This window comes from Rhizobium bangladeshense, from assembly GCF_001662075.1.
In the GTDB taxonomy this organism is placed as follows: Bacteria; Pseudomonadota; Alphaproteobacteria; order Rhizobiales; family Rhizobiaceae; genus Rhizobium; species Rhizobium bangladeshense_B.
On sequence record NZ_LYPL01000005.1, the window covers coordinates 1 to 230,686 of the forward strand.

Here is a 230,686-nt window from a genome sequence, read left to right on the forward strand (position 1 = left end):
CGATGATCGCCGCCGTTCCGACGCTCATCGTCTATATCCTCGCCGGCCGCTACTTCGTGCGTGGCCTGATGGCGGGCGCAGTCAAAGGGTAAGTCATGGCCTTCCTGGAAATCTCCGGTCTCAGAAAACGCTTCGGCGCCGTCGACATCCTCAAGGGCATCGATCTCGAACTTGAAAAGGGCGGCTTCCTGGTGCTGGTCGGCCCGTCCGGCTGCGGCAAGTCGACCCTGCTCAACACCATTGCCGGGCTGGAGACGATCACGTCGGGCGATATCCGCATCGACGGGCGCGATATCAGCCGCCTGCACCCGTCCAAGCGCGATATCGCCATGGTGTTCCAGTCCTATGCGCTCTATCCGAACATGACGGTGGCGGGCAACATCGCCTTCGGCATGGAGATCCGCGGCGTGCCGAAGGAGGAGCGGGCCAGGGCGATCAAACAGGTCTCCGACATGCTGCAGATCGGCCATCTGCTCGACCGCAAGCCGTCGCAGCTGTCCGGCGGCCAGCGCCAGCGCGTCGCCATGGGCCGGGCGCTGGTGCGCAATCCGCAGGTCTTCCTGTTCGACGAGCCGCTCTCCAATCTCGATGCCAAGCTGCGCGTCGACATGCGCACCGAGATCAAGCGGCTGCATCAGCGCATGGGCACCACCTTCGTCTATGTCACCCACGACCAGATCGAGGCGATGACGCTGGCGACCAAGATCGCCGTGCTGAAGGACGGGGTGCTGCAGCAGTTCGGCACGCCGGCCGAGATCTATAACAGCCCCGCCAATCTCTTCGTCGCCGACTTCATGGGCTCGCCGGCGATGAACCTGCTCAATGCCACCGTCGAGGCCGGCGCTGCCGGGCTTGCCGTGTCGCTGGAGCGGCCGAATGGCGCCGCGCTGAGGCTGCCTGTGGTCGCCGGCGCCAACGGTCTCTCGGCCTATGCCGGCAAGCAGGTGATCTTCGGGATCCGCCCGGAAGCGCTGACCGATCCGGACGGCGCCGACCGCAAGGCGCGCTCGCTGACTGAGGACGATTGCCTGATCGAGGTCGTCGAACCGGCCGGCTCCGACACCTTCGCCGTCACCAAGCTCGGCGGCAAATCCGTCGTCGCCCGCCTGCGCGCCGATACCGGCATCGCGCCGGGACAAAACACCCGCCTGGCCTTCAATCTCGACAAGGCCGTGTTCTTCGATCCAGACAGCCAGATGCGAATTGCGTGATGGCCGTCAGGCGGCGGCCGTCACAGTAAGGGTCACCGGCGCGAAACGCGAGGAGATCGCTTCGACGGTGATCTCGCCGACAAGACCCGTCGCCTCCAGCCAGAAGCCGGCGGTGCCGCCCTGCAGCGGCACATTGGTCGGGCCGACGATTTTTCCGGGTCCATGCACTTTCAGCGCAATGCTGTCGTTCATGAAGGGCAGGCGCTGGCCGCATTGGTCGAGGGCGCGGATGATGATGCGGGTGTTGTCGCGTTCCCGGGCTTTCAGCGTGTGGCTGTCGGCGACGATTTCCAGCGTCGTCGGCAGAGGATCGGCGGCAAACGTCAGGCTCGCCACCGGCTCGCCGCCGATATAACCGGTCAAGGTGCCGTCGATCCATTCAAGACCCCAGGTGCCGAGCTCGTCGGCAGTGAAGTGGCGATGATCGAGCACGACGGGCGGATGCGGCAGATGCGGATAATTCTCGCGGTCGGGGCCGATGCGCTTGCTGAGCCCGCCATATTGCAGTTCCACCTCGTCGCAATTGGTCAGGATGATCAGCGGCAGCACGCCGCCGATATTACGCTCGCCGCGGGCCCAGAAGGTCACCGGCTTCATGACGATCTCGTCGGACGGGTCGCACTGGCTGATATAGGCATAGGCGGCGAATTTCGGCTCGCGGAACATGTCCATGACGCCGTGATAGCAGATGCGGTCGCCCGAGCCGAAATCCTTGTGGGTGTTGTAATCGAACATGCACCAGCCGATCGCGCCCGAGATATCGGGGTCGCCATAGGCGGCATTCAGCACCTCCAGGTGACGGCGTACATGCTCAGCTTGGCGCTGCTCCTGGTCATAGATCTTCGTCGGGTGCATGTGGCCGTTGAACTCGGTGATGAGGTACGGCACTTTGCGGGACAGGCCGGTGTTCTCCTGCTGACCGCGTAACACGGTTCGCGGGCGGTTGGCGCCCGGCAGTTCCTCGTTGCCGAGGATGAAGTCGTTCATCGTATAGACGTCTTCGAGCAGCTCGCTCTCGGTGATGTAACGCACGCCGCCGGTCTGGCGGGTGCTGTCGAGCTCGCGGGCGAGGCGATTGGTCTCGGCGTAAAAATCGTGATTATCCTGAGACTCGTTGATGCGCACGCCCCAGATGACGATCGAGGGATGGTTCCAGTCACGCTCGATCATGCGGCGGACGTTTTCGATCGATTCCTTCTGCCAGTCGGCATCGCCGATATGCTGCCAGCCGGGGATCTCCTCGAAGACCAGCAGGCCGATCGCATCGCAGCGGTCGAGGAACCATTTCGACTGCGGATAATGCGAGGTGCGGACGATATTGCACTTCAGCACCGTCTTCATAATGTCGGCGTCGCGCTCCTGGGCGGAGCGGCCGGCGGCATAACCGACATAGGGGAAGGACTGATGACGGTTGAGGCCGCGCAGCTTGAGCGGCCTGCCGTTCAAGAGGAAACCTTCCGGCGTGAATTCGGCGGTGCGGAAGCCGAAGCGGGAGGAGACGCGGTCGGAACCGTGCTCGGTCCGGAGCTCGACAGTGACCTCGTAGAGCGTGGGGTCGGTGATGTCCCAGAGCGTCATGCCGGTGAGGCCGCCGAAGGAAAGCCTGGTGCGGTCGCCGATCGTCTCGGTTGCTGCGGTGGCGATCACCGTGCCGTCTGAATGCTTCAGCGTGGCGGTGACGGTCGCCGAGAAGCTGCGGCCCTCGGGATTGGCGATATCGACGCGCACGGTTGCCGACTTTTCCAGGGCAAGGACGTCCGTGGTTTCGATCTTCAGATTGCGGATCGACACCGGGTCGGTGACCTTCAGCCAGACGTCGCGATAGATGCCGGCATAAGTGAGATAATCGATGCGACCGCCGAAGGGTGGAATGGTAGGGTTTTCGCTGCCGTCGATCTTGACGGTAATGAGGTTCTCGCCCTTGAGGAGCTTGCCGGTGAGGCGGGCCTCGAAGGGTGTGTAGCCGTCCTTGTGGGCGATGATTTCTTCGCCGTTCAGATAGACGACGCTGTCGGCCATGGCGGCGTCGAACACGAGCGAGACCTCGCGGTCCTCGAATTCCGGCAGCCAGCGCAGCATCTTCTGATAGGTGAAGGCGCGCTGGTAGCTGGTCTCGTCGAAATAGTTGAAGGGCAGTTCGACGGCGGTATGCGGCAGACTGACCGATTTGGCGGGGTCGAAGCTTTCGAGCAGGCGCTGCCCGAAGCCCTCATGGAAACTCCAGCCTTCGTTGAAGGAAACGACGGAACGCATCTCAGGCTCTCCCGGTCATGGCATCAGAAGTGGTGCGCCGCCCTTCGGCGCGTGAAAATCGGGTCATCGGAACATCCCTTCTTGATGCAATGGATCTGCGGGCAGCCAGAACAGGATGGTTGTCCGAAACCGCTCACAGACTTCTGCCTCACGCTCTGAAGCACGCACATCGAATCTCATTCGTGTGACGCGCTTTAGCCTTTTTTATGCAAGTCGTCATCCCGGAACGGCGATCTTCAAGCCGGTCCTGATCCTCACGGAAATTGGGCGCCGTTGGTCTTCGTATAGATCGAATAGACCGAGCGCGTCGCGGTGATGAAGAGTCGGTTTTTCTTGGGGCCGCCGAAGGTGAGGTTGGAGACCGTCTGCGGCACCCTGATCTTGCCGAGGAGCGTGCCGTCGGGCGAAAAGCAATGAACGCCGTCGCCGGCACTCGTCCAGAGATTGCCGCTGACATCGAGGCGGAAGCCGTCGGGATTGCCGACATCGAGGCTGCAGAAATAGCGGCTGTTTGCGAGCTTCCTGCCGTCGACGACGTCGAAAACTCTTATATGGCGCGGCACGACATGTTTTGCCGAGCCGGAATCGGCGATATAGAATTTCGTCTCGTCGGGCGAGAAGGCAAGGCCGTTCGGCTGGATGAAATCCTCGACGACGGCCTCGATTGCGCCGCTTGAAGGGTCGATCCGGTAAACGTTTCGTGTCGGCTGCTCGGGATCGGCCTTGTGGCCCTCGTAGTCCGACAGGATGCCGTAGGTCGGATCGGTGAACCAGATCCCGCCATCGGAATGGACGACGACATCGTTCGGCGAGTTCAGCCGTTTGCCCTTGTAGCTGTCGGCGAGAACGGTGATGCTGCCGTCGATCTCGGTGCGGGTGACGCGGCGGCCGCCATGTTCGCAGGAGATAAGCCGGCCCTGCCGGTCACGGGTGTTGCCGTTGACGTAGTTGGAGGGCGAGCGGAAGACGGAGACCGTACCGTCGGGCGTCCAGCGCATCATGCGCTCGTTCGGGATATCGCTCCAGAGCAGGCAGTTCAGATCGGAAAACCAGACCGGCCCCTCCGTCCAGCGGCAGCCGGAATAGAGCTCCTCAAGGGCTGCGCTGCCGATAGCCAACGCGCCGAAACGTTCATCGCGGATGTCATAAAGCGGATTGTCGGCCACGCCAGTTCCTCCCTGAATATGCCGTCACTTTCCTAGCGACAAACGGAGGGAGGTGCCAGAGCCCGACGTTCGGAAATGCCAGGCTCCAGTTTTTCAGAGGGCGGCGACCGGATGCGGCGAGCCGTCGTAAGCCCCCCAGATCGACTGGTCGAAGCAGATGACCGAGCCGGTCATCAACCCGGATTCGGCCGACGACAGGTAAGCGCAGGCGCGCGCAACCTCATGCGGATCGACGAGGCGGCCGAAGGGCTGGCTGGCCGCCGCCTTCTCCAGCCAGTCAGCGGGGGCATCGTGATATTCGCGCTGGATGCGGTCCTCGCCTTCGGACGCCATCCAGCCGATATTGAGGCCGTTGACGCGGATGCGGTTGCGCAGCAGCGCATAGGCGGTGTTCTTCGTCAGCGTTTCGAGCGCGCCCTTGGAGGCGCAATAGGCGGCGATGAAGGGTTGGCCGGCTTTGGCCGACATCGAGCCGATATTGACGATGGTGCCTTCGGTCTTTTCGCGGCGCATGACCTTCACCGTCTCCTGCATCAGGAAGAACGGCGCCCGCACATTGACGGCGAACATGGCGTCGAAGAGTTCTGGACTGGTGTCGAGGATGGTGCCGCGATCGGTGATGGCTGCGGCATTGACCAGCGCGTCGACACGGCCGAAGGCGTCGTCACAGGCGTACACGACATTCTGCGCGTCTTCGACCTTGCCGAGGTCAGCCTTGACATAGACGACCCGCGCGTCGGTGGCGGCGGAAATCTCCGCGGCCTTTGCCTTGCCCTTGGCTTCGTTGCGGCCGCAAATGATGACGCCTGCCGCACCGCGTTCGGCAAAGAGACGGGCAATGGTGGCGCCCAAGCCCTGCGTGCCGCCGGTGACGATGGCGATCTTGCCGTCGAGACGGCTATGGTCTGTGCTCATGGGGTTCCTCCTTGGTAATGATGGGCGAACCGCCTCCCGCGCGTGCGGGTGCGGGGGCTCCGGTTTCCACGTCAGCTCAATTTCTTCCGCGCCTGCTCGGCAAGCGCTGCCGTAAAGGCTTCCTCGCTCCAGCCCTCCCTTAGCGCCTCGTGCATCAGCTGTGCCTGCGTCTTCGGGGCCAGGCCGCCGAGCGGCGGGTCGCGGTCGAGATTGGTGGGGAAGGAATAACCCTCGGCACAGGCGGCGACGGCGTTGGCGATGTCATCGGGGGAGAGCCTGCCCTGCAAGGTCTTCAGGGCGGGAAAGAGCTTGGCGCTCATTATTTCGCGGTTGACGGTTTCCATGGCCCGGCCGAAGGCCGAGGAGACTTGCAGGAGGTTGGCGACGCGCTTGATATCGGTCGAGCGGTTGGTGCCGGCAGCATGGAAGAGGGCGGGATTGAAGAAGACGACGTCGCCCTTTTCGAGCGGCAGCTGCACGTGGCTGGCTTCGAAATAATCGCGGAACTCCTGGCGCTTCAGCGCGAGATAACCCGGCACATAGGTCTGGCTATGCGGTAGGAAGAGCGTCGGGCCGCTTTCGAGCGGCATGTCGCAATGGGCGACCGCGCCCTGCAGCGTCAGCACCGGCGAAAGCCGGTGCACATGCGCCGGAAACTGCTCGACCACCTGAGACGACTGGAAGCCGAGATGGTAGTCGCGATGTGCCGATTGCGCGGCGCCGCCCGGATTGACGCGGTTGACCTGCGCCGTCATCTGGTAGCCTGGGCCGAGCCAGGCTTCGCTTGCCAGAGCAATGATGGCATTGCCGTAATATTCGCCGAAATTTTCAGGATCGGCGAGGCAATGCTTCTCCAGGGAATTCCAGATACGGTCGTTCGCGCCGGGCTTGGCGAAGTGGTCGCCGCCGCCGGTCGAGGTGCGATGCTGCTCCTCGATGATCGCATCGAAGATGGCGCTGGCGCGGTCGATGATGCCGGTATCCTCGTAAGCATGTTTGAATACCACGACGCCGGGGCCGTCGCCGAAGGCCTCGCAGATTTCGGCCAGCAGAGCGCGCCGGTCTTCAGCTACCGCCGCCATCACCTTGCGGCTGTCATAAATCAGGATGTTTTTCTCGACCGCTGACGCGGTGGGGTAATCGGCAAGCGCGGTCGTCTTTTCCGCAAGACGGCGAAAATCGGCAAGATCGCAGACATCTTCGGAGAGCCAGACACGGTCGGCGCGCAATTTCTGCTGGTTATCGGTTTTCATCCAGGCTCCTCCCTGTTTTCGATGAGTCACTATACGCCGCGATGCGAGGTGATGTAGATCAGGAATCCATCAAAAGCCCATTGCCTTGCTGTCGGCGGTTGAAATCATCACGCCCTACAACATGCCCGGCGGCGATTGAGCCAATCGGATTTCCATCGAGGCCGGATTTGGGCTAAAGCTTGATATGAGCGAGGTAAGCGGCATGGATTACAGCGACGTCAGCACGATTGCGGCCTGGGTTACGGAGCAGGGACTGAAGGGCGTTTCGGAAGCCGAACTCATGACCGGTTTTTGCGCGGCCTGCCGCAAGGCCGGCCTGCCACTCGACCGCGGCTTGGCGCTGATGGATACACTGCACCCCGTGCATGAAGGCCGCGCCTTCCGCTGGGACAGTGTGGAGGAGATCCAAGCCGAATTCGAGTATGGTCCAACGAGTTCGGGCGAAGCGGCGGCGAATTGGCAGCGCTCGGCCTTCTACCATCTTTGGTCGGGCAACGAGCGGGAGGTGCGCCGACGTCTGGGCTTCGGCGATCCGATCGATTTCGCCATGCTCGACAAGATCGCCGAAGCCGGCCATACGGATTTCGTGGCGATGATGCATCGTTTCAGCGAAGCCGGCACGATCGGCGAAATGGATTGCTTTTTCTCGCATTTCGCAACCAAACACCCGCAAGGTTTTTCCGATCACGATCTCGCCATTCTGCGCAAGCTGGTGCCGGTGCTCGGTTTGGCGATCAAGTGCATCGCGCTCGGACGCATCGCCCGCACCATCGCGGAAGTCTATCTCGGCGAGGATGCGGCGCGCCAGGTGATGGAAGGCAAGATCAGCCGCGGCAAATCGGAGCGGATTTCGGCGGCCCTCTGGTTTTCCGATCTCCTGAACTACACCAAGATCTCCGATCGCGTGCCGCCGGAGGAAATCATCCCGCTGCTCAACGATTACAGCGAGGTGGCGATCTCGGCGATCCACGAGGCCGGCGGCAATGTGCTGAAGCTGATCGGCGACGGCGTGCTGGCCATATTCAAAGGCGAGGTGCCGGCCGAGACCTGCCGGGCGGCGCTCAGCGCCGAATCGCTGCTGCGGGAAAAGCTCGTCACCCTGAATGCCGCGCGCGCGGCCGATGGCAGGCCGACGACGGACGTCTATATTGGTCTGCATATCGGCGATGTCTTCTACGGCAATATTGGCAGCCAGGACCGGCTGGACTTCACCGTCATCGGCCCCGCCGTTAACGAAGTCAGCCGGATTGCCTCGATGTGCCGTTCGGTCGATCTCAACCTGTTGATCTCCTCCGATTTTGCTGCGGCCATTCCGGAGGAAGAGCGCGCCGCGCTCGCCTGCGTAGGGCGTTATGCGTTGCGCGGAGTGCAGCGCGCACAGGAACTCTACACCTTGGACAACGCACGGCTGGCAGCCGACTGACCGTCTAACGACGCGCGGCTATCGCAGCAGGCCCTGGCCGCCGTCGATCCAGATCGGAGTGCCGGTAATGTGCCGGGCGCGCTCGGAGGCGAGGAAGAGGATGGTTTCAGCGACATCCTCGCTCTTGCCCGCCTTACCGCCAGCGATCGGGATATCGCCTTCCGGCCAGATGACCGGAACCTCGGTTTCTTCACGACCACGACTGGCGGTATTGGCATTGATATTGGTTTCGATCTCGCCGGGGCAGACGGCATTGACGCGGATGTCGTGTCGCCCGAGTTCCAGAGCGAGTTGCTGGACCATCGCGACCTGGCCGGCCTTGGAGGCGGTGTAGGCGGTGGCGCCCGGCGTGGTAAAGGTGCGGGTGCCGTTGATCGAGGAGACGACGATAATCGAACCGCCGCGTTGCTTCAAATGCGGAACCGTCAGATGCAGGGTCAGATAGGTGCCGCGCAGATTGACGGCGATCGTTTTGTCCCACTCGTCCGGTTTCAGATCGTCGATCGGTGCCCAGACGCCGTTGATCCCGGCATTGGCGACGACGATGTCCAGGCCCTCGAAGGTATTGGTGAGTTTCTGCACCGCGGCTCGCATTTGAGCCTCGTCGCTGGTATCGGCCGTCAGCGCGATCGCCTCTCCGCCGGCCGACTTGATCTCGGCGCAGGTCTTTTCGACTTCGTCTGCCGTCCGGCTCAAAGCAGCGACCCTTGCTCCCTCGGCAGCGAGCTTCAACGCGGCTGCCTTGCCGATGCCGGAACCGGCGCCCGTTACCAACGCGATCTTTCCCTTCAGCTCCATGGACGCTCTCCTTGACGTTCTGCCGTATGCCAATGTACGGCGCGGCAGTTGGTTCCGGATGAGCGCTTATCTGAGAAGCGTCTGCTTGAGGGCCCATTTCTCCGGTCCATGGACGGCGGCAAAGAGCAGGCCGGCGAGGAAGGTGAAGTGATCGACGAAGAAGCCGAATTCGGCCTGGTTCTGTTGCCAATGGGACGGCCCGTGGAAGGCGAAGGCGAGGAAAATCACGTAGATGCCTGCGAACAGGCTGGCCTCGCGGAAGAAGGCGCCCGATATGAAGGCGAGGGCGAGCGCGATCTCGAAGAAGGCTGCGATCCAGGTCAGGAAGGTCGGCATTGGAAAACCGGCAGCGGCGATATAGCCGGAAGTCGCGCCGATATCGGCGAATTTGAAGCCGGCGGCCATGAAGAAGATAAAGCTGAAGATGATGCGGGCGGCGAAAATTGCGATTGCTCTGGCCATGAAAACCTCCTCTTGACTGCCACTATGACGGATGAGCGGCCCCATCTCCGACACAGAAGATGAAAAAGAGCCGCTCGCGCGACCCTTTCCCCTTTACCATTCGGCGAAGCTGCCGTCGGCGTGGCGCCAGATCGGGTTGCGCCAGCGATGGCCCTCCTTGGCGCGTTCTATGACATAGGCTTCGTCGACCTCGATGCCGAGACCTGGGCCCTGCGGGATCGAGACGAAACCGTCGGCATAGTGGAACACCTCCTTGTTGGAGATGTAGTCGAGAATGTCGTTGCCGGTGTTGTAATGGATGCCGAGGCTCTGCTCCTGGATGAAGGCGTTGTAGCTGACGGCGTCGACCTGCAGGCAGGCGGCAAGCGCGATCGGACCGAGCGGGCAATGCGGCGCCAGCGCCACGTCATAGGCTTCGGCCATGGCTGCGATCTTGCGGCATTCGGTAATGCCGCCGGCATGCGAAAGATCCGGCTGAATGATGTCGACGTAACCGTCGGAAAGCACCTGCTTGAAGTCCCAGCGGGAATAAAGCCGTTCGCCGAGCGCAATCGGTGTCGACGTGTGGTTGACGATATCGCGCAGCGCTTCCTTGTTTTCGGAGAGCACCGGCTCCTCGATGAACATCAGCTTATAGGGCTCGAGCTCCTTTGCGAGAACCTTGGCCATCGGCTTGTGGACGCGGCCGTGGAAATCGACGCCGATGCCGATATGCGGGCCGACCGCCTCGCGGATGGCGGCGATCGTGTCGACCGCCTTCTCCACCTTCTCATTGGTGTCGACGATCTGCATCTCCTCACAGCCGTTGAGCTTGATCGCCTTGAAGCCACGGGCGACCACCTCCTTGGCATTGTTGGCGACATCGGCGGGACGGTCGCCGCCGATCCAGGAGTAGACCTTGATGCGGTCGCGGAGCTGGCCGCCGAGCAGCGAATGGATCGGCTGCCCAAGGGCCTTGCCCTTGATATCCCAGAGCGCCTGGTCGATGCCGGAGATCGCGCTCATATGGGCAGCACCACCGCGATAGAAGCCGCCGCGATACATCACCGTCCAATGGTCCTCGATCAGGAAGGGGTCCTTGCCGATCAGGTAGTCTTCGAGTTCGTGGACGGCGGCCTCGACCGTCAGCGCACGGCCTTCGACAACCGGCTCACCCCAGCCGACGATACCTTCGTCGGTCTCCACCTTCAGGAACAGCCAGCGCGGCGGAACAATATAGGTGGTGAGTTTGGTGATCTTCATCGCGGTTCTTCAGCACTTCCTGGGGTTGAGATCGGCGGCATTTCACAGAGGCGGGTGCGATCGACTAATTCGTTCTGCCGATCACCTTTTCGGCCGCGGCAAGGTCGCGCACCGCAAGATCGAGCATGCGGTTGGCGCATTCGCGGGCGCCGGCCTTGTCCCGCATGCGCAAAGCCTCGACGAGTTCGCCGTGAACGAGCACCGCATCCTCCCGGTTTTCGACGGCGACGTTGGAAGCATGCAATGCATATTTCAGCGCCGCATGGATGGCGCTCGACAGGCGGCGGAAGACCTGGTTGTGGCTGGCGGTGAGCAGCACGGTATGAAACATCACATCGGCGTCGGTGAAGCTTTCCGGTTCGCCGGCGCTGTCGCGCATCTGCCGCCAGGCCTTGTCGAGATCGGCGATCTCCTGGGCGCTGGCGCGTTCGGCGGCATATTCGGCGGCTGCCGGCTCTATGGTGCGCCGTGCTTCGAGAATGCAGCCCAACAGGTCGAAGTCCTTGATGTAAGGCCCCATCCAGTCGAGTACCTCGGCGTCCAGGATATTCCACTCGTCCCTGTCGCAAACGGTCGTTCCGACCCGTGGCTTGCCGCGAACGAGCCCCTTGGATTCCAGCACTTTCAATGATTCGCGAATGACGGTGCGGCTGACACCGTAGAGTTCGCAGAGATCGTTCTCGCGGGGCAGCGGCGAGCCCGAGGGGTAGCGATCCGCACAGATATCCTGAGCGATCGCCGCCGTAACGTTGCGGCGTACGCGCGGCCGGCGTTCGCTGCTGCTGGAGCTTTCCGCTCGGCCCTGTCCCTCAGATTCCAACTTCACCTCTCCGCAACTTGCTCCCGGGAAGCAACCGGACCTCATTATCCGAATTCGATCGGCTTTGCGACGGGCCCTCCCGGCTCTTGCTGTATCCTATTATTCCAATCATCATACATTGGCAATTGACTGGTATGATGATTTAACATAATTCACTGGATACTGCCGGGGAGGCAGTGGCTCGATTTCAGAGTTTAGGGAGAGAGACATGCGCTTGTTCAAAGCAGCTATTGTGGCTGGCGCTTTCGCCATCCTGGCAGCCGGCTCGGCATTTTCCGCCGACGTGAAGATTGGATTCATCGTCAAGCAGCCCGAGGAGCCGTGGTTCCAGGACGAGTGGAAATTCGCCGACCAGGCAGCGAAAGAAAAAGGCTTCACCGTCGTCAAGATCGGGGCCGAAGACGGCGAGAAGGTTCAGTCGGCGATCGACAATCTCGGCGCCCAGGGCGCGCAGGGCTTCATCATCTGCACGCCCGACGTCAAGCTCGGCCCGGGCATTGTCGCCAAGGCGGGAGCCAACCAATTGAAGCTGATGACGGTCGACGACCGCCTCGTCAGCGCCGACGGCAAACCGTTGGAAGACGTGCCGCATATGGGCATTTCGGCCACCAAGATCGGCGAGACCGTCGGGCAGGCCATCGTCAACGAGATCGAGAAGCGTGGCTGGGACATGAAGACTGTCGGCGCGATCCGGGTTTCTTACGATCAGCTGCCGACCGCGGTCGATCGCGTCGAGGGTGCGATTTCGGTGCTGAAGTCAGCCGGCTTCCCGGCCGAGAATATTTATGACGCGCCGCAGGCGAAGACCGATACGGAAGCGGCGCTCAATGCCGCGACCACCGTTCTCAACAAACATGCCGATGTGAAATACTGGGTCGCCTTCGGCCTCAACGACGAAGCCGTCCTCGGCGCCGTCCGTGCTTCCGAATCGGTCGGCATCCCGGCGGCCAACATCATCGGCGTCGGCATCGGCGGGGCGGAATCGGCGATCAACGAATTCAAGAAGCCGGCGGCGACGGGTTTCTTCGGCACCGTCATCATCTCGCCGAAGCGTCATGGCTACGAGACGGCGATGAACATGTACGACTGGATCGCCGACGGCAAGGAGCCGGCAAAGCTGACGCTGACCTCCGGGTCGCTGGCGCTGCGCGGCGACTACGAGAAGGTCCGCAAGGATCTTGGCATCGAGTGATCATCTCCGGATGATGTCAATCCGGCAGCACTCGAGCGTGCTGCCGGATCCTTCTCGGCGGAGCGGTGATGGCTTTCCTCGAATTCAACAATATCTCCAAGGGCTATCCCGGCGTGCAGGCGCTGGCGAATGTTTCCTTCGCCGTCGAGAAGGGCGCCGTCCACGGCCTGATGGGCGAAAACGGCGCCGGCAAATCAACGCTGATCCGCGTGCTTTCCGGCGATCAGGCCGCCGATGACGGCAGCATCTTCATCGATGGCGAGGAGCAGAAATACGGCTCGGTGCGCGACGCCTTCCATGCCGGCATTGTCGTCATCCATCAGGAGCTGCAGCTCGTCTCGGAGTTGACGGTCGCCGAAAACCTCTGGCTCGGCCGCTTTCCGGCCAAGGGCGGCGTCATCCAGTCGAAGGCGCTGATCGAAACGGTACGCGCGAAACTCGAGGAGATCGGCATCGATGTCGATCCGTCGGCCAAGGTCAGCTCCCTTTCGATCGGCGCGCGGCAGATGATCGAGATCACCAAGGCCGTGATGCTCGACGCGCGGGTGATCGCGCTCGACGAGCCGACCTCCTCGCTTTCCTCGCGTGAAAGCGAAATCCTGTTTTCGCTGATCGGCAGGCTGAAGGCGAGGGGAGCCGTCATCCTTTACGTCTCGCATCGTCTCGACGAGATTTTTCGACTTTGCGACAGCCTGACGGTGCTGCGCGACGGCAAGCTTGCCGCCCATCACCCTGAGATTGCCGAGACGACGCGCGAACAGGTCATTTCGGAAATGGTCGGGCGCGAGATCAGCAATGTCTGGGGATGGCGCGAACGCGCGCTCGGCGACATCCGGCTGGAGGTCAAGGGCCTATCCGGGCCGAGGCTGCGCAATCCGATCAGTTTTTCCGTGCGCCAGGGCGAAATTCTCGGCTTCTTCGGGCTGATCGGCGCCGGCCGCAGTGAGATGGCGCGGCTGCTTTGTGGCGCCGATGCCAGAGATCAGGGCCAGGTCACGATCGACAGCATTGCCGTCTCGTCCAACAATCCGAAGGCTGCCATCAAGGCCGGCATGGTGCTCTGCCCGGAGGATCGTAAATTCGACGGCATCATCCAAGGTCGGTCGATCGAAGAGAACATCACCATTTCATCACGCCGGCACTTTTCGCCCTTCGGCATTCTGAAGCCGAAGATGGAGGCGGCACAGGCAGACCAATTTATCGCCAGGCTTCGGGTGCGAACGCCCTCGCGCAAGCAGGACATCATCAATCTCTCCGGCGGCAACCAGCAGAAGGTCATTCTCGGGCGCTGGCTCTCCGAGCAGGGCATCAAGGTTCTCGTCATCGACGAGCCGACCCGCGGTATCGACGTCGGGGCGAAGTCGGAAATCTACGACATCCTCTATGAGCTGGCGGCCGGCGGCATGGCGATCGTGGTGATATCGAGCGAGTTGCCCGAAGTCACGGGCATCTGCGATCGCATCATGGTGATGTGCCAGGGCAGGGTGGCGGCCAATGTCGCCCGGCCGGATTTCGACGAGCGCAGCATTCTGACGGCGGCACTGCCCGACAAGAACGCCGCCGGCACCATTTAAGATCAGGAATACGGACAATGAATGCGTTGAAAAAAACCTTTCTCGGCGAACAGGGGCTGGTGGTGATCTTCGCTGTCGCCTTCGTGATCGTCTCGCTCTTCGTTCCGAACTTCCTGACCGAGCGAAACATGCTGGGGCTCCTGCAGTCGGTCGTCACGATCGGCATCGTCGCCTGCACGATGATGTTCTGCCTGGCATCGCGCGATTTCGATCTTTCGGTCGGCTCGATCGTCGCCTTCTCCGGCATGATCGCCGTGATGGTCTCGAACGCGACGGGCTCGATTCCGGTCGGTTTGCTGGCCGCCCTGCTGTGTGGGGCCGTCGTCGGTTTCGTCAACGGCATCGTCATTGCTCGCTTTCGCATCAACGCGCTGATCACCACGCTTGCGACGATGCAGATCGTGCGCGGGCTGGCGCTGATCGCCTCGGATGGCCGCGCCGTCGGCATTAACGATCCGGCCTTCTACCAACTCGCCCTGTCGCGCTTTCTCACTGTGCCGACGCCAATCTGGATCATGCTGATCCTCTTCCTCGTCTTCGGCTTCGTCCTCAATCGCACCGTCTTCGGCAAGAACACGCTGGCGATCGGCGGCAATCCCGAGGCCTCGCGGCTTGCCGGCGTCAATGTCGTCAACACGCGCATCTGGATCTTTGCGTTGCAGGGCCTCATCTGTGGCATTGCCGGCATCCTGCTTGCCTCGCGCATCACATCCGGCCAGCCGAATGCGGCGACCGGGCTCGAGCTGTCGGTGATTTCCGCCTGCGTTCTTGGCGGGGTTTCGCTGGCCGGCGGCCGGGCGGCGATGAGCGGCGTCATTGTCGGCGTGCTGATCATGGGCATCGCCGAAAACGTTATGAATCTCCTCAATATCCAGGCATTCTATCAGTATGTCGTGCGCGGGCTGATCCTGTTGATCGCGGTGCTGCTCGACAATTTGAGGTCTTCGGCCGCGGGACGACGTGGATGAACAACGGACATGGCGGAGATGAAATCAAGCTGAGCCACGGCGCCCTCTCAGTCAGGGTCAGCCGCCGGGGCGCTGCCGTCACCGCCGCAACGTTTCGGGGCAAGCCCTTTCTGCTACCAGCCGGCGGCCCAGGCGCAAATTTCGCGAATTTTCCCATGGTGCCGTTCGGCAACCGAATGGAAGGCAACGCCATGTCCTTCGGCGGACGCGACTATGCCTTTGAGCGAAATTGCCACGATCCTCTCTATCTGCACGGCGATGGCTGGATCAGTCTTTGGCAGCTGGAGGAATCGAGCCCCGAGCATGTGCAGCTCAGCTTTTCGCGTGATGCCGATGCGATTTCGCCCTACGCCTATCTCGCCCGGCAGGAGATCCGTCTAGCCGGCAATCGGCTGGCGCTGGCGCTCTCCGTGGAAAACCGCGGTGAGGCAGATCTGCCCTTCGGCCTCGGTCAGCATCCTTTCTTCGTCAGGACGCCGGAAACGCGATTGACGATTGCCGCCGACCGTTTCTGGAGCGAGCGGCACGACCATCTCCCCGGAGAACCCGGCCCGGTCCCTGATGGCTTCGATTTCAGCTCCGGCAAGCCGCTGCCGCGGCTCTGGATGAACAATGCCTTCGAGGGATGGGACGGACAGGCGGCCATCGCCTGGCCGGAGCATTCAATTCAAGCGGCGCTGGAAGCCGATGCCGCGCTCGGCCGGTTCATGCTGTATATGCGGACCGACCGCACGGATTTCTTCTGCCTCGAGCCGATGAGCCATCTGCCGAATGGCCATCACCTGCCTGAGCTCGGAGGCCTCATACCGCTTACTCCGGGTGAGGTTCTTTCCGGCACGGTCACGATTGAGCTGTCGGCGCTGCCGGTTCAACCGGAGGGAAGATGATGAGCAACCGCCTACAGGGCAAGAACATCCTGATAACGGGCGCTGCGCAAGGTATCGGCCTTGCGATCGCGAAGGCGTTCATCAGCGAAAATGCGGCCGTCTATCTCGTTGATCGCGATGCGGCGCTGCTGGCTCGGGCAGCGGCGGATCTCGCGAGCACCGGCGCCCGGGTCGGTTATCTGCCAGCCGATATAACCGATGCCGGAACGATCACGCGGGTGGTTGCCGAGGCGAATGAGGAGATCGGCCCGCTGAACGCGCTCGTCAACAATGCAGGGGTCAACGTTTTTGCCGAACCGCTCGCCACGACGGATGAAGAGTGGAGCCGCTGCTTCGACGTCAACCTCAAGGGCGCATGGAACTGCTGCAAGGCAGTGCTGCCCGGCCTGATCGAGCGGGGAGGTGGCGTCATCCTCAATATCGCCTCGACGCATGCGTTCACAATCATTCCGCATACCTTTCCCTATCCGCTGGCAAAGCATGCATTGCTGGGCATGACGAAGTCGCTCGGTCTCGAATATGCGGCCCGCAATATCCGGGTCAACGCGCTGGCGCCGGGCTATGTCTCGACGCAGAAGGTGATCGATTACTGGAACAGCTTTCCCGATCCGGAAGCGGCAAAGGCCGCGACGATGAGGCTGCATCCCGGCGGGCGGATCGCAACACCGGAGGAGATCGCCATGGCGGCGGTGTTCATGATCTCCGACGAGTGCCCGTTCATGAACGCGACCTGCCTGACGATCGATGGCGGACTCAGCGTTCTGCAGCATTCCACGTGAAAGGCTTCAAGGCGGCTGATTTTTACAGGCCTGTCGTCTTCTGGCGATAGAGCATTATATTGCCATCGGGAAGACAATCTGATCTCCCGCAGGCATGGAGCGGCACCCTGCCGCTTCCTCGAAAGCACAATCGAAACAGGAGGACGGCATGCAGATCAATCGCACGGCTTCGGCCCATTGGACCGGTGGCCTCAAAGACGGCAAAGGCCTGATCTCGACGCAGAGCGGCGCCCTGACAGACTACCCTTACGGCTTTGCCAGCCGCTTCGAAGGCATTCCCGGCACCAACCCGGAAGAGCTGATCGGTGCTGCCCATGCCGGCTGCTTCACCATGGCGTTGTCCTTGATCCTGGGCGAAGCCGGGTTCACCGCCGAGCATATGGAAACCTCCGCCAAGGTGACGCTCGAAAGCGTCGAGGGCGGCTTTGCCGTCACCGCCATCCATCTTTCGCTCTCCGGCCGCATCCCCGGCGCCGACGAGGCGACCTTTACCGAACTCGCCAATAAGGCGAAGGCCGGCTGCCCGATTTCCAAGGCGCTCGCCGCCGTTCCGATCACGCTCGACGTCAAACTCGCCTGATTGCTGTTGCCGCCGACGAAGTGCCGCGCTCATCTGTCGCGGCACTCTCCCATTTTCCCGACGCTTATCTTCACCCTTCCGACACATCGCTATGTTCAATGAGCTGCGCTGCTCCGCTGGCAGGAGCCTATGCGCCGCTTTCGCGTGCACGTATCTTGACAAATGACGGCTGATATTTTACGACTGACGAAATTCAAAAATCGTCATTCGTTATTCGGGCGCCGAAAACCATGAACGACATCGCGGAAAATACACTCGACGTTACCCGGCAGGAGAATGTCACGCGCATTCTCGATGCGGCCGAGCGGCTGTTTCGCCACTATGGCTACAGCAAGACAACGGTGGCTGACATTGCCCGCGATCTCGGCATGTCGCCAGCCAATATCTATCGGTTCTTCGCTTCGAAGGTGGAGATCCACCAGGCACTATGCGGGCGCATGCTCGCGACCGCATATCAGTTCGCCTACGACATCCGCCATCAGCCGGTCAGCGCCAGCGAGCGGCTGCGCCGTTATGTCAAGACCCAGCATCAGTTGACGCTCGATCTGATGCTCGACGAGATGAAGGTGCACGAGATGATCATCGTCGCGATCGAACGCGACTGGCATGTCATCGAGAAACATATCGATCGAGTGCATGATCTGATCGCAGAAATCATTGCCGAAGGGATCGTTGCCGGTGAGTTTGCCGAGCAGGACCCAGTCGTTGCCTCGCGCTGCTTCGGCGCCGCGACGATCAATCTCGTCCACCCGCAGATGGTGGCGCAATGTCTTGCCAAAACCAACCGCGCGAGCGTCGACGAACTGATCGATTATGTGATCAGGGCGCTGAAGAAATAGTGGACGGCAGCCGCCGTCAAACCCCCGAAACGATCCAGGAGTGCGGAAGATGTTTTCGCTCAAGACCCTCAGCCAACGCATGCCGTCCGCCGCCGGCCTCGTGCTCGTTAGCGCCCTCGGCATCGGCCTTTCCGCCTGCTCGGAGGAGACGGCCGAGGTGAAAGAGGTCATCCGGCCGGTGAAGGTCGTCGAGATCGCCAGGGCCGGCGACACGCGCAAGCTTGATTACTCCGGTTCGGTCAAGGCGCGCACGGAAATGAACCTCGGATTTAGGGTCGCCGGCAAGATCACCGAACGCCTCGTCGATATCGGCGATCGGGTGACGCCGGGTGACACTCTCGCCCGCATCGATGCCACGGACTACCAACTGGCGGTCAAGACGGCGGAAGCCAATCTCGCCGCAGCCGAAAGGGGCGTTGAAACCGCCGATCTTGCCAACAAACGCGCCGAGCAGCTTTTCGACAAGAGCGTCGCTCCGAAGTCGCAGCTCGAACAGGCAGCCCTCAGCCATGACCAGGCAGTTTCGCAGCGCGATGCCGCGCGCTCGGCGCTCGACCAGGCGAAGAACCAGGTGAGCTATACCGAGCTCAAGGCTGGTCAGACCGGCATCGTCACATCGATCAACGCCGACATCGGCCAGGTGGTCGGCTCCGGCAGCCCGGTCGTCACTGTCGCCGTCGATGGCGAGAAGGAAGTGCAGATTGCGGTTCCGGAAAACGACATTGCCGAATTCAAGCCGGGTAAGACGGTCAAGGCTAGTTTCTGGGCAGACGACCGACTGGTGCTAGACGGCAAGGTGCGCGAGGTTTCCGGCAGCGCCGACCAGCAGTCGCGCACCTTTGCGGTGCGGGTGAGCCTGCCGAACGACCCGCGCATATTGCTCGGCATGACGGCGACGATCGAAGCCGACGTCGATAATGGCGACAGCTACGTGTCGATCCCGCTCAGCGCGCTTGCTGAAAAGGACGGCAAGCAGATGGTCTGGACCGTCGACCGCGACAAGGCGACCGTGCATGGCCGAGATATCAAGGTTGCCGATTTCACCGGTGACGGCGTGCATGTGACCGAGGGCCTCGATACCGGCGATCTCGTCGTTGCGGCCGGCACGCAATTCATGAGCGAGAATCTGAAGGTGAAGGTGCCGGACCAGCAGTCGGCCCTGGCCAAGACGGATCAGACGGTCCGTTAATCGCGCCGTACAAGGGAACAGGACCATGGACGCCACCACCGAGAAGCGGCCCTTCAATCTGTCGCGCTGGGCGATCGCCCATCCGAGCATCGCCCGCTTTCTCTTCGGGCTGATCATCATCACTGGCGTGCTCGGCCTGATGCGCATGGGCCAGCGCGAGGATCCCGAATTCACCTTCCGCGTCATGGTCGTCCAGGCGATCTGGCCGGGCGCTTCCATCCAGGAAATGGAAGATCAGGTCGTCAACAAGATCGAGCGCAAGCTGCAGGAAACCCCGCATCTCGACTGGGTCAAATCCTATACGCGGGCGGGCAGCGCGATCATCACCCTCCAGGTTCAGGGCGACACGAATTCGCAGGACGTGGCGGATGCCTTCTACCAGGTGCGCAAGAAGGTCGGCGACATCTCCAGCGAGCTGCCGCAGGGCCTGCTTGGCCCTTATTTCAACGATGAGTTCGGCGATACCTTCATCACGCTGCATTCGATCAGCGGCGACGGCTATTCCTACCCGGAGCTGAAGAAATTCGCGATCCAGGCGCGCGACATGCTGCTGACGACGCCGGGCGTCGAGAAGGCCGTCATCATCGGCGACCAGCCGGAGAAGATCTATATCGACGTCTCGTCCAAGGCGCTCGCCGAGCGGGGTCTCACGATCCTCGACCTGCAGAACGCCATCAAGGGCCAGAACAATGTCGATCCGGCAGGCTCCGTCGATACCGGCCTGCGCTCGGTGCGCATTTCCGTCGAGGGCGACGTCAAGAAGGCGGCGGATATCCGTGAGCTGCGCCTTCGCGCCGGCGGCCAGGTAACGCGCCTTGGCGATATCGCCACCGTCAGTTCCGGGCTCGAGGACCCCTACCAGCGCAAATACCGCTTCAACGGCCACGAGAGCGTTCAGGTCGGCGTTGTCATGGCCAAGGGCTTTAACGTGACCGATGTCGGCAAGGATGTGGAGGCGACTTATCACCGCTTCGAGGAGGCGCTGCCCTACGGCGTATCGGTCGACCAGATCGCCAACCAGCCCGACGTGGTGACGGATGCGATCAGCGAATTCATGCATGCTCTCGGCGAGGCTCTCGTCATCGTGCTCGTCGTCTCGTTCCTGTCGATCGGCTGGCGCTCTGGCCTTGTCATCGCCATCGCCATTCCGCTGGTGCTCGCCGCCACCTTCGCGCTGATGTACGAGCTCGGCATCGACCTGCAGCGCATCTCGCTTGGCGCGCTGATCATTGCGCTCGGCCTGCTCGTCGACGATGCGATGATCGTCGTCGAGATGATGGAACGAAAGCTGGAGGAGGGGCTCGTCAAGATCGAGGCGGCGAGCTTCGCCTATTCCTCGACCGCCTTCCCGATGCTGACGGGCACGCTGATCACGACGGCCGGCTTCATTCCCGTGGGCTTCGCCGCCTCGACGGCCGGCGAATACGTGCGTTCGCTGTTCTACGTCGTCGGCATTGCGCTGGTGACGTCGTGGTTCGTCGCTGTCTATTTCACGCCTTGGCTCGGCTACATGATCCTCAAGCAGCGGCATCACGCCGGCGAGCATCATGACGCCTTCGACACGAGTTTCTACCGGCGGCTGCGCGGCACGGTCGCCTGGGCGGTCCGCCACCGCGTCATCGTGCTGCTCTTGACGCTCGGCACCTTCGTCACCAGCCTCTGGGCCTTCCAGTTCATTCCGCAGAATTTCTTTCCGCAATCATCGCGGCCGGAAATTCTCGTCGATCTCTGGCTGCCCGAAGGCACCAGCATCAAGGAAGTCGAGGTGCAGGCAAAGGCGCTCGAAGCCAAGATGATGGATGATCCGGACAAGAAGTTCATCGCCACCTATATCGGCGAAGGCGCACCGCGCTTCTTCCTGCCGCTCGATCAGCAACTGCGCAATCCGAACTTCGCCCAGCTTCTCGTCATGGCCGATGACGAGCCGGCGCGCGAACGGCTGATCGTCAAGCTGCGCACGATCCTTGCAGAAGACTTCCCCGATATTCGGGGCAAGGTCGACCGCCTGTTCCTTGGCCCGCCGACCGGTTGGCCTGTGCAGATGCGCGTCATGGGGCCGGACCGCCAGGAAGTGCGCGAGATCGCCGATCAGGTAAAGGCGCGCTTTACGGCCAATCCGATGCTAGGCGCCATCCATGACGACTGGCTGGAACAGGTGCCGGCGATGAAGCTGGTGATCGATCAGGACCGCGCCCGGGCGCTCGGCGTCACCTCGCAGCGCGTTCGCCAGATGCTGCAGACCGCCATGTCCGGCACGGCGCTCGACGATTTCCGCGACGGCGAGGAGACGGTCTCGATCGTCGCCCGTGAGCCGGATTCCAGCCGCTCGCTGCTGTCGGCAGTCAATTCCGTCTATGTCCCGACGGATTTCGGCGGCTTCGTGCCGGTCTCGCAAGTCGCAAAGGTCGTGCCCGTCATGGAGCAGGGCATCGAGTGGCGGCGCGACAGGCTGCCGACCATCACCGTGCGTGCGACGCTGCCCGACGGCGTGCAGGCGAACGACGTGGTCATGAAGATGTATGCCGACATGAAGGACCTGCGCGACAGCCTGCCGGCCGGCTACAAGGTCGAGATCCAGGGCGGCGCCGAAGATGCGGCGGAAAGCCAGATGTCGATTGCCGCCAAGTCGCCGATCATGCTGGCCGTCATCATCGTCCTGCTAATGGTGCAGCTGCAGCATTTCGGCAAGGCGATGTTGGTGCTCGCCACCGGCCCGCTCGGCATCATCGGCGCTGCGGCTGCCTTGCTGATCAGCGGCGCGCCCTTCGGCTTCGTTGCGATCCTCGGCGTCATCGCGCTGCTCGGCATCATCATGCGCAACTCGATCATCCTGGTCGATCAGATCGACCAGGATATCAAGGCCGGCATGCACCGGCAGGAGGCGATCGTCGGTGCTGCCGTACGGCGTTTCCGGCCGATCATGCTGACGGCTCTGACCGCGGTGCTGGCGCTGATCCCGATCTCGCGCGGCGTCTTCTGGGGCCCGCTTGCCTACGCGATGATGGGCGGCATCCTGGTTGCGACAGTGCTCACCATCCTGGTTCTGCCTGCTGGCTACGCGCTTTTCTTCGGCCGAGAGCCGAAGGCAAAGAACGATCCGGGCAGGGATGCCGACGCCATCCAGGAAGAGGCGGATGACCGACATCCGCCGGCGTTGGCAGCTGAGTGAGGACGGCGCGGCGAAAGCCGCGCCGTTTTCCTTTGCGGGGTCGTCATCCCTGTCAAAGCCCGTTTCTTGGGGCGGTTCACGCAAACGCTGACCGCCCCACGTGTTATTGCGCTGTAATTCCTGCAACCCGCACAGGCCGTTCGGCCTTGAACTCGGGCGGCCGATTCCATTGCCGTCTCGAAAAAGCTAAGCTTGCGAAAGCATGCCGAGAGTTCCGCCGCGATCCCGGCCATGCATCGCCGCGGATCAATTCGCGGAGGGAGGCACGACCATGGCCGTTTGCCATCTGGAAGCGAGCTGGAGCCCGGTCGAGGGTGGTTCCGGCCGCTTGACCTTGACGCTCTTCAATCTTTCGTCCGAACCGCTTTCCGGCTTCTCGCTTGCCTATAGATCTCCGACGCGGATTGCCGACACCCATGTCTGTAACGGTGCCAGCATGCGGCGGCAGGTCGCGAATTTCCACGAATTCCTGCCGCCCGAGGGGCTGCGCATTCCCCCGGGCGGATACTGGCGGTTCACCGTAGAGGGGCTGGCCGACGAACCGAAGCATAGGACCGACGGCATCAAATCGGCCTGTCTGACGCTGGCGGACGGCCGTCGCGTTGCGGTCGGTTTCGGCGATCTCATGCTTGAAGGCGGGGACGGCGGTGTGACGCCGCCGCTGCTGCCGCCGGGCCGGGTCGAGGAACCCTTTGCGCTGCTGCCTTGGCCGCTGTCGCTCGGGCTGAAGGCGGGAGATCTGCCCTCCGTCCTCTATCCTGCCGAAAGGACCCGGCCGGAGGCGATCAAGGCACTCTCTCTGCTTCTTGCGCTATACCAGCGGCTCTATCCTGCCGAGCCCCCGCCGTTCTCGCTTGCTGCCGTCATGGGCGGGCGGGCCATTCGTTTCGTCACCGAATCGTCGATCGCAGCCTTTGCTTACGAACTGCGTTTCAGCGCGCGCGAGATCGTGCTTTCGAGCGCGGATGCGGCGGGACGGCACTATGGGCTGATCAGCCTGGCGCAACTGCTGCACGGCGCCCGCGCCGACCGCGACGTCTTCAAATTCCCGAATTTCGGCACGATTGCCGACCAGCCGCGTCATGGCTGGCGCGGCTGCCACCTCGACGTGGCGGGGCAGTTTTATCCGGTGGCTGATGTCATGCGGCTGATCGATATCCTCGCCTGGAACAAGCTCAATATTTTCCACTGGCACCTGACCGACGACGAAGCCTGGCGGCTGGAGATCAAGGCCTATCCCGAACTGACGGAGGTGAGCGCAGAGCGTGGGCCGGATGAAATGCTCATACCTGACTTCGGCGATGGGCAGGACGCGCGCATCGGCCACTATATGCAGGACGACGTCAGGCGCATCGTTGCGCATGCCGCCTCCCTGCACATCGAGGTGGTGCCGGAAATCGATATTCCCGGCCACAGCAATGCGGCGCTCTCGGCGTTGCCCGATCTCGCCGACCGGCAGGAGCCGCCGCACAGTTACCGCTCGCCGCAGGGCTATACCAACAATGCCCTCAACCCGGCGGTCGAATTCACCTATGAATTTCTCGGCAAGGTGTTCGACGAGATGGTTGCGCTGTTTCCGGGCGAATATGTCCATATCGGCGGCGACGAGGTGGCCGAGGGGGCCTGGCTTTCCTCGCCGCTCTGCAAGACTTTGATGGAGCGGGAGAAGCTTGCCGGCACCGCCGCGCTGCAATCCTATTTCCTGAAGCGCATCAAGATCATGCTGTCGGAGCGCGGCAGGAAGCTCGCCGGCTGGAACGAAGTATCGCACGGCGGCGGCGTCGATCGCGACGGCACGCTGCTGATGGCCTGGGAAAAACCCGAGCTCGGCCTCGCGCTGGCAATGGACGGCTACGACGTGGTGATGACGCCGGGGCAGGCCTATTATCTCGACATGGCCCAGGCTGAGGCTTGGGACGAGCCCGGCGCCGGCTGGGCTGGTTTCACGCCGCCGGAACGCACCTATGCTTATGAGGCCGACGCGGAGCTGCCGGAGGCCTCGAGGAACAAGATACGCGGCGTCCAGGCCTGCATGTGGGGCGGCAATGTCGCCTCGCGCGCCCATTTTAACCGGCTGGTCTTTCCGCGTCTCCCGGCAATCGCCGAAGCGGCGTGGACGCCTCTGTCGCGCAAGGACTGGGATCGCTTTGCAGCGATCGTGCGGATGTGGCCGGTACTTTAAAGAGCGGCTGCCTCGGCCTTCAGTCCCAGCAGCGCGGCGCCGATCAGGCCGGGTTCGATGCGGCATTGGCTGCGCACCACCAGCGGGCGGTCGAACTTGCGAAGGATGCGGGCGCGCACGGCGTGGTCGAGTTCGGCAAGCAGGGGTTCGACGTTGGACAGGCCGCCGCCGACCGGCACGATGGTCGCGCCGGTGATGTTGATCGTCAGCGCCAGGGGCGAGGCGACGAGATCGACATAGACGTCGATGGTGCGTGTCGCCTTCTCCTCGCCTTGCTGCCATTGACCGATGATCTCTTCGCTGGAAAGATCGAAATCGTGCAGCGTCTTGTGCAGGCGCTCCAGGCCGCGGGCGCCGCCGACGGTATCGACGCAGCCTTTCTGGCCGCAGCCGCAGGCATAGGCGGGAATGGCGACTGCCGGATTGCCGGCTGCGGACGCGATGATCGGGCCATGACCCCATTCGCCGGCAAAGCCGCCAGCTTCGTTGACGAGGCGCCCGTCGGCGACCAATCCGCCCCCGACGCCGGTGCCGAGGATGGCGCCGAAGACAATGCGGTGGCCGCGACCGGCGCCGAGGCCGGCTTCGGCGATGGCGAAGCAGTCGGCGTCGTTGGCGATCAGTGCCGGCAGACCGAGTTCGGCTTCGAGATCGGCCGCGAGTGCGCGGCCATGGATGCAGGGAATGTTGGCGCAGATCAGCCGCTGCGTATCGGGATCGACGACGCCGGCAATGGACAGCGCGATGCGGCTCGGCGCTTCGCCGGTTTCGGCGATGATGGCGCGCAGGGTGTCGACGAAAGCGGCGAAATCATCCTTCGGCGTCGGCCGGCGGCCGAGCGGGACGATGTCTGTCTCGGAGCGGGCGATGCCGCCCTTGATGGCGGAGCCGCCGATGTCGAACGAAATGATCATTGCCACTCTGCCGCTTTCATGGTCTGGGGCCGTCTGCTCGCACTGTTGGCGCGGAATTACAAGCCTTCATTCCTTTCTCGGGTTCAGGGTTGTGCCGTAATTCTGACCGCATAAGTCATTCAATTGGCATATTGCGCGGCCAAAATCGGATTCCGCACTTCCATCATCCACCGGTATCATGACAATCGAAAACGCCGATTCCAACAAACGCCGAAGACCACGTCCGCCACGGCCCCAAGGCCGTCGCCTCTCATCCATCCTGCGGCAGTTGGCTGCCGACCGCAGCCGGGAGCGGATTTCGATCGGTGATCTGTTCCAGACGATGGGCGACAGGGCGATCAGCGCGCTGATGCTGATCTTCGCGCTGCCGAACGCGTTTCCCACACCGCCCGGCACCTCCGCGCTGCTCGGTGCGCCTTTGGTCTTTCTGGCGGCGCAGCTGACCTTCGGGTTAAAACCCTGGCTGCCCAGGGCGATCGCCGACCGTTCGGTGCTGCGGGAGGATTTCGAGAGCGTCGTCGTCCGCATCCATCGCTGGCTCGCCTGGGCCGAACGCATGCTGAAGCCGCGGCTTGCCATCTTCGCCGAGCCGCCGGCAGAGTATTTCGCCGGTCTCGCATGCCTGCTGCTGTCGATCGTGCTGGTGCTGCCGGTTCCGCTCGGCAATATCCTGCCGGCGATCACGATCTCGGTCTTCGCTTTCGGCATCATGGGCCGCGACGGGCTCTTCGCGCTCATCGGCTTCATCATGACCGCCGTGTCGCTCGTCATTGCCGGCGGCGTGATTTACGGCCTCGCAAAGGCGGGGGTCTATCTCGTGATGCAATGGTTCGCCTGAATAGCAACGGTTATTCGCGCAGGGCTTTTGTCAACGGGCTCGACATTTTCAGGAATTTTGTTTTGATCTGGCGCGGTACAGACTCGAAATCATATCCGGCGGGCGGCAAGCCGGCTCACTTTGCGTGGTAGGCATCATATGGCAAAAAGATCCGAGACCCCTGCACGGCTCGACGATGCGGCGCGTGCCGGCTGGCTTTATTACGTCGCCGGGCGCACGCAGGACGAAATCGCCGCCTCGATGGGGATCTCGCGGCAGTCGGCGCAGCGGCTGGTGTCGCTCGCGGTCGCCGAACGTCTGATCAAGGTGCGGCTCGATCATCCGATCGCCGCCTGTCTTGAACTCGGCAGTCAGCTGCGACGGAAATTCGGGCTGAAACATGTGGAGGTGGTGCCGAGCGATCCGGGCTCCTCGTCGACCACCATCGGCATCGCCGAGGCGGCGGCGGCCGAGATCGAGCGCTGGCTGAAGCGGGCGGAGCCGATCGTGCTTGCGGTCGGCACCGGCCGTACTTTGAAGGCGGCCGTGGACCAGCTTCCGGCGATCGAATGTCCCAATCACCGCATCGTCTCGCTGACCGGCAATATCGCGCCGGACGGATCGGCGGCCTATTACAACGTCATCTTCAGCATGGCGGATGCGGTGAAGGCGCGGCACTATCCGATGCCGCTGCCGGTTCTCGTCACCTCGGCCGAGGAGCGGGAACTGCTGCACGGCCAGCAGCTTGTGCGTTCGACGCTCGACATGAGCGCACAGGCCGACGTCACCTTCGTCGGCATCGGCGAACTCGGCATCGACGGGCCGCTCTGCGTCGACGGTTTTCTCGAGAAGGACGAGATGATGGAGTTGATGCGCGGCGGCGCCGTCGGCGAGATCTGCGGGTGGATTTTCGATGTCGACGGCCGGCTGCTCGACAACCCGATCAACGAGCGTGTCGCGTCCGCGCCGATCCCGTCCCGCGAGGCATCGATGGTCATCGGGCTCGCCAAGGGCAAACGCAAATTCAAGGCGATCAAGGCTGCCGTCGTCGGCCACCAGATCAATGGATTGATCACCGACGAAGAGACCGCTGAGTTTTTGCTCAAGAACTGAGCAAAAAATTCTTATTCTGAATCAATTGGATAGGTGAGGTGTTCGGCATCGCAGCAACGATTGCCGATTGACATTTTTTGCTGTTTGGTGGGTAATTGCCCATGAGCAAAGCGAATGCTCACATCTCGTCTTCTGGGAGGAAGATATGACATTGAGAACTTTCCTGCTGGGCGCCTGCTCGGCATTGGCGTTTGCCGGCATGGCTTCGGCCGAAACGCTGACAATCGCGACCGTCAACAACGGCGACATGATCCGGATGCAGAAGCTGACGGATGACTTCAAGGCGAAGAATCCCGGCATCGACCTTGAATGGGTCACCCTCGAAGAAAACGTGCTGCGCCAGAAGGTCACGACCGACATCGCGACCAAGGGCGGCCAGTACGACGTTCTGACGATCGGCACCTATGAAGTTCCGATCTGGGCAAAACAGGGCTGGCTGCTGCCGCTCGACAATCTCGGCGCCAATTACGATGTTGACGACCTGCTGCCGGCAATCCGCAGCGGCCTGACCACGGATGGTAAACTCTATGCGGCGCCATTCTATGGCGAAAGCTCGATGGTCATGTACCGCAAGGACCTGTTCGACGCCGCCGGCCTGAAGATGCCGGACGCTCCGACCTGGGACTTCGTGGCGGATGCTGCCCGTAAGATCACCAACAAGGACAAGGAAATCTACGGCATCTGCCTGCGCGGAAAGGCTGGTTGGGGCGAGAACATGGCTTTCCTGACGGCCATGTCCAACTCCTTCGGCGCGCGCTGGTTCGATGAAAGCTGGAAACCGCAGTTTGATCAGCCCGAGTGGAAGGAGACGTTGGACTTCTACGTCAAGCTCATGAAGGACGCCGGCCCTCCGGGCGCATCTTCCAACGGCTTCAACGAGAATCTGGCGCTCTTCCAGACCGGCAAATGCGGCATGTGGATCGATGCAACGGTCGCCGCTTCCTTCGTCAGCAACCCGAAGGAGTCCACCGTTGCCGACAAGGTCGGCTTCGCGCTGGCTCCGGACAAGGGCCTCGGCAAGCGCGGCAACTGGCTCTGGGCCTGGAACCTCGCCATCCCGGCAGGCTCGCAGAAGGTCGAAGCCGCCGAGAAATTCGTCGCCTGGGCAACGAGCAAGGATTACACCAACCTCGTGGCTGAAAAGGAAGGCTGGCTGAACGCACCTCCCGGCACCCGCACCTCGCTTTATGCGAGCGCGGATTACCAGAAGGCCGCTCCCTTCGCCAAAATGACGCTCGACTCGATCAACTCGGCCGATCCGACCAAGCCGACCGTCAAGCCTGTCCCCTATGTCGGCGTCCAGTTCGTGGCGATCCCGGAATTCCAGGGCATCGGCACGGCGGTGGGGCAGCAGTTCTCGGCAGCCCTTGCCGGCCAGATTTCGGTCGATCAAGCGTTGAAGAGCGCACAGCAGCTGGCAACCCGGGAAATGACCAAAGCCGGCTACATTAAGTAAACCTCCCTGAGAAGGCGGATCCTTGACAATCCGCCCCTCTTGGGCCGCCGATCGCCCGAACCGCATCGGCGGCCGCTTTTCCAGACAAAGCTTTCCTGCGGCCGCTCCCCGCTTCAGACCAGATCGGTGATTGCCATGGCAACCTTGCACACTCGCTCTTCCGCGCGCCTGATGATCGCGCCCTCCGTGCTGCTCCTCTTTGCGTGGATGATCGTTCCGCTTGCGATGACGATCTATTTCTCGACGCTGAACTACAATCTGCTCAACCCCGGCATGGAGAGCTTCGTCGGCTTTCTTAACTATGAATATTTCCTGTCCGATCCGGCCTTTATCGCCGCGCTGATCAATACGCTGCTGCTTGTCGCTGGCGTTCTGGTGATCACCGTCATCGGCGGCATCGCCTTCGCGCTGCTGCTCGACCAGCCGATGTACGGCCAAGGCATCGTGCGCATCCTTGTCATTGCGCCGTTCTTCGTCATGCCGACGGTCGCCGCGCTCGTGTGGAAGAACATGTTCATGAACCCGGTCAACGGCCTCTTTGCGCATTTTGCCAAGGCGCTCGGCCTGCAGCCGATCGACTGGCTGGCGAATGCGCCGCTGTTTTCCGTCGTTCTTATCGTCGCCTGGCAGTGGCTGCCGTTTGCCACCCTCATCCTGTTGACCGCGCTGCAGTCGCTCGACGAGGAGCAGAAGGAGGCGGCCGAGATGGACGGCGCCGGGGCGATCTCAAAATTCATCTATATCATCCTGCCGCACATGGCCCGCGCCATCACCGTGGTGATCCTGATCCAGACGATCTTCCTGCTTTCGGTCTTTGCCGAAATCCTCGTCACCACCAACGGCGGGCCGGGCACCGACAGTACCAACCTCACCTATCTCGTCTACGCGCAGGCGCTCTTGCAGTTCGATATCGGCGGCGCGTCGGCGGGCGGCATCGTCGCGGTCGTGCTTGCCAATATCGTCGCGATCTTCCTCGTCCGCCTCGTCGGCAAGAATCTGGAGGCTTGAGATGGCCAGAAAAGTCACAACGCAGCGCAAGGTCATCGTCACCGCGATTGCCTGGACGCTCGGCATTCTGATCTTTTTCCCGATCCTCTGGACCTTCCTGACGAGCTTCAAGTCGGAAGCCGACGCCATCGCTTCACCGCCGCAGTTCCTGTTCTTCCACTGGACGACGGAGAACTATGCGGAGGTGCAGAGCCGGTCGAACTATCTCGGCCACTTCATGAATTCGGTGGTCATTTCCTTCGGCTCGACGCTGATCGGTCTGATCATCGCAATCCCGGCCGCCTGGGCGATGGCGTTTTCGCCGACCAAGCGGACCAAGGACGTGCTGATGTGGATGCTGTCGACCAAGATGATGCCGCCGGTCGGCGCGCTGATCCCGATCTATCTGATGTTCCGCAATTCCGCCCTGCTCGACACCCGCACCGGGCTGGTGATCATACTGACGCTGATCAACCTGCCGATCATCGTCTGGATGCTCTACACCTACTTCAAGGAAATCCCCGGCGAGATCCTCGAAGCGGCGCGCATGGACGGAGCGTCGCTGATGAAGGAGATCATCTACGTGCTGACGCCGATGGCGGTGCCCGGCATCGCTTCGACGCTGCTCCTGAACATTATCCTTGCCTGGAACGAGGCTTTCTGGACGCTCAATCTCACCGCCTCCAAGGCGGCGCCGCTGACGGCCTTCATCGCGTCTTATTCCAGCCCGGAAGGCCTGTTCTACGCCAAACTCTCGGCGGCCTCGACCATGGCGATCGCGCCGATCCTGATCCTCGGCTGGTTCAGCCAGAAGCAACTCGTCCGCGGCCTGACCTTCGGCGCAGTGAAATAAGAAAAGGGAGACAAAACATGGGCAGTATTACCCTTCAGAAGGTTTCCAAGGTCTTCGGCGAAGCCAAGGTCATCCCTTCGATCGATCTCGATATCAAGGACGGTGAATTCGTCGTCTTCGTCGGCCCGTCGGGCTGCGGCAAGTCCACGCTGCTGAGATTGATCGCCGGTCTCGAGGACGTTTCCGGCGGCAAGATCGTCATCGACGGCAGGGACGCCACCGAAAAGGCGCCGTCGGAACGCGGCCTTGCCATGGTGTTTCAGTCCTACGCGCTCTATCCGCATATGAGCGTGCGCAACAACATCGCCTTCCCGCTGAAGATGGCGGGCGTCGACAAGGCTGAGATCGACCGCAAGGTGACTGATGCCGCCCGCGTGCTCAATCTCACCGATTATCTGGAGCGCAAGCCGCGTCAGCTTTCCGGCGGCCAGCGCCAGCGCGTCGCGATCGGCCGCGCCATCGTGCGCCAGCCTTCGGCCTTCCTGTTCGACGAGCCGCTGTCGAACCTCGACGCCGCACTGCGCGTCAACATGCGCCTGGAAATCAGCGAGCTGCATCAGCAGCTGAAGACGACGATGGTCTACGTCACCCACGACCAGGTCGAGGCCATGACCATGGCCGACAAGATCGTCGTCTTGAACAGGGGCAATATCGAGCAGGTCGGCTCGCCGCTCGAACTCTACAGCCGCCCGCGCAACCTTTTCGTCGCCGGTTTTATTGGCTCGCCGAAGATGAATTTCATCAAGGGCCAGAACGCCGCCCAGCTCGGCGCCCACACGATCGGGATCCGTCCCGAACATGTGCTGTTGTCGATGGAGAGCGGTGACTGGAAGGGCAGGGTGGTGGTCGCCGAGCATCTCGGCTCCGACACCTTCCTGCATATCGATGCCGATGACATCGGCATGGTGACGGCGCGCGGCAGCGGCGATTTTGCCGCCAAGGCGGGCGATACGGTGTACCTGACGCCGGACCGTTCGCGCATTCACAAATTCAACGAGGGCGGCCTTGCCATCTGAGGCAGGCGGCCGGCTGGGGGCAGGCATGCGAGCCGGGCGATGGCGCCCGGCCGTTTCGGCAAGACCTTCAAGAGGACTGGAACATGACGTGCAAACTATCGCTGGCAACGCTTCCGGACGCGGCGCGCACCGCCGCCATCCCCCGATATGACAGGGCGTCGCTGAAGGCCGGCATCGTGCACTTCGGGGTCGGCAACTTCCACCGCGCCCACCAGGCGATCTATCTCGACGATCTCTTCAACGCGGGCACGGATCACGACTGGGCGATCGTCGGCGCCGGCGTGCTGCCATCCGATGCCGCCATGCGTGAGAAGCTTGCGGCCCAGGATTTCCTGACGACGGTGGTCGAACAGGACAACAACAAGACGGCGGCGCGCGTCACCGCGCCGATGATCGACATCCTGCCGGTCGGCGATCCTGCCGCGATCATCGCCAGGCTTGCCGATCCGGAGATCCGCATCGTTTCGCTGACGATCACCGAGGGTGGTTACTTCATCGATGCATCGGGCACATTCAATCCGGCCCATCCTGATATCGCCGCCGATGGAAACAGTCCCGACGCCCCGAAGACGGTGTTCGGGCTGATCGTCGCCGGCCTGAAGGCGCGCAAGGAAAAGGGCATCGGTCCTTTCACCGTCATGTCCTGCGACAACATTCCCCATAACGGCATTGTCACCGCCAACGCCGTGGTCGGCACGGCGGCGCTTTCGGATCCCGCCTTCGCCGCCTGGATCCGGGAAAACGTCGCCTTCCCGAATGCGATGGTCGACCGCATCACGCCGGCGACCGGCCAGCGGGAAATCGATTTCCTCAGGAATAATTTCGACATCGAAGACAATTGGCCGGTCTATTGCGAGGAATTCAAGCAGTGGGTGCTCGAAGACAAGTTCACCGCCGGCCGCCCGGCGCTGGAAAAGGTCGGCGTCACCTTCGTGCCCGATGTCACCCCCTATGAGCATATGAAGATCCGCATCCTCAACGGCGGACATGCGGCGATCGCCTATCCGGCGGCGCTGATGGACATTCATTTTGTGCATGACTCCATGGAAGATCCTGTGATTCGCGCCTTCCTCGCCAAGCTCGAGAAAGACGAGATCATTCCGATCGTGCCGCCGGTGCCGAACACGTCGCTGACGGATTATTTTGCGCTGATCGAACATCGCCTGCTCAATCCGAAGATTGCCGACACCATTCCGCGTCTGGCCCAGGACGGTTCGAACCGCCAGCCGAAATTCATCCTGCCGTCGACGCTCGACAATCTCCGCCAGAACAGGGACGTCGTCGGTCTGGCACTGGTCTCGGCGCTCTGGTGCCGCTATTTCGCCGGCAAGACCGATAGCGGCAAGGATATCGTATTCAACGACGCCAGCGCCGAGCGCCTGCATGCGGCGGCGCTGAAGGCCAAGGACGATCCGTCCGCCTTCCTCGCCTTCGACGATATTTTCGGTGAGGTGGCAAAATCCGAACTCTTCCGCAAGCGTTTCGCCCATGCGCTCAAAACCCTGTGGGAAAAGGGTGCGCGGGCGACGCTGCAGCTCTATCTCGACGGCAAGCTCGCGGTGTAAGGACCGGGTGGCGGCATTGGCGCCGCCATCCGTCCGGTCCTGCGAGCGGCGGGGACGTGCGTGCGAATTGAACTCAGGTTGGGTCTTTCATGGCTGATGCTGAACCACGGCTGGTCATCTTCGATTGCGACGGTGTGCTCGTCGACAGCGAACCGATCTCGATCAGCGTCCTCGTCGGCGCGATGAACGATCTCGGCGTCTCGATCAGTGAAGATCAGGCCTATGAGCGCTTTCTCGGCCGCAGCCTGTCGACGCTCATCGATACGCTGGAAACCGAATTCAACATCCATGCCAGCGAGGAATTCCTCGAACGCATCCGCACAGATCTCTACGCTCGCTTCCGCACCGAATTGAAGCCGATCGACGGCATCGCCGCGACGATCGACCGGCTCGGCATTCCGTGCTGCGTCGCCTCGTCCAGCCAGATGGAGCGAATCCGGCTGTCGCTTTCCGTCACCGGCCTTCTCGACAGGCTGCCCGATATTTTCAGCGCTACGATGGTCAAGCGCGGCAAACCGGCGCCCGATCTTTTCCTGCATGCGGCGCGCGAGATGCAAGTCGAACCTGGATCCTGTGTCGTCGTCGAGGACAGTCCGGCCGGCATTGCCGCCGCCAAGGCGGCGGGTATGACGGTCTTTGCCTTCACCGGCGGATCGCATGCGAATTTCGCCGGATACCGTGCCGAACTCGACCGGCTTTCGCCGGAGGTCATGTTTGACGCCATGCCGGATTTGATACACCTTGTCCGCAACCATAAGCTGGACGGGACGAAGATTTGATGCGTGATCATGTGGTTGCGGTCGATGTCGGCACCGGCAGCGCCCGCGCCGGTGTCTTCGATACCGCCGGCCGTCTGCTCGCCAAGGCCGAACATCCGATCGCAATGAACCGGCCGCGCGAAAACCACGCCGAGCACGATTCCGAAGACATCTGGTCGGCTGCCTGTACGGCGGTGCGTCGCGCGATGGCGCAATCCGGCATTGCCGCTGCCTCGGTCGGCGCGATTGGTTTCGACGCCACCTGCTCGCTTGTCGTGCGCGACGTCGAGGGCCGGCAGATCAGCGTTTCCACCGGCGGCGAGCCGCGTTTCGACACGATCGTCTGGCTCGACCATCGGGCGCTGAAGGAAGCTGATTTCTGCACGGCGACGGAGCACGGGGTGCTCGAGCATTCCGGCCACGTGATGTCACCGGAAATGGAAATGCCGAAGCTGATGTGGCTGAAGAAGAAGCTGCCCGCCACATGGGAAAAGGCCGGTTACTTCTTCGATCTCGCCGATTTCATGACATGGAAATCGACCGGATCGCTCGCCCGCTCGCGCTGCACGCTGACGGCAAAATGGAATTATCTCGCCCATCTCGAAAAGGGCTGGCAGCAGGATTTCCTGCAGCGCATCGGTCTCGAAGATCTTCAGGCGCGCGGGCGCCTGCCGGATGAGACGACGCCGGTCGGCGGCAGCGTCGGCCGGCTGACGCCGGAGGCGGCGGCAGCCCTTGGGCTGACCACAGATTGCCACGTGTCAGCCGGGATGATCGACGCCTATGCCGGCGCGCTCGGCGCACTCGGCGGTTATGCCGCCGATCCCGTGAAACGCGAGCATCAGCTCGCGCTGATCGCCGGCACGTCGAGCTGCATCGTCGCCTTTTCGCAGGACCGCAAACCGAGCCACGGCATGTGGGGTCCCTATTACGAAGTGGTCTTCCCGCAATCCTGGCTGGTGGAGGCCGGGCAATCGGCGACCGGGGCGCTGCTCGACCATATGGTGCGCATGCATGCGGCCGGCGGCGAGCCGACGGCGGCGCTGCATCAGAGGATCGTCGCGCGCATTGCCGAATTGCGGGCCGAGGAAGGCGATGCTTTCGGGGAGCGCATCTTCGTGCTGCCCGATTTTCACGGCAACCGTTCGCCCCGCGCCGACCCGCATGCGGTCGGCGTCGTCAGCGGGCTGACGCTTGATACCTCCTTCGACGGGCTCTGCGCGCTCTATTGGCGTTCTGCGGTGGCTATTGCGCTCGGCATTCGCCATATCCTGGAGAAAATGAAGGAATATGGCTTCGTGCCGGACACGCTGCATGTCGCCGGCGGGCATGTGAAAAACCCCGTGCTGATGGAACTTTATAGCGATGCCACCGGCTGCAGGGTCGTGGTGCCGAAGATGAACGAGGCGATGCTGCTCGGCACGGCGATCGCGGCATCGGTTGCCTGCGGTCTGCACAAGGATTTGGCGGCGGCCGGCGAGGCGATGTATCCGGGCGGCGAGGAACGGCTGCCCGACAGGGCGAAACAGGCCCTCTACGACCGCGATTATCGCCGCCTTCTGGCGATGTATCGGCACCGCGCCGAGCTGGAAGCGATGCGGTAGCCGTCGAAAGCGTGTGTTTGACGCTGTTTCAGTGGTTGGCCGTCTCGCCGAGGACGGTTGCGAATTCCAGCATGCGGCGGCGGCGAAGCGCGGCCTCTTCCCCGACTTCGAGGATGACCGATTCCGACAGGCAATCGAGCAGCGCGATCAGCGGTGGAAGATTGTCGAGATCGGGGGCGCGGGCGGGCGGCAGGGGCAGCATGACGTTCGACTGATCCGCCATCCAATCTGCCTGCTGCGGTGAAATAAGGACGACCTTGTAGCCGTAGCGCCGCGCGGTTCTGGCAAGCAGGCGCGCCTTGGCGAAGCGGCGACAGTCGATGATGACGAGCAGCGCGTCGTCGACCGCCAGCCGGGCAAAGAGGTCGGCAAAACGGTTGTCGGCGCCGTCGAGCGTGCGCACGCCATCGCGGGCCTGTGTCAGCCGCTGGCAGAAATGATTGGCAAGGCTTGCAAGCCGCGCGTGGGTGGCGATCGACACCTCCCGGGCGGTTCTGATCAGGCTGACGGCTTCGGACCAGTGCGGCTGCGCCGTCAGATGATAGATATGATGGAGCGCCTGGATCTGTTCGGCGACCAGCACGGCGAGCGGTTTGCCTTCCGCGGCATCCGCATGCAGCTCACTCATGGCACTCTGCAACTGCGCCGGCGATGTCGTCACGGTCTCGCGGATCTCCACCTTGACGCTGTCCAGCCCCTGGTAACCGAGCGCGCGCAGGAAGCGCCCGACGGTCATCGGCGACAGATCCAGCCGGTCGGCAACCGACGCCGCCGTCTCGAACGGCAGGTCATTCAGGTGTTCGGAGAAATATTTTGCGATACGACGCTCGGCAGGTGTGCCGCTTTTAACGTATTGCCTGAGTTTGTGCACAAAATCTTCCACGTCAGCCTCCCCCGTCTTCCCTCAGAGGCGTTCCGTGGATGCGCTATCGCGATCCCTTGTCTTTGCAACTATTGTCGGAAGCTGCTTCTCAGGCCCATGCTTATTTCTATTGGCCATAATATTATATTAGCACTTATATTGCGACAAGTTTCTATTACAGCCTGCAATTTTATTCTCTCTTGCCGGTCGCATTCGCCTTTCCTACATCTTCTGCGCAACCGGAGACGCTGAAGAAATGATCCTTGACGCCGCTCGACTATCGCTCGCCAACCTGTTCGCGCCGGAAACGCGTTCGGTCTTCTGGAAAGTGCTCGGCTTGACGATTCTGGTGCTGGTCGGCCTGTGGTTCGCATTGCGCGGAGCCTTCATGGCCTTCCTCTTTCCCTGGCTGACGGGCTTCTTTCCCGATCTGCCGGAATGGGCGGGGTGGCTCACCCTGGTCTTCGCGATCCTTGCGGGCATCGGCCTGGCGCTCCTGCTGGCGCTGCTGCTATCGCCGGTCACGGCCTTGATCGCAGGCCTGTTTCTCGACGATGTCGCCGATGTTATCGAAAAACGCGACTATCCCACGGACGCACCGGGCACCGCCATGCCGTTCGGACCGGCGATGGCAAGCTCGATCAAGTTCCTTGGCGTGGTGATCCTCGGCAATATCGTCGCCTTGCTGCTGCTGTTCATTCCCGGCGTCAATCTGGTCGCCTTCTTTCTGGTGAACGGCTACCTACTGGGACGGGAATTCTTTGAATTCGCCGCCATGCGCTTCCGCCCGCCGCAGGAGGCGCGGCTTTTTCGCGCCAAGCATGCGCCCACCGTCTTTCTCGGCGGGCTGCTGATTGCGCTGTTCCTGATGATCCCCTTTGTCAATCTGCTGACGCCGCTCTTTGCCGCCGGCATGATGGTGCATCTGCACAAGCTGATTGCGGCTCGCGACACCGGTTCGCGAGCCTGAGTGTCAGCCGGGCAGGGCGGAGGCGTCGTACATCGCGGCGAATTCCGCACTCGGCGGGATCGGCTTGATGATGTCGATCAGCACGCCGTTCGGATCAGCGGTGATGAAATGCCGCTGGCCGAAATCCTCATCGCGGATCTCTCTCAAAATCGGCAGGCCAGCGTTCCGGCAGGCCTCGTAGATGCGATCGACATCCTCGACCTCGAAATTGAGCAGCAAGCCGCGAACCTCACCGCGCGCGGCGGCAGGGATGGTCTCGTGGCTGCCGTCGAGGATGGCGAGCGCGACATGCTCCGTCTCGACCGATTGCAGGTGAACGTACCAGTCGCTTTCAAAAAGCGGCTTGAAGCCGAAGTTGGCGCAGTAGAAGGCGGCGGTGCCCTCAACGTCGCCCGTCATGATTACAGGATAATAGCTGGCCGATTTCATCTCTTGCTTCCCTCCTTTTTTACATGCAGTCTGTATGTTTTTGCGTATTAACATACATTCAGTTTGTATGTAAATAGACCATATGGGCCGCAGCAATCGCGAGAGAACCGAGCAGACAAGGCAGGCGCTGATCGACGCCGGGCGGCGCATCTTCGTCGACAAAGGTTATGCCGAAACGGCGACGCCTGAGATCGTCGCGGCGGCAGGGGTGACGCGCGGGGCGCTCTATCACCATTTCGAGGACAAGAAGGCACTGTTCCACGCGGTGATCGCATGCGAGGCCCAAGAAGTGGCCAAGGCAATCGAGGCGTCTTCGGCGCCGAAACAAGGAGCGCGGGCGGCACTGATCGCCGGCGCTTCGGCCTATTTCGCCGCGATGGCGCAGCCAGGGCGAACACGGCTGCTGTTAATGGAAGCGCCCGCCGTTCTCGGATCGCCGGTGGTCGCCGCACTGGATGCGGAGAATGCGGAGAAGAGTTTACGGGAAGGACTTTCGACGTTTCTGCCGGAGGCAGGCGCCTTGCTCGACCCGCTGACGTCACTGCTGTCGGCAGCTTTCGACCGCGCCGCGATCGCGATCGACGCCGGCGGGGACAGGCGGGATTACGAGCAGGCGATCGCCGTCTTACTCGACGGCCTCGCCGATCACCTGCGGCGGTAGCTCGACGAGCGGCGCGGGAATATCTGAACTTTTCTCCGGCGATTTGCAAATGTCGGCGATGACGCAGCGCTCGCATTCGGGGCGGCGTGCCTTGCAGGTGTAGCGGCCGTGCAGGATCAGCCAGTGATGGGCGTGATAGAGGTAGTGTTTCGGAACAACTTTCATCAGCCGCGCCTCGACCTCGTCGGGCGTCTTGCCGGGGGCCAGCCTGATGCGGTTGGCGATGCGGAAAATGTGTGTGTCGACCGCCATCGTCGCCTGGCCGAAGGCCATGGACAGCACGACATTGGCGGTTTTGCGCCCGACGCCGGGCAGCCGGACCAGTTTCTCGCGCGTTTCCGGTACCTGGGCTGCAAATTCGTCGACCAGCATCTTGGAAAGTGCGATGACGTTCTTTGCCTTGTTGCGGTAAAGGCCGATCGTCTTGATGTAATCGCGGAGCTTCTCCTCGCCGAGATCGAGCATTTTCTGCGGCGTGTCGGCGACCTTGAAGAGCGCCCGCGTCGCCTTGTTGACCCCGGCGTCGGTTGCCTGAGCGGAAAGCGCCACGGCGACGACGAGGGTAAAGGGGTTGGTATGCTCGAGTTCGCCCCTCGGCTCCGGCCGCTGCACCGAGAAACGGCGGAAGATCTCCTCGCGCTCAGCCACGGAATAGGCGGTTTTCACCGCCGCTGCCGGTTTGCGGCGGGTGATGACATTCGAGTTTTGCGACGGTTTGACAACGGTTTTGAGTTTCGGATTCGCCATAGAGAATCTATACTCAACGGCCATGATGGAAAGCAACGCCGACAGCTTCAACGAAAAGCCTGTTTTCGCAGCCGAACTCTTTCCCCACCGATCGCTCGGGCGCAAGGGCTTCAGGGTGCTGCTCATATTGTCGGGCGCCGTCTGCTTTCTCTACGGCATGTTCTTCACCGTGACCGGCGCCTGGCCGATCGGCTTCTTCTTCGGGCTGGATTTCGTCCTGCTTTACGGCGCTTTCTGGCTGAGTTACCGCTCCGGAAGGGCACGCGAGGAAGTCACGGTGTCGCGCACGGATGTTTCGGTGCGCAAGTTTGCGCCGTCGGGGCGGATGGTGGAGCATCATTTCAACCCGTTCTGGGCGCGTTTCCTCGTCCGCCGGCATCAGGAAATCGGCATCCTCTCCATGCAGATTTTCGGCGAGGGCCGGCGCACGGATGTCGGCTCCTTCCTGAACCCTCACGACCGCGAGAGCTTCGCCAAGGCTTTCAAAGGGGCGCTCGCCACGGTCAAGCAACGTCTCTGAACCGATCCGCCGGAGGCGCAAGAATCGGGTGGTTTGGCCGTCCGCCCTTGATTATCTCCTGTCTAAAGGAGAAAAACGATGAATATGATCGCGAAGCTCGACACAGATATCACCCCCGGCGGCCCCGACTACGACACCGTCCGTCGGGTCATTGAACTCATCAGCGAAGAATATCGCGACCAGCCCTCGCTGGAAGCGATCGCGGCGCGACTGAACCAGTCCCCAACGCAGCTTCAGAAGACCTTCACCCGCTGGGCCGGCCTCTCTCCCAAGGCCTTTCTGCAAGCCGTCACGCTCGACCACGCCAAGCGGTTGCTGCGCAAGGAAGAGATGCCCTTGCTCGAAACCTCCATCGAGATCGGGCTTTCCGGCCCGAGCCGCCTGCACGATCTCTTCGTCACCCATGAGGCGATGTCTCCGGGCGAATGGAAGGCGAAGGGCGGCGGCCTGACGATCCGCTACGGCTTCCACTATTGCCCCTTCGGTGCGGCCCTCGTCATGGTCACGGATCGCGGCCTCGCCGGCCTTGCCTTCAGCGACGGCGGCGACGAAAAGGCCTGCCTGGAAGATATGACCTGCCGTTGGCCGAATGCCGAATACGTCGAGGAGCCGCAGGCGACGGCTCCCTATGCCGAGCGCATCTTCCAGCCGGGCCGCTGGACGTCGGACCAGCCGTTGCGGGTCGTCCTGATCGGAACGGATTTCCAGGTCAGCGTCTGGCAGAGTCTGCTGAAGATCCCGTTCGGCAAGGCCGTGACCTATAGCGATATCGCCAGGGATATCGGCCGGCCGACCGCCATGCGCGCTGTCGGCGCCGCCGTCGGGGCCAATCCGATTTCCTTCGTCGTGCCCTGCCATCGCGCGCTTGGCAAGAACGGAGCATTGACCGGATATCATTGGGGCCTGACCCGCAAGCGGGCCATGCTCGGCTGGGAATCGGCCCACGCCTGATACATGTCGGAACTAGTCGAAATCGGAATTGATGATCCGAGCGATGATGTCATCATCCAGATTCGATAAGGCCTCCGCGATATCGATGTGCCCTTTAGCGACTGCCTGGGCTGCGCTTGCCGACCGGAAGGTCCACCGATCCCATGCTTCATGGCGATGAAGGCTTACACATTCGGTCAGGGGTGCGATCGCGTGTCGATAGGCTTCTTCCAGATCAGCCGGTAGCTCCGGCCCTCGCCCTGTCTTCCGAGAAACCTCAATGCTGGCCGGTAACTGATAGAATGAGAAATCGATCGGAGTTGCCGTGGTGAGTGCGATTCTAACGATATGGGGAACGGCCGCATATGAAGCCGTGTAGACATCACCCTGATGACAAAGGCTTGACCACAGACTGAACCAGGGTTCTGCGTTAGGAGCGGGCATTGGTTCAGGCGATTCTTGGAGATTTTTCATTAGCTTAGGCGTATCCCTCGCAGGGCCGTAGCAATGCCGTAATTCATCCCAACGCCGACTATCGAGTGAAAGCATGAACTCATTCCGCCAGTCGCAATAGTTCTCGCGCCGCACTTTCATCGGTGATCAGCGTATTGCAGCCGATGCGCTTGATTGTGGCGCGGATGGCAACGGCCCGATGGGCGCCGCCGGAGGAGAGTACGATGTGCTTGGCTTCCTTCAGCGTGTCGAGATCGACGGACATCACCCGACGATTGATCGAGTGGTCGACCGAATTGCCATCTCTGTCGAGGAAGTTGAACATGGTGTCGCAGACGCAGCCGGCGTCGATCAGTTCCTGCAGTTCGGCTTTCGATATCCAGCCTTCCGACAGTGAGGTCGAATGCGGGCCGATATCGCCGCAGCTGACGATCGCCAGATCAAGATTCTCGGCGAGCCGGTAGATGGTGTCCAAGCCGCACTTCTCGATGAGATTGCGCTTGGTTTCGACGGAATCGACCAGAAGCGGTGCCAGGAACATATAGCATTCGGCGCCGAGCTGATTTGCCAGCCGCCACGTATAATCGATCGGATTCGTCTGGTGGACGGCGACGATGCCGCCGAGCAGCGACACGACCTTGCAATTGGCGCGGCGCGGTGGCCGGAAGCTCGACAGCGAGGCGGTCATCGTGCGGCCCCAGCCGACGCCGATCGTATAGTCGTCCGGGATGGCCTCGGAAAGGAACTGGCCAAGCGCCAGGCCGACATTCTTTGCCAGCGAGGCGACGTCGCCGTGGACCGGCGCCGGCACGACGATCGCCTCGTCGAGGCCGTAGGCGCGCTCCAGCTTCACCGAAAGCTCGACGCAATCGCCGATCGAATCGTTGATCCAGATCTGGACTTCGCTGCGCTTCATCGCCTCGTCGAGCAGGCGGATGACGGTGGTGCGGCTGATACCGAGCTGTTCGGCGACATCCTTCTGCGTCAGGCCCTCGTTGTAATAGAGCCACGCGGCCCGCAGCCGTAGCGAGGATGCCTCCGAATAGGCCGTATGCGTGCCGCGTTTGAGCTTGACCACATGTCCTCCAGCCGAGTTCCTGCCCTAAATCCCATCAGGGATGAATGGCTGTCGCGGCGCGTTTGTTGCGAGGATAATGACGGGCGTGACACTTATGTCAATTGAAATGCACAAATGTCCTTGACTTTTCCTCGGGCGAATGGCGATAGTCCCGGCGACACGAAGTCGTTCTGTGCGTCCGAGGAGGACATAGTGCGGGCATGCCGAAAGTCACGACCGGCCTTCCAGCCGCAGGCGACATCGCTTGCGTTCGGCGTGCGGGTTGCCCGCGGGAACACGGCCACTGTCCTTCACGTTTATGAATCATCCGTGACGGATGTGCGCATTTTTGCCTGCAGCATGCCGACAGCCTGTCGGTAGATCACCTTTGCCGGGCGGAACTCGCGCCGGTCGCAGCCCAAGTTCAACAAGGATTATTGACCATGACATCCAAGCTTGACCAACTCCGCGAGATCACCACCGTCGTCGCCGATACCGGCGACATCGAGGCGGTCGCGCGCCTGAAGCCGGTCGATTGCACGACGAATCCGAGCATCGTGCTGAAGGCGCTCGGCACACCGATGTTTGCCGATGCCATCAAGGAAGCCGTCGCCTGGGGCAAGACGCAGGGCGGCAATCCTGAAGCCGTCTCCTCCGCCGTCGCCGATCGCCTCGCGATCTCGGTCGGCGCTGCGCTGGTGAAGCTTGTCCCCGGCAGGGTCTCGACCGAGGTCGATGCCGACCTTTCCTTCGACACCGAGGCTTCACTTGCCAAGGCGCGCTCGATCATTGCCGCCTACAAGGATCGCGGCATCGAACGGGACCGCATTCTTATCAAGCTCGCGTCCACCTGGGAGGGCATCCGCGCCGCCGAAGTGCTGCAGAAGGAGGGCATCGACTGCAACCTGACGCTTCTCTTCAGCAAGGCCCAAGCGATCGCCTGCGCCGATGCCAAAGTGTTCCTGATCTCGCCCTTCGTCGGCCGCATTCTCGACTGGTACAAGAAATCGACCGGCAAGGATTACACCGCCGAGGAAGATCCGGGCGTTATCTCCGTGCGTGACATCTACAACTATTACAAGGCTAACGACATCAAGACGATCGTCATGGGCGCCTCTTTCCGCAATGCCGGCGAAATCGAAGCCCTTGCCGGCTGCGACCGGCTGACCATCAGCCCGGCTCTGCTAGACGAACTTTCCAAGGATGAAGGCAAGCTGGAGCGCAAGCTGTCGCCGGAGAGCCGCAAGCCCGACGCCAAGATCTCGGTCGACGAGAAGACCTTCCGCTGGATGATGAACGAAGACGCGATGGCGACGGAAAAGCTCGCCGAAGGCATCCGCGCCTTCGCCAAGGACCTGACGACGCTGCGCAGCATGGTGCAGAAGGAACTGCAACTCGCTGCCGCCTGATCGCGGTGCGCAAACTATTGGAGGCGTGGAGGCCGGCTGGCCTCCACGCCTTTTTCGTGCTGATATCAACGGCCTATGCGGCCGGAGGCGACGATAGTGCAAGAGAAGCGGGCAAGTTCTTTGGCGACGTTTTTCCGAAGACATGCAAGCTTCATCATCGCTTTCCTGGCCGGGCTTGCGGTCTTTCTGCTGGTGACATCGCGTGAGGTCAGCGCCCGCAACATCCTATTCGGATGGAATGCGAGCGCCGGCGTGTTCATCGTGCTCAGCTGGCGCAAGATGCTGCAGGCGACAATCGAAAGCATCCGCGAACGCGCTGCGGATCTCGATTTTTCCGATACGGTCCTTTTGGCTCTTTCGATCGGCGCAGCCGTTGCCAGCATCGCCGGCATCGGCCTCGAGCTTCATTCGATCAAGGAGGCTACACCCGACGTCGCGCTCACGCGGGCAGGCGGCGCCGTGCTGACGATCCTGATCTCCTGGATTTTTCTGCACACGCTCTTCACCATTCACTATGCCCATTATTTTTATGGCGGGGCCGAGGAAGGGGGCGGCTTGACGTTTCCCGACGGGATCGAAGAGCCCAGCTATTGGGACTTCCTCTATTTCTCCTTCACCATCGGTGTTGCGGCGCAGACGGCGGATGTTGCAGTCGGGTCGACCGGCATGCGTAAGCTGACGCTGTTGCATGCCGTGCTGTCTTTCCTGTTCAATACGACGATCCTGGCGCTGGCGATCAATGTCGGCGCTAGCCTGCTATAATGCGGTTTCCATGAGAAAAGCGCAAGCAAGAGCGGCTGGCCGATCGCCGCCTTTCGACCGGAGGGTAAGATGGAAAGCGCCTCAAGCCGGCTGCCGCCGGCCGATCTCATTCTTCTCCTGGGCAGGCTTCTGCTGTCGCTGATCTTCCTGCACGAGGGGTTGTCGCTTGCGGCCGATCTCGCTGCGACCATAGACACCTTCGAAAAACTGGGTCTTTCGGCGCCGATCGCCTTTGCCACCATCGTCCTTCAGATCGGCGCCGGCCTTTGCGTTGCGACCGGGTTCCTCAGCCGGATCGGTGCCTTGGCGCTGGCACTCTTTTGTCTGGCAACCGCCTTTCTCTTCCACACCAACTTTGCCAGCCACAACGAGCTCCTGCATTTCGAGAAGGATCTGGCGATTGCCGGAGGCATGTTCGTCCTGGTGGCTGCGGGCGCCGGATCGATATCGATCGGCCATCTGCTGAAGAAGCGGACCGATCGGTTGCACCGCTGGCTAAGGGCGATGTTATAGCAGGCGCAATCCTGCCGCTGCCATCGAAAGGCCGGTTAGAGAGCGAGAGGTGGCTTCGGGCCGGAGGCTTGCCGAATGCCGCTGGCCGCAACTTACAGAACTGCTTGTCCGGCCAACAGTGCAAGGACGAGGAAGATCAGGAAGATCACCAGGGCGATGCCGAAGAGCACGCGAGCGATGGTCGCCGTGGCTGCGGAAACACCGGAAAAACCGAAGAAGCCGGCGATGATAGAAATCACGAGAAATATCAGAGCCCATTTTAGCATGGTGTCATCCTTTGCTTTTGCCTGAGAAGACGCCGCAACCGGGAGATTGTTCCAGACCGTTGGCATCGGACCGCATTGCCTCGGGCGAAACGAGGCTCCCTTCAAAGCGTATACCGGCTGTGATTTGCCGATCGACGATCAATCACCGGCAACCATCGTAGGCTGCGCTCCGATATGGTCTGGCGCGGCGGCAAGCCCTTGCTCGCACCTTGCGCCAGACTGGCTGAGCAGATCAGGCTGTTCGCCGTTCAGCCGTGATTGATCATCACGTGACGCACGGCGGTGTAGTCCTCCAGCGCGTAGGTCGACATGTCCTTGCCGTAGCCAGACTGTTTGAGGCCGCCATGCGGCATCTCGTTGACCAGCATGAAATGCGTGTTGATCCAGGTGCAGCCATATTGCAGACGGGCGGCGGTCTTCATGCCGAGGCCGATATCCTTGGTCCAGACCGAGGAGGCCAGGCCGTAATCGCTGTCGTTCGCCCAGGCGACGGCATCGTCGGCATCGGAAAAGCGGGTGACCGAGACGACCGGGCCGAAGACCTCGCGGCGGACGATCTCGTCGTCCTGCAAGGCGCCCGCAATGACGGTCGGGGTGAAGAAGAAACCTTTGTCGCCGGAGATCTTGCCGCCGGTGGTAATCTCCATGTGCTTGTGTTCGGAAGCGCGGGCAACGAAGCTTTCGACGCGATCGCGCTGGCGCCGGGAGATTAGCGGGCCGATTTCGTTTTCGGTATCGTCGGCGTGGTTGAAGCGAATGCTTGCGACGGCCGAGGAGAGATCGGCGACGAAATTGTCGTAGACCCTGGCATCGGCATAGATACGGCAGGCTGCCGTGCAGTCCTGTCCGGCATTGTAATAGCCGAAGGTGCGGATGCCCGACACGACGGCATCGATATCGGCATCATCGAAGACGATAACCGGCGCCTTGCCGCCGAGTTCCAGATGGGTGCGCTTGACCGTTTTGGCGGCGGCTTGCAGCACCTTTTTGCCGGTGGCGATATCGCCTGTTATCGAGATCATGCCGATCTTGGCGTGATTGATCAGCGCGTTGCCGACGCTTTCGCCGCGGCCGAGGATGACGTTGACGACGCCTTCGGGCAGGATTTTGGAGAGCAGCCTCGCCATCTTCAGCGCGGTCAGCGGCGTCTGCTCCGAAGGTTTGAAGACAACAGTATTGCCGCCGGCGATCGCCGGCGCCAGTTTCCAGGCCATCATCATCAGCGGATAGTTCCACGGCGCGATCGAGCCCACGACGCCGATCGGATCGCGGCGGATCATCGAGGTGTGGCCGGGGAGGTATTCGCCGGCGGCCGGTGCATGCAGGTTGCGCACGGCGCCGGCGAAGAAACGATAACAATCGACGATCGCCGGGATTTCATCGTTGAGCACTGATTTGATTGGCTTGCCGCAATTCAAAGCCTCCAATGCGGCGAAGCCGGCGGCATCCTTCTCGATGGCGTCGGCGATCTTCAGCAGGTAGCCGGAGCGTTCGCCCGGCGTCGTCTGCGACCAGCTTTTGAAGGCTTTTTCGGCGGCATCGACAGCGGCGTCGACCTGGGACAGCGAGGCTTCGGGAAGGTCGGTCACCGTCTCGCCAGTCTTGGGGTTCAGGATGTGCTCTTCCGTCTCCGTGCCTTTTTCGAAGCGGGAACCGATCAGCATTTGGGTATCCATGATGTTCTCCCTGTTATTTGCCGGCGCCGGCAATCTGGTCGCCGTCGCGGGTGAGGTAATAGGCTGCCAGGATCGGCAGGAAGGTGACGAGCACCACGACCATGGCGACCACATTGGTGACCGGACGCTGGCGCGGGCGGATGAGTTCTTCGAGCATCCAGATTGGCAAGGTCGATTGCTGGCCGCCGGTGAAGGTGGTGACGATAACCTCGTCGAAGGAAAGCGCGAATGCGAGCATGCCGCCGGCAAGAAGCGCGGTGCCGATATTCGGCAGGATGACATGGCGGAAGGTCTGGAAGCCGTCGGCGCCGAGGTCCATCGAGGCCTCGATCAGTGAGCCCGAGGTGCGGCGGAAGCGGGCGACGGCATTGTTGTAGACGACGACCACGCAGAAGGTGGCGTGGCCGAGCACGATGGTCCAGACCGAAAACGGGATGTCGAATAGGCTGAAGGCGGAGCGCAGCGCAATGCCGGTGATGATGCCGGGAAGCGCGATCGGCAGGATGACCAGCAGCGAGATCGCCTCGCGGCCGAAGAATTTCGTCTGGCTGACGGCTGCCGCGCAGAGCGTGCCGAGGACGAGCGCGATCGCTGTGGCGATGACCGCGACCTGCAGCGAAAGGCCGAGCGCCGACCAGACATCCGGCCGGTTCCAGGCGACGGCGAACCATTGCAGCGTCAGCCCGGGCGGCGGCCACTGATAGCTCTTCTCCTCCGTCGTGAAGGCGTAGACGAAGATCAAGAGGATCGGCAGGTGCAGGAAGAGCAGCCCGATCCCAGCGGCGATCTTCAGGGGCAGCGGCGCTGTCTTGAGATCAGAGCGCATCGAAGGCTCCCTGTTTCTTGGCGAGCCACAGATAGAGCGCCATGATGACGATCGGCACGACGGAGAAGGCGGCCGCCAGCGGCACGTTGCCGGCCGTTCCTTGCTGGGCATAGACCGCCTGGCCGATAAAAAGCCTGGAAGAGCCGATGATCTGCGGGATAATGTAATCGCCCAATGTCAGCGAGAAGGTGAAGATCGAACCGGCGACGATGCCGGGCAGCGCCAGGGGCAGCAGCACGGTGCGGAAGGTCTGACGCGGTGTGGCGCCGAGATCCGCCGAGGCCTCGATGAGGTTGCCGGGCACGCGTTCGAGCGCCGCCTGCGTCGGCAGGATCATATAGGGCAGCCAGACATAAACGAAGACGATGAAGGTGCCGAGGTAGCTCACCGACAGCGAATTGCCGCCAACGACGGGCAGGTTCAAGATGCCGTCGAGCAGCCAGGTGAGACGGAGCTTCTCGAAGATCCAGGTGAGGATGCCTTCCTTGGCGAGGATCAGTTTCCAGGCGTAGATCTTGACGAGATAGCTCGACCAGAGCGGCAGCATGACGCCGAGATAAAACAGCGCCTTCCATTTGCCCTGGGCATAACGCGCGGCATAGTAGGCGATCGGGAAAGCGATCACCGCGGATGCGAGGGTGACGAGTGCGGCCATTACGACGGTGCGGATGATGATGTCGAAATTCGTCGGGCTCAGAAGCTGGGCGTAGGTCGACAGCGTGAATTCGTAATTCACCAGTCCGGAAAAATCGTCGATCGAGAAGAAGCTCTGCAACAGCAGGGCGATCAGCGAGCCGATATAGATGATGCCGAGCCAGAGCAGCGGCGGCGTCAACATCAGGAAGAGCAAGAGCTTCGGGTGCCGCCAGAAGGTGTCCGACATCAGGCCGAAGAACCCGCCGCGTCGCGGAAGGATCGATGTCTTGCCGCCTGACATGGTGAGCGCCGTCATGCCGCGTCGTCCATATAGTGGATATCGGCAGGCTTCCAGGCAAGCCGGATGCCGGCGCCGACATCCGGCACGGGTGAGCCCGCCGGCAGCATGACATGCAGCCGGCTGCCCTTGAGATCGACGGAGAGGCGTGTCGCCGCGCCGAGAAAACTTGCGCTTTCGACTTTCGCCTCGACGCCATCGCTTGCCAGCCGGATCGCCTCGGGGCGCAGGCTCGCCCAGCGCTTCTCGCCGCCGAGCGAGGCCATCAGATCGGGTGTGATCACGTTGGACGAGCCGACGAAATCGGCGATGAAGCGGGTCTTCGGGCAGCGGTAAATTTCCTGCGGCGTGCCGTGCTGGACGATGTTTCCATTGTTGAAGACGGCGACACGATCGGCCATGGACAGGGCCTCGCCCTGATCATGGGTGACGAAGACGAAAGTGATGCCGAGCGCGCGCTGCAGGCTCTTCAATTCCTCCTGCATCTGCTCGCGCAGCTTGAGGTCAAGCGCGCCGAGCGGCTCGTCGAGCAGCAGCACTTTCGGCTTGTTGACCAGGGCGCGGGCAAGCGCCACACGCTGGCGCTGACCGCCGGAAAGCTGACCGGGGCGGCGGGCGCCGTAGCCCGGCAGTTTGACGAGATCGAGGGCGTCGTTCGCAGCCTTCATCCGTTCCGCCCTGCCGACGCCCTTGACCATCAGCCCGTAGGCGACATTGTCGAGGATGTTGAGATGCGGAAAGAGCGCGTAGTCCTGAAACACGGTGTTGACGTTGCGCCGATAGGGCGGAACGCCGTCGGCAGTCTCGCCGAAGATCTGAATGCGGCCCGCGGTCGGCTGCTCGAAACCGGCGATCAGCCTGAGACACGTCGTCTTACCGGAGCCGGACGGGCCGAGCATGGCGAAGAACTCGCCCGGCGCGATCTCGAGATCGACGCCGTCGACGGCGCGAACCTGGCCGAAATGGCGCGATACCTGCTGGAAACGGACGGCTGAGGTCATGGGAGGGCTCCGGGGATAGCTATCTTCTGCCGCGTTAGCCCCTCATCCGCCCTGCCGGGCACCTTCTCCCCGCGCGCGGGGAGAAGGGGACACGCGGCGCTGCTTCTGCTCACCAACTTGTCGCGGGGCATGTTCCCTCTCCCCGCAGGCGGGGAGAGGGTTAGGGTGAGGGGCTGTGACGCAGCTACCTTCCGCCGATCACGCCGATATAGTCCGACACCCAGCGATGATAGGGAACGCATTCGCTCTGCGTCACGCATTTGGCGACCGGGGTCTTCCAGAACTTGATCTTGTCGAAGTGATCGAAGCCATTGGTGGCGCAGCCGGTTTCACCCATCAGTTCGTTGCCCTTGCAGGCGGCAGGAACGGAGGGGACGGCGCCGAACCAGGCGCCGGCGTCGCCCTGGACCTTGGCTTGCAGCGAATGTTCCATCCACATATAGGCGCAATTCGGGTGTTCGCTGTCGGCGTGCAGCATGGTGGTGTCGGCCCAGCCGGTGACGCCTTCCTCCGGGAAGGTGGAGGCTATCTTCTGCTTGTCGGCCTGCAGTAGGTTCACCTGGAAAGGCCAGGAACCGGAGGCGACGACGCCTTCGTTCTTGAAGTCGTCGATCTGGATCATCGCATCGTGCCAGTAGCGCGAGACGAGCTTGCGCTGGCCGCGCAGCAGATCGAGGGCCGCCTTGTACTGATCTTCGGTCAGCTCGTAGGGGTCCTTGATGCCGAGATCCGGCTTGTGGGCCATCAGATACATGGCCGCGTCGGCAATATAGATGGCGCCGTCATAGGCCTGGACGCGGCCCTTGTTCGATTTGCCGTCGGGCAGCGTCTGTTCCTCGAAGACGACGTTCCAGCTGGTCGGCGCCTTGTCCTTGAAGGCATCGGTATTGTACATCAGCACATTAGGGCCCCAGAGATAGGGCACGCCGTAATGTACGCCGCCGACCGTATACCAGGCGCCGTTCTGCAGACGCTGGTCGACATTCTTGAAGCTCGGGATCAGATCGGTGTTGATCGGCTGAACACGCTTGCCGGCGATGAGGCGCAGCGATGCGTCGCCCGATGCGGTGACGAGGTCGAAGCCGCCCTCGTTCATCAGCGAGACCATTTCATCCGAGGTGGCGGCGGTCTTGACGGAAACCTTGCAGCCGGTCTCTTTTTCGAAACCGGTGACCCAGTCGTAGTTCTTGTCGGTTTCGCCGCGTTCGATGTAGCCGGCCCAGGCGACGATGCTGACCGCACCCTCGCCTTTGCCGAGCGCCTTCAGCGGTTCGGCGGCGGTCACCTGCGTCGCGAAGCTCAGGCAGGCGATCGCTGCCGTGCAGGATTTCAAGAGATTCGTCATCGTCCGGCTCCCGGTCTGGTGCCACTTTCCGTGGCGGTTTGTTCCCGCTCAAGAAGGTGATCCGAAATGGGCGCTTTCGCAAATTCATTTATCAGAAAGGCGATATCGGAAATTCCGATTTCAGCGGACGCGGCCGGATCGCAGGCTTTCGGCGATGCCGACGAAATCGCGCGCCGCCTGCGGCAGGCTGGAGCCCTTGCGCCAGACCATGCCGACCTGGACCACCGGCAGCGAGCCGGAGACGTCGCGGCTCTCGATGCGGTCGCCTTCGAGTGACCACGGGCGGTAGACGAGGTCGGGAAGTAGAGCGACGCCGGCGCCCGTTGCGACCAGGCTGCGCACCGCCTCCACCGAGCGGGTGCGGAAGGCGACATGCGGGCGGGCGCCGAGCGCCGACAGCAGCTTGCCGGTATTCTCCTCGATTTCGTCGACCGTCAGCATGATCAGCGGTTCGCGGGCGATATCGGCGACCGAGATAATATCGGCCGAGACCAGCGGATGGCCCATCGGCAGCCATAGCCGATAGGGCGAGGTTTCGAGGATTTCCGCCTGCAGCGCCATGCGGTCGCGCAGGTTCGATATCACCATGACCGCGACATCGAGTTCGCCGCCGACCAGGAGATGCTCGAGATAGCTGCCATTGTCCTCTATCGCACTGACCTCGACTCCAGAACAGGCGCGCCGGTATCGCGCCAGCAAGTCGGAGAGAACGTAGCCGGCGACGAGCGAGGTGACGCCGATGTTCAGCGTGCCGGAAAGGGCGCTCTGCCGGCCGGAGAAGCTGGTGCGCGCATCGGAGACGGAGGCGAGGATCTTGGTCGCGTGACGGAGGAACTGGTGTCCGTTGTGGGTGATCGTCAGGCCGCGCGGATGGCGCTCGAAGAGCTCGACGCCGAGATCGGTTTCGAGCTCCTTCAGCGCTTCCGTCACCGAGGATTGCGAGATCGAAAGATTCTGCGCGGCGCGTGTCACCGAACCTTGTTCGGCGACGGCGACAAAATATTGGATCTGGCGAAGCGTGAAGGCCATCAGAGTTTAGAGCATGAAGGAATGTGTGGTGGCAAGCGGTTGAAAAAGGCGGACCTTTTTTGGTGTTTTTTCAAAATGGGGCAGGCTTGGCATGCTCACTTAAACTTTCGGAAACGTCAGTTCTCTAGCATTCCCGGCACCTGTCCTGCGTTGGAGTTTGAGATGGCGGAGCAGTTGGCGTGAAGGCCTTACTGCGCATATTCCGGCCTACCCGGAAATTGGCAATCATCATCGGCGGCGTCGCGCTTCTGGCAGGCGTTTCCGGTGGTGCGGCGCTATATGTCGGCAAGGACAGGTTGATGGGTGTCTCCGGCGGCGGTTCCGGGCTCGAATGCTCCGACGTCAACCTGGTGACGATCAAGAAGCAGGATCACGTCTGGATACGGAAATACATCAAGACCGAACCAACCGACGGCATGACGCGTGTCAGGACGGCGCTGCGTGTCGCCCAGGCTGTTTATGCCGCACAGAAACCGGATCTGGTACAGGTGGTGGTGCTCGACGAGAACGGCCCGACGCTGCGCGCCGATATTCGCGGCCGGGCAATCGGCGCCGACGTCGTCTACATCCCGCATCCCGACAAGACGATTCCCGGTCTCGACGACAAGCCCTATACGGCGCGCTACTATGACGGCAAGGCCAGCGAAAACGGGCTGTTCTTCGGCGAGCGCATCGACATGCCGGCCGACGAGATCGCCATGATCAGCGCCTCGTTCAAGGATCCAGAGGATTGTGTCGACCCAGTCGCCGTCGCCTCGACCAAGAATGAGGAAATGGGCAAGAAGGATGCAGGCGGCGGACATGGCGCGGCATCCGCTGCCGAAAGCGAAGCCGTGCCCGCCGGCGAGAGCGGCAGCCCCGACGTGGTGGCTGAGGCGCCGGCCGAAGAGCCGCCGGCGGAAGCTTCAAAGATACACTGACCGCAGCATGAAAAAAGCGGAGCGCCCCCTACAGCGCCTGCGCGTCTTATCAGACGCGCAAAGGACGCTGTAGCACTTTTGGATGGCTGCATAATTCTCTCCTTAAATCGATTCCGATTTAAGGAATTATGCAGTGGCACTCCGCTTTCGTTTTCCGACGTCTCTTCCTGTCAGTCGGCTTTGCTGCGGCGGGCCGGGAAGAGGATGACGTCGCGGATCGACGGCGCATTGGTCAGCAGCATGATCAGACGGTCGACGCCGATGCCGAGACCGCCGGCCGGCGGCATGCCCTGGTCGATCGCGTCGAGGAATTCCTCGTCCAGCTGCTTTTCCCTTTCGCCGCGGGCATGCGCCTGTTCGAGCTGCTCGACCATGCGGCGGCGCTGCTCCTCGGGATCGTTGAGTTCCGAAAAGGCGTTGCCGAGTTCCCAGGCGTTGCAATAGGTCTCGAAGCGTTCGACTAGCCGCGGTTCGCCCGGCACTTCCTTGGCGAAGGGCGAGATGTCTTTCGGGAAATGCGTGACATGGGACGGCTGGATCAGCGTCGCTTCGACCTTCTCCTCGAAGATGAAGGCGAGGCATTCACCCCAGGTCCAATCCTTCTCGACGGCAAAGCCGGCAGCCTTGGCAGCAGCGCGCGCTTCCTCATCGGTCTTGATCGCGAGGAAATCGATGCCGGTCGCTTGCTTGACGGCATCGGGCATCGGCACGCGCTTGAACGGCCCTTTGAAGGACATCGTCTTGTCGCCGAAGGGGAACTCCGTGGTGCCGTGAATGGCAAGCGCCAAGCTCTCGAACAGCCGCTCGACGAGGTCCATCATGTCCTCGTAATCGGCATAGGCCCAGTAGCACTCCATCATCGTGAATTCGGGATTGTGCCGGGTGGATACGCCTTCGTTGCGGAAGTTGCGGTTGATCTCGAAGACCTTGTCGGTGAGGCCCGACACCAGCGTGCGCTTGAGGAACAGTTCCGGCGCGATGCGCAGATACATGTCGAGCTTCAGCGTGTTGTGATGCGTCTTGAACGGCTCGGCGGTGGCGCCGCCATAGATCGATTGCAGCATCGGCGTCTCGACTTCCATGAAGCCGTCATTCTCCATGAAGCGGCGGATGCCGGAGACGATCTTCGAGCGCTGCTGGAAGCGCAGCTTCGAATCCTCGTTGGTCATGATGTCGAGATGGCGCTTGCGATAACGCAGCTCGATGTCGGAAAGGCCATGCCACTTCTCGGGCATCGGCAGCAGCGACTTGGTCAGCATCTCGATCTTCTGGGCGTTGATCGTTAGTTCGCCGCGCTTGGTGCGGCGCACGATGCCGGTAACGCCGATGATGTCGCCGATGTCGATCATCGGCAGCAGGGCGCGGGCTTCCTCGCCTGTGACATCCTTATGCGAGAAGATCTGGATCTTGCCGGACGCGTCATGGATATCCATGAACATGCCCGAATTGCGCGAGGAATAGACGCGGCCGGCGACGGTGACGACATCGTGCGTCTCGACATCCGGTTCCAGGGATTCGTATTTGGCGCCGAGCTCGGCATTGGTCATCGTCCGGTGGAAATGCGCCGGATAGACTTCGCCGATCTGCTCGCGCAGCAGTTTCAGCTTCTGGGCGCGCACCTCAGTCGCGTCGGAGGAAAGAGTGTTTTCGGTCTTGTTGTCAGCCACTGTCGAAATCCTCTGACTGTTCTTACTTCGAGCCGACGAGGGCGGCGACCGCCTGCGCGGCGAGCTTCAGGCGCTGGCGCACGACCGAGCGGCCGAGGATCGCCATGGAATCGAAGAGCGGCAGCGAGCGCGACGAGCCGGAGACGGCGACGAAGAGCGGCGAGACCACGACCTTCAGCTTCTTGCCCATGCGGTCGGCGATGGCGCGCAGCTCCGCCTCGATCGTCTCGACATTCCATTCCAAGATCTTTTCGAGATCCGGCTGAACGGTGTTGAGGATCTCGAGAATCTCTTCCGGCGGCGATTTGATCTTGGCGAAGTCGGACGGCTGCAGCCCGAGATCGGACTTCAGCAGGAAGCCGGCGAGATCGGGCAGCTCGCCGAGCTTGGAAATGCGGGTCTGCGACAGGCGCAGGCCTTCCTTCAAGCGCTCGTTTTCCATCGCCCAGGTCAGCACGCGCGCCTGAAACTCCTCTTCCGAGAGCTTTTCGCGAATCCAGCGGCCGTTCAGCCAGTCGAGCTTCTGGATGTCGAAGATCGCGCCGGCCTTGGAGAGGTTGTCGGGATCGAACTTTTCCGACAGCTCATCCATCGTCAACAATTCCTCGCCTTCGGCGATCTGGATGAAGAACAGGCCGAGGAAGTTCATCAGCGCTTCGGGGATATAGCCGAGCGCCGAATAATAGGAGATCGAGGTCGGGTTCTTGCGCTTCGACAGTTTCGACTTGTCGGCATTGCGCATCAGCGACAGATGCATGAAGACCGGCTGGTCCCAGCCGAAATAGCGATAAAGCAGGATGTGCTTCGGCACCGAAGCCAGCCATTCCTCGCCGCGGGCCACATGGGTGATCTGCATCAGATGGTCGTCGATGACGTTGGCCATGTGATAGGTCGGCATGCCGTCGGCCTTGATCAGCACCTGCATGTCGACCGAATCCCAAGGGATGGAGACATCGCCGTAGACGCCGTCGGTGAAGTCGCAGGAGCCTTCAGCCGGGATCTTCATGCGAATGACCGAGGCTTCGCCGGCAGCGGTGCGCGACGTCACTTCCTCCGCCGTCAGGCTGAGGCAAAGGCCATCATATTTCGGCGGCTTGCCGGCGGCGCGCTGCGCTTCGCGCATCTGCTCCAGCCGCGCTGGCGTGCAGAAACAGCGGAAGGCGTGGCCCTTGTCCAGCAGCTCCTGGGCGTAAGGCTGGTACATCGGCTTGCGGTCGGACTGGCGATAGGGGCCATAGGGGCCGCCGATATCGGGACCTTCCTTCCACTCGAGCCCGCACCATTTCAGTGCGTCCAGCACCTTCGTCTCGAATTCAGGGGTCGAGCGCGTCGCGTCGGTATCTTCGATGCGCAGGATGAATTCGCCACCATGTTTCTTGGCGAAGAGATAGTTGAAGAGAGCGATATAAGCGGTGCCGACATGCGGCTCGCCGGTCGGCGAGGGAGCGATGCGGACGCGAACGCCGGTAGCTGTGCCGGAAACTGTCATTGTGTGTGCCCGTCAATGAATGCCGGACGGTTTTCGCGGGAAAGCGACGTTCGGCCGGAAGGATGCAGATATCTTCGGCAAACCGGCCGGAAAAAGGGCATATGCCCGCACCATCCGCCGATCGTCCGTTCGGCTGGCCTTAGGCCATATTCAATCCGGCGCGTCAAGAAAAACCGCGCCTGCAAAGGGCCTGACGACCTGGGACAGGGCGCGCCGGCTGCGACGCGCCCCTTGCTTCAGTCTCAGTGAGCGCCTTCGCGTTTCCGCTTGCGGGCGTTGCGCGCGAACATGTTCAGCACCTCGACCAGCGCGGAGAAGGCCATGGCGGCGTAGACGTAACCCTTCGGTACGTGGAAGCCCATGCCTTCGGCGATCAGCGTCGTGCCGATCATCAGCAGGAAGGCGAGCGCCAGCATGACGATCGTCGGATTCCGCTCGATGAAGTTGGCAAGCGGGGTGGCGGCGACCAGCATGACGGTGACGGCGGCGATGACGGCGATCACCATGATCGGCAGGTGTGGCGTCATGCCGACGGCGGTGATGATGCTGTCGACGGAGAAGACCAGGTCGAGCAGCAGGATCTGGCCGATGGCCGAGGCAAAGCCTGTCGTGACGGACTTCGCGATGAAATCCTCCTGATGATCGACCGGATCGACCGTGTGGTGAATTTCCTTGGTGGCTTTCCAGACGAGGAACAGGCCGCCGGCGATCAGGATCAGATCCTTCCAGGAGAAGCCGTGTCCAAAAGCTTCGAACAGCGGTTCGGTCAGCTGCACGATCCAGGCGACGGTGCCGAGCAGCGCCAGGCGCATGATGAGGGCCAGACCGATACCGATCTTGCGGGCCTTCTCCCGGTGCTCGTGGGGCAGTTTGTTGGTGAGAATGGAAATGAAGATCAGGTTGTCGATGCCGAGAACGACTTCCATCACCACCAGCGTGATGAGCGCCACCCAGGCGGCCGGATCCTGAATGAGCGTCATAATTTCCTGCATTAGCTTATATCCCCTTGCGTCACCGATGACGCCCGCAATGTAGTGTCCGCGGTCTGCTGCGCAAGCACCGCAAGGGGATATACGAAATCGATGTGACTTTTATTCCCTAGAACAGGATGATTTAAGGCCGGGTCGGCCTTGAATTTGAATCCTGTTCTAAATTAAACAGTTAGAGCATGTGTCGCCCGAAAACCGCTCACACTTTTCGGCATCATGCTCTGATAGGTAGCCAGATTTCAGTGACGCCCATGCCGGTATAAGGGTCGAAGCGCTCGTCGTAGCGTTCGAACATGTCAGGCGTTTCGCCGTGGTCCAGGCCTGATGTCGGCCACCATGCGCCGAAAATCCGGTTCATGGTGAGTGGAATCCCGGAGACATGGCCGCGATGGGTGAAGACGACGTAGCGCTGGCCGGGAAGCTTAAGGGTTGCGAAATCCGGCGGCAGATCGCCGGTATCGGAGATTTCGACCGCGGCCATATAGCGGAATTTCTCCGCTTCGCCGTCGATATGCGTACAGATGCCATAGGCGACATTGCCCTTCTGGCCGGAGATATGGCCGAAATGGGCATTGAATCTCTGCCAGAGGGAGGGAATGGCGGCATTGCCGCCATGGGCGTAAATCTCCTGCAGACCGGCAAAGAGCATCGGCGGAAGGTTTTCGAAGCGGGGCGGTTCGAGGTCGTTCAGGTGGGCGGGGTCCATTCTGATCGGCTCCAGTAAGATAAGGTTACGAGTGTGCCCTTGTCTGCGCACCGCATCCGGCGTTATGCCGAACTGGTCGCGAAAGGCACGGGTGAAAGCTTCGTGGGAGCCGTAGCCCGCGCAAAGCGCAACCTCGAGGATGGTGGATGAGCCGCTGACCAACGCGGGTACGGCGCGGCTGAGGCGCCGCCCCCTGATATAGCCGCTGATCGAGTGGCCGGTGACCAGCCCGAAGACGCGCGACAGATGGTAGCGCGACAATCCGGCTGCTTCCGATATCTCTTCCAGCGATATATCGCTTTCGAAATGGCTCTCTATGAACCAGATCGCCCGTGCGATGGCGCTCATTCTCACTCCCCTGGTTGCGGCTTCTTCCTTAGAGAAAAGCCGAAAGCCGGGTTTGATCGTTCTTGCGGAGTTTTGGCCGATGCAAGCGAGCAGTCAAGAAAACCGATCAGGCGGTTTCGTGCCGGCGTGCGCCATAGGCCGCCATGAAGACCCTGATCGCACCGCGAATGACGCGGTCGATCTCTTCGCGAGTCGGCGGTTCTTCCATGCTGCCGAACAGGCGCAGCTTGAAGAAACTGCCACTGGCAAGATCGAGAAACTGGCCGGCGGCCAGATCGATGTCATCAATGACAAGTGTGCCCTCGGCGATATGACGTTCCAGGAAATCGCGCATTATGGTGCGCAGATTGACCGGCCCCTTGAAGAAGCGCTGACAGAGCGCCGGCATGCGGTCTCGAACGCCGAGAACGGTACGCATCGCAGTGATGACCTTTTCGTCGGTCATATGGGTGACGAAGCTTATTCCGAATTCATACAGTCCGGACTCGGGATCGTCATGTTCGGCAAGCGCCGTGCGCACGGCGGCCACGAAGGCGGCGCGCTCGGTTTCGACCATCGCCGAAAAGAGTTCTTCCTTATTGGTGAAATAGACGTAGAGCGTTCCCTTGGAAACCCCGGCCTCACGCGTCACGTCGTTCATGCTGGCGGCGTCGAAGCCCATTTTCATGAAGACGCGTTTGGCGCCGTCGAGGATCTGCTGGCGCTTGGCCGGATCTTCGCCCGCGGCAAATCGGCCTCCAGCGGGGGGAGGGCTGAATACGGCGGCATTGTCGGATTTCAGCGTCATGTCTCCTTAACCGTGTTTACGGTTTCGCCTCTTCCTTAAAAGAAATCGAACCGATTGGTTCTATGCATCTTGATATGACGGTAAAACAGGTTTATGTCAACTGAACCGAACCGTTCAGTTCGATTAATGACTCCAAAATCGGTAAGTGACCATGTCGAGCAACCAGAAAAGCAACGTCGCACGTATCGTCAGCGAAAACGCCGAAGCCCAAGAGGCAAAGGTCGCGGCCGTTGCGGAAGTTCCGACGGCGGAAGCGCGCGAGAAGCCGTCTGCTCCCGCGCAGTCGGCGCCGGCTTCGGACGCAGCCCCGGTGGCTGCGAAGAAGCGCCGCAGCCCGGTGCTGCCGATCGTCGTGCTCGCCCTTCTCGCAGGCGGCGCCTGGTATGGTTACGAGTGGTGGACGAACGGCCGCTTCATGGTGTCGACCGACGACGCCTATATAGAAGGCGATATCGCAACGATTTCGCCGAAGGTCACGGGCTACGTCGCGAAGGTCAACGTCGTCGCCAACCAGGAAGTCAAAGCCGGCGACGTGCTCGCCACGCTTGACAATGGCGACTACCAGAACGCGCTCGATCAGGCCCAGGCCCAGATCGCCACCGAACAGCTTTCGCTCCAGCGCATCGACGCGCAGATCGAAGGCGCCAATGCGAGCCTCGCGCAGGCGCAGGCACAGAAGGTGGCACTCGAAGCGGCCGTTCGCGGCGCCGAAATCACCCAGAAGCGCCAGAGCGAGCTTCAGGCGAAGTCTGTCGGCACTGCTGCCGATCTCGACAATGCCAATATTGCGCTCGACCAGGCCAAGGCCAATCTTGCCGGCGGCGACGCCAACATCACCGCGGCTCAGGCCAACATCACCATTCTGCAGGCCCAGCGCAAGGAAGCCGAAGGCTCGGTCCGTTCACTGGAAATCTCGCGCGACAAGGCCGCCCGCGACCTTTCCTTCACCGTGCTCAAGGCGCCCTATGACGGCATTGTCGGCAACCGCTCGGTTCAGGAAGGCGATCTCGTCTCGCCCGGCCAGCGCCTGATGGCGCTCGTTCCGGTGCATGAGCTCTACATCGACGCCAATTTCAAGGAAACGCAGATCCAGCATCTCGTTCCGGGCTCGAAGGTCAACGTCCATGTCGATGCCTATGACGATCATCCGATCGTCGGCACCGTCGTATCGATCTCGCCGGCGTCCGGCTCGGTCTTTTCGCTGCTGCCGCCGGAAAATGCCACGGGCAACTTCACCAAGGTGATCCAGCGCCTGCCGGTGCGCATCGCGCTGCCGCAGGAGGCGCTCGACAGCGGGCGTCTGCGCGCGGGCCTCAGCGTCGTCGTCGACGTCGATACCCGCACGGCGCCGAGCAAGTAAGCCTTTAGACAAGGCGGAGGTGGTCCGATGGCCGGAAGCGCGACAGCAACAGCGGGAACGATTCCGGCAGCGCCTGCCCATGCTGAGGATCGCATGGATCCGAGGAAGCTTATCGCCTTCTTCGCGATGGTGCTCGGCATGTTCATGTCGATCCTCGACATTCAGATCGTCTCGGCGTCGCTTGCGGAAATTCAGGCCGGCCTTTCGGCCGGTTCCGATGAGATCGGCTGGGTGCAAACGTCCTATCTGATCGCCGAAGTAATCATGATCCCGCTGTCGGGCACGCTGGCGCGCATCATCTCGACGCGTTACCTCTTTGCGATCTCGGCCGCCGGATTCACCATGGCCAGCGCCCTTGCGGCAACGGCGACGAATATCGACCAGATGATCGTCTATCGCGCCATTCAGGGCTTCATCGGCGGCGGCATGATCCCGTCAGTCTTCGCGGCCGCCTTCACCATTTTCCCTCCGTCGAAGCGCAGCATCGTCTCGCCGATCATCGGCCTGATCGCGACGCTCGCGCCGACGATCGGCCCGACTGTCGGCGGCTATCTCAGCCACGCCTTCTCCTGGCACTGGCTGTTCCTCGTCAACATCATTCCCGGCATCATCGTCACCATCGTCACCTGGAACTTCATCGATTTCGACAAGCCGGAACTGTCGCTGTTCAAAAAGTTCGACTGGTGGGGACTGGTCTCGATGGGCGTGTTCCTAGGGGCGCTGGAATACGTGCTCGAAGAGGGCAATTCCAACGACTGGTTCAACGACGAATCCATCGCCATCGCGGCCGTTGCCTCAGGCGTCTCGGCCATCATTTTCTTTTATCGCGCCTTTTCAGTGGAATTCCCTGTCGTCGATCTCAAGGCCTTTGCGAACAGAAACTTCTCCTTCGGCTCGGTCTTCTCCTTCGTGATGGGTATCGGTCTCTATGGCCTCACCTATATCTATCCCGTCTATCTCGGACGCATCCGCGGCTATGATTCACTGATGATTGGCGAGACGATGTTCGTCTCCGGCCTTGCGATGTTCGTCACCGCGCCGATCGCCGGCCGGCTATCGACCAAGATGGACCTGCGCCTGATGATGGTGATCGGATTCGTCAGCTTCGCGGCCGGCACATACATCATGATCCATCTGACCGCGGATTGGGATTTTTACGAGCTCTTCATCCCGCAGATCCTGCGCGGCTTCGGGCTGATGATGTGCATGGTGCCGATCAACAACATCGCGCTCGGCACGATGCCGCCTTCGCGCATTCGCGGAGCGTCCGGTCTATTCAATCTGACCAGAAACCTCGGCGGCGCCGTCGGTCTAGCCGTCATCAACACCGTGCTCACCAACCGACAGGACGTGCATTACGAGCGGCTGCGCGAGAATATGGATTGGGGCAATCCGGCGGCGATCGACCAGATGAACAACGTGGCCGCCAATTTCAACAGCTACGGCATGGACGGCGCCTCGGTCGCGATCAAGCAGATGGTCGGGCTTGCCACCAAGCAGGCAGTCATCCTGTCCTTCAGCGATGTCTTCCTGATCCTGACCGCGCTTTTCGTCGCGATGATCCTTGGAGTCGCGATGATCCAGAAACCCGCGCCGCAAGGCGGGGGAGGCGGTGGCGGCCACTGACCTCCGGCCTGCCGCCCCATGAAAAGGTCCTCCCCGGAGGACCTTTTTGTTTGCAGTTTTCCAGCCTCTATGCGATCAGCCAATGCTCGATCTGCTGACCGGCTCCAGGCCGACGGCGATGCGGGAAACGCGATGCGCGAGTCACCGGTCGTTTTTTTGATTTACGTACATCAAAATTGGCGTTAATGCTCTCATCAGGAGGAATGATGAGGCCAACAGTTCACGATATCGCTGCCGCTGCCGGGGTCAGTCTTGCGACTGTCGACCGGGTTCTCAACCAGCGTCCGGGTGTGCGCCACGTCACGCGCGAAAAGGTCGAAACCGCGATCCGCGAGCTCGGTTATATCAGGGACGTGGCTGCGGCCAATCTCGCCAAGGGCCGCACCTATCCGCTGGTGTTTATTCTGCCGGCCAGCGACAATTCCTTCATGCACGGGGTCAATGGGGAAATCCGGCAAGCGATCCTCCGTTCGGCTGCCGAGCGCACCGATATTCGCACCGTCGAGGTGCCGGCCTTCGATCCGGCCGCTCTCGTCGCTGTGCTCGAAGAGCTCTCTCGGGGAAAGCCTTGCGGCGTTGCCATGGTCGCGACCGATGCACCTGAGGTGCGCGCCACCGTCGACAGGCTGGTACGTGCGGGCTTTCCCATCGTCACGCTGGTTTCCGACCTGACGGGCTCGCTGCGCCACCATTATGCCGGCGTCGACAATATCGCGGCCGGCCGCACGGCCGCGCGTCTGCTTGGCCGCTTTCTCGGGCCGCGAAAGGGCGAGATCGCCGTGCTCGCCGGGTCCATGCTGGTGCGCGACCATCGCGAGCGGCTGGAGGGCTTCACCGCAGTCATGGCCGCGGAGTTTCCCGATCTGGCGATCCTGCCGGTGCTCGAAGGCCGTGACGATCCGGAGATCGCCCATATGCTCGTCGCCGACGCGCTTGCCAGGAATGCCGGCATTGTCGGCGTCTATAGTCTCGGCGCCGGCAATCGCGGCCTCATCCGGGCGCTGAAGGAGAAGGCCGTCGACCGGACGCTGACCGTCATCGCCCATGAACTGACCAGCCATACGCGGGCGGCGCTGATCGACAATACGATCGATGCGATCCTCAATCAGGACGCCGGCCACGAAGTGCGCAGTGCGATCCGCGTGCTGAAAGCCAAGGCGGACGGGCTCCCGGTGATCGACGCGCAGGAGCGCATCCGTCTCGACATATTCCTGAAAGACAATCTGCCGTAACGGCAAAGGAGCATACCCATGTATCTCGGTCTCGATCTCGGAACCTCCGGCGTCAAGGCGATGCTGATCGACGACGATCAGACGATCGTCGGCTCGGCCAATGGTACGCTCGACGTTTCGCGTCCGCATTCCGGCTGGTCGGAGCAGGGGCCGGCCCATTGGGTGCGCGCCACCGAAGAAGCCGTCGCCGGTCTCAAGGCGAAACAGCCGAAAGAGCTTGCCGCGGTCAGGGGTATCGGCCTTTCCGGCCAAATGCACGGCGCGACGCTGATCGACGCCGCCGACAAGCTGCTGCGCCCCTGCATCCTCTGGAACGACACGCGCAGTCATGTCGAGGCCGCAGCGCTCGACGCCGATCCGCGCTTCCGCGCACTCACCGGAAATATCGTCTTCCCCGGCTTCACGGCGCCGAAGCTCGCCTGGATCAAGAAGCATGAGCCGCACATTTTCGCGAAGATCGCCAAGGTGCTGCTACCGAAAGACTATCTGCGTCTGTGGCTGACCGGCGAATATATTTCCGAAATGTCGGATTCGGCCGGCACCTCCTGGCTCGACACCGGCAAGCGCGCCTGGTCGTCCGAATTGCTCGCCGCCACCGATCTTTCCGAGGAGCAGATGCCGACGCTTGTCGAAGGCACGGCACCGGCCGGCAGACTACGCTCCGAGCTGGCGGCACAGTGGGGCATATCGGGCAATGTTGTCGTTGCCGGCGGCGCGGGCGACAATGCTGCTTCGGCCTGTGGCATGGGGACCGTCAGCGATGGCGCCGCCTTCGTCTCGCTCGGCACCTCGGGCGTTCTCTTTGCCGCCAACGGCTCCTATCTGCCGAAGCCGGACAGCGCCGTACACGCCTTCTGCCACGCGCTGCCGAACACCTGGCACCAGATGGGCGTCATCCTGTCGGCGACCGATGCTCTCAACTGGCATTCCGGTGTAACCGGCAAATCGGCCGCCGATCTCACCGGCGAACTCGGCGAGACGCTGAAGGCGCCGACCGGCGTCACCTTCCTGCCCTATCTCTCCGGCGAGCGCACGCCGCACAATGATGCGGTCATCCGCGGCGCCTTCATCGGATTGGAACATGAAAGCAGCCGCGCCGTGCTGACCCAGGCGGTGCTCGAAGGTGTCGCCTTCGCCATCCGCGACAATCTCGAAGCGCTGCGGTCGGCCGGCACCGGCATATCCCGCGTCACGGCGATCGGCGGCGGTTCGCGCTCGCGCTACTGGCTGGCATCAATCGCCACTGCCCTCGGCGTTCCGGTCGACCTGCCCGCCGACGGCGATTTCGGCGCGGCCTTCGGCGCTGCCCGCCTCGGCCTGATTGCCGCAACGGGTGCCGATCCGATTGCCGTCTGCACGCCGCCGGTGACATCAGGCACGATCGAACCGGTGTCGGCGCTGAGCGGCGCTTACGAGGATGCCTATACGCGTTACCGGGCAGTTTATCCGGCGATCAAATCGCTGGCGCATTGAGAGGTTGGGCCAGCGGCCCCCTCATCCGACCCTTCGGGCCACCTTCTCCCCGAGGGGAGAAGGGAAATGAGGTGCCGCACCGTGTCTCTTCTCCCCTCGAGGAGAAGGTGCCGGCAGGCCGATGAGGGGGCCACTGGCGTAGACCAACAATACAGAACTTCGAAAGATACGAACCCAAGGAGACCTGACATGAGCACCGGATTTTTCGGCGATATCCAGAAGATCAAATATGAAGGCCCTGACAGCACCAATCCGCTGGCCTTCCGCCATTACCAGCCGGACGAGATCGTCATGGGCAAGCGCATGGAAGACCATCTGCGTTTTGCGGTGGCCTATTGGCACACCTTCACCTGGCCGGGCGGCGATCCCTTCGGCGGGCAGACCTTCCTGCGCCCCTGGTTCGAAGACACGATGAAGGCTGCCAAGCTCAAGGCCGACGTTGCTTTCGAATTCTTCTCGCTGCTCGGCGCGCCCTATTACTGCTTCCATGACGCCGACGTGCGTCCTGAAGGCAAGAACTTCGCCGAAAACTCCAAGAACCTCAACGAGATCGTCGATTATTTCGCCGAGAAGCAAGCTGCGAGCGGCACCAAGCTGCTGTGGGGCACGGCCAACCTCTTCTCCAACCGCCGCTACATGTCGGGTGCTGCGACCAACCCGGATCCGGATGTCTTCGCTTTCGCCGCCGCGACAGTGAAGACCTGCATCGACGCCACGCAGAAGCTCGGTGGTGAGAACTATGTGCTCTGGGGCGGACGCGAAGGTTACGAGACGCTGCTCAACACCGACATCAAGCGCGAGCTCGACCAGCTCGGCCGCTTCCTCAACCTTGTCGTCGAATACAAGCACAAGATCGGCTTCAAGGGCACGATCCTGATCGAGCCGAAGCCGCAGGAGCCAACCAAGCACCAGTATGACTACGACGTCGCGACCGTTTACGGCTTCCTCAAGAAGCACGGCCTGGAAAACGAGGTGAAGGTCAATATCGAGCAGGGCCATGCGATCCTGGCCGGCCATTCCTTCGAGCATGAGCTGGCGCTCGCCAATGCGCTCGGCATCTTCGGCTCGATCGATATGAACCGCAACGACTATCAGTCCGGCTGGGACACCGACCAGTTCCCGAACAATGTTCCGGAAATGGCGCTTGCCTATTACCACGTTCTGGCAGGCGGCGGCTTCAAGACCGGCGGCACCAACTTCGACGCCAAGCTGCGCCGCCAGTCGCTCGATCCGGCAGACCTGTTGATCGGCCATATCGGCGGCATGGATTGCTGCGCCCGCGGCCTGAAGGCCGCCGCCAAGATGATCGAGGACAAGGCCCTGTCGCAGCCGCTCGCCGATCGTTATGCCGGCTGGGAAACGGCCGAGGCGCAGAAGCTCTTCCGCGGCGAATACTCGCTGGATGAGATCACCAACTGGGTCGAGACCAAGGACGTCAACCCGCAGCCGAGATCCGGTCAGCAGGAACTGCTCGAGAACGTCGTCAACCGTTACGTCTGATAAGGTGCGCCGGCGGCCAGCGGTCGCCGGCGCAGCTCTTTGTAGCCGCTATCATAGCGTTTTCAGCGCTTCAACCATTGGCGCGACGGTGCGGAAACGGAGTTGCGAACCACCAGATCCGGCCGCAGCAGGATTTCCGTCTCGGCCGGCCGACCATCGGACAGGAGCTCCAACAGCAGCGCCATCGCCTGTTTGCCGATCGCCGTTCGCGGCTGGCGGATCGTCGTCAGCGAGGGGGAGATGAAGACGGCCTGCGGCACGTCGTCGAAACCGGTCACCGAGAAATCCCGTGGAATATCATAACCTCGTGCGCCGAGCCCGATCATGACGCCGATTGCCGTCTGGTCGTTCACGCACATGAAGGCGGTCGGGAGCGTGTCGCGCATGAACAGCTGTTCGACCGCATGCCGGCCGCTTTCGATCGTGCCGTCGCCTTCGAGCACGATCCTGAGATCCGGCGGGACGCCGGCGGCATCGAGGCCGGCATCATAACCCATGCGGCGCCTGACATAGGCAAGCCGGGTGCGCGAATCGCCGATGAAGGCGATCTTGCGATGGCCTTCGGCCAGCAGCAGATCCACCGCCTTTCGCGCCCCCTCGATATCGTCGACGCCGACATAGGGAATGCCGCCGTTGAAGACCGGTTCGAAAACGCCGACGCTCGGCGGCAGCCGGGCGGTCATCGTCTGATGGCCGAAGGGCAGGATGCCGGTGAAGAGGATCAGCCCGGCCGCCTGATTGGAGTTGAGGAATTTCAGATATTCCAGGCCACGCTGGGCGTCGTTCTGGGTGTGGCCGATCAGGATGCCGTAGCCGTGGGCGCGCGCCTCGTTCTCCAGTCCGACGAGAATATTGGAGAAATTGGGATCGCCGATGTCGGGCGCCACGACCAGGATCATGTTGGAACGGCCAAGCCTCAGGCTGCGCGCCATGGCGTTGGTGGTGTAGCCGGTGACGGCGATCGCCTGATTGACTTTAAGCCGCGTCGAGTTGGCGACCTTTTCCGGGGTGTGGATCGCCCGCGAAACCGTCGCGATGGAGACCTCGGCGATCCGGGCGACGTCTTCGATTGTTGCGGGCGTGGAATTCGACACTGCGCTCTGCCTTGGGCTGTCTTCGCCGCGACACTACACAGACTCGTGGAGAGGTCAAAGGCAAGCTTCACCGGATCTGTGCAATTTCACGATGTAAACCTTTACATGCCTTATGTAAAGGTTTACATAGGGCTCAAAGCGGACGGGGAGCCGCATGCGCATGGGCTCTGAAGATCAAAACGCTTTTCAGAAAACATGCGCTAGTTCAAGGCGATGGAGCGGCGCCGGTGCGTTCTGCCGGATGCAAGGCGCTCGTTGGGAGGGGATGATGACCGTGGAGACCGCCGACACCGCCCCCGTGGTGCTGTCCGCCAGGCGCATATGCAAATCCTTCAGCGGCGTGCAGGTGCTCTTCAGCGTCAATTTCGATCTCCGTGCCGGCGAAATCCATGCGCTGATGGGTGAAAACGGCGCCGGCAAGTCCACCCTCGTCAAAGTATTGTCCGGCTTCGAGCAGCCGAGTTCCGGCGAGATTCTGCTCGACGGCCAGCCCGTTATCCTGCCGCCCAATGGTGCGGCGGAAGCGCTCGGCATCGTCATCATCCACCAGGAATTCAATCTCGCCGAACATCTGACCGTGACGGAGAGCCTGTTCCTCGGCCGTGAGGTCACGCGTTTCGGTGTGCTCGACCGCAAATATATGCGCGCCGAGACACGCAAGGTTCTCGACGTGCTCGGTTCGCATGTCGATGAGAATGCGCTGATCAGCACGCTTTCCATCGCCGACAAGCAGATGGTCGAGATCGCCAAGGCAATCAGCCGCGATGCGCGCGTCGTGTTCATGGACGAGCCAACGGCTGTCTTGTCGCGGGAAGAGACAAACATGCTCTTCAAGCAGGTTCGCAAGCTGCGCGACCAGGGCACCAGCTTCGTCTTCGTCTCCCATAAGCTCGATGAAGTGATGGAGTTGACGGATCGGGTGACAGTGCTGCGCGACGGCCAGTGGGTCAAGACGTCGCCGACATCAATTCTTGACGGGGAATCGATCGCGCAGCTGATGGTCGGCCGCGAGCTTTCCAGCCTCTATCCCGCCAAGGTCGAGCCCGATGTCGACGAGGAGGTCGTCCTCAGGGTTTCCTCGGTGTCGACGGGTTATGTCCGGGATGCGAGCTTTGAGGTGCGCAGGGGCGAGATCATCGGCTTCTCCGGGATGATCGGCTCCGGCCGCACTGAATTGATGGAGGCGATCGCCGGCCTGCGAACCCGCCTTGAGGGCGAGGTGGTCATCAAGGGGCAAACTGTTCCCTCCGGCGACGTGCATGCCGCCAATCGCTGCGGCCTTGCCTACATGACCAAGGACCGCAAGTCGAAGGGCCTGCTGCTGCGCTCCGGCATGACGGCCAATCTGACGCTGCAATCGCTCGGACGGCATTCTCGCCATGGCTATCTCAACCCAAGCAGCGAAGCGGCGGCGCTGGCGAAGGCCAAGCGACGCTTCGACATCAGGGTTCGCGACGGCAATATCGTCGCCGGCCGCATGTCGGGCGGGAACCAGCAGAAGCTGCTGCTCGCCAAGGTCATGGAGACCGATCCCGATATCATCATCATCGACGAGCCGACGCGCGGCATCGATGTCGGCACCAAGCAGCAGATCTATCATTTCATCTCGGCGCTCGCCCGCGACGGCCGGTCGATCATCGTCGTTTCCTCGGAGATGCCGGAGGTCATCGGGCTCTGCACGCGGGTGGCGGTGATGCGCGAGGGGCATATCGTCGGCGTACTCGAGGGAGACGAGATCTCCGAGCAGGAGATTATGCGCTACGCCGCCGGGCTGAAAAGGAAGGCGGCCGCGTAAAGGCGGAGCAGGACTTCGACGAGGCGGACAATAGGTAACGCACCCAGAGTCTGGGGCGGGAGGTTGGTTTTGGATATGAGTGTTAACGAAGAGACCAGGGAAATCCGGCGCAGGTCCTGGCGTGACGTCGATCTGCGCGCGGTTGCACCCTTTGCCGCCCTGGCCATGCTTCTCATCGTTGGCGCCTTGGTCAATCCGAATTTCATCGGCATCACCAATCTGGCTAACGTCGCGACACGCTGCGCCTTCATCGCCATCATCGCCGTCGGCGCAACGTTCGTCATCTCCGCCGGAGACCTCGATCTTTCCGTCGGCTCGATGGTGGCCTTCGTCGCCAGTCTGATGATCCTGCTGATCAATTCGGGCGTCATTGCCGATCCGGTGCTGATGCTGATGGCTGCTGTGCTGTTCACGGTCATTGCCGGGGCTCTTTGCGGCCTCGCCAACGGCCTCATCACCACCGTCGGCAAGATCGAACCTTTCATCGCCACGCTTGGCACCATGGGCATTTATCGCGGCCTGACCACCTGGCTGTCGCAGGGCGGCGCGATCACTTTGCGCTCGAGCGACATCCAGACGCTCTACCGTCCGGCCTATTTCGGCAATATCCTCGGTCTTCCGGTTCCGATCGTGGTGATCCTCGTCGTGACCGCGATCGCGGCCTTCATCCTTTACCGCACGCGTTACGGCCGCCATGTCGTCGCTGTCGGTTCGAACAGTGATGTCGCGCGCTATTCCGGCATCGCGGTCAATCGCGTGCGCACCATTGCCTTCGTCATCCAGGGCCTCTGCGTGGCGATCGCCGTGCTGCTCTACGTGCCGCGTCTCGGCTCCACCTCGGCAACGACCGGCATCCTGTGGGAGTTGCAGGCGATTACCGCCGTCGTCGTCGGCGGCACGGCCCTCAAGGGTGGCGCCGGCCGCGTCTGGGGCACGATTTGCGGCGCCTTCATTCTCGAACTCGTCGGCAACATCATGCTGCTCTCGAACTTCATCAGCGAGTATCTGATCGGTGCGATCCAGGGTGCGATCATCATCATCGCCATGTTGGTGCAGCGGTCACTGGTGCGCAAATCCTGACGTAATCAGCTCCTCGGATTGGCCGGGCTTTACAGGGCACCCGGCTCGAATTGGACAAGTCCCTGATATTTTTGGGAGGAAATAGCATGCGCAAGCTCATGTTGGGTCTGGCGGTTGCGGGGGTGGCTTTTGCCGGCGCAGCCTACGGCCAGGACAAGAACTACACGATCGGCGTATCCATTCCGGCGGCCGATCACGGCTGGACTTCCGGGGTCGTGTTCCACGCCGAGCGTATTGCCAAGAAGCTGATGGCCGAACATCCGGGCCTGAACGTCATCGTCAAGACTTCGCCGGATGCTGCGACGCAGGCCAATGCCGTGCAGGACCTCGATACGCAGGGCATCGACGCGCTCGTCATTCTGCCCTCGGATCCGGATCCGCTCGTCAACGCCATCAAGGAAGTCAAGGACAAGGGCAAGTTCGTGGCGCTGGTCGACCGTGCACCGTCGAACAACGACAACTCCGTCCGCGATCTCTATGTCGCCGGCAACAATCCGGCGCTCGGCGAAGTCGCCGGCAAATATATTGCCGAAAAGACGCCGGAGGCTGAAGTCGTCGTCATCCGCGGCCTGCCGATCCCGATCGACCAGCAGCGCCAGGACGGTTTCGACAAGGGTATCGCCGGCTCCAAGGTCAAGGTCCTTGACCGCCAATACGGCAACTGGAACCGCGACGACGCCTTCAAGGTCATGCAGGACTATCTGACAAAGTACCCGAAGATCGACGTGGTATGGTGCCAGGACGACGACATGGCTGTCGGCGTTCTGCAGGCGATCGAGCAGGCCAAGCGTACCGACATCCAGTATGTCGTCGCCGGCGCCGGCTCCAAGGACATGGTCAAGAAGGTCATGGACGGCGACAAGTTGATTCCGGTCGACGTTCTCTATCCGCCGTCAATGGTCGGCACGGCCATGGAGCTGACGGCGGCCGCGCTCTACGATCAAGTCCCGGTCCACGGCAACTACATCCTCGACGCGACGCTCGTCACCCAGGAGAATGCCAAGAACTTCTACTTCCCGGATTCTCCGTTCTGATAGCGATTGGACATACGCGCCCATTCGTAAGGATGGGCGCTTTTCTATCTGGCATGCTGCCGAAAATGCTGCACGTACCTCTTGCCCGCCAAAGCCCATCATGATTAGCTCGCAGCTAGGTCGCATCCAGGCTCAACGCCGATCCGAAAGCGAGGGCGAAGAGGCGCCTTGCGCCCGAAAAATTGCGTGCTACAAGTTATCAGAAACGTTTACGGTCGATGTTCAGGGAGGAATCTGACATGAAGACGATCAAGGGCCCCGGCCTTTTCCTTGGCCAGTTCGCGAGCGATGCCGCGCCTTTCAACTCCTGGGACGCCATCACCAAATGGGCAGCCGGTATCGGCTACAAGGGTGTCCAGGTGCCGACTTGGGCGAGCCAGCTAATCGATCTGCAGAAGGCTGCGACATCCAAGGATTATTGCGACGAGTTCGCCGGCAAGGCCCGTGAAAACGGCATCGAGATCACCGAACTCTCAACCCATCTGCAAGGCCAGCTAGTCGCCGTTCACCCGGCCTATGACGAAGCCTTCGACGGCTTTGCAGCCCCTGAGGTGCGCGGCAATCCCAAGGCCCGCCAGCAATGGGCGGTCGAGCAGGTCAAGATGGCGCTGACTGCATCGAAGAACCTCGGCCTAAAAGCGCATGCGACCTTCTCCGGCGCGCTTGCCTGGCCGTTCATCTATCCTTGGCCGCAGCGTCCCGCCGGTCTGGTCGAGACCGCCTTCGACGAGCTTGCCAAGCGCTGGACGCCGATCCTCAACCATGCCGAAGATTGCGGCATCGACGTCTGCTACGAGATCCATCCCGGTGAAGACCTGCATGACGGCGTCACCTTCGAGATGTTCCTGGAGCGGGTGAAGAACCATCCGCGCGCCAACATGCTCTACGATCCCTCGCATTATGTCCTGCAGTGCCTCGATTATCTCGAGAATATCGACATCTACAAGGACCGCATCAAGATGTTCCACGTCAAGGATGCGGAGTTCAATCCGACCGGGCGCCAGGGTGTCTATGGTGGTTATCAGGGCTGGGTCGAGCGGGCCGGCCGCTTCCGCTCGCTCGGTGACGGCCAAGTCGATTTCGGCGCGGTCTTCTCGAAGATGACGGCCAATAATTTCGACGGCTGGGCCGTTGTCGAATGGGAGTGCGCGCTGAAACATCCAGAGGACGGCGCCCGCGAAGGAGCCGAATTCGTCGCCGCCCATATCATCCGCGTCACCGAAAAAGCTTTCGACGATTTTGCCGGCAGCGGCACCGATCAGGCGGCGAACCGGCGGATGCTGGGGCTCTGAGACATCGGGAATGCCGGGAGGCTGCCCCTCACCCTAACCCTCTCCCCGTTCTGACGGGGAGAGAGGACTTGCCCCACGAAATGTTGGAGCGGGACGGAGACGGCGCGGCAGATCCCCTTCTCCCCCGCGGGCGGGGAGAAGGTGGCGGCAGCCGGATGAGGGGCGCATCCGCATGAGTTTAAATTCCAGGAGGACAAGAATGGCAATCGAAGCATCATCGGAACAGACCCGCGAGCCGCGCATCCGGCTCGGCATGGTGGGCGGCGGCGCCGGCGCGTTCATCGGTGCGGTGCACCGCATCGCGGCGCGCATCGACGATCAGTACGATCTTATCGCCGGGGCGCTGTCGTCGACGCCCGACAAGGCCGTACAGTCGGGCCGCGACCTCGGCCTCGATCCGTCGCGGACCTATTCCAGCTACCGCGAGATGGCCATACGTGAGGCGAAGCTGAAGAACGGCATCGAGGCGGTTTCGATCGTCACGCCGAACCATGTGCATTACGACGCAGCCAAGGAATTCCTGAAGCGCGGCATTCACGTCATCTGCGACAAGCCGCTGACGTCGAACCTTGCCGATGCCAAGAAGCTGAAAAAAGTCGCCGACGAAAACGGGGCGCTCTTCGTGCTGACGCATAATTACACCGGTTATCCGATGGTTCGCCAGGCGCGCGAGATGATCGCGAACGGCGAACTCGGCGATATAAGAGTCGTCCAGGCCGAATATCCGCAGGACTGGCTGACGGAAGCGGTCGAGCAGACCGGCCAGAAACAAGCCGCCTGGCGCACCGATCCGGCCCAGTCCGGCGTCGGCGGCTCGACCGGCGACATCGGCACCCATGCCTATAATCTCGCCTCCTTCATCACTGGCCTGGAACTCGACAGCCTGGCCGCCGATCTCGACAGCTTCGTGCCCGGCCGCCGGTTGGACGACAATGCCCATGTCATGCTGCGCTTCAAGGCGAAGGGCTCGGAAAAGCCGGCCAAGGGCATGCTCTGGTGCAGCCAGGTCGCGCCCGGCCATGAGAACGGCCTGATGGTGCGCGTCTATGGCACGAAGGGCGGCCTGGAATGGACGCAGAAAGATCCGAATTACCTCTGGTACACGCCCTTCGGCGAGCCGAAGCGGCTGATTACCCGCGGCGGCGCCGGCGCCGGAGCTGCTGCCGGCCGCGTTACGCGCGTGCCATCAGGGCATCCGGAAGGTTATCTCGAGGCGTTTGCGACGATCTATACGGAAGCCGCGCATGCGATCAATGCCCGCAAGAAGGGCAAGGCGGTCGACAAAACGGTGGTCTATCCCACGGTCGACGATGGCGTGAAGGGTGTCGCCTTCGTCGAGGCCTGTGTCGCCTCGTCGAAGAAAAACGGCGCTTGGGTCAAGCTCTGAGCTTGGCGATCCGCGCCTGGAATGGCGCGGAGCCCGCGAAAATCCCGAGGCAGCCATTGGCCGCCTCGGCTTGTCCGTCATTCGTCAGGCCGCAGCGCGGTTGCGCTTCATCAGGCTGTCGACGCTGAGCGGCCCGGCGCCTGCCGCCACCAGATAAAGAAATACGAAGCAGAACAGGATCGCCGCGACGCCGCCATTCTGCGCGGGATAGAAGCTCTTTCCCGCATGGCCGATGAAATAGGCGAAGGCCATCAGGCCCGAAAGCACGAAGGCTGCGATGCGGGTCTGGAATCCGATCAGGACGAGGAAGCCGAGAGTGAGTTCGATCAGCCCGGCAATCCAGGAGAGCGAGCCCATCGGCGGCACGCTTGCCGCGGCCGGAAAATGCAGGATCTTCTGCGTACCGTAGCTGAAAAGCACGAGCGAGGAGATGATGCGCAGCAGGCTCAGCAGATGGGGCTGCAGCAGATGGATCGAAGACAGCATCGGGTCCCTTTCATGTTTGCAATGTCTTCGCTGTGTAGTGATCGCGAGCTCGGCAGCAAGTCACGCCTGCTGACATTTGCGTTATGAGGGCGGTCGCGGCGGGAGCGCGAATGTCCGAAGCGGTCAAATGATGCCGGTTATGGCCGTTCCGCCCTGCCTACTGCAACGTTGCAGTTTTTCTTGACCGAGACCTGTACTTTGCTTTTCGGCTTGGCTAAATCCGACCCAACGGCCAGTCAACATGCTGAGAGACGGGGATTAGAGATGATCGATGCGAAGACGCTTGCAGACCGCTTTCCCGGCGATTTCACCTTTGGCGTCGCCACCGCCGCCTTCCAGATCGAGGGTGCGAGCAAGGCCGACGGCCGCAAGCCGTCCATCTGGGACGCTTTCTGCAACATGCCCGGGCGCGTCCACAATCGCGATAATGGCGACGTTGCCTGCGATCACTACAACCGGCTGGACCAGGATCTCGATCTCATCAAGGAGATGGGCGTCGAGGCCTATCGCTTCTCGATCGCCTGGCCGCGCATCATCCCTGACGGCACGGGTCCGGTGAACGAGGCCGGCCTCGATTTCTACGACCGGCTCGTCGACGGCTGCAAGGCGCGCGGGATCAAGACCTTCGCGACCCTCTATCATTGGGACTTGCCGCTGCTGCTTGCCGGTGACGGCGGCTGGACTGCGCGTTCGACCGCCTACGCCTATCAGCGCTATGCCAAAACGGTGATGAGCCGCCTTGGGGATCGTCTTGACGCCGTCGCGACCTTCAACGAACCCTGGTGCATCGTTTGGCTCAGCCACCTCTACGGCATCCATGCGCCGGGTGAGCGCAACTTGCAGGCCGCCCTTCACGCCATGCACACCATGAACCTCGCCCATGGCCTCGGCATCGAGGCGATCCGCTCGGAGGCTCCCAAGGTGCCCGTCGGGCTTGTGCTGAACGCCGTCTCGATCATCCCGGGCTCCGACAGGCCGGCCGATCTTGCCGCCGCCGAGCGCGCGCATCAGTTCCACAACGGCGCCTTCTTCGATCCGGTGTTCAAGGGCGAATATCCAAAGGGATTCGTCGACGCGCTCGGTGACCGCATGCCTCTCGTCGAGGACGGCGACCTGAAGCTCATCAGCCAGAAGCTCGATTGGTGGGGTCTGAATTATTACACGCCCGAACGCGTCACTGACGATGCCGACCGCAAGGGCGATTTTCCCTGGACGGTGAAAGCGCCGCCGGCAAGTGACGTGAAGACCGACATCGGCTGGGAAATCTATGCGCCGGGCCTGAAGCTCCTGGTCGAGGACCTTTACCGCCGCTACGAGCTGCCGGAGTGCTACATCACGGAGAACGGTGCCTGCGACAATACCGATGTCGCCGATGGCGAGGTCGACGACACGATGCGCCTCGACTATCTCGGCGACCATCTCGACGTTGTGGCCGATCTCATCAAGGACGGGTATCCCATGCGCGGCTATTTCGCCTGGAGCCTGATGGACAATTTCGAATGGGCGGAAGGCTACCGCATGCGCTTCGGGCTCGTCCATGTCGATTACGAGACGCAGCTGCGCACGGTGAAGAAGAGCGGCAAATGGTATCGCGACCTCGCGGGGCAATTTCCGAAAGGAAATCACAAGCCGGGTCAGCGGTCCGTCTGAGTGCGAACTTGCCGGCCGCGGGCGAAAAAAATGAACCGCCCAGATCTGCAACAGGCTGTTGCTTAAACGTTTTTGAACCCTTGACTGCCAAAGTCCGATGGTCAGGGAGCCGTAATGCAGATACTCGGAAAGTTGCAGGGCAAGGGATCGGGAATAGGCCGTCACATAACCGTCACCGGCGTGCTGTTTTCCTTTGCGGTCATCGTCGCGGTCGCCACCATCATGGTGTTGACGGCCATCGAACGCGTCGCTCAAAATGCCAATGTCCTTGACGACGAGCGCTCGCGTGAAACGACGATCGGCGCGTTGAGGACCTTCGAGGATCAGCTCGGCGCGACGCTCGACGATTATGCCGCCTGGGACGACGCCGCCGCCAATGTCTACGCGCCCGATGGCATGGGCTGGACGGTCAGCAACTACGGCGAAATGTCGGTCAACAGCTCGCTTTTCGATATGGCGATCGTCGTCGATGATGCGAGGAATGCAATCATAGCCTATCGCGACGGCAAGCCGATGGAGGAGCCGCTCGCAGATTTCTTCGCGCCGTCTGTCTGGAAGCTGCTCGACACTGTGAAGGCGGCCGGCCCGGCCGATAGGCCTCAGGCCGTCGGTTTCATTCGCACCAAACGGGGGATTGCCGCTACCGGCGTGGCGCTGGTGCGGCAAAAATCCGGTGCACTCGATGTGCCGGCCGGTCAACATCGCTATCTTATTTTCGCCCGGCATCTCGATGACGAGAGGGTGAGCGCGCTCGGTCAGACCTATGTCATCGGTGGTCTGCGGCTGGCGCCGCCGAGCTTCGAAGCCGAGTATCTCGTGCCCATCGTCGATCCGATGGGCGCCACGCTCGGCAAGCTCGTCTGGACCTCGCGCGCACCGGGGAATATCGCCTATGCGCAGGTGCGGCCGATGGTCATCGAGGCTCTCGGTCTGGTCGGCTTGTTTTTCGTGGTGCTGCTGGCCATCGGCTGGCTCGCCGGCCGCCGCCTGAAAGCGGAGGAAAATAGGGCCCGCGAGGAGGCGCTGCGCGACAGGCTGAGCGGACTGTCCAATCGCGACGGTCTCGGGCTGGCCGTCGACCGCTTTGTCGCCGAAGCCCGGCAGAGCAAGCGCAATGTGCTGCTCCTCTATCTCGACCTCGACGGTTTCAAGGAAGTCAATGACAGCTATGGACACGGAACCGGCGACCAGTTGATCCGCGCGGTTGCGGCCGGGCTCAAGGTGTTGATCCCACAGGGCGCGGTTCTCGCCCGCATCGGCGGCGACGAATTTGCGATCGCCTTTCTCTCCGACGGCGAGAATGCCGCCGCGCTGCAGCTTTCCGAGCAGATCCTCGATTTTCTGGTCGATCCGCTGGAGATCGGCCGCCGCGTCGTCGTCGTCGGCGCCAGTATCGGCATCGCCATGTCGCCTGCCGGCGCAATCGACCGCGAAGAGCTGGTGCGCCGCTCCGATCTTGCCATGTACAAGGCGAAGGAAGCCGGTCGGGCGCGCATGACGCTCTACGATCCATCGATGGATGCGGACCGGGAGCAGCGCAATGCGCTGGAGCTCGACCTCAGAATTGCCATCGAAAGCGGCGACCTGACCCTCGCCTATCAGCCACTGGTCGACGCGGCCACGCATGCTCTCAGCGGCGTCGAGGCGCTGGTGCGCTGGAACCGCCCGGGCCACGGCCCTGTTTCGCCCGAGATATTCATTCCGATCGCCGAGACCAGCGGCCTCATCGAATCGCTCGGCCTCTTTGTGCTGCGCAAAGCCTGCGAGACGGCCAAGCAGTGGCCGGAACTCAATGTCTCGGTCAACGTCTCGCCCGGACAGTTCCGCAACCCCGCCTTCACCGACTATGTGCGCTACGTGTTGAAACAGACGGAGATCGAGACCAGCCGCATCACGCTGGAGATCACCGAAGGTTACATGATCCAGAACCCGCAGCGGACCCGCCAGTCGATCGAACGGCTGAAGGGGCTGGGGGTCAAAGTGGCGCTCGACGACTTCGGTTCCGGTTTCTCCTCAATCGGCTATCTCAGGCAGTTCGGCTTCGACCGCATCAAGATCGACCGCTCTCTGGTCATGGGCGTCAACGAGGACAAACGCCAGCGCGAAATGCTGCAGGCGACGGTGGCGCTTGCCCGCTCGCTCGATATTCCGGTGACGGCTGAAGGCATCGAGACCGAGGGGCAGGCAGTCGCCATGCGCCTGTTCGGCTGCGACTGTCTGCAAGGCTATCTATTCGGAAAGCCGATGGTGGCCGAGCGAATTACCGACATGCTCAACGAGCTTCGTGCCGCGGAGCCGTCGGCCCAGCGCCGTCTCGGCGCGGCCTGACGACGACATTCTCGGATAGCAAGCCCGTCCAACGGGGATAGGTCAGCTGCCGATATGCCGCTGGCCGCGTTTTCTTGCCAGCGCGATCTGAAGCTGCCGCTGACGGTAGCGCAGCCGGTCTTCCTCCGTGCGCGTGTGATAGCAGTGGCTGCAGGAAACGCCTTCCTCGTAGAGTGGCGAGGTGATTTCCTCTGAAGTGATCGGGTTGCGGCAGGCGTGGCACAGCCGATGCTCACCTTCCTTCAGGCCGTGTTCGACGGACACACGTTCATCGAAGACGAAGCAGGCGCCGTCCCAGAGGCTTTCCTCCGGCGGCACGTCCTCCAGATATTTCAGGATGCCGCCCTTCAGATGATAGACCTCGTCGAAGCCCTCAGCCTTCATGAAGGCAGTGGCCTTCTCGCAGCGTATGCCGCCGGTGCAGTACATGGCGATCTTCGGCTTGTTGTGCAGGCCGGAATTCTGACGCACCCAATCCGGAAATTCGCGGAACGTCTTCGTCTTCGGGTCGAGTGCGCCGCGAAAGGTGCCGATTGCCGTCTCGTAATCATTGCGGGTGTCGATGACGATCGTATCGGGATCGGAGATCAGCGCGTTCCAGTCCTGAGGCGCCACATAGGTGCCGACCACCTTGTTGGGGTCGATGTCTTCGACGCCCATGGTGACGATTTCCTTTTTCAGCTTCACCTTCAGGCGCAGGAAAGGCATCTTCGAGGCGCGGCTTTCCTTGTGCTCCAGGTTCGAAAATTCCGGCTGGGCACGCAGGAAGGCGAGCACGGCGCCAATGCCGGCATCCGGTCCCGCGATCGTCCCGTTGATGCCCTCATGCGCCAGAAGCAGCGTTCCCTTGACGCCGTTCTCTTCGCAAAGCGCCTGCAGCGGCGCTTGCAGGCTGACAAAGCGCGGTACGGAAACGAAATGGTAGAGCGCCGCTACGAGGAACGGGCCGGTGTGTGTCAGGCTGTCGGTCATGGGCGGGAAATACAGAAAATCGGCGGCTCGCGCAATTGCCTTCGCCGGTAGCGGCTTTGACGATTACCGATTATGCTTTCGCCTTCCATTCCGAAAACGGCCGCACGCCGAAGCTTGGGTCGGAAGTATCGTCGCTGATGAACTCGATCGAGTGTCCATCCGGATCCTTGAAATACATCGACATGGCGGGCATCCAGCCGAGAGGTTCGACACCCTTTGCCTTGATAGCGGCGGGCGCCTGCAGCCGCCTTCGACAGTCATGCGGAAGGCAATATGCAGCCGCATCCTCAGAGGCCCGGTTCCGGTTTCCCAAAGACCGAGCATGCCAGTCTTCCTATCGTCCACCCAGAGGAAAGCAACTTTGCGCTCCTCGAATGACGCCGCCGGTTCGAGTCCGACGACATCCCGGTAGAAATCCATGGAGGTCTTGAGGTCGGCAACGGTCAGATGCGTCTCGTAGAGCCCGAGCAGCTTTGGCATAGCAGCATTTTCGGCAAACATTTTTTCCTCGCGGTCAGGTCTGCTTGGTCAATCGCCGGAGGGTAGGACCTCAAGTCTGGTTGAGGTCAATGGGCTTTCTTTCGACATTTCAGAGGCGCTAGCGCAATCGAAATAATGACGCCGCCGCTCAATTTGCGGCCGTCAGCCAGAGCAGTTCAATGCGCTGCGCTTCGTGATCAGGATCATCGGCGAAAACGGCTTCGGCTTTGACAAGCGCCTGCCGCCGGTCTTCCTGCTGGCGGAAGATGATGGCGTCGAGCAGATGCGCCAGATCGTCATTGCGGGTGAAGAGTTGAGGCTCGGCTTCCACCAGTTCACAGAGCACTGCAAGGTCGTGAATATGGCCGAGATCCTCGACGAGCTCCTTGGCCGCATCGCGCTTGGCCTTCATCGCGCCCGGCCAGATGTCGCGCAAAAGGGCGTGATAGAGTCGATAATCGTAGGTGCGTTTGCGCAGAACATGGAAGTCGTCGGCCGACGCCTCGCCGTGGCAGGCGGCAAGCGCGGTCCCGGCCTTTCGGGCGGTGCGGCGCCAGCTCTTCGCCAGCATGCGGGCATTCTTACGATGACCGCTATCAAATGAGACTGTATCGAGTGCGGCGATCGCTTTTTTCAGAACGTCCGAGGTTTCCGCGAGCCGCTGCTCCAGGCCGCTTTCGGCCTCCCCCATCCAGTCACGGCGGCCTTCGAGAACAGTGACGATCCGTCCGAGCGCTTCGCCCTCTTCTTTTCCGCGGGCTGAATGCTGCAGATATTGCGCCGTGCCGATGAGGGCGGCGGCGTCGCGGATTGCCGACAGCGAGCGTGCAGCATCGCGCAGCCGTGCATTTTCGCGGTCCTGAAAATCCGGCACGTCGCGCGCGACGAGCCGGTAGAGCGAGCGCAACCGCTTCAGGTTCTTGCGGAAGGAGTGGATCGCCTCATGCGCGCCGTCCGGCCGCTCCTCGAGGACCGCGATAGCGCTTTCCAGCTGCTCGGTCGCGACGTCGCGGAACGCCTCGGTGAAATCGGCGTCAGGCCGAATGCGATAGGCCATGCCTGTCATGCCCGTATTCTGTGGCGAGGGCCTGGTTGGAATAGCGGAAATCGCCAGTCACTTCGCGGCCAAGCCAGCCGGGCAATGCCGGGTCATCGGTTTCCGCCGTCATTTCCACTTCGGCGATCACCAGCCCGCGATGCGCGCCCGCAAAGACGTCGACCTCCCAGACGAAACCCTGATACGGAACGCGGTAACGCGTTTTTTCGATGACGATGCCGATCGCGTTCTGCAGCAGCTCTTCGGCATCTGCAATCGGGATGTCAAATTCGAATTCGTCGCGGGTGATAGCGCTGCGGCCAATCTTGATCGTCAGCTTCGCCTTCCGGCCGTCGAGGATGCGCACCCGGACGGAGCGGTCGTCCATTGAGGCGATATAACCCTGCTTGAGCACAGATTTCGTCTCGACGGCGGATCGCCATCCATCGCTGCGAACCAGGAACTTCCGCTCGATCTCTTTCGCCATGCCAGTGAACCTTTTGTGACGATCGCCGCACGGTAGACCAATTTCCCCGCATTTCCTACCCATCTTCTCATGCGGCCGGGTTTTATCTCGACAAGGGTCGGCGGGGGCGTTATTCGGGATGCAATTTCAATCGTTTCAAGGAGGTCGCGCGACCATGGGCGAGAAAACAGAGAAGCTCCTTTCCATCCTGAAACTCCAGCCGGTCGTCCCGGTCCTGATCGTCGATGATGCCAAGTCGGCGGTGCCGCTGGCGCGCGCGCTCGTCGCAGGCGGCCTGAAGGCAATCGAGATCACCATGCGCACGCCGGCGGCCCTCGAGGCGGTGCGCGCCGTCGCTGCCGAGGTCGAGGGCGCCGAAGTCGGCGCCGGCACGATCCTGAACGCGGCCCATTGGCAGGCCGCCGTCGAGGCCGGTTCGAAGTTCATCGTCAGCCCGGGCACGACGCAGGAGCTGCTCGATGCTGCCGCCGATTCCGATGTGCCGCTGCTTCCGGGCGCTGCGACTGCCAGCGAAGTCATGGCGCTGCGCGAAGAAGGCTACCAGGTGCTGAAGTTCTTCCCTGCCGAGCAGGCCGGCGGCGCCGCCTTCCTGAAGGCGCTTTCCTCACCCCTTGCCGGCACGCTGTTCTGCCCGACCGGCGGCATTTCGCTGAAGAACGCCAATGATTACCTGTCGCTGCCGAACGTTATCTGCGTCGGCGGCTCCTGGGTGGCGCCGAAGGAACTGGTCGCTGCCGGCGATTGGGCAGGCATTACCAAGCTCGCGACGGAAGCGGCAGCGCTGAAGGCCTGAGATCGTATTTTCCTAGGTGGGTGTGAAACCCCTCTGTTATGACGGACATCTCCCCCACAAGAGGGAGATCGGCAGGAGGTTAGCCTTCCCGATCGTGGCTTCTCGGCGAGCCCCCCATTTGTATTTCAGCCGTCGCAAACCTATGTTCTGCTCCAGCCTCAAACAGGAGATGACGAGGAATGTTCGACGCGAAGAAGCTTCTCGACCAGTTCTTGGGTTCGCAGGTTCCGGGTCTCGGCGGTTCGGTCCGCGACAGGGCGGGCGACGCCATGCAGACGGCACGGAACAATCCGATGAAGACCGGTGCGCTCGCAGCCGTGCTTCTCGGGACCAAGACCGGCCGCAGCATTGCCGGCAACGCGCTGGCGATCGGCGGTCTTGCCGCCATTGCCGGCCTCGGCTACCAGGCCTACAAGAATTACCAGTCGGGGCAGGCGCCGGCAGCCCCGTCGGATGCGCCCTCGGCAAACAATCCGGTTCTGCTGCCGCCGCCGGCCGAATCCGGTTTCGGACCGGCCTCACCGGCTGGCAGCAACGAATTTGTGCTGGTCCTGATCCGCGCGATGATCGCCGCCGCCAAAGCGGACGGCCATATCGACGCCGCCGAACGTGCGCTCATCATGGAGAAGATCACCGCCGCCGACGTCAGTGGCGAGGCCGCCGCCTTCATCGAGCGCGAACTCGCGTCGCCGACGGATATCGATGCGCTCGTCGCTGCGGCGGTCACGGAAGAGCAGCGCGTCGAGCTCTACACCGCCTCGCGGCTCACCATCGATCCGGATTCGCGCGCCGAGCGCGGCTATCTCGATCTGCTTGCCGGCCGGCTCGGCCTCGCCGACCAACTGGTCGACCATATCGAGGCGACGGTGTCGTCCGCTAAGACCACCTTGTCGCAGTAACATCTCGGCCGGTTGCCTTTGTCGGGCGGCTGGCCTATCCACTCCTAGACAAGGGGAGTGAACATGCGCGATCTTGCAAATTTCAAGGGCTGCCCGGCGCCGAAGCCGGTCACGCTGAAGGGCCGTTTCGTCACTGTCGAGCCCTATCGGCGCGCGGAGCATCTCGAGGCGTTGTGGGACGGGCTCGGCGGCATGGGCATCAACCCGCTGTTGCTTTATTTCGCGCAGGACGATTTCTCCGGTATCGAAGATTTCGCCAACTGGCTGGAGGCCGTCCACACCAAGTCCGGCTGGCTCACCCATATCTTCCGCGACAACGCCAGCGGCAAGATTGTCGGCATGGCGAACTATATGCGCGCCGACCCGGCAAATGGCGTCGTCGAGATCGGCGGGGTGGTGCATGGGTCCGATATGAGCCGTTCGCCGCTTTCCACCGAGGCGCACTACCTGATGGCCAAGCACGTCTTCGACGATCTCGGCTACCGCCGCTACGAATGGAAATGCGACAATAACAACGAGGCGAGCAAGACGACGGCGGTGCGGTACGGCTTCAGCTTCGAAGGGATGTTCCGTCAGCACATGATCTCGAAGCATCGCAACCGCGACACCGCCTGGTTCTCGATGATCGATGCCGAATGGCCGCTGATCAACGATGCTTTCGAGGCCTGGCTTTCGCCCGATAATTTCGACGCTGCCGGCAAACAGATCCGACGCCTGCAGGATATTCGTGCCGATCTTGAGAAGGAAAGGCTCGCGTGACCCCCGAAAGCCGCTCGCAGGCGACCGCCGCCGCCATCATCCTGCTCGGCGCCGGCCTCGTCATCTATTTTCTGCCGACCATCGTTTTATGGATCGGCAATTTCTCGCCGGTGCTGGGAATTGCCGTTGGCGTCTGCCTGATCATGGCCTTTTTCGCGGTTTTCTGGCTCAGGGCGCGTTACCAGCGCGGCCGAGAAAAATAAAGTCAGCCCTGCAGGGAGGCGCCGAGCAGCAAGACGCCCATCAGGATGACGAGAAGGGCGCCGAGGATTTCGATGGCGTTGCCGATCCAGACCGAGGCGGCCGAGCCGCGTCCGGAGAGGCGGATGGCAGCACCCTTGGCGGTGACGGCGAGGGTGGCAAGCAGCGATACGGTGATCGCCGTGCCGAGCGACATGGCGACTACCGACAGCATGCCGCCGAGATAGAGACCGTTCAGCAACGAAAAAGTCATGACCAGAAGCGCACCGGAGCACGGGCGGAGGCCGACGGCCACGATCGCCGACCAGGCCTCGCGGACGCTGAACCTGTCGCCGGCGAGCAGGGCCGGATCCGGCACATGTGCATTGCCGCAGGTCTCGCAGACCATGCCCGGAACGAAGGTGTGGCCGGCGTCCACGGCCTGCGCCTTGCCATTGAAGGCATAGGCCCGGCGTTCGGCGGCGTTGTCCTTCCAATCGAGCATCATGCTGACCGGACCGGCGGACGTGGCCATCGGCCGGCGGCGCGGCAAATTGCCCGCCATCGAGCGCAGTTTGCGAAACAGCAGCCAGCCGCCGAAGAGGATGACCATGACGAAGCTGGCGATTTCCATAGCATGAGTCGCGGCCGTCAGCGTGATGCCGGTGCCGCGCAGCACCAGCCAGGCGCCGCCGACCAGGGCGACGGCGACGACACCCTGGATGAAGGCCGAAATGAAGGAAATCACCACGCCGCGCTTCAGCTCGACCTCGTTGGCGATCATGTATGAGGAGATGACCGCCTTGCCGTGGCCGGGGCCGGCGGCATGGAAGACGCCGTAGGCGAAGGAAAGACCGATCAGAGATGTCAGCTGCCACGGATCCTCGCGCATGCCCTTCAAGGCATCCGTCAGCGCCCGGTAGAAGGCCTGCTGCTCATAGTTCACATAGAGCAAAAGCGATGCGAACGGCCCGCCGGTCGGTTGAAAACTTGGTTCGGCCGTGCCGATGCCGAGCGGCGATTGCGCATGGGCAAGGCTTGCCGCAGTCACGAGCGCAAGGAGTGCTGCGGAAAGGATGAGGGGGCGTTTCATCAACATGTGATATCCAGCCGGGTGGCGAAGAGCTTGGACATGTTGGTGCCGGTCGGATCGTTGAAGAAGGCGTCCGTCAGCGACTGCTTGTTTTGCGAGATTACCTCGTCGGCATCCGGTCTCACCACCTGGTGTTTGCAGGCCTTGAAGCTGTCGCCGACCGTGGAGAGTTCGTTGTCTGTCGGAAAGTCGATCGACGTATAGAGCGTCGGGTCGTAGACGCCGAAAGTGAGCCTGCCCTTGAGCGGCATCTTCTCCGCCGGTTTGACCGCGAAGAACATCAGGAGCTGGCCGTTCTTATAATCGACATGGATGATGTCAGGCTGCTGGACCGTGACGTTCTTCCCGTTGACCGTCAGGTTCATGTAGTAGTCGTAGTCGGCAAGCGACTGCTTCACCGTTTTCCCGACCTGCGCGAGTTCGTTCGGCTCCAGCTTCAGATCGGTGTTCTTGTCGAAATCCATGACGACCGAGGAGGAGAAGACCTCGTCGAAGCGCCAGACATTGCGCAGTTCCTCGATGCTGCCGTCGGCGCCGGCGACGACTTCGAGCCGCGCTTCCACGAAGATATGCGGATGCGCAAGGGCGGTGGCCGGCGCCAGCGAAAGAAGCGCGGCTATCAATGGTATGGATTTTTTCATGCGTCCCGCTGCCTTATTCGCTCGACCCGAGTTCTTGCCAGAAATTGGGACGGAATTGGGACCGGCTTGCGGCCGATGCCGATTGTCGACGTCCGTTCGCCCGGTCTGGCGGCTCTTTCGGCGCTGCCTCACGGATGCTTCTTGAACCAGTTGTGCAGGTAGTCGACGAAGATCCTCACCTTGGCCGGCAGGTAGCGCCGGTGTGGGTAGACGGCATAGATGCCGCGGTCGGTCGGGATGTAATCGTTAAACAGCGTCAGCAGTTCGCCGCTCTCGATCGGCTTGCGGGCGACGAAATCGGGGATGAGAGCGATGCCGATGCCGGCGAGGGCGGCGCGCAATGTCGCATGCGGACTGTTGACCTCTATCGGCCCGGAGACGGCGACGGCGAAGGTGGTGTTATCAGGATTGTAGAAGCGAATGCTCCCCTGGGTGCGCGAATTGGTATCGACGATGAAGGGGACATTGGAGATGTCGCTCGGATGCTCAAGATCGGGATGACGCTCGATAAAATCCGGGGTGGCGCAGAGATGGACGCGGAAATCGGAGATCTTGCGGGCGATCATGCCGGAATCTTCGAGCTTAGAAATCCGGATCGCCACGTCGAAGCCTTCCTCGATCAGGTCGACGAATCGGTCATCGGCGGCGATCTCCAGCGAAAGGTCCGGGTTCTCGGCGGCAAAATCGATCAGCGACTGGCCGACGTCGGCGTCGACGAAGGTGCGGGGCACCGAGATGCGCAGCCGTCCCTTCAACTGGGCATTGTTTTCGCGCACGAGATCGGCAAGGTTGTCGATCTCCTTCAGAATATCGGAGGCGCTGCGGTAATAGGTGTGGCCGGCTTCGGTCATCGAGAACTGCCGGGTGGTGCGGTTGAGCAGCAGAGCGCCGAGTTCGTCTTCCAGTTCGCGCACATATTTGGAAAGCAGCGCCTTCGAGCGGCCGGTGCGCCGTGCGGCGGCGGAAAAACCTTCGGCCTCGACGACATCGATGAAGGCGCGTATGCGGGTCAGAGTGTCCATGGCGCTTCCCAAGCTGTTTCGAAACATTGAACAAATTGGCCCGACCTGTTCAATTATTTTTTTGACCTCCAGATCAAAAAAACGCTTGATTGTGAAGGCGAATATTCTTATTTCCACCTCAGCCCAAAGTCGCACGTGCCCATGGGTGTCCGCCGAACCCTCGAATTGGTGAGGAAATCGGTAAGGTACCTGGAATTAACCCCTCCAGTCGCTATTCCGGCCAACCGGAAAATGCGAGGACGCCTGAAGCAACGACGGTGCGGGCCTTTTTGTTCTCTCCCTGCTTTCCATCAGCGGGGGTTACTGAAGAGGCACACCATCATTGCCGGAAGTGCGGTTGGGATTCTCCCTCCAATCCATGGCAGACAAAGCCGAACTTACACCGCGTCCGCGGCGTTGGTTCACTATCCGCGCATCGAGCGCTTGCTATGGTTCCGGGGTCTCCACCGGCTGGTTCCAATGCGAGTTCTCGTATGCCCTTTGTCCTCCGGTTCATGCCGGAGCTCTGGAATTGGAAGAGGGAATCGATATGACCACCCAGCGCATCCGCGACTTTCTCGCAACCCGACGTCCCGACGGTCCCTGCCTCGTGGTTGACCTCGATGTCGTTCGCGACAATTTCCACGCCTTCCGTCACGCCATGCCGGACAGTGCCATCTACTACGCCGTCAAGGCCAACCCGGCTCCTGAGGTGCTGAAGCTGCTCGCAGGCCTCGGCTCCAATTTCGATTGTGCATCCGTTGCCGAAATCGAAATGGCGCTCGAAGCCGGCGCGACCGCTGCCCGCATCTCCTTCGGCAACACGATCAAGAAGGAACGCGACGTCGCCCGCGCGCATGCGCTCGGCGTCAGCCTCTTTGCGGTCGACAGCCACGAGGAAGTCGAGAAGATCTCGCGCGCCGCTCCCGGCGCCCGCGTCTTCTGCCGCGTGCTGACCGATGGCGAAGGCGCCGAATGGCCGCTGTCGCGCAAGTTCGGCTGCGTTCCGCAGATGGCCGTCGACGTTCTCGTCTACGCCCATCAGCTCGGCCTGCAGTCCTACGGCGTCTCGTTCCATGTCGGTTCGCAGATGACCAAGGTCGATGCCTGGGATTCGGCACTTGCCGATGCCAAGCGCGTCTTCGTATCGCTCGCCAAGCAGGGCATCCACCTGCAGATGGTCAACATGGGCGGTGGCTTCCCGACCAAGTATCTGCGCGACGTTCCGTCCGCAGAAGCTTACGGCAAGTCGATCTACCAGGCGCTGCGCACGCATTTCGGCAACCAGATCCCGCAGACGATCATCGAGCCGGGCCGCGGCATGGTCGGCAATGCCGGCGTCATCAAGGCTGAAGTCGTTCTGATTTCGAAGAAGTCGGACAATGACGATGCCCGTTGGGTCTTCCTCGACATCGGCAAGTTCGGCGGTCTCGCCGAGACGATGGACGAAGCCATCCGCTATCCGATCCGCACGGAGCACGACGGCGACGAGATGGAGCCCTGCGTCATCGCCGGCCCGACCTGCGATTCGGCCGACGTGCTCTACGAGAAGAACCTCTATCCGCTGCCGATCTCCCTTTCGATCGGCGACGAGGTCCTGATCGAAGGCACCGGCGCCTATACGACGACCTATTCGGCGGTCGCTTTCAACGGTTTCGAGCCGCTGAAGGCCTACGTCATCTAAGGTCGTTTCCGTCGGCCCCGTAACCAGCCGGGGCGGCAACTTCACAATTTTCCTTCATCGCCGCTGATAACGGTATTGGGTACGGGAGGCCAAGGTGGCCGCTGTTCTTGATTCTGTCCGCGCATTCTTTGCGCCCACCACGTTTGCCATCGACGCCGAAAATCCCTCGGATGTCGTTGCCCGTGAAAACCTGCTCGACCGCGTCATGGGGCCAGATCGCCGCAAGAAGTCATCGGAGAAGATCCGTCGCAACCGTGTTCCGGCCGAGGGCCTGGCACTTGTCGCGCGTGATCGCGATGGTCATGTCATCGGCTCGGTGCGGCTCTGGAACATCGAGGCCGGCGTCAACGATGCAGGCACGCCGATCAATGCGCTGCTGCTCGGCCCGCTCGCCGTCGATTCCCATCACGGCGGCAAGGGCATCGGCGCGGCGCTCATGCGCGCGGCGATCCTCGAGGCGAAGAACCGCGGCCATGGCGCTGTCCTGCTCGTCGGCGACGCCGCCTATTACGAGCGTTTCGGCTTTTTCGCCGAAAAGGCTCGCCATCTCGTCATGCCGGGTCCGTTCGAACGCTCGCGCTTTCTTGCGCTCGAGCTTACGGAAGGCTGGCTTGACGGCGCGGCCGGCATGATCGTCCCGTCCGGGCGCATGCTGGCCGGCGCGCCGGTTCGCCGCGCCGCCTAACCCATCGGCTGGCCGGGGTCGGACATTCTTCCTCCGGCCGGCAATCCCGCTCCGCTTGACCATGCAGGCAGGCGGGCCTGCCGTGGTCGCGGCGCGGATTGTCTTCCCGCCCGGTGGCGTGGACGAAGCGGGCACCGCGTCCCCCGGTGCACTGGCAACACAATCGCGTGAAAAATGCGGTCGGCCCGCGACCCTGTCGCGGCAATACCTTATCTTGCCCCGCATGGTCCGCGCTCTCTTGCTGCTGTTTTTCTTTTTTCTGTCGCTTGCCGCAGCGGCGCCGGCTGCCGCCCAGAGCACGGCCCGCGCCGTCACCGGGCTTGGTCCGCGTCTCGATCGGGCGGCCAGCGACCCGGCGATGCGGCCGCTTAAAACGGTGATCGTCTCGCGCGGGGGACGCGTGCTTGCCGAACGCGGCTTCCGCGGACATTCTCCGGCGGAATCGGCCAATATCAAATCCGCTTCGAAAGCGATCGTTTCGGCGCTTGTCGGCATCGCTATCGGCAAAGGCCTGCTTGAGGGACCGGATCAGAAGATCGCGCCGATCCTGAAAGCCGATCTGCCTGAAACACCGGATCCGCGTCTCAACGACATCACCATCGGTAATCTTCTCTCCATGCAGGCGGGGCTCGATCGCATGTCCGGACCGAATTACGGCCGCTGGGTCTCCTCGCGCAACTGGGTGCGTTTTGCGCTTTCGCAGCCTTTCGTCGATCGGCCCGGCGGCGAAATGCTCTATTCCACCGCGTCAACGCATCTGCTTTCGGCCATTCTCACCAGGGTCGGCCGCCGCTCGACGCTGGCGTTGGCGCGCGATTGGCTCGGTCCGGTCGAGGGTTTTCGCATCGGCGCATGGGAGCAGGATCCGCAGGGCATCTATCTCGGCGGCAATCAGATGGCGATGAGCGCGCGGTCCTTGCTTGCCTTCGGCGAACTCTATCGCAACGGCGGCAAGACCGCCGAAGGCCGCCAGGTCGTCCCCGGGGACTGGGTCTCCCAGTCATGGCAGCAGCGGACCAACTCACGCTTCTCCGGCGATGAATATGGCTATGGCTGGTTCACCCGGCAGATCGGCGGCGAGAAGGTGCACTTTGCCTGGGGCTATGGCGGTCAGATGCTTTATATCGTGCCGTCGCTCGATCTGACGGTCGTCATGACTTCCGAGGAGAGCGGCCCCTCGGCGCGAAACGGCTACAGGGATCTGCTGCACGGCCTGCTGGCGGATATCATCGGCGCGGTGCGGGCCGCTTGAAAAAACGGTGATCGATAAATTTTTAGCAAAGCCTCCAATCAAACCGCAAAAAGCTTCCTGTAGGGTCCGCGAGAATTTCGGGAAAGCGTCATGCTGCTGGATCTCAGGACGATCTATTTCATTGTTGCCGTGAGCTGTTTCGTGCTGGGCATTCTCCAGCTTGCAGCCTATGCGACTGGGCGCTTCGACAGGTGGCCACTCTGCTGGGGTTTAAGCAACCTGCTTGTCGGCGTCGGATCCTTCCTCGTCGCGCTGCGCGGTATCGTTCCCTATTCGGTTTCGGTCGACGGCGGCAATATCGTCACCATCGCCGGCTACATGCTGATGTTCTTTGCCGTGCGCATCTTTTCCAGACGGGGTCTCGACCAGCGCTATTTCTGGCTTGCGATCTTGCTCGTCAGCGTGCCTGTCGTGCTTATCGTCAGCGACCCCACCGCGGTATCGGCAAGGCTCCTCTATGTCTCCGTCATCTGCTGCCTCTGCGATCTTGCCATTGCGAGGGAAGCCGTTAGCATCGTCCGGCGCGAAAGGCTTTATTCGGCAGCCCTGCTTGTCGGCCTCTACATTTGCACAGCGATGATTTTTGCCGCGCGCAGCATTCTTGCGGCAACCGGAGAGATCGGCGGGCCGGATCCTTTCGGCGGCAGCGTGGCTCATAGCTGGATGGCGGTGTCGGCCGTCGCCTTCATCATGCTGCGCAGCATGGCCATGGTGCTGATGGCGGCCGAGCGCGGCCGAAATCAGCTGACCGAACTCGCTCATCACGATCCGCTGACCGGCGCGCTCAATCGCGGGGGACTTGCCCAGCGTCTGCCCGCTCTCGGCTCCCAGCCGGTTTCGCTGCTGATCATCGATATCGATCATTTCAAGCAGCTGAACGATAGGCACGGCCATGCCGCCGGCGACGAGATCCTGCGGCTCTTTGTCAATGTTTCGAGAAACATCATGCAGCCCCATGATCTGCTCGCCCGGCAAGGCGGCGATGAGTTTCTGGCGGTGCTGAAAAAGGCTTCCCAAGAAGAGGCGGTAGCGATCGCCGAGCGCATTCGTCTCACCTTCGCAGCCGCCGTCATGCAACTGCCGGATCTGGCCGTCTTTCCGACGCTGAGCATCGGTGTCGCCGCGCGCACACAAAGCGACGAGGATTTCGAGCGGTTGGTCCACAAGGCGGATGAAGCGCTTTATCGCTCGAAGCGCGAAGGCCGCAACCGCGTCGAAGCTTTTTGGGAAGGTCAGCAGGCGGCGTAACGAAGCATCTAGATATTCTGATCCATCGTTTCGGCCGGGATTTCATCGGCGCGGTGAATGCGCACAACGGTGGCCGGCACGCCGGCGACCGTGCAATGTTCGGGAACCGGCTTCAGTACGACGCTGCCGGCGGCGATCTTGCTGAAGGCGCCGATTTCGATATTGCCGAGGATCTTGGCGCCGGCGCCGATCATCACGCCGTGGCGGATCTTCGGGTGCCGGTCGCCGGTTTCCTTGCCGGTGCCGCCGAGCGTCACATTCTGCAGAATCGATACTTCGTCCTCGATCACTGCGGTTTCGCCGATGACAATGCCCGAGCCATGATCGAGCATGATGGAAGCGCCGATCCGTGCGGCCGGATGGATATCCGGGCCGAAGACCCGCGAGGCAAGATTGGCGAGCCAGGTGGCGATTTCCGGCCGGCCGGCGCTCCAGAGCGCGTGGGCGATGCGGTGCGTCTGCAGCGCATGAAAACCCTTAAGGTTGAGAAGCGCGTGCAAGAACGTCGTGCAGGCCGGGTCGCGCTCGCGCACGGCTGCGAGATCGGCCTCGATCTTCCACATGATATCGTCGGTGAGAGTGGAGAGGATAAGATCGAACAGATTGCCTGTTTCCACCTGCGTTACCGACAGCCGCGCCGCCAGCACCCGGGCGATGATCTCATTGTTGCCGGTGGCATCCGTTACCTCTGTGGCCAGCAGCCGTCGCAAGATCGGCTCGCGCACGGCAAGTTCGGCCGCCTCGGCGCGGATCACCGCCCAGACGGAGGCGTTGTCCACGGACGGTGGCTGTTGTTCGGCCAAACCGTGGCCGGTGGATTTCGGCATTCCCGTTTCCTCTGTCAGCGACAGCGCAGCCGCTTCCTGCGCGCGGTTCATGTCGCCCATTGCCGGTAACAGGAACTCACGCCGAAATATCGATGACGCCGCAATCGCCGGCTTCGGAGGCGAAAGCGAGCAGCTTGCCGTTTGCGCTCCAGCTCATCGCCGTGATCGCGCCCTTGCCGGGGCGGCGCAGCAGCGCTTCCTTGCTGTCGGCGATGCGTACGGCGAGAATCATGCCGTCGATGAAGCCGATGGCAAGAATGTCTTCCAACGGATGGAATTTCACCGAGGTCGCCATGATATTGGCGCGCGTGCCGAGTTCGAGCGGCGCCTTGCCCATCGGCCCGTCCTTGCCCTGGAAGGGCCAGACGATGGCTGCGGGCGCGCCTGATGAGGCGAGCCATTTGCCCTTCACTGACCAGGACAGCGATTTCACCTTGGCTGGATAGCCGGTCATGCGCATGTGCCGGGCCTCGGCGCCGGGTTTGCTGTCGAGCTTCCAGCCGTGCAGGGCATTTTCCTGCATCGAGGTAACGAGAAAGTTGCCGTCAGGCGAGAAGGTGACTCCGGTATGCGCGCCCTTCCATTCGAGATCGACCGCTTTGGCGCTCGTGCCGACCCAGTGCAGCGACACGCCGTTGTAACGGGCGGCGGCGATGCGCAGGCCCTTCGGCGCGAAGGCGATGCCTTCGACCGTGCGTTCCTCCGGAAATTCCTTGGTGGTGCCGTCGGCGAGCCTAACGAGCGAGCTCTTGCCGTAAGAATAGGCGACGGCGCCCTGCGGGCCGGCAGCGACCTGCGAGATCCACTTCCGCGGCGCCGTTGCAAGTTCGCTGACGCTGCCATCCGCGGCAATGCGAAGAACCTTGCCGTCCTCGCCGCCGGATATCAGGCTTTCGCTATAAGGATCGCGGATGGCAGTGAGCATGCCCTGATGGGCTTCGCAAACCTTCTCGCCGCCGTCCAGCCGGTGAAACGTGCCGTTTGCGTTTGCGAAGAAGGGGATGTCACCTAAAAATTCGACGGCCAGAACGTGGCCGTCGAGATCAAGCGGTGCAACTGTCGGCATCAGGCGGCTGCCTCGCAGGCCTTGAAGGAGGCCTCGAGCTTTTCGCGGTCGAGATCGCGGCCGATGAAGACGAGACGGCTTTCATGCTTCTCGCCGTCCTTCCAAGGCCGCTGATGATCGCCCTCGATGATCATGTGCACGCCCTGGACGACGTAACGCTCGGGATCGTCCTTGAAGGCGATGATGCCCTTAAGGCGTAGAATATTCGGGCCCTGAACCTGGGTGATCTTCTGGATCCAGGGGAAGAAGCGCTCCGGGTTCATCTCGCCGCCGCGCAGCGACACCGACTGCACCGTCACATCATGGATCGCCGACATCGCGCCATGATGATGATGGTCATGGTCGTGATGGTGATGGTCGTGATCACCATGCTGATGATCGTGATCATGATGATGATCGCAATCCGGGCCGCAGACATGATCGTCATGGCCGTGTTCGAGGAAATGCGGATCGTTTTCGAGTGCGCGCTCCAGGTTGAAGGCGCCTTGGTCGAGCACGCGGGCGAGGTCGACGCCCGAGCGGCTGGTCTTGTAAACGCGAGCGGCCGGGTTGATGGCGCGGACGATGTCTTCGATCACATCAAGTTCTTCCGCAGTCACCAGGTCGCTCTTGTTGATGACGACGACGTCGGCGAAGGCGATCTGGTCTTCGGCCTCGCGGCTGTCCTTCAGGCGCAGCGGCAGGTGCTTGGCGTCGACGAGGGCGACAACGGCGTCGAGCTCGGTCTTGGCGCGCACGTCGTCATCCATGAAGAAGGTCTGGGCGACCGGCACCGGGTCGGCAAGGCCCGTCGTTTCGACGATAATGCCGTCGAAACGGCCGGGACGGCGCATCAGGCCTTCGACGACGCGGATCAGGTCGCCGCGCACCGTGCAACAGACGCAGCCATTGTTCATCTCGTAGATTTCTTCATCCGACTCGACGATCAGGTCATTGTCGATGCCGATCTCGCCGAATTCATTGACGATGACAGCATATTTCTTGCCATGATTTTCCGACAGGATGCGGTTGAGCAACGTCGTCTTGCCGGCACCGAGATAACCGGTGAGCACGGTGACGGGAATGGGCTTTTGGGTGGCAGTCGCGTCGGTCATGAGAACCTCTAGGATTGACGTGCGGCCGAGCGGCTTCGGATCGGCTGCTTAAACGGTTGGTCTCATATAATGGCATGGGCGCGGCAGTTCAAAGGGTTTTATAATGTTATAAGATCACGTCATCTGCCCGAGCAAATCAGTCGTCTTCACCGAAGCTCGCCGACGTCGAAGGCATCGACATCTTCCAGCAGTTCCACCAGGCCCCTTACCGCATGGGCAATCAGCGCCTCGCCTTTTTCAGCCGTCGCCGCCGCGGCATTGCCCGTTACGCCTTCGGCGTTGAGATCCGACATCTTCCAGCCGAAGGCGTGCGGCCCGTAGGCGCGCAGATATTTGAAGCGTTGGGCAAAATCCGTCTGTCGCGAAGGGAAATCTGCAGCCTTCGCCATATCAACCCTGTCAGGATGAAGCGCCAGCATGACCGAGGTCTCGATGTCGCCGCCATGAATGCCGATCGCCTTTTCCCCGGGCGGGATCACCCCATCCGGCAGGCCGAAGCGGGTCCAGCTCGTCGCCACGGCCAGCATGGCAAAGCGGATCCGCGCCTCGGTCGCGACGACGGTCATCAGGGGCGAGTTGCCGCCATGGGCGTTCAGCATCACCAATTTGCGGATACCCTGCTTGGCCAGGACTTCGGCAATGCCGAGCCAGCGGTGGACCGCCTCGTCGAAAGCGAGCGTCTTCGTTCCTTCAACATCCATATGCTCTATGGAGTAGCCAACCGATTCGACGGGCAGGAAGGTGACCGGCAGACCGGCGGGCAGGGCTACCTTCAATCGTTGGGCGATTCCTTGGGCAATTAGCGTGTCGGTTTCGAAGGGCAGGTGAGGGCCGTGCTGCTCATGAGCACCAAGCGGCAGCACGGCGATCGGGTGGCGCGGGGCAGGGGCCGAGGCAGGGCGCTTCTCGTCGAAGCGGGGCGAAGGCGTCATCATCCGGTCGTTGCCTCTTGTTTATGACGAGATCCTGGGCAATGTCATATCGCAGCGGCGTCGGGGCTTAAAGATCAAAGGGATGGCGATGGGAAAGAAGCATAAGGACGGCAAGAAGAGCAAGTCCAAGAAGAAGGACCAGACGGAGTATACGCTCGTCGATCTCTCGCCGGCGCTGACCCAGGCGGCTCGTTCCATGCGTACGGTGCTCTCGCGCAACCTGTTCGAAAGCGGCCTCTATGCCGGCCAGGACGGCGTCATTCTCTCGCTCGCCGAGAGCGACGGCATGACGGCGGGCGGGCTTGCCCAAAAGCTCGGCGTCAAGGCGCCGACGATGACCCGCACGATCGGCCGCATGGAGGCGCAGGGCTTCCTCGAGCGCAAGCCCGACGCCGAGGATGCGCGCCTGACCAAGGTCTATCTTACGGCGCTCGGCCGTGACAGCGTGCGGGCGATCGAGATGGCGGCCTCGGCTTGCGACAGGCTGGCGACGCTGGAATTTTCAGAAAAGGAAATCCGCAATCTCGTGCGCCTCTTGAAGGCGATCGATGCCAATCTGCAGGCAGAAGCGCTTCCTTTGGAAGAACATGATGAAGAGTGAAATTTCGCTGAAAGACGAATTGCCTCCGCCTGTTAAATCTTTTAATTAAACATTTTAAGGGACCGCGCCGGTTTTCCGACGCGGTCTGCTGTCTTGCGTGCTGCCTGGAGGAGGACACGTGGTCCAGAAGATCAAGCTTTCGACAATCGCCGAAACGCTCGGCATTTCAACGGCAACCGTATCGCTCGCTTTGCGCGACAGTCCGCTGGTTGCCGGCAATACGCGGGAGAAGATCAAGGAACAGGCGCGCGCGCTCGGCTACATCTACAATCGCCGTGCCGCCAGCCTGCGCACCTCGCGCTCCGGCATCATCGGCGTCGTCGTGCACGACATCATGAATCCCTTCTACGGCGAGATCCTGAAGGCGATCGAAAGCGAGCTCGATCGCAGCCGCCATACCTTCATCCTTTCCAACCATTACGACAATGTCGAAAAGCAGCGCACCTTCATCGAGACGCTCCTGCAGCTCGGTGGCGACGGCGTCATCATGTCGCCGGCGATCGGCACGCCGCCGGAAGATCTGCAGCTGGCGGAGGAAAACGGCATGCCGGCAATCCTTGTCGCCCGCTCGATGGACGGTCTGGAGCTGCCGACCTATCGCGGTGACGACAGTTACGGCATTTCACTTGCCACCAACCACCTGATCGGCCTCGGTCACCGCTCGATCGCGATGATCGGCGGCACGGACCAGACGTCCACCGGCCGCGACCGCTACCAGGGTTATGTCAATGCGCTACGCAAGGCCGGCATCGAAGTCGATCCGAACCTGCGCATTCCCGGCCCTCGCTCGAAACAGGGCGGTTTCGAGGCCGCGGTGCACTTCCTCTCGCTGCCGCAGCAGCCGACGGCGGCCGTCTGCTGGAACGACCTCGTCGCAATCGGCCTTATGAACGGCATTGCCCGTGCCGGCCTGGTGCCGGGGCGCGACATTTCGGTCACCGGTTATGACGATCTCGAGGAAGCTTCGATCGCCACGCCGGCGCTGACGACTGTCTGGAACGGCCAGACCGAAGTCGGCCGCCTGGCTGCGCGCGCGCTTCTCGATCGTCTCGCCGGCAGTCACGAACCTGACGGCATGCATCTCATCAAGCCGGAAATGCGCATCCGCCAGTCGACCAGTCCCCATCGGCCCCGTGCCTGAACCAGACCCCCGTCCAAGAGGAAAAGCCATGTCCCGCATTGCCATTCTCGTTCCTGGGAAGATACACCAGCGTGTTCTCGAAAGGCTGGAGGATCGTTTTGAGGTCATTGCCGTCGCCCGCGAGGAAAAGCTGGCGCTCGATGGCGAGACAGCCGGCCGCATCCGCGGCGTCGCCGTCTCCGGCGCCTTTCCCGGCACCTGGATGGACCAGCTGCCTGGCGTCGAGGTGATCGCCAGTTTCGGCGTCGGTTATGACGGCATGGATGTAAAACGGGCGGCCGAAAAAGGCATCGTCGTCACCAATACGCCTGACGTTCTGAACGACGAAGTTGCCGACACGGCGATCGGCCTGCTCTTGAACACGATCCGCGAATTGCCGCGGGCCGAAGCCTGGCTGCGTGCGGGCAACTGGAAGCCGGGCACGGCCTATCCGCTGTCGCGTTTCTCGCTCAAAGGCCGTCACGTCGGGCTCTATGGCCTCGGCCGCATCGGGTTCGAGATTGCCAAACGGCTGGAGCCGTTCAAGGTGAAGATCAGCTATCACACACGGTCGCGCCATGCCGATGCGCCCTATGAATATTACCCGACGTTGAGGGGACTATCCGAGGCGGTGGACACATTGATCGCGATCGTTCCGAAGACGCCGCAGACGCACAAGACGATCGATGCTGATGTCCTCGCCGCTCTCGGTCCGAACGGCATCCTCGTCAACGTCGGCCGCGGCTGGACGGTGGATGAAGAGGCGCTGAGTGCGGCTCTTGCGTCAGGTGCGCTCGGTGCGGCCGGCCTCGACGTCTTCTATGAAGAGCCGTCCGTGCCGGCGACGCTCATGGAACCGGCCAATGTCGTGCTGCTGCCGCATGTCGCCTCGGCCTCCGTGCCGACGCGCAATGCGATGGCCGACCTGGTGGCCGACAATCTGATTGCCTGGTTCGAGAAGGGAACGGCGCTGACGCCGGTGCCGGAGACACCGCAAAAGGTTTAGACGCAATGGTTCAAGCTGGCGTGATTGACCTGGCCACTGGTCAGGCGATTGCCTGCGCCCCGGTCACGGGCAGTTTGGCGGCGGCATAACTGCGGACCGCGTCGCCGAAGGCGGCAAACAGCCGGTTCGACGTCTTATCGGTTTCGGCCCAATATTCCGGATGCCATTGCACGCCGACGGCGAAGGCCTTGGAATCGATGACGGAAACGGCCTCCACAGTGCCGTCCTCGGCGGTGGCCTCCACCTGCAGGCGCGGTGCGGTCCTGGCGATCGCCTGGCGATGCAGCGAGTTGACGCGGATATCGCCCGGGCCGAGGATGCCGGCAATGCAGGACCCTTCCTTGACGTGGACAGTCTGGCGGATGGCGTACATGCCGTCACGGTCGACGCCTTCCGGCCGGCGATGGTCCCAGATGCCGGGTTGCTCGTGGATCTCGCTTGCCAGCGAGCCGCCGAGAGCGACATTCAGCTCCTGAATGCCGCGGCAGATGGCGAGCAGCGGGATGGCGCGATCGATGGCGCGGCGGATGAGCGGCAGGCTTGTGGCGTCGCGGGCAGGATCGAAAGGACCGTCCTTGTCATTTGCCTCGGCGCCGTAAAGCGAAGGATGCACATTGCTGGCCGAGCCGGATACCAGCAGACCATCGACCCGGTCGAGGATTGCGTCGGTGTCGTAGCCCGCCTCGAAAGCCGGGATGACAAAGGCCATGACGCCCGCCGCATTCAACGCGGCACTGAGATATTGATGCTGCACGGCGTGCCAGGTCGCACCGTCGAAGCTGCGAACATCGGCAGGAATGGCAACGATCGGTTTCGTCATTGTTCGCCCCGGTGAAATCTTCTGCTTGTCGTTTCTGCCGCCAGAATGGCCGCGAAGTCAACGTCTGGCTGCAACTGGCGGCCGATTTCTGCCGGCGCCTCGTCGTGGCGCCTGTCCTCGCGGCTAAGCTGCTGATTTTGATGGGTGCCTGCGTGTTGCCTTATTGCCGTCTTGATGCCAAAAGCTAATAGACTAAAGCTTGAATCGCGGCCCTCGCCATGCTTAGCTCTGCCCTCGCTGCGGGTGGGGTGAAGATTGGCCGCGCAGTGCCATCTATACGGGAGGTTTTTGATGGATCGTCGTTCGTTTTTCAAGAAGGCGGGAACCGCCGGGGCCGGCGCGGTTGCCGCAACGGCACTGGCAGCGCCTGCGATCGCGCAGGAGAATCCGAAGATCGCGTGGCGCATGACGTCGTCGTTTCCGAAGAGCTTGGATACGATCTACGGCGGTGCCGAAGACATCGCCAAGCATGTTGCCGCCGCAACCGACGGCAATTTCACCATCCAGCCTTTCGCGGCTGGTGAAGTCGTGCCGGGTCTGCAGGCCGTCGATGCGGTGGCTGCCGGCACGGTCGAGGCAGCCCACACCACCTCCTATTATTTCGTCGGCAAGGATCCGACCTACGCCATCGGAACGGCGATCCCCTTCGGCCTCAACAGCCGCCTGACCAATGCCTGGTTTAGTGACGGCAACGGCAACAAGCTGATGAACGAGTTTTATGCCACACAAGGCATGTATGCTTTGCCGGCCGGCAATACCGGTGCCCAGATGGGCGGCTGGTTCCGCAAGGAAATCAATACGCTCGATGACCTGAAGGGCGTCAAGATGCGCATCGCCGGCCTTGCCGGCCGCGTCATGGAGAAGGTCGGCGTCATCCCGCAGCAGATCGCCGGTGGCGACATCTACCCGGCGCTCGAAAAGGGCACGATCGATGCGGCGGAATTCGTCGGTCCCTATGACGATTTGAAGCTCGGTTTCCACAAGGTGGCGAAATATTACTATTATCCGGGCTGGTGGGAAGGCGGCCCGACGGTGCATGCGTTCTTCAACCTCGACAAATGGAGCAACCTGCCGAAGCACTACCAGGCAGCGCTCACCGACGCCTGCGCCTTCGCCAACACCAACATGCTGGCGAAATACGACACGAAGAACCCGACGGCGCTGAAGCAGCTTGTCGCCGAAGGCGCGACGTTGCGTCCGTTCAGTCAGGAGATCATGGAAGCCTGCTTCCAGGCGGCCATGGGCATCTACGGCGAAATCTCGGCCAACAACCAGTATTTCAAGAAGATCTACGACGACCAGACCGCTTTCAAGCGCGATGCCTATCTCTGGATGCAGCTCTCGGAATACACGTTTGATACGTTCATGATGATCCAGCAGCGGGCCGGCAAGCTCTGAGAGCTTCCGTCGGCGCCTGACACGAACGCATACCAAAACCCCGGATCGCTTGGTCCGGGGTTTTGTTTTTGGCCCTGTTATTTTGGGGAGTTATTTCGCAGGTGGCGGCGGAGCTCCCGGCAAGCCGAGCGGCGGCAGGTTCAGGCCGGGGATCTGCGGCGCGCCATTGCCGCCGCCGCCCACCGGCGGCAGTCCGAGCTGGCCGCCAAAGCCCGGCACTTCGATCTTGATCGAGTTCGGGTCGACCTTCGGGCCGCGGTCCAGCCAGTAGGTGACCGATTGCGGCCAGAAGATCACGATCGCCACCAGGATGATCTGCATGCCGACCCAGGGCAGCGCGCCCATATAGATATCGGAGGTCTTGACGTCCTTGCTGGCGATCGAGCGCAGGTAGAAGAGCGCGAAGCCGAAGGGCGGATGCATGAAGCTCGTCTGCATGTTGACGCAGATCAGCACGCCGAACCAGATCAGGTCGATGCCGAGGGCTGAGGCGACGGGGGCGAGCATCGGGATGACGATGAAGGCGATTTCGAAGAAATCGAGGAAGAAGGCGAGCACGAAGATGAAGATGTTGACGAAGATCAGGAAGCCGACCGGGCCGCCTGGGATGCCCGAGAGCATGTGCTCGATCCAGCGCGAGCCGTCCATGCCCTGGAAGACCAGGCTGAAACAGGTGGAGCCGATCAGGATCATCACCACCATCGAGGTGATGTGGGTGGTCGACGTCATCGCCTCGCGGATCAGCGGCCAGGTGAGACGGCGATGCAGGGCGGCGAGCGCCATGGCGCCGACAACGCCGAGCGCGCCGGCTTCCGTCGGCGTCGCGAGCCCCATGAAGATGGTGCCGAGCACCAGGAAGATCAGCACGATCGATGGCACCATGCCCATCAGCACTTTGGCGAGCAGCGCCCAGTCAAGGTTGCCGCGCACCTCTTTCGGCAGCGGCGGCATTGATTTCGGCCGGATGATCGACATGACCAGGATGAAGAGGACGAAGATCGCCACCTGCAGGATCGAGGGGCCGATCGCGCCGAGATACATGTCGCCGACCGATCTGCCGAGCTGGTCGGCGAGGACGACGAGCACGAGCGAGGGCGGGATCACCTGGGTGATGGTGCCGGAGGCGGCGATGACGCCGGTGGCAAGGCGCGGGCTGTAACCGTAGCGCAGCATGATCGGCAGCGAGATCACGCCCATGGTGATGACGGAGGCGGCCACCGTGCCGGTGATGGCGCCGAGGACGGCGCCGACCAGGATGACGGCATAGGCAAGGCCGCCGGGAATGCCGCCAAAGAGCTTGCCGGTGCCTTCGAGCAGATCCTCGGCAAGGCCGCAGCGTTCCAGCACCGCGCCCATGAAGGTGAAGAAGGGAATGGCGAGCAGCAGGTCGTTGGAGACGATGCCGAAAAAGCGCAGGGGCAGCGCTTGCAGAAAGGCTTCGCTGAAATGGCCGGTGGCGATGCCGATGATGCCGAAGAACAGGCCGACGGCGGCGAGCGAAAAGGCGACCGGAAAGCCGTAGAGCATGAAGATGACCATGCCGAGGAACATGGCCGGCGGAATAATGCCGAAATCAAACAAATCCGTTCCTCCCGGGGCGCTATTGCAGCGGCTTTTCGTATTTTGTGTCGATGCTGATATGGCCGGTGAGGGCGGCGATCCGCTTGATCAGCTCGGAAACGCCCTGAAGGGACAGCAGTCCGAAGCCTGCGACCAGGATCAGCTTGACGGGCCAGCGGATCAGTCCGCCGGCATTGGCCGATATTTCTCCCTGCCGGTAGGACAGCGCGAAGAAAGGCCAGCAGAGCCAGGTGAGGAAGATGCAGACAGGGATGAGAAACAAGATGAGGCCGACAATGTCGATCCAGATCTTCGCCTTGTCGGACACTGAGCCGTAGATCAGGTCGACGCGGACATGCTCATTGTTGCGCAGCGCATGCGAGGCGCCGAGCATCACGACGAAGGCGAACAGATACCACTGGATTTCCAGCCAGCCGTTCGAACTGTAGTTGAAGGCATAGCGGACGATGGCGTTTCCGGCACTGATCAGACAGCAGAACAGCACCATATATTCGGAAAGTTTGCCCATGATTTGACTGATCGAATCGATCAGCCGGCTTGCCGCCAGAAGTCCCGACATTCGTTTCCCTTATTCTTGTCCTGCCGTTATTCGGCAGCTTTCCCTCTTTGGAATCGGTGTAGACTACGGCCTTCGAAATTGGAAGGATTAATGCCGCGCATAGGCGCATAGTCGTATAGCGCCGTCGCCTTTCTTGCGCGGACTTCGGATTTTTCCGAAAACGATTCCGATTTTCGAGGCTGAGGCGGCACCAAGACGGCCGGCCCGCATGGCCGGTAAAGTATTTTAACAACTCAGGCGTGGATGATTATTTCAACAATCTCGCGACAAGGCTGCATTATCACGCCAAGGCTGTGCTGTTCACCCTGAGGTTTTAGAAAATTTGACCAAATGTTTGATTCGATTGAAATCAATTTTTAAAGGGTTGCCTCTAGAATTCCCGCGCACAGGGAAAGTGTGGATGAAGCCAGATAGCCCGAACAGGGTCCCTTTAGATGTGTATCTGTCGTTTGTGAGTTCTCTTTCCGGGAACCGCATGACGCTTCTTGCTGGCGTAATCGTCCACGTGGCGACATGCCTTGCCGTCGCCGCCAAGACACAGTCTTCCGTCTACATTTTCCTCTCTGCCGCCTTCCTTCTGGTCTTCAGCGTGCGCATGGCCATCTTCCGGCAGTTTGACCGTGTCGACAAGGGGCGGCTGTCGCATGCCGGAATCGAGCGTTGGGAGCGGATCCTGGTTGCCGGTGCTGCCTGCACCACGGCATTGCTTGGTATCGCCAGCGGCTACGCGATCTTCGTCGTGCGCGATTCCTTTGCCGAGCTTGCCTGCATTGCCGTCACTATGGCAACCATGGTTTCGGTCGTCGGCCGCAACTACGGTTCGCGCCTAGCTGTCGACCTTCAGACGTTCTCCTGCTGCCTGCCGATGATCGCCTGCAGCCTGTTGGCGCTGGATTTCTACCGCGGTCTACTGTCGATCTTCCTTATTCCCTTCTGGCTGACGACGCGGGCCATGGCGAATGGCGTTCGCGAGTTCCTTTACGAGAATGTCATCGCGCGCCGGGAAATCACCATGATCGCCGACCGTTTCGATACGGCGCTCAACAACATGCCGCATGGCTTGGTCATGGTGGATGTGGAAAATCGCATTCAGGTCGTCAACCGCAAGGCCTGCGAGCTTTTGAGGATCGGTGCGCCGGAGCGGCTGAAGGATCGCGACCTCGGCGCCGTGCTGCGTTATGGCGCGCGTTACAGCTTCATGGATGCCTCGCAGCCGGAGCTCATCCTGCGCCAGCTCACTCAGGTCGCCGACGGCAACCTGTCACGTACGCTCATTCATTTCCCTGAGGACCTGTCGCTCGAATTCTCCGCCAGCCGGAGGGCCGACGGCGGCGCCGTTCTGATCTTCGAAGACGTGTCGAGTCGGGTGAAGGCGGAGCAGAAGATCATGCACATGGTCCGCTTCGATGCGCTGACCGGCCTGCCGAACCGCGAATATTTCGGGCAACTGATCCAGGAATATCTCGCCAGGCACCCGCGCAAATCAGGACCGCTCGGCTTCATGGTTCTTGATATCGACGAGTTCAAACATGTCAACGACATGCGTGGTCACGTCACCGGCGACCATCTGCTTTGCGCCATCGCCGCCCGCATCAAGCAGGCTTGCGGCAATGCCATCCTCGGCCGGTTGATGGGCGATCAGTTCATCCTGTTCTTCCCGCATGCGAAGGAGCCCACATCGCTCGAGCTCTCGATTCGCCGCGTGCACGCCGCGATTCAGGGTCATTATGAGGTCGATGAGCTCACCTTCCTCGTGTCGCTCAGCGCCGGCTACGCGATCCTCGAAAGCTCGGCCTTTGCAATGGACGAGTGGAGCGTCAAGGCGGATCTTGCCCTGTTCGAGAGCAAGTCCCGCCTCAAGGGCGGCATTTCAGGATTCGAGCGGGAGATGGACGGGCGCTATATCGAGCAGCAGAAGCTGAAGGCTGACCTGCGCGAAGCGGTTTCGGCGCAGGCGCTGCATCTCGTCTTCCAGCCGATGTTCAGGGCCGATGGCACACGGATAGAATGCGCCGAAGCGCTGGCCCGCTGGGTGCATCCGGAGAAGGGCTCGATTCCGCCCGACGTGTTCATCCGGCTTGCCGAAGAGATGGGCATTATTTCCGACATCACCCGTTTCGTCCTGTTCAAGGCCTGCAGCGAGTGCATGAGCTGGCCGGACCATATCGCCGTCTCGGTCAACCTATCGGCGCGCGACCTGCGCGATGCCGATATCCTTTCCGTGGTCGCCGATGCGCTCGCTCATTCCGGCCTGGACGCGGCGCGGCTGCATCTCGAAGTCACCGAAAGCTGCCTGATCGACGAGCCGCAGGCCGTGCGCGCCATCCTGGCGGAGCTGAGGGCCCGCGGCATCACCATCGCCATTGACGATTTCGGCACCGGTTTCTCCAGCCTCAGTTATCTCGACACGCTGCCGCTCGATATCGTCAAGATCGACCGTTCCTTCGTGCGCAACATCGTCGAGGATACCCGCCGTCTCAAGCTGTTGCGCGGCACGGTCCATCTCGCCCGCGAACTCGGCCTGAAGATCGTCATCGAAGGCGTGGAGACCGAGGAGCAGCTCGCGCTGCTCAACAAGCACCGCAGCACCGACCTGGTGCAGGGCTATGTTTTCTCGCAGCCGGTGCCTTCCCAAAACATCCCGCTGTTGCAGCAGGGCATCGGCCGCCGCCCCGTGCAACGTCGCCGCAATAAGGTCGCCTGAGCGCTCTGTGAGCGCCAATTCTTCCACCGAAAATCCCCCGCACCGTTAACCTTAATAGTTTATATACTGGCCGAATTATCGGATTTCCTTGCCTAAATTTCGCCGGCGTATGATTAATGATCCGTTAACGAGCGGATCGAGAGAATGTCAGAGACACTGTTTAAGCGTGGTGATTTCAGCACGAAAATTTTGGATATTCTGGATCATGTCGAATATCGTCGCGTCGAAAGCAGCGAAGACATGGAACAGGTGGAACGCCTGCGTTACAAGGCTTACAAGGCTCATGACGTCCTGGCACTCGCTCCGAAAGGGCTGCTTGATGACAGCGATTTCGACAGCCACGCCTATATTTTCGGGTTGTACTATTATGGTGAGCTGATCAGTACGATCCGCGTTCATTATGTGACACCCGAGCATCGCCTCAGCCAGTCCGGTGGCGCCTTTCCTGAGGCGATGGACGAACTCCTGGACGCCGGGCTGACGTTGATTGATCCGGCGCGTTTCGCAGCCGACCCGGAACTCACCGCGGATCTGCCCTGGGTTCCCTACCTGACGCTGAGACCCACCATCGTTGCGGCCGCTTATTTCCGCGCAGACCGCGTGCTTCAGTTCGTTCGACCGCCGCATGCCGCCTTCTATAAGCGGGTCTTCTATGCCGACACGATCGTCCCCGGCCGACTGGCGAAGAATTACGGGATCGACATGACGCTGATGGCGACGAATGTGGTCGAGGTCGGGCGCAAGCTGTTGACGCGCTATCCCTTCTTCATCTCCAGCGCCAGCGAGCAGCGCATGATGTTCTCGCGCAATCCCAACGACACGTTGCCGCCGCTCACCATTATTCCGACGGCGCGTTTCGTGCCGCCGGGTGAACTCGGCACTGACCTGCCGCTCTGATTTCTCCTGCCTCCGGACGGGGCGACATAGGGCGATGACAAGATCCGCAGCCGATGTCCCGCCATGCTTTTTCCGCCGTGGGAGATGGGTGGTTTGGAACTGTGGCCGCGGCATTCTCATGCATTGCGCTTTCGCCTATCATTGTGTAATCCCTGCAAGCAGGGATTTCCCTCGGCATAAGGGGGAAATCAGGCAGCGCAGAGGCATTTCAGGGAGACGATATTTATGGCCGAACATCATACCGGACCGGTCGAGACCGGCGCGCCGATGGATTACCAGGAACATGAAAAGACCTACGACATGTTCATCGCGGCCACGAAATACGGCTCGATGCTTCTCATCGTCCTCCTGCTTGCGATGACTGCCGGTTTCTTCGGCGGCGCCGGCCTTCTCGGCGGTCTCTTCGTCTTCATCATTCTTCTCGCTGCCGGCATCTTCCTGGTCCGCTGATCGCGGTAAAGGGGGAGGGGACCTTTCCGCAGCTTTGTGACTGAAGCGCGTCGCGATCCTTCAGGTTCGCTCCTCGCGCTTCAGGTCTTCATTTTCTCGCACGTCGTTATCGCAGAACCGCCGTTCAGTTTTGCGCGACATGCGTAGGTGCTTGGCCCGCGCAGGGAGGCCTGCGGCGGTCTGGCTGACCCGGAGGAGGGGGCAGTTGGGCAATATCGTTTTCATTGCAAGGGAAATTGCCGGTGAGGAGACGCGGGTCGCGGCCTCCGCCGAAACCGTGAAGAAAATGAAGAGTTTCGGCTTCGACGTCATCGTTGAAGCCGGCGCCGGGGCGGCGTCACGTATTCCGGACGGAGAGTTCGAGGCGGCCGGCGCCAGGATCGGCAGTTTTGCCGACGCCGGCTCCGCCGACGTGGTGCTGAAGGTCCGCCGCCCGAACGAACAGGAAATCTCATCCTATAAAAGCGGCGCCGCGGTGATCGCCATCATGGATCCCTACGGCAATGACGAAGCGATTGCGGCTCTGGCCAGTGCCGGGCTTTCGGCTTTCGCGATGGAACTGATGCCGCGCATCACCCGCGCCCAATCGATGGACGTGCTGTCATCCCAGGCCAATCTCGCCGGTTACCAGGCCGTCATCGAGGCGGCGGCGGTCTATGACCGCGCCATGCCGATGATGATGACGGCGGCCGGCACCGTGCCGGCCGCCAAGGTCTTCGTCATGGGAGCCGGCGTCGCCGGCCTCCAGGCGATCGCCACCGCGCGCCGTCTCGGCGCGGCGGTTTCGGCCACCGACGTCCGCCCGGCCGCCAAGGAGCAGGTCGCCTCGCTCGGCGCCAAGTTCATTGCCGTCGAGGACGACGAGTTCAAGGCGGCGGAAACAGCCGGCGGCTATGCCAAGGAAATGTCAGCCGACTATCAGCGCAAGCAGGCCGCACTCGTGGCCGAACATATTGCCAAGCAAGATATCGTCATCACCACCGCGCTGATCCCCGGCCGCGCCGCGCCGCGGCTGGTTTCACGCGCCATGCTCGCCTCGATGAAGCCGGGCGCCGTTGCCGTCGACCTCGCGGTCGAGCGCGGCGGCAATATCGAGGGCGTCGTCGCCGGCGAGGTCGCCGATGTCGACGGTGTCAAGGTGATCGGTTTTGCCAATATGCCGGGCCGGGTTGCGGCCAGCGCCTCGGCGCTCTACGCCAAGAACCTCGTCACCTTCCTCGAGACCATGGTCAACAAGGAAACCGGCAGCGTCGTCGTCAACCTCGACGACGAGCTGGTCAAGGCGACGATGCTGACCTTTGCCGGCGACGTGGTTCATCCCGCCTTCGGCGGCGCGAAGAAGGGGGACAACTGATGGCCAGTGAAGCAATGGACAGAGCGCTGGAACAGCTCGACCAGGCGGTGACCGCCGTGATCGCGGCGGCGGCCCAGGCGCCGGAAGCGGCCAGTGCCGCGACCGGCGGGGCCATCGATCCCTTCGTCTTTCAATTCGCGATCTTCGTCTTGTCGATCTTCGTCGGTTATTACGTCGTGTGGTCGGTAACGCCGGCCCTGCATACGCCGCTGATGGCCGTCACCAATGCGATCTCCTCGGTCATCGTTGTCGGCGCGCTGCTGGCGGTCGGCATCTCGACGAGCGGGCTTGCGACCGGCTTCGGCTTCGTCGCCCTTGTGCTCGTTTCGGTCAACATCTTCGGCGGCTTCCTCGTCACGCAGCGGATGCTGTCGATGTACCGCAAGAAGGACCGGTGAGCGACCGATGACCAATATCGCAGCCTTCCTCTACCTCGTCTCCGGCGTTCTGTTCATTCTGGCGCTGCGGGGTCTCTCGCATCCGGCCACCAGCCGCAAGGGCAATCTCTACGGCATGGTCGGCATGGGGATCGCCATCCTGACGACGCTGGTGCTGGCGACGCCCAATTTCGGCGGCTTTGTGCTGATCATCCTTGGGCTTGCCATCGGCGGCAGCGTCGGCGCCTATGTCGCCCGCACCATCGCCATGACCTCGATGCCGCAGCTCGTCGCCGGCTTCCATTCGCTGGTCGGACTTGCGGCCGTGCTGGTCGCGGCTTCGGCGCTCTATACGCCGGCCTCGTTCGGCATCGGCGAGATCGGTCATATCCACACCGAGGCGCGTGTCGAGATGGCGCTCGGCGTGGCGATCGGGGCGCTCACCTTCACCGGCTCGATCATCGCCTTCCTGAAGCTCGACGGACGCATGTCCGGCAAGCCGATCCTGCTGCCCTACCGGCACGTGATCAATGCGGCCCTGCTGGCGCTGATCATTCTGTTCATCATCGGGCTTGCCGTCACCGAAAGCCATTTCGACTTCTGGGCCGTCGTGGCGCTGTCGCTGGCGCTCGGAGTTCTCTTGATCGTGCCGATCGGCGGCGCCGATATGCCCGTCGTCGTCTCGATGCTGAATTCCTATTCGGGCTGGGCCGCGGCCGGCATCGGCTTCACGCTCGGCAATCTGGCGCTGATCATCACCGGCGCGCTCGTCGGTTCCTCCGGCGCGATCCTATCCTACATCATGTGCAAGGGCATGAATCGTTCCTTCGTCTCCGTCATCCTCGGCGGTTTCGGCGGAGAGGCGGCGGCCAGCGGCCCCGATACCTCGGACCGGACGGTCAAGCTCGGCTCGGCCGAGGACGCGGCGTATCTGATGGCCAATGCCTCGAAGGTCCTCATCGTGCCGGGATACGGCATGGCGGTTGCCCAGGCCCAGCATGCCTTGCGTGAACTCGCCGACAATCTCAAGAAGAACGGCGTCGAAGTGAAATATGCCATTCATCCGGTTGCCGGCCGCATGCCCGGCCACATGAATGTGCTGCTCGCCGAAGCGAATGTTCCCTATGACGAGGTCTTCGAGCTCGAGGACATTAATTCGGAATTCGCCCAGGCCGATGTCGCCTATGTCATCGGCGCCAACGACGTCACCAATCCGGCCGCGCGCGACGATAAGACCTCGCCGATCTACGGCATGCCGATCCTCGACGTCGACCGGGCGAAGACCTGCCTCTTCGTCAAGCGCTCGCTCGGCTCCGGTTATGCCGGCATCGACAATACGCTGTTCTACAAGGACGGCACGATGATGCTGCTCGGCGATGCGAAGAAAATGACCGAGGATATCAACAAGGCGATTTCGCATTGATCGAGTGAAATGCAGTTGCCCTCAAGCAGGTCGCATCAAATTAGATTCATGCAATCCGCCTTAGCCTTTTGTTTTTATGGCATGTCGTAGTCCTGGAAGTGTGCGGCGGGGGCTGGATTTCTTATGTCTCGCCCGGCACCAGCGTCATCTTCTCGACCCCGATCGCCAAATTCAGTCCTTCTTGAGCCTGGACGTTCAACGGCTGCAGCATGAACGCTTTGTTGGTGCCGCCGGCGATCACCTTAGCGCCGGCGCCCGCCCCGAGGCTCGCATCCGCCCCGATGCCATAATATTCACCGGCCAAAGCGTATTGCGGCATATCCGTGCCGGTTTTCGCTAGCACCTGCCAGATCATCACGCTCTTGCCGGTCTGGCCGATATCGAGGCCGAACTTCTCGATCTTGCCGGCATAGACCGCCTTGGCGCCGCCGGATGCCGGCGTATAGGTGCAGATCAGGTTCTTCTGCGACGTGATGATCAGACCCTGGCCGCCATCCGATCCGCAGACCAGGCGGCCAAGCGTGACATAGTTTTCCGCGCCCGCCGGGCTTGCCCAGACTGCGGCCGTTAGAGCCGCGGCTGCGATGATGGTTTGCTTGAACATGGTCTTTCTCCTTGGGAACGACCTGTTCGAAACGGGTGCAGGTGGCGATTGTTCCGGGAGGCTGAAGCACGCCGCATCAAACGTGATTCATGGAATGCGCTCTGGCGCTTTGATTTCCAGGAACCCCCGCGCCCTCCGGGCTACATGGGTCAGTCCCGTTCCAGTGCGGCGCGCTGCGCGGTCAACACCCATAACAGGCCTTCGGGCAGGAAATCGATCTCGACTGTACCGCGGAAGGCGGCGGCGGCATGGGCCTTGATAACGGTCGTACCGAAGCCTGTGCGTGAGGGCTCTATCACCGGTGGGCCGCCACGCTCCTCCCAGGTGAAGCGGAGCAGTGCATCCGGCTTGTCTTCCTCCCGGACATCGCGCCATTCGAAGCGGACACGGCCCTGCGGAACGGAAAGCGCGCCGTATTTCACCGAATTGGTGGCCAGCTCATGCAGCGCCAGACCGAGATTCTGTACCGCATCCGGCTTCAGGACGAAATCCTCACCTGTGATTTCGATCTGTTCGCGCGATTGCGGGAAGGCCTGCAGATGGATATCTACGACCCGCCGCAGCGACACGCCTCCCCATTGCTCGCTGGTCAGGAGCTCGATCGAACGCACCAGCCCCTCAAGTCGGTCGGCGACAGCGGCCTGGAAGGTCTCGACGCTGTCGGCCTGCTTGGCGAGCTGGCGCATCATTGCCTGGGCAAGCGTCAGAAGATTTTTCGTGCGGTGGACGAGCTCGTGCATGACGAAACGCAGCCGGTCCTCGGTCTGGCTGCGGTCGAAGGAGGCATTCGACAGGGCGATCGCCACCTGGTTCGCCTCGATGACGCTGGTCTCGACCGGCGAGACAATGTGGCCGTCGCCCATCCGCTTTGCCATTTCGGCGATATCGCGGATGGTGGTGCGCACCTGTCTCGCGACGGCATAGGCGGCGAGCACCGCGACCAGCACAAGCGCCACGCCGCCGATGATGAGGAAGCGCCAGGTGCTGAGGATCGAGGCCTGCGTTACCGGTCCCCAGATCACTGTTTTCCATGACCAGCCGGGAATTTGAGCATAACCGAGAAGCATGTGAGGCAGGATCGTCTTGTCTTCGAAGACACCCCGGGAGAAACCAAGCGCCGGGAGGATGCGCGGATCGAAGGGCGTGCCGGGTTCCAGGGCGGCGGGGCCGGCGGCAACGACGACGTGACCGCTTTGATCGATGACGGCGGCCGACCAGCCGGCAGCGAGGCCCTGAGTCGTCACCAGCCTGCCGAGATCGTTGGCATCCTGCGTGATGATGAGGGCTGCGACCGGATCATCCGCTGCCCGCGGGAGGGTGACGATATAGACCCAATCACCGCTGGTTCTGCCGCGAAACACATCGGAAGCCTCGATGCGACCGGATTTCATGGCGGCATCGAGGGAGGCCATGTTTGCCATCTCTCCGAGAGGCGTGCCGAAAGGCCGGCGTGTATTCAGCAGTTGGCGGCCGGTGCGGTCGACGGCAAGCACGTAAAGCGAATTATTGCGCAGAGCCGTTTCCGTACGCTCGTGGAAGGAGGCGAGATCGCCGTTTTCAAGTTCCGGCGAACTCGACAGCAGCCGCAGCGTCGTCGCCATGTCCTGAAGCTGGCGGTCGATGATGCGCGAAAGGGCCAGCGCGTCCTGCACCGTCTCGCGCTTCAGGGCCGAACGCTGGTTGTCCTCCAGCTGCAGCAGAAGCAGCGTCACGAAGGCGAAAATCGGCAGCGCGATCGCCACCGCCATGGCAATGAGATAGGTGCCGATCGAAGCCTTTGGGAAGAACAGCGCAACGATCTTCATTGAATGCGCCACGCCGCCTGCGCCATCGCACAATCAATCGAGTCCCATCGAGCGAAGGAAAAAATCACCGGGCACAATATATGGCCGCATCCCTTGCGTCGTTCGGACGATGCGCGGCGCTGGGGCGGGCGCTGCCCGCAACAGTTTTCGCTCGCGGTCAGGAACGCAAAGATCCGTATCTCTCGCAAAACGCCCTCAATACGTTTTTTCCAACGCCCGATAGCGGGCTATCGAAGCAGCGACATGTTAGGGGGAGCAGGAGCGGGTTGCAACATCGTATGACATGCCATCGAAGACGACGGATGTTTTTTCCGCCTCTCTTTTCAAGGCGATGCGGCTGCCTTCATGACAGCGCCGACGTCATCGGCGGTCGCTGCACGCGCATCGGGCCGGTCACAGACAAGGCGGCTCCGCCGGAAATTTCTCGCAACAGAAAGGAATTGGAGCATCCGATGGTCCGGCCGCCCCAATGCACATCCTTAGCCGGCTGGGGCGACGCCAACGCGAGCAAGGCCGTCACGAGCCGGCTGGTATTTCGGATCGAGGCCGATCGCATGGCGATAGGAGCGGGCGGCCTTGGCCTTGTCGCCGCGGCGTTCGTAGACGAGTGCCTGGTTGGCCCAGGATTCGGCGATGTTGCCGTTGAGCTCGATCGCATGGTTGAAATCGGCAAAGGCGTTGTCGTCGTCGTTCAGCGCGATATAGGAAATGCCGCGGCCGTTATAGGGCTCGGGCGAGTTCGGCGCGAGCGAGATCGCTTTCGAGAAATCGTCGATCGCCTTGTCCTGCTGATTGCGCTTCTGATAGATCAGGCCGCGATTGTGATAGGCGCGGCCATCGGTGGTGCCGAGTTGGATCGCCCGGTCGAAATCGTTGAACGCCTGGTCGTCCTGGCCGGCCATGCGATAGACATTGCCGCGACCGATATAGGCGACGTCATAGCTCGGGTTGATCTGCAGCGCGGCGTTATAGTCGGCGATCGCCTGGGCTTGCTGACCCATGTTGCGATAGACGAGGGCGCGGTTGGCATAGGCCTGGAAGAAGCGTGGATTGATCTGCAGCGCCGTGTTGAAATCGTTCAGTGCCGGACGGAATTGGCCGCCGCGGCCGTAAGCGGAGCCGCGGACATTATAGCCTTCGGGATCCCGGGGGTTGGCGTTGATAACCGCCGTCAGCGACGCGATGTTCTCTTCCGAACCCTGTGCCTTGTCGATGCGGATCACGGCGTCCGTGGTATTGGTCGTTTCGCAGCCGGCAAGGCCGAACAGGGCGGCCAACGCCATAGCGGGGAGCAATGCGGTTTTCTGCAAGCGCCAGGCGCGGGACGGATTGAAGGTGGTAACAGCCATTCGGGCTCGCTTTCCCCATGCGGCATATCCGATATTGGGATATGCGATCTTCAGCGGCAAACTAAAAAGGCGGCGGCGAACCAATCGCCCCCGCCACAATGCATCTGAAAACGTCGAAAAAACGACGGCAACGCTTAGCGTGCGACCAGGCCTTCGCGCTGGGCGCGCTTGCGGGCCAGCTTGCGAACGCGGCGAACAGCCTCGGCCTTTTCGCGGGCGCGCTTCTGCGACGGCTTCTCGTAGTAGTCGCGCATCTTCATTTCGCGGAAAATGCCTTCGCGCTGCATCTTCTTCTTGAGAGCGCGGAGAGCCTGATCGACATTGTTATCGCGGACAAGTACCTGCACGAGAATCACGTTCCTTTGGTTTGGTTGATGCCTGAGGCGGCGCAGCGCCAGGGGCAAAAAAATAACGTTCGCGCGGCCGCAGCCTTGCGATTGGTGATGCGGGATAGCAGATCGGGTCGGGGAAGTCCAGACGGATATGGGAGGCAGGCGGAAAAATCACACCGGCCCGGTATCCTGTCTCGATCGCGCCGACTCCGGCAGGGCTTCATCCAGAGCTGCAATCGCCTCCTTGAGCGCCGTCCTGATCCGAAGTCGGTCGGCAGGCTCGACCCGGCTCATATCCAGATGCAGGTCGAGGCCGGTGAGATGTTCGCTCAGAACGCGGCTCTTATGATCCGCGCCTAGCGTCAGCCCGTCCACAGCATAGGGCACGATCTCGCGCTGTATGCCCTTCATCGTGATCGGCGGCAGCGGATGGGCATCGACGATCTCGTTGACCAGCGCATAGGTTTCGTAGCTGATGACGATTTCTCCGCCCTGGGCGATCGATTGCAGGCGGGCTGCGAGATTGGCCTCCGCGCCGATGATCGTATAGTCCATGCGGTCGCTGCTGCCGAAATTACCGACATTGCAATAGCCGCTGTTGATCCCCATGCGCACGACGAAAGGCTCTTCGGTGCCGTTTCTGCGCCATCTGTCCTTCAGTTCGCCGAGGCGGCGCTGCATATCTACGGCCATGCGCAGGCAGGCTTTCGCATCCTCCTCCGGGCCCTTCGTTTCCGGATCGCCGAAGAAGACCAGCATGGCGTCGCCGATGAACTTGTCCACCGTGCCGCCATGCGCCAGGGCAATGTTTGACATCTCGGTCAGATATTCGTTGAGCATCTCCGTCAGCGCTTCCGGCTGCAGCCGCTCGGTGGTCGCGGTGAAATCCTTGATGTCGGAGAAGAAGATCGTCAGGCGCTTGCGCTCGGTATGGACGACCACGTCCTTCTGCCCGCTGAAAATGCTCTTGTAGATCTGCGGCGAGAGGTAGCGTGAAATCTTCAGCGAGACGCTGGCGAGGAATTCGTTGGCCGCTTCCAGATCCTGGTTGGCGTTATGGATCGCGCGCGCCTGCTGGCGCTGCAGGAGAATGAAGCTGAGGCCGATGATGGCGACAAACAGAAAGTAGCAGAGCAGGTATTTGAAGGCGAAGACGTTGCTGGCATAGGGCTGCCGGATGATCACTTCCTGGATGCCGCGCACATCGCCCACCTTCCAGTCTGTCTTCGGGCTTTCCGGGTGGCTGTTGTGGCAGGCAACGCATGCCTGGCCCATGACGACAGGTGTGATGAACCGCAGGGTATCGGTCAGTCCGACACGGGTGAGGTCGTTCAGCGTCTGCTGCGGATTGGCGCGCAGCGCCGCGAGCGCATGTCTTTCGAAGTCGTCGAGCTCGTGGGATGCTCGGCTCTTGAACGGCAGATCGGAGACGAAACGATAGGTGATGTTGGCCTGCTGTTCCTTGATGACGTCGCCGAGCTCCAGCGAAAGTGTTGCAGGCAGTGGGATGGCGCCTGGAATATTGGCGTAGTTGTGGGAGACGACCGTGCCGGCGGTCGCACCGCTGGCATGCGCAGCCAAAACGCGTCCGACGACGTTTGCCGAATAATAGGAGCGAATGCTCGATATCAGCGAACTCATGTCACGCGCCTGTCGCCGCAAGGTATTCCCCGAGAGATCGCTGATGTCGAGCCAGACGGCAAGCGGCAGGCCGGCCAACATGGCCAGCACCACGGCGATCAGCCAATAGCCGCTTCGGCGCGCGGCGGATTCGGAAATCACGGCGACCTTACCCTTCTCTTGAAAAAGCGTGCGATTTGCGATTGCTACAAGAACATTTCGCGGGGTGCCCGGCAAGGTCGGAGCCTTGTCATCCCAGCAAAAGCCTGGCCAAAATCGGAGCCGTGGGCGCTTCTTATCGGTTGACTGGAAAGACGAAGGGCAAGAGGTCGAAAACGGAGCGTCCAGGACGCATGCGCGAATGGCATTCGGGCCGAAAGCGGCGTAGCCTGTCTGCCGGCAGACGCGGGCCGCTCCGTCGGCCGCGGGAGGGACAGCCGGTGAGATGATGACGCGCGTGCAGCAAATCGGTGTGGTTATCGGCCTGGCGATCGTGGCGGCGCTGACGATCCTGCGGGCGAACGATCCCGGGATTTTCAAGCTGATCCGCGGGGTGACCTTCGATGAATATCAGCGGCTGGTTCCGAGAAGCTTCGAACCGATGCCGGTCCGCGTGGTTGACATCGACGAAGCCTCGCTGCGCGAATTCGGCCAGTGGCCGTGGCCGCGGGACAGGCTGGCCCTGTTGGTGGACAGGCTCTCGGAGATGGGAGCAGCGGCGATCGCCTTCGATGTTCTCTTCGCCGAGCCGGACCGGCTGTCGCCGCGCAACGTCGTACGCGAGGTCGCCGGCGTCGATCCTTCGCTTGCCGAGAAACTGCCCGATAACGACGAGATATTCGCCGGCTCGATTGCCGGCAAGCCCGTCGTTCTCGGCTTCGGCTTGTCCAACGAGGGCGGTTACCGGCCGCCCGTCAAGGCGGGCTTCGCCTTCACGGGCGAAAGCCCGGTCTCGTCCCCGCCCTTTCTGCACGCTTCGACGCCGCTCAGGCCGCAACTGGAGGCGAATGCAGCGGGGCTTGGCCATATCAGCCTCAATCCGGGCAATCCCTCGCCTGTGGTTCGGGCGGTTCCGCTGTTCCTGACCGACGGCACGCAGCTCTATCCGAATCTGGCGATCGAGGCGCTGCGGGTCGCGCAGGGAGTGTCGACCTATGTGCTGTCGGGCGCGCCCGACCGCGCCGGCATTATGACATCGGCAAAGATCGGCGACTTCGTCGTGCCGCTGACGGCGGCCGGCGAACTCTGGCTCTATGTCACGCCGGACCGGGCCGAGCGTTATATCTCCGCACGCCAGGTGCTCGCCGGTGCAGGCGCCAGCCCCGACGTTGCGGTCGCCATCAACGGCAGCGTCATTTTCGTCGGGACTTCCGCGGCCGGCCTGCAGGACATTCGCGTCACCGCGCTCGGTGAGAATGTCCCTGGCGTTTCGCTGCATGCGCAGGCCGTCGAGCAGATTCTCTCCAGCCAGTTCCTGTCGCGGCCTGATTGGGCGGACGGGCTGGAAATCCTCACGATCGCGGTGCTCGGATGCCTGCTCGTCGTGGTGACGACCTTCGTCAGTCCCGCCGTCGCCTTGGTCTGCGGCCTGCTCATAACGGCAATGGCGCTCGTGGCATCGTGGTTGTCGTTTCTCTATGCGGGACTTCTTCTCGATCCGCTGGCGCCGATCGTCAGCGGATCGATCACCCATTTTGCCGCAACCTCGTTCCGCATTCTGGTTATCGATCGGGAAAGGCGCGAGGTGCGGCGCGCCTTCGGACATTATCTGTCTCCGTCGCTGCTCCATCGCATTGAGCATAACCGCGACGCATTGCGCCTGGGTGGGGATGACCGCGAGCTGACGGTCATGTTCGTCGACGTCAGGAACTTCACCGAGATGAGTGAACGGTTGGCGCCGACGGATGTCGTCGCCTTCCTGAATACATTGCTCGATGCGCTAAGCCGTCATGTCGTGGCCAATGAAGGCACACTCGACAAGTTTATCGGCGATTCGATCATGGCGTTCTGGAATGCGCCGGTCGATGTCGCTGATCATGAAACCAAGGCTGTTCGCACAGCCCTGGCCATGCGCGAGACGCTGGCCGAACTGAACGCCGGCGACGCCTTCGGTTTCGGTCCCGATCAGGAGGTCGGCATCGGCATCGGCATCCATACCGGCATTGCCTGTGTCGGCAATATGGGCGCCAAGACCCGCTTCAATTATTCGGCGGTTGGAGATGCTGTCAACGTCGCTGCCCGCATCGAGTCGTCGTGCAAAGAGGTTGGCTTCGATATCCTCATCTCAGACAGCGCTGCACGTTCAGTGAAAGGAATGGCGCTGATCGACGCCGGCGCCATTCCACTGAAGGGAAAGAGCAGCCGCACTAAGATCCTTGCCGTCCTCGGCGATGAGCATGTGGCGGCATCCCGGGAATTCGCCGCGCTCAATGCCGTTCACCGGCAATTGATGCAAGCCCTGCATTCGCATTCAAAGAATACCCGCAAACTTATGGATACGGCAAAGCTCAGGGCGGATGAGGTGGCGGGCGGTTTGGTGGAATTCTATCGGCGGATACCCAGCAGGACCGACCATTTTCGGGAATTGCCTGCGGGGATCGAAAAGAGCGCCGCCGATGCTGAAAAGTAGAAGCGATTTTTGAAGAGCGGCGCCCTTGTTGAGGGTATCACCTTCACTGTCCGACACGCCGACGGTCCTCCCCGCCTTTGCACTGTTCGTCGAGCACTACGCCATCGTCTGGCGGACATAGCAGTGCCGACGCCTTGACTTGCGAGGATCCCGAAAACAGCCTCACCGACCGCGATTGAAATTCCGACTTCTGTCGTGGTTTCGATCATTCTTATGATCGCGATCTCCATCACGGTGGCGCTCGGGGTCCCGATGATCCAAACCGTGATTCCCGGGCTTTCCGTCATCGTCGTGGCTCCCATGGCCCTCATGCTTGTCGGGTCTATCCGGCTTGGCATGGTGGGGCTTATCATGGTGCGGCCTGTCGTGATGAGGCTTGTCGTGATGAGGCTTGTCGGGCTTGTTCGGTCGCTCCTTTTGCGGCTCGGCCTGTCTCTGTGGCGGATCCTGCCTCTGCGGAGCAGGCGCAACTGCCGGCGGAGGCCGTGTTCTGTCATTTCTTTCCGGTATCACGGAGGCCATATTGCAGCCGCCGAGCATGCCGAGGCCGCCCGAAAGCCGTTGGTTGCCGGAAAGGAAAGGCAGGGCACGCTGGTTTCCAAGTCTGTCAAGGACGTTGCGATCGACCCGACCGGCCGCCGTCATATCGCCATTCGGTTTGGCGACAACGCAATCGCAGCGTTGCTGCAGCTGGCGACAGCCGCCGGGGCCGCAGAAGCTGGCCGCGCCGTTCAAGAGGACGACGGCGGTGGTGCCGTCGGGGCCTACATAGAAATCGAATGCGGTGCCGCGCACGCCGATCGTTCCGGCCGGCGTCAGGATCTGATAGGCCGACGAATTGGAATTGCCGCTGACCCAGCGGAAAGTCCCCTTGGCGGCCTTGATGGTGAGCTTTCTGACCGATTGCGTATCGTCGAACACATATTTGTCGATAACGACGGAGGAACCCCAGCCCACCGCAAGCTTGGTGCCGTCACGAAACAGAAACTGGCCAAGTCCGGATTGCGACGTTCGGATACGCTCGTCGCGGTGAACGCTGCTATTGACTTCTATCGGCCCGGCCTGTCCGGTCACTTCGGTCTTGACGAGCACGGCTTGGCCGACCGGCTCGGCGGCGGACGACGCCTGGGCGCTCAAAAACGTGATGAAAAGCGCGTGAAAGAATGAACGCCGACCCCACATGATATAAGACCCCGGCAACAGGCGAGAATTAACATTTTGGTAACTGCTTGTCTTCTCGCCCACTTGGGTGAGGGTTGGCGGTCCGATCGGTTGCTCGTTGTGCCAATTCCGGAGGAAGCCGAGCGTGCCCTGAAGACAGGGCGTTTTTCGACATCATGTCGCTCAGTGTCAAAACCAAAGCTCTCGGGCGTCGCAAAACAGCCGTTGTGCCGCATTTGGATTTGCGATTTGTATGGGCACGGAGAATAGTCCTTGCCCGAAGGAGAAGAAGGCGGATGCGGAAATATTCGGTTTTTGCCGTGGCGCGAGAGGCCCTTCGTGGCCACAGAGGCTGGGAGAAGCAGTGGACTTCACCAGAACCGCGCGCCGAATACGACGTCGTCATCATCGGCGCCGGCGGACACGGCCTGGGTGCCGCCTATTATCTCGCCAAGGAACATGGCATCACCAATGTGGCGGTGATCGAGAAGGGCTGGCTCGGCGGCGGCAATACCGGGCGCAACACCACCATCATCCGCTCGAACTATCTCTATGAAGAGAGCATGCACATTTACGAGCATTCGATGAAGTTGTGGGAGGGGCTTTCGCAGGAGCTCAACTATAATGTGATGTATTCGCCGCGCGGCGTGATGATGCTCTCGCACAATATTCACGACCAGCAGTCGTTCAAGCGGCATATTCACGCCAACCGGCTCTACGGCATCGACAATGAATGGCTGACGCCGGAACAGGCGAAGGCCTATTGCCCGCCGCTCGATATCTCTGCCAGCGCGCGCTACCCGATCAACGGTGCGGCACTGCAGCGGCGCGGCGGCACGGCGCGGCATGATGCGGTCGCCTGGGGTTATGCGCGTGCAGCATCGGACCGCGGTGTCCACATCATTCAGAATTGCGAAGTGACCGGCATCCGCCGTGCGCCCGATGGACGCGTGACCGGCGTCGAGACCACGCGCGGCTTCATCGGCGCCAGAAAAGTCGGCGTGTCGGCGGCCGGCCACACCACGACGATCATGAAGATGGCCGATGTGCGAGTGCCGCTGCAGTCGAGCCCGCTGCAGGCGCTTGTGTCCGAGCCGCTGAAGCCGATCTTCCCCTGTGTTGTCATGTCGAACACGGTGCACGCCTATATCTCCCAGTCCGACAAGGGAGAACTCGTCATCGGCGCCGGTACCGACCAGTACAACTCTTACTCGCAGACCGGCGGGCTGCAGATCATCACCCATACGCTCGATGCCATCTGCGAACTCTTCCCGATGTTCCGGCGCGTCAAGATGATGCGCCAATGGGGCGGCATTGTCGACAACACGCCGGATCGTTCGGCGATCCAGTCGAAGACGCCGGTTCCCGGGCTTTACGTCAATTGCGGCTGGGGCACCGGTGGCTTCAAGGCAACGCCGGGCTCGGCCAATCTTTTCGCCCATCTGATTGCCCGCGACGAACCGCACAAGTTCAACGCCGGCCTGACGCTGGAGCGTTTCCGCAGCGGCCGGCTGATCGACGAGGCTGCTGCGGCGGCGGTGGCGCACTGACGATGGGTGTTTTCGTGCTCACGCTCGCTGCTTTCGTCGCTCACCCCCTCATCCGTCTTTCAGGCACCTTCTCCCCGCTGGGGAGAAGTGGAGGAGAAGGAAATCCTACATGCTGCTGATCCATTGCCCTTACTGCCAGGAAGAGCGCTCCGAGCTCGAATTCCGCGGCGCGGGTGACGCGCATATTGCGCGGCCCGCAGATATTGCCTCGATCTCGGATGGGGAATTCGAAGCCTATTTCTTTCTGCGTGACAATCCGAAGGGGCTGATATTCGAACGCTGGCGGCACATCCATGGCTGCGGACGTTTCTTCAATGCAGTCCGCGACACGGTGAGCGACAAGTTCCTCATGACCTATCAGGCCGGTGAGCCGAAGCCTGTGGTCGGCGCTGCTGCCGAGAAGCACGCGCCTGTCGAGACATATGAAGCCCTGGAAGGAGAGGCGCAATGAGCGGCGTCAACCGTATCGCCGGCAAGGGGCGCCTGACGCCGGCCAAAACCGCGCGCTTGAGCTTCGACGGCAAGACCTACACGGCGCTCGAAGGCGATAGCGTCGCCTCGGCTCTGATCGCCCACGGTGTGCACCTCGTCGGCCGTTCGTTCAAATATCACCGGCCGCGCGGCATTCTTTCGGCCGGCGCCGAGGAGCCGAACGCCCTGATCGACGTCGCTCGCGATGCAGCACGCAAGCAGCCGAACGTGCGCGCCACAGTGCAGGAAGTCTTCGACGGCATGATCGTCAGCTCGCAGAACCGCTGGCCCTCGCTTGCCCGCGATGTCGGGGCCATCAACAATCTGATGTCGCCGTTCTTCGCCGCCGGCTTTTACTACAAGACCTTCATGTGGCCGCGCGCCGCCTGGAAGCACGTGTATGAACCGCTCATCCGGCGAGCCGCCGGCCTCGGTGTTGCCCCTACAGAAGGCGATCCGGACCATTATGTCAGCCGTTACGCGCATTGCGACGTGCTGGTGGTCGGCGCCGGCGTTGCCGGGCTTTCGGCGGCGCTGGCCGCGGCCCGGACCGGCGTCAGGGTGATCCTCTGCGACGAGCAGCCGGAAGCGGGCGGTGCGCTGCGCCATGATGCAGGCGCCAAGATCGACGGGCAGGACGGCTTCACCTGGGCGCAGAAGACCGTGGCGCAGCTGAAGGCGATGGACAATGTCCAAGTGCTGCTGCGCACGACTGCCTTTGGCTACTACAACCACAATTTCGTCGGCCTTGCCGAGCGCGTCACCGACCATCTCGCCAACCCCGCCCAAGATCTGCCGCGCGAACGGCTCTGGCAGGTCCGGGCCAAGCGGGTGATCCTCGCCAACGGCGCGATCGAACGGCACATGGTATTTCCGAACAACGACCGGCCAGGCATCATGCTGGCCTCGGCGGCGCGGACCTATCTCAACCATTACGGCGTCGCCGTTGGCAAGAATGTCGGCATCTACACGGCGCATGACTCGGCTTATGAAACGGCCTTCGATCTCAAGCGCGCCGGCGTTTCGATCGCCGCCATCGTCGATTGCCGGCAGGCGCCGGGCGCGGCAGTGCTGGCGGAGGCGCGAGCGCTCGGCATCGACGTGCTGGCCGGCCAGTCGGTCATCAATACCGCGGGGCGGCTGCGCATCTCGTCGATGACGGTGGCGCGCAATGGCGGCGGTTCGCCGCGCAAGATCGCCGTCGATGCGCTGCTTGTTTCGGCCGGCTGGACACCGTCCGTGCATCTGTTCTCGCAGTCGCGCGGCAAAGTGGCCTTCGACGCGGAAAGCCAGCGTTTCCTGCCCGGCTCCTACGCGCAGGATTGCCTGTCGGTCGGCGCCTGCAACGGCACCGACGACTTGCAGCGGACGATCGAGGAATCGCTTGCCGCCGGCGAGCTGATGGCGCAGGCCACCGGCGGAAACAGCGGCGAGAAGATCGCAATTTCGGCCGAGCAGGCCTTTGAATGGACGGGCGGCATGATCGGTGCCGCCGAAGGCGCCGGACCGAAAACCAACGGCAAGGCCTTCATCGATTTCCAGCACGATGTCTGTGCCAAGGATATCCGCCTTGCCGTGCGCGAGGGCATGCATTCGATCGAGCACATCAAGCGCTTTACGACGAACGGCATGGCTTCGGACCAGGGCAAGCTTTCCAATATGCATGGCCTGGCGATCGCTGCCGAAATGCTGGACAAGGAAATCCCGCAGGTCGGTCTCACCACCTTCCGTGCGCCCTACACGCCGGTCACCTACGGCACGCTCATCGGCCATTCGCGCGGAGAGTTGTTCGATCCGACGCGCAAGACGCCGCTGCACGAGTGGGAAGAAGCCCATGGCGCCGTTTTCGAAGATGTCGGAAACTGGAAACGTGCCTGGTTCTATCCGCGTGCCGGCGAGAACATGCATCAGGCGGTCGCGCGCGAGTGCCGCACAGCCCGAGAGTCGGCCGGCATCTTCGATGCTTCTACGCTTGGCAAGATCGAGGTGGTGGGGCCGGATGCGGCGAAGTTCCTCAACCTCATCTACACCAATGCCTGGGATACGCTGAAGCCGGGCAAGGCCCGCTACGGCATCATGACCCGCGAAGACGGCTTCGTTTATGACGACGGCGTCGTCGGGCGACTGGCCGAGGACCGTTTCCATGTCACGACGACGACCGGCGGAGCGCCGCGCGTTCTTCACCATATGGAAGATTACCTGCAGACGGAATTCCCGGACCTGAAGGTATGGCTGACCTCGGTCACCGAGCAATGGGCCGTCATTGCCGTGCAGGGACCGAAGGCGCGCCAGATCGTCGAGCCGCTGGTCGAAGGGGTCGACCTCTCAAACGAGGCTTTCCCGCATATGAGTGTTGCGGAATGCAAGGTCTGCGGCGTGCCGGCGCGGCTCTTCCGCGTCTCCTTCACCGGCGAAATCGGTTTCGAAATCAACGTGCCCGCAGATTATGGCCAGTCGGTGCTCGAAGCCGTCTGGGCCAACGCCGAACCGCTCGGCGCCTGCGTCTACGGTACTGAAACGATGCACGTTCTGCGCGCCGAGAAGGGCTACATCATCGTCGGCCAGGATACTGACGGGACGGTTACTCCCGATGACGCAGGCGTTGCCTGGGCTGTGTCGAAGAAGAAGAAGGACTTTGTCGGCATCCGCGGCCTGCAGCGGCCGGACCTCGTGAAGGAGGGACGCAAGCAGCTTGTCGGGCTGATCACCAAGGATCCGAAGCTGGTGCTCGAAGAAGGCGCGCAGGTCGTCGCGAACCCGAACGAGCCGAAGCCGATGACGATGCTCGGCCACGTCACCTCGGCCTACTGGTCGGAAAACTGCGGCCGGTCGATCGCCTTCGCGCTCGTCGCCGGCGGCCGGGCGCGGATGGGCGAGACGCTCTACGTGCCGATGCCGGACCGGACGATCGCCGTCGAGGTGACGGATCTGGTATTCTTTGACAAGGAAGGAGGCCGCATCCATGGCTGATGTCGCAATTCGCAAGCCAGTGCTTGCCGGCCGTCTCGGCGGCTCAGCAACGGTTCGGCTGACGGTGGCACCGCCAGCCAACCGGGTGGCGCTGCGCGCGCCGGCGGAATCGCTTGCCGCGCTTTCCAAAGCGCTCGGTCTCGCCCTGCCGAACGCTCCGAAGACCTCCAGTCGGGCCGGCGCGCGCTCAGCGCTCTGGATCGGGCCGGACGAATGGCTGGTAATCGACGAGGATGGCGCCGATCTGATGGCGGTGCTTTCCGGCCCCCGTGCCGTGCATTCGGCGACGGATGTCTCCCACCGCAACGTGGCAGTCATCGTTTCAGGGCCGGGCGCGGAAAAGACGCTTGCCGCCGGCTGCCCGCAGGATCTGTCGCTTTCTTCGTTTCCGGTCGGCGCCGCCTCCCGCACGATCTTCGGCAAGGCGGAAATCGTGCTTCTGCGCACGGATGAAGAGACATTCCGGGTCGAATGCTGGCGGTCGTTTTCCGACTTCGTCTTCGGGCTGCTCAACGAGGCGGCTCAAGATGCCGGCCATTGAACGCCGACCAGTGCTGCCTGTTTAGGGCGCCCGTTCGGCGTTTCCGATATAGAACGGTCGGCGGCATTTTACGATGCCGCCCTCGGCTATGTCAGGGTCTGGGACGACATCGATCCGGACGGCCACGCGCTTGAAGCGGTCTTCAATTCCGCGAAATCATAGCCGTATCCGGCTCATGCGTCCTCGGGACGATCCTTCGGGTCGAACTGGATGATGGTGATCCATTTTGCCGTCAGGGCCGGCTTCTTCTCGTTTTCGATCTCAATCGTGACATCGTATGTGGTCATCAACATGCCGCCGCCTCGGAAGCGGGCGTCGGAGAGCAGGAAGCGGCCGCGCACGCGGGCGCCGCTTTTGACCGGCGTCATGAAGCGGACGCGGTCGAAGCCGTAATTGATGCCCATGGTCTGCTCGCGCACTTTCGGCAGGCAGTTGTAATTCATCGCCGAGAGCAGAGACAGTGTCAGGAAGCCATGGGCGATGGTGCCGCCGAAGGGGCTTTCGGCGGCGGCGCGCTCGGGATCGACGTGAATGAACTGGTGGTCACCCGTTGCCCCCGCAAAAGCATCGATCATCGTCTGGTCGACGGTAATCCAATCCGAAAGGCCCGTTTCCATGCCGATCAATCCCCGCACGTCGGAGAGTGAAATTTCCGTGCCCATGCATTCCCTCGTCAGATAAGCCCGCCGGGCCAAAGCCTTATCGCGCATTTATGACGATTGCGACAAGGATTTGCGCCAATGCGAGGCGCCGGTCATTTTTCTATGAAAAAGCCGACGGAGCGTGGCTCGACGGTGACTCGGGCGGCGGCCTTCTTCACACCCGCCGGCGTCAATTGGCGCCAGCAAGCTTCGCCTTGCGACGGAAGCGTAAAGAGCTCGCGGCTTTCGGAGCGATTGAAGAGCACGGCAAGCCGGGTGCGTTTGCCTCCTGAGGCCCGGTCACCGGTTGCCAGCAGCATGCCGAGGACGGCGAGCGACGGCGTCTCCCATTCGGCGACCGTCATCGGTTCGCCCGAAACCGAGATCCATTCGACGTCGCCATTTCCTGACAGGAAATCCGTTTCGGAAAAGACGGTGAAGCGGCGGCGCAGCCCGGCGACGAAGGCGGTATGGGCGATGAGATCCTCATCCAATGTCTTCCAGTCGAGCCAGGTGATCTTGTTGTCCTGGCAATAGGCATTGTTGTTGCCGCGTTGGCTGCGTCCGCCTTCGTCGCCCGCCGTCAGCATGATGCTGCCGCGGGTGGCAAAGAGCGTCGATATCAGCGCCATCACATCGTTTTTTCGGCGCCTGCGGATCGATGGGTAGAGCGTTTCGCCTTCGACGCCGTTGTTCCACGAGTGGTTCTCATTGTGGCCGTCGCGATTGTGCTCGCCATTGGCGTCGTTGTGCTTTCCGGCATAGGAGACGAGATCGATCAGCGTGAAGCCGTCATGGGCGGCCAGGAAATTGACGCTGCGCGTCTCTTTGCCGTCATTGCGGGCGAAGATGTCAGAAGAGCCGGCCAGCGCGGTTGCCAGCGCGCCGGTCTTCCACTGGTCGCCGCGCCAATAGCAGCGCAAATCGTCACGAACCCGGTCGTTCCATTCGAGGAAGGGCTGCGGGAAATTGCCGAGCTGGTAACCACCGGGACCGATGTCCCAGGGTTCGGCGATCATGATCCGGTCGGCGAGCACATTATCGGCCAGAATGGCGGCAAGTGTTCCGCCGTCGCGCTCGAAGCCGGTTGCGGTTCGGCCCAGGACGGGCGCAAGATCGAAGCGAAAACCGTCGACGCCGGCGTTGAGCACGAAATGGCGCAGGCTGTCGATGACGAGACGGCGAACTTCGGGATGGTCGCAGGCAAGCGTATTGCCGGTTCCCGTATCGTTGACCAGTTCGCCCGAGCCATTCTGGACATGGCGAAAATAATGCACGTTGTCGAGGCCGCGCAGCGACAGCGTCGTGCCGTACCGGTCGCTCTCGCCGGTATGGTTGAAGACGAGGTCGAGGATAACTGCGATGCCCTCGGCATGGAGGGCGGCGACCGTCTCGCGCAGCTCGGTCATGCCGCCGGGGGCGAGCCGGGGATCGAGCGCCATGAAGGCGACCGGATTGTAGCCCCAGCCATTGGTGAGGCCGAGCGGCGGCAGGTGGCGTTCGTCGATCCAGGCGGTGATCGGCATCAGTTCGACGGCATCGACACCGATCCGCTTCAGGTGGGCGATGACCGAGGGATGGGCAAGGGCGGCGATCGTGCCGCGCTGGTGCTCCGGTATGTCGGGATGAAGAATGGTGAAGGGCCGCACCGCCACTTCGTAAATGAAGCCGCCCGGTTTGAAGAGCGGCTTGGCGACGGCGGCGCGCGTATCTGAGGTGACGATCGCCTTCGGCATCAGATCCTGGCTGTCTTCGCCGTAGATGCCGAGGCGGGGATCGTAGCGGAACGGTCGGTCGATCTCCTTGGCATAAGGGTCGATCAGCAATTTCGACGGATCGAACCACAGGCCGTTGTCCGGCGCGTAGATACCGTCGGCACGATAGCCGTAGCGGGCGCCTTGCCTGAGGCCATCGACGAAGAGGCGATGGACCTGATTGCCGTCGCGCGCCATCGGCAGGCGCGCGAATTCCCTGTTGCCGTCATTGTCGAACAGGCAGAGCTCGACCTGGGCGGCATGATGCGACCAGACGGCAAATTCGACGCCGGTGTCGAAGACGATCGCGCCGGCCTGCGCCGCATTGTTCCCGCGCATGCTTCCCCCAGATCAGGTGATCACGGTTGGCGCGTCGCGTCCCGTGCGTTCCCGAATGCTGGCAACGCTGTCGGCTGCCGCGATGAGATCGGCGAGCGCTTCCTGCGTTTCGATGTTGTGGCGAGTCGAATCCGGCTCGTAACGTTCGATATAGACACGCAAGGTTGCGCCAGACGTGCCGGTGCCCGAGAGACGGAAGACGACGCGGGAGCCGCCTTCGAAGAGGACACGGATGCCCTGATGCTCGCTCACCGATTTGTCGATCGGATCGTGATAGGCGAAATCGTCGGCTTTCTCGACCTTCAGGCTGCCGAAACTCTTGCCGGGCAGGGTTGAAAGCTGGCTGCGGAGATTGTCCATCAGCCCGTTCGCCGCATCGATGTCGAGGCCTTCGTAATCGTGGCGCGAATAATAGTTGCGGCCATAGGTCTGCCAGTGCTGGGTGACGACATCGGCGACGCTCTCTCCGCGCACGGCAAGAATATTCAGCCAGAGCAGCACCGCCCAGAGGCCATCCTTTTCGCGGACGTGGCTGGATCCGGTGCCGGAGCTTTCCTCGCCGCAGATCGTCGCCATGCCGGCGTCGAGCAGGTTGCCGAAGAACTTCCAGCCGGTCGGCGTCTCATACATGCCGATGCCGCGCTTTTCGGCGACGCGGTCGGCAGCACCCGAGGTCGGCATCGAACGGGCGATGCCGGCGAGGCCGCCGGAGTAACCGGGAGCGAGATTGGCGTTGGCGGCAAGAATCGCCAGGCTGTCGGAGGGAGTGACGAAGATGCCGCGGCCGATGATCAGATTGCGGTCGCCGTCGCCATCGGAAGCGGCGCCGAAATCGGGCGCGTCATCACCCATCATCTCATCGAAGAGTTCCTTGCAATGAACCGGGTTCGGATCCGGGTGGTGACCGCCGAAATCCGGCAGCGGCATGAAATTGCGGACAGATCCAGAGGGAGCGCCGAGGCGATTTTCGAAGATTTCCTTGGCATAGGGGCCGGTGACGGCGCTCATCCCATCGAAGGCGATGCGGAAGCCGAGGCTGATCAGATTGCGGATGGCGCCGAAATCGAACAGCTCTTCCATCAGCGCGGCATAATCTTCGACCGGGTCGATGACCGAGAGGATCATGCCGCCGGGAAGTTCGTCCTTGCCGATGCGATCGAGATTAACGTCGGCGAAATCGGCGATCTTGTAGCTGTCGATCGTCTTGGAACGGGCATAGATCGCGTCGGTGATTTTTTCCGGGGCCGGACCGCCATTGTTGATGTTGTACTTGATGCCGAAATCTTCCGTCGGGCCGCCGGGATTGTGGCTGGCAGACAGAATGATGCCGCCGAAAGCCTTGTACTTGCGGATGATGTGGGAGGCGGCCGGCGTCGACAGGATACCGCCCTTGCCGACCATCACCTTGCCGAAGCCGTTGGCGGCGGCCATCTTGACCGCCTTCTGGATGACTTCGCGATTGTAGTAGCGTCCGTCGCCGCCGATGACGAGGCACTTGCCCTGGTAGCCTTCCAGCGAATCGAAGATCGACTGGATAAAGTTCTCCGCATAATTCGGCTGCTGGAAGACCGGAACCTTCTTGCGCAGGCCTGACGTGCCGGGCTTCTGGTCCAGGTAGGGCGTGGTGGGTACGGAGTTGATCATTTTAGGTCACATGCCTTTCGAGACGAGGCTTGAATAGAGGGCAGCGTAGCGTTCGGCGCTCTTCTCCCAGGAGACATCCGATTTCATGCCCTGCTTTTGCAATTGGGTCCAGACTTTTCGGTCCGCGTAAAAATGCATCGCACGGCGGATTGCCTGCAGCATGCCCGTTTCTGTCACGGGTGAGAATTGTATGCCGGTTGCCACTTTCGCCGCAAGGGCGGCGTGATTGGCATCGATCACCGTGTCATTCAGCCCGCCGGTGCGCGCGACGATCGGCACGCAGCCATAGCGCAGACCGTAAAGCTGGGTCAGGCCGCAGGGCTCGAAGCGCGAGGGGATGATTATCGCGTCGCAGCCGGCCTGCATCAGATGCGACATCGGCTCGTTATAGCCGATCGAGACGCCGATGCGGCCGGGATGACGGCTGGCGGAAGCGAGCAGCGCGCCCTCAAGTGCGGCGTCGCCGGAACCGAGCACGACGAGCTTGCCGCCCATGCCGACGATCTGGTCGGCGACGTTGGCGACGATATCCATGCCCTTCTGCCAGGTCAGACGGCTGATGACGCAGAAGATCGGGGCATCGTCATTGTCGAGATGGAAGAATTCGGCGATCGAGCGACGGTTCTCGTCGCGGTTCCTCAGCGTCGTCGGGCCGTAATGGGTGTGGACGACGGGATCGGTTGCCGGATTCCAGATATCGGTGTCGATGCCGTTGACGATGCCGTGCAGATTGTCGATGCGGGTGGCAATCACGCCTTCGAGCCCCATGCCGAATTCCGGCGTCAATATCTCATCGGCATAGGTGGGGCTGACAGTGGTGATCGCATGGGCGGTTTGCAGGCCGCCTTTCAGAAAGCCGGTCGTGCCGTAATATTCGACGCCGTCGATGGCGAAGGCATGATCGGGCAGGCGCAGGCCCGGAAAGATCTCGGAGCCGAACTGGCCCTGGAAGGCGATGTTGTGGATCGTCAGCACGCTCGGCAGTTCCGGCGTCGGATAATAGCGCATGTAGACGGAGGTCAGCGCCGCTTGCCAATCGTGCGTGTGGACCAGATCCGGCCGCCATCCAGGCAGCAGACCGGCGGCGATCTCGGAGGCGGCGAGCGACAGGGCGGCGAAACGGCGCCAATTGTCGGGATAGTCCTTGCCGAGCGGATCGAGATAGGGGCCGCCCGGCCTGTCGTAATAGGCCGGGGCATGGAGGACGAGAAGATCGAGGCCCTCGTGCTGGACCTCGAGAACGGTCGCCTTTTCTCCGAGCAGGTCCGCGAATTCGAGCCTGACGACGGGGTCGCGAATGACCTTCATGACGGCGGGATAGCCGGGCAGGAGAGTCTTGGTTTCGACCCCGAAGGCGTTGAGAGCAGTCGGCAGGGCGCCTGACACATCGGCCAGGCCCCCTGTCTTGATCAAAGGGAAGACTTCGGACGAAACCGAAAGAACTTTCATACGTCAGATATCCAGCTTGTCGATCATCGGTTGCGTGATCAGGCAAATGCCGCTTTCCGTCCGCCGGAAGCGTTTGGCGTCGAGCTCGGCATCCTCGCCGACAACAAGACCTTCCGGAATGACGACGCCGTGGTCGATCACCACATTCTTGAGCTGCGCGCGCCGTCCGATCTTCACATTCGGCAGGATGACCGCCCCTTCCAGCTTGGAGAAGGAATTGGCCCTGACACCGGTGAAGAGCAGGCTCTTGTTGAGGCTGGCGCCGGAGATGATGCAGTCGCCCGAGACGACGGACGACGTGGCCGAGCCGCGGCGATCCTCGTCGTCATGGACAAATTTCGCCGGCGGGGTGATCTCGGCATAGGTCCAGATCGGCCAGGACTTGTCGTAGATATCGAGCTCCGGCACGATCGCCGTCAGGTCGATATTGGCCTGCCAATAGGCGTCGATCGTGCCGACATCGCGCCAATAGGGCTCGTGCTCGAAATCCGAGCGGACGCAGGACTTGGCGAAGCGGTGGGCGACCGCCTTACCGTTCTTGACGATATAAGGGATAATATCCTTGCCGAAATCGCGGCTCGAATTCGGGTCGGCGGCATCGCGGCGCAGCGCGTCGAGCAGGAATTTGGTGTGGAAGACGTAGATGCCCATCGAGGCCAGCGCGAAATCCGGCTTGTCGGGAATGGGCGGCGGATCGGCCGGCTTCTCGACGAAGGCGATGATCTCGTCCTTTTCGTTGACATGCATGACGCCGAAGCCCACCGCTTCCATGCGCGGCACTTCCAGGCAGCCGATGGTGACGTCGGCGCCGGAATCGACGTGCTGCTGCAGCATCCACTCATAGTCCATCTTGTAGACGTGGTCGCCGGCCAGAATGACCATGTATTCGACACCGTAATCCTCGATGATGTCGATGTTCTGATAGACGGCGTCGGCGGTGCCTTCATACCATTGCGTTTCCGAAACGCGCTGGCTGGCCGGCAGGATGTCGAAGCTCTCGTTGCGCTCCGGGCGGAAGAAGTTCCAGCCGCGCTGCATGTGGCGGATCAGCGAATGCGCCTTGTATTGCGTGGCAACGCCGATGCGGCGAATGCCCGAGTTCAGGGCGTTCGACAGAGCGAAATCGATGATACGGGCTTTGCCGCCGAAATAGACGGCCGGCTTGGCGCGCCGGTCGGTGAGTTCCTTGAGACGGCTCCCCCTGCCTCCCGCCAAAACATAGGCCATTGCATCGCGGGCAAGTGGCTGAATACGCTTTTCTACCATTTTCTCCTCCCACCAGTCTTAATTTTCAGGTTCAAGCATGATCGTTGCCAAAGGCGGCAGCGTAATCGAGCAGGTGATGTTGCCGCCGGCATCGACGGCCTGCACGCGCCCGCCATTGCCCTTGCCGCTGCCGCCGTAGATGTCGGCATCGGTATTCAGAATCTCCCGCCAGCGGCCCGCCATTGGCAGGCGGATCGAATAATTCTCGCGATAGACGGGCGTGAAATTGGTGATGACGGCAATCGGCTTCTGGCCCGGCGCCTTGCGCAGCCAGGCAAAGACGGAATTCTCGCCGTCGTCGGCAACCAGCCATTCGAAACCTTCGCCCTCGCAGTCACGCTCATGCAGCGCCTGTTTGCTGCGGTAGGTAAAGTTGAGGTCGCGCACCAGGCGGCGCATGCCCTCGTGCATACGGTATTGCAGCAGGTTCCAGTCGAGCGACTTCGCTTCGCTCCACTCGCTCCACTGGGCGAATTCCTGGCCCATGAACAACAGTTTCTTGCCGGGATAGCCCCACATATAGGCGTAATAAGCGCGCAGATTGGCGAATTTCTGCCAGTCGTCACCCGGCATTTTGGCGATCAGCGAACCCTTTCCGTGGACGACCTCGTCATGCGACAGCGGCAGGACGAAATTTTCCGAATAAGCATATAGCAGGCCGAAGGTGAGCTCGTTGTGATGGTGTTTGCGGTGCACCGGATCGCGTTTCATGTAGCTCAGCGTGTCGTGCATGAAACCCATGTTCCACTTGAAGCCGAAGCCGAGGCCGCCTTCGTGGACGGGCTGCGAGACCTTCGGCCATGACGTCGATTCCTCGGCGATGGTCATGACATTGGGATGCTGGCCATAGATGCGGGTATTGAGGTCCTGCAGAAAGCGGACAGCTTCGAGGTTCTCGTTGCCGCCATACTCGTTCGGGATCCATTCGCCGTGTTTGCGGGAATAATCGAGATAGAGCATCGAGGCGACGGCATCGACCCGCAGGCCGTCGAGATGGAACTTCTCGGCCCAATAGAGGGCGTTGTTGACGAGATAGGAAACGACTTCGGTGCGGCCGAAATTGTAGATCGCCGTGTTCCAGTCGGGATGGAAGCCCTTGCGCGGGTCTTCGTGCTCATAGAGCGCCGTGCCGTCAAACCAGCCGAGGCCATGCTCGTCGGTCGGGAAATGCGCCGGCACCCAGTCGAGAATGACGCCGATGCCGACCTTGTGGCAGCCGTTGACGAAACGGGCAAAACCTTCCGGCTCGCCGAAGCGGGCGGTCGGCGCGTAGAGGCCGGTCGTCTGGTAGCCCCAGGAGGGATCGTAGGGATGCTCGGTGATCGGCAGGAATTCGATATGGGTGAAACCCATGTCGACGCAGTAGGGGATGAGGCTGGAGGCGAGCTCGTCCCAGGACAGCATGGTGCCGTCCTGCCGGCGCTGCCAGGAGGCGGCATGCACTTCATAGATGGAGATCGGCTGGCGGCGCTTGTCGGTCTCGCGCCAATGCTTCAGATGGGCCTCGTCCTCCCAGACCTGTTCCAGCTCGGCGGCGGCGACCGAGGCGGTCTTCGGCCTCAGCTCGCTGCGCCGGGCGAAGGGATCGGCCTTCAGCGGCAGCAATACGCCGTCATGGCCGCGGATCTCGAATTTGTAGGCGGCGCCGATCGGCACATCAGGGGCAAAGATCTCCCAGATGCCGCTGTCGGCGCGCAGCCGCATGACGTGGCGGCGGCCGTCCCAATTGTTGAAATCGCCGACGACCGAGACGCGCTGCGCATTCGGGGCCCAGACGGCGAAGTGCATGCCCTGGGCGCCGTCATGGCGGATGAGGTGAGCGCCCATCTTGTCGAACAGACGCAGATGCGAGCCTTCGCGGGCGAAATAATCGTCCATCGGCCCAAGCACCGGCCCGAAGCTGTAGGGGTCGGTGACGGCCCATTCGGCATCGCCGCGCCGGGCGCGGTAGCGCACCGGCTGCAGCCTGGTCAGCGAAACGCGGCCGGCGAAGAAGCCGTCGGCATGCAACTGCTTCAGCTCGCCGATGACGGCGCCGTCGAGCGTCATGGCGGTCACATCTTCGGCGCCCGGGATGAAACACCTGGCGACGAAGGCGTCGCCGGCCAGGTGGACACCGAGGACGGCAAAGGGATTGGAATGCGAGCCGGCAAGGATCGCCGTGATTTCATCTGCCGAAATTTCCCAGGAACGCTTTACTTCAGGGATGGTTTTCGGCGTTCTCATCCGGCTCTCCAGATTTCGTCTGCATATTGCCTGATCGTGCGGTCAGAAGAGAACCAGCCCATCCGCGCCGTATTGTTGATCGTCTTGGTGTACCAGTCGGACTGGTTGGTCCAGATCTGGTCGACGTCGCGCTGAGCCTGGGCGTAGGCGTCGAAATCGGCGGCGACCATGAACCAGTCGTGCGAATAGATGCCGTCGATCAGCGCCGTGTAGCGGTTGCGATCATCGGGCGAGAAGACGCCGGAGCCGATGGCGGAGAGAGCCTGCGAGAGTTCGCGCGAGCCCTCGATGATGGCGCGGGGATTGTGGCCGTCGCTGCGGACCTTGGCAACCTCGTCGGCCCTGAGGCCGAAAATGACGATGTTGTCTTCGCCGACATTGTCGCGCATCTCGACATTGGCGCCGTCGAGCGTGCCGATCGTCAGCGCTCCGTTGAGGCCGAACTTCATGTTGCCGGTGCCGGATGCCTCCATGCCGGCGGTCGAGATCTGCTCGGAGAGGTCGGCGGCCGGAACCATGACCTCGGCGAGCGAGACATTGTAGTTCGGCACGAAGACGACCTTCAGCAGGCCGCGCACCGACGGGTCGTTGTTGATGGTGCGGGCGACGTCGTTGATCAGCTTGATGATCAGCTTGGCGTTGTAGTAGCTCGGCGCCGCCTTGCCGGCGAAGAGTTTGACACGCGGCACCCAGTCCATTTCAGGATGCGAGCGGATCTGGTCATAGAGGGCGACGGCTTCGATGATGTTCAGCAGTTGACGCTTATATTCGTGGATGCGCTTGATCTGGATATCGAACATCGCCGACGGATCGAGCTTTACACCCATGCGGCTGGCGACGAGGTTGGAGAGCGCCACCTTGTTGGCCCGCTTTATCGCTGCGAATTTCTGCTGAAAGCTCGGATCGGAAGCATGCGCCTCGAGCGGGCGCAGCTTTTCGGCATCATCGAGGAACTCGTCGCCGATCGCCTCGCGGATCAGACCGGTGAGGCCGGGATTGCACTGCTGCAGCCAGCGGCGCGGCGTGATGCCGTTGGTCTTGTTGTTGATGCGGTCGGGATAGAGCTTGTGCAGATCGGCAAAGACCGTGACCTTCATCAGATCGGTGTGCAGGGCCGAGACGCCGTTGATCGAATGCGAGCCGATGAAGGCGAGGTTGCCCATGCGCACGCGACGGTCGCCGCTTTCTTCGATCAGCGAGATCGAGCGGATTTCGCTGTCGGAAAAGTTCTTGGTCTTGCGGGCATCGAGCAGGATCTTGGCGTTGATCGCATAGACGATCTGCATGTGGCGCGGCAGCAGGCGCTCGAACAGCGGCACCGGCCAGCTTTCCAGCGCTTCGGGCAGAAGCGTGTGATTGGTATAGGAGAAGGTGTGGCGGGTGATCTCCCAGGCCTGTTCGAAATCCATGCCGTGCACGTCGCAGAGCAGACGCACGAGTTCGGCGACCGAGACGGCGGGATGGGTGTCGTTCAATTGGATCGCTACCTTGTCCGGCAGCGAGGTGAAATCATCATATTGCTGCAGGTGGCGGCGCAGGATGTCCTGCAGCGAAGCGGACGAGAAGAAGAATTCCTGACGCAGGCGCAATTCCTGACCGGCCGAGGTTGCGTCGGCCGGATAGAGAACCCGGGTCAGACTTTCGGCCTTGTTGCTTTCGCGCAGCGCGCCGATGTGGTCGCCGGCATTGAAGGCATCGAGCAGGATCGGATCGATCGGCTGCGCCGACCAGAGGCGTAGCGTGTTGACGCGTTTGCCGCGCCAGCCGACGGCCGGCGTGTCGAAGGCGGCGGCGATGACGCGCTCGGCCGGTTTCCAGACGTAGCGCGGCTGGTCGTCATGGGTGGTGATGAATTCGACGGAACCGCCAAAGCCGATTTCATAGGAGCTCTCGCGACGCTCGAACTCCCACGGATTGCCGTGGGCGAGCCAGTTTTCGGGCAGTTCCACCTGCCAGCCGTCGGCCAGCTGCTGGCGAAAGAGGCCATGGACATAGCGGATACCGTAGCCATAGGCCGGGACGTCGACGGTCGCCATGCTCTCCATGAAACAGGCGGCGAGACGACCGAGGCCGCCATTGCCGAGTGCGGCATCCGGCTCAAGTCCGGCGATGACGTTGACATCGACGCCGAGCGAGGCGAGCGCATCGCGCACCTCTTCCATCAGGCCGAGATTCGAGATGGCGTCGCGCATCAGGCGGCCGATCAGGAATTCGAGAGATAGATAGTAGACGCGCTTGGCGCCCGTCGCATAGACCTCACGGGTGGAGGCCATCCACTTGTCGATGATGCGGTCGCGCACTACCAGAATCGTCGCCGTCAGCCAGTCATGCGGCTTTGCCACCTTGGCGTCCTTGCCGATGCGGTAGGTCAGACGTTCGATGATTTCTTCAGCGAGAATTTCCGGCCTTGAACTGCGGGGAGCGGGAGAAGGGATAACCGGCTTGGAAACGGTATTCATGGTCAGATCTCGCCAATTTTAATTTGGTTTCAGGGTGTTATGCCTGATTTAATCGATTTGTCGCTTGCGCGGACCACAGTTTATGCATCGTTAGGAAGCACTTGCAACAAAGGATTTGGGCAAACGAAAAATTTGCGAAACCTTCATATTCACGGGGTTCGAGCGGATTGATTACAAACGTTTTTCCCGATCGGATGGATGGGTAGCGATCACGAAAAGCCGCGCCGGTTTGTTCCGGCGCGGCTTTTTTGATCGGCTTTCGACTGGCGGTATCGTCAGTTCGTCAGGCGCGTTACCTGTGCGGAGGCCTTCGCTCCGATCGCCTTGAACGCGGCGAGTAGGTCTTCCATTTTTTCCGCCTGGAAATAGTGGGAGCCGTCTGAGGCGCAATACTGCAGCAGCGCTTGTCCGCCCGGGGGCGCCATGAAGGCGATCGTATAGATCTCGATGCCCTTAGACTTGGCAGTGTCGCATGTCGCCTTGGTCAGCGTGTCATATGAACGGCCGCCGCTGCTGTCGTTGTTATTGTCGCCGTCCGTCATGAAGACGATGTACTTCTTGGGTATCTGGCCGGTCTTCAGCTTGTGGGCGGAATCTTCGGCGTCGTTCCCTGCGGCATTCTTAGCGACCAACGACGTGTAAGCCGTGTTCATTGCGCCGCTTGAATTCGTGCCGCCATTCGCCTGAAGTGCGTTGACATAGCTGGTTACACCGGTAATTCCCCAGGCGAGGCTGCTAGCTGGGTATTCAATGATATCGTAGGATACTGCGCCTGTGCGTACATATTCGGCATTAGGATCGGCGCTATTGAGCTGAGCAAAAAGATTGCCCGCGGCGAGCTTCAGAGCTTCTATTTTTGTGTAATAACGCGTACGCGTGCCGGTGCAGGTGTCGTAGACTGTCTTACCTTTGTTGTTGAGGTGAGGGTTGCATTTATAGGTGTATGATTCCGTCGTCACGGTGGTGGTAGGCTCTCCCATCGACCCCGATTTATCGAGTGCGAGGAACATAGAGATCGAGCCTTGGGTCTGTGAATGGCCGCCGACCGTCGTGCCTGATGTCGAAAGGTGCTGCGTGGTGAAGCCGACCGCCTGCATCAGCGGATTGACCGTCAGGTCGTAGCTCGGCGAAACCGTCACCTGGTAGGATGTCGAATTTCCCGATGTGTTTGTCTGCACGCTAACGCCCGTCGCGCTTTTAATATCGACGCCGCTTTGCAGATAATTCGCCATTTGCCCCGCGACGAAATTCCGCGCGAAGGCTTCGGCCTGAGAGGATTGGATCGTGCCATTCGCCAGCGCGGTGGCGGTGGCAAGCGCCGCCGAATCGGCGGCTTCCTGCAGTTGCTGCTTGGAGAGCAACATATCGCCAACATGGACCGCCATGCCGGCAGCGCCGAGAAGAACCGGCGTCAAAACCGCCGTCATGATACCGAAATTACCGCCTCGATCGCTGAACATGCGACGCAGGCAGGGAAGCAAAATGGAGGTGCTCATCATGTTCACCCAACTGGAAACCCTGTCAGGTGATTAACGCATGCTGGTTCTTTACGGCGACCTTACGGCGTCAATAGAATTTTAACGAATCGCCGGTTTTTTCCAGTTTTGGGATTGGCTTATTTCAGCGGGATCACGTCGACCGCCTGGACCGCGCGCTGGCCGCCATAGCTTTTCAACACACCGATAACGGGGACGACGTCGGAATAATCGCGTCCATAGGCGACGACGATGTGGTCGGTGCCGGCGGGGATGTCGTTGGTCGGGTCGAGCTCGATCCAGCCGATCGTCTCGCCGCACCAGATCCTGACCCAGGCATGCATGGCATCGGCCCCTTCCAGCCGTTCCTTGCCAGGCGGCGGGATGGTGCGCAGGAAGCCGGAGACGTAACCTGCCGGAATGCCGAGGCTTCGCAGCGCCAGGGTCATGATGTGGGTAAAATCCTGGCAGACGCCGCGCTTCAGCTTGAAAGCCTCGAGCGGCGTCGTGTCGACCGTCGTCGCGTCGGGATCGTAGGTGAAATCCTTGTTGATGCGGGTGCAGAGCGCATGGGCGATCTGCATCGCCGTCAGATCGGGCTTGGCGCAGCTTCGTGCATAGTCGGCGATCTCGCGCGTCTGCGTCAGGCGCGGGCTGTCGCCGAGAAAGTGGTGCGGCGAATCCGGCGCCAGCGACCAGATGCCTGCTATCTCCTCGGGCAGGTTGGCAAGCAGCGGCGAGAAATCGGCGGCGATCGGCTGGCTCTCGACCTGCACGCGGGCCTGCATGCGAATATCGAGCGCCTCGTGCGGCGCGCGCAGCATGAAGGAGGTGGCGGGGTGTTGAAAGAAATCGGCGAAATGCGACTGCTCGTCCGGCGTCGGCGAAATCGTGATGGAACCGGCGACCAGGCGTTGCCGGTTGGTCAGCGACAGCGGCATCAGGCGCATGATATGGCGAGCGCCGGATGCCGGGACGTCGTAGATGTAACTCATGCGGAGCGAGAGGTCGTAAAGCACTGCCGTCACCCGAGATAGGTCTGGGCGAGCAGGTCGGAAAGCTGCTCCAATTCGCGTTCGAACCGCTGATAGACCTCAGGCCCCATGCCCTCCGGCGTCATTACCGCCAGACCGGAATGAAGCCGCATCGCCTCGCGGTAGAAGGGCGACATCTGGCCGTTGATCAGGGCATTCGGCAATTGCTCGACCTCGTGGTGGATCTCGTTCACCTGGAAGAGCACCGAGCGCGGGTTGAGCGGATCTAGCGCCAAGAGGTCGGTGACCGTCAGCCGCGCCGTATTGACGTTGTAGCGGCGGCGGTGGGTCATGACGCTGTCGCCGATCTCCAGCAGCATGTCGAGCGCGCCGTCGGGTGCTTCCGGGCCGGACATGTGGCCGAGGAGGCGGGTCATGTGCAGGCCGCGCTCAATATAGCGGCCGAGCGAGAGGAAGCGCCAACCCATGAAGCGATACATGTTCTCGTGCACGAGGCCGGCAAAACCGGCGAGCTTGCGCAGAAGAATGGTCATCGCGTGGCTGGCGTCGTCGCCGGCAGTGACGGTGACACGGAAACGGCGGGCGGTCTTGGCGAGATCGTTGAGCGCCAGCCAGCCATCCGGCGAGAAACGGTCGCGAATGTTGCTCGCCGAATAAACTGCGCTTTCGATGTTGCGCAAAAGCGTTTCCGGCACTGCCTCGGCAGTATCAATATCGACGGCGGCGAGATAGGCCGAGACATCGGCGAGCAGCGGCTGGCTCGGATCGGCGGCCTCGGCATAACGCGCATGCCAGGCGCGCAGGATGCGCAACGCCCCTTCGGCGCGTTCGATGTAGCGGCCGAGCCAGAACAGGTTGTCGGCCGCCCGGCTCGGCAGGCTGCCGGGCATGTTGCGGGTGAAGCTGCCTTCGGCCGGCAGCAGCGTGTGACGCTCGACCGGTTTGTCGCTGACGATCCATACATCGGCGGCCGCGCCGCCCGACTGCATGGCGATCGCCGCGACATCGGCGCCGGAGCCGATGCGGGCAAAACCGCCGGGCATGATCTGCCAGCCGTTTGCGGTGCGGGCGGCGAAGACGCGCAGCGACATCGGCCGCGGCACCAGCTTGCCGTCCACCCAGGCGGGCGTCGTCGAGAGTGTGACGACCTCCTGGCCGACCAGCTTGGGTCCGTCCGAACTCAGCCAATCGGTGATGGAATCCCTAGCGGTCGCCCGCAGCGACGAGCCGAGCACGGACTCGCCGTCGTCATCGAAGAAGGGCGCCCGGGAATAGGCCGGGCCGATCACCATCTTCTCGATATTCTTGGCGACGTGCTCGCGCTCTTCCTCCTGGCCGCACCACCAGGTCGCAATCGAGGGCAGCCGCAGATCCTGCCCCAACAGACGGCGGCAGATGGTCGGCATGAAGGCCAGAAGCGCCCGGGTTTCGAGAATGCCGGTGCCGAGCGCATTGACGATGGTGACGCTTTCGGTGCGCAAGGCTTCGACCAGGCCGGGCGTGCCGATATGCGAATTCTGGTTCAACTCCAGCGGGTCGGCGAAGGCGGAATCGAGACGGCGCCAGAGCACGCCGATCGGCTTCAGGCCGGCGACGGTGCGCACCATCACGCGGCCTTTGACGACGGTCAGATCCTCGCCCTCGAGCAGCATGAAGCCGAGATAACGGGCAATATAGGCATGCTCGTAATAGGTCTCGTTGGCCGGGCCCGGCGTCAGCACGGCGATGCGGTCGTCGCCGGAATGTTTCATGCCCTGCAGCGCATCGCGGAAGGCGCCGAAGAAGGAGGCGAGGCGGTGGACCGGGGTTTCGGCGTAGATGTCCGAGAAGGCGCGGGTGGTGGCGACGCGGCTTTCCAGCGCGAAACCGGCGCCCGACGGCGCCTGCGTCCTGTCGGCGAGCACCCACCAGTTGCCGTCAGGCCCGCGGCCGATCTCGAAAGCGCAGAAATGCAGGTAGTGGCCGGATGCAGGTCTGATGCCGGAGAGCGGGCGCTGGAATTCGGGATTGGCGGCGATCAGCGCCGGCGGCAGGACCCCTTCCTCCACCAGCCGGTTGTCGCCATAGATATCGGCGACGATCGCTTCCAACAGATCGGCGCGCTGGACGAGGCCCGCCGACAGCGCCTGCCATTCGCGCTCGTCGATCAGCACCGGGATATGCGAGATCGGCCAGGCGCGTTCGCCGGTGCCCTTGCTGCCATAGGCGCGGTAGAAGACGCCGGCATCTCTGAGGTAGCGGTCGGCGCGGGCGAAACGTTCGGCGAGATCCTTTTCCGGCATTGCGATCAGATGCGAGAGGAAACGCTGCCAGACGGGGCGGACGACGCCATTGTTGTCGACCATCTCGTCGGCGGTGCCGGGAAGCGGCGCATAGTCGAAGGACGCATCCTTGCCGATGCGAACCTCTGCCTCACCCTTGCGCTCCGCTGCGGGCCTTTTACCCATCAAAACTCACATCCCAACCCCGGCCTCAGCCCTTGGCCTCGATCCGGCTCAAATTCCGACGGGCCGCCGCAGATCCAGCGTCAGCGGGAAATCAAGCGAACCCGTCTCGGCGCGCGGGATATAACCGCCTGCCGTATGCCCCCACGGTTCGAAGCGGGCGAGCCGCCTTGCTTCCGCCTCGTTGCCGTTGACCGGGAAGGTGTCATAGGTCCGGCCGCCCGGATGGGCAACATGATAGATGCAGCCGCCGATCGAACGCTTCGACCATGTATCATAAATGTCAAATGTCAAAGGTGTGTTGACCGGCAGCACGGGGTGCAGGCCCGAAGCCGGCTGCCATGCCTTGTAGCGGACGCCGGCGACCGATACGCCGGAGGTGCCGGTCGGCGTCAGCGGCACGATGCGGCCGTTGCAGGTAACGGTGTAGCGCGCCATATTGCTGGTTTCGAACCGCACCTGAAGCCGCTCGACGGAGGAGTCGACGTAGCGCACGGTGCCGCCGACCGCGCCTTCCTCACCCATGACATGCCAAGGCTCCAGCGCCTGGCGCAGTTCCAGCTTCGAGCCCTCGTATTCGACTTCGCCGCAGAAGGGGAAGCGGAATTCGAGTTGGGCCTTGAACCATTCCGGGTTGAGGTCGAAGCCGTTTTCGCGAAGATCGGCGAGCACGTCGAGGAAATCGGCCCAGACGAAATGCGGCAGCATGAAGCGGTCGTGCAGGGTCGTGCCCCAGCGGACGAACTTGCCGTTGACCGGGTTGACCCAGAAGCGGGCGATCAGCGCGCGCACCAGCAATTGCTGGGCAAGCGACATGCGTGCGTTCGGCGGCATCTCGAAGCCGCGGAACTCGATGAGGCCGAGCCTGCCGGTCGGGCCGTCGGGCGAAAACAGCTTGTCGATGCAAATCTCGGCGCGGTGGGTGTTGCCGGTGACATCGGTCAAGAGATTGCGGAACAGGCGGTCGACGAGCCATGGCAGCGGCGGCTGACCGCGGCCGGGAGCCGCGATCTGCGCCATGGCGATCTCCAGCTCGTAGAGGCTGTCGTGGCGAGCCTCGTCGATGCGCGGCGCCTGGCTGGTCGGGCCGATGAACATGCCGGAGAAGAGGTAGGAGAGCGAGGGGTGGCGCTGCCAGTGGAGGACGACGCTCTTCAACAGATCCGGACGGCGCAGGAACGGGCTGTTGTTCGGATTGGCGCTGCCGACGACGACATGGTTGCCGCCGCCAGTGCCGGTATGACGGCCGTCGATCATGAATTTGTCGGCGCCGAGCCGGGTGGCGCGCGCCTCCTCGTAAATTGCCGTGGTGATATCGACGCAATCCTTCCAGTTGGATGCCGGATGGATGTTGACCTCGATGACGCCGGGATCCGGGGCGACGCGGATGACGTTGATGCGCTCGTCCTGCGGCGGCGGATAACCTTCGATATGGACGGGAAGCTTGAGCTCGGCGGCAGCGTTTTCGGCAGCGGCGATCAGCTCAAGATAATCCTCGATCCGCTCGACCGGCGGCATGAAGACGCAGAGCCTGCCGTCACGCGGCTCGACCGACATGGCGGTGCGCACGGCGCCGCCGATTTCTCCGAGCGTCTGTTCGATCCGGCTGCGATTGTTCTCGCCGGCGTGGAAGGAGGCTTCCGGCATGGCGCGGCCGGCCGGTACGAAAACGTCAGGCAGCGGTTCGCGCGGGATCGTCGGATCGGCGGGATGGATATAGGGATAGCGTGCCGGGGGGACATAGGGCAGGGTGCCGAGCGGCAGGCGGTAGCCGATCGGGCTGTCGCCAGGCACAAGGAAGATCCTGCCGCGGCGGGTGCGCCATTTCTCGCTGACCCAGACCCGGCTTTCGGCGGCCCTGGCGTTCCATGCCTGGACCGGAAGGATGTAACCGGTGGGGACGGTGAGGCCACGATCGAAGACGCGGGCGATGCGGTTGCGTTCCTCGGGATCCTTCAGCTTCGAATTCGCCGGATCGACATTGTCGGGAAGATTGCCTTCCTTGATGATCCAGTCGGCCGGATCCTCAAAGGCCGGCTGCACCATGTCGGGCTTGATCGCCAGTTCTTTTGCGATCGCCGTCAGCAGCTTTTCGGCATCCTCGGCCGCGACACCGGTATCCCTGCCTTCGGCGGCGACCAGATCGAGGTTCTGCCAGATCGGCTTGCCGTCGCGGCGCCAGTAGAGCGAGAAGGTCCAGCGCGGCAGGCTTTCGCCCGGATACCATTTTCCCTGGCCGTAATGCAGAAAGCCGCCGGGAGCGAAGCGCTCCTGCAGCCGGCGGATCAGGCTGTCGGCCTTTTCGCGCTTGGTCGGGCCGACGGCGGCGGTGTTCCACTCTTCGGACTGGAAGTCGTCGATCGAAACGAAGGTCGGCTCGCCGCCCATCGTCAGGTGTACGTCCTCGGCTTCGAGGACACGGTCGACCTTCTCGCCGAGTTCGTTGAGCTCCTCCCAGCTTTCGTCCGAGAAGGGCTTGGTGATGCGCGGATGTTCGGCGACGCGAGAGACCTTCATGTCGAAGGCGAATTCGGTTTCGGCCTCGCCGAAATACCCGCCGGAGATCGGCGCGGCATTACGGTAATGCGGCGTTGCGGCCAGCGGAATATGGCTTTCGCCGGTCAGGAGGCCGGAGGTCGGGTCGAGGCCGACCCAGCCGGCACCCGGCAGATAGACTTCCGCCCAGGCATGCAGATCGGTGAAATCGACTTCGGTGCCGGAGGGGCCGTCGAGCGCCTTCAGATCCGGCGTCAGCTGGATGAGATAACCGGAGACGAAGCGGGCGGCAAGGCCGAGATGACGCAGGATCTGGACGAGCAGCCAGCTGGTGTCGCGGCACGAGCCCTTGGCTGTTTCCAGCGTTTCCTCCGGCGTCTGCACGCCGGCTTCCATGCGGATGACATAGCCGATCTGCCGCTGCAGGCGGGCATTCAGGCCGACGACCATATCCACCGTCGACTGGCCGGGCGACCAGTCGAGCGTCGGCAGCAGCGCCTTCAGGCGCGGGCCGGCCGGCTCGGGCGTCATGTAGATCGACAGATCCTCGCGGATCGTTTCGGGATAATCGAAGGGCCATTTGGTCGCTTCTTCTTCGACGAAGAAGTCGAACGGGTTGTAGACCGTCATGTCGGCGACGAGGTCGACCTCGATCTTGAACTCCGTTACCGGGTCCGGGAAGACGTAGCGGGCGAGATAGTTGCCGTAGGGATCCTGCTGCAGATTGATGAAGTGGTTGGAGGGCGTGACCTTCAGCGAGTGGCTGAGCACCCGCGTCTTCGAATGCGAGGCCGGTTTCAACCGGATAATCTGGGGGCCGAGGCGAACCGGCTTGTCATAGATATAATGCGTCAGGTGATAAATGCTGGCTTTGATCGACATATTTCTCTTTTATCCGGCGCGCATCGTCGTGCGTCTTGCTGTTCCCAAAGTCAGTCTGTGCAATGCAGCGAAAGAATGCAAGGTGCAAAGGCCGGGGTGGTGGCGGCTTTTACGGCGCCTTGGCAAAGGTAACGGCCACCTTCAGCCCGCGGCAGCCCGTGCCGGGTTCGAGTATTATGACGGCGTTGAAAAGATTGGCAATTTCTTCAACGATGGGCAGGCCGAGGCCGGCGCCGGGCGCGGCGGAATCATTGCCGCGCGAAAAACGGCGGCGCACCGCCTCCAGTTTCTCGCGCGGAATGCCGGGGCCGTTGTCCTCGACTTCCAGGCGGACCGTCTCGGCGGCGGCGATGACGCGGACAGTGACTTCAGCCCCCTTGCCGGCATAGGCGATGGCATTGCCGGCAAGATTGCGCAGCATTTCGCCGATCAGCAGCGGCTCGGCGCGGATCATCGCCGGGCTCTCACCCTCGAAGCCGAGATCGATGCCGGCGACGGCAGCGGCCGGGATCTGTTCGCCGGTAATTTCCTGGGCGATGGCGGCGAGATCGATGGCAGAGGCGGTCAGCGCCTCCTTGGCCGTGGCGGCGTCGATCTTCGCCATCAGCAAAAGCTGGGCAAGGATGCGCTCCGCATGCGCAACGGCCTGGTCTCCCTTCAGCGCTGCCGCCTGGGCCTCACCGAGTGAGCCAGCGCGGGCCGAAAGCGCAAGCTGGGTGCGGATAATCGCCAGCGGCGTGCGCAACTGGTGGCTGGCATTGCCGGTGAAATTGCGCAGCGCCTCGAGCGCCGACTCCAGGCGGACCATGAACGAGTTCACCGTATCGACCAGCGGCTCGACCTCGCTCGGCACGGTTTGTTCGATCGGATGCAGATCGTCAGGGCTGCGTTCGCCGATGGCGTCGCCGAGCTTGTAGAGTGGGCGGAGCGCCACCGTGACCGAGATCCAGACGATGACCGCCGCGCCGGCGATCATGACGGCGAGGCGCAGTGCCGAACGCACGAGGATCGCCTGGGTCAATTGCCGGCGGGCGATGGTGGTTTCGGCGACGGTCACGACGAAGGGCACCGAGCGGATGCCGGTCGAGGCGGAGCGTTCGAGCGTGGCGATGCGGATCGGCTCGCCACGAAAGGTGTCGTCGGCGAAGGCCGCCGCACCGCTCGGTGTCTTCTGCAGGACCGGCAGAGCCTGGTAGCCGGTGATGAATTGGCCCGGCGGGCCGTCGACGCGGTAGAAGACGCGGTCCTGCGCGGCCGAGGTCAGCATTTCGAGCGCGACATAGGGGATATCGACCTGCAGCGTGCCGTCTTCGGCGACGACGACGCGTTCGGCGATCGCGAGCGCGGAGCCGGCGAGAACTCGGTCGGAGACGATGTTCGAGGTCTGCACAGCCTCGCGATAGGTGTCGGCAAGCGCCAGCATGCCGATGACGGCCGTGGAGACGAGCAGCCAGAAGAGCAGCCGGCGCCTGAGAGAATAGGCGGCCTTCATGAAACCTCGGGCAGCTTGTCGAGATAATAGCCGATGCCGCGGGCAGTCTTGACCGTCAGGCCGTGCGGCGAAAGGCGCTTTCTCAGCCGGCTGACATATTGCTCGATGGCGTTTGCGGAAATGTCGTCGTCGAAGGCGGTCAGCGACTGTATGATCGCCTCCTTGGCGACGACCTTGCCGGCCCGCATGAAGAGGATTTCGAGCAGGCCAAGTTCTCGGGCGGGAATATCAAGAGGGGTGGAACCGGCGGAGAAGGTACGGGAATTGAGGTCGAAGGAAATGCCGCCGAAGCCGACTGTCGCCGAACGCAGCCCGGCCTGGCGGCGCAGCAGAACGCGCACACGGGCCTCGAATTCGGCGATGTCGAAGGGCTTGATCAGATAATCGTCGGCCCCGAGATCAAGGCCTTTTACCCGCTCCTCCGGCGCTCCCCGCGCCGTCAGGATGAGGACGGCCGCCTGATTCTGCCGGGCGCGCATGGCGCGCAGCACGTCGAGCCCGTCCATCTCGGGCAGGTTGAGGTCGAGGATGACAAGGTCGAAATTTTCCGCCGCGATGACGGCATTGGCGGAGGCCCCGTCATGGACCACATCGACGGCATGGCCCGTGCCGCGCAAGATCGCCGAGAGCCCGTCTGCCAGCGCGATATTGTCTTCGGTGAGCAGGATGCGCACGGATGTTCCCCTGTTTTTCAAGCGACGTTACAGGGGTGAAGACGGGTTGTCACAGCGATTTTGAAGATTGCTGAACGGGCCGGATAAAGATCGATCTCAGCTGCCCGTTCTTTCCATCTCCTCGCGCTGCGTCATCGCGGCGGCGATCAGCTTCTGGAAGCGCGGGTCCTCGCGGATATTGTCGAGGTCGGAATCATTGTTGAACCATTTGATATGGTAGACGGAGCTGTTCGGCAGCAGCTTCTCCAAAAGGCCGATCGCCTGGTCGACATCGCCGAGGACGGAATAGACGCAGGCGAGATTATACTGGGCGACAATGTCGTCGGGATCGATGGCGATCGCCCGCGCCGCCCAGTCGCGTGCGCGTTTGACATCGCCGAGATGGGCAAGCGCCAGCGCACCGCGATGGGCGGGGCCGGAATTTTCCGGGTTGAGATTCAGCGCGCGTTCGGCCCGCAGCAAGCCGAGGCGGGCCCAGTTTTCCCTGTCTACCCCACGGCCGAGCGAATGGTAGGCGGCCATCAGATGGATCGGCGAGACGTAGTCGTCAGGGCGGATTTCTGCGGCGCGGGTGAAATATTGAACGGATTCGGCAAAGTTTCCGTGCATGAAGAAGAACCTGGCATAATGGAAATTCGCCTCGAAGAGGTTCGGATCGAGCGTCAGGGCGCGCTCGAAGGCCGCCGCCGCCCGATCATCATAGCCGCTCTGATGCAGCGCCAAGCCGTGCGAGGCATGGGCCTCCGGAAGATCGGGATCGAGCGCGAGCGCGCGGGCGCTCATCTCGAGGATGCGTGTCAGCGGCACATCGTCGGGCGCCCAGTCGCGGATGGCGGCGTCGCAATCGGCGATGCCGGCATAGGCGCGGGCATAGTCCGGATCGAGCTCGACTGCTTTGCAGAACATGCGCCTGGCAAGCTGCAGGTAGGATTTCGTCCAGGTGTGGGAAAGCTGGCGACCCCGGAGATAATAGGTATAGGCCTCGACATTGGCGGTAGGCTCGTTGGCGATCGCCTTCTTCTCCTCCGGCAGCAGGCGCACCTTCAGCTGGCCGACGATCGCATGGGTGATCTCGTCCTGGATGGCGAAGATGTCGGTGAGGTCACGGTCGTAGCGCTCGGCCCAGAGATGGTCGCCATTGGCGGTGTCGATCAGCTGGCCGGAGATGCGCACGCGCTTGTCGAAGATGCGCACACTGCCTTCGAGCACATAGCGCACGCCGAGTTCCTGGGCGAGCCGCTTCAACTTCACCGAGATGCCCTTGTAGGTAAAGATCGTATTGCGCGGCACGACGTGCAGGCTGGAGATCTTGGAGAGATCGGTGATGATGTCTTCGGTTATGCCGTCGGAGAAATAATCCTGGTCGGCGTCGCCGCTCATGTTGGTGAAAGGCAACACGGCGATGAAGCAGGTATTGCGGTTCTGCGCGATGAGCTTGGCGGAAGAGGGTGGCGCGAGGGTGACGGTATAGACCTGCACCGGCTGGCGGATGTTCTTCAGCATGTGCTCGCCGATAAATTCGAAGCCGAGATTGAGGCGCGAGCCGACCTGATCGCGCACCGAGGCCGACACGGCGATGCCGCCGGGGGCGGCGATACGCTCGAGTCTCGCGGCGAGATTGACGCCGTCGCCGAAAATGTCGCCGTTTTCGACGACGACGTCGCCGAGATTGATGCCGATGCGGAACTCGACGCGCTCATCCTTCGGAACGTTCTCGTTGCGGGTCGACATGCTGCGCTGGATTTCGGCGGCGCAGGCGACGGCATTCACCACACTCTGGAATTCGGCCAGGATGCCGTCGCCGGTGAGTTTGACGATCCGGCCCTTATAGTCCGAAATCCTGATATCGACGAGCTCGCAGCGATGGCGGTTCAGCGCCTGCAGCGTGCCTGACTCATCGATGCCCATCAGTCGGCTGTAGCCGACGACATCCGCAGCGAGAATAGCGCTCAGTCGTCGTTCCATGACCCCTCCCATGGATCTTCCCGGAATAACCTAGCTATTTTTAGAGTTTTTGTCGCGCAGAGTCGTCCCCCGAAAAAGCAATTCGGGCGGCGTCGACGTTTTGACGCGGTAGCGCGACCATATATCGTCGCCGGTCTTCATCAATACTCTAAAAGGGTGAAGGACGACCTTGTTTGCTAATCCTTTGTGGTGAAAGTTGGCGGAAACGAAATATACGGCTTGGTCAAAGCTTGCTAGTCGGCGCCGAAAACGACCAGTGATCGAGTTGAGCCGGCCTTGCGGAAGGCCTCGCTCCGGCGCGCCCTTGCTCCTCCCGCCGCGCTCGGGCATTGTTGCGGCATGAGGAGAATTTTCATCCTGCTGCTGGCGTTCTGGCCGGGTTTTGCCCTTGCCGATCAGGTCTTTTTTCCGGCGAAATCGGGCAAGGCCGAGGCGCCGGTGCTGACCGTTTATTCCTCGCTCGACGAGCCGCTGGCGCAGCCGATGATCCGGGGTTTTCAGGAGGCCAATCCCGATGTCGCGGTCAGATATGAGGATATGCTGACCGGCGAAATCTATGACCGGATCGTCGGGGAGACGGATGCCGGCAAGAAGACGGCGGATTTTGCCTTCTCCTCGGCGATGGACCTGCAGGTGAAGCTTTCGAATGACGGCTATGCGCAGGTCAGCAATCTGCCGATGAGCGCCGCATGGCCGAAATGGGCGAACTGGCGCAACACCGCTTATGCGCTGACTTTTGAGCCGGCGGTCTTCGTCTATCACAAGCCGAGCTTCGCGCATGAGCCGGTGCCAAGCTCGCGGGCGGAACTCGTCGACTATCTGAAGCGCAAGGGCAATGCGGTTTATGGCCGGATCAGCACCTACGATATCGAGCGGTCCGGTGTCGGCTTTCTGTTCATGGCGCGCGACCAGGAGCAATTCGGCGACATCTGGTCGGTGATCGGGGCGATGGGCGCGGCCGGCGTCAAGCTTTACTCGACGAGCTCGGCGATCCTCGAACGCGTTGCCGACGGGCGCTTCGTGCTCGGCTACAATATCCTCGGCTCCTACGCCGCCGACTGGGCTTCGCGGCATCCTGATGTCGGGATCGTGCTGCCGAAGGACTATACGGTGGTGATGTCGAGGATCGGGCTGGTGCCGCAGGCGGCCGCCGAGCCGGAGCTCGGGCGTCGCTACCTTACCTTTTTCATGTCGAAGGAGGGCCAGACGATCATGGCGCGCGAGTTGCAGATCCCCGCGGTCAGCCCAGAGGTGGCCGGCGAGAACACCGCCAATACGCTGCAGGAGCTGCTCGGTTCGCAACTTCGGCCAGTGCCTGTCAGCCCCGGGCTGATGGTCTATCTCGACCAGGTGAAGCGAGCGCGGCTGATCGCGCACTGGAACGAAGTTCTGCGGGCGCAGTGAGGAAGATCTGTTCTTGCGAGCGCCGGACAGCCATATCCGGCAGAGGATTGCCGGATCCGCGCTGGCAGTCTCAGCCTCGCCAAAGCAGGTCGGGGCGGCTGAAGCAACCTGCCGAACGCGAAGTCACGAAAAGCCCGGATTGACAGGGGTTATACGGTCTCAGGTTCCGCAAGCAATTCAGCTTACCGGCTGTGGTTCGTCATACCAAGCTCGGTCCACAGGTCTGCGGCCTCATTCAGTCTTCTGAGGCGCGCGTAGAGGTCGCAGCTCGGTTGACGATTTCCCCATTTCAGGCAGTCTTCAAATTTTTCGCGGCGCTCCTGCGTGCTCAGCGGGTCTTCCAGGGAACCCTTTGCATGGAGACGTTGTCGGCGTAGCGTCGTCCCGTCCGACAGCCGCACGGTGACAATATGCGGCAAGCGTTCACTTCCTCTTTCTTCGTCCGCCGAATAGGATTCCATCGTTATGCGTTTTACCAGCATCCTCACATCCTGGCGCGAAACGGCAGAGCGCGTGAAATCGCCAAGGCTGACGGATCCATTCAGAAAGGCCGTCGCCAGACAGTATTGCATCGAGAAGCGGGCCTGCATCTCGTCTGCGGGTTCCGCATAGGCGAGGTTGCGAAAGGCGGAGACGCCTACCTTGGTGTCGATCGACACGATGTCGTCCGCCGTCAGTCCATAGTCTCGTTTAAGCTCGAGCAGCGCATCGATTGCCCGGTGGGTCGATGCGCAGCATGGATGTCGCTTGGCGACCAAGCCGCGTCTTTCGATGATATGGGCCGACTCCGGTCGCAGATCCGTCCATGCCCGCGGGTCGTCTCCGCCAAAAAGATCCAGAAATCCCTGCGGCCTTTCCAGGATGTCGAGCCGGCCTCTGATGCCTGCAATGGCGAGCCGCGCCGCCTCAACCGCATTTCGGGCTGCAATGCCTGCATGAAGCGGCTTGGCCAGAGTACCGAACTGACCTTTGGGGCCGCAGGCGAGCGAGGCTGCAAGGCTCATCGCCTGCGCCGTCTCCTCCTCGCTTGCACCCAGCAACTGAGCCACACCCGCAGCAGCGCCGATTGCGCCCACCGTCGCCGTCCCATGCCAGCCCCTGTTGTAATGCGAGGGATTGGCGCCGAAACCCACGGCAGCCTGCGCTTCCAGGCCCGCAAGATAGGCGCTCAGAAAAGCGCCACCGCTCACCGGGCGACCTGCTGTAACCGTGGCCAGCAATGCAGGGACGAGGACCGCGGATGCGTGGGCACGGGCAGGATGGAAATTGTCGTCGAAATCCAGTGCATGCGCTGCAGTTCCATTAACGAGCGCGGCAATGGAGGAGGAGGCGCCGCCGCCTGCTACAAGCCAGGCGGTTCCTCCGCCCGCGATTTCTCTTGCAAAAGCCGCGGTCACGCCGGTGGCGGCCGGATCTCCGGCGCCGGCGATCATGCAGCCAAAAGTATCGGCGACGGCATCGATTGCCCGTTCGATGGCGGTTTCAGAGAAATGCTTTCGGGATGAAAGCTGGGCTGCGATGCGCTGCAGAACAGTGGTCATTGACGAAACTCTTTCCATGGTCTTCGGTCGAGACCGGAAATTGTACTGCTTTTGACAGCGCTGCAATCTTATGCAGTTTTCGAATAAGGCTACCGAGGAAAGTCATCACATGGTCAGGGCAGTCAGCGCAGGGATCAGCCTCAAGCATATCGAGGCCTATGATGCGATCGCGGCAACGGGATCCACGATCGCCGCCGCGCTGGAGCTCGGCATTTCACAATCCAATGCCAGCCGATTGCTGCAGCAGCTTGAGGATTATCTCGGCGTCCGTCTGTTCGAACGTGACAAGAACCGGTTGTCTCCGACCCGCGAAGGCCGGCAGCTCGGGCCGGATATCCGCGCTATTTCGGATCGGTTGCGGGAGCTGAAAACGGCGGCGGTGGAATTGGAAAGCGGTCGTTCACGCGACATGCTGCTGCGACTTGCCTTCCCGGCCAGCCTGTCATCCACCGTGCTTCCCCGCATGATCAAGGCCTTCTTCGGCGCCCACGGTCCGGTGCGCGTGGAACTCGCTTCCGGCAGCTATCTGGCGATCGAGAGGATGGTGGCGGACGGAGAGGCCGATATCGGTTTCGCTCGCCTGCCGCTGGCGACGCCCGGACTGCGGCAGGAGAAACGGCTTTTCTCCCGCATCGTCTGCGCTCTTCATACCGATCATCCATTGGCAAAACAGAGCGCTCTGACGATATCGGACCTCAAGGGGCAGGACCTCATCGTCCTCAACCGGGAGCGGCCTGTTCGTCACGAATTGGAGGCGCTTTTCTACCAGGGCGGCCTACGCCAGCGCCCGCTGCTCGAGGCACATTCGGTGGCCAGTGCCTGTGCTTTGGCTGCGAATGCTTTGGGGATCGCGCTGGTGGGCGACATCATCGCAGGCGAATACGCAGCCCTGCCGCTGCGTTTCGTGCCATTGGCGCCGGAACTGGCGGTGACCTATTGCCTCGTCAGCGGCGAGAAATATCCCCTCGCCAAATCCGCGGGCCTTTTTTTGGAAAGCATTGCCGACTGGCGCTGGGCCGCCGGTGCAGAGGACGCTTCACGATGAACATCAGACAGCTCGAGGTCTTGCGGACGCTGATGTCCACCGGCTCGACCATTGCGACGGCCAAGGCCATGGGCCTCAGCCAGTCGGGGGTGAGCCGGCTCCTGCAGCAGCTCGAGGCGGATTTGTCCATCACCCTTTTTGTACGCGACAAGGGGCGGCTGATCCCGACGCCGGAGGCGGCCATCCTCGCCCGAGATGCAGAGAATATTCTCTTGGCCGTGGATCGCATGTCCGGGCACGCCCAAGATCTGAGAAGTGGCGCCGCAGGGCCGGAAATCGTGCGGATCGGTCTGCCAAGCAGCATGTGGGAGAACTTCGCGCCGGCCATGCTGGTGGATTACGTGCGAGATTTCCCCAGTGTCCGCATCGAGACGTTTTTCGACACCACCATTGCCATCAATAAGCTGGTCGAGGAGCGTGTGCTCGATATCGGCTTCCTGCGCATGGAAGGGGAAATCGGTCCCGGCATCGAAGTCGAGCAGGTGGCGAGCGGGGAAAGCGTCTGCGTCATCCCGAGGGATCACCGGCTGGCAGAACTGGCGGAGATCTCGGCCAAGGACCTGCGCGACGTACCGCTGATCCTCATCGGCCGTCAAAGGCCCAATCGCCTGGCGCTCGATCAGAGCTTCAAACAGGCGGGCGTGAAGCAGATCGTCAAGATCGAAACCCATACGAACAGCTCCGCTTGTTCCTATGTCGCCCACGGCCTCGGTGTCACGATCATCAGCAGCTTCTATGCAAATCTCTATCGCCATCTTCCCGTCGTGCATCGTCCGTTCATTCCGCATGCACGTCAGCAGTTCGGGCTTGCACGTGCTGCAGGCGTTCCATTGTCGATTGCAGCGCAATCTCTGAGCGATGCGTTGAAACGGCAGATCCAGCTTTCACAAAAAGATATTTGAAACAGTAACTTACTTCTCACGAGCATGGGAAGCGCAGCGTTTCGTGCATCCTATCATTCTGCATAAACATATGACGAATACGCATAATATTGCGGAGATTTTTTCATTCCGTCATAGTCTCCCTTAACGAAACCGATGGCGGCGAAGGCTCTGCCGCCAATCGTGGGGAACACATGATACGCTTCATTCTTAACCGCCTGTTGATGGCATTGCCGACGATCGCCCTCGTGGCCGTCACCGTTTTCGCACTCATCCGGCTCATCCCCGGCGATCCCGCCGCTTTGATGCTCGGCGACATGGCGCAGCCTGACCAGGTGGCGGCGATGCGCATCGAGCTCGGGCTCGACAAATCGATGATCCAGCAATTCGTAATCTGGGCAGGGAACGTTCTGCAGGGTGATTTCGGGCGCTCCATCGTCAACGGCGAAGCGGTGCTGCCGCTCGTCGCGTCCCGCTTCTTGGTCAGCGCCGAAATTGTTGTCATTGCGGTGTTGCTGGCGAGCGTCATCGCAGTGCCCGCCGGCGTGATCGCGGCCTGGCGACAGAACAGCCTGACGGACCTGGCGCTGGTTGGCACGGCGACGGTGCTGCTTTCCATTCCGACCTTTTGGCTCGGTCTCCTGCTGCTGCTGCTTTTCGGCCTGAAGCTCGGCTGGTTGCCGGTTCTCGGTTATGTCTCGGTCGGCGACAATATCGCCAGCGGGATCCTGTATCTCGTCCTGCCGATCATGACGCTGGTCATCCACGAAATGGGCGTTCTGATCCGCATGGCGCGTGCTTCGACGCTGGAAGTCCTGCGTCTCGATTACATCACGCATGCGCGCGCCAAGGGCCTTTCGGAAAGCGCGGTCCTCTGGCGCCATGCCTTCAAGAATGCTTTTGGCCCGACATGGACGGTTATCGGCCTGATCCTCGGCAACCTGCTCGGGGGCATCGCGGTGATCGAAACCGTCTTCACCATTCCGGGCCTCGGCCGTTTGATGGTCGATAGCATCTTTGCCCGGGATTACCCCGTCATCCAGGGTTGCCTGCTGTTCGTGGCGCTGTCCTATGTTCTGGTCAATCTGGTGGTCGATCTCCTCTATCCCTTCTTCGATCCGCGGGTGGTTGCCGAATGAAAAAGTTCACTTTCAACGGCCTCATCGGCAGCATTCTGATTGCCATCCTGCTGATCACCGCCGCGGTCGGTCTTTTCTGGACCCCATATGACCCGATGAAACTTGGTTTTGCCGTCAGGCTTGCTGCTCCCGGCGGCGCTCATCTGCTCGGGACCGACGAGTTCGGACGCGATGTTCTCAGCCGCTTGATGGTCGGCGCCCGGGCCAGCGTATGGATCGGCACGCTGACAGTCGGCTTCGCGACCGTCTTCGGCACGTTGATCGGCGTTGTCAGCGGTTATGTCCGCGGCTGGGCAGACGGCGTCATCATGGCGATCAACAATGCGCTGCTGGCATTCCCTGGCATTCTGCTGGCGCTTGGTCTGCTGGCCGTATTCGGCGCCAATCAGTACGGCATCATCTTCGCACTCGGCATTGCCTACACGCCGTCCATGGCGCGCGTCGTGCGCGGCGCGGTTTTGTCGTTGCGGGAGCGGGAATTCATCGAAGCGTCGAGAATAATGGGCAACAGCGAGCTTTTCACGATGGTCCGTCACATCCTGCCCAATTGCCTTGCCCCGATCACCGTGCTTGCCACGTCGATGTTCGGTTGGGCCATCCTCTCCGAAAGCGCCCTGAGCTTCCTGGGCCTAGGTGTGCCTCCGCCGGCGCCGACCTGGGGCAACATGCTTGCCGCCGGCCGTCCGTTCATCCAGCAGGCTGTGTGGCTCGGCCTTTTTCCCGGCCTCTGCATCGCGCTGACGCTGCTCGGCATCAATCTTCTGGGCGACGCCCTTCGTGACAAGCTGGATCCGCGTATGAGGGGGCTGAAATGACCGGCGACACGCTTTTGAACGTTTGCGGCCTCTCGCTTGAGGTTGCAGGCACCGGCCTACAGGTCGTCAAGGACGTCGGCTTCGACATAGCGCCAGGCGAGATTGTCGGCATTGTCGGCGAGAGCGGCTCAGGCAAGACGCTGGCGACCCGGGCGCTGATATCGCTACTGCCGGCGGCGGTTCGCGTGACGGGCGGAACCGTGCGCTACAAGGGCCGCGACGTGCTTTCGATGAGCAACAGTGATCTTCGGGCGATGCGGGGCCGGGAGATCGGCGTCGTGTTCCAGGAACCGATGACATCCCTCAATCCATCCATGACCATCGGCCGTCAGCTGGAGGAGGGGCTTGTCCTGCATACGAAGCTGGCGCCGCAGGAGCGGCGTGCGCGCATCCTCGACATGCTGGAGCGCGTCGGCATTCTCAACCCTGAAGGCGCCCTCACTTCCTACCCGCATGAGTTTTCCGGCGGCATGCGCCAGCGCATCATGCTGGCCTCCGTCATGCTGCTGAAACCGGCATTGCTGATCGCCGACGAGCCGACCACGGCGCTGGATGCCGTCATTCAGCGCGACGTGATGGAGCTGATGGTCGATCTGACGACCGCGGAAGGCACCGCCGTCCTGCTGATCAGCCACGATCTGCCGATGGTTGCCCGATACACCAGCCGTATCATCGTCATGGAGAAGGGCGCGATTGTCGAGCAGGGCAGAGCCGACAAGCTTCTCGCAGCGCCACAGCATCCCTACACATGCAAGCTCCTCTCGGCGCTCCCCTATCGCGGTGAATCGCGCGCCATCGATAAGACCAAGACACCGATGGTGTCGGCGCAGAACATCGTCGTCGATTATCCTGGTCGCCGGTCGTTCCTGAAAAGGGCGCGGGGAAAGCGGGCCCTGCATGGGGTCAGCATCAATGTTTATGAAGGCGAAGTGGTCGCCCTCGTCGGCGGTTCCGGTTCGGGAAAGACGACGCTCGGCCGCACCATTGCCGGCCTTGTCAGGGAAAGCGGCGGGACGATCGAATTCCAGGGCCGGTCCCGTAACGAGGATTGGAAGAACTACCGGCTGGACTGCCAGATGGTGTTCCAAGACCCTTACTCCTCGCTCGATCCGCGCATGACCATACTCGCGCTTGTCGAGGAGGCGCTGCGTCTGGTGCCGAACCTGAGCGGCGAGGCCAAGCGGCGACGGGCTTTCGAAACGCTCGAGGAAGTCGGTCTCGGGAAGGACTATGCCAGCCGCTATCCGCACGAATTGTCAGGCGGCCAGCGGCAGCGCGTCGCCATTGCCCGGGCCGTTGCGCGCCGGCCGAAATTCCTGATCGCCGACGAGCCGGTGTCGGCGCTCGACGTTACCGTCCGTGCGCAGGTGCTCCACCTCTTCTCGGATCTGCAGAAACGCTACGGCTTTTCCTGTCTTTTCATCAGCCACGATCTTGGCGTGGTCGAGCAGGTGGCTGACCGGGTGGTGGTGATGCAGGAGGGCCGCATCGTCGAGCAAGGCGACCGCGGCACGATCTTCGACAATCCGAAAGAGCCCTACACGCGTCGTCTGCTCTCGGCCATCCCCGCGCTCGACCACAATGCAAGCGGTGGTGTGACACTCAAATGGCGTTTGGAGAATTAACGTGGCTATCGTGACGACATCGGCCGATACGGCCGAACAACTTCATGCAATCTGCGAAGCGCAGCCGTTCGTCACCCGGTTCATGGTGCGTAACCTGCGCACCGGTGAAACGATAGAGCGCGGCGCTGACGAAGAAACCCCTTCGGCCAGTACCCGGAAGACATCGATCATGATGGCGGCGCTCAAGGCCGTTCATGAAGGCCGGCTCGATCTCGACGAGCCGATCACCTACGAGGCTCGCTTTGCCGAGGAAGTGGCAAGCGGCATGTTTCGCTATCTGACGCCGGGCATCGTCATTTCGTTGCGCGATGCGATCACCGGGATGATGGTGTTGAGCGACAATGTCTGCACCAAAATGGTCTTTGAGCGGCTGACGCTCGAGGAAGTGGACGGCTATTGCAAGTCGATCGGCATGGACGCCACGCATCATCGTTTTTTAATTCCACCGCTCGCCCTATCACCTGATCACTCGCTGCGTTCGGTTACCACCACCACGGCGCGCGACCAGATTTTTCTCCTGCAGGCGATCCTCGATGCACAGACTTCGGAGGAAGCGGCGGAGAGATTGCGCTGCTCGCAGGTGCTCTGCCGCTACGCGCTTCAAACCCTGAAGAACCAGATCTTGCGTTATGCGATCCCGTCGAGATTGCCGTTCGCCACCGTGGTTGCGCACAAGGGCGGCACGGGCAAGCGCGGCCGCATGAATGCCGGCATCGTTTATCTGGGCGAAGAGCCCTTCTATGCCATTGCCGTATTCACCGATGACGTGCCTCAGGCCATGGCGGACGGCACGCCGGGCTACACGATCGCGCTCGAAACCATCGGCCGGCTCTCCCGGGCCTGCTGGGACAATTTTCAACCTTGATCATCGACAAAACAAAGAGGGTAGAACAATGAAGAAAATTCTTCTCGCCGGCACGATGCTGCTCGGTATGACAGATCTCGGGCATGCGCGCGACATCGTCGTGGCTCAGAGTTCGGATCTGCGCAGCAGCAATCCCGGGGTCAATCGTGACGGCAATACCGACGGTGTTATCCTGCACATCGTCGAGGGCCTGGTCGGCTATAACAATAGCGGTGAGGTCAAGCCGCTGCTCGCCAAGAGCGTCGACGTTTCCGGCGATGGCCTTACCTATACATTCCGCCTTCGAAGCGACGTGAAATTCCACAATGGCAAGCCGCTGACCGCCGACGACGTCGTGTGGAACTGGAACCGCTATCTCAAGCCCGAGACGAAATGGACGTGCCTTTCCGATTTTGCGCCCGGCGGCGCCGCCCCCGTGACTGGTGTGAAGGCGCTTGACGGATCGACCGTCCAGATCACGCTCGAAAAGCCCTCGGCCGTCTTTCTGGGTCTGATGTCGCGTCCGGAATGCGGTTACACCGCCATCATTTCCCCCGATTCCCTTGCCGCGGATGGCAGTTTCGTCAAACCGGTCGGGACCGGTCCGTTCATGTGGGACGAATGGAAAAAGGGCGAGTATATCCGTCTCGCCAAGTTCACCGACTACGTCTCTCCCGAAAATGACGGCAAGCCGGACGGGATGGTCGGCTCGAAACGACCTTTGGCCGACGGCATCAAGTTCATGGTCATTCCCGATGCATCCACCGTCAAGGCAGGACTGGAGTCCGGCGCCCTCGATACCGCCGAGATATCGCCTGACCTTATTCCGGAGATCAAGGCGAGCGATAAGCTGCAGCTGATCGTCGCCCGCAACAACGGCAAGAACCTGTTCTACATCCAGACACGCGACAAGGTGCTGAGCAAGCCCGGCGTGCGGCGGGCGATGGCAATGTCGCTCGACCTCGGCGAGCTTGTCGCCGCCGCCTCAAATGGAACCGGCGAAGCGAACGGCTCGATGGTGTCGCAGGATTCCGTTTATTTTGACGATACCCAGAAGCAGAGGCTGCCCTACGACATCGAGGCGGCGAAGAAGGAATTGGCCGATGCCGGCTACAAGGGCGAACCGATCACCATCATTGCCAACAAGCGCGGCAATGTTCCAAGCTTTCCCGCTGCGGTTATGGCGCAGGCGATGATGCAGCAGGCCGGGTTGAATGTGCAGATCGAAGTTCTCGATTACGCAACGCAAGTCGACCGCCGCCGGTCCGGCAACTATCAGGTGATTTCGCAATCGGTCGCCCCGCGGCTCGACCCTGCGCTGATGTACAGTTTTTACGTCGGCAACAAAGACAAGAATGCTTCACTGATGTGGGACGATCCCAAGGCCGTGGAATTGATGAAGGCGGCTTATGTCGAAGCCGATCCGGCCAAGCGGCAGAAGATATTCGACGCGTTCCATGAGCTGATGCTGAAGGAGGCGCCGGGCATTTTCCTTTACGACACGGTCGACGTGTGGGGTGCGACGAAGACGTTGAAGGGCCAGCCGGTGTGGCAGTCGAACGCCCGCCTCTGGGAAGTCTCGGTCGACTGAGGAATCTTGCGGCGTCGAGGCGCAGACGCCGCGGCACTTCGGATTGGTAAAACAGCAGGACCGGCAGGCTCGCCTGCCGGACCGATATGTCATGCCGGAGGCCTGCTGACCGCCGGGGAAAGCAAGGATATGAGATGAGCAAGGAAGCAGTGGATGCGATCGTTTCGGCGATCGAGGGTATGCGGCCGGCCTGCGCGGTGCTGAGCGACAGGATTTGGGATCTTGCCGAACTGAAATTCGAGGAGAAGAGTTCTTCCGGTCTGCTGGCAAAGGCCCTTGAGGACGAGGGCTTTTGCGTCCGTCGCGGTGTTGCCGACATGGACACCGCTTTCATCGCAGAAGCCGGCGCGGGCAAGCCGGTCATTGCATTTCTCGGCGAATTCGACGCACTCGCGGGCATGAGCCAGATTGCGGGCATCGCCGAGCAGCGTTCGCTTGCGCCAGGCGCGGCCGGACATGGCTGCGGCCACAATCTTCTGGGTGTCGGGTCGTTGATGGCCGCCGTCGCGCTCGCCAACCATTTGAAGGATAACGGTATTTCGGGAACTGTGCGTTACTATGGCTGCCCCGGCGAAGAGGGCGGCTCGGGCAAGACCTTCATGGTGCGTGCGGGGGCGTTCGACGACGTGGACACGGCGCTCACCTGGCATCCCGCACCGTTCAACGCCGTCCGCTCCACAAACAATCTCGCGGTGCTGGAATATTATTACCGGTTCAAGGGCGTTGCGGCCCACGCTTCCAATGCTGCGCATCTCGGCCGATCCGCACTCGATGCCGTGGAGCTTATGAATGTCGGCGTCAATTTCCTGCGCGAACATATGCCACAGGACTGCCGCGTGCATTATGCCATCACCGATGCCGGCGGACGGGCTGCCAATGTCGTGCAGGCGCAGGCCGAGGTGCTCTATCTCATCAGGGCACCGGACATGCCACAGGCTCTCAATCTCGCCGCGCGGGTGGAAAAAGTCGCGCGCGGTGCCGCGATGATGACGGAGACCGACGTGGAGATCGTTTTCGATACGGCTTCCACGAACCTTCTTCCGAATATTACCCTGGAAACGGCGATGCATGAAAACATGATGGCGCTCGGCCCCGTCGCCTTCGACGAAGCCGATATCGCCTTTGCGCGGCGCATCCAGAAGACGTTTACCGACGAAGCCATCGCCAGCAGCATCAGGCTGTATCAGATCGGGCGCGACGTCTTCGCCGCTGCCAAGATCGATGGCGCGATGCCGCTCCATCTCGGGCTGCGGCATTTCGAGGGCCATTCGCACTTTCGGGCGGGTTCGACCGATGTCGGCGATGTGAGCTGGGCGACCCCCACGGCCCAATGCTGGGCTCCCGCCTGGGCCATCGGCACCAACCCGCATACATGGCAGGTCGTTGCGCAAGGAAAGGCGCCGGCTGCGCATAAGGCCATGGCACATGCAGCCAAGGCTCTCGCCCTGACCGGTCTTTCCCTGGTGAATTCACCGGAGCTGATGAAGGCGGCGAAGGCCGAATGGATGGTAAAGACCGGCGGAAAGCCTTACATCTGCCCGATCCCGACGGATGTGATGCCGGGAGCGGTGAGCAGCTGAAAGTAACACGGCGGATCCGCCGCCGGGCAATTACGGCAAAAAAGTGTCCTTTCCTCCTGGATATCTTGCCGATGTCAGCTAGATGACAGCTTGTTGTGGTGGCTTTGGCTACTTCTTCTCCGTGGAGGCGGAGAACTGAAGCCTTGGGAGGCATTCCGCTCGTCATTCGGACAACTGTGTCCGCCGGCCGGCTACCCCTCCCGATTCCCTGGAGAATAACAGGCGGTGCGCTCAGCCGCCGACGGAGGACAAATCGTGAAGCATACGTTCATCGCAACCATTCTCGCAGCCGCCATCGCGCTGCCGGCCTATGCGGCCGACTATACCATCATCGCGCCGGCCGCGCCGGGCGGCGGCTGGGACCAGACGGCCCGCTCGCTGCAGACTGCGCTGCAGCAGGAGAAGATCTCCGGCAACGTCCAGGTCCAGAACGTTCCCGGCGCCGGCGGCACCATCGGGCTGGCGCAGTTCAGCAGCCAGGCTGCCGGCAACCCCAACTCGCTGATCGTCGGCGGCTATGTCATGGTCGGCGCCATCCTGACCAACAAGTCGCCCGTGACACTCAAGGACGTTACGCCGATCGCCCGGCTTACCGGCGAATACGAGGCCGTCGTTGTTCCCGCCTCGTCCGATATCAAGACCATGGCCGATCTGGTCGCGGCGCTGAAGAAGGATCCGGGCTCGGTTTCCTGGGGCGGCGGTTCGGCCGGGGGCACCGACCACATCACCGTCGGTCTGATCGCCAAGGCCTCCGGCGTCGACCCGACCAAAATCAACTATGTCGCCTTTTCCGGCGGCGGCGAGGCGCTTGCCGCCATTCTCGGCAGCCAGGTCACTGCCGGAGTATCAAGCTACAGCGAATTCGAATCGCAGGTGAAAGCGGGCACGCTGCGTCTTCTTGCCGTGTCGAGCGACAAGCGCATCGACGGCGTCGATGCTCCGACGCTGAAGGAAAGCGGCACCGATGTCAGCATTCAGAACTGGCGTATGGTTGCCGCTGCTCCCGGCCTGTCGGCAGAGCAGGTCGCCGCCATCACCTCCGATTTCGAGAAACTGCACGGCTCCGCCACCTGGCAGGAAATTCTGAAGACCAAGGGCTGGGCCGACACCTATCTGTCCGGCGACGCCTTCAAGGCGCAGCTTGAAAAGGATGTCGCTGCCACCGAAGGCATTCTCAAAGAGATCGGACTTGTTCAATGAGCGGGGATAACTCCTCGGCAACCACGCGCCGCCCTGATTGGGCGGCGTTCATCATTGCCGCTTTCCTCTTTGTTGTCGCCGGCGTGATGTTCTGGGATGCATCGCATCTGAAAACAATCGCGCAGTATGACCGCATCGGCCCGGCAACCATGCCCCAAGTGGTGGCCTTCGGCCTGTTCTGTCTTGGGATCTGGACGATCGCCGAAGCTTGGCGCGGCGAGTTTCCGGAACGCGATCGGCAGGAAGTGGCGCCCGTCATCTGGATCATTGCCGGTCTTGTCGGACAGATGCTGCTTCTGCGCCTTGCCGGCTTCTCGATCGCCACCGGTCTGCTGTTTGCATTCACGGCACGCGGCTTCGGTAAACGCAAGCTCTGGATCTCGCTGCCGTTCGGCATCGTCTTCAGCTTCGTCGTCTGGGCGATCTTCTCGCAGCTGCTGCAGCTGACGCTGCCGGCCGGCCCGCTCGAACGCCTGTTCTTCTGACGGCGCGCGCTGTCAGCACTTTTTACTTTTGCGCAGTGCCGGACCGCGTAACGGACGGCCGGGAACGCGCTTGGGATATCAAGATGAGCACATTCGAATTCCTATGGCAGGGGATCCTGGTTGCAATGCAGCCGATGAACCTGGTTTATGCGCTGGTCGGCGTGACGCTCGGCACTGCCGTCGGCGTGCTGCCCGGCATCGGACCTGCACTCACCGTGGCACTGCTGCTGCCCGCCACCTACAAGCTCGACCCCGGCGGTTCGCTGATCATGTTTGCGGGCATCTATTACGGCGGCATGTATGGCGGTTCGACCACCTCGATTCTCTTGAACACGCCGGGGGAAAGCGCCTCGATCGTCACCGCGCTCGAGGGCAACAAGATGGCGCGCGCCGGGCGCGGCGGGCCGGCGCTGGCGACAGCGGCGATCGGTTCCTTTGTCGCCGGGTTGCTCGCCACGCTCGGGCTCGCCTTCATCGCGCCCTATATCGTCAAGCTGGCGCTGGTCTTCGGGCCGCGCGAATATTTCGCGCTGATGGTGCTCGCCTTCGTCACCGTCTCCTCGGCTTTCGGCGATTCGGCGCTGCGAGGACTGACCTCGCTGTTCATCGGCTTTGCCCTTGCCATGGTCGGCATCGACCAGCAGACGGGGCAGGCGCGGCTTTCCTTCGGCATACCCGACCTGCTTGATGGCATCGAGGTGACGACGCTCGCGGTGGCGATGTTCGCGATCGGCGAGACGCTTTATATCGCCGCGCAACGCAACCGGATGGAGGATAAGGTCGAAGCCGTCAAGGGCTCGCTCTGGATGAACGCGCAGGACTGGGCGCGTTCGTGGAAGGCCTGGCTGCGCGGCACGCTGATCGGCTTTCCGATCGGCGCGATGCCGGCGGGCGGCGCCGAAATCGGTACCTTCCTCTCCTATGCGACCGAAAAGCGGTTGGCGAAGAACCCCGAGGAGTTCGGCCATGGCGCGATCGAAGGCGTGGCCGGTCCGGAGGCTGCGAACAACGCGTCGGCCGCCGGGACGCTGGTGCCGCTGCTGACGCTCGGCCTGCCGACGACGGCGACGGCGGCGATCATGCTTGCCGGCTTCCAGCAATACGGGCTGCAGCCCGGGCCGCTGCTGTTTGCCACCAACCCGCAGCTCGTCTGGGGCCTGATCGCCAGCCTGCTCATCGCCAATGCCATGCTCCTGGTCTTGAACCTGCCGCTGATCGGCCTCTGGGTGCGGCTGCTGACCATTCCGAAGCCGTGGCTTTATGCGGGCATCCTGCTGTTTGCGACGCTCGGGACGATCGGCGCCAATCCGTCGGTGTTCGAACTCGGCATGCTGCTGGCTTTCGGGTTGCTCGGTTACGTTATGCGGCTCTTCGGCTATCCGATTGCGCCGACGGTCGTCGGCCTGATCCTCGGGCCGCTTGCCGAACAGCAGCTGCGCCGGGCACTGGCGATCAGCCAGGGCGACGTCACGACGCTGGTCATGTCGCCGATCGCAGCCGGCCTGCTCGTTGTCGCCGCAGCCGCCTTCCTCATCCCGCTGATCCTGCGGCTGCGTGGCCGGGGACAGGTGCTTGCGCAGCTGGCGGCAAACGAAGACTAAAAAGACGACCTTACCCCTGCCTCAAGGCCGGCCATGGAGACATGCGCCGGCCTCTTGTTTTTGCATGGCTGGGGTGATTTTACGTGCATTGTCGAGTAGAACGCGTGGTCCTACCTATAAGCGGTCAATCATATAACGAGAGCAAAAGACAATGTCCGCTATCCGCAGTTCAATCCGCACCGGTTTCCTTGGCCGTGCATTTGCCGTGCTCGGCGCCGCAAACGCGGTCAGCGCCGCTGTCGAAGCCGGCCGCCGGCCGCGCGCCCGCGACCTCAGGGAACTCGGCATCGACCCGGCCTCCTTCGGTCAGGTCACCCGCTAAGATCTTCAAGGCATGTATGAACGAAATAGCCCGCAACCGGATGGTCGCGGGCTTTATTTTGTTCAACGGGTGCCGCAACACCAAGCGCTGCGGCCGCTTGAAGCGCGTCGCACTTCAAGCCTTTGTTTTCACGCATCACCGCAAAACCGCGCACGCTTTTGCGCGGCATGCTCTGTCGTCAGGCGTGAAGTTCTTCCTGCCGGGGCGCGTGATCTTCCACCTGCGCGCGCCTGTTGTGGCGGATGGATGACCAGAGCGACAGGCCGATCAGGGCCGCGCCGCCGAGGCCGGTGATCACCTCGGGGATGTGCACCAGGGTCTGCGCATACATGATCACGGAGAGGATCAGGATGGCATAGAAGGCGCCATGCTCGAGATAACGGTATTCGGCAAGCGTTCCCTTCTCCACCAGCATGATCGTCATCGAGCGCACATACATGGCGCCGATGCCGAGGCCGATCGCGATGACGAAGAGGTTCTGCGTCAGGGCGAAGGCGCCGATGACGCCGTCGAAGGAGAAGCTGGCATCCAGCACCTCCAGATAGATGAAAGCGCCGAGGCCGCCCTTGGCGGCAGCGCTCATCGTCTGCTGCGAGGCATCGAGCAGCTCGCCGACGACCTCGACCGCCAGGAAGGTGAGCAGGCCGTAGATGGCGCAATGGACGAAGACGCTGGCTTCCTCGCCGCCGATCAGCCAGGAGAACACAAGCATCAGCGCCAGCACGAAGGCGATCTCGATGCCCCTGATGGTCGCTGAGCGCGCCATCACTTTTTCCAGGCCGCGAAGCCAATGGATTTTCTTCTCGTGGTCGAAGAAATAGCTGAGGCCGACCATCATCAGGAAGGTTCCGCCGAAGGCTGCGATCGGCAGATGCGCATCGTTCATGATGCGGGCATATTCCGCGGGCTCGCGGGCAGCCAGCACCAGCGCGTCCCAGGGGCCGATCCGTGCCGCGATCGCGACGATGGCCAGCGGAAAGACGATGCGCATGCCGAAGACGGCAATGATGATGCCCCATGTGAGGAAGCGTTGCTGCCAGAGCGGCGTCATCTCCTTCAGCTTGTTGGCATTGACGATGGCATTGTCGAAGGAGAGCGAGATCTCGAGTACTGCAAGCACGGTGCAGATGAAGAAGACGGTCGCCATGCCGCCGATGGTGCCGGTCGTCTGCCAGCCGAGCACGGCGCCGAGAATAAGGCCGAGAGCAGTGACGATGAAAGCCCAGCGGAAATAGCCAAGCGAGGATTCATGGGTTGCAGGTTGATTCATGGCCGCACCTCACAGCCGCAAATGTTTTTGGAGAGGCTGGAGAGCGAAAAACGCGGCATGCCACAACGGGCATGCTGGCAAGGCATGGTGAGTTTTTTCATCGATGAAAAATCCGCCGGCTAAGCTGCAGGCGGTACCGACATCACGAGAGCGCCGTAAAAACTCTCGCCAGAGGGGCCCGGCACCAAACATTGTCCGCAGCCGATGTCTGGAAGGCTGCGGACAGGCTCTAGGTAATCAACTTCCCGGCTCAGTCAAGCCGGTCATTGCCGGGTGATTGTCAGTTTTTTTGGGAACCATCCTGACGCCCGCTCGTTAGACCCTGGTTGAGCTGAAAAGGAGGCCGATGATGCACACTTCGACCCATGTTCCCGACAAGCGCACGGAGGCATCCGACCGCATGAAGCGGGCGAAGCCGAACCGCATGCAGAAGGCGCAGGTGCTGCCGCCGCATCATGTCGACCTGACGCTGACCCCCGGCGTCATTCATGACATCCATGTGCCGGCGCATGTGACCGGCGCGGATCTTTCCAAAGGCGGTCCCGACCTCAAGGGCCGCGCGGAAACCAAGAAATAACGCCTACGCAACGGCTTCTTCGGCGCCAGCAGCGGATTTTTCGAAACAGGATGATAAACATATGACGATCAACTTTGTGCCCCGCGAAATCGCCATCCGGCATGAAAATGAATGGCAGGCCATACGCGAGGCGGCGGATGAGCGCATCGATATCGGCAAGCGTCAAACGCGGCTTGCTTCGTCCATTCAAGGATCAGCATCGGTTGGGAAAAACAATCCTTCGGCCGCACGTTCCGAATGAGCGGCGGGCCATTGTAGCAAGACGGCGCCCGGCATGATGTCGGGCGTTTTGCTGTCTATTGATGCTCGTCCCGAACGGCGCGCCGCCGAAGTTGCAGCCGAAGTGTGCTCGGGGCGTCGATGCCGTTTAAGGAAAAGATCAGCTGCGCAAGCACCATCCTGTCGCCGCGCCAACCTTTCGGAAAGGATTGGCCGGCGATAATTGCGGCCTCACGGGAATCGGACAGATGGCCAAGACAGCGACACGCGGCCGCCGCAAGGCGCCGGCGAGAGGAAAGAGCAGGGCGCGCAGCGGCGGCGGCGGATTGCTGCCCTGGGCGGTGATCGGCATTGCCGCGATCGGCGGCATCCTTGCTCACGATCATTGGAAGAGCATTCAGCCGCTGCTTGCCCGCCAAACGGCGCCGGCCACGCGGGAAACGGCGGAGCCGCGGCCTGTTGCCAGGAGGGATGTGCCGCCGAAGCAGGTGGCGCTTGCCGCGCCGACGCCGAAAGCGGCACCGGCCACGCCGCAACCGCTGCCGCCGGCCGCCGTCCCGACACCGGCCATCCAGCCGGTCAAGGCGGTTCCGACCGCGATCGCTCCCGGGACTGCGCAAACGGGAACGGCCGCCTTCGGCTATTGCGGCCAGGGCGCCCATATCAACTGCGTCGGCGACGGCGGCGTCTTCTGGTACAAGGGCGAGAAGATCGTCATCGCCGATATGGCAAGTCCGATCGTCGACCGGGCGCGCTGCGATGACGAGCGCAGGATCGCCTTTGCCGCCAAGTCGCGCCTGCTGGCGCTTCTGAACGCCGGGCCCTTCACCATGAATGCGGCGGGCAAGACCGAGTCTTCCGGCGCCCCGCGCGTCGTTTCGCGCGATGGCCGCTCTTTCGGAGCGCAGTTGATCAACGAGGGGCTGGCGCGCAAGCCGGGGGCGGGCGGCGCCTGGTGCGCCTGACCTTCGTTACTTGCCCTTTTTCACCAGCTTGCCGCCGGTGCGGAAGCTGCCGGCGAAGGAGGAATCCTTGCTTTCGGCCGTGCATTCGATCGCGATCGGCTTGCCGGCGTAGGGATTGCCGAAGGTGCAGAAGCCGGCGACCTTGACCTGGCCGGTCATCTTGTTGCCGACGCCTGTCGTGACGAGGCTGAGGGGCAGGCGGGCATTGCCATTGGAGGCGGGCTTGATCCCGGCGCCGTCGCCCTGGAAGCCGAGCGCCTTGCCATCCGACGTGAAGATGAACGTCACCGAGCCGTTGGCCAGCGTAACACTGGCAAGCTCGTTCTTGCAGCCCTTGGTGGCGTCGAATTTGGCGACGACAAGCTTGGCGCATTTGCCGGACAGGGTAATGACGCCGGCCGCGCCGGGAAAAGTTTCAGCGGGAGAGGCCGGCGCGGCGGTGGCCGGCAAGGCAAGGGCGGCGGACAAAAATGCGGCGGCTGCAAGCGCGGATAAGTTCATTTCGATTTCAAACCCCATGTGCTGGCGAGGCGAATCACTGCCTCATCCTTGATTCGCCATGGCATGGTTCTGTGTCCGAATTTGGTTCCGCTATCCCCGCGGCATAAGATCTCACCGGCTGCGGGCGATCAGCGATCGACGGCAATGGGTGAAAAGCCCATTGGGCTTGCTGGCCGGAACGTCTGCAAGGGCGTAGCTGTCAAGTATCGACAACAAGCCGGCAGGATATGACGATGGCAAGGCACTCGTCGAGCGCCTGCCGTCTTGAATGCACGGTCTGATCTGGGGAGAATGGGTCCAGGCAGGGAAGTCCAGACCCATTCTTTCCCGATCGGAGGTCAGTCAGATCAGGAATTTGCGGCTGCCGGTCTAGAGCATGATGCCGAAAAGTGTAGGCGGTTTTCGGACGACATCATGCTCTAATTCTTGAATTTAGAACAGGATTCAGATTTTAGGCCGAACGGACCGGCGGTGCCGGGAAGTGTCCCGGGCGGGGAGGCAGGCGCGGCAACGGCCGGCAACGCGGGGGCGGCGGAAACAAGGGCGGCGGCTGCCGGTGCGAAAGATCTACCGCCCTCTCTGCGCCGGCCAACCCGCCGTGCGCTGGAAGGTCAGGTACTCGCATTGTTCAGCGACGTGATTGGGTGGCGTTTTCGGCCTGAATTGCTTCCTTGACGCGGTGACGAACACCTGTGCCCGAGAATTCACTCCAGGGTGGCTTCCTTGCGGGCGACATTGCCGCTCACATCGATATCACTGCCCAACATCGCGCTGCCGGTCAGATCGACACCGTAGTCCAGGAGGTTCTGACGCGTCAGGTGAAGCATGATCCGACCGGCCTGCTCGACCGGTCTGCCGCGCATATGGGAGACGACGTACTCGGCAGTGACGGGGTAGCGTCCCTCAGGAAGGCTGACACCTTTCGCCAGGGAAATCTTGTCGTTGGAAACCACAAGAGTTTTGCGTCGTTTGATGACCTGGGCCAAGTCTAAAACTCCTAATGGGGCAGGTGGAGCACACCCGCAAGCCGCGATGAAAAAAGGCCTCTCGATTTCTCGAAAGGCCCTTCTAGGTCAAGAATCTGGATGGTGGGCGTGACAGGGATTGAACCTGTGACCCCTACGATGTCAACGTAGTGCTCTCCCGCTGAGCTACACGCCCATCCGATGGCGGCGCATAGATCACAAAACCTTTGGAGCCGTCAATAGGCTTTTTTCAGTTTTATGACGCGCCGCCGGGCAAGCCTTATGCGGCAAGCATTTTGTTGACCTCGTCGACGAGGTCGCGCAGGTGGAAGGGCTTGGAAAGGACCTTGGCATCCTTCGGCGCCTTCGAATCAGGGTTCAGCGCCACGGCGGCAAAACCGGTGATGAACATGACCTTCAGGTCGGGATCGAGTTCGGTGGCGCGGCGCGCCAGTTCGATGCCGTCCATCTCGGGCATGACGATATCGGTCAGCAGCAGGGAAAACGGCTCCTCGCGCAGCCTGTCGTAGGCGCTGGCGCCGTTATCATAGGAAAGGACCTTGTAACCGGCCTTTTCCAGCGCTTTCACCAAGAAGCGGCGCATGTCGTTGTCGTCTTCGGCGAGAAGTATCTTCTGAGTCATCAATCCAGACCGCTGATCAATAGGTTTTGGGTGGGTGCCAGCCGTTTACACTAGTCTTTGCCCGGTAAACAACCGGTGAATTGCCTGTGCGTGATTGCCATCCCTTCTACATAGTATGGACTTGAGGCCGGGCAACTGGCAACATGGCCGAAGCAGTCAGTTCATGACATGGTAAAGAGGGCAGAAAGTGCCGGAAATCCGCGAATACGAGCTTTTTGAAGTCCATGAGCCCGTGTCGCAGACCATTCCCTTCGTCTACAACTCCCCCCATAGCGGCCGCATTTATCCACCGGAATTCATCGCCCAGTCGAGGCTCGAAGGCATCGCCATCCGCCGTTCCGAGGATCACTATGTCGATGAGCTCTTCGGTTCGGCCGTCACCCTCGGCGCACCGCTTCTCGCCGCCAACTTTCCGCGCGCCTATCTCGACGTCAACCGCGAGCCCTACGAGCTTGATCCCAGGATGTTCGACGGGCTGCTGCCGCCCTATGCCAATGTCAACTCGCTGAGGGTCGCCGGCGGGCTAGGCACCATTCCGCGCATCGTCGCCGAGAACATGGAAATCTATGCGCGGCGCCTGCCGGTGCAGGAGGGGCTGGATCGGGTCGAAGCGGTCTACAAGCCTTACCATGCGGCGCTGCGCCGGCTGATCGCCCGTACCCATGTTCAGTTCGGCTTCGGCGTGCTGATCGATTGCCACTCGATGCCCGGCAATGTGCGCGTCGCCGGCTGCACCGGTCGGCCCGATTTTATCATCGGCGATCGCTACGGCACCAGTGCTTCGGCCGAACTTTCGCGCGCCGCCATCGCCATCCTCGAGGAAATGGGCTTCGCGGCGATCCGCAACAAGCCCTATGCCGGCGGTTTCATCACCGAACATTACGGCCGCCCCTCGCGCGGCTTGCATGCATTGCAGATCGAGGTGAACCGGGCGATCTATGTCGACGAGGTGACGTTGGAGAAGCGCGAGGATTTCGCCGCGGTGGCCGAGGCAGTGACGGTCTTTATGCAGCAGATGGCAGATTACGTCGAAAAGTTCGCCGGCGACCGGGCGCTGGCTGCCGAATAAGCTTCTTTTCCAATTGGCGATGTTTGTGGCCGTCGTCTTCCGAGAGGGCCAAAAAAGAACCGCGCTTGTCAGCGCGGCTAAGTCTAGGGAGGAAACACCCAAGGAGGGTATTTACAGTCAGAAGACTGTACCGACGACGCTACTATTGCATTGCACAAATGTCAAGCAATCTATTGCGCTGCGATATCTTTGGGCAGCTTGTCCGAAATTGCTCCGCTGCGTTTGCATTCCCGTCACGTTTCGCTATGAAACCCGTTCCCGCCAGCCAAATGGTGCCACCATGCTTCCTGACCGTTCGTTCTTCAATCGTCTGGCGGAGGCCGCCCGCGCCGAGACGCTGCCACGCTTCCGCTCCGGCCTCGATGTCACCAACAAGCTTTCCTCGGGTTTCGATCCGGTGACGGAAGGCGACCGGGCTGCCGAGCTCGCTATCCGGGCGCTGATCGAAGAGAATTTCCCCGATCACGGCATTCTCGGCGAGGAGCACGGCAATGTCGGGCTCGACCGTGACTATGTCTGGGTGATCGATCCAATCGATGGAACCCGCGCCTTCATATCGGGCGTGCCGGTGTGGGGCACGCTGATCGGCCTGCAGAAGGAGGGTCGGGCGATCATGGGCATGATCGAACAACCCTTTACCGGCGAGCGTTATTTCGCCGACGAAAACGGTTCGATCTATACCGGGCCGGAAGGCGAGCGACGGTTGGTGACGCGCCAGTGCGACAGGCTCTCGAACGCCGTTCTGTTCACCACATCGCCGCATCTCTTCGGCGGCGAGGAGATGGAGAAATATCGGGAGATCGAGGGTCAGGTGCGGCTCTTCCGCTACGGCTGCGACTGCTATGCCTATGCGCTGCTTGCTGCCGGCCATATCGATCTCGTCATCGAGAACGGGCTGAAGCCCTATGATGTCGGCGGCATCATTCCCGTCATCGAGGGGGCGGGCGGCATCATTACCACCTGGGACGGCGGCCGGGCGGAAAATGGCGGCTCGATCATCGCCGCCGGCAGCCGGGCGGTCTACGAGCAGGCGATCGCCGTGCTGCAGCGCTGACCCCCCGGTCAGCACCGCTGATCCGGCTCACGTGCCGAGGGCTGCGACATCCTGGTTTTCCTCGGCATCGCTGCCAGGAATGAAGGCATGGAAGGCGGCGAGCGCGGCGGCGCGGTAGATATCCCGTTCCTGGAAGATTTCGTGGCGGGCGCCGTTGATCGGCACCAGCTGAGCGGCGCGGAAATAGCGCGAGAGCCGCTCCTGCGCCGTATAGGGAACGACGCCGTCACGCGTCGGGGCGATGACGATGGTCGGGATGGTGATAGAAAAGAGATGGTTGGGTGAGGTGACCCGATCTATGGTCCTGAACGCCTCGGTGAGCCAACGGGCTGTCGGCGGACCGAGCGTCAGCTCCGGATGAGCCGTCATCATCGCGACATTGCGGTCGAAGCGCTGTTCGTCCGAGGTCAGCGGGTTGTGGCTGAAGTCCGGCTCCTTCAATTTCGAGGTCAACGGCAGGAAACCAAGGCCGAGAGCGGTCAGCGTGCCTGCAAGGGCACGGATAACACGGGGCGAGGCCGTCTGGCCGGTGAGGCCGATGAAGGGAGCCGACAGCACCATGCGGTCGATGCGGGTGGTGAGATAAGGGGCGGCCGACAGCGCGATCAGCCCACCGGTGGAATGGGCGAGCAGGTAGAATGGCAGGCGCGTATCCGGCAGCACCACCTTTTCGAGGAAGATGTCGAGATCGTGCTCGTAATCGACAAAGCGGCGGATGTGACCGTGATTGCGGCGTTTCATCAGCCGCTCAGAACCGCCCTGGCCGCGCAGATCAAAGGTCGCGACCCAGAGGCCTTTCGCCGTCAGGTCGCGGATGGTCTCGAAGTACTTTTCGATATATTCGTTGCGGCCATGGAGAATGACCACCGTGCCCTTGGCGACCTGGGCGCCGGAGCGAAAGACGGCGTAACGCAGCCGGTGGCCGTCATGGGTTTCAAAATACCCTTCCGTGCGGTTTTCCGGGGCGGGATTGTCGGGCGTCGAATAGAGAACCTGATCCATGACTTTGCCAATGCGCCGCTGCTGCCTGCTTCGCTATCAGGGATAGCGCATGGCTCCCGGCTTGGAAAGCGGCGGCGCCCGCAAAGCGGCGGGAGAAAAGGGCCGGCAGGAGCATGAGGGTGCCCGCAGCCGGCCTAGGTTGAGGCTGAAGAAGAAGGGACGATGCACTTCAGCCGCCGGGACCAGATTTACCCGACGCTGCTATCTCTAGGCGCTTGCGTCTGAATGCGTTCCGAACCGGCCGTTCATGCGGGGTTCACGGGCCGTTCAAGGCGATTCCGAAGAGGTCTTGAACTCCGTAAATCCCATCACCATCTCCTTGCTGCGGGTGCCAAGAAGGGCCCGCGCAACCGTCCCGAGGCCGCCAAACATGGGGTTTCAAGGGCATTTATCGCAACACGTCGCTTCCACAGGAGGACATCATGCGTCACGTAGACTTCTCTCCCCTTTATCGCTCGACGGTCGGTTTCGACCGGCTGTTCACCATGCTCGACAGCCTTGCTCAGCCGGAGCAGGCACAGACCTATCCGCCCTATAATATCGAGCGCACCGGTGAAAACACCTATCGCATCACCATGGCGGTCGCCGGTTTCGACGAGACCGAACTTTCGATCGAAGCCCATGCGCATGTGCTGTCCGTGAAGGGTGAAAAGAACGAGGAAACCGCCGAAGGCGGCGAATTCCTCTATCGCGGCATTGCTAAGCGCGCCTTCGAGCGCCGCTTCCAGCTCGCCGACCATGTCGAGGTGACCGCCGCTTCGCTGAAGAACGGCCTGCTGCACATCGACCTTCTGCGCAATATTCCTGAGGCCATGAAGCCCCGCAAGATCGCGATTGCCGCGGAGCCGGTCGAGGCTCCGAAGGCCATCGAGGCGCAGGTCGTCAACAGCTGATCGTTATTCCGTGCGGATAAATGGACGGCGCTCCGCTTGGGGCGCCGTTTTTTATTGCGCTCGCTTTATTGCTGTTCAGGCGGGGCTGGCGGCATCCTTGATCTGCTGTTCGGTTGCGCGGCGGGCCGCGGCGGCGGCGTATTTCTGGGCGATGACGGCGCAGACCATCAGCTGGATCTGGTGGAAGAGCATCAGCGGAAGCACGATCGCGCCGATCGATTGGCCGGCAAAAATGACGTTTGCCATCGGCACGCCGCTTGCGAGACTTTTCTTGGAACCGCAGAAGGTGATAGCGATCTCGTCGGCCTTGCTGAAGCCGAGCCGGCGGCTGCCGAACATCGTCAGCACCAGCACTATCCCCAGAAGGACGATGTCGGCGAGGATGACGACGGCGATATCGGCGATCGAGAAGGTATGCCAGAGTCCTTCGACGACTGCCGTCGAGAAGGCGAGGTAGACGACCATCAGGATCGAGCCGCGGTCGACGGGCATCAGAATCTTCCTCCTGGCGCGAATCCAGTCGCCGATCCAGGGCTGCAGGATCTGGCCGACGATGAAGGGGGCAAGCAGTTGCAGCAGGATTTGCTGAAGCGCGTCGAGGGAGAAGCCGTCATGGCCGCCGACGGAAAAGAGCAGGCCGACGAGCAGCGGCGTCAGAAACATCCCGAAAATATTTGAGGCGGAGGCCGCGCAGATGGCGGCAGGCACGTTGCCGCCGGCCATCGAGGTGAAGGCGATGGATGACTGCACCGTCGACGGCAGGACGCAGAGGAAGAGGATGCCGAGATAGAGCGGCTGCGGCAGGATCGAGTCCGGAATGAAGCCGAGCGCCAGGCCAAGCAGCGGAAAGATGCCGAAGGTCGTCAGCAGGATGACGAGATGCAGGCGCCAGTGCAGGAGGCCCGAGATAACGACATCGCGCGAGAGGCGAGCGCCGTGCAGGAAGAACAGGGCGGCGATGGCGAGATTGGTGGCGATGCCGAAATAAGCCGCAAAGGTGCCGCTTGCCGGAAATAGTGAGGCAAGGATGACGGTGCAGACAAGCAGGCTGGTGAAGGTATCGGGCAGAAAGCGGCGCATGGCGGTCTCGCGGCAAACAAGATTGGTTATTGTTCTGTCCTCCATTATGATTCAGGATGCAAGAAATAACAGTTATCAAGAATCTGGATGTCATGCTGGACCTTTCGCAGTTGCGCAGTTTCGTCGTCGTCGAACAGATGGGCGGTTTCACGCTCGCCGCAGAAAGGCTGGGTCTCGGGCAATCGACGGTCAGTCAGCATATTCAGCGGCTGGAGGCGACGCTCGGTCGCAAGCTTCTGGCGCGCGACACGCACAAGGTCATGCTGACCGGCGATGGCGAAGCGCTGCTGACGCATGCGCGGGCCATGCTTTCGATCGAGGGGCAGGTGCAGTCGCTGTTTAAGAGCAACAGTCTGCGCGGCAGCCTGCGGCTTGGCGTCTCTGAGGATTTCGTCACTAGCCAGCTGCCGGCGGTGCTGGAGGATTTCGTTCGGTCGCACCCGTCCGTCGACCTGGAACTCACCGTGGCGCTCTCCGGCGTCCTCTACGAGATGCAGGACAATGGCGACATCGATCTGGTGCTTGCCAAGCGCCGGCTCGGTGACGCACGCGGCAAGCTCGTCTATCGCGAGCCGCTCGTCTGGCTGGCGCGCGATCCTGAGCGGCTGCTGGCTGCCGGGCCACTGCCGCTGATTGCTTTCCCGCCACCGAGCGTGACACGGGCGATCGCCCTGGAAGCGCTCGGGCGCAACGGCGTGCCGTGGCGGATCGTCTGCACTTGCGGCAGTCTCAGCGGGCTGACGGCGGCGGCGCGGGCCGGGATGGGCGTGCTGGTGCAGCCGCGCAGTATGGCGCCCTCGGGGCTGAAAGAAATCGCTGCTGGAAGGCTGCCGGCGCTGGAGGACGTGGAATTCGTGCTCGTGCCGCGCAAGGGCGCCGATCAGACGTTGGTCGCCGCACTTTCGGACGATATTCTGCAAAAAGTGAGAGGGCTGAGGTCGGCATGAGGCATCGTCAGCACAGCGAACCTGCCCGGCAGGCGGGCTCGGTCGATCAGGCGGCCAAGCACTTCAGGAAACCATCCACATCGGCTTGCGTGGTCGCAAAGCTGGTGACGAGGCGGATCAGGGTTTCGCCTTCGGAGACGAGTTCGGGCGTTGCTGCGGGCACCGGCCATGCGTAAAATTTGGCGCCCTTTTCCTCGGCGGATTTCGCCGCGCTCTTGTTAATGACGGCAAAGACTTCGTTTGACGCGGTCGGCCAGGCGAGCCGCGCGGCATTGCTGGCGCCGATGCCGGCGCGTAAGCGATCGGCCATACCGTTGGAATGGCGGGCGAGGTCGAGCCAGAGGCCGTTTTCGAAATAGGCATCGAACTGGGCGGCGATGAAACGCGATTTGGAGAAGAGCTGGGCGGCGCGCTTGCGGATAAAGGGCATTTCGCGCGCCCGTTCCGGATCGAAGAAGACGATCGCCTCGGCGCACCAGCAGCCGTTCTTGGTGCCGCCGAAGGAGAGCATGTCGACGCCGCGCTTCCAGGTCATTTCGGCCGGGGTGGCGCCGAGCGCAATTAATGCATTGGCGAAGCGGGCTCCGTCCATGTGGAGCGGCAGGTTGCGCTTTCGTGATATTGCGGCGATCTCGCCGATCTCCGGCAGGGAATAGACGGTACCGATCTCGGTTGCCTGGGTGATGGTGACGGCGCTGGCGCGACCGTGACGGAGGGCGTCCTCGGGAAAGTTGGCGATTCTTGCGGAGAGCTTCGCCGGATCGATTTTACCGGCTTCGCCGTCGACGGCAACGAGGCGGGCGGAGCCGGAGAAGAATTCCGGCGCGCCGCATTCATCCTCGATCACATGCGCCTCGGAATGGCAGAAAGTGATGCCGCCGGGGCGCTGGACGCTTGCCAGCGACAGGGAATTGGCGGCCGTGCCGGTGGCGACGAAGAAGATGGAAACCTCACGTTCGAAGATCTCGCAGAAGCGGGCCTCGACTTGTTTGTCGAGATCGCCGGCGCCATAGGCAGGGGCAAAACCAGCCGATTCCGCCAGCAGGCGTTCGGCAATGGATCTGTGGGCGCCGGCCCAATTGTCGGATGCAAAGAACATAGCGGAGACCGTGGGGCGTAAGAGATTGGGAGGGTCGCAGCGGACATTACGTCAATCCTTCACGGGATCAAGGCCATTGCCCATAATCCATCACGAAATTGAACCGCGCAATCAATAAATAAAATGGCTCGGCTTTGCGTAATTTTATTTCGTGATTGCGACCGATTTGGTAATCTTCCGTCGCAAAATAACGATTTTTGACGCGGCACTCTTGCGAAGCTAAATGCTTTCTGGCATAGAACAGACGAATTAGGACAGTGTTGCTGTCCTATTTTGGCCTTTGCGGCCGAAGAGGCGCCGAAAGCCCTGGAACAGGCGGGCTTTCACGCTATAGTTCTTCCGAGCGCCAAGCCCCCGGGACGGGCGGCGCGCGGAGGCGAATGGCAGGCGCGGAACGCGACGGTTTGCTTTCCCTAGAAGCAGATCTCTGCGGCGATCTTCACAATGCAACAGCGCTGTCATGCGCCGAACCTATCATCGGGTTGCGGTGCGGGACGAAAAGCCGCCCGCGGCCCGCGGGTTTCGACAGGAGGAAAGACGATGACGAAGACGCCATCCATGGAATTTGACCGGTTTGCCGCTGCTGAGATGCGCGCGACGGCCAATACGTCCAAATCCGCTTCCGGCCTGCCGAAGAAACAGGGCCTCTACGATCCCCGCAACGAGCATGATGCCTGCGGCGTCGGCTTTGTCGCGCATATGAAGGGTGAGAAGTCGCACCAGATCGTCAAGGACGGCTTGTTCATTCTTGAGAACCTGACGCACCGCGGCGCCGTCGGCGCCGATCCGCTGATGGGCGACGGCGCCGGCATTCTGGTGCAGATCCCCGACCGCTTCTTCCGGGAAGAGATGGCGGCGCAGGGGATCACCCTGCCGCCGGCCGGCGAATATGGCGTCGGCCATATTTTCATGCCGCGCGATGAAAAGCAGATCGAGCACTTCAAGAAGGTGATCAAGGACGTCATTGAAGAGGAAGGCCAGGTGCTGATCGGCTTCCGCGACGTGCCAGTCGATAATTCCTCTCTCTCCAAGGCGCCGGCAATTGCCGCCACCGAGCCGCATCACGTGCAGGTCTTCATCGGCGCCGGCGAGGATGCCGAGAACAATGACGAATTCGAGCGCCGGCTGTTTACGCTGCGCAAGGTGATCTCCAACCGCATCTACGACGAGTTCGACGGCGAGGAGAGCAACTTCTATCCGGTGTCACTGTCGTCGGCGACGGTGGTCTACAAGGGCATGTTCCTGGCCTACCAGGTCGGCGCCTATTACAAGGACCTGTCGGACCCCCGTTTCGAAAGCGCGGTCGCCCTCGTGCACCAGCGCTTCTCCACCAACACCTTCCCGTCGTGGAAGCTTGCGCATCCCTATCGCATGGTCGCCCATAACGGCGAGATCAACACGCTGCGCGGCAACGTCAACTGGATGGCGGCGCGCCAGGCGTCGGTTTCCTCGCCGCTGTTCGGCGAAGATATTTCCAAGCTCTGGCCGATTTCCTATGAGGGGCAGTCGGACACGGCCTGCTTCGACAATGCGCTCGAATTCCTGGTGCGCGGCGGCTATTCGCTGGCGCATGCGGTGATGATGCTGATCCCGGAAGCCTGGGCCGGCAACCAGTCGATGGCAGTCGAACGCAAGGCCTTCTACGAATATCATGCCGCGCTGATGGAGCCCTGGGACGGGCCGGCTGCCGTTGCCTTCACCGACGGCAAGCAAATCGGTGCGACGCTCGATCGCAACGGCCTCAGGCCGGCGCGTTACCTCGTCACCGACGACGACCGCGTCATCATGGCGTCCGAAGCCGGGGTGCTGCCGGTTCCGGAGGAGAAGATCATTCAGAAGTGGCGCCTGCAGCCGGGCAAAATGCTGCTGATCGACATGGAAGAAGGCCGCATCATCTCCGATGACGAGGTGAAGTCGCAGCTTGCGACGGCGCATCCCTATCGCAGCTGGCTCGACCGCACCCAGCTGATCCTCGAAGAGCTGAAGCCGGTGGAGCCGCGGGCGCTGCGCCGCGACGTGTCGCTGCTCGACCGTCAGCAGGCGTTCGGTTACACGACCGAGGATACCCGCATCCTGATGTCGCCGATGGCGACGACGGGTCAGGAGGCAATCGGCTCGATGGGCACCGACACGCCGATCTCGGCGATGTCGGAAAAGCCGAAGCTGCTCTACACCTATTTCAAGCAGAACTTCGCGCAGGTGACAAACCCGCCGATCGATCCGATCCGCGAAGAGCTCGTCATGAGCCTCGTGTCCTTCATCGGCCCACGCCCGAACATTCTCGACCACGAAGGCATGGCGAACGCCAAGCGTCTCGAAGTGCGCCAGCCGATCCTGACCAACGGCGATCTCGAAAAGATCCGCTCGATCGGTCATACGGAAGACCGGTTCGACACCAAGACGCTCGATTTCACCTATGACATCGAGCGTGGCGCCGCCGGCATGCCCGACATGCTCGACCGGCTCTGCGAGCGCGCGGAAGCGGCCGTCAAGGGCGGCTACAACATCATCGTGCTCTCCGACCGTCAGATCGGTCCTGATCGAATCGCCATCCCGGCGCTGCTTGCGACGGCCGCCGTGCACCATCATCTGATCCGCAAGGGGCTTCGCACCTCGGTCGGTCTCGTCGTCGAGACCGGGGAGCCGCGCGAAGTGCATCATTTCTGCCTGCTCGCCGGCTACGGCGCCGAGGCGATCAATCCCTATCTCGCCTTCGACACGCTGCTCGACATGCATGCCAAGGGTGAGTTCCCCAAGGAGGTCGACGCCTCGGAAATCGTCTACCGCTACATCAAGGCGGTCGGCAAAGGCATCCTCAAGGTCATGTCGAAGATGGGCATCTCGACCTATCAGTCCTATTGCGGCGCGCAGATCTTCGATGCGATCGGCCTGTCGTCGGAACTGGTCGACAAGTATTTCTTCGGAACCGCAACGATGATCGAAGGCATTGGCCTCGAAGCGATCGCCGAAGAGACCGTCGCCCGGCACAACGCCGCCTTCGGCAAGGATCCGCTGCTTGCCACGACGCTCGATATCGGCGGCGAATATGCCTACCGCATGCGCGGCGAAAGCCATGCCTGGACCCCGGATGCGGTTGCCGCCCTTCAGCACGCCGTGCGCGGTAATGCCGAGGATCGCTACCGCGAATTCTCCGAGATGGTGAACAATTCGGCGCTGCGCATGAACACGATCCGCGGGCTCTTCAACATCAAGAGCGCCGAGGCGCTCGGCCGTAAGCCGGTGTCGATCGACGAGGTCGAACCGGCCGCCGATATCGTCAAGCGGTTCTCGACGGGAGCGATGTCTTTCGGCTCGATTTCCCGCGAGGCGCACACGACGTTGGCGATCGCCATGAACCGGATCGGCGGTAAGTCGAACACCGGCGAGGGCGGCGAGGAATCCGACCGCTATATGCCGCTCTCCGATGGATCGAGCAATCCGGAGCGTTCGGCGATCAAGCAGATCGCATCGGGCCGCTTCGGCGTCACGACCGAATATCTGGTCAACGCCGACGTGCTACAGATCAAGGTTGCTCAAGGCGCCAAGCCCGGCGAAGGCGGTCAGCTGCCCGGTCACAAAGTCGATGCGACGGTCGCCAAGACCCGTCACTCTACGCCGGGTGTCGGCCTGATCTCGCCGCCGCCGCACCACGACATCTACTCGATCGAAGATCTGGCGCAGCTGATCTACGATTTGAAGAACGTCAACCCGACCTCTGATGTCTCGGTCAAGCTCGTCTCCGAAGTCGGCGTCGGTACGGTTGCTGCCGGTGTCGCCAAGGCGCGCGCCGACCATATCACCGTCGCCGGCTTCGACGGCGGCACCGGTGCGTCGCCGCTGACCTCGCTCAAGCATGCCGGCAGCCCCTGGGAAATCGGTCTTGCCGAAACCCAGCAGACGCTGGTGCTGAACGGCCTGCGTTCGCGTGTTGCGCTGCAGGTGGACGGCGGTCTGAAGACCGGCCGCGACGTCATCATCGGGGCGCTGCTCGGCGCCGACGAATTCGGCTTCGCCACCGCGCCGCTGATCGCGGCCGGCTGCATCATGATGCGCAAGTGCCATCTCAACACCTGTCCGGTCGGCGTGGCGACACAGGATCCGGTGCTGCGCAAGCGCTTCAAGGGCACGCCGGAGCACGTCATCAACTACTTCTTCTTCGTCGCCAACGAAGTGCGCGAAATCCTCGCCTCGCTCGGATTTACCCGGCTCGACGACATCATCGGCGCTTCGGAACTTCTGGAGAAGGACGAGATGCTGGCGCATTGGAAGGCCAAGGGTCTCGACTTCAGCCGCATCTTCCACAAGGTCGATGCCGCCAAGGAGGAGACCTTCTGGACGAGCCGGCAGCAGCACCCGATCGATGACATTCTCGACCGCGTGCTGATCGAGCAGGCACAGCCGGCGCTGACCGACAAGACGCCTGTCGCCTTCGAGGTCGGCATCAAGAACGTCGACCGTTCGGCCGGCGCGATGCTATCCGGCGAGGTCGCCAAGCGCTTCCGCCATCGCGGGCTGAAGGAAGACACGATCAATGTGACGCTTCGCGGCACGGCGGGCCAGAGCTTCGGCGCCTTCCTGGCGCGCGGCGTCACCTTCAACCTGATCGGCGATGGCAACGACTATGTCGGCAAGGGACTTTCGGGCGGCAAGATCATCATCCGGCCGCCGGAAAACTCCAGGATCGTCGCCGAAAACTCGATCATCGTCGGCAACACCGTGCTTTACGGCGCGACCGAAGGCGAATGCTACTTCCGCGGCGTGGCCGGTGAACGTTTCGCCGTCCGCAACTCCGGTGCGATCGCGATCGTCGAAGGTGTCGGCGACCATGGCTGCGAATATATGACCGGCGGTGTCGTCGTCGTGCTCGGCGCCACCGGCCGCAATTTCGCGGCCGGCATGTCAGGCGGTGTCGCCTATGTGCTCGATGAAACCGGCGATTTCGCCAGCCGCTGCAACATGGCGATGGTCGAACTCGAGCCGGTGCCGGAAGAAGACGACATGCTGGAGAAGCTACATCATCACGGCGGCGATCTCATGCACAAGGGACGTGTCGACGTCTCGGGCGACATGACTCGTCACGACGAGGAGCGGCTCTACCAGCTGATCTCCAACCATCTGCACTATACGGGCTCGTCCCGCGCCAAGCAGATCCTCGATCACTGGGCCGACTATCGTCCGAAGTTCCGCAAGGTCATGCCGGTCGAATACCGCCGTGCGCTCGAGGAAATGGAACGCAGCCGAATGGGCATCGCCGCGGAGTGATTTGCACCGGGATATTCGCCACGTGCTGATTGCGGGTGGCGGATATCGGAAACGTCTCGATGATCCGTGACGATCATGCCGGCGGCCGATGGCCGTCGAGATCGCCCGGAAGTTTCAGGGGATATGTTCCAATGACGGTCAAGAGAAGCAACCCACCCGGAATGCCGGGACTGACGACAGACAATTGGCCGCGGATGAGGCGGTCATGAGGGTAAGGGACGAAGAGATGGGTAAGGTAACAGGGTTTCTGGAAATCGACCGGCAGGTGGCGAAGTACCAGCCGGCGTCGGATCGTATCCGCCATTTCCGCGAATTCACGATCCCGATGTCGGATCCGGAAGTGCAGAAACAGGCGGCGCGCTGCATGGACTGTGGCATCCCCTATTGCCACGGTCCCACCGGCTGCCCGGTGCACAACCAGATTCCGGATTGGAACGACCTCGTCTACAACAACAACTGGGAAGCGGCGATCCAGAACCTGCATTCGACCAACAACTTCCCGGAATTCACCGGCCGCGTCTGCCCGGCGCCCTGCGAGGAAGCCTGCACGCTGAACCTCGAAGATGCGCCGGTCGCCATCAAGACGGTCGAACAGGCGATTGCCGACAAGGCCTATGAGCTCGGTTTCATCAGGCCGCAGCCGGCCACCGTCCATACCGGCAAGAAGGTCGCCGTCATCGGCTCCGGCCCCGCCGGCATGGCGGCCGCCCAGCAGCTCGGCCGCGCCGGCCACGAGGTGCATGTCTACGAGCGGGAGACCAAGCCGGGCGGCCTGCTGCGCTACGGCATTCCCGATTTCAAGATGGAGAAGAACTTCATCGACCGCCGCGTCGAGCAGATGAAGGGCGAGGGCGTCACCTTCCATTGCGGCGTCAATGTCGGCGTCGACGTCAAGGTCGAGCAGCTGCTGGCCGATCATGACGCCGTGCTCTATTGCGGCGGCTCCGAGACGCCGCGCGAGGCGGGTATTCCGGGCACGGACCTTGTCGGCGTGCATGATGCCATGCCCTATCTGGTCCAGCAGAACCGCCGCGTCGGGCGCGAGAACATCGACAGCGTCGGCTGGCCGGCGGATCCGATCCTTGCCGGCGGCAAACATGTCGTCGTGGTCGGTGGCGGCGATACGGCGTCGGACTGTGTCGGCACGGCGTTCCGCCAGGGCGCCGTCAAGGTCACCCAGCTCGACATCCGGCCGCAGCCGCCGGAGAAGGAAGACAAGCTCGCCGTCTGGCCTTTCTGGGCGACGAAGATGCGCACCTCGTCCTCGCAGGCCGAGGGCGCCGTGCGCGAGTTCCAGGTGGCGACGCTCGAGTTCATCGGCGAAGACGGCGTGCTGACGGGCGTCAAATGCTGTGAGGTCGATGAGCGCCGACGGCCGGTTGCGGGCACGGAATTCGTCATCCGAGCCGATCTCGCCTTCATCGCCATCGGTTTCCGCGGCCCGTTTACGACAAGCGTGCTGAAGGAGCTCGAGGGCAAGTTAACGCTCAATACCGATAAGCGCGGTTCGACCAACGTCGTCGCCAACGACCGGGACTACAAAACTTCGATCGACAAGTTCTGGACGGCGGGCGACGTGCGGCGCGGCCAGTCGCTGGTGGTCTGGGCGATCCGCGAAGGCCGCCAGGCCGCCCGCGCCATCGACGAAGCCTTGATGGGCTCGAGCGTGCTGCCGAACTGACCGTCGGCTCACGCGGGCTCAGGACGAGACGAGCTCCGCCTGGGAACTGACCCATGAAGGTTGTTGTCCAACTTATCGGGGTCAGTTCACAGGTGGATTTTTTTGCTGTGATCCGAAACCGCCGACACGCTTTGGCATCATGCTCGCGCCGCCTTTCTCATTTCACCGAGACTTCGGCCGGCGGTTTGGCAGCCGGCATGCGGTAGTCGTCGACGCGCCCAACCGGGGCCGGCATCATCTCGCCCTGCTCGACAAGCAGATCGCGCGGCGATTTCGTCAGCGTCACAGGCGGCGGTCTTGCGCCGAGAAGCTCGGTGCCGCCGTCGAGATTGGGATCGGAGAGACTGATCGGCACGGTGTGTTCAACCGGATTGGTGGGAAGGCCGAGGCCGGGCAGGGCACTTTCGTCCAGCCGCACCAGATCCGGGCTTGCCTGGGTGCCGAGAATGCGGCGGGCCGGCTTTTCCACATAGAAGGCAAGTTTGCGGCGGCCGGCCTGCGTGAGGTTGACGCCGTCGGAGGTGCGCAGGCGCACCTGCTGGCCATTTACATCCGAACCGGTGACGATGAAGTTGCTGTTTTCGTCGACGAAGCCGTCCCAGATATCGACGAATTCGCCGCCGATGCTTTCGACCTGGTTGCGATAGAGCTGGTTCATCTGGACGGCGTCAGCGGTCATCTGATCGGATTCGAAGGCTGGAAGTCCGACCCAAAGCAGCGGGATCTTCCGGTCGGTGACTTCCTTGCCGAAGGAAAGGACACGGCGGCGATATTCGGCGAACCAGCCGTCGGTGCGGAATTTTTCCTTGGCGGTGTCGGTCACCATCTGCTGGCGGTCATTGGCGCCGATCATGACAACGACGATGGCCGGCTTCAGCTCGTCGATCATCTTCGGCAGCTGTTCCGGCCAGTCGTAATAATCGTCGCGGACAAGGCCTGAGGAGACATTGCCGCGGGCTTCGACGACGACGCCGGGCGAAGTCTCGAAGGCGGCGGTCAGGCCGTCCCCGAGGCCACTGGCGAGGAAATCGCCGACGATCAGGATCTTCTTGGCGTCGCCGAGCTTCTGCACGACCGGCTCTTCCTGCACCGGCGGCCGCACCGGCGGTGCGGTGCGGGTATTGATCACCGCCTTTTGCGCCGGCGGGCGCTTGCGCTGCTGCTGGCGTCTCGGCTGCGGGGCATCAGGAGCCTGCGGACCGTCATCATCGAGATAGCGCCGGCCAAGGAAGAAATCGAGGATCGACCGGCGCTCGTAGCGCTGCTCCTGCGCCTCGGCGACATGCACTGGTGCAAGCGCGCCGACGCATAGCGAAGCCGCCGTCAAGGCGAGCACCAGCCAACGGATTGGGGGTCGATCAAATTTCTTCATCATGGGCAGTTCCGCATCTGCCGGCATCTTGCATGCAGGATAGGTCAGCGTCCACTCCCGCCATTCATGTAGGTCACGGTTCTGCCGCTTCCAATCAGGGCTTACTTCTCGCATGGTGCTAGAGCATGATGCCGAAAAGTGTGAGCGGTTTTCGGACTACATCATGCTCTAACTCTTTAATTGAGAGCAGGATTCAGATCTTAGGCCAACCGGGCCTAAGATCATCCTGTTCTAGCGGCGAAGTGCGTTCAGGAGCGGCAGCGAGGGCTCGCCGTCCGGCTGCATGCCAATGCGCTCCTGCACCGCCGATATCGCCGCCTTCGAACCCGAGCCGAAATTGCCGTCGACCTCGCCATTGTAATAGCCGAGGGTCTTGAGGCGGGTCTGCAGCTCGAATTTCTCGGTAATATCAAGGGCGCCGTCCGGGCGCGGCCAGCGCTGCTGCATGCCGCCGTAACCGGCGATCTGATCGGCCAGCAGGCCGACGGCAAGCGCGTAGCTGTCCGAGGCGTTGTAGTTCTTGATAGTGAAAAAGTTGGCGGTCATCAGGAAGCCCGGGCCGTTCGGTCCGGCCGGCATTTTCAGCACGGCCTTGGTGGCGCCTTCGCGGAAGGCCTTGCCGTTCGGGCGTTTCAGGCCGAGTTCCGCCCATTGGGCGAGCGTATGGGTCTTGCCGGCCTGCTTGGCGGCGGCCGCGGGAACGACGACCTCGTAGCCCCAGGTCTTGCCGGTATCCCAGCCGTTCTTCATCAGGAGATTGGCCGAGGTCGCCAGCGCATCCGGCACCGAATTCCAGATGTCGCGATGGCCGTTGCCGTCGGCGTCGACGGCGTAAAGCAGGTAGCTTGTCGGGATAAACTGCGTGTGGCCCATGGCGCCCGCCCAGGAGCCGGTCATCTCGCGTGCCGGCACGTCGCCGTTCTGCAAGATCTTCAGCGCGGCAACCAGCTGCTTCTTAGCGAATTTGGCGCGGCTCGGATCGGCATAGGCAAGCGTCGCCAGAGCGCGCGGCACGTAGTGGAGCCGGTCGTCCTTGTCGAGAATCGCTCCGTAATTGGATTCCATCGACCATATGGCGAGCAGAATGGCCTTGTCGACGCCGAAGCGCTGCTCGATCGCGTTGAGCGTGCGGGCATGCTTGGCAGCCATCTCGCGGCCGATCTTGACCGTGTAGGGATTGACGCGCGAATCAATGTAATCCCAGATCTTCGAGGTGAATTCGGGCTGATAGGCCGCCTTCTCGAGCACAGTGGGATCGGGCTCGCTCACCCCGGAAAAGGCCTTTTGATAGGTTGCCTTACTGATGCCACTCTGAGCGGCTGTTTGGTAAAAATCCGCGATCCATTTCTGGAACCGGGAATCAGCTTTCGCGCTGTCGGGGACCAGGCATGCCTGGGCGGCGACAACGAGGGCGAGAGCAAGACCACGAAGGGAGTTTTTGTGATTCTGGATCATCGACAGTCGTATCCGTCATCTTCAGTTTTCGGTGCAGCAGAGGCGTCATGTCCGCCCAGACCCGAGACTACAGGAACGGAGTCAACAAATTCTTTACCATGGCGGCGCGCTCCGGTCACCATTGCAAAACAGTAGCAATTCTATACTAGGTAGAGCCAAAAGGCTCGATTTCCAAAGCGATATGGCGAAGCAGGAGGCCGGTGTGGCGCATCACAATAAAGTTCGTAAAGCAGTATTTCCGGTGGCAGGGTTGGGAACGCGATTCCTGCCGGCAACAAAGGCTGTTCCGAAGGAAATGTTGACCGTCGTCGACAAGCCAATCATTCAATATGTCGTCGATGAGGCGATCGAAGCCGGGATCGAACATCTGGTTTTCGTCACCGGGCGCAACAAGCACGTCATCGAAGATTATTTCGACATTCATTTCGAGCTTGAGCAGACGCTCAAGGAGCGCGCCAAGAAGGCGGAAATCACTCTCCTGCAGCAGCAGCTTCCCAAGGCAGGCACGGTGAGCTTTACCCGTCAGCAGGAGCCGCTCGGCCTCGGCCATGCGGTCTGGTGCGCCCGCGAGATCGTCGGCGACGAACCCTTCGCACTCTTGCTGCCCGACATGATCATGAAGAGCGAGACGGGCTGCATGAAGGGGATGATCGACCTCTACGGCCAGAGCGGCGGCAATATCATCGCCGTCGAGGAATGCGCGCCCGACCAGGCGCATAAATATGGCATCGTCGGCGTCGGCGAAGCGATCGGCGAGGGCTTCCGGATCACCGGCATGGTGGAAAAGCCCGCCAAGGGAACGGCGCCCTCCAACTTCTTCATCAACGGCCGTTACATCCTGCAGCCGGAGATTTTCCGGATTCTCGAAACCCAGGAGCGCGGCGCCGGTAACGAGATCCAGCTGACCGACGGCATGCTGAAGCTGCTGAAGGAACAGGATTTTGCCGGTTACCACTTCCGCGGCACGACCTACGACTGCGGCGCCAAGGATGGCTTCATCCTGGCAAATGTCGCCTACGCCCTCGAACGCGCCGATATCCGCCCGACCGTCGAAGGCGGCTTCAAGGAATTGCTGGCCGGCCTGAGGTAAGGTTCCGCCCAGCTTATCAAGCGACAGAGCGCCGCGCATCCGGATCGGATGTGCGGCGCTTAGCGTTTCAGCTTGAGCCCGACGCCGGCTCGCCATTGCTGGGAGTCGTCGCCCTCCTTGCGCGTCGTCAGCTCGTAGCCGAGCGTGCTGGTCAGATCGAGATAGCGGTTGATGTTCCAGGTCAGGCCGGTCGCCGCGGTATAAACGAGCTGGTCGTTGATCGTGCTGTCGGTGGGATAATCGCGCCAAACCACGCCGCCGATCATCGTGCCGACCAGATTGTCGCGCAGCTGATGCGTGACCGTCGTCGTCAGTGCGTGCGAGACGTAACCGCTCTCGCCCGCCGTGGTCGTCGGCTGGATGCTCGTCTGCAGGTCGAGATTGACGTCGGTGCCGCGGATCGGCGACCAGAGCAGGCTCGCATCGAAGGTGGCCGTATCGATCGACGAGAGCCTGTTATCTTCGAAATCCGCCCGTTCGTAACCGACGCCGACCTCGCCCTTCAGCTTTTCGCCGAGATCGACCTCGACACCGACCTTGGCGCCGTAGCTATGGCCGGAACGCTCGTAGCCGGCGGAATCGCGCGCCTCGTCATAAAGCGTCCGGCCGATCGTCGCCTCGATGAAGGGGATGAGTGCGGGCGACAGCTCGTAGCCGACGCGGCCGCGCAACGTGCCCGTCGTCTGATTGCGGTCGCTGAGCGCAACGGTCGCGCCGCTGGCCAGCGTGGCGTCGGAATAGATCGAACGGGTGAGCGCCAGCGCCGTCGTGCCGCGCAGGATGCCGAAATCGCGTTGGACGGAGACCCCGGCCGAAAATTCCTGCACATCGGATTGCTGCGTTGCATTGGCGATCGCGTCGGGATCGTCCGTATCTTCGCGGTAGAAACTATACCCGGCGGTGAGGTGCGCGACCGTATCCTGGGGAAGGTCCAGCCTGAGATCGCCGTTGATCTTGAAGGAAGGCTGCTCCTCACCTTCGCCGCTGATATTCCTCTGCCAGGCGCCTTCCGAGGTGACGCTCAGCTGGTGGCGGCCCCAGTCGGAGGTCAGCGTCGCGGCCGCATCGGTTTCGAGGAACGCCCGCCGCTGCCTGGTGTTGCCGTCCTTGGTGGTCTCGGTGTTGATGCTCTGGGTGACGCTTGGGCGCAGCACGAAGGTGCCGAGCGGAATGCCCGGCGTTTCCGCCGTCGACGCACTTTCGGCAGCCCGGCGGCGCGGCGTTTCGTCGACCGGCGCTTCGCGGGTGTTCAGCCGGCGGATGTCCTTGTCGAGGATGGAGCCGGTAATGTCGTCGCCGGCTTGCGAATCCTGTATTGCGGGCCTCTGCGAAGCGTCATCCGTGTTCGCGGTCGTGCCGTTCGCCGCGGGAATGGCACCGTCATCGCTCTCGTCAGCGGCGGATGCGGCGTTGTAGGTAGTGCGCTTGTCCTGAGAGGCCGCGGAGCCGCTGCTTGCCGGCTGCTGTGAGGCGGATTGTGCAAAGGCTACCTGGCTAAGCATCAGACTGCCGAACGCAGCAAAAGAGACGGCACGGCTCATGGCGCGGAGCGGCGTCACACTGCTCGTCTGATCTGGCTGGCCCATGCAATTCGCGCCTGACATGCTTTCGGTTCTTACCCAAAGGTAAAGCCTCGTGGTTAATCATTCGTTGCCGGCGGCGGGCGCCGTTCACAATTCGGAAAGAGGCCGGGGTGGACTTGGAAAGTGAAAAGGTCTAACGCAAGTCCATGAACAGAAGAGCGATAAAACTGGTCGAAAACGGCGTGCTCGAATCAGCAAAACGCACGATTGAAATCGAAAAACGCGGTCTCGAAGCGCTCGAACAGGCCTTGGACAATGGATTGGCCGGCCCGTTCACCCGCGCGATCGAAGTCATTGGCGATATCTCCGGCCGGGTGATCGTCACCGGCGTCGGCAAGAGCGGTCATATCGGCGCTAAGCTGGCGGCGACCTTTGCGTCGACCGGGACGCCTGCCTTCTTCGTGCATGCGGCCGAAGCCAATCATGGCGATCTCGGCATGATCGCGCGCGACGACGTGGTGTTGGCGATTTCCAAAGGCGGCGAGAGCGCCGAGCTCAAGAGCATTATTTCCTTCACGCGGCGCTTTTCTATTCCGCTGATCGCGCTCACCTGCGGCGAACGCTCCTCGCTTGCGACCGCTGCCGATATCGTGCTTTTGGTGCCGAACGAACAGGAAGCCTGCCCCAACGGGCTGGCGCCGACGACCTCGACGCTGATGCAGCTTGCGCTTGGCGATGCCTTGGCAGTGGCGCTTCTGGAGGCGCGCGGCTTTACAGCCACGGATTTCCACGTCTTCCATCCCGGCGGCAAGCTCGGCGCGAGCCTGACACATGTCGCCGACATCATGCATACCGGCGAACGGTTGCCGCTCGTTGCCAAGGGCACGCCGATGCCGGAAGCGATCACCGTGCTGTCGCGCAAGCATTTCGGCTGTGTCGGCGTGCTCGACGAGGAGGGACGGCTCTGCGGCATCGTCACCGAAGGCGATATGGCGCGCAACCTGACCCGCAATCTCGCCGAGCTTGCCGTCGACGACATCATGACGAAGACGCCGAAGACGGTGAAGCCGACGATTCTGGCGACGGCTGCCCTCGCGCTGCTCAATCAGCACAGTATCGGCGCGCTGATCGTCGTCGACGACAATAGACGCCCGGTCGGGCTGGTGCATTTCCATGACCTGCTGCGGATCGGCGTCGCCTGATCAGCATTGTTTGATTAGATGGGTTCGACCGTGAGGTCGCGGCCGTTGCTCGCCACGACCTTGACCTGCGTCCCTACGGGCAGATCAGGCCCCATTACCTGCCATAGCGTATCATCGAGACGGATGCGGCCGCGGCCTTCGCGGATCGGCTCGTGCAGCGTCGCGGTACGGCCGACGAGGCTTGCGCCGCGCTGATTGAGGAAGGGCTCGTCGGTGGCGGCATTGCGCAGCATCAGCCGACGGCCGGCAAAGGTCGTGGCAACGGCGAGCAGGGCAAAAAGGATCGCCTGCAGCTCCCAGACCCAGAATGCGCTGTCCCAGAACAGCAGCGACAGCGCACCGACGATCAAGGCGGCGAGGCCGATCCACACCAGGAAGAAGCCGGGCACGATCATTTCCGCGGCGAGCAGAACCAGGCCAACAACCCACCAGCTCCACGGACCGAGTTCGGCGATGATCTTCGCCAGCATGGCTCAGCGCTCCTGCTCGGGATTGAAGGGGTTGGGGGTCGGCGGATTGATCGGCGGGGTCGAGCGGACCGGCGCGGGGCGCGGACGCGGCGGAGGCGGCGGATTGCCAGCGTCGCCGAAGACCTCGCGGGCAATGGCGCCGATGCCGCCGAGGGAGCTGAGGATAGAGGAGGCTTCCATCGGCATCAGCACGATCTTGGAGTTGGGCGCAGAGCCGACCGAGGCGAGCGCCTCGGTGTATTTCTGCGCGACGAAATAGTTGATCGCCTGAACGTCGCCGGCGGCAATCGCCTCGGAGACCATCCTCGTCGCCTTGGCTTCGGCCTCGGCCAGGCGCTCGCGAGCTTCGGCGTTGCGGAAGGCGGCCTCGCGCTGGCCCTCGGCCTGCAGGATGGCGGATTGCTTGGCTCCCTCGGCTCTCAGGATCTGGGCATTGCGCGCGCCTTCGGCTTCCAAGACCTGGGCGCGCTTCTCCCGCTCGGCCTTCATCTGGCGGGCCATGGCGTCGACGAGGTCGCGCGGCGGCTGGATGTCCTTGATTTCGACGCGGGTGACCTTGATGCCCCACGGCTGTACGGCCTCGTCGACGACGCGCAGCAAGCGGTCATTGATCGCATCGCGGTTCGAAAGCAGTTCGTCGAGATCCATCGAGCCCATGACCGAGCGGATATTGGTCATGGTGAGATTGAGGATGGCGTTTTCCAGGTTGGCAACCTGATAGGCGGACTGGGCGGCGTTCAACACCTGATAAAAGGCGACGGCATCGGCCGAAACCGAGGCGTTATCCTTGGTGATCACCTCCTGGGTCGGCACGTTCAGCACCTGTTCCATCACGTTCAACCGGGCGCCGACGCGCTCGATGAAGGGGGTGATGAGGTTAAGACCCGGCTCCAGCGTGCGGGTATAACGGCCAAAGCGCTCGATCGTGTAGCGATAGCCCTGCGGCACGGTCTTGATCCCGGCAAAAAGCACGAGGATGACGAAGATGACGAGCACGATCACGACGATGTCGAAGCCGCCGAACAGCATGAAAAATTCCTCCCATCGGCGCATGCGCAAGCGCCCCACAACTGATGTGGTGAGTTAGCATGTTCTTTGCGAGGAAGAAATGACCCACGGATCCACCACCTCCGAGGGAAATGGAAGGTGGGATCTCGGCACGATTCATCCGGGCGACCCGCCTGACGACGGGTCCGCGAAGGTCTCTCAGGCCCAGCCCTGCAATTCGCGGCGGACGACCTTTTCCAGCACCTTCATGCCGTCTTCACTGTCGTTTAGGCAGGGAATATGCGCGAACTTCTCGCCGCCATTCTCGTGGAAGGAATGGGCGGCCTGCTCGGCGATTTCTTCCAGCGTTTCCAGGCAATCGGAAACGAAGCCGGGATTGATGACGGCGATGCGCTTGACGCCGTCGCGGGCGAGTTTCTCCACCGTCTTGTCGGTATAGGGCTGCAGCCACTCCTCCGGCCCGAAGCGGGACTGGAAGGTTACCATGAAGTTTTCCTCGGTAAGGCCTAGGCGCTCGCGCAGCAAACGGCCGGTCTTCTGGCACTGACAGTAATAAGGATCACCCTGCCTGAAATAGGACATCGGAATTCCGTGGAAGGAGGCGATCAGCATCTCCGGCTTCCAGTCGAGTGTCGAAAGATGCCGTTCGACGGATTGGGCGAGCGCCTCGATATAGGTCTCGTCGTCATGATAATCGGGCACGGTTCGCAGCGCCGGCTGCCAGCGCATCGAGAGCAGCTTCTGGAACGCCTTGTCGTTGACGGTTGCGGTCGTTGCCGCGGCATATTGCGGATAAAGCGGGAAAAGCACGATACGATCGCAGCCTTCTTGCTTCAGCGTCTCGATGCGCGAGGCGATCGACGGCCTGCCGTAGCGCATCGCCCAGTCGACCTTGACGTTATCGAGATCCTTCAAGCGTTCGGCCATCCGTTCCGACTGGTTGCGCGTATAGGTGCGCAGGAAACTTTCGTTCCTCTCCTTGTTCCAGATCAGCTCATAGGCCTTGCCGACCTTCTGCGGGCGCCTGTTGAGCACGATGCCGAACAGGATCGGATACCACTTCCAGCGCGACCATTCGATGACGCGGCGATCGGTCAGGAACTCCCTGAGATAGCGGCGCATCGAGATGTAGTCGGTTCCGTCGGGCGTGCCGAGATTGACCAGCAGGACCCCGATCTTGCCTGACTTGATGGCCGGATGATCCGCCGGACGGAGTGAAATATCTGCTGTCATTCTGGCCCCAACACTCGTTGTCTCGTCGGCTCATACGCAGCCTTGAGATCATGGTTCACCCTATAGAAAGAAAAGCCGGCCCGGGAAACCCCGGGCCGGCCGATGGCGTCGAGACAAATCGTCTTACTTGGCGGGAACCTGGATCTCCTTGCCGACCATCAGGTGACGCGGGTCCGGACTGCCGTTGGCTTCCGAAAGCTTCCGCCACAGCGTGCCGTCGCCATAGAAGGTCTCGGCGAGATCCCAGAAGGTGTCGCCCGCGGCGATCACATGGGTCGAGGGCGTCGTTACCGCAGGCGCGGAGGCTGCCGGCGCTGGCGTCGGTTCCGGGGCGGGCGCAGGTGCGGCCGGAGCAGGCTCGGTGGCTGGAGCGGGTGCTGCCGGCGCTGCAGGCGCTGCTGGAGCAGGGGCGGGCTCGGCGGTTGGTGCCGGCGTTGCCGGAGCCGCAGGGGCGGGGGCGGGCTGGGTGGTTGGTGCCGGCGCCTGCGCCACCGTCGCGCCGATTTCCGTCACGCGGCCATCCGTATAGGGCTTATAAGGCGAATGCGCAGCCAGATACTCGGCGGTTACGTCGGCGAGATCCGGGCCGTAATCATAGGCGTTCTTGCCTTCCTTGAAGATCGAATAGCCGTCGCCGCCGGCCCGCATGAAGTTGTTGGTGGCGAGCTTGTAGGTCTTGGCCTGGTCGATCGGAGCGAAACTGTCGCCCTCCTTCACCTGGACATCGCTGACGCGGCTGCCGACAGGCTTGGACTGGTCGAAGGAGAATTTCAGGCCGGCGACCTGCGGAAAGCGGCCGGCGCCCTGATCGATCTGGCTGACGCCGTTTTCGAGCGCCTTGACGACGTCTGCGCCGGTGGCCTCGAAAGTGGCGAGCGTGTTCTGGAAGGGCAGCACGGTGATGACCTCGCCCTGGGTGACATCGCCGCCGTCGATCGACGCACGCAGGCCGCCGCCGTTCTGAACGGCGATGGTGACGCCCTGGCTCTTGGTGCGGTCAAGCATGGCGTCGGCCACCAGATTGCCCATCGAGCATTCCTTGACGCGGCAGACCTTGCGGTCTCCCTCGATCGGAGCTTCGGAGGCGCCGATCACCTTTTTGCGCAATTCCTCGATCGGCTTTGCCAGTTCGGCGACGCGGGTGACGACGGCCGGATCGGGCGTGAAGGACGAATCGATCAGGATCGGATCGCCCTTGGCATCTTTGACAACGCCGGTATCGTCGAAGTTGACGACGATATCACCGAGATATTTGCTGTAGGAGGCAGCCTGGACGACCGGCACCTTGTAGCCGCCGGGATTGTCGACCATCGTGGGGTATGGGCCTTCAGCCTTCGGATCGGTGTTGGACAGCAGGCTGTGGGAATGGCCGCCGACGACGACATCGACATCCGGAATCTTGGCGATGAAAGCGAGGTCGCGGGGATAACCGACATGGGTCAGCGCGATAATCTTGTTGACGCCCTGTCCCTTGAGATCCTGGACGGCGGCGGTGATGGTCTGAACGTCATCTTCGATCGTGACGTTCGGGCCGGGCGAAGACAGTTCCGGCGTATCATTGGTGACGGCGCCGACGATGCCGATCTTCTGGCCGCCGACATCGAGCACCAGCGACGGCTTGACGCGGTCGCCGAGTTTGGAGGCAGCCGTCGCCTTGACGTTCGCCGTCACGACGGGGAATTGCACCTTGTCGAGGAAGGTCGCCAGACCATCCTCGCTGTCGTCGAATTCATGGTTGCCGACGGTCATGGCGTCGAACTTCATCAGGTTGAGGAATTCGGCTTCGGCCGCGCCCTTGTAGGTGGTGTAGAAGAGCGAGCCCTGGAAATTGTCGCCGGCATTCAGCAGAAGGACATTCTTGCCCGATAGCGCCTGGCGGCGCTGGTCGATCGCGGTCTTCAGGCGGGCAGCGCCCCCGAAGCATTCCTTCTTGCCTTCCTCTTCGGCCGAGCAGGTGGAATCGAACTTGTTGATCGATTCGATGCGGGAATGGAAATCGTTGATATGAAGAATATTAAGTTCGTAATCCGCAAAGGCGGCGCCCGCGTTCAGCGCCAGCATGGACGCGGTCAAAAGACCGAAGCTGAAAGACTTCGTCATCCCTGTTCTCCTGATTGAGGCGAAAGATCCCCCTCGCCGATCCCTTCCATAGTCTGCCGGGGCGGTACCCGGCATGCCGATGTTCCATGACACGGCATATGACTGCAAGGGAAAGCTGGGCCAGACGGCACTCTTTCCAAGAGGGGCGGGACAAAAAAGCTCGGCTGCTACCGCGGCATTCGTCGCCGGCGTCGTTTCGGCGGAGTTCGTGCACAGCCTCGACAATATTCGGAACCGTGGAGAGTGCTATGAACAGAAAAGGGAACGAGGCGATGAAAGCGCCGCCCGGCTCGAGAGACAAGGAGCGTGCCGACGCCATAGAACAGCACGACCGGCAGGGCGAAGATCAACACCTGCAGGGGTCCGTCGCAATCGGGAGCATCGATGCCCTGGGCGCGATAGGCGTTGGCCGGCAAAACGACGGCCAACGCGGGAAGCGGCATTGCGAGCAGCAGGATGAGGTAACCGACGATGGCCTGCATGGTGCTTTCGGCCTATCGCCTCACTTTCAGCCGCGTCGGGAAAGGGTGAATTGGGCGCCGGAATCCGAGGTGCAATTGAGCTGGCTCGGATTGACGAGGGCGCAATTGACCTTGGATTGGGTCTTGCGCACCAGCGAGGTCATATTGATCTCCACCAGCGTCGGCGAGGTATTGATGTAGGTGCCCGAGGCGAGAAGCTGGTTGCTGTCGGTGGTGCGGGTTGTGAAAGTCCCGCCCTGGAAGGTGGAAACGATGCCGTTCGGATCGCTCCAATTGCCTTCGACGCCGGTGGCGGCGGGTGCGGCCGCAATCGGCATGGGGCGCGGCTCCGATGAAACGCAGCCGGCAAGAGCGGCCGCGGCACCGACAAGAACGAGACCAGTTCTGATTTTCATAAGGCTTCTCCCGGCGATTCGGCGTGGCGGTCGCCCGCCAAGTTCGGGCAAAACATGGCGTGCGCCCGCCATGATGGCAAGGCTTGGCGCGGCGGGGGCGCCATTTATACAGCCAGCGTTACAAAAATGCCCGCCTTGCGGCGGGCATCATCGATGCTTGTGCGAGCACTCTCAGCGAACGAGAATGTTGCGGAACTGCCACGGATCCTTGGTGTCGATGTCCTCCGGGAAGAGGCCCGGACGGCCGTCGAGCGGGGTCCAGTCGGTGTAATGACCTTCGACCGGGCCGAGATAGGGCATCTGCACTTCGAGGCAGCGCTTGTAGTCGATCTCGTCGGCTTCGACGATGCCGGCCGTCGGGTGTTCCAGCGCCCAGACCATGCCGGCGAGAACGGCTGATGTGACCTGCAGGCCGGTGGCGTTCTGGTAGGGCGCGATGCGGCGGGTTTCTTCGAGCGACAGTCGCGAGCCATACCAGTAGGCGTTCTTCTCATGGCCGTAGAGCAGGACGCCGAGTTCGTCGATGCCGTCCTCCAATTCGTCCTCGTCGAGAACGTGATGGACCGGCTGCGACGTGCCACCATTGCCGAACATCTCGTGCAGGGAGAGCACCGCGTCATTGGCCGGATGATAGGCGTAGTGGCAGGTCGGGCGGAAGGTCACTTCGCCGTCCTTGTCGCGGACCGTGAAATAATCGGCGATCGAGATCGACTCGTTATGGGTGACGAGGAAGCCATATTGCGGACCGGGCGTCGGGCACCAGGTGCGCACGCGGGTGTTGGCGCCCGGCTGCTCCAGGTAGATCGCCGCCTTGTTGCCCTTCTTGTGCTTCTTGGCGTTCTTCGGCATCCATTCTTCATGCGTGCCCCAGCCGAGTTCGGCCGGCTGCATGCCTTCGGAGATGAAGCCTTCGACGGACCAGGTGTTCCAAAAGACGTTGAGCGGCTTCGGATGCTTGGTGCGCTGGGTGTCGCGCTCGGCAATGTGGATGCCCTTGACGCCGAGCTTCTTCATCAGCTTGGCCCAGCCTTCGCGGTCGTGCTGGTCCGGCTCCTCGAACTTGACGCCAATGTCATTGGCGAGGTTGACCAGCGCCTGCTTGACGAACCAGGAGACCATGCCCGGATTGGCGCCGCAGGTGGAGACGGCGGTGGCGCCGCCCGGGTTCTTCGCCTTTTCCTTGCGCACGGTTTCGCGCAGCGCATAGTTGGTGCGGTCGGCGTTGCTCATGCTCTTGTCGAAATAGAAGCCGAGCCAGGGCTCGACGACCGTGTCGATGTAGAGAACGTCGAGCTTGCGGCAGAGCTTGATGATGTCGAGCGAGGAGGTGTCGACCGAGAGGTTGACGCAGAAGCCCTGGCCTTCACCATCCGTCAGGAGCGGCTTCAGCAGCTCCTTGTAATTGTCCTTGGTGACATATTCCTTGATGTGGCGGACGCCGTGCTTCTTCAGAATCTCCATGTCGGAGGGTTCTTCACGCGGGTCGATGACGACCATCCGGCTCTTGTCGAATTTGAAGTGGCGCTCGATCAGCGGCAGGGTGCCGCGGCCGATGGAGCCAAAGCCGATCATCACGATCGGACCGGTAATTTCGGCATATACCGGATGGTTCTTTTCCGTCATTCTTTTCTCCTGTGGAAGGGGACGAAGGCGATCAGCCTGAAGAATTCTTTTGAAATTGCCGCAGAAATTGCGAGGTGACCGGCTCTAACCACAAAACGGCGTCACAATAAAGAGCGTTGAGGGTGAAAGGCCAAATATCGGGCGGGCGGGCCGGCAAGGGGCGAGGGGAACATCCGCCCGCTCTGTAAAAATCAGCGCTTCAGGATTTCCAACCCTTCGGCCGTCGTGGTCACGGCGAGCTCGGTAATGTCGTATGCGGCGACGCCATGGATGGTGAAGGGATCGGCGGCGACATAGGCTTCGATAGCGGCGCGGTCGCCGATTGCGAGGATTACGCCGCCGGTGCGCGGTATCTTGCGGCCGGAGGCGAGGAACCAGCCCTTGGCATAACCCTCTTTCACCCAGGCCATGTGCGGCTCCATGTACCTGTCGGCTTCGTCATTGGGCTTGAGATAGGTGAGGGAGAGAATGAACATGGTCAGCTCCTGACAAGATTGGCGCGGATCAGACCGCGCAGCGAGTTGCCGATATAAAGCGTGCCGGCATCGAGATCGGCAAGTGTGAGCCGGCCGACACGCGCCTTGCGCGCGCAAATGAGCTCGGTGCGCAGCACGCCCGCAAGCAGGCCACAGGAGATCGGCGGAGTGCGCAGCGTGCCGGTCCCGTCATCCAGGAAGACGGAGGTGATGGTGCCCTCGCAGACCTCGGCGCGCTCGTTCAACAGGATGACTTCATCAGCCTCATCGGGCGCATATTCGGCGCGCGCCGTCTCGTAGACGGCGCGGCGCGTGGTCTTGTGGCGCAACAGCCTGTCGGAGGAATCGAGGCGGGTCTCGGCGATGCGCACCGTCCAGACCGTCTTCGGCGCCAGCGGCACGAAAGCCGCGCTCGTTACCTCGATGCGGCCCTGCGCGTCGAAGCTCAGGCGGATGCGCAGCGGACCGGCAGAGCCTGCAACGGCGTCCTCGAGCTTGGCGGTCGCCTCGATCGGCCGTGGGAAGCGGAGGCGACGGGCGGAGCGGGAAAGCCGGGCGAGATGCAGCCGCAGGCGGATGAAGCCGTCGCCGGGCTGCCAGCGCAGCGTCTCGATCAGAGAAAAGTCGGTCATCGCGCGATCCATTGGTCGCCGACGGCGAAGCGGGCCTTGAGCAGGCACTCCTCGTATTCGGCCTCGGCGGTCGAATCGAAGACGATGCCGCCGCCGACATTAAAGACGGCCCTGCCGCGCTCAAAAAGCGTGATGGTGCGGATCGCGACGGAGAAACGCATGGCGCCGCTGGGGGAGATCATGCCGATCGCGCCGCAATAGGCATCGCGGGGAGCATCTTCGAGCGCGTGGAGGATTTCCATCGCCCGCATCTTCGGCGCCCCGGTGATCGAACCACAGGGAAAGAGGGCGGCGAAGATGTCGCGGATCGAAAGGCGGGGGCGCAGCCTCGCCTGCACATGGCTGACCATCTGGTGGACGGTCGGATAGGTTTCGACATCGAAGAGTTTCGGGACATCGAGCGTGCCGACCTCGGTGATGCGAGAGATATCGTTGCGCAGAAGATCGACGATCATGCGGTTTTCGGCCTGCGTCTTGATATCATTGCGCATGGCCGTGATGATTTCGGCATCCTCGGCGGCGGTGGCGCCGCGTTTGGCCGTGCCCTTCATCGGATGAGTCTCGATCCAGCCTTGCTCATCGGTACGGAAGAACAGTTCGGGCGAGCGCGACAGGATGACGGGGCCGCCGAGATCGACCAGCGCGCCGTATTTGACCGGCTGGCGTTCGATCAGCGACCAGAAGGCGGCGCGAGGATCGCCGTTCCAGTGGACCTCGACCGGCATGGTGAGGTTCGCCTGGTAGGCGTCGCCGAGCCTGAGATGCTCGTGAAGCCGGTCGAAGCGCTCTTTATATATAGGGAAATCCCAGGCGGCTTTCGGTTCGGTGAGGAATTCCTCGTTTTCGAGACGCTGTTTCGGCTGGGCGAGCGGATGTGTGTCCGGTTGCGGCGCGTCGAAGATGCCGAAAAGGAGAAGCGGTGTTTCGCGGTTTTCGCCGGCGAAGGAAGCAAGTTTTTCCTCGAAGAGATACCCGGCCTCGTAGGCCATGTAACCGGCAAGCCATTTGCCTTCGGTCTTTGCTTCTTCCATGCGGGCGAGGCCGCTGAAGAATTCGGCGGGCGTTCGCGCGACGATGATTTCAGCCGGCTCGGCGAAAAGCATCACCTGACTGGTCGTATCGTCGCGGAAGAGAATATAGGGTTGATCGGCCACGCAACGCTTTCAGTTTGTTCTGCTCCCCATGGCTCGGATGCGATCGGGAGCCTCAGCTATTTTCTCTCTTCTTCCCTCGGGGAGAAGATGCCCGAAGGGTAGATGAGGGGATGGAGCGAAGCGACGTCCTGAGCGTATGCGAAGGAGAGGTTCTGCCGTGTCGCCCCCTCATCCGCCTGCCGGCACCTTCTCCCCGAGGGGAGAAGGGACTCGCTCTCTTACGCCCTATCCAAAGCCTCCAACTCATCGATCAGCCCTTCGATCATCGACAGGCCCTGGCTCCAGAACGACGGATCGGTGGCGTCGAGGCCGAAAGGCTTCAGCAGTTCGGTATGATGCTTGGTGCCGCCGGCCTTCAGCAGTTCGAAATACTTCTCCTGGAAGCCCTTCTCGGCCTTCCGGTAGACGGCATAGAGCGAATTCACCAGGCAATCGCCGAAAGCATAGGCGTAGACATAGAAGGGCGAGTGGATGAAGTGGGGGATATAGGCCCAATAGGTCTCGTAGCCCTCGGAAATGCTGATCGCCGGCCCGAGGCTTTCGGACTGGACGGAGAGCCAGAGTTCGCCGATGTCGTCGGCAGTGAGCTCACCCGATTTGCGGGCGGTGTGCAGCTGGCGTTCGAACTCGTAGAAGGCGATCTGGCGCACGACCGTGTTGATCATGTCCTCGACCTTCTGGGCGAGCATCGCTTTGCGCTCGCGCCTGTCGGTGGTCTTTTCGAGAAGCGCGCGGAAGGTCAGCATCTCGCCGAAGACGGAGGCGGTTTCGGCAAGCGTCAACGGCGTCTGGCACATCAGCGCCCCTTGCGCGCCGGCCAGAACCTGGTGCACGCCGTGGCCGAGTTCATGGGCAAGCGTCATCACGTCGCGGGGCTTGCCCAAGTAATTGACGAGCACATAGGGATGGGCTGAGGGAACCGTCGGATGGGCGAAGGCGCCGGGCGCCTTGCCGGGGCGGACCGGGGCGTCGATCCATTGCTCGTCGAAGAAGCGCCTGGCGATATCAGCCATCTCGGGGGCAAAATTGCCATAGGCCGACAGCACCGTGTCCTTGGCGTCGGACCAGGAGATGACGGCGCTGGAGGTTTCCGGGAGCGGCGCGTTGCGGTCCCAGAAGTTCATCTGCTCCATGCTGAGCCATTTCGCCTTCATCTTATAATAGCGGTGCGAAAGGCGGGGATAGGCTTCGCGGACGGCGGCTGCGAGCGCATCGACGACCTCGCGCTCGACACGGTTTGCGAGGTGCCTGGAGTCGGCAATGTCCTCGAAGCCGCGCCAGCGGTCGGAGATGTCCTTGTCCTTGGCAAGCGTGTTGGTGATCAGAGTGAAGATGCGGATATTGGCCTTGAATGTCTCAGCGAGCGCCATGGCGGCCTTGCGGCGCACGTCCGGATCCTTCTCCTGCAACATGTTCAAGGCCACCTCGAGCGGCACTTTCTCGCCGTCGATCTCGTAGCGGAGTTCCGCCATGGTTTCGTCGAATAGGCGATTGAAGGCGGAGGCCGATGTCATCGACTTTTCGAGGAAGAGCTGCTCCAGCCTGTCATCGAGCTGATAGGGCTTGTCCTTCCTGAGGTCGATGAGCCAAGGACGATAATGGCCGGCATCGGGGTCGTTGGCGATGCAGGCGTCGATGACCGCGTCGTCGATGCGGTTCAGTTCCAGCGCGAAGAACAGGAGATGGCCCGAGAATTCGGTAATCTTGGCCTGCACGTCGCCGTAAAGCTTGCCGTTGGTCGGGTTTGTGGTGTCGGAGAAATAAGTCAGGCCGGCAAAGGAGCCGAGGCGGCCCATAATGTCATCAAGTGCTTCATATTCTTTCAGCGCCGCGCCGATGCCTTCAATGCCGGTTTTCGTCGCGGCGTCGGCGAGTTTGCCCTTCCACCTTTCCTCGAAGGCGATTGCAGCCTTGCCGGCCTTTTCCATGTCGGCGACGAAGGCGGTTGACGTGGCGGAGGGATAGAGGTCCTGCAGCTTCCAGACCGGCAGATCGCCGAGCGCCGGATCGGCGGGCCCAGCTGGCGCTGCAGGCGACAAGCGAAGGCTGGCGTGCGGGAGCTTGATTTTCATAGACGCAATTCCTCTCCACTTTAAAACAGGTCTGTTTGAATAAGCGTGAGAACGCCCCGCATCAAGGGCCTTTCGCCCCATCAAAGGCCTCGCTTCGGCACGAAAATCGGTCGTTGCAATCGTTAAAATGCAATTATTTCTCAAAACTGGATGTTCAAGCCTTTCTGCGAGAGTGCCCTCCATGGTTTCGCATGAAGTGAGGCGACAATGACCGGTTACAATGAGCTCAAGGGAGCAGGGCAAATCCTCGTGGTCGAAGACGACCCGGTACAGCGCCGCCTGCTCAAGAACGCAATCGAGCGTCACGGCCATGTCGTGCACCAGGCGGAAAACGGCCGGATCGGCCTTGAAATGGTCAAGCGCGACAGCGGCCTTTTCAACGTCATCGTCCTCGACCTGATGATGCCCGAGATGACCGGCCTCGAATTCCTCGACGCGCTTCACGAATTCGGCACGCAAATCCCCGTCATCGTCCAGACGGGGCAAGGCGGCATCGAAACCGTGGTGCAGGCGATGCGCGCCGGCGCCTTCGATTTCGTCGTCAAGCCGGTCTCCCCCGAACGCATCGCCACGTCGATCTCGAATGCAATGAAGCTCGACCAGCGCGAGGTGAAGGCACGGGCCGGACGCCGGTCGCGCTCAGGCTCCGTCGGTTTCGACGACATCGTTTCGGCCAGCCCGGCAATGCTCCGCGTCATCGATCTTGCCCAGCGGGCGGCGCAATCCAACATTCCCGTCGTGCTCGAAGGCGAATCCGGTGTCGGCAAGGAGCTGGTGGCGCGCGCCATCCAGTCCGGCGGCGAACGCTCGAACAAGCCGTTCGTCACCGTCAATTGCGGAGCCATCCCGCACAATCTCGTCGAGAGCATTCTCTTCGGCCATGAAAAGGGCGCGTTCACCGGCGCGACCGAACGTCACATCGGCAAGTTCATGGAAGCCGACGGCGGCACCATCTTCCTCGATGAGATCGGCGATCTGCCACTCGAGGTGCAGGTGAAGCTGCTGCGCGCCGTGCAGCAGGGCGAGATCGAGACCGTCGGTGCGCGCACCGCCCACAAGGTCAATGTCCGACTGATCTCGGCGACCAACAAGGATCTGATCGAGGAGGTCAAGAATGGCCATTTCCGCGAGGATCTCTACTATCGCCTCAACGTCTTCCCGATCACCATTCCGGCGCTGCGCAAGCGCAAGGAAGATATTCCGCACCTGGTGCGCGTCTTTGCCGATCGCTTCTCCAGCGAGCAGAAGAACGGCCGTCGCATGACGGTGAACTCCGGCGCGCTGGCGCTTTTGACCGCCTATGACTGGCCGGGCAACATCCGCCAGCTCGAAAACGCGATCTTCCGCGCGGTCGTTCTGGCCGAGGGGCCGGAGCTGACCGAGGCGGATTTCCCGCAGATCGCCGCCCAGCTTCCGGAATATGAGGTGGTGGATCACCTGGCGCTCGTGGCCGACAATACCGGCCACGACCCGGACGAGGCATATAGCGAAGAATACCGGGTTCCGGCGCACGGGGAGGTTCACCACCACCGCCTGTCCGAAACCTCCGAAAATGCAATCGCCAGCATCAACCCCTCGGGCGACGTGCGCAAGCTTGCCGATGTCGAGGAGGAACTCATCCGATTCGCGCTTAAATTTTATCGCGGACAGATGAGTCAAGTGGCACGCAAGCTTGGCATCGGGCGGTCCACACTTTATCGCAAGCTCAAAGATTACGGCATAGATCCCGATAATCCCCAGAAAGATGCGGCCTAAGCCCGCATTTGTTAAGACTCGGGCAACCACGATTTGTTACTGTTCATAAACCACTTGTTAGTGGCTCGTTCACTATGTAAAGAAAAGGTTGATCATGTGTGGCATTTTTGCCATCGTGTGACCGCATTTGACAGTCATCTGGGACAGTACGGGACATTGTCTGTCTGACGGGGATCGAGTTGCCGAATCTGAATGGGAATTCCAAGCCTTCGCGCTTGAGCTGGCGTTCTTTGTGCGCCGACATCTGCGGAAAGGCAGTGAGGACGGCGGCGGCCGCCCTTCTTGCGCTTGCGGTTTCCTCGCCGGTATTCGTCAGTACGCCTTCTCAGGCCGCGGGCGACACCCGCAGCCTCAAGCTCTATTTCATCCATACCGGCGAAAAAGCCGTCATCACCTACAAGCGTAACGGCAAGTTCGACCCCAAGGGCCTGGAGCAGCTGAACCGCTTCCTGCGCGACTGGCGCAAGAACCAGCCGACGAAGATGGATCCGCGCCTGTTCGACCTGATCTGGGAAGTCTATCGCCAGAGCGGTTCACGGGACTATATCAATGTTGTCTGCGGCTTCCGCTCGCCGGCGACCAACGAGATGCTGCGCGGCCGCTCGCGCAAATCCGGCGTTGCCGAAAAGAGCCAGCACATGCTCGGCAAGGCGATGGACTTCTTCATTCCCGACGTCAAGCTGGCGACGCTTCGCGCCATCGGCATGAAGATGCAGGTCGGCGGTGTCGGCTTCTATCCGAAATCGGGTTCGCCCTTCGTGCACATGGACGTCGGCGGTGTTCGCGCCTGGCCGCGCATGAGCCGCGACGAGCTTGTCCGGCTTTTCCCGAACGGCAATACGATCCATATTCCGGCCGACGGCAAGCCGCTGCCGGGCTACCAGCAGGCGATGGCCGACTACAAGCGCCGGGCCAACGGCACGCAGATCGAGATCGCCAGCGCTTCCGAATCGGCACCGAAGCATAAGACGCTGTTTGAGGCGCTCTTCGGCGGTGGCGCCGACGAGCAGGAGGACGATTCCGACGATTCGGCCCCGGTCGCCGTCGCCAAGGCGACGCCGCCGAAGGCCGAGCCTGCCCCTGCCGAGCCGCAGCAGACCGAGGTCGCCAATGTGAACGCGCCGGTGCCGCAGGTTCGTCCGGCATTCAGCAGCCAGCCGGCCGGTAGCGAAGTGGCAAGCGCGCTGGTCGCGCCTCCTTCGGGTAATGCCGCGCAGCAGGCGCTGGCCGCCGCGCTCCCGGCCGATCAGGCCCAGCCGCAGCAATTCGCCGATCTCAGCGGCTACAGCATCCCGGTCCCCTCGCTTCTTGGCCAGCGCCGCGCGCCCGGCGATGCCGAAGTCGCGTCGACCGATCCCGCCATGCTGAGCGGAATGCCGGTTCCGACGCCGGTCGAACGTCCTGCCCTTGCCGAGAAGCTTCTCGCTGCGGCCAATGCCGATCCGGAAGCAGAGGCCGACGAGGTCGATCAGGACGGCGGACTGTCTCCTGCCCTTGCCGCTGCGCTCGACCAGCAGAACAAGGGTGACAAAAACCAGGTCGCCGCGCACTCGCCCGAGATGACGGTAGAGCAGGCGATCAACGCGGCGATGCCGCAACAGGCGCCTGCCCAGAAACCGTCGCTTCAGCTCGCAGCCCTGGCGCCAGCAACGAAGTCGGCAAGCTTCGGCGACGCCTTCGACGAACCGGCCGCCGAAAACGCCGTGGTGCCGGCTCTTCCCACCAAGGGTGGCCGCCCGACGCAGAAGCAGGCCGCCGCAGCCGACGCCAGCCGCGCGACAGTGCGGACCGAGCCGAAGCTGACGCAGAAGATGATTTCGCAGTGGGCGCTGACCAATGCCCGTCTCGAAATGGCCTCCAAGCAGGTCAAGGCGCCGCGCTTCGTCAGCCAGACGATGCGCGCCCAGCCGACCGCCGTCTACGCCGAAGGCTTCAACGTCAAGACTGCTTCGGTCGATCCGGCCCGTTTCAGCGGCACGGCCGTCAACTTCATGGAGGTGCGCAAGTTCAATACGAACTGAGCGTGCCGATCATCGGAATATCGAAAAACCGCTGGAGCGATCCGGCGGTTTTTCTTTTGGTCGTTTCGATCGGACCGTGAATGTTCGGCCCGGCTCGTTCTCCGCAAAAGAAAAGCCGCCGGATCGCTCCAGCGGCTTGTCGACATCGGTAATGCCAGTCGGATCAGCCTTCCGGCGGGGACTCGATCATGCCGAGCGCGTGCAGATAGGTGTCGAGGATCGCTTCCTCTTCCATGCGCTCCTGCTCGTCCTTTTTGCGCAGCGCCACGACCTTCTTCAGGATCTTGGTGTCGAAGCCTTAACCCCCTGTCCGGTTCTTATGTTCCTCTCAGAAACAGAGCATCCGCCGACTAGGCGGATACCGCTTTACCTTGATGCGAATGCATGCCGGAACAAGCGTGTCCTCTCGCTGGCGCAGGGCCGGCATGCTTTCATTCGAATCAAGACAAACTGTCGGGCGTAGCCCGTCCTTTTCGACCGTTAGGTCGCATGGACCCGTCCAAAGGACGGGCTATGACGCTCCGATGGCAACGGGCCGGTGTGTTGCCGTCGGCTCGCTCGCGGTTAATTAACCTTCCATCTTGAATCTACGGCTTACTAGCTTTCGTCGCCAGCCTTCGGTTCCCCCGTAGTCACCTTCTTCATTGAGCGTCGCTTCGATTTTGATTTCTCTGCGGGCTCCCGCGGCTGGGCGACTGCTGCTTTCGGCTGGCGAAATTTGTTCAGCCTGAGATTTTTGCCGGAAGTATTGTGATTGAACACTCCCCAGCCACGACCGGCGGAAGGCGCGACGAATTCGATACCGCTCTCTTCGTAAAAGTGCTGAACAAGCAGCGCGTACTGTGGCAGTTCGCGCAGACCGCGCTCGACGCGGTATACCGTTGCTCGCGAGATACCCGCGTGCTTCTCGACCTGCTCTTGGCTTAAGCCAAGAAACTCTCTCGCGACCTTCAGGATCTCTGGCGGCACCATCAGCATAAGGATTCATTGCCATGTATCCACAGGCGCCGCAAATTGATGGAAATAAATGTTGACGCCGGGATGCGGGCGCCTTCCATTGGATGCGAAATGCATCCAATGGAGTCGCAATGATGCTGAATCCTTTATCGCCAGTCTCGCAGACAATCGAAGCATCCCGAATCAATCGGCTTGACCCCGGCCCTTTCCGGACTGTGAGGACTGCGTGAATGCACCATCGTCTCGATAACAAGGTCTTTCAGGAGACCAGCAGGAACGCAGCACAATTCCTGATGCTTTGCGCCCTTCGCAAAGCGCTTCGTGGCACTGACCAGTTTAAGTACGACACCAGTGGGATCATTGTGTGCCTCGTCGACAAGGAGTGGATCTGGCACGCGAAGTCCGCAGCGATGCTGCTGATGACCGGCGGCCGGGATCGTTCGTACTACGACGACTTCCGCCGGCCCGTTTACGTTATCGGCGAATCTATCCGCCGTTCCGCAGGGAAGGGCGTCGAAGATTTCACCGTCTTCCGCCCGGATCATCAGGTCATCTACTTGGCTTCATCGCTACAAGGGGTGAAACACTCCCTTCAGTTGGCCGCGGATGTGATTGTCGACGTGAAGACACCGAACGCACGTCACATCCTTGCCGCGCGAGAGGTTCTCGGCTTGGAGGACATCGACAGACCGTTAGCAGAAGCGATCGCGCAGCAGCCGGCTGAGATCGTGGTGGGCCTCACCGCTAGGCGGTCTCTTAAAGGGCTCGATCTCGCTACATTAACATCACCCATCACCGCGCCCGATCGCTCGCCGAAGCTTTCCGACCTTCCGGGTTACGGGCCCGCCCGCGCCTGGGTCGGCGCGATCAAGCAGGACGTGGCGGAGTGGCGGGATGACAAGTTGCCGTGGTCTGACGTCGACAGAGGCGTCCTTCTCGTCGGCCCGCCAGGAACCGGCAAGACCTTGTTTGCCACTGCGCTTGCCAACGAGCTCGGCTTCGATCTTGTATCTACGTCGGTTGGCGCCTGGCAGGGATCAAACAAGGGCTACCTGGGCGACATGCTGGCCGCCATGTCCGCGTCCTTCGCCGACGCCACCTCGCGCCGCGGCGCGGTGCTGCTGGTGGACGAGCTTGACGCTATTGGAGATCGCACCACGATGCGTGGAGACCACGCGTTCTACGAGGGTAACGTGATCGGCCGGTTCCTCGAGTTGACAACGCATGCTCTCGAGCAGCCTGGGACGATCATAGTCGGAGCGACGAACTACGGGCACCTGATCGACAACGCGATCCTGAGGTCCGGACGCTTGGAGAAGCATGTTCATCTCGATCTCCCGGAGGACAAAGAGCGCGCAGAGATCCTAGCCTACCACTTGAATCGTTCGTTATCGGCAGCGGAGCTCCGCGAAGTCACGGACAAACTGAGGCTCGCGACGCCTGCCGACTTGGAAAAGCTGGCACGAGCCGCCAAGCGCGCAGCAAGAATTCGACGCGCCGTCGTCAGCATTCGGGATGTGGAGGCGGCCCTTCCGGCAAAAATTCCGCTACCAGAAGCCGTCGTGCATCGCATCTGCGTGCACGAGATCGGTCACGCGTTGATGACGATGGCGTCGGCGTTGGGTGATGTGATCAGCATTAGGGTCGAATCCCATATGATTGAAGGCGAACCGGTGCAGGACGGCGGACGCGTGCATTATAAGATGCGCGACTCGGCGTTGCCGGTCGAGAAGGATCTGCTTGCCAGGATAAGGATAATGCTCGGAGGCACCGCTGCCGAGGAAGTGGTGTTCGGCAGCAGGTCTATCGGCGCCGGCGGCTTTGAAGGCAGCGATCTCGACCAGGCGACGAGGCTGGCCTATCGCCTCGTGGCAAGCTATGGGCTTGGCAAAGGGCTTCGCTATCAGGTCGGCGCCGACCGAATTGATGGCTCCTTCCTTCCTTCGCCCGAGCTGCGCGCCGAAGTCGATGGAATCCTTGCTCGCGAGTATCGCGCTACGAAGGACATCCTAACGAAGGAAAAAACTCGTCTGATGCGGTTGGCAGCCGAACTGGTCGTCGATCGTCAGATGACTATAGACAAAGGCTAACCGGGCAGACGGTAGCGGCAATTGCCACGAGAGGACAACGCCCAGCCAAAGGGAGAAGTAATGGAAATCAAAGTATATTGTCACGAAATCGTATCTGGATCGGACGTCGGGATGCATTTCTCGGCCTCGCTTGAACTGTCGGTCGCTGCGGCGGGGGAGTACCGTCGAGCGTTTCGGGTTCTTGATCCGGGAGGCTCACCTCTCGGCAGCCTCGCCATTTATGAAATGGTCCTGCAGTTGCCCGATTTCGCAACGATGATCGATCTTCTTAACTCGCCCCAATCCTTGCTCTACACCTGCTTGAAAAACCGAAGGATCGTTGCGTTTAGCCAGGATTAGGCTGGGCTGGCCTTGGGCCGTTTGCAGTTCAGCCGCGGTTGCGACGGACCGATTTAACGGAAGCCGCTTCAGGACCGAGTCATTCGCAGCTCCATGCCTCATCCACGGTGATCTTCCCGTTCAGCAGGTCGAATCCTCTGTCAAATGCATCCTCGATGGCATCGTCGTAGAGTAGGTCCGAACTTAGTCGCCTGCGCAGTTCTTTCTTCGCATTGTCACGCAGTCTGTATGACGGCCAGCCGATTATGCGTTCCTGCGCCCGCGCGTTCACGGAGCCGCAGTAGCAATCATCGAACGAACCTATCGTAAGGATGTCGATCAGAGAGCCTAGCCGAATCCTCGAGAGTGAGCGTGCTAGCCGAACCTCTTCTATCAGGTCGGCCCTTCGTCCACTCACTTCATGAAGGGCGGCAATTGTGCCGGGATGAAATCGTCTTGCTGCGTGCACGGGGTTTCCTCGTCTGTTCGGATCGATGCTCGGCGAACCCTGCGGCGGCGTCAACTCGCTGCTGTGAAAATTGATGGTGGAACTATGACAGTCGCCACGGCGAGTCCTGCCGGTGACCCTTAACTTGCAGAAGCGTCAGCGAATCCTTTGTCAGCCGATTGACGCCCGTTTCGTGCGGCGCCACGCTATCTCCAGCAATCATCCAGGAGACAAGGTTTTGATCCTCTACCACTTCACATCTGCCGCCCATCTCCACGGAATATCAAAATTTGGCCTGACGGTAGGCGACGTGGTCACCGACATTGACACCTTCAAGGGGAAGATCGGCGTCTGGCTGACGACGTCGGAGACCCCCGAGGGGCACGGACTAGAAGGCAGCATGGTCGACAAATCAGAATTCAGGCTGGCGGTCGACGTCCCAGAAAACAAGCTGCTTTGGAAATGGAGCGATTGGGCGCGAGAAAATCTGTCGCTACGCACGAGGATTCTCCTCGACACTGGGGATGTCGATCGCTCCGAAGATTTCTATGTTTATTTCGGCTGGCTGCCTGCCGAACGCATCATGCAAGTCACATCCACAAAGACCGGAAGAACGGAAACCGATTGGGGCCGCGAGCGGCCGGACAGCCTTCTGGTGCCAGGGGTTCCGTTCGGAAAGCGATACGAGTGGCAAAAACGCACCCTTCGCAATGTGCACGAGGTGCTGACTCTAATGACCGCACAACCTTCCGGCCTCGCCAACTGAAGAGAATATGACCGCCAATGTTCACTTGCTATACCGAGGTCGCAAGAGTCGAGCGTTTGATCGAGGTTGCCCTAATGAGCACTTCGATGAAAGAATTGGATGGTGTAATTCGAGCCGCGATCGCTGCTCTAATCCTGAAAAATATGACGGATGAAAAACGAGCCTTTATAGAATCGGGCCAGCCCCGGCTCTGCCGAGCATTGGCGGGTTCGTACAATAGCGGCATCTATGCTGACGTCCCTTTTATATCCCGATGAAGTTGGCCGGCTCGGGTCTCTGCCGCGTACCAGTTCGCATAGTGCGTTGTCCGAGCCATGTGACGATTAAGGTCATCGCTCCATCCGACCTCCACACAGGTCCACGCTCCCCAATCCGACCTTTGCGGCATCAACCTCGTTCCTGGCTACCTGGAGACGCTCCGGGTCGGCGCCGCCCTCCTTCACCGCCCTGCGTGCGGCCATCAGCTCCACTACTAAACGCTTTCATCTTCCGGCAGGTCCGGTGGTCCTTCTCCACAGACGGCGCGCACGACCATGTAGCGGCCGTCTGGCGTCGTGAGCACGCCTTCGTTATTCTTCAAAGAATTCCTCCCCGCCGCCGCCGATAGGCTTCCTACGCAGGATGACATCGAGTGTGACAGGACGGAGGCCCTGCGCGTCGACGCCGACGTCGAACTGGCGAGGCAGGGGCTTCAGCCGGCCGTGGGAGTGGCCGTGCAGGTTGATGGACTTCTTCGCCATCTGGTTCCACGTCCGGAAAGCATAGTGGCACAGGATGAGGTGATGTCCGTCGTGCCTTATCTCCGCATAGTGCTGTACACTGTCCCAGCCTGACGAGCCGGTCGTCGTCGCCGGATCGTTGTTGCCAACGATCAAATGCTTGCGGCCGTTCAGTTTCGCCAGGAGCTCGTCGCAGCTTCCGGCCCTCGCCGACATGACATCACCCAGATGCCAGACCTCGTCGTCAGGGTTGATCGTCTCGTTCCAAATCTGGATGAGCGTGACGTCGTGTTCGACCATGTTGGGAAACGGTCGCCGGTCAAGGCGGAGGACACGGGGATCGCCGAAATGGGTGTCACCTGTAAAATAGATCATTGGCGATATCTGGCGCTTTGAACTCGAACGTCTACCGGGAGGCCGCCCTAGCTACCTTCATGGAAAAGGAGCCTCGGTCGCTTTTCACCGCTGGTTCCCGCTGATCTTCTCCAGACTCGGAGCTGTCAGTTGGAACCGAGTCAGGCCCACAGAAGTCGTACTAACCCAGGTGTGGCTCCGGCTGTCCGCTTCGCGCCCTAGCCTTCGATGCAGCTCGCCCCTGTTCTCCCCAGCCGCAGCGACGTCGTCCTCCCGCCACTCTTCGACGACATCTCTGTCGAGTAGATCCTCCACGATCCGCGCCTTGAAGACATTGAACTATTCCAACGACGCGGAAATCCTGAACTTGCTGAGACGTCGCAGTTGATGTTGCGGGCGGAAGGTGATCCTGTGTCTGGAGTTGAGTCCTCGCCATCCTTTCCACTTAGGGTTCGAGCAAGCAATGTCGATCTCAGATGCGATCTACCGTCCCTTCGAAAGCCTGATCCGGCCGCTCGACATCCCCTACCGGCCGCTGCCCTCGAAGGGGCCAGTGGCCGTTCTTCTTCACTTCGTCCTGATGTTCCGCGGCATCCTGATCACGCTCGCCCTCTGCACCATGGCGATCGAGGCCATGAACCTGACGATCGTCTGGGGCCTTTCTGTTATCGTCGATGGCGTCACGCAGCAGGGTGCCGTCGCCTTCCTGTACAACGACCGGATGCTGCTGATCTTCCTCGGCCTGATGCTTTTCCCCTGCATCCCGATTGCCTCGTTCTTCGTCAATACGCTGAACTCGCACACGCTCGGCATCGGCATGCCGGCCGCCATTCAATGGCAGGGTCACAGAGCGGTGGAGCGGCAGGACCTCGCCTTCTTCCACGATCTCTACGCCGGCCAGGTCGCCTCGCGCCTGCAGCAGGTGGCGTCAGCCGTGCAGCAGCAGGTAATTTCGGCCTTCCAGTCCATCCCCCGCTTTATCATGCAGATGGTCGGCTCCGTCGTCCTTCTGAGCGCGCTCTCCTGGCAGCTTGCCCTGCCGTCCATCATTTGGATCACGCTCAATGTACTGCTCGCCGTGAAGCTTGCGCCGGTCTTCACCGAGCGTTCACGCCGCTCCGCCAAGCGTCGCAGTCTGATTTCCGGCGCCATCACCGATCTTTACGCCAACATGCAGATGGTCAAACAATTCGCGGCGGAAGACAGCGAGGCCGGCGCTATCAAAGGAATAATCGGCAAGGCGATCGAGGCGCAGCAGAGCGAACAGCGCATCTACCGTACGGCCGAAGTCATCGTCGTTGTCCTCAACATGATGCACTGGCTGGCAATTCTGTCGATCGGCTTTACCGGTCTCGTCGACGGCTTCGTCACGATCGGCGAGTTTACAGCCGCCGTCTATGTTCTCAGCCGTCTCTCCGGTCACACATTTACATTCCTGCAGATGGGCCAGCAGATCTTCCAGGCGATCGGCACGATCAAGGACGCCATGCCCGTCATGACGACACCGCCGACGATCACCGACCAGCCAGATGCGGCCGAACTTGTCGTGCAGCGGGGCGAGATCAGGTTCGAGAATGTCCGCTTCGCCTACAAGTCAGGCAAGCCGGTGATCGACGCCCTGTCGCTAACGGTGCGGCCCGGCGAGAAGGTGGGCCTCGTCGGCCTATCCGGGGCTGGCAAGACGACGCTCGCAAACCTGCTCCTGCGCTTCTACGATATCAAGGACGGCGGGATCCGGATCGACGGGCAGGATATCCGGGCCGTTACCCAATCAAGCCTGCGCCGCGCCATCGGCGTCATCGCTCAGGATGTCGCTCTGCTGCACCGTTCTGTAGGGGACAATATCCGCTACGGACGGCCGGAGGCGACGCAGGAAGAGATCGAAAGAGTGACGAAGATGGCAAGCGCCGATGGCTTCATCGCCGATCTTGCCGACAGCGAGGGCCGCAAGAGCTATGACGCCTTCGTTGGCGATCGAGGCATCAAACTGTCGGGCGGTCAGCGCCAGCGGGTGGCCATCGCCCGCGTGCTCCTGAAGGATGCGCCGATCCTGGTGCTCGACGAGGCGACCTCGGCGCTGGACAGCGAATCCGAAGCCGCCATCCAGGAAAAGCTCAACCTGGTGATGGAGGGAAAGACGGTGATCGCCATCGCCCACCGCCTGTCGACCATTGCCAGGATGGACAGGATCGTCGTGCTCGATCACGGTCGCATCGTGGAGGAGGGCAGGCCGGAAGAACTGATCGAGCAGGACGGGTTGTTTGCCCGGCTTTGGAGACACCAAACGGGCGGCTTTATTCCGGACGACATTGGATAAACAAGGCTTTGAACGTGTCGGTTGCTCGCAACTCTACCGATACTCTGTTTCAGAAGATGACCCCATAACTCGATACTCGATATCGAAGGCGTAAACGACCCTTGAAAATTCATCTGTCGGGCCAATACAAAGAGCGAACCGGCCGCCACCTCCGAAGCTTGGGCTTCCTGCTGACGCCTAATGTCTTCGTTGCTGCGACTACCAGCGACCTTTCAATGAAAGTGGGTGGCTGGGGCATGGGAATGGTTGGAGATGCGATTCCACGCCCGTTGATATCGCTGCAAGCAACGAAACTCTGAAAGGGTCGGAGTCGGCCTCAGCTCTATTGAGGTGGCAAACATGATCCAGATAACGTGCGTCCTTGTCGACAGCGATCCCGTTCTGTGGCTTGTCGAAAAGGAAACTGACGGCCGCATGGTTTGAACATTGAGGTGGACCGTGAACGAGCATGTTATCGAAACGACGCACGGGCAGATCGCCGTGCTGGATATCGACGGACCCGGCCTACCGCTGGTGATGATCCATGCGAATTCGGTAAGCAAGGAGTCATTCGGGCCACAGTTCGAGGCCCTGACAGGCTTGCGCCGCATGATCGCGGTCGATCTTCCAGGGCATGGATCGTCTTCCGATGCTGTCGATCCACTGCGAACTTACAGCATTCCCGGATACGCTGCAGCAGTGCTCGAAGCCTTGAAGCCAAGAGATGTCGGCGACGTCATCGTCCTCGGGCATTCCCTCGGAGGCCATGTTGGTCTTGAGCTTATCGCACTCGGAGCGTCAGTCCGAGGTGCATTCGTGTTCGGGACGCCTCCGATCGAAAACAGCCTCGAAGGGCTGCAGGCTGGATTTAAGCCGAGCCCCGAGATGACCTACACCGGCAGTGCCGAGATTTCAGATGAGCAGGTCGGGATGGTTCTCAATCTGGCGCTTGGAGCCGCCGCGAGCACCGATGACTTCTTCAGATCGGTGGTGCGGCGAACCGATGGACTTGCGCGTCAGTACATGATCGACGCGGTCGTCGCCGGGCTAGGCGCCGACCAGCGCAAGCTTGCGGAGACGTCGTCTGTGCCATTGGCGATCGTGAACGGTGCGAACGACCCGGTGATCAACCTCGACTACCTCGATGGCCTTTCCTATTCCTCCTTGTGGGGCGGGAACCCGTACCGTATTCCGAACGCGGGACATGCCGTGAATCGGGAGCAGGCCGCATCCTTCAACGCTATCCTTATGAGATTTCTATCAAGTATCGACGGCTGACGCCGCCACCTTCGGGCCGGCCACTGGTCGAGTCTCGGCCAATCTCCCTCGGGTTCCCCTCCCACTTCCAGGGATGAGAGAGTTCGAGCGTTGTCATAACTATCGCCGACACTCCCGACAGACGGCTCGATGCCCGCCTCCGCCAGCCGTTCGGAATAGCGAATGGACACATATTGCGAGCCGCGGTCGGAATGGTGAACCAGCGCGCCACGGTGAACGGGCCGCCGATCATGAAGTGCCTGATCGAAGGCATCGAGCACGAAGCCCGCATGAGCGATATAGGCCGGATCAAACGTAGCTGCTCCTGAATTAAACGAGCAGCCGACTTGCACTGGCCGTTGTTCGGCACTTTGACATCTGTCTCTGCTTGGGGAATAAAAGAACAGTTGGGCAGCCCAAGAAATAAAAGGTTAGGCGATGCTTCGCGTCATTCTGTGCACTCTCCTATTGCTAAACGCTTCAGCTTCGTTCGCCGACTACAACATGACCCCTGTCGATCGCAAGTATACCAAGGTTGTCGAAAGGTGCGTCATTGAGACGATGCCGAAGACATTAAATCAAGGTGGTCTGCCGATTTGCTATGCGGCTGCGGCGACTTTGCTAGGTGATGAGTATAACTGCTTCCGTAAGGGCAACAAGAATTGCACCGAAGTTCCCGACGAAAGACGAGCGTCGATGCTCGATATGTCAAGATTTTCCGAGTACATTAAGGATCAGGACGATAAACGTGACCGTTCAGAATATAAAGGCCTCAAACAAGGCGGGTCGATCCATAAAACACTAGACAGTCTTTGGTATGCCGACATGGTCGCGCCAAAGTCTTGCGTATCTGATACCGCACATTTCATTGGCGGATTTGATCCGCAAAATACCACCGCAAGCGATGTCGATAGAATGGGTCAGATGTGGAATGAAATGGCGGAATTCCATAAAAAGTTGAAAGGCGCTCCAATTTCCCTTCGGGAGGCGGAGGGTCTGAAAAAGGCGTATCAGATGCAGCAACAGGCGACCACGATTGAATTGGCCTTTGCTGAGAAAACATGGCCTCTTGTGCTGGATAAGCTCCTGATTCCGGAAATCTGTCGCGACTGGATGGATGGGCCGGAGCACATTTCATACGTACGCAACGACCATCCCAAGACCTTTCCGGGGTGGGATGACGATGCCAAACCAGTGAAATCCGATTACAAAAATACGGTGGCCATGGCCCGTCAGATAATCTGCGAGAAGAAGCGTCCGATTGGTACGAGTTTCTGTGCCGCAAAACCAATGAGTTATGAGACTTTGAAGGATTGTTCGGACAAGCAGCTTGGGCATGCCGTAGTTATCGAGGGCTACGCTCGCGTCTGTACGACCAACAGCGCTGATTGTGTGGATTCCGTGAAGGTCCGAAACTCTTGGGGCGATAATTGGCAAAAGCAAAATAATGACGGCTGGATCGATGCTAAAACATTGTTGGACAGTACCTTCTACTCCCCTGACGCTCTCGTCTGGATGGAAGAGAAGCCAAAGGAGCAGTATTAGTGATACTATAGTGCGGGTAGTGGCTAGGGTTGGCGGCAAAATCAATGTTGAAAACCTTCATTCGATCGCGTTTGGTTGGACGCGACAGCCGCCTTCTCCTGGAAACCAGGCGCGTATCGCCGAGATGGATCGGTGGATCGACAGCCTGTAGGACGCGTCCGGCCTCCACTCCCGAATGCCCGTCTCTAGTTCTTTGCGGGTCGTGCCGGCATCGTCCGGGTTGACACGACATAACAGGGGACGGCAATGAAGCTCAACGAATACATGGGGTACAGGCCCTACACCCGCGAATTCGGCGTGATCGCGGACGTGGGGAGGCTGTTCCTCAATGAGCAGTTGTCCGAAATGGCGTGTCGGATGACGCAATACAGGGAAACGGCCGGGGAGACGCTGGCGGAGATCGTCGACACGCTACCACGGACGATCCTCGCCTCATTCGAGCCGACGCCGTCGATGGCTACGAGCTACATGTCGGTCTTGCTGACATTTTCGCCGTTCTTGGCGAGGCGAACAGGCGCTTTCCCAAGCGCGTTCCATGGGCGGATGCAAACGGATTGCAAGGTGAAATTGACCTCGCGGATCGGGAGGCGATCACTATGCGTCTCGCAGGAAAGCTTTCCGAGCAGGTCTTTGGCCTGGCGGCTGTCGCCCGTTGTCTCCTACCGTTTTTGCCAAGGTCGGCCGCAGAATTGCATGCCAAACTTGGCATTCCGCTGCCCGCACTCTATCGGGAACCGTTGATCTTGGAGGGGGCGAAAACAGCTTCCCGCGCTGTTCTATTCCCGCGAAGAGCACCGCTTCAACATCATTAGCCGCTATGTGTCCTAACACGCTGAACGGCAACGGGGTTTCGCACCAGCCACAGGTTGTTATGAGGCCGTCAACTGGGCTGTCTCATCTGGCGATTCAGGGCGCAGGAGGCAAAAAGGCGGTCTTATGCAGCAAATGCACCATGACTGCAGTCGAGCAGTGCGTCCGGTCAAAGATGGATTTACTACCGCGCCGCCTTAATTCCCGCACGATATTTGGCTTTTGTCCTCAGCCGTCTGCTCTTCGCGGGAATAGAACAGCGGGTCAGGCTGTTTTGGCCCCGTCCACGACCAACGGTTCCCCATAGAGCGCAGGCATCGGAATTCCAAGTTTGGCATGCAGTTCTGCGGCCGACCTCGCAAAAACGCTAGGAGACAACGGGCTACGATCGCGATTCCGAAGACCTGCATGGAAAGAATCCCTGCGAGACGAACAGTGATCGCCTCCCGGTCCGCGAGGTCGAGTTCGCCAAGCAATGCCTTCGCATCCGCCCAGGGAGTGCGTTTGGCAAAGCGCCTGACCTCGAATGGGACGACTTCCCCGCGGTCCTGCCAAATCTGGAAAATGTTCTTTTTGCAACTCTTGTCGATGATTCATCGAATCCCAGACGGCTACCATCCGGCCGGCTCTTCCTCTTCTGCTCCACCAAAAATATCGAGAAGGAGTTCGGGGTTCGAGCCCTCTCCGCGCAGTTCTTCAAGGGTCTGCTCGAGGATACGACCGTATTTGGCGAGGGGCTTTGCCCTACTTCTGTGGGCGAGATCATCGAGCGTTGCTTCGACAGCCTGACCAAGACGATCTGCCATGGGGTCCTGGCCGATGACAAGTGCGAATGGCTCGCGGAGCCGATAACGCAGCAGACCGACCAGAAGCAGCGGAGCATACTGGAATCGGGTATATGTCGAGCCCAGATTTTCCTTGAACTCTCGAAGGACGCGCTTCGCAATCCGCTCTGCTTCGGTCCTGTTGACAAGCCGTGGGGCGATTTCGGAACGTGACAGGAGAAACGCCATCGCAGCCGTTTCCTTCTGCCATTTCCACGTATCTACCGTCCTCGAAAGCATCGTGCGGATGGCTCGAAGCTCGAAGGCCTCGCCGCTGGCGATACGACCCAGTCCCTGGTACGCCAGCTTCCAATGGCTGCCCATCTTGAAGATCGGGTGGCCGCCTCGCTCCTCCTGATCCCACGCATCTAACAGCCAGGCGGAGACCTGCTCGGGGCAGCGTCGGAAGAGCCAAGTTAAGAACCGGAGGGAATCCGTACCGTCCCTGCGCTGATCGATCTTGTGGCGGACATCCTCCACCGCTCGCAGGATAAGCGTGTCCAGTTGCGCGACGGCCTCCTGCCCGATACCGGGCGGAATCTCACCGTCGCTGGAGATCGCGTAACGCCCGGCAGGCCTCGCCGCCAAGCGTTTTGCCAACGCCGTCCAGTCTACCGCGCTCGCCGTGACATTTTTTGACAGCAGCGTAAGAAGTCCGTCGCCGCGAGGGTTGTCGTTCCAGGAATCCGGCCCACACGGTAGCACGAGACGTCGGGGAACCGTTGGCTGCGATCTCTTGAACCCGTCGAGGAGATCCTCCCATCGGGTCGGTAGCTCCGCAGCGCCGTCCCAGTCGACTTGGAACTGATTGCCGAGCTTTTGCGCGTGTACGAGGATCTTCGCACGGCCAGACGCCGGGCTCTGCTCCACCCACAGATCGACCGGGGTCGCTTCACTGACTTTCGCACCGATGACGATTTCGGCCTTGCGAGGAAGGTCCGCAGTTTCCTTGCGCAGGAAGATCGAAAACCGGTCCTGCCCCGCCTGAATTGCAAGGCGCGCGGGCGACGGACTTCGATAAACCGACCCGGCCGGCAGGGTCGCTTCGGGGTCGATGAGATCAAAGTTCTCCGCTGCATCGCGGCGCTGAACGATCGTCGAAATCTGCGGGAGAAAGTCGAAATATACCGGCTCGCGTCTGCTAAGGCGTCGAGCCGCCGTCAATGCTCCCTGTGCGACCGCGGTCGCGGCCAGACGCAGCGGCGATCTTCCCACGGCGCTAGCCGCACGTGCGAAGAGACCGTCGCTCAGTGCGCCCTCGGTCAGAGTCTCGAACAGTACGACGTCGCATTGTTGAAACTCTTGAGACATGGCGGGGGCTGCTGGGAGACTGCCGGGCAACTCCTTCGGCGGATTCAGAATTTCCCACGATCCGTTCTTCAAACGGAGCACTTCAGGAGAAGCCTCTAGGCCGAGGGTAAGGCGACCGTGCGCGTGAGCCCATTCCAGATGGTCTGATCTATCGGTCTGCGAAGCGCTCAGCACCGCTTCCCTGGCTCGAAGAGAAAGACCATCGTATCCAAGTTCGGAAGCCATCAGCTTTCCGACCGCCCGCCGTTCGGGCGCCAGAAGGGTCTGACCACGGCTGTTCTCCCGGCGGATACGAAGCTTCTGGACAGTGAACCCGTCGGCGACGTGACTGACGACCCCCACCAGTTGCCCATGCTCGATCGCCCCTAGCTCGATGGCGTGCAATGTCGCTAGCACCGAACGCCACACCAGCAGCGGAGTGGCGTTTCTAGCCTTACGCATCGCGGCGAGCAATCGCTCCTGTTGCAGCTCGGTGATGCCTGGATGATCGTCCAGGCTGCCGACGCCGAAGTCTGCTTGTGGTGCCATGCCTCGGAACGCAGCCGATAACTGCTCGACGGTCCCCTTGCCGAAAATCAGGCTCCGCACCGTCACACGTTTGCCACCCGCGCCCACGGTCCCCCAGCCGTCTCCAAGACCGTGCGGAGCGAGTGCGGCCTGCGCGCCCCCCACGAAGCCCGAATTGGCCTTGGCACCGGTCATAACCACGACCCCATTCAGACCGCCGTCCACGATCGACGACGGCACTTCCCGCTCTTCGCCGTCGGCCAGCACCACCCAGTTCCGCGCCGTGGAATCGCGCCAACCATTCAGATCAAAGCCGCTGAGCTTCTTCATGGCCCAGGTCCAGCTCTATAAATCTCGCTGCGCGCGAACGCTCTGATCGCTTCCAGTCCGCTTCGAAGACCGTCGCCGAACGCTTCGAATGCGATCGCGTCGACATGGGTCCGAGGGCCGGTGGCGGAGTTCTTCTCGAACTGTCCATGGGACGGCGTAAGGATTAGTCCGTTACGAAGAACTTCTGTCTGTCCGAACGGTTGAATCTCAGCCAGGCGATCGTTTGCGCGAAGGACCGCCTGCGAGAGGTCAAGTCTTTCCATCGTGTGCGGGGTCCACACCGCCACTCGCCTTGGCAGCTCCGCTCGCGAGATGTCGGTGATGCGCAGCGAGACGTGAGCTCGCGCCAGTGCAAGAAGCGTGCCGGGCGCTTCGGGTCGGGCCTGGACCTCGACGATGCGCCCGGTGTTCTTGAGCCAGAACACCGCTATAGGACGATCCTGCTCGAACCATCGGCCAAGTGACGCCTCTGCACGCCAGACTATCGGCGACTGCGCGACGAGTTCGGACTCCTCGAGCTCGTCGATGGCAAGCACCATGGCGAGGACCGCGAAGTCCGTCCATGTCTCGGCCTGCCACGCCCATAAGTCGTCGAGCACCTTGTCCTCTTCCAGCAACCGCCGCCAGGCCTCGTAGATCGCCCGATAGCCGGGATCCTGCATGAGGACGTAGTTCGGAACGATGCCGGTGTCGGCGACGCGGACTTCGAGTTCCGCGAGCATGCGGGCGAACGTCTTGCAGAAACGGCCGAACGCGTCGACTTCCATATAACGTTTGCTTGCCTTGGCACGGGGATGCTCCTGCATCCATTCTCTGGCGACGTCCGAAGCGAGGCGGACATAGGCATGAAGAACTCGATTTTCCGGCGTGTCGAAGTTCTCCCTTCGAACGGTTGCGAGAATTCGCTGGCTGGCCCCCGCTCTTTCGGCGATGTTACGGCCAGGCTGGCGCACCAGCCAGCGCATCGACGCCCTGTCCATCTCCTGTACGCGGTCGAGCGGAACGAGTTCGCGGGTTCGCCGAAGCACACGACGAATTCGCGGCTCGAGGGCCTTCAGTCTCGGAAGCACGTCCTCGGCCTGACGGACGATTTCCGCCATTCGGGGATCTTCTTCATTTTCGGCTCGCTCCCACGCGAGCCGCAATCGCGACCAGACCGCGATCGGGTCCTCCAGCGCCTCCCCAAGTTCCTGCACACGCGCAAGAACTTCGTTCATCCTGCGAAGCAGCTCGCGCGCCCTGACTTCTTCCGGCGTCTCATGCTCTTTCGCCGTTCTCGGACGAACTGGAAATCCCTGTCGGAGAGGATTGGGCGCGTGGCCGCCCTTGGGATAGGGATGCAGAATCAGCTCGCGCACGCCGTCGCGCAACTCCGTGCGCATCAGGCGAGCATGCCCGCCCTTACGCGGAGCGTCGCCTGCGATTTCGCTGACTAAGCAATCGCTGGGTCCGAAGCTTTTCAACCCTGAACGATCCCACGGACGAGCCAGATGCAGCATCAGCGGCTGACCCCATTCCAAACGAACTGGCCGGCGCCATCCCGCGCGGTCTGGATCGAGGCCTCGATAGCCTGTGCAAGCGCGTCGTCCTGCAGATCGTCGGATACGAAGGACTTAAGCTTGCCGAAAGCAAAGTCGTTGGCGTCGACCTCCAATCCTCGCAGCTTGGGTAAAAGACGCATCTCGATCTGGTCTGCAAGAGGAATGCGAACGTCACCACCGCGGCCAGGATAGTTGGAGACATAGGCCATGATAGCACGGCCGAGACGGTGCCCGAAGGGCCGCTTGAAGTCCGTCATGACTTCGACCATGCGCTCGATACGTGATGTAACCGCGGCGTCGCCTTCGACATTGGAAACCGACCGGACCCAGCTTCGCCAACGCTTGGCCGACAGTGCCTCGGGCTCCGGCGACTTCCCTGACTGGGTGCTCGTATGAATTCGCTTCGGGGCCGAGAACCTGATAACGTTGGCCCGGTCGACGACCTTGTCCGAGAGGGATTGCGTACTCTCGTCTTCGTTCATCGTGCCCGCAAACAGCAGATTGTATCCGGGGAAGATGCGTGGCGGATTCTTGCCGCGGGGCATCGGGATCTCGAGTTCGATTTCCGCATCCTTGCGGAGCGATCGTTCGCCCGTCCTGTCGCTGCTCGGCCGGCTTTCCAAGCGGCTTAGGAAGTCCGAGAAATAGTATTCGATGCGGGCCAGGTTCATTTCGTCCAGAAGGACCATCATCATCCGGTCCTGGAATTCACTCTTGGAATTGTTGATAGTGTCAAGCTGATAGAGTGCGCGGGCAATGTCGGTCGGACGGAAGCGCTTTTCGATGTAGTTGTAGAAGCCCATCAGATCCTGCGGGCTATCCCATCTGGGTTGTACGGGCACCTGTAGGAAGCCGATCCCCATCGCGGCGGCGTATTGTCTCGGAAGCTGGCTTTTGCCCGTGCCGGAAATGCCTGCAAGGACGGCCATCTGCGTGGTCTCGTTCGTCTTCATCGCGGTATGGAACGCCATGACGGTACGGTCCGGGTATTGCAGCCCGTTTTCGCTGAGACGTCGCTTGACGCGGGTGATGGCTTCGTCCTCGTTCTCGCCCGCTCGTTCGGGCCAGATCTTCATGTGCTCGAGCACCGGCGGAAGAGCGATCAGTTCCTTGATGCGGTCGTCGTCATCTTCTCCGCCGGAGCCAGAACCTGCCGCCTCGCCGATATTATCCTCAAGCCTCGCGAGCTGGGCCATGAGCGAGGACCTGCGTTCGTCGAGCTTGCCGATCTCGCTCTCGACGGCCATGGCGCGTTCTTCGGACGCGGCTGCTCGGGCCGCAGCCTGCGTAAGCTCCGCACGTACGGTCGCGACGGCCTGCTGTTCCGCAGCCAGCGCTTCCCGCGCGACCGCTAGTTCGCGGGTCGCAACTTCCAGCCTTCCCTCGTCCTGGGCCACGGCCCGTGCGAGCTCCGACGCCGTGGCCTCAAGATATTTCACGCGCTCCTGCGCTTCGGAGAGGCGGGCCGCTTCCGACCGAAGTTCTCCCAGCCTGGATTCGAGCACCGCATGCTCCCGCTTCATCTCGTCGTTCGTGGCAAATAGGCGTTCGGCCGCCGCCAGCCGCTCCTGAACGGCCTCGAGGTCGGCACGACCCGTTGCCAGGTCGGACTCGACAGCGAGCTTTTCGTTGATCTTCTCTTCGATTTCTTCGCGCACCGCCCGCACTTCCGCGCGTCGCTCGTCCTGCTGAAGCCACTCCGTCTTGAGATCGTCCAACTGCCGCTTGGTTGCGTCGTAGTCGGCCTGGACGTCCGCGATGTTCGCCAGGGCCTTCCGCCGCTCCGCCAGATCGTTTTCGATATCGGAGAGGGCGTTTCGTTTCTGGTCGATGCTTGCAATCAGGGACTCGAGGGTCATCGTAGGGCCGGCCGCCGTAACTGCGCGATCATGGTAAATTGCCAGGACAGTCTGGGCGCCGATCAGAGCGACGAGCGCGACGGCGGTGAGGACTAGAAGCAGTATGTTTTCCGTGAGCATTGGTGCCTGTCCTTATTCCGCAGTCTTCGGCTGCAACGCCGCCTTTGAAGCCGACAGCGTCTCGACCTCCTGCGAGAGGCTTCCGCGCCGCCCGCTCAGCTCGGCGAGCTCGTTCTTCAACTTCGTCAACTCGCGCTCGGCAATCTCGATATCCTTAGACGTCTGGGAACGCCGCTTCTCGAGATCGGCGACCGCGCCCTCCAGGGCGATCTTCTCGGCCGACGTGCGATCGACCTCCGCCTTGTCGAGCGCAAAGCTCGCTTTCGCCGCCTTCAGGCTCGACACCTCGCTAGTCATCGCATCGCGTTGCGCCGTCGCAGAGCCGACGTCGGACTTGATCGAATCGAGCTGAGCTTTCAGAGCCGGAAGATCCTGACCAGCTTGCGCCAAGGTGTCTTGCGCGACCTTCGCGCGGCCTTCTGCTGCCGCGGCGTCGGCTCTCGCACGTTCGGCCTCGCCTTGAAGCGCCGCCAGATGGCCCGTCGCCTTCGCCTTGCCGGACTCGAGCTGGTTGATGTCCTTTTCCAGACCCGACTTCTGCTCCTCGAGCTTCGCAAGATCCGCAGAGATCGAAGACGACGCGTCCTTGGCTTTGGTTATCTGCTGCTGCAAAGAGCCAAGCTGAGCCTGAAGAGCCGTGGCCTCCCTAGTCTTGTCGGCGATGTTCTTAATTGCTTCGCCAAGATCTGACTGTGCGGATCTCCTGCGTGCTTCCGCATCCGCTAGCTCCCGCTTCTTGGCGTCGAGATCTTCGATTCGCTTGCCTAGGTCTTTCACTTCGGCTAGACGGCGATCGCTTTCTCTTTCCGACGACGTAGCGGCGTCGTCGGCGACCTGCTTCTTTCTCTCCGCGACCTCGATGCCGTCGTTAAGTTCGTCCAGCCGGCTCTGGTTGGCCCTGATCGTCTTCTCCTGATCGGAGCTTCGCGCCCGAAGGTCCGCGAGTTCTTTGGTAGACTGCGCGGCTTTCGCAATGACGTCGTTAGCGGCCGCAGATCGACCTTCAATGTCTTTAAGCGTATCGGACGCCTTGGCTATCCTCTCTTCCTGATCGGCGAGGTCCGCCGCGCTTTTCGCCTTTTGTGCGTTTAGATCTGCGATCGTTCTTCGCAGCGCCTCGGCCTCGGACGTCCTTTCAGATACGTCCGTGAGCATTCCGTCGCGACGGAGCTGAGCATCGTCACGCTCTTTGTTGAACCTCGCGATGTCGGTGCGGATCGCGCCATAGGTCTTCTCGAGAGAATCCACCTGAACGATCGCCGCGCCAACGCCGGCGATGGCGCTGAGGCCAAGCGCCGCCGAGATGTAGCTGAAGCGCCGCGACTTATGAAAGGTCTTCTGCGACGAGCTCAATGCATTCCTCCAAGTTCCTAGCTAGTTCGTCCACCCAGAAGCGGCGCACGCGCCATCCCATGGACTTGAGTTGTTGATCCCGCCAGTGGTCGGCGAGCTTCCGCTTGCCGTCCATGTCCGCATGCCAGCGGCGTCCGTCGACTTCCAGGTCGAGTTTGATGTCGCCGGCGCCGAAGAGCGCGAAGTCCAGACGGCGCCCGGCGATCTCGTATTGAGCGATGGGTTCCAGGCCCTTGGCCTTCAGCGCGTGATACACGGCGTGTTCCCAGGAACTGTCGAATGTCCCTTCCGCCACGCGCGGCCTCGGCTCAGTCGCATATGCTGCAAGTTTCTGGAGGCTTCTCACCTTGCCCGAACGGGCGAAGGAAAGATCCCCGAACACATGAGCCACAGCCCTTGCGCGGCTTATCGCAACGTTCAGCCTTCGCCAGTCCTTCTGCACAAATGTCAGGGCGCTGGTCGCACTCGCATAGCCAAGGCAAGGCGAAAAGAGGATGAGGTCTCGCTCCTGCCCCTGGAATGAATCCACTGTCCCCACGCGAAACTCCGCCCGGCTTAGCAGATCAGCCGGCAGGGCTGCGCCGATGGCCTCGCTTAGCGCCTGAACTTGCGGACGGAAGGGCGCGATCACTCCGATGGATCCCGTATAACCCTGCTTCAAAAGAAGTGTTTCCACCTGCGCGGTGATGGCCGCCACCTCGGCGACGTTCACGTTGCCAACCATCGGCGTGGTCGGCCCTTTCACGTCTGCCCATGCAATACCAGGCTTCTGTCCGGCCGGGGGCCGCAGCGTCTTCTCGTCGCCGGCTACCCGAAGCATTTTTCCGTAAAATTGATCGTTAATGTAGCTGACGATGTCAGGAGCCGACCGATACTGGTTGCGCAGCATCACCTTGGCGGTCCCTGGCGTCAGGTTCGCCACGTTGAAAAGGGACTGCTTGCTCTGCGCGAAACGTCCCATGCTCGCCACGGCCAGTCCCTGCGCCTGCATGAGATTGCGGTCATGCGCCGCGCCGAGCTGGCTGATGAAGGAAAGCTGCTTGTCGTCGCCCACGACGACCGCCCGCTTGGCACGTGCGAACAAGGGCAGTGCCGACGCGACGTCGCACTGACTGGCTTCGTCGAAGATGACGAGATCGAAGAGGCCCTCGACGAGAGGCATTCGACGCGGGGCGCCCAGCACGGATGCGAGCCATAGCGGCCTGCGCGCTACGACCTTGCTCGCGATACCGGCGGGAAGCGATCGGAAATTCTGCATCAGCTCAAGATTGGCCTTTTCCTCACCGAGCTCGAGCCGCTCTTCTTCCGGCAGAGCGGCTCGGTTGGAAAGGATTCGCGGCAGGATGGCGCCGACAACTGCTGCGATCTCCTCGGTCAGGGCGACGGGATCCGCCTTTATATCTATCGCCGCGAGCTCTTCCCTAGTCTTCGCCAAGGCACCCATCAGCCGTGGAAGATCGGCGGCTTCAAGATCTGCTTCACCATGATCAACGGCGGGAGGCGATCTGCCGAGGATCCTCTGAACGACGAGCAGCAGGTGCCGTAGCATGCCGATGCGATAAGCCATTTTCGTCTCGGTCGGCGTTCTACCGTGCGCATCGATCTCTCGGCTCTCGATCCGCTCGAGGAGATCGGCCACCACACTGTTCAATCTCCCCTGCTCGTCGAGCTGATCCAACACCCGGAGGCGGGCCTGACAAAGATTCGTCAGCTTCGAGCGAAGGACGCGGTCGACTTCTGCCCCACCTCCCGAGGGCTCCTGGAGCAGTGCAGTAAGGACGTCATGGAAGGACTGGTCGATCTCTCTCGCGGGATCGAGAGTTCTGACCAGAAACTGGGCCTCACCAGCCATGCTGGACAGGCGGGTTTCCACCGCGTCGAGCGCCTGATGGTTCTTCGAAGCAACGAGAACGCTTCCTCCCACCGCGAGGACGGAAGCTGCCATGGACACGATCGCCTGGCTTTTGCCGGTGCCAGGCGGACCCGTCACTACTGTAAGGGGCGATGTGCCGGAAAGACGAACGGACTGGATCTGCTCCCGGTTCAACGAACCGACGTTCACAACTGGCGGCGCGACCCCTGCAATGTCATGTGGAATCCCCAATATCGGAGCGAGCGCCGTCCTGCCGAGGCGCTCAGTCGACCACGTCGCAATCGCATCGAGATCGCGTACAGCGCCAGTCGTAAACGTGTTATCGGTGGGAATGAAAATGGCGGCGATGTCATAGATCCCGACGGCCTCGGTATCGAGCTCTGTCTTCAGATTCTTTCCGGAAACTGCTCCCTTGAAGTCTCCGGCGACGGCCTCACGCAGACGGCTCAGGAATTCGTCGCGTCGAAAGCCAATGCCTTCGGGCTGAGTGAAGACCTCTCGGAGATCGGCTTCCGTCCAGCCCGCCCTGCGGGCCGCACCCTTTATCCAGTCGGGATTGGGTACGATGTCGTCGGCATCGATGACGATCTCGATATGGCCTGGCTCACGACGCCATTCGCCGCTTACCAGCCCGACCGGCCATATGATGGGCGCTCCCTGCTTGTGGCCGACGGCGATCGGCCAGCCAATGGCTAGAGCCTGATCGTTCGCTTCGCGTTTGAGAAGAGCTTTTCTGAATTCATCGGCCAGGTCATCGAGAACCACCGATATAGAGAGTTGCTCGCCATCTTCGGGCGTCAACGGCCCCAAGCCCGTTATGAGGTGCCATTGAACGCCGTGGCGATCCGGAATTTGCGCGATCGCGCCTCTCGGATCCGCCCGAAGTGCGGACCGATAGTATCGCAGCAGCGCGTGGGAATCCACGCCGACCGCGATTACATCAGGTTCAGTGATGGCCTCCTGAACGCGGGAGCGATAAATCGCATCGGCTGCCAAAAGCGTCGAACTGTGCGCCGTCGCCGCTTCTCTTCTATCCGAGTTCTCTGCGGCAACTACCTTCCGCGCGAAGGAAGCGACACTTCGCCAACGGCCGTTTCGATCCCGACTGATCTTGCCGGCCTCAGTAAGGGCGGAGAGTTCCGCATAAAGCTCTGTACGCCTGCGAGGATCGAATTCCACGTCCAGCAGAGCAAACAACTCGTTGGTAGTCCTGCCCGTAGGAAAAGACGAGATTGTGCGCAGAAGCACAGACATTAAGATTAAGAACCACCCAGATGCGCGTGAATCAATTGCATGACTTCACCTTGAACTGGTTTGAAGGCGACGAAAATACATGTCAATGGGTTGCAAATGCGCAATCCAAGCTCAACTTTGACATGGCAACCCGGAAGGCGCGAATGTTCGGCGGAGTGTCTTTTGGGTTACGCGATCGACAGTCTCTTGATCAATCGCCGCCGTCGAGGAGGTAAGGAGGCGCCTCGATGCCGGCTTGGTGCTGGAAGAATTCGAAGAACGTACGGTTTGTCAATTCTAGGAGATACCTGCCTTGAACGAACAGTTCCTCCGCGAGCTGGGATTCGATGTGGCGGAACGTCATACGATATCAGTCTCTGGTAATGAATCGCGCACGGTCGAGTAGTTCATCGAAGGTTACGATATCCAGATTTCGCGTGTCGCGCCGAAAAAGCTCGAACGTGTCGCGTCTAACCTCGGCGTCGCGAGCGCTTCCATGGCCTTCGATGTCGCGACGACGCCCAATGACCAGGATCGCTTTCGGATCGCGGGTTCTCGCGGTGAGACGACGGTTGCCGGACTTGTCATAGTTCTGCCCCGTCTGCGCCTGCACCAACCATTCGGCCTTCTGCTCGAGTACCTGCGAGATAGCGTCCATGAACTCGTTGCTGAACCTCCACGTGCCAGCGCGTCCGGAGCGGCGTTGTTGGAAGATAGGAGTGTCGGGACGCTTGATCTCTACGAGGACGGAGTAGTCGGTGAAGTTCATAAGGTAATCGACCGTCGGCTTGTCGCGACCGTCCGTTCCGCCTGCGCCGACCACCATTTCACGGTCGAACGGCCGCATGATCCTGTAGTCCAGACCGTAACCAAAGACCCAACTCTGACGTTCAAAGAAGTCCTGCCAGCTTGCTTCCGCCCACAGGTCCGCCCCGAGCTGTCGTTCGAACTCCTCGAGACCTTGCCTACGCCCAAGAAGTAGGTTGATTTCGGTCTGGCTTAGGTCCGCTTGTATGCCACGAAGGAGACGTTCCCGCTGCTTGTGATCCAGATCCTTGATCCGGGCAAGAAGCGACTCGTCTGAGGCGTCGGTGATAATCTTCGAACCGTGGCCGACGGAGATGTCGCGGATATCGAACCGCCCCTCGTTCGACCGATCGATGAAATGGATGCTTTCCAAAAACGAAACAAGTCGTCCGAATTCGCCGGACCTGAAAGTGAAGGAATGTTCCTCGTATCCCCGATACCAGTCGCCGGTTCGACTTTGGAACGTCTGCAACGTGACGCGCCGTATGCCACCATCATTTTGACTGACGAGTGCCGTCACCTGCGTTTTTCGCTTCTCGCCCGTCAGGCGCAGGCACAACGCACCTTCGATCTCCCCAAGCAGGACTTGATCGGTTCCGTCAAGAACCCAGCGAATATTGCGACGTCGTTCGGGATTGATCGATCCATGGGTGAAAACAGAGGTCAGGTACGTTCTGCCCTCTTTCCGGAGCTCGAAGAATTTCACATCATCGTCGTTCATTCCGGACATCCGCA

188 protein-coding genes, 1 tRNA gene and 6 pseudogenes are annotated in these 230,686 nt (G+C 61.6%); 99 read left to right on the top strand and 96 right to left on the bottom strand.

Annotated elements, in window-relative coordinates:
* Positions 1-95 precede the first annotated feature (95 nt).
* The gene (locus tag A7X77_RS11775; RefSeq protein WP_064683106.1) at positions 96-1,211 is read left to right on the top strand and encodes an ABC transporter ATP-binding protein; all 1,116 of its coding nucleotides are present in this window, start codon (positions 96-98) and stop codon (positions 1,209-1,211) included.
* A gap of 6 nt (positions 1,212-1,217) precedes the next feature.
* Here the strand turns inward: A7X77_RS11775 and A7X77_RS11780 are convergent, their stop codons facing one another.
* The 4 genes from A7X77_RS11780 to A7X77_RS11795 form a co-directional block, all read right to left on the bottom strand.
* On the bottom strand, positions 1,218-3,464 hold the full coding sequence (locus tag A7X77_RS11780; RefSeq protein WP_064683107.1) for a glycoside hydrolase family 2 protein: 2,247 nt from the start codon (positions 3,462-3,464) through the stop codon (positions 1,218-1,220).
* 254 nt (positions 3,465-3,718) lie between these two features.
* Positions 3,719-4,630: an SMP-30/gluconolactonase/LRE family protein gene (locus A7X77_RS11785; protein ID WP_064683108.1), complete on the bottom strand. Its 912-nt coding sequence runs from the start codon at positions 4,628-4,630 to the stop codon at positions 3,719-3,721.
* Positions 4,631-4,723: 93 nt separating this feature from the next.
* The gene (locus tag A7X77_RS11790; protein WP_064683109.1) at positions 4,724-5,545 is read right to left on the bottom strand and encodes an SDR family oxidoreductase; all 822 of its coding nucleotides are present in this window, start codon (positions 5,543-5,545) and stop codon (positions 4,724-4,726) included.
* A gap of 71 nt (positions 5,546-5,616) precedes the next feature.
* Entirely contained in the window at positions 5,617-6,798 is a 1,182-nt protein-coding gene (locus tag A7X77_RS11795) for a phytanoyl-CoA dioxygenase family protein (RefSeq protein ID WP_064683110.1), read from the bottom strand.
* Positions 6,799-7,000: 202 nt separating this feature from the next.
* Here A7X77_RS11795 and A7X77_RS11800 point away from each other — a divergent pair, with 202 nt between their 5' ends.
* Positions 7,001-8,221 carry an adenylate/guanylate cyclase domain-containing protein gene (locus A7X77_RS11800; protein WP_064683111.1) on the top strand — a complete coding sequence of 407 codons (1,221 nt, stop codon included), beginning with the start codon at positions 7,001-7,003 and terminating at the stop codon, positions 8,219-8,221.
* Positions 8,222-8,239: 18 nt separating this feature from the next.
* Here A7X77_RS11800 and A7X77_RS11805 read toward each other — a convergent pair whose 3' ends face one another.
* The 4 genes from A7X77_RS11805 to A7X77_RS11820 form a co-directional block, all read right to left on the bottom strand.
* Positions 8,240-9,019: an SDR family oxidoreductase gene (locus tag A7X77_RS11805; protein WP_064683112.1), complete on the bottom strand. Its 780-nt coding sequence runs from the start codon at positions 9,017-9,019 to the stop codon at positions 8,240-8,242.
* Positions 9,020-9,085: 66 nt separating this feature from the next.
* Entirely contained in the window at positions 9,086-9,481 is a 396-nt protein-coding gene (locus A7X77_RS11810; protein WP_064683113.1) for a DoxX family protein, read from the bottom strand.
* 93 nt (positions 9,482-9,574) lie between these two features.
* Entirely contained in the window at positions 9,575-10,723 is a 1,149-nt protein-coding gene (gene dgoD / locus A7X77_RS11815) for a galactonate dehydratase (RefSeq protein ID WP_064683114.1), read from the bottom strand.
* A 64-nt stretch (positions 10,724-10,787) separates the two neighbouring features.
* Complete coding sequence (locus A7X77_RS11820) at positions 10,788-11,588, bottom strand: FadR/GntR family transcriptional regulator (RefSeq protein WP_432431338.1); 801 nt, start codon at positions 11,586-11,588, stop codon at positions 10,788-10,790.
* Positions 11,589-11,751: 163 nt separating this feature from the next.
* Here A7X77_RS11820 and A7X77_RS11825 point away from each other — a divergent pair, with 163 nt between their 5' ends.
* The 10 genes from A7X77_RS11825 (at position 11,752) to A7X77_RS11870 (ending at position 24,902) form a co-directional block, all read left to right on the top strand.
* Positions 11,752-12,735, top strand: coding sequence for an arabinose ABC transporter substrate-binding protein (locus A7X77_RS11825; RefSeq protein WP_064683116.1), 984 nt, complete (start codon positions 11,752-11,754; stop codon positions 12,733-12,735).
* Between the two features lie 68 nt (positions 12,736-12,803).
* The gene (araG, locus tag A7X77_RS11830) at positions 12,804-14,309 is read left to right on the top strand and encodes an L-arabinose ABC transporter ATP-binding protein AraG (protein WP_064683117.1); all 1,506 of its coding nucleotides are present in this window, start codon (positions 12,804-12,806) and stop codon (positions 14,307-14,309) included.
* Positions 14,310-14,326: 17 nt separating this feature from the next.
* Complete coding sequence (araH, locus tag A7X77_RS11835) at positions 14,327-15,277, top strand: L-arabinose ABC transporter permease AraH (RefSeq protein WP_064683118.1); 951 nt, start codon at positions 14,327-14,329, stop codon at positions 15,275-15,277.
* Positions 15,274-16,164: an aldose 1-epimerase gene (locus A7X77_RS11840; protein WP_064683119.1), complete on the top strand. Its 891-nt coding sequence runs from the start codon at positions 15,274-15,276 to the stop codon at positions 16,162-16,164. Before araH ends, A7X77_RS11840 begins: the two co-directional genes overlap by 4 nt.
* A complete protein-coding gene (locus A7X77_RS11845; RefSeq protein WP_064683120.1) occupies positions 16,164-16,943 on the top strand; it encodes an SDR family oxidoreductase in 780 nt (259 codons plus the stop codon). Before A7X77_RS11840 ends, A7X77_RS11845 begins: the two co-directional genes overlap by 1 nt.
* Positions 16,944-17,091: 148 nt before the next feature.
* Positions 17,092-17,523, top strand: coding sequence for an OsmC family protein (locus tag A7X77_RS11850; RefSeq protein WP_010028352.1), 432 nt, complete (start codon positions 17,092-17,094; stop codon positions 17,521-17,523).
* A gap of 230 nt (positions 17,524-17,753) precedes the next feature.
* Positions 17,754-18,362 carry a TetR family transcriptional regulator gene (locus A7X77_RS11855; protein ID WP_064683121.1) on the top strand — a complete coding sequence of 203 codons (609 nt, stop codon included), beginning with the start codon at positions 17,754-17,756 and terminating at the stop codon, positions 18,360-18,362.
* A 49-nt stretch (positions 18,363-18,411) separates the two neighbouring features.
* Positions 18,412-19,551, top strand: a complete 1,140-nt coding sequence (locus A7X77_RS11860; protein ID WP_064683122.1) for an efflux RND transporter periplasmic adaptor subunit — start codon at positions 18,412-18,414, stop codon at positions 19,549-19,551.
* Between the two features lie 25 nt (positions 19,552-19,576).
* Positions 19,577-22,720 carry an efflux RND transporter permease subunit gene (locus tag A7X77_RS11865; RefSeq protein ID WP_064683123.1) on the top strand — a complete coding sequence of 1,048 codons (3,144 nt, stop codon included), beginning with the start codon at positions 19,577-19,579 and terminating at the stop codon, positions 22,718-22,720.
* 271 nt (positions 22,721-22,991) lie between these two features.
* Complete coding sequence (locus tag A7X77_RS11870) at positions 22,992-24,902, top strand: beta-N-acetylhexosaminidase (protein WP_064683124.1); 1,911 nt, start codon at positions 22,992-22,994, stop codon at positions 24,900-24,902.
* Here A7X77_RS11870 and A7X77_RS11875 read toward each other — a convergent pair.
* Positions 24,899-25,816, bottom strand: a complete 918-nt coding sequence (locus tag A7X77_RS11875; RefSeq protein ID WP_064683125.1) for an ROK family protein — start codon at positions 25,814-25,816, stop codon at positions 24,899-24,901. The genes A7X77_RS11870 and A7X77_RS11875 overlap by 4 nt on opposite strands.
* A gap of 259 nt (positions 25,817-26,075) precedes the next feature.
* Here A7X77_RS11875 and A7X77_RS11880 point away from each other — a divergent pair, with 259 nt between their 5' ends.
* The 9 genes from A7X77_RS11880 to A7X77_RS11920 all read left to right on the top strand — a co-directional run bounded on the left by A7X77_RS11880 (position 26,076) and on the right by A7X77_RS11920 (position 35,985).
* Positions 26,076-26,654 (top strand): exopolysaccharide biosynthesis protein, encoded by a 579-nt coding sequence (locus A7X77_RS11880; protein ID WP_170964909.1) that lies wholly within the window; start codon positions 26,076-26,078, stop codon positions 26,652-26,654.
* A 138-nt stretch (positions 26,655-26,792) separates the two neighbouring features.
* Positions 26,793-27,746: a sugar-binding transcriptional regulator gene (locus A7X77_RS11885; RefSeq protein WP_064683127.1), complete on the top strand. Its 954-nt coding sequence runs from the start codon at positions 26,793-26,795 to the stop codon at positions 27,744-27,746.
* Between the two features lie 145 nt (positions 27,747-27,891).
* A complete protein-coding gene (locus A7X77_RS11890) occupies positions 27,892-29,202 on the top strand; it encodes an ABC transporter substrate-binding protein (RefSeq protein ID WP_064683128.1) in 1,311 nt (436 codons plus the stop codon).
* 135 nt (positions 29,203-29,337) lie between these two features.
* On the top strand, positions 29,338-30,210 hold the full coding sequence (locus A7X77_RS11895; protein WP_064683399.1) for a carbohydrate ABC transporter permease: 873 nt from the start codon (positions 29,338-29,340) through the stop codon (positions 30,208-30,210).
* A gap of 1 nt (position 30,211) precedes the next feature.
* Positions 30,212-31,042: a carbohydrate ABC transporter permease gene (locus tag A7X77_RS11900; RefSeq protein ID WP_064683129.1), complete on the top strand. Its 831-nt coding sequence runs from the start codon at positions 30,212-30,214 to the stop codon at positions 31,040-31,042.
* A 17-nt stretch (positions 31,043-31,059) separates the two neighbouring features.
* On the top strand, positions 31,060-32,058 hold the full coding sequence (locus tag A7X77_RS11905; protein ID WP_064683130.1) for an ABC transporter ATP-binding protein: 999 nt from the start codon (positions 31,060-31,062) through the stop codon (positions 32,056-32,058).
* Between the two features lie 83 nt (positions 32,059-32,141).
* Complete coding sequence (locus A7X77_RS11910; RefSeq protein WP_064683131.1) at positions 32,142-33,623, top strand: mannitol dehydrogenase family protein; 1,482 nt, start codon at positions 32,142-32,144, stop codon at positions 33,621-33,623.
* Positions 33,624-33,712: 89 nt separating this feature from the next.
* Positions 33,713-34,402, top strand: a complete 690-nt coding sequence (locus tag A7X77_RS11915) for an HAD family hydrolase (RefSeq protein ID WP_064683132.1) — start codon at positions 33,713-33,715, stop codon at positions 34,400-34,402.
* Positions 34,402-35,985 (top strand): FGGY-family carbohydrate kinase, encoded by a 1,584-nt coding sequence (locus A7X77_RS11920; RefSeq protein ID WP_064683133.1) that lies wholly within the window; start codon positions 34,402-34,404, stop codon positions 35,983-35,985. The genes A7X77_RS11915 and A7X77_RS11920 overlap by 1 nt, the downstream gene beginning before the upstream one ends.
* Before the next feature lie 28 nt (positions 35,986-36,013).
* On the opposite strand, the gene A7X77_RS11925 is transcribed toward A7X77_RS11920, so the two are convergent.
* Entirely contained in the window at positions 36,014-36,868 is an 855-nt protein-coding gene (locus A7X77_RS11925) for a MurR/RpiR family transcriptional regulator (RefSeq protein WP_064683134.1), read from the bottom strand.
* Positions 36,869-37,103: 235 nt separating this feature from the next.
* Here A7X77_RS11925 and A7X77_RS11930 point away from each other — a divergent pair, with 235 nt between their 5' ends.
* The gene (locus A7X77_RS11930) at positions 37,104-37,817 is read left to right on the top strand and encodes a sulfate transporter family protein (protein WP_064683135.1); all 714 of its coding nucleotides are present in this window, start codon (positions 37,104-37,106) and stop codon (positions 37,815-37,817) included.
* 3 nt (positions 37,818-37,820) lie between these two features.
* On the opposite strand, the gene A7X77_RS11935 is transcribed toward A7X77_RS11930, so the two are convergent.
* On the bottom strand, positions 37,821-38,246 hold the full coding sequence (locus A7X77_RS11935) for a VOC family protein (protein ID WP_064683136.1): 426 nt from the start codon (positions 38,244-38,246) through the stop codon (positions 37,821-37,823).
* A gap of 82 nt (positions 38,247-38,328) precedes the next feature.
* Here A7X77_RS11935 and A7X77_RS11940 point away from each other — a divergent pair, with 82 nt between their 5' ends.
* Positions 38,329-38,907: a TetR/AcrR family transcriptional regulator gene (locus tag A7X77_RS11940; RefSeq protein WP_064683137.1), complete on the top strand. Its 579-nt coding sequence runs from the start codon at positions 38,329-38,331 to the stop codon at positions 38,905-38,907.
* Here the strand turns inward: A7X77_RS11940 and nth are convergent.
* The gene (nth, locus tag A7X77_RS11945; protein ID WP_197486829.1) at positions 38,872-39,678 is read right to left on the bottom strand and encodes an endonuclease III; all 807 of its coding nucleotides are present in this window, start codon (positions 39,676-39,678) and stop codon (positions 38,872-38,874) included. The two genes, A7X77_RS11940 and nth, sit on opposite strands and share 36 nt — an antisense overlap.
* Here nth and A7X77_RS11950 point away from each other — a divergent pair.
* Both A7X77_RS11950 and A7X77_RS11955 read left to right on the top strand, forming a co-directional pair.
* Positions 39,677-40,174: a DUF2244 domain-containing protein gene (locus A7X77_RS11950; RefSeq protein ID WP_064683139.1), complete on the top strand. Its 498-nt coding sequence runs from the start codon at positions 39,677-39,679 to the stop codon at positions 40,172-40,174. The two genes, nth and A7X77_RS11950, sit on opposite strands and share 2 nt — an antisense overlap.
* 78 nt (positions 40,175-40,252) lie before the next feature.
* Positions 40,253-41,125: a methylated-DNA--[protein]-cysteine S-methyltransferase gene (locus tag A7X77_RS11955; protein ID WP_064683140.1), complete on the top strand. Its 873-nt coding sequence runs from the start codon at positions 40,253-40,255 to the stop codon at positions 41,123-41,125.
* A gap of 12 nt (positions 41,126-41,137) precedes the next feature.
* Here A7X77_RS11955 and A7X77_RS11960 read toward each other — a convergent pair whose 3' ends face one another.
* The gene (locus tag A7X77_RS11960; protein WP_245293744.1) at positions 41,138-41,578 is read right to left on the bottom strand and encodes a hypothetical protein; all 441 of its coding nucleotides are present in this window, start codon (positions 41,576-41,578) and stop codon (positions 41,138-41,140) included.
* 79 nt (positions 41,579-41,657) lie between these two features.
* A complete protein-coding gene (locus tag A7X77_RS11965) occupies positions 41,658-42,635 on the bottom strand; it encodes a sugar-binding transcriptional regulator (RefSeq protein ID WP_064683142.1) in 978 nt (325 codons plus the stop codon).
* Positions 42,636-43,057: 422 nt separating this feature from the next.
* Here A7X77_RS11965 and tal point away from each other — a divergent pair, with 422 nt between their 5' ends.
* The 3 genes from tal to A7X77_RS11980 all read left to right on the top strand — a co-directional run bounded on the left by tal (position 43,058) and on the right by A7X77_RS11980 (position 45,298).
* Complete coding sequence (gene tal, locus A7X77_RS11970) at positions 43,058-44,023, top strand: transaldolase (protein ID WP_064683143.1); 966 nt, start codon at positions 43,058-43,060, stop codon at positions 44,021-44,023.
* 93 nt (positions 44,024-44,116) lie between these two features.
* The gene (locus A7X77_RS11975; protein ID WP_156668106.1) at positions 44,117-44,785 is read left to right on the top strand and encodes a DUF1345 domain-containing protein; all 669 of its coding nucleotides are present in this window, start codon (positions 44,117-44,119) and stop codon (positions 44,783-44,785) included.
* Positions 44,786-44,854: 69 nt separating this feature from the next.
* Complete coding sequence (locus A7X77_RS11980) at positions 44,855-45,298, top strand: DoxX family protein (protein WP_064683145.1); 444 nt, start codon at positions 44,855-44,857, stop codon at positions 45,296-45,298.
* Between the two features lie 92 nt (positions 45,299-45,390).
* Here the strand turns inward: A7X77_RS11980 and A7X77_RS11985 are convergent, their stop codons facing one another.
* The 7 genes from A7X77_RS11985 to A7X77_RS12015 form a co-directional block, all read right to left on the bottom strand.
* Positions 45,391-45,564: a DUF1328 domain-containing protein gene (locus tag A7X77_RS11985; protein WP_064683146.1), complete on the bottom strand. Its 174-nt coding sequence runs from the start codon at positions 45,562-45,564 to the stop codon at positions 45,391-45,393.
* A 248-nt stretch (positions 45,565-45,812) separates the two neighbouring features.
* Positions 45,813-47,240, bottom strand: a complete 1,428-nt coding sequence (locus A7X77_RS11990) for a gamma-aminobutyraldehyde dehydrogenase (protein WP_064683147.1) — start codon at positions 47,238-47,240, stop codon at positions 45,813-45,815.
* 13 nt (positions 47,241-47,253) lie between these two features.
* Positions 47,254-48,066: an ABC transporter permease gene (locus A7X77_RS11995; protein WP_064683148.1), complete on the bottom strand. Its 813-nt coding sequence runs from the start codon at positions 48,064-48,066 to the stop codon at positions 47,254-47,256.
* A complete protein-coding gene (locus A7X77_RS12000; RefSeq protein ID WP_064683149.1) occupies positions 48,056-49,018 on the bottom strand; it encodes an ABC transporter permease in 963 nt (320 codons plus the stop codon). The genes A7X77_RS11995 and A7X77_RS12000 overlap by 11 nt, the downstream gene beginning before the upstream one ends.
* Entirely contained in the window at positions 49,015-50,001 is a 987-nt protein-coding gene (locus tag A7X77_RS12005) for an ABC transporter ATP-binding protein (protein WP_064683150.1), read from the bottom strand. Before A7X77_RS12005 ends, A7X77_RS12000 begins: the two co-directional genes overlap by 4 nt.
* 184 nt (positions 50,002-50,185) lie before the next feature.
* Positions 50,186-51,346, bottom strand: a complete 1,161-nt coding sequence (locus A7X77_RS12010; RefSeq protein ID WP_064683151.1) for an ABC transporter substrate-binding protein — start codon at positions 51,344-51,346, stop codon at positions 50,186-50,188.
* Between the two features lie 120 nt (positions 51,347-51,466).
* On the bottom strand, positions 51,467-52,375 hold the full coding sequence (locus A7X77_RS12015) for a LysR family transcriptional regulator (protein ID WP_064683152.1): 909 nt from the start codon (positions 52,373-52,375) through the stop codon (positions 51,467-51,469).
* Positions 52,376-52,554: 179 nt separating this feature from the next.
* Between A7X77_RS12015 and A7X77_RS12020 the strand changes: the two genes are divergently transcribed.
* Positions 52,555-53,295 (top strand): hypothetical protein, encoded by a 741-nt coding sequence (locus A7X77_RS12020; RefSeq protein WP_064683153.1) that lies wholly within the window; start codon positions 52,555-52,557, stop codon positions 53,293-53,295.
* A 170-nt stretch (positions 53,296-53,465) separates the two neighbouring features.
* Here the strand turns inward: A7X77_RS12020 and lysS are convergent, their stop codons facing one another.
* From lysS to A7X77_RS12045, 5 genes are all read right to left on the bottom strand, one after another.
* Positions 53,466-54,962, bottom strand: a complete 1,497-nt coding sequence (gene lysS, locus A7X77_RS12025) for a lysine--tRNA ligase (protein WP_064683154.1) — start codon at positions 54,960-54,962, stop codon at positions 53,466-53,468.
* A gap of 22 nt (positions 54,963-54,984) precedes the next feature.
* Complete coding sequence (gltX, locus tag A7X77_RS12030; protein ID WP_064683155.1) at positions 54,985-56,451, bottom strand: glutamate--tRNA ligase; 1,467 nt, start codon at positions 56,449-56,451, stop codon at positions 54,985-54,987.
* 242 nt (positions 56,452-56,693) lie between these two features.
* A complete protein-coding gene (locus tag A7X77_RS12035) occupies positions 56,694-57,443 on the bottom strand; it encodes a TerC family protein (protein WP_064683156.1) in 750 nt (249 codons plus the stop codon).
* 211 nt (positions 57,444-57,654) lie between these two features.
* Positions 57,655-58,494 (bottom strand): AraC family transcriptional regulator, encoded by an 840-nt coding sequence (locus A7X77_RS12040; protein WP_064683157.1) that lies wholly within the window; start codon positions 58,492-58,494, stop codon positions 57,655-57,657.
* Between the two features lie 106 nt (positions 58,495-58,600).
* Complete coding sequence (locus A7X77_RS12045; RefSeq protein ID WP_064683158.1) at positions 58,601-59,281, bottom strand: TetR/AcrR family transcriptional regulator; 681 nt, start codon at positions 59,279-59,281, stop codon at positions 58,601-58,603.
* Positions 59,282-59,432: 151 nt separating this feature from the next.
* Between A7X77_RS12045 and A7X77_RS12050 the strand changes: the two genes are divergently transcribed.
* From A7X77_RS12050 to xylA, 5 genes are all read left to right on the top strand, one after another.
* Positions 59,433-60,641 (top strand): HlyD family secretion protein, encoded by a 1,209-nt coding sequence (locus A7X77_RS12050; protein WP_064683159.1) that lies wholly within the window; start codon positions 59,433-59,435, stop codon positions 60,639-60,641.
* A 27-nt stretch (positions 60,642-60,668) separates the two neighbouring features.
* Positions 60,669-62,267, top strand: a complete 1,599-nt coding sequence (locus A7X77_RS12055; RefSeq protein WP_064683160.1) for a DHA2 family efflux MFS transporter permease subunit — start codon at positions 60,669-60,671, stop codon at positions 62,265-62,267.
* Positions 62,268-62,473: 206 nt separating this feature from the next.
* Entirely contained in the window at positions 62,474-63,499 is a 1,026-nt protein-coding gene (locus A7X77_RS12060) for a LacI family DNA-binding transcriptional regulator (RefSeq protein ID WP_064683161.1), read from the top strand.
* Positions 63,500-63,517: 18 nt separating this feature from the next.
* Positions 63,518-64,972 (top strand): xylulokinase, encoded by a 1,455-nt coding sequence (gene xylB, locus A7X77_RS12065; protein WP_064683162.1) that lies wholly within the window; start codon positions 63,518-63,520, stop codon positions 64,970-64,972.
* Positions 64,973-65,161: 189 nt separating this feature from the next.
* On the top strand, positions 65,162-66,472 hold the full coding sequence (gene xylA, locus A7X77_RS12070) for a xylose isomerase (protein ID WP_064683163.1): 1,311 nt from the start codon (positions 65,162-65,164) through the stop codon (positions 66,470-66,472).
* Between the two features lie 62 nt (positions 66,473-66,534).
* Here the strand turns inward: xylA and A7X77_RS12075 are convergent, their stop codons facing one another.
* Positions 66,535-67,566 carry a LacI family DNA-binding transcriptional regulator gene (locus A7X77_RS12075; RefSeq protein WP_064683164.1) on the bottom strand — a complete coding sequence of 344 codons (1,032 nt, stop codon included), beginning with the start codon at positions 67,564-67,566 and terminating at the stop codon, positions 66,535-66,537.
* Positions 67,567-67,834: 268 nt separating this feature from the next.
* Here A7X77_RS12075 and A7X77_RS12080 point away from each other — a divergent pair, with 268 nt between their 5' ends.
* The 5 genes from A7X77_RS12080 (at position 67,835) to A7X77_RS12100 (ending at position 74,154) form a co-directional block, all read left to right on the top strand.
* On the top strand, positions 67,835-69,361 hold the full coding sequence (locus A7X77_RS12080) for a sugar ABC transporter ATP-binding protein (RefSeq protein ID WP_064683165.1): 1,527 nt from the start codon (positions 67,835-67,837) through the stop codon (positions 69,359-69,361).
* Positions 69,362-69,436: 75 nt separating this feature from the next.
* Positions 69,437-70,441: an ABC transporter permease gene (locus A7X77_RS12085; protein WP_064683166.1), complete on the top strand. Its 1,005-nt coding sequence runs from the start codon at positions 69,437-69,439 to the stop codon at positions 70,439-70,441.
* Between the two features lie 86 nt (positions 70,442-70,527).
* Complete coding sequence (locus A7X77_RS12090; protein ID WP_064683167.1) at positions 70,528-71,475, top strand: substrate-binding domain-containing protein; 948 nt, start codon at positions 70,528-70,530, stop codon at positions 71,473-71,475.
* Between the two features lie 239 nt (positions 71,476-71,714).
* Positions 71,715-72,767, top strand: coding sequence for a sugar phosphate isomerase/epimerase family protein (locus tag A7X77_RS12095; protein ID WP_064683168.1), 1,053 nt, complete (start codon positions 71,715-71,717; stop codon positions 72,765-72,767).
* A 199-nt stretch (positions 72,768-72,966) separates the two neighbouring features.
* A complete protein-coding gene (locus A7X77_RS12100; protein ID WP_064683169.1) occupies positions 72,967-74,154 on the top strand; it encodes a Gfo/Idh/MocA family protein in 1,188 nt (395 codons plus the stop codon).
* Positions 74,155-74,238: 84 nt separating this feature from the next.
* Here the strand turns inward: A7X77_RS12100 and A7X77_RS12105 are convergent, their stop codons facing one another.
* On the bottom strand, positions 74,239-74,640 hold the full coding sequence (locus A7X77_RS12105) for a DoxX family protein (protein ID WP_064683170.1): 402 nt from the start codon (positions 74,638-74,640) through the stop codon (positions 74,239-74,241).
* Between the two features lie 264 nt (positions 74,641-74,904).
* Here A7X77_RS12105 and A7X77_RS12110 point away from each other — a divergent pair, with 264 nt between their 5' ends.
* Entirely contained in the window at positions 74,905-76,290 is a 1,386-nt protein-coding gene (locus tag A7X77_RS12110; protein WP_064683171.1) for a GH1 family beta-glucosidase, read from the top strand.
* A gap of 114 nt (positions 76,291-76,404) precedes the next feature.
* Entirely contained in the window at positions 76,405-78,618 is a 2,214-nt protein-coding gene (locus tag A7X77_RS12115; RefSeq protein WP_064683172.1) for a putative bifunctional diguanylate cyclase/phosphodiesterase, read from the top strand.
* A gap of 42 nt (positions 78,619-78,660) precedes the next feature.
* Here A7X77_RS12115 and A7X77_RS12120 read toward each other — a convergent pair whose 3' ends face one another.
* The 4 genes and pseudogenes from A7X77_RS12120 to A7X77_RS12135 all read right to left on the bottom strand — a co-directional run bounded on the left by A7X77_RS12120 (position 78,661) and on the right by A7X77_RS12135 (position 81,593).
* Positions 78,661-79,590: a rhodanese-related sulfurtransferase gene (locus tag A7X77_RS12120; RefSeq protein WP_064683173.1), complete on the bottom strand. Its 930-nt coding sequence runs from the start codon at positions 79,588-79,590 to the stop codon at positions 78,661-78,663.
* Positions 79,591-79,660: 70 nt separating this feature from the next.
* Positions 79,661-80,091: pseudogene (locus A7X77_RS12125) on the bottom strand (VOC family protein).
* Positions 80,092-80,218: 127 nt separating this feature from the next.
* The gene (locus tag A7X77_RS12130) at positions 80,219-81,127 is read right to left on the bottom strand and encodes a CHAD domain-containing protein (protein ID WP_064683174.1); all 909 of its coding nucleotides are present in this window, start codon (positions 81,125-81,127) and stop codon (positions 80,219-80,221) included.
* Positions 81,105-81,593, bottom strand: a complete 489-nt coding sequence (locus A7X77_RS12135) for a CYTH domain-containing protein (protein WP_064683175.1) — start codon at positions 81,591-81,593, stop codon at positions 81,105-81,107. Before A7X77_RS12135 ends, A7X77_RS12130 begins: the two co-directional genes overlap by 23 nt.
* 154 nt (positions 81,594-81,747) lie before the next feature.
* Between A7X77_RS12135 and A7X77_RS12140 the strand changes: the two genes are divergently transcribed.
* The 4 genes from A7X77_RS12140 to A7X77_RS12155 all read left to right on the top strand — a co-directional run bounded on the left by A7X77_RS12140 (position 81,748) and on the right by A7X77_RS12155 (position 84,247).
* Positions 81,748-82,386: a 2-dehydro-3-deoxy-phosphogluconate aldolase gene (locus tag A7X77_RS12140; protein WP_064683176.1), complete on the top strand. Its 639-nt coding sequence runs from the start codon at positions 81,748-81,750 to the stop codon at positions 82,384-82,386.
* 179 nt (positions 82,387-82,565) lie between these two features.
* A complete protein-coding gene (locus tag A7X77_RS12145; protein WP_064683177.1) occupies positions 82,566-83,285 on the top strand; it encodes a tellurite resistance TerB family protein in 720 nt (239 codons plus the stop codon).
* A gap of 63 nt (positions 83,286-83,348) precedes the next feature.
* Positions 83,349-84,044, top strand: a complete 696-nt coding sequence (locus A7X77_RS12150) for a GNAT family N-acetyltransferase (RefSeq protein WP_064683178.1) — start codon at positions 83,349-83,351, stop codon at positions 84,042-84,044.
* Positions 84,041-84,247 carry a hypothetical protein gene (locus A7X77_RS12155; protein WP_010029726.1) on the top strand — a complete coding sequence of 69 codons (207 nt, stop codon included), beginning with the start codon at positions 84,041-84,043 and terminating at the stop codon, positions 84,245-84,247. Before A7X77_RS12150 ends, A7X77_RS12155 begins: the two co-directional genes overlap by 4 nt.
* A 2-nt stretch (positions 84,248-84,249) precedes the next feature.
* Here the strand turns inward: A7X77_RS12155 and A7X77_RS12160 are convergent, their stop codons facing one another.
* The 3 genes from A7X77_RS12160 to A7X77_RS12170 all read right to left on the bottom strand — a co-directional run bounded on the left by A7X77_RS12160 (position 84,250) and on the right by A7X77_RS12170 (position 86,980).
* On the bottom strand, positions 84,250-85,323 hold the full coding sequence (locus A7X77_RS12160) for a nickel/cobalt transporter (protein ID WP_064683179.1): 1,074 nt from the start codon (positions 85,321-85,323) through the stop codon (positions 84,250-84,252).
* Positions 85,317-85,958, bottom strand: a complete 642-nt coding sequence (locus A7X77_RS12165) for a DUF1007 family protein (protein WP_064683180.1) — start codon at positions 85,956-85,958, stop codon at positions 85,317-85,319. The genes A7X77_RS12160 and A7X77_RS12165 overlap by 7 nt, the downstream gene beginning before the upstream one ends.
* Before the next feature lie 128 nt (positions 85,959-86,086).
* Entirely contained in the window at positions 86,087-86,980 is an 894-nt protein-coding gene (locus A7X77_RS12170) for a LysR family transcriptional regulator (RefSeq protein WP_064683181.1), read from the bottom strand.
* Positions 86,981-87,509: 529 nt separating this feature from the next.
* Here A7X77_RS12170 and odc2 point away from each other — a divergent pair.
* From odc2 to A7X77_RS12190, 4 genes are all read left to right on the top strand, one after another.
* On the top strand, positions 87,510-88,643 hold the full coding sequence (gene odc2, locus A7X77_RS12175) for an ornithine/lysine decarboxylase (RefSeq protein ID WP_038691369.1): 1,134 nt from the start codon (positions 87,510-87,512) through the stop codon (positions 88,641-88,643).
* 94 nt (positions 88,644-88,737) lie between these two features.
* A complete protein-coding gene (locus tag A7X77_RS12180) occupies positions 88,738-89,328 on the top strand; it encodes a GNAT family N-acetyltransferase (protein WP_064683182.1) in 591 nt (196 codons plus the stop codon).
* 223 nt (positions 89,329-89,551) lie between these two features.
* Positions 89,552-90,580, top strand: a complete 1,029-nt coding sequence (locus tag A7X77_RS12185) for a serine hydrolase domain-containing protein (protein ID WP_064683183.1) — start codon at positions 89,552-89,554, stop codon at positions 90,578-90,580.
* Positions 90,581-90,670: 90 nt separating this feature from the next.
* Positions 90,671-91,828 (top strand): GGDEF domain-containing protein, encoded by a 1,158-nt coding sequence (locus A7X77_RS12190; RefSeq protein ID WP_064683184.1) that lies wholly within the window; start codon positions 90,671-90,673, stop codon positions 91,826-91,828.
* Positions 91,829-91,836: 8 nt separating this feature from the next.
* On the opposite strand, the gene cysE is transcribed toward A7X77_RS12190, so the two are convergent.
* From cysE to A7X77_RS12210, 4 genes are all read right to left on the bottom strand, one after another.
* Complete coding sequence (cysE, locus tag A7X77_RS12195) at positions 91,837-92,655, bottom strand: serine O-acetyltransferase (protein WP_064683400.1); 819 nt, start codon at positions 92,653-92,655, stop codon at positions 91,837-91,839.
* 76 nt (positions 92,656-92,731) lie between these two features.
* Entirely contained in the window at positions 92,732-93,721 is a 990-nt protein-coding gene (locus A7X77_RS12200) for a WD40 repeat domain-containing protein (protein WP_064683185.1), read from the bottom strand.
* Positions 93,721-94,815, bottom strand: coding sequence for a CobW family GTP-binding protein (locus tag A7X77_RS12205; RefSeq protein ID WP_064683186.1), 1,095 nt, complete (start codon positions 94,813-94,815; stop codon positions 93,721-93,723). The genes A7X77_RS12200 and A7X77_RS12205 overlap by 1 nt, the downstream gene beginning before the upstream one ends.
* Positions 94,816-94,961: 146 nt before the next feature.
* Entirely contained in the window at positions 94,962-95,750 is a 789-nt protein-coding gene (locus A7X77_RS12210; RefSeq protein WP_064683187.1) for a creatininase family protein, read from the bottom strand.
* Positions 95,751-95,835: 85 nt separating this feature from the next.
* Between A7X77_RS12210 and A7X77_RS12215 the strand changes: the two genes are divergently transcribed.
* The 3 genes from A7X77_RS12215 to A7X77_RS12225 all read left to right on the top strand — a co-directional run bounded on the left by A7X77_RS12215 (position 95,836) and on the right by A7X77_RS12225 (position 98,474).
* A complete protein-coding gene (locus tag A7X77_RS12215) occupies positions 95,836-96,348 on the top strand; it encodes a MarR family winged helix-turn-helix transcriptional regulator (protein ID WP_064683401.1) in 513 nt (170 codons plus the stop codon).
* 118 nt (positions 96,349-96,466) lie between these two features.
* Positions 96,467-97,489: a LacI family DNA-binding transcriptional regulator gene (locus tag A7X77_RS12220; protein WP_029532233.1), complete on the top strand. Its 1,023-nt coding sequence runs from the start codon at positions 96,467-96,469 to the stop codon at positions 97,487-97,489.
* Between the two features lie 28 nt (positions 97,490-97,517).
* Positions 97,518-98,474, top strand: coding sequence for a 2-hydroxyacid dehydrogenase (locus A7X77_RS12225; RefSeq protein WP_064683188.1), 957 nt, complete (start codon positions 97,518-97,520; stop codon positions 98,472-98,474).
* 40 nt (positions 98,475-98,514) lie between these two features.
* Here A7X77_RS12225 and A7X77_RS12230 read toward each other — a convergent pair whose 3' ends face one another.
* On the bottom strand, positions 98,515-99,294 hold the full coding sequence (locus A7X77_RS12230) for a gamma-glutamyl-gamma-aminobutyrate hydrolase family protein (RefSeq protein ID WP_064683189.1): 780 nt from the start codon (positions 99,292-99,294) through the stop codon (positions 98,515-98,517).
* Here A7X77_RS12230 and A7X77_RS12235 point away from each other — a divergent pair.
* Complete coding sequence (locus A7X77_RS12235) at positions 99,294-99,482, top strand: hypothetical protein (protein WP_064683190.1); 189 nt, start codon at positions 99,294-99,296, stop codon at positions 99,480-99,482. The genes A7X77_RS12230 and A7X77_RS12235 overlap by 1 nt on opposite strands.
* A 103-nt stretch (positions 99,483-99,585) precedes the next feature.
* Entirely contained in the window at positions 99,586-100,692 is a 1,107-nt protein-coding gene (locus tag A7X77_RS12240) for a TRAP transporter substrate-binding protein (RefSeq protein WP_064683191.1), read from the top strand.
* Positions 100,693-100,782: 90 nt separating this feature from the next.
* Here A7X77_RS12240 and A7X77_RS12245 read toward each other — a convergent pair whose 3' ends face one another.
* Together A7X77_RS12245 and A7X77_RS12250 are read right to left on the bottom strand one after the other, a co-directional pair.
* Positions 100,783-102,273, bottom strand: a complete 1,491-nt coding sequence (locus A7X77_RS12245) for a TRAP transporter large permease (protein WP_064683192.1) — start codon at positions 102,271-102,273, stop codon at positions 100,783-100,785.
* Between the two features lie 19 nt (positions 102,274-102,292).
* Positions 102,293-102,832: a TRAP transporter small permease subunit gene (locus A7X77_RS12250; RefSeq protein WP_064683193.1), complete on the bottom strand. Its 540-nt coding sequence runs from the start codon at positions 102,830-102,832 to the stop codon at positions 102,293-102,295.
* 400 nt (positions 102,833-103,232) lie between these two features.
* Here A7X77_RS12250 and A7X77_RS12255 point away from each other — a divergent pair, with 400 nt between their 5' ends.
* The 6 genes from A7X77_RS12255 to A7X77_RS12280 all read left to right on the top strand — a co-directional run bounded on the left by A7X77_RS12255 (position 103,233) and on the right by A7X77_RS12280 (position 110,037).
* The gene (locus A7X77_RS12255; protein ID WP_064683194.1) at positions 103,233-105,536 is read left to right on the top strand and encodes a putative bifunctional diguanylate cyclase/phosphodiesterase; all 2,304 of its coding nucleotides are present in this window, start codon (positions 103,233-103,235) and stop codon (positions 105,534-105,536) included.
* Between the two features lie 144 nt (positions 105,537-105,680).
* The gene (locus A7X77_RS12260; RefSeq protein WP_064683195.1) at positions 105,681-106,433 is read left to right on the top strand and encodes an N-acyl amino acid synthase FeeM domain-containing protein; all 753 of its coding nucleotides are present in this window, start codon (positions 105,681-105,683) and stop codon (positions 106,431-106,433) included.
* Positions 106,434-106,658: 225 nt separating this feature from the next.
* Positions 106,659-106,883: an aa3-type cytochrome c oxidase subunit IV gene (locus A7X77_RS12265; RefSeq protein ID WP_064683196.1), complete on the top strand. Its 225-nt coding sequence runs from the start codon at positions 106,659-106,661 to the stop codon at positions 106,881-106,883.
* 205 nt (positions 106,884-107,088) lie between these two features.
* On the top strand, positions 107,089-108,237 hold the full coding sequence (locus tag A7X77_RS12270) for a Re/Si-specific NAD(P)(+) transhydrogenase subunit alpha (protein ID WP_064683197.1): 1,149 nt from the start codon (positions 107,089-107,091) through the stop codon (positions 108,235-108,237).
* Positions 108,237-108,635 (top strand): proton-translocating transhydrogenase family protein, encoded by a 399-nt coding sequence (locus tag A7X77_RS12275; protein ID WP_064683198.1) that lies wholly within the window; start codon positions 108,237-108,239, stop codon positions 108,633-108,635. The genes A7X77_RS12270 and A7X77_RS12275 overlap by 1 nt, the downstream gene beginning before the upstream one ends.
* Before the next feature lie 7 nt (positions 108,636-108,642).
* Positions 108,643-110,037, top strand: a complete 1,395-nt coding sequence (locus A7X77_RS12280) for an NAD(P)(+) transhydrogenase (Re/Si-specific) subunit beta (RefSeq protein WP_064683199.1) — start codon at positions 108,643-108,645, stop codon at positions 110,035-110,037.
* 121 nt (positions 110,038-110,158) lie between these two features.
* Here A7X77_RS12280 and A7X77_RS12285 read toward each other — a convergent pair whose 3' ends face one another.
* The 5 genes from A7X77_RS12285 to A7X77_RS12305 all read right to left on the bottom strand — a co-directional run bounded on the left by A7X77_RS12285 (position 110,159) and on the right by A7X77_RS12305 (position 115,909).
* Positions 110,159-110,641 carry a DUF992 domain-containing protein gene (locus tag A7X77_RS12285; RefSeq protein ID WP_064683200.1) on the bottom strand — a complete coding sequence of 161 codons (483 nt, stop codon included), beginning with the start codon at positions 110,639-110,641 and terminating at the stop codon, positions 110,159-110,161.
* Between the two features lie 149 nt (positions 110,642-110,790).
* Positions 110,791-112,446, bottom strand: a complete 1,656-nt coding sequence (locus tag A7X77_RS12290) for a sensor histidine kinase (RefSeq protein WP_064683201.1) — start codon at positions 112,444-112,446, stop codon at positions 110,791-110,793.
* A gap of 479 nt (positions 112,447-112,925) precedes the next feature.
* Positions 112,926-113,795, bottom strand: coding sequence for a tetratricopeptide repeat protein (locus A7X77_RS12295; RefSeq protein WP_064683202.1), 870 nt, complete (start codon positions 113,793-113,795; stop codon positions 112,926-112,928).
* Between the two features lie 134 nt (positions 113,796-113,929).
* Positions 113,930-114,142: a 30S ribosomal protein S21 gene (rpsU, locus tag A7X77_RS12300; protein WP_003585885.1), complete on the bottom strand. Its 213-nt coding sequence runs from the start codon at positions 114,140-114,142 to the stop codon at positions 113,930-113,932.
* Between the two features lie 156 nt (positions 114,143-114,298).
* Positions 114,299-115,909, bottom strand: a complete 1,611-nt coding sequence (locus tag A7X77_RS12305; RefSeq protein ID WP_064683402.1) for an adenylate/guanylate cyclase domain-containing protein — start codon at positions 115,907-115,909, stop codon at positions 114,299-114,301.
* Between the two features lie 286 nt (positions 115,910-116,195).
* On the opposite strand from A7X77_RS12305, the gene A7X77_RS12310 reads away from it, so the two are divergent.
* Positions 116,196-118,376 carry a CHASE2 domain-containing protein gene (locus tag A7X77_RS12310; RefSeq protein ID WP_064683403.1) on the top strand — a complete coding sequence of 727 codons (2,181 nt, stop codon included), beginning with the start codon at positions 116,196-116,198 and terminating at the stop codon, positions 118,374-118,376.
* A gap of 162 nt (positions 118,377-118,538) precedes the next feature.
* On the opposite strand, the gene A7X77_RS12315 is transcribed toward A7X77_RS12310, so the two are convergent.
* A complete protein-coding gene (locus tag A7X77_RS12315) occupies positions 118,539-119,558 on the bottom strand; it encodes a FecR family protein (RefSeq protein ID WP_064683203.1) in 1,020 nt (339 codons plus the stop codon).
* Positions 119,559-119,833: 275 nt separating this feature from the next.
* Here A7X77_RS12315 and A7X77_RS12320 point away from each other — a divergent pair, with 275 nt between their 5' ends.
* The 5 genes and pseudogenes from A7X77_RS12320 to A7X77_RS33060 form a co-directional block, all read left to right on the top strand.
* On the top strand, positions 119,834-121,087 hold the full coding sequence (locus tag A7X77_RS12320; protein WP_064683204.1) for a sarcosine oxidase subunit beta family protein: 1,254 nt from the start codon (positions 119,834-119,836) through the stop codon (positions 121,085-121,087).
* 109 nt (positions 121,088-121,196) lie between these two features.
* Entirely contained in the window at positions 121,197-121,538 is a 342-nt protein-coding gene (locus A7X77_RS12325; protein ID WP_064683205.1) for a sarcosine oxidase subunit delta, read from the top strand.
* Complete coding sequence (locus tag A7X77_RS12330; protein ID WP_064683206.1) at positions 121,535-124,528, top strand: sarcosine oxidase subunit alpha; 2,994 nt, start codon at positions 121,535-121,537, stop codon at positions 124,526-124,528. The genes A7X77_RS12325 and A7X77_RS12330 overlap by 4 nt, the downstream gene beginning before the upstream one ends.
* Positions 124,521-125,069 (top strand): sarcosine oxidase subunit gamma, encoded by a 549-nt coding sequence (locus A7X77_RS12335; RefSeq protein ID WP_064683207.1) that lies wholly within the window; start codon positions 124,521-124,523, stop codon positions 125,067-125,069. Before A7X77_RS12330 ends, A7X77_RS12335 begins: the two co-directional genes overlap by 8 nt.
* A 48-nt stretch (positions 125,070-125,117) precedes the next feature.
* Positions 125,118-125,186: pseudogene (locus A7X77_RS33060) on the top strand (VOC family protein); the annotation flags it as partial.
* Positions 125,187-125,242: 56 nt separating this feature from the next.
* Here the strand turns inward: A7X77_RS33060 and A7X77_RS12340 are convergent.
* From A7X77_RS12340 to A7X77_RS12405, 14 genes are all read right to left on the bottom strand, one after another.
* Entirely contained in the window at positions 125,243-125,731 is a 489-nt protein-coding gene (locus A7X77_RS12340) for a MaoC family dehydratase (RefSeq protein ID WP_064683208.1), read from the bottom strand.
* Positions 125,732-125,823: 92 nt separating this feature from the next.
* Positions 125,824-127,803 (bottom strand): glycogen debranching protein GlgX, encoded by a 1,980-nt coding sequence (glgX, locus tag A7X77_RS12345; RefSeq protein ID WP_064683209.1) that lies wholly within the window; start codon positions 127,801-127,803, stop codon positions 125,824-125,826.
* 12 nt (positions 127,804-127,815) lie between these two features.
* Positions 127,816-129,447, bottom strand: coding sequence for an alpha-D-glucose phosphate-specific phosphoglucomutase (locus tag A7X77_RS12350; RefSeq protein WP_064683210.1), 1,632 nt, complete (start codon positions 129,445-129,447; stop codon positions 127,816-127,818).
* Positions 129,448-129,453: 6 nt separating this feature from the next.
* Entirely contained in the window at positions 129,454-130,896 is a 1,443-nt protein-coding gene (gene glgA, locus A7X77_RS12355; RefSeq protein ID WP_064683211.1) for a glycogen synthase GlgA, read from the bottom strand.
* A 3-nt stretch (positions 130,897-130,899) separates the two neighbouring features.
* Positions 130,900-132,162 (bottom strand): glucose-1-phosphate adenylyltransferase, encoded by a 1,263-nt coding sequence (gene glgC, locus A7X77_RS12360; RefSeq protein WP_038691304.1) that lies wholly within the window; start codon positions 132,160-132,162, stop codon positions 130,900-130,902.
* Positions 132,163-132,180: 18 nt separating this feature from the next.
* Complete coding sequence (glgB, locus tag A7X77_RS12365; protein WP_064683212.1) at positions 132,181-134,388, bottom strand: 1,4-alpha-glucan branching protein GlgB; 2,208 nt, start codon at positions 134,386-134,388, stop codon at positions 132,181-132,183.
* A complete protein-coding gene (locus tag A7X77_RS12370; protein WP_064683213.1) occupies positions 134,385-136,847 on the bottom strand; it encodes a glycogen/starch/alpha-glucan phosphorylase in 2,463 nt (820 codons plus the stop codon). The genes glgB and A7X77_RS12370 overlap by 4 nt, the downstream gene beginning before the upstream one ends.
* Before the next feature lie 275 nt (positions 136,848-137,122).
* Positions 137,123-138,343, bottom strand: coding sequence for a pilus assembly protein (locus A7X77_RS12375; protein ID WP_064683214.1), 1,221 nt, complete (start codon positions 138,341-138,343; stop codon positions 137,123-137,125).
* Between the two features lie 119 nt (positions 138,344-138,462).
* Positions 138,463-139,350, bottom strand: a complete 888-nt coding sequence (locus A7X77_RS12380) for a transglutaminase family protein (RefSeq protein WP_064683215.1) — start codon at positions 139,348-139,350, stop codon at positions 138,463-138,465.
* Entirely contained in the window at positions 139,347-141,764 is a 2,418-nt protein-coding gene (locus A7X77_RS12385) for a circularly permuted type 2 ATP-grasp protein (protein ID WP_064683216.1), read from the bottom strand. Before A7X77_RS12385 ends, A7X77_RS12380 begins: the two co-directional genes overlap by 4 nt.
* Before the next feature lie 48 nt (positions 141,765-141,812).
* On the bottom strand, positions 141,813-145,139 hold the full coding sequence (locus A7X77_RS12390) for a DUF2126 domain-containing protein (protein ID WP_064683217.1): 3,327 nt from the start codon (positions 145,137-145,139) through the stop codon (positions 141,813-141,815).
* A gap of 109 nt (positions 145,140-145,248) precedes the next feature.
* Entirely contained in the window at positions 145,249-146,631 is a 1,383-nt protein-coding gene (locus tag A7X77_RS12395) for a sensor histidine kinase (RefSeq protein ID WP_064683218.1), read from the bottom strand.
* A complete protein-coding gene (locus A7X77_RS12400) occupies positions 146,628-147,305 on the bottom strand; it encodes a response regulator (protein ID WP_064683219.1) in 678 nt (225 codons plus the stop codon). Before A7X77_RS12400 ends, A7X77_RS12395 begins: the two co-directional genes overlap by 4 nt.
* A 96-nt stretch (positions 147,306-147,401) precedes the next feature.
* The gene (locus A7X77_RS12405) at positions 147,402-149,270 is read right to left on the bottom strand and encodes an adenylate/guanylate cyclase domain-containing protein (protein WP_064683220.1); all 1,869 of its coding nucleotides are present in this window, start codon (positions 149,268-149,270) and stop codon (positions 147,402-147,404) included.
* A 357-nt stretch (positions 149,271-149,627) separates the two neighbouring features.
* On the opposite strand from A7X77_RS12405, the gene A7X77_RS12410 reads away from it, so the two are divergent.
* Positions 149,628-150,674 (top strand): ABC transporter substrate-binding protein, encoded by a 1,047-nt coding sequence (locus tag A7X77_RS12410; RefSeq protein ID WP_064683404.1) that lies wholly within the window; start codon positions 149,628-149,630, stop codon positions 150,672-150,674.
* Positions 150,675-150,856: 182 nt separating this feature from the next.
* Here A7X77_RS12410 and A7X77_RS12415 read toward each other — a convergent pair whose 3' ends face one another.
* Complete coding sequence (locus A7X77_RS12415; protein WP_064683221.1) at positions 150,857-152,215, bottom strand: MmgE/PrpD family protein; 1,359 nt, start codon at positions 152,213-152,215, stop codon at positions 150,857-150,859.
* Between the two features lie 109 nt (positions 152,216-152,324).
* On the opposite strand from A7X77_RS12415, the gene A7X77_RS12420 reads away from it, so the two are divergent.
* The 12 genes from A7X77_RS12420 (at position 152,325) to A7X77_RS33475 (ending at position 165,343) form a co-directional block, all read left to right on the top strand.
* Positions 152,325-153,260 (top strand): LysR family transcriptional regulator, encoded by a 936-nt coding sequence (locus A7X77_RS12420; protein WP_064683222.1) that lies wholly within the window; start codon positions 152,325-152,327, stop codon positions 153,258-153,260.
* Entirely contained in the window at positions 153,257-154,162 is a 906-nt protein-coding gene (locus A7X77_RS12425) for a LysR family transcriptional regulator (protein ID WP_064683223.1), read from the top strand. Before A7X77_RS12420 ends, A7X77_RS12425 begins: the two co-directional genes overlap by 4 nt.
* A gap of 173 nt (positions 154,163-154,335) precedes the next feature.
* Entirely contained in the window at positions 154,336-155,280 is a 945-nt protein-coding gene (locus A7X77_RS12430; RefSeq protein ID WP_064683224.1) for an ABC transporter permease, read from the top strand.
* A complete protein-coding gene (locus A7X77_RS12435) occupies positions 155,277-156,095 on the top strand; it encodes an ABC transporter permease (RefSeq protein ID WP_064683225.1) in 819 nt (272 codons plus the stop codon). The genes A7X77_RS12430 and A7X77_RS12435 overlap by 4 nt, the downstream gene beginning before the upstream one ends.
* Complete coding sequence (locus tag A7X77_RS12440) at positions 156,092-157,720, top strand: ABC transporter ATP-binding protein (protein WP_064683226.1); 1,629 nt, start codon at positions 156,092-156,094, stop codon at positions 157,718-157,720. The genes A7X77_RS12435 and A7X77_RS12440 overlap by 4 nt, the downstream gene beginning before the upstream one ends.
* A gap of 82 nt (positions 157,721-157,802) precedes the next feature.
* A complete protein-coding gene (locus A7X77_RS12445) occupies positions 157,803-158,585 on the top strand; it encodes a serine hydrolase (protein ID WP_156668107.1) in 783 nt (260 codons plus the stop codon).
* Between the two features lie 28 nt (positions 158,586-158,613).
* Complete coding sequence (locus A7X77_RS12450; protein ID WP_064683228.1) at positions 158,614-160,155, top strand: ABC transporter substrate-binding protein; 1,542 nt, start codon at positions 158,614-158,616, stop codon at positions 160,153-160,155.
* Positions 160,156-160,289: 134 nt separating this feature from the next.
* Positions 160,290-161,735 carry a M20 family metallopeptidase gene (locus A7X77_RS12455; RefSeq protein WP_064683229.1) on the top strand — a complete coding sequence of 482 codons (1,446 nt, stop codon included), beginning with the start codon at positions 160,290-160,292 and terminating at the stop codon, positions 161,733-161,735.
* A gap of 255 nt (positions 161,736-161,990) precedes the next feature.
* The gene (locus A7X77_RS12460; RefSeq protein ID WP_064683405.1) at positions 161,991-162,935 is read left to right on the top strand and encodes a Bug family tripartite tricarboxylate transporter substrate binding protein; all 945 of its coding nucleotides are present in this window, start codon (positions 161,991-161,993) and stop codon (positions 162,933-162,935) included.
* Positions 162,932-163,420, top strand: coding sequence for a tripartite tricarboxylate transporter TctB family protein (locus A7X77_RS12465; RefSeq protein WP_064683230.1), 489 nt, complete (start codon positions 162,932-162,934; stop codon positions 163,418-163,420). Before A7X77_RS12460 ends, A7X77_RS12465 begins: the two co-directional genes overlap by 4 nt.
* An 83-nt stretch (positions 163,421-163,503) precedes the next feature.
* A complete protein-coding gene (locus A7X77_RS12470) occupies positions 163,504-165,021 on the top strand; it encodes a tripartite tricarboxylate transporter permease (RefSeq protein ID WP_064683231.1) in 1,518 nt (505 codons plus the stop codon).
* Between the two features lie 151 nt (positions 165,022-165,172).
* Positions 165,173-165,343 carry a hypothetical protein gene (locus A7X77_RS33475; RefSeq protein ID WP_097603939.1) on the top strand — a complete coding sequence of 57 codons (171 nt, stop codon included), beginning with the start codon at positions 165,173-165,175 and terminating at the stop codon, positions 165,341-165,343.
* Here the strand turns inward: A7X77_RS33475 and A7X77_RS12475 are convergent.
* Positions 165,333-165,512 (bottom strand): hypothetical protein, encoded by a 180-nt coding sequence (locus A7X77_RS12475; RefSeq protein ID WP_064683232.1) that lies wholly within the window; start codon positions 165,510-165,512, stop codon positions 165,333-165,335. The two genes, A7X77_RS33475 and A7X77_RS12475, sit on opposite strands and share 11 nt — an antisense overlap.
* A gap of 9 nt (positions 165,513-165,521) precedes the next feature.
* Complete coding sequence (locus A7X77_RS12480) at positions 165,522-166,613, bottom strand: DUF475 domain-containing protein (RefSeq protein ID WP_064683233.1); 1,092 nt, start codon at positions 166,611-166,613, stop codon at positions 165,522-165,524.
* Between the two features lie 346 nt (positions 166,614-166,959).
* Between A7X77_RS12480 and A7X77_RS12485 the strand changes: the two genes are divergently transcribed.
* The 3 genes from A7X77_RS12485 (at position 166,960) to A7X77_RS12495 (ending at position 168,374) form a co-directional block, all read left to right on the top strand.
* A complete protein-coding gene (locus tag A7X77_RS12485) occupies positions 166,960-167,190 on the top strand; it encodes a hypothetical protein (RefSeq protein WP_197486830.1) in 231 nt (76 codons plus the stop codon).
* Between the two features lie 61 nt (positions 167,191-167,251).
* The gene (locus A7X77_RS12490; protein ID WP_064683234.1) at positions 167,252-167,431 is read left to right on the top strand and encodes a hypothetical protein; all 180 of its coding nucleotides are present in this window, start codon (positions 167,252-167,254) and stop codon (positions 167,429-167,431) included.
* A gap of 226 nt (positions 167,432-167,657) precedes the next feature.
* A complete protein-coding gene (locus A7X77_RS12495) occupies positions 167,658-168,374 on the top strand; it encodes a hypothetical protein (protein WP_064683407.1) in 717 nt (238 codons plus the stop codon).
* Positions 168,375-168,380: 6 nt separating this feature from the next.
* On the opposite strand, the gene A7X77_RS12500 is transcribed toward A7X77_RS12495, so the two are convergent.
* From A7X77_RS12500 to cpdR1, 4 genes are all read right to left on the bottom strand, one after another.
* Positions 168,381-168,875 (bottom strand): hypothetical protein, encoded by a 495-nt coding sequence (locus tag A7X77_RS12500; protein WP_097580506.1) that lies wholly within the window; start codon positions 168,873-168,875, stop codon positions 168,381-168,383.
* Positions 168,876-169,579: 704 nt separating this feature from the next.
* Positions 169,580-169,861: a hypothetical protein gene (locus tag A7X77_RS12505; protein ID WP_245293745.1), complete on the bottom strand. Its 282-nt coding sequence runs from the start codon at positions 169,859-169,861 to the stop codon at positions 169,580-169,582.
* A 100-nt stretch (positions 169,862-169,961) separates the two neighbouring features.
* Positions 169,962-170,036 (bottom strand) — tRNA-Val (locus tag A7X77_RS12510).
* Positions 170,037-170,120: 84 nt separating this feature from the next.
* Positions 170,121-170,483: a response regulator CpdR1 gene (gene cpdR1 / locus A7X77_RS12515; RefSeq protein WP_003542883.1), complete on the bottom strand. Its 363-nt coding sequence runs from the start codon at positions 170,481-170,483 to the stop codon at positions 170,121-170,123.
* Between the two features lie 187 nt (positions 170,484-170,670).
* Here cpdR1 and A7X77_RS12520 point away from each other — a divergent pair, with 187 nt between their 5' ends.
* Both A7X77_RS12520 and hisN read left to right on the top strand, forming a co-directional pair.
* Positions 170,671-171,552: an N-formylglutamate amidohydrolase gene (locus A7X77_RS12520; RefSeq protein WP_064683237.1), complete on the top strand. Its 882-nt coding sequence runs from the start codon at positions 170,671-170,673 to the stop codon at positions 171,550-171,552.
* Positions 171,553-171,832: 280 nt separating this feature from the next.
* Positions 171,833-172,606 carry a histidinol-phosphatase gene (gene hisN / locus A7X77_RS12525; protein ID WP_064683238.1) on the top strand — a complete coding sequence of 258 codons (774 nt, stop codon included), beginning with the start codon at positions 171,833-171,835 and terminating at the stop codon, positions 172,604-172,606.
* A gap of 27 nt (positions 172,607-172,633) precedes the next feature.
* Here hisN and A7X77_RS12530 read toward each other — a convergent pair whose 3' ends face one another.
* Entirely contained in the window at positions 172,634-173,608 is a 975-nt protein-coding gene (locus tag A7X77_RS12530; RefSeq protein WP_064683239.1) for an alpha/beta fold hydrolase, read from the bottom strand.
* 422 nt (positions 173,609-174,030) lie between these two features.
* Between A7X77_RS12530 and A7X77_RS12535 the strand changes: the two genes are divergently transcribed.
* A complete protein-coding gene (locus A7X77_RS12535) occupies positions 174,031-174,501 on the top strand; it encodes an Hsp20 family protein (RefSeq protein ID WP_064683240.1) in 471 nt (156 codons plus the stop codon).
* A 75-nt stretch (positions 174,502-174,576) separates the two neighbouring features.
* On the opposite strand, the gene A7X77_RS12540 is transcribed toward A7X77_RS12535, so the two are convergent.
* Positions 174,577-175,581 carry a bile acid:sodium symporter family protein gene (locus A7X77_RS12540; protein WP_064683241.1) on the bottom strand — a complete coding sequence of 335 codons (1,005 nt, stop codon included), beginning with the start codon at positions 175,579-175,581 and terminating at the stop codon, positions 174,577-174,579.
* 92 nt (positions 175,582-175,673) lie between these two features.
* On the opposite strand from A7X77_RS12540, the gene A7X77_RS12545 reads away from it, so the two are divergent.
* On the top strand, positions 175,674-176,528 hold the full coding sequence (locus A7X77_RS12545) for a LysR family transcriptional regulator (RefSeq protein WP_064683242.1): 855 nt from the start codon (positions 175,674-175,676) through the stop codon (positions 176,526-176,528).
* A gap of 46 nt (positions 176,529-176,574) precedes the next feature.
* Here A7X77_RS12545 and A7X77_RS12550 read toward each other — a convergent pair whose 3' ends face one another.
* The gene (locus A7X77_RS12550; RefSeq protein ID WP_064683243.1) at positions 176,575-177,627 is read right to left on the bottom strand and encodes a threonine aldolase family protein; all 1,053 of its coding nucleotides are present in this window, start codon (positions 177,625-177,627) and stop codon (positions 176,575-176,577) included.
* Between the two features lie 540 nt (positions 177,628-178,167).
* Here A7X77_RS12550 and gltB point away from each other — a divergent pair.
* Together gltB and A7X77_RS12560 are read left to right on the top strand one after the other, a co-directional pair.
* Positions 178,168-182,889 (top strand): glutamate synthase large subunit, encoded by a 4,722-nt coding sequence (gltB, locus tag A7X77_RS12555; protein WP_064683244.1) that lies wholly within the window; start codon positions 178,168-178,170, stop codon positions 182,887-182,889.
* 226 nt (positions 182,890-183,115) lie between these two features.
* Positions 183,116-184,570: a glutamate synthase subunit beta gene (locus tag A7X77_RS12560; protein WP_064683245.1), complete on the top strand. Its 1,455-nt coding sequence runs from the start codon at positions 183,116-183,118 to the stop codon at positions 184,568-184,570.
* A gap of 157 nt (positions 184,571-184,727) precedes the next feature.
* On the opposite strand, the gene A7X77_RS12565 is transcribed toward A7X77_RS12560, so the two are convergent.
* Positions 184,728-185,969, bottom strand: coding sequence for an SGNH/GDSL hydrolase family protein (locus A7X77_RS12565; protein ID WP_082928801.1), 1,242 nt, complete (start codon positions 185,967-185,969; stop codon positions 184,728-184,730).
* 204 nt (positions 185,970-186,173) lie between these two features.
* The gene (locus A7X77_RS12570) at positions 186,174-187,397 is read right to left on the bottom strand and encodes a lytic murein transglycosylase (RefSeq protein ID WP_064683247.1); all 1,224 of its coding nucleotides are present in this window, start codon (positions 187,395-187,397) and stop codon (positions 186,174-186,176) included.
* Positions 187,398-187,599: 202 nt separating this feature from the next.
* Between A7X77_RS12570 and galU the strand changes: the two genes are divergently transcribed.
* Positions 187,600-188,487 (top strand): UTP--glucose-1-phosphate uridylyltransferase GalU, encoded by an 888-nt coding sequence (gene galU, locus A7X77_RS12575; RefSeq protein ID WP_064683408.1) that lies wholly within the window; start codon positions 187,600-187,602, stop codon positions 188,485-188,487.
* A gap of 59 nt (positions 188,488-188,546) precedes the next feature.
* Here the strand turns inward: galU and A7X77_RS12580 are convergent, their stop codons facing one another.
* A complete protein-coding gene (locus tag A7X77_RS12580) occupies positions 188,547-190,073 on the bottom strand; it encodes an outer membrane beta-barrel protein (RefSeq protein ID WP_064683248.1) in 1,527 nt (508 codons plus the stop codon).
* A 143-nt stretch (positions 190,074-190,216) separates the two neighbouring features.
* On the opposite strand from A7X77_RS12580, the gene A7X77_RS12585 reads away from it, so the two are divergent.
* The gene (locus A7X77_RS12585; protein WP_064683249.1) at positions 190,217-191,212 is read left to right on the top strand and encodes a KpsF/GutQ family sugar-phosphate isomerase; all 996 of its coding nucleotides are present in this window, start codon (positions 190,217-190,219) and stop codon (positions 191,210-191,212) included.
* Positions 191,213-191,226: 14 nt separating this feature from the next.
* Here the strand turns inward: A7X77_RS12585 and A7X77_RS12590 are convergent, their stop codons facing one another.
* The 11 genes and pseudogenes from A7X77_RS12590 to A7X77_RS12640 form a co-directional block, all read right to left on the bottom strand.
* Positions 191,227-191,682, bottom strand: coding sequence for an NfeD family protein (locus A7X77_RS12590; RefSeq protein WP_010033200.1), 456 nt, complete (start codon positions 191,680-191,682; stop codon positions 191,227-191,229).
* A gap of 3 nt (positions 191,683-191,685) precedes the next feature.
* The gene (locus A7X77_RS12595) at positions 191,686-192,711 is read right to left on the bottom strand and encodes an SPFH domain-containing protein (protein WP_064683250.1); all 1,026 of its coding nucleotides are present in this window, start codon (positions 192,709-192,711) and stop codon (positions 191,686-191,688) included.
* Positions 192,712-192,888: 177 nt separating this feature from the next.
* The gene (gene hemH / locus A7X77_RS12600) at positions 192,889-193,923 is read right to left on the bottom strand and encodes a ferrochelatase (RefSeq protein WP_064683251.1); all 1,035 of its coding nucleotides are present in this window, start codon (positions 193,921-193,923) and stop codon (positions 192,889-192,891) included.
* A gap of 123 nt (positions 193,924-194,046) precedes the next feature.
* Positions 194,047-196,023, bottom strand: coding sequence for a 5'-nucleotidase C-terminal domain-containing protein (locus A7X77_RS12605; protein WP_064683252.1), 1,977 nt, complete (start codon positions 196,021-196,023; stop codon positions 194,047-194,049).
* A 169-nt stretch (positions 196,024-196,192) separates the two neighbouring features.
* Positions 196,193-196,505: pseudogene (locus A7X77_RS12610) on the bottom strand (hypothetical protein); the annotation flags it as partial.
* 26 nt (positions 196,506-196,531) lie between these two features.
* Positions 196,532-196,900 carry an outer membrane lipoprotein Omp10 gene (gene omp10 / locus A7X77_RS12615; protein WP_064683253.1) on the bottom strand — a complete coding sequence of 123 codons (369 nt, stop codon included), beginning with the start codon at positions 196,898-196,900 and terminating at the stop codon, positions 196,532-196,534.
* Positions 196,901-197,071: 171 nt separating this feature from the next.
* Positions 197,072-198,523: a homospermidine synthase gene (locus tag A7X77_RS12620; protein WP_064683254.1), complete on the bottom strand. Its 1,452-nt coding sequence runs from the start codon at positions 198,521-198,523 to the stop codon at positions 197,072-197,074.
* A 191-nt stretch (positions 198,524-198,714) separates the two neighbouring features.
* Positions 198,715-198,999 (bottom strand): YciI family protein, encoded by a 285-nt coding sequence (locus A7X77_RS12625; RefSeq protein WP_064683255.1) that lies wholly within the window; start codon positions 198,997-198,999, stop codon positions 198,715-198,717.
* Between the two features lie 2 nt (positions 199,000-199,001).
* Positions 199,002-199,631, bottom strand: a complete 630-nt coding sequence (locus A7X77_RS12630; protein WP_064683409.1) for an aminotransferase class IV family protein — start codon at positions 199,629-199,631, stop codon at positions 199,002-199,004.
* Positions 199,628-200,734, bottom strand: a complete 1,107-nt coding sequence (locus tag A7X77_RS12635) for an aminodeoxychorismate synthase component I (RefSeq protein WP_245293746.1) — start codon at positions 200,732-200,734, stop codon at positions 199,628-199,630. The genes A7X77_RS12630 and A7X77_RS12635 overlap by 4 nt, the downstream gene beginning before the upstream one ends.
* A gap of 269 nt (positions 200,735-201,003) precedes the next feature.
* On the bottom strand, positions 201,004-202,857 hold the full coding sequence (locus tag A7X77_RS12640) for a M3 family oligoendopeptidase (protein ID WP_064683257.1): 1,854 nt from the start codon (positions 202,855-202,857) through the stop codon (positions 201,004-201,006).
* 207 nt (positions 202,858-203,064) lie between these two features.
* Between A7X77_RS12640 and A7X77_RS12645 the strand changes: the two genes are divergently transcribed.
* Complete coding sequence (locus A7X77_RS12645; protein ID WP_064683258.1) at positions 203,065-204,612, top strand: sigma-54-dependent transcriptional regulator; 1,548 nt, start codon at positions 203,065-203,067, stop codon at positions 204,610-204,612.
* Between the two features lie 179 nt (positions 204,613-204,791).
* Positions 204,792-206,633: a DUF882 domain-containing protein gene (locus A7X77_RS12650; RefSeq protein WP_064683259.1), complete on the top strand. Its 1,842-nt coding sequence runs from the start codon at positions 204,792-204,794 to the stop codon at positions 206,631-206,633.
* A gap of 163 nt (positions 206,634-206,796) precedes the next feature.
* Here the strand turns inward: A7X77_RS12650 and A7X77_RS33065 are convergent.
* Positions 206,797-206,931, bottom strand: a pseudogene (locus A7X77_RS33065) (DUF2312 domain-containing protein); the annotation flags it as partial.
* Positions 206,932-207,230: 299 nt separating this feature from the next.
* A complete protein-coding gene (locus A7X77_RS12660; protein ID WP_082928802.1) occupies positions 207,231-207,611 on the bottom strand; it encodes a helix-turn-helix transcriptional regulator in 381 nt (126 codons plus the stop codon).
* A gap of 209 nt (positions 207,612-207,820) precedes the next feature.
* Here A7X77_RS12660 and A7X77_RS12665 point away from each other — a divergent pair, with 209 nt between their 5' ends.
* From A7X77_RS12665 to A7X77_RS12680, 3 genes are all read left to right on the top strand, one after another.
* Positions 207,821-209,680 (top strand): AAA family ATPase, encoded by a 1,860-nt coding sequence (locus A7X77_RS12665; RefSeq protein WP_064683260.1) that lies wholly within the window; start codon positions 207,821-207,823, stop codon positions 209,678-209,680.
* 60 nt (positions 209,681-209,740) lie between these two features.
* On the top strand, positions 209,741-210,019 hold the full coding sequence (locus tag A7X77_RS12670) for a hypothetical protein (protein WP_064683261.1): 279 nt from the start codon (positions 209,741-209,743) through the stop codon (positions 210,017-210,019).
* Between the two features lie 572 nt (positions 210,020-210,591).
* Entirely contained in the window at positions 210,592-211,212 is a 621-nt protein-coding gene (locus A7X77_RS12680) for a hypothetical protein (RefSeq protein WP_156668101.1), read from the top strand.
* A gap of 569 nt (positions 211,213-211,781) precedes the next feature.
* Here the strand turns inward: A7X77_RS12680 and A7X77_RS12690 are convergent.
* The gene (locus tag A7X77_RS12690) at positions 211,782-212,306 is read right to left on the bottom strand and encodes a hypothetical protein (RefSeq protein ID WP_064683265.1); all 525 of its coding nucleotides are present in this window, start codon (positions 212,304-212,306) and stop codon (positions 211,782-211,784) included.
* A gap of 442 nt (positions 212,307-212,748) precedes the next feature.
* Here A7X77_RS12690 and A7X77_RS12700 point away from each other — a divergent pair, with 442 nt between their 5' ends.
* Together A7X77_RS12700 and A7X77_RS12705 are read left to right on the top strand one after the other, a co-directional pair.
* The gene (locus tag A7X77_RS12700; RefSeq protein ID WP_064683267.1) at positions 212,749-214,602 is read left to right on the top strand and encodes an ABC transporter ATP-binding protein; all 1,854 of its coding nucleotides are present in this window, start codon (positions 212,749-212,751) and stop codon (positions 214,600-214,602) included.
* Positions 214,603-215,040: 438 nt separating this feature from the next.
* Positions 215,041-215,859, top strand: coding sequence for an alpha/beta fold hydrolase (locus A7X77_RS12705; protein ID WP_064683268.1), 819 nt, complete (start codon positions 215,041-215,043; stop codon positions 215,857-215,859).
* An 86-nt stretch (positions 215,860-215,945) separates the two neighbouring features.
* On the opposite strand, the pseudogene A7X77_RS32285 reads toward A7X77_RS12705, so the two are convergent.
* Positions 215,946-216,134 (bottom strand): annotated as a pseudogene (locus A7X77_RS32285) (DDE-type integrase/transposase/recombinase); the annotation flags it as partial.
* Between the two features lie 208 nt (positions 216,135-216,342).
* Here A7X77_RS32285 and A7X77_RS12710 point away from each other — a divergent pair.
* The gene (locus A7X77_RS12710) at positions 216,343-217,383 is read left to right on the top strand and encodes a hypothetical protein (protein ID WP_156668102.1); all 1,041 of its coding nucleotides are present in this window, start codon (positions 216,343-216,345) and stop codon (positions 217,381-217,383) included.
* Between the two features lie 440 nt (positions 217,384-217,823).
* Positions 217,824-218,195, top strand: a pseudogene (locus A7X77_RS33935) (methionine--tRNA ligase); the annotation flags it as partial.
* 609 nt (positions 218,196-218,804) lie between these two features.
* Here A7X77_RS33935 and A7X77_RS12725 read toward each other — a convergent pair.
* The 6 genes from A7X77_RS12725 to A7X77_RS12750 all read right to left on the bottom strand — a co-directional run bounded on the left by A7X77_RS12725 (position 218,805) and on the right by A7X77_RS12750 (position 230,672).
* A complete protein-coding gene (locus tag A7X77_RS12725; RefSeq protein WP_064683272.1) occupies positions 218,805-221,165 on the bottom strand; it encodes a hypothetical protein in 2,361 nt (786 codons plus the stop codon).
* On the bottom strand, positions 221,162-222,664 hold the full coding sequence (locus A7X77_RS12730; protein ID WP_064683410.1) for a DUF2357 domain-containing protein: 1,503 nt from the start codon (positions 222,662-222,664) through the stop codon (positions 221,162-221,164). The genes A7X77_RS12725 and A7X77_RS12730 overlap by 4 nt, the downstream gene beginning before the upstream one ends.
* A complete protein-coding gene (locus A7X77_RS12735) occupies positions 222,664-224,685 on the bottom strand; it encodes an McrB family protein (protein ID WP_197486831.1) in 2,022 nt (673 codons plus the stop codon). The genes A7X77_RS12730 and A7X77_RS12735 overlap by 1 nt, the downstream gene beginning before the upstream one ends.
* 12 nt (positions 224,686-224,697) lie before the next feature.
* On the bottom strand, positions 224,698-226,038 hold the full coding sequence (locus tag A7X77_RS12740; protein WP_064683273.1) for a hypothetical protein: 1,341 nt from the start codon (positions 226,036-226,038) through the stop codon (positions 224,698-224,700).
* Positions 226,010-229,108, bottom strand: a complete 3,099-nt coding sequence (locus A7X77_RS12745; RefSeq protein ID WP_082928803.1) for an AAA domain-containing protein — start codon at positions 229,106-229,108, stop codon at positions 226,010-226,012. Before A7X77_RS12745 ends, A7X77_RS12740 begins: the two co-directional genes overlap by 29 nt.
* Before the next feature lie 406 nt (positions 229,109-229,514).
* Positions 229,515-230,672 (bottom strand): Shedu immune nuclease family protein, encoded by a 1,158-nt coding sequence (locus A7X77_RS12750; RefSeq protein WP_064683275.1) that lies wholly within the window; start codon positions 230,670-230,672, stop codon positions 229,515-229,517.
* Positions 230,673-230,686: the final 14 nt, after the last annotated feature.

Excerpts from the sequence above, each read along its gene's own strand:
- A7X77_RS12165 (WP_064683180.1), bottom strand. The coding sequence starts at position 85,958 with ATGAAAAAATCCATACCATTGATAGCCGCGCTTCTTTCGCTGGCGCCG.
- dgoD (WP_064683114.1), bottom strand. The coding sequence starts at position 10,723 with ATGAAGATCACCAAACTCACCACCTATATTGTTCCGCCGCGCTGGCTG.
- A7X77_RS11940 (WP_064683137.1), top strand. The coding sequence starts at position 38,329 with ATGGGCCGCAGCAATCGCGAGAGAACCGAGCAGACAAGGCAGGCGCTG.
- A7X77_RS12640 (WP_064683257.1), bottom strand. The coding sequence starts at position 202,857 with ATGAAAATCAAGCTCCCGCACGCCAGCCTTCGCTTGTCGCCTGCAGCG.
- A7X77_RS12735 (WP_197486831.1), bottom strand. The coding sequence starts at position 224,685 with ATGCTCACGGAAAACATACTGCTTCTAGTCCTCACCGCCGTCGCGCTC.
- A7X77_RS12310 (WP_064683403.1), top strand. The coding sequence starts at position 116,196 with ATGACGCGCGTGCAGCAAATCGGTGTGGTTATCGGCCTGGCGATCGTG.
- A7X77_RS12295 (WP_064683202.1), bottom strand. The coding sequence starts at position 113,795 with ATGGCTGTTACCACCTTCAATCCGTCCCGCGCCTGGCGCTTGCAGAAA.
- A7X77_RS11775 (WP_064683106.1), top strand. The coding sequence starts at position 96 with ATGGCCTTCCTGGAAATCTCCGGTCTCAGAAAACGCTTCGGCGCCGTC.
- glgX (WP_064683209.1), bottom strand. The coding sequence starts at position 127,803 with ATGCGCGGGAACAATGCGGCGCAGGCCGGCGCGATCGTCTTCGACACC.
- A7X77_RS12060 (WP_064683161.1), top strand. The coding sequence starts at position 62,474 with ATGAGGCCAACAGTTCACGATATCGCTGCCGCTGCCGGGGTCAGTCTT.
- A7X77_RS11865 (WP_064683123.1), top strand. The coding sequence starts at position 19,577 with ATGGACGCCACCACCGAGAAGCGGCCCTTCAATCTGTCGCGCTGGGCG.
- A7X77_RS11845 (WP_064683120.1), top strand. The coding sequence starts at position 16,164 with ATGAGCAACCGCCTACAGGGCAAGAACATCCTGATAACGGGCGCTGCG.
- A7X77_RS12150 (WP_064683178.1), top strand. The coding sequence starts at position 83,349 with ATGCGCGATCTTGCAAATTTCAAGGGCTGCCCGGCGCCGAAGCCGGTC.
- A7X77_RS12670 (WP_064683261.1), top strand. The coding sequence starts at position 209,741 with ATGGAAATCAAAGTATATTGTCACGAAATCGTATCTGGATCGGACGTC.
- A7X77_RS12090 (WP_064683167.1), top strand. The coding sequence starts at position 70,528 with ATGCGCAAGCTCATGTTGGGTCTGGCGGTTGCGGGGGTGGCTTTTGCC.
- A7X77_RS11900 (WP_064683129.1), top strand. The coding sequence starts at position 30,212 with ATGGCCAGAAAAGTCACAACGCAGCGCAAGGTCATCGTCACCGCGATT.
- glgC (WP_038691304.1), bottom strand. The coding sequence starts at position 132,162 with ATGGTAGAAAAGCGTATTCAGCCACTTGCCCGCGATGCAATGGCCTAT.
- A7X77_RS11795 (WP_064683110.1), bottom strand. The coding sequence starts at position 6,798 with ATGAAAACCGATAACCAGCAGAAATTGCGCGCCGACCGTGTCTGGCTC.
- A7X77_RS11890 (WP_064683128.1), top strand. The coding sequence starts at position 27,892 with ATGACATTGAGAACTTTCCTGCTGGGCGCCTGCTCGGCATTGGCGTTT.
- A7X77_RS12240 (WP_064683191.1), top strand. The coding sequence starts at position 99,586 with ATGGATCGTCGTTCGTTTTTCAAGAAGGCGGGAACCGCCGGGGCCGGC.
- hemH (WP_064683251.1), bottom strand. The coding sequence starts at position 193,923 with ATGACAGCAGATATTTCACTCCGTCCGGCGGATCATCCGGCCATCAAG.
- A7X77_RS12425 (WP_064683223.1), top strand. The coding sequence starts at position 153,257 with ATGAACATCAGACAGCTCGAGGTCTTGCGGACGCTGATGTCCACCGGC.
- araH (WP_064683118.1), top strand. The coding sequence starts at position 14,327 with ATGAATGCGTTGAAAAAAACCTTTCTCGGCGAACAGGGGCTGGTGGTG.
- A7X77_RS12465 (WP_064683230.1), top strand. The coding sequence starts at position 162,932 with ATGAGCGGGGATAACTCCTCGGCAACCACGCGCCGCCCTGATTGGGCG.
- A7X77_RS12625 (WP_064683255.1), bottom strand. The coding sequence starts at position 198,999 with ATGTTCATTCTCTCCCTCACCTATCTCAAGCCCAATGACGAAGCCGAC.
- A7X77_RS12055 (WP_064683160.1), top strand. The coding sequence starts at position 60,669 with ATGGCCGGAAGCGCGACAGCAACAGCGGGAACGATTCCGGCAGCGCCT.
- A7X77_RS11850 (WP_010028352.1), top strand. The coding sequence starts at position 17,092 with ATGCAGATCAATCGCACGGCTTCGGCCCATTGGACCGGTGGCCTCAAA.
- A7X77_RS12495 (WP_064683407.1), top strand. The coding sequence starts at position 167,658 with ATGGCCAAGACAGCGACACGCGGCCGCCGCAAGGCGCCGGCGAGAGGA.
- A7X77_RS11875 (WP_064683125.1), bottom strand. The coding sequence starts at position 25,816 with ATGATCATTTCGTTCGACATCGGCGGCTCCGCCATCAAGGGCGGCATC.
- A7X77_RS11825 (WP_064683116.1), top strand. The coding sequence starts at position 11,752 with ATGCGCTTGTTCAAAGCAGCTATTGTGGCTGGCGCTTTCGCCATCCTG.
- A7X77_RS12580 (WP_064683248.1), bottom strand. The coding sequence starts at position 190,073 with ATGGGCCAGCCAGATCAGACGAGCAGTGTGACGCCGCTCCGCGCCATG.
- A7X77_RS12280 (WP_064683199.1), top strand. The coding sequence starts at position 108,643 with ATGACCAATATCGCAGCCTTCCTCTACCTCGTCTCCGGCGTTCTGTTC.
- A7X77_RS12445 (WP_156668107.1), top strand. The coding sequence starts at position 157,803 with ATGGTGCGTAACCTGCGCACCGGTGAAACGATAGAGCGCGGCGCTGAC.
- A7X77_RS12530 (WP_064683239.1), bottom strand. The coding sequence starts at position 173,608 with ATGGATCAGGTTCTCTATTCGACGCCCGACAATCCCGCCCCGGAAAAC.
- A7X77_RS12255 (WP_064683194.1), top strand. The coding sequence starts at position 103,233 with ATGAAGCCAGATAGCCCGAACAGGGTCCCTTTAGATGTGTATCTGTCG.
- A7X77_RS12390 (WP_064683217.1), bottom strand. The coding sequence starts at position 145,139 with ATGTCGATCAAAGCCAGCATTTATCACCTGACGCATTATATCTATGAC.
- A7X77_RS12455 (WP_064683229.1), top strand. The coding sequence starts at position 160,290 with ATGAGCAAGGAAGCAGTGGATGCGATCGTTTCGGCGATCGAGGGTATG.
- omp10 (WP_064683253.1), bottom strand. The coding sequence starts at position 196,900 with ATGAAAATCAGAACTGGTCTCGTTCTTGTCGGTGCCGCGGCCGCTCTT.
- A7X77_RS12315 (WP_064683203.1), bottom strand. The coding sequence starts at position 119,558 with ATGTGGGGTCGGCGTTCATTCTTTCACGCGCTTTTCATCACGTTTTTG.
- A7X77_RS11810 (WP_064683113.1), bottom strand. The coding sequence starts at position 9,481 with ATGGCCAGAGCAATCGCAATTTTCGCCGCCCGCATCATCTTCAGCTTT.
- A7X77_RS12560 (WP_064683245.1), top strand. The coding sequence starts at position 183,116 with ATGGGTAAGGTAACAGGGTTTCTGGAAATCGACCGGCAGGTGGCGAAG.
- A7X77_RS12170 (WP_064683181.1), bottom strand. The coding sequence starts at position 86,980 with ATGGACACTCTGACCCGCATACGCGCCTTCATCGATGTCGTCGAGGCC.
- araG (WP_064683117.1), top strand. The coding sequence starts at position 12,804 with ATGGCTTTCCTCGAATTCAACAATATCTCCAAGGGCTATCCCGGCGTG.
- A7X77_RS12045 (WP_064683158.1), bottom strand. The coding sequence starts at position 59,281 with ATGACGCTGAAATCCGACAATGCCGCCGTATTCAGCCCTCCCCCCGCT.
- cpdR1 (WP_003542883.1), bottom strand. The coding sequence starts at position 170,483 with ATGACTCAGAAGATACTTCTCGCCGAAGACGACAACGACATGCGCCGC.
- A7X77_RS12440 (WP_064683226.1), top strand. The coding sequence starts at position 156,092 with ATGACCGGCGACACGCTTTTGAACGTTTGCGGCCTCTCGCTTGAGGTT.
- A7X77_RS12335 (WP_064683207.1), top strand. The coding sequence starts at position 124,521 with ATGGCTGATGTCGCAATTCGCAAGCCAGTGCTTGCCGGCCGTCTCGGC.
- A7X77_RS12725 (WP_064683272.1), bottom strand. The coding sequence starts at position 221,165 with ATGAAGAAGCTCAGCGGCTTTGATCTGAATGGTTGGCGCGATTCCACG.
- A7X77_RS11820 (WP_432431338.1), bottom strand. The coding sequence starts at position 11,588 with ATGAGGTCCGGTTGCTTCCCGGGAGCAAGTTGCGGAGAGGTGAAGTTG.
- A7X77_RS12450 (WP_064683228.1), top strand. The coding sequence starts at position 158,614 with ATGAAGAAAATTCTTCTCGCCGGCACGATGCTGCTCGGTATGACAGAT.
- A7X77_RS12210 (WP_064683187.1), bottom strand. The coding sequence starts at position 95,750 with ATGATGACGCCTTCGCCCCGCTTCGACGAGAAGCGCCCTGCCTCGGCC.
- A7X77_RS12565 (WP_082928801.1), bottom strand. The coding sequence starts at position 185,969 with ATGCCGGCAGATGCGGAACTGCCCATGATGAAGAAATTTGATCGACCC.
- A7X77_RS11805 (WP_064683112.1), bottom strand. The coding sequence starts at position 9,019 with ATGGAGCTGAAGGGAAAGATCGCGTTGGTAACGGGCGCCGGTTCCGGC.
- A7X77_RS11905 (WP_064683130.1), top strand. The coding sequence starts at position 31,060 with ATGGGCAGTATTACCCTTCAGAAGGTTTCCAAGGTCTTCGGCGAAGCC.
- A7X77_RS11995 (WP_064683148.1), bottom strand. The coding sequence starts at position 48,066 with ATGCGCTCTGATCTCAAGACAGCGCCGCTGCCCCTGAAGATCGCCGCT.
- A7X77_RS12050 (WP_064683159.1), top strand. The coding sequence starts at position 59,433 with ATGTCGAGCAACCAGAAAAGCAACGTCGCACGTATCGTCAGCGAAAAC.
- A7X77_RS11910 (WP_064683131.1), top strand. The coding sequence starts at position 32,142 with ATGACGTGCAAACTATCGCTGGCAACGCTTCCGGACGCGGCGCGCACC.
- A7X77_RS12200 (WP_064683185.1), bottom strand. The coding sequence starts at position 93,721 with ATGCCGACAGTTGCACCGCTTGATCTCGACGGCCACGTTCTGGCCGTC.
- glgB (WP_064683212.1), bottom strand. The coding sequence starts at position 134,388 with ATGAGAACGCCGAAAACCATCCCTGAAGTAAAGCGTTCCTGGGAAATT.
- A7X77_RS12660 (WP_082928802.1), bottom strand. The coding sequence starts at position 207,611 with ATGCTGATGGTGCCGCCAGAGATCCTGAAGGTCGCGAGAGAGTTTCTT.
- A7X77_RS12000 (WP_064683149.1), bottom strand. The coding sequence starts at position 49,018 with ATGACGGCGCTCACCATGTCAGGCGGCAAGACATCGATCCTTCCGCGA.
- A7X77_RS12585 (WP_064683249.1), top strand. The coding sequence starts at position 190,217 with ATGAACAGAAGAGCGATAAAACTGGTCGAAAACGGCGTGCTCGAATCA.
- A7X77_RS12420 (WP_064683222.1), top strand. The coding sequence starts at position 152,325 with ATGGTCAGGGCAGTCAGCGCAGGGATCAGCCTCAAGCATATCGAGGCC.
- A7X77_RS12665 (WP_064683260.1), top strand. The coding sequence starts at position 207,821 with ATGCACCATCGTCTCGATAACAAGGTCTTTCAGGAGACCAGCAGGAAC.
- A7X77_RS12095 (WP_064683168.1), top strand. The coding sequence starts at position 71,715 with ATGAAGACGATCAAGGGCCCCGGCCTTTTCCTTGGCCAGTTCGCGAGC.
- xylA (WP_064683163.1), top strand. The coding sequence starts at position 65,162 with ATGAGCACCGGATTTTTCGGCGATATCCAGAAGATCAAATATGAAGGC.
- A7X77_RS12690 (WP_064683265.1), bottom strand. The coding sequence starts at position 212,306 with ATGATCTATTTTACAGGTGACACCCATTTCGGCGATCCCCGTGTCCTC.
- A7X77_RS11930 (WP_064683135.1), top strand. The coding sequence starts at position 37,104 with ATGATCCTTGACGCCGCTCGACTATCGCTCGCCAACCTGTTCGCGCCG.
- A7X77_RS11950 (WP_064683139.1), top strand. The coding sequence starts at position 39,677 with ATGATGGAAAGCAACGCCGACAGCTTCAACGAAAAGCCTGTTTTCGCA.
- A7X77_RS12435 (WP_064683225.1), top strand. The coding sequence starts at position 155,277 with ATGAAAAAGTTCACTTTCAACGGCCTCATCGGCAGCATTCTGATTGCC.
- gltX (WP_064683155.1), bottom strand. The coding sequence starts at position 56,451 with ATGACAGTTTCCGGCACAGCTACCGGCGTTCGCGTCCGCATCGCTCCC.
- cysE (WP_064683400.1), bottom strand. The coding sequence starts at position 92,655 with ATGCCGAAATCCACCGGCCACGGTTTGGCCGAACAACAGCCACCGTCC.
- A7X77_RS12010 (WP_064683151.1), bottom strand. The coding sequence starts at position 51,346 with ATGACGAATCTCTTGAAATCCTGCACGGCAGCGATCGCCTGCCTGAGC.
- A7X77_RS11955 (WP_064683140.1), top strand. The coding sequence starts at position 40,253 with ATGAATATGATCGCGAAGCTCGACACAGATATCACCCCCGGCGGCCCC.
- A7X77_RS12085 (WP_064683166.1), top strand. The coding sequence starts at position 69,437 with ATGAGTGTTAACGAAGAGACCAGGGAAATCCGGCGCAGGTCCTGGCGT.
- A7X77_RS12595 (WP_064683250.1), bottom strand. The coding sequence starts at position 192,711 with ATGCTGTTCGGCGGCTTCGACATCGTCGTGATCGTGCTCGTCATCTTC.
- A7X77_RS12320 (WP_064683204.1), top strand. The coding sequence starts at position 119,834 with ATGCGGAAATATTCGGTTTTTGCCGTGGCGCGAGAGGCCCTTCGTGGC.
- A7X77_RS12215 (WP_064683401.1), top strand. The coding sequence starts at position 95,836 with ATGGGAAAGAAGCATAAGGACGGCAAGAAGAGCAAGTCCAAGAAGAAG.
- A7X77_RS12535 (WP_064683240.1), top strand. The coding sequence starts at position 174,031 with ATGCGTCACGTAGACTTCTCTCCCCTTTATCGCTCGACGGTCGGTTTC.
- A7X77_RS12105 (WP_064683170.1), bottom strand. The coding sequence starts at position 74,640 with ATGCTGTCTTCGATCCATCTGCTGCAGCCCCATCTGCTGAGCCTGCTG.
- A7X77_RS12015 (WP_064683152.1), bottom strand. The coding sequence starts at position 52,375 with ATGGCCTTCACGCTTCGCCAGATCCAATATTTTGTCGCCGTCGCCGAA.
- A7X77_RS12040 (WP_064683157.1), bottom strand. The coding sequence starts at position 58,494 with ATGAGCGCCATCGCACGGGCGATCTGGTTCATAGAGAGCCATTTCGAA.
- glgA (WP_064683211.1), bottom strand. The coding sequence starts at position 130,896 with ATGAAAGTTCTTTCGGTTTCGTCCGAAGTCTTCCCTTTGATCAAGACA.
- A7X77_RS11885 (WP_064683127.1), top strand. The coding sequence starts at position 26,793 with ATGGCAAAAAGATCCGAGACCCCTGCACGGCTCGACGATGCGGCGCGT.
- A7X77_RS12285 (WP_064683200.1), bottom strand. The coding sequence starts at position 110,641 with ATGTTCAAGCAAACCATCATCGCAGCCGCGGCTCTAACGGCCGCAGTC.
- A7X77_RS12630 (WP_064683409.1), bottom strand. The coding sequence starts at position 199,631 with ATGACCGACTTTTCTCTGATCGAGACGCTGCGCTGGCAGCCCGGCGAC.
- A7X77_RS12550 (WP_064683243.1), bottom strand. The coding sequence starts at position 177,627 with ATGTTCTTTGCATCCGACAATTGGGCCGGCGCCCACAGATCCATTGCC.
- A7X77_RS12120 (WP_064683173.1), bottom strand. The coding sequence starts at position 79,590 with ATGACCGACAGCCTGACACACACCGGCCCGTTCCTCGTAGCGGCGCTC.
- gltB (WP_064683244.1), top strand. The coding sequence starts at position 178,168 with ATGACGAAGACGCCATCCATGGAATTTGACCGGTTTGCCGCTGCTGAG.
- A7X77_RS11960 (WP_245293744.1), bottom strand. The coding sequence starts at position 41,578 with ATGAAAAATCTCCAAGAATCGCCTGAACCAATGCCCGCTCCTAACGCA.
- A7X77_RS12140 (WP_064683176.1), top strand. The coding sequence starts at position 81,748 with ATGGGCGAGAAAACAGAGAAGCTCCTTTCCATCCTGAAACTCCAGCCG.
- A7X77_RS12405 (WP_064683220.1), bottom strand. The coding sequence starts at position 149,270 with ATGGAACGACGACTGAGCGCTATTCTCGCTGCGGATGTCGTCGGCTAC.
- A7X77_RS12325 (WP_064683205.1), top strand. The coding sequence starts at position 121,197 with ATGCTGCTGATCCATTGCCCTTACTGCCAGGAAGAGCGCTCCGAGCTC.
- A7X77_RS11915 (WP_064683132.1), top strand. The coding sequence starts at position 33,713 with ATGGCTGATGCTGAACCACGGCTGGTCATCTTCGATTGCGACGGTGTG.
- A7X77_RS11855 (WP_064683121.1), top strand. The coding sequence starts at position 17,754 with ATGAACGACATCGCGGAAAATACACTCGACGTTACCCGGCAGGAGAAT.
- A7X77_RS12375 (WP_064683214.1), bottom strand. The coding sequence starts at position 138,343 with ATGAGCACCTCCATTTTGCTTCCCTGCCTGCGTCGCATGTTCAGCGAT.
- nth (WP_197486829.1), bottom strand. The coding sequence starts at position 39,678 with ATGGCCGTTGAGTATAGATTCTCTATGGCGAATCCGAAACTCAAAACC.
- A7X77_RS12135 (WP_064683175.1), bottom strand. The coding sequence starts at position 81,593 with ATGGCGAAAGAGATCGAGCGGAAGTTCCTGGTTCGCAGCGATGGATGG.
- A7X77_RS12500 (WP_097580506.1), bottom strand. The coding sequence starts at position 168,875 with ATGAACTTATCCGCGCTTGCAGCCGCCGCATTTTTGTCCGCCGCCCTT.
- A7X77_RS11920 (WP_064683133.1), top strand. The coding sequence starts at position 34,402 with ATGCGTGATCATGTGGTTGCGGTCGATGTCGGCACCGGCAGCGCCCGC.
- hisN (WP_064683238.1), top strand. The coding sequence starts at position 171,833 with ATGCTTCCTGACCGTTCGTTCTTCAATCGTCTGGCGGAGGCCGCCCGC.
- A7X77_RS33475 (WP_097603939.1), top strand. The coding sequence starts at position 165,173 with ATGTCCGCTATCCGCAGTTCAATCCGCACCGGTTTCCTTGGCCGTGCA.
- A7X77_RS12330 (WP_064683206.1), top strand. The coding sequence starts at position 121,535 with ATGAGCGGCGTCAACCGTATCGCCGGCAAGGGGCGCCTGACGCCGGCC.
- A7X77_RS12190 (WP_064683184.1), top strand. The coding sequence starts at position 90,671 with ATGCTGCTGGATCTCAGGACGATCTATTTCATTGTTGCCGTGAGCTGT.
- A7X77_RS12480 (WP_064683233.1), bottom strand. The coding sequence starts at position 166,613 with ATGAATCAACCTGCAACCCATGAATCCTCGCTTGGCTATTTCCGCTGG.
- A7X77_RS12145 (WP_064683177.1), top strand. The coding sequence starts at position 82,566 with ATGTTCGACGCGAAGAAGCTTCTCGACCAGTTCTTGGGTTCGCAGGTT.
- A7X77_RS12225 (WP_064683188.1), top strand. The coding sequence starts at position 97,518 with ATGTCCCGCATTGCCATTCTCGTTCCTGGGAAGATACACCAGCGTGTT.
- A7X77_RS12710 (WP_156668102.1), top strand. The coding sequence starts at position 216,343 with ATGACCCCTGTCGATCGCAAGTATACCAAGGTTGTCGAAAGGTGCGTC.
- A7X77_RS11790 (WP_064683109.1), bottom strand. The coding sequence starts at position 5,545 with ATGAGCACAGACCATAGCCGTCTCGACGGCAAGATCGCCATCGTCACC.
- A7X77_RS12590 (WP_010033200.1), bottom strand. The coding sequence starts at position 191,682 with ATGCTGGCGAAGATCATCGCCGAACTCGGTCCGTGGAGCTGGTGGGTT.
- A7X77_RS12635 (WP_245293746.1), bottom strand. The coding sequence starts at position 200,734 with ATGCTTTTCGCCGAGCCGGCTGAAATCATCGTCGCGCGAACGCCCGCC.
- A7X77_RS11870 (WP_064683124.1), top strand. The coding sequence starts at position 22,992 with ATGGCCGTTTGCCATCTGGAAGCGAGCTGGAGCCCGGTCGAGGGTGGT.
- A7X77_RS12370 (WP_064683213.1), bottom strand. The coding sequence starts at position 136,847 with ATGAATACCGTTTCCAAGCCGGTTATCCCTTCTCCCGCTCCCCGCAGT.
- A7X77_RS12340 (WP_064683208.1), bottom strand. The coding sequence starts at position 125,731 with ATGGGCACGGAAATTTCACTCTCCGACGTGCGGGGATTGATCGGCATG.
- A7X77_RS12100 (WP_064683169.1), top strand. The coding sequence starts at position 72,967 with ATGGCAATCGAAGCATCATCGGAACAGACCCGCGAGCCGCGCATCCGG.
- A7X77_RS12035 (WP_064683156.1), bottom strand. The coding sequence starts at position 57,443 with ATGCAGGAAATTATGACGCTCATTCAGGATCCGGCCGCCTGGGTGGCG.
- A7X77_RS12005 (WP_064683150.1), bottom strand. The coding sequence starts at position 50,001 with ATGACCTCAGCCGTCCGTTTCCAGCAGGTATCGCGCCATTTCGGCCAG.
- A7X77_RS12415 (WP_064683221.1), bottom strand. The coding sequence starts at position 152,215 with ATGACCACTGTTCTGCAGCGCATCGCAGCCCAGCTTTCATCCCGAAAG.
- A7X77_RS11980 (WP_064683145.1), top strand. The coding sequence starts at position 44,855 with ATGGAAAGCGCCTCAAGCCGGCTGCCGCCGGCCGATCTCATTCTTCTC.
- A7X77_RS12485 (WP_197486830.1), top strand. The coding sequence starts at position 166,960 with ATGATGCACACTTCGACCCATGTTCCCGACAAGCGCACGGAGGCATCC.
- A7X77_RS12395 (WP_064683218.1), bottom strand. The coding sequence starts at position 146,631 with ATGAAGGCCGCCTATTCTCTCAGGCGCCGGCTGCTCTTCTGGCTGCTC.
- A7X77_RS12645 (WP_064683258.1), top strand. The coding sequence starts at position 203,065 with ATGACCGGTTACAATGAGCTCAAGGGAGCAGGGCAAATCCTCGTGGTC.
- A7X77_RS12475 (WP_064683232.1), bottom strand. The coding sequence starts at position 165,512 with ATGCCGCGCAAAAGCGTGCGCGGTTTTGCGGTGATGCGTGAAAACAAA.
- A7X77_RS12540 (WP_064683241.1), bottom strand. The coding sequence starts at position 175,581 with ATGCGCCGCTTTCTGCCCGATACCTTCACCAGCCTGCTTGTCTGCACC.
- A7X77_RS12130 (WP_064683174.1), bottom strand. The coding sequence starts at position 81,127 with ATGGCCTATCGCATTCGGCCTGACGCCGATTTCACCGAGGCGTTCCGC.
- A7X77_RS11990 (WP_064683147.1), bottom strand. The coding sequence starts at position 47,240 with ATGGATACCCAAATGCTGATCGGTTCCCGCTTCGAAAAAGGCACGGAG.
- A7X77_RS11780 (WP_064683107.1), bottom strand. The coding sequence starts at position 3,464 with ATGCGTTCCGTCGTTTCCTTCAACGAAGGCTGGAGTTTCCATGAGGGC.
- A7X77_RS11860 (WP_064683122.1), top strand. The coding sequence starts at position 18,412 with ATGTTTTCGCTCAAGACCCTCAGCCAACGCATGCCGTCCGCCGCCGGC.
- A7X77_RS12110 (WP_064683171.1), top strand. The coding sequence starts at position 74,905 with ATGATCGATGCGAAGACGCTTGCAGACCGCTTTCCCGGCGATTTCACC.
- A7X77_RS11895 (WP_064683399.1), top strand. The coding sequence starts at position 29,338 with ATGGCAACCTTGCACACTCGCTCTTCCGCGCGCCTGATGATCGCGCCC.
- A7X77_RS12570 (WP_064683247.1), bottom strand. The coding sequence starts at position 187,397 with ATGATCCAGAATCACAAAAACTCCCTTCGTGGTCTTGCTCTCGCCCTC.
- A7X77_RS12470 (WP_064683231.1), top strand. The coding sequence starts at position 163,504 with ATGAGCACATTCGAATTCCTATGGCAGGGGATCCTGGTTGCAATGCAG.
- A7X77_RS12430 (WP_064683224.1), top strand. The coding sequence starts at position 154,336 with ATGATACGCTTCATTCTTAACCGCCTGTTGATGGCATTGCCGACGATC.
- A7X77_RS12490 (WP_064683234.1), top strand. The coding sequence starts at position 167,252 with ATGACGATCAACTTTGTGCCCCGCGAAATCGCCATCCGGCATGAAAAT.
- A7X77_RS12275 (WP_064683198.1), top strand. The coding sequence starts at position 108,237 with ATGGCCAGTGAAGCAATGGACAGAGCGCTGGAACAGCTCGACCAGGCG.
- A7X77_RS12260 (WP_064683195.1), top strand. The coding sequence starts at position 105,681 with ATGTCAGAGACACTGTTTAAGCGTGGTGATTTCAGCACGAAAATTTTG.
- A7X77_RS11935 (WP_064683136.1), bottom strand. The coding sequence starts at position 38,246 with ATGAAATCGGCCAGCTATTATCCTGTAATCATGACGGGCGACGTTGAG.
- A7X77_RS11800 (WP_064683111.1), top strand. The coding sequence starts at position 7,001 with ATGGATTACAGCGACGTCAGCACGATTGCGGCCTGGGTTACGGAGCAG.
- A7X77_RS12700 (WP_064683267.1), top strand. The coding sequence starts at position 212,749 with ATGTCGATCTCAGATGCGATCTACCGTCCCTTCGAAAGCCTGATCCGG.
- xylB (WP_064683162.1), top strand. The coding sequence starts at position 63,518 with ATGTATCTCGGTCTCGATCTCGGAACCTCCGGCGTCAAGGCGATGCTG.
- A7X77_RS12605 (WP_064683252.1), bottom strand. The coding sequence starts at position 196,023 with ATGACGAAGTCTTTCAGCTTCGGTCTTTTGACCGCGTCCATGCTGGCG.
- A7X77_RS12160 (WP_064683179.1), bottom strand. The coding sequence starts at position 85,323 with ATGTTGATGAAACGCCCCCTCATCCTTTCCGCAGCACTCCTTGCGCTC.
- A7X77_RS12730 (WP_064683410.1), bottom strand. The coding sequence starts at position 222,664 with ATGCTGCATCTGGCTCGTCCGTGGGATCGTTCAGGGTTGAAAAGCTTC.
- A7X77_RS12115 (WP_064683172.1), top strand. The coding sequence starts at position 76,405 with ATGCAGATACTCGGAAAGTTGCAGGGCAAGGGATCGGGAATAGGCCGT.
- A7X77_RS11840 (WP_064683119.1), top strand. The coding sequence starts at position 15,274 with ATGAACAACGGACATGGCGGAGATGAAATCAAGCTGAGCCACGGCGCC.
- A7X77_RS12545 (WP_064683242.1), top strand. The coding sequence starts at position 175,674 with ATGCTGGACCTTTCGCAGTTGCGCAGTTTCGTCGTCGTCGAACAGATG.
- A7X77_RS12250 (WP_064683193.1), bottom strand. The coding sequence starts at position 102,832 with ATGTCGGGACTTCTGGCGGCAAGCCGGCTGATCGATTCGATCAGTCAA.
- A7X77_RS12080 (WP_064683165.1), top strand. The coding sequence starts at position 67,835 with ATGACCGTGGAGACCGCCGACACCGCCCCCGTGGTGCTGTCCGCCAGG.
- A7X77_RS12265 (WP_064683196.1), top strand. The coding sequence starts at position 106,659 with ATGGCCGAACATCATACCGGACCGGTCGAGACCGGCGCGCCGATGGAT.
- A7X77_RS12385 (WP_064683216.1), bottom strand. The coding sequence starts at position 141,764 with ATGGGTAAAAGGCCCGCAGCGGAGCGCAAGGGTGAGGCAGAGGTTCGC.
- A7X77_RS12750 (WP_064683275.1), bottom strand. The coding sequence starts at position 230,672 with ATGAACGACGATGATGTGAAATTCTTCGAGCTCCGGAAAGAGGGCAGA.
- tal (WP_064683143.1), top strand. The coding sequence starts at position 43,058 with ATGACATCCAAGCTTGACCAACTCCGCGAGATCACCACCGTCGTCGCC.
- A7X77_RS12350 (WP_064683210.1), bottom strand. The coding sequence starts at position 129,447 with ATGATCAACTCCGTACCCACCACGCCCTACCTGGACCAGAAGCCCGGC.
- A7X77_RS12620 (WP_064683254.1), bottom strand. The coding sequence starts at position 198,523 with ATGACGGAAAAGAACCATCCGGTATATGCCGAAATTACCGGTCCGATC.
- A7X77_RS12205 (WP_064683186.1), bottom strand. The coding sequence starts at position 94,815 with ATGACCGACGCGACTGCCACCCAAAAGCCCATTCCCGTCACCGTGCTC.
- A7X77_RS12185 (WP_064683183.1), top strand. The coding sequence starts at position 89,552 with ATGGTCCGCGCTCTCTTGCTGCTGTTTTTCTTTTTTCTGTCGCTTGCC.
- odc2 (WP_038691369.1), top strand. The coding sequence starts at position 87,510 with ATGACCACCCAGCGCATCCGCGACTTTCTCGCAACCCGACGTCCCGAC.
- A7X77_RS12290 (WP_064683201.1), bottom strand. The coding sequence starts at position 112,446 with ATGAAGATCGTTGCGCTGTTCTTCCCAAAGGCTTCGATCGGCACCTAT.
- A7X77_RS11985 (WP_064683146.1), bottom strand. The coding sequence starts at position 45,564 with ATGCTAAAATGGGCTCTGATATTTCTCGTGATTTCTATCATCGCCGGC.
- A7X77_RS12230 (WP_064683189.1), bottom strand. The coding sequence starts at position 99,294 with ATGACGAAACCGATCGTTGCCATTCCTGCCGATGTTCGCAGCTTCGAC.